Origin of the sequence: Gardnerella sp. DNF01141 (assembly GCF_049244255.1) — a bacterium.
In the GTDB taxonomy this organism is placed as follows: Bacteria; Actinomycetota; Actinomycetes; order Actinomycetales; family Bifidobacteriaceae; genus Bifidobacterium; species Bifidobacterium vaginale_E.
The window spans coordinates 922,741-1,153,426 of the sequence record NZ_CP058391.1; the positions used below are offsets into that span (position 1 = coordinate 922,741).

Annotated in this window: 200 protein-coding genes, 5 tRNA genes and 5 pseudogenes (2 of these 210 running past the window's edge); 133 read left to right on the forward strand and 77 right to left on the reverse strand. The window is 41.7% G+C overall.

What is annotated here, in order from left to right:
• From HXT35_RS03375 to HXT35_RS03415, 9 genes are all read right to left on the reverse strand, one after another.
• Nucleotides 1-1,167: the 5' portion of a heavy metal translocating P-type ATPase gene (locus HXT35_RS03375; RefSeq protein ID WP_421787834.1), read on the reverse strand. The gene continues 1,110 nt to the left of window position 1, outside the view; only the first 1,167 of its 2,277 coding nucleotides appear in the window; the start codon lies at nucleotides 1,165-1,167; the stop codon falls past the left edge of the window.
• Nucleotides 1,168-1,444: 277 nt separating this feature from the next.
• A tRNA-Ala gene (locus HXT35_RS03380) sits at nucleotides 1,445-1,517 on the reverse strand.
• A 27-nt stretch (nucleotides 1,518-1,544) separates the two neighbouring features.
• Nucleotides 1,545-1,618 (reverse strand) — tRNA-Ile (locus HXT35_RS03385).
• Between the two features lie 126 nt (nucleotides 1,619-1,744).
• Nucleotides 1,745-2,224: a Dps family protein gene (locus HXT35_RS03390; RefSeq protein ID WP_004126655.1), complete on the reverse strand. Its 480-nt coding sequence runs from the start codon at nucleotides 2,222-2,224 to the stop codon at nucleotides 1,745-1,747.
• Between the two features lie 55 nt (nucleotides 2,225-2,279).
• Nucleotides 2,280-3,575 carry a hemolysin family protein gene (locus HXT35_RS03395; RefSeq protein WP_421787836.1) on the reverse strand — a complete coding sequence of 432 codons (1,296 nt, stop codon included), beginning with the start codon at nucleotides 3,573-3,575 and terminating at the stop codon, nucleotides 2,280-2,282.
• Nucleotides 3,576-3,631: 56 nt separating this feature from the next.
• Nucleotides 3,632-4,408, reverse strand: a complete 777-nt coding sequence (locus HXT35_RS03400) for a TIGR03943 family putative permease subunit (protein WP_421787838.1) — start codon at nucleotides 4,406-4,408, stop codon at nucleotides 3,632-3,634.
• A complete protein-coding gene (locus tag HXT35_RS03405; protein WP_421787840.1) occupies nucleotides 4,405-5,538 on the reverse strand; it encodes a permease in 1,134 nt (377 codons plus the stop codon). Before HXT35_RS03405 ends, HXT35_RS03400 begins: the two co-directional genes overlap by 4 nt.
• Nucleotides 5,532-6,191 carry a carbonic anhydrase gene (locus HXT35_RS03410; RefSeq protein ID WP_421787842.1) on the reverse strand — a complete coding sequence of 220 codons (660 nt, stop codon included), beginning with the start codon at nucleotides 6,189-6,191 and terminating at the stop codon, nucleotides 5,532-5,534. Before HXT35_RS03410 ends, HXT35_RS03405 begins: the two co-directional genes overlap by 7 nt.
• A 187-nt stretch (nucleotides 6,192-6,378) precedes the next feature.
• Nucleotides 6,379-9,135: a phosphoenolpyruvate carboxylase gene (locus HXT35_RS03415; protein ID WP_421787844.1), complete on the reverse strand. Its 2,757-nt coding sequence runs from the start codon at nucleotides 9,133-9,135 to the stop codon at nucleotides 6,379-6,381.
• A 206-nt stretch (nucleotides 9,136-9,341) separates the two neighbouring features.
• Here HXT35_RS03415 and HXT35_RS03420 point away from each other — a divergent pair, with 206 nt between their 5' ends.
• Complete coding sequence (locus HXT35_RS03420; RefSeq protein ID WP_421787846.1) at nucleotides 9,342-11,111, forward strand: threonine/serine ThrE exporter family protein; 1,770 nt, start codon at nucleotides 9,342-9,344, stop codon at nucleotides 11,109-11,111.
• A gap of 148 nt (nucleotides 11,112-11,259) precedes the next feature.
• Here the strand turns inward: HXT35_RS03420 and HXT35_RS03425 are convergent, their stop codons facing one another.
• The 13 genes from HXT35_RS03425 to trpS form a co-directional block, all read right to left on the reverse strand.
• Entirely contained in the window at nucleotides 11,260-11,685 is a 426-nt protein-coding gene (locus HXT35_RS03425) for a hypothetical protein (RefSeq protein ID WP_421787848.1), read from the reverse strand.
• Between the two features lie 36 nt (nucleotides 11,686-11,721).
• Nucleotides 11,722-12,501, reverse strand: a complete 780-nt coding sequence (locus HXT35_RS03430; protein WP_421787850.1) for a DNA/RNA non-specific endonuclease — start codon at nucleotides 12,499-12,501, stop codon at nucleotides 11,722-11,724.
• Nucleotides 12,502-12,504: 3 nt separating this feature from the next.
• A complete protein-coding gene (locus HXT35_RS03435; protein ID WP_421787852.1) occupies nucleotides 12,505-12,813 on the reverse strand; it encodes a hypothetical protein in 309 nt (102 codons plus the stop codon).
• A gap of 41 nt (nucleotides 12,814-12,854) precedes the next feature.
• The gene (locus HXT35_RS03440; RefSeq protein WP_421787854.1) at nucleotides 12,855-13,115 is read right to left on the reverse strand and encodes a hypothetical protein; all 261 of its coding nucleotides are present in this window, start codon (nucleotides 13,113-13,115) and stop codon (nucleotides 12,855-12,857) included.
• Between the two features lie 61 nt (nucleotides 13,116-13,176).
• A complete protein-coding gene (locus HXT35_RS03445; RefSeq protein ID WP_421787856.1) occupies nucleotides 13,177-14,730 on the reverse strand; it encodes an AAA family ATPase in 1,554 nt (517 codons plus the stop codon).
• 5 nt (nucleotides 14,731-14,735) lie between these two features.
• The gene (locus HXT35_RS03450; RefSeq protein WP_421787858.1) at nucleotides 14,736-15,347 is read right to left on the reverse strand and encodes a hypothetical protein; all 612 of its coding nucleotides are present in this window, start codon (nucleotides 15,345-15,347) and stop codon (nucleotides 14,736-14,738) included.
• Between the two features lie 15 nt (nucleotides 15,348-15,362).
• Nucleotides 15,363-16,547, reverse strand: a complete 1,185-nt coding sequence (locus tag HXT35_RS03455; protein WP_004126618.1) for a hypothetical protein — start codon at nucleotides 16,545-16,547, stop codon at nucleotides 15,363-15,365.
• A gap of 2 nt (nucleotides 16,548-16,549) precedes the next feature.
• On the reverse strand, nucleotides 16,550-18,307 hold the full coding sequence (locus tag HXT35_RS03460; RefSeq protein WP_421787860.1) for a hypothetical protein: 1,758 nt from the start codon (nucleotides 18,305-18,307) through the stop codon (nucleotides 16,550-16,552).
• Between the two features lie 106 nt (nucleotides 18,308-18,413).
• Complete coding sequence (locus HXT35_RS03465) at nucleotides 18,414-18,911, reverse strand: hypothetical protein (RefSeq protein WP_004126612.1); 498 nt, start codon at nucleotides 18,909-18,911, stop codon at nucleotides 18,414-18,416.
• Nucleotides 18,912-18,934: 23 nt separating this feature from the next.
• Nucleotides 18,935-19,513: a hypothetical protein gene (locus tag HXT35_RS03470; protein ID WP_004126609.1), complete on the reverse strand. Its 579-nt coding sequence runs from the start codon at nucleotides 19,511-19,513 to the stop codon at nucleotides 18,935-18,937.
• On the reverse strand, nucleotides 19,510-21,471 hold the full coding sequence (locus HXT35_RS03475; RefSeq protein WP_421787862.1) for an FtsK/SpoIIIE domain-containing protein: 1,962 nt from the start codon (nucleotides 21,469-21,471) through the stop codon (nucleotides 19,510-19,512). The genes HXT35_RS03470 and HXT35_RS03475 overlap by 4 nt, the downstream gene beginning before the upstream one ends.
• Nucleotides 21,431-22,324 carry a hypothetical protein gene (locus HXT35_RS03480; RefSeq protein ID WP_421787864.1) on the reverse strand — a complete coding sequence of 298 codons (894 nt, stop codon included), beginning with the start codon at nucleotides 22,322-22,324 and terminating at the stop codon, nucleotides 21,431-21,433. The genes HXT35_RS03475 and HXT35_RS03480 overlap by 41 nt, the downstream gene beginning before the upstream one ends.
• Nucleotides 22,325-22,596: 272 nt before the next feature.
• On the reverse strand, nucleotides 22,597-23,688 hold the full coding sequence (gene trpS, locus HXT35_RS03485; RefSeq protein WP_004126600.1) for a tryptophan--tRNA ligase: 1,092 nt from the start codon (nucleotides 23,686-23,688) through the stop codon (nucleotides 22,597-22,599).
• A gap of 148 nt (nucleotides 23,689-23,836) precedes the next feature.
• Here trpS and HXT35_RS03490 point away from each other — a divergent pair, with 148 nt between their 5' ends.
• The gene (locus tag HXT35_RS03490) at nucleotides 23,837-24,217 is read left to right on the forward strand and encodes a DUF3073 domain-containing protein (protein WP_004126598.1); all 381 of its coding nucleotides are present in this window, start codon (nucleotides 23,837-23,839) and stop codon (nucleotides 24,215-24,217) included.
• 111 nt (nucleotides 24,218-24,328) lie between these two features.
• Here the strand turns inward: HXT35_RS03490 and HXT35_RS03495 are convergent, their stop codons facing one another.
• A complete protein-coding gene (locus HXT35_RS03495) occupies nucleotides 24,329-24,757 on the reverse strand; it encodes a sterol carrier family protein (RefSeq protein ID WP_004126595.1) in 429 nt (142 codons plus the stop codon).
• Between the two features lie 237 nt (nucleotides 24,758-24,994).
• Here HXT35_RS03495 and HXT35_RS03500 point away from each other — a divergent pair, with 237 nt between their 5' ends.
• The gene (locus tag HXT35_RS03500; RefSeq protein WP_004126592.1) at nucleotides 24,995-27,478 is read left to right on the forward strand and encodes a glycogen/starch/alpha-glucan phosphorylase; all 2,484 of its coding nucleotides are present in this window, start codon (nucleotides 24,995-24,997) and stop codon (nucleotides 27,476-27,478) included.
• 183 nt (nucleotides 27,479-27,661) lie between these two features.
• On the opposite strand, the gene HXT35_RS03505 is transcribed toward HXT35_RS03500, so the two are convergent.
• Nucleotides 27,662-27,871, reverse strand: a complete 210-nt coding sequence (locus HXT35_RS03505; protein WP_004126589.1) for a hypothetical protein — start codon at nucleotides 27,869-27,871, stop codon at nucleotides 27,662-27,664.
• 160 nt (nucleotides 27,872-28,031) lie between these two features.
• Between HXT35_RS03505 and HXT35_RS03510 the strand changes: the two genes are divergently transcribed.
• Both HXT35_RS03510 and HXT35_RS03515 read left to right on the forward strand, forming a co-directional pair.
• Nucleotides 28,032-28,742: a rhomboid family intramembrane serine protease gene (locus HXT35_RS03510; protein WP_004126587.1), complete on the forward strand. Its 711-nt coding sequence runs from the start codon at nucleotides 28,032-28,034 to the stop codon at nucleotides 28,740-28,742.
• A 304-nt stretch (nucleotides 28,743-29,046) separates the two neighbouring features.
• Complete coding sequence (locus tag HXT35_RS03515; RefSeq protein ID WP_004126583.1) at nucleotides 29,047-30,360, forward strand: THUMP-like domain-containing protein; 1,314 nt, start codon at nucleotides 29,047-29,049, stop codon at nucleotides 30,358-30,360.
• A gap of 73 nt (nucleotides 30,361-30,433) precedes the next feature.
• Here the strand turns inward: HXT35_RS03515 and crgA are convergent, their stop codons facing one another.
• Complete coding sequence (gene crgA, locus HXT35_RS03520; protein ID WP_004126581.1) at nucleotides 30,434-30,826, reverse strand: cell division protein CrgA; 393 nt, start codon at nucleotides 30,824-30,826, stop codon at nucleotides 30,434-30,436.
• A gap of 77 nt (nucleotides 30,827-30,903) precedes the next feature.
• Between crgA and HXT35_RS03525 the strand changes: the two genes are divergently transcribed.
• Nucleotides 30,904-31,656, forward strand: a complete 753-nt coding sequence (locus HXT35_RS03525) for a DUF881 domain-containing protein (protein WP_004126577.1) — start codon at nucleotides 30,904-30,906, stop codon at nucleotides 31,654-31,656.
• 42 nt (nucleotides 31,657-31,698) lie between these two features.
• Nucleotides 31,699-32,805 carry a class E sortase gene (locus tag HXT35_RS03530; RefSeq protein WP_004126575.1) on the forward strand — a complete coding sequence of 369 codons (1,107 nt, stop codon included), beginning with the start codon at nucleotides 31,699-31,701 and terminating at the stop codon, nucleotides 32,803-32,805.
• Between the two features lie 157 nt (nucleotides 32,806-32,962).
• On the opposite strand, the gene pknB is transcribed toward HXT35_RS03530, so the two are convergent.
• Genes pknB through HXT35_RS03565 form a run of 7 tightly spaced genes read right to left on the reverse strand, consistent with a single transcriptional unit; the run spans nucleotide 32,963 to nucleotide 41,889 of the window.
• Nucleotides 32,963-34,978: a Stk1 family PASTA domain-containing Ser/Thr kinase gene (pknB, locus tag HXT35_RS03535; protein ID WP_004126571.1), complete on the reverse strand. Its 2,016-nt coding sequence runs from the start codon at nucleotides 34,976-34,978 to the stop codon at nucleotides 32,963-32,965.
• Nucleotides 34,975-35,937, reverse strand: a complete 963-nt coding sequence (locus HXT35_RS03540) for a serine/threonine-protein kinase (protein ID WP_004126568.1) — start codon at nucleotides 35,935-35,937, stop codon at nucleotides 34,975-34,977. Before HXT35_RS03540 ends, pknB begins: the two co-directional genes overlap by 4 nt.
• On the reverse strand, nucleotides 35,934-37,400 hold the full coding sequence (locus tag HXT35_RS03545; protein ID WP_004126559.1) for a peptidoglycan D,D-transpeptidase FtsI family protein: 1,467 nt from the start codon (nucleotides 37,398-37,400) through the stop codon (nucleotides 35,934-35,936). The genes HXT35_RS03540 and HXT35_RS03545 overlap by 4 nt, the downstream gene beginning before the upstream one ends.
• Nucleotides 37,393-38,892, reverse strand: coding sequence for an FtsW/RodA/SpoVE family cell cycle protein (locus HXT35_RS03550; protein WP_004126556.1), 1,500 nt, complete (start codon nucleotides 38,890-38,892; stop codon nucleotides 37,393-37,395). The genes HXT35_RS03545 and HXT35_RS03550 overlap by 8 nt, the downstream gene beginning before the upstream one ends.
• A complete protein-coding gene (locus HXT35_RS03555) occupies nucleotides 38,889-40,616 on the reverse strand; it encodes a PP2C family protein-serine/threonine phosphatase (RefSeq protein WP_004126553.1) in 1,728 nt (575 codons plus the stop codon). The genes HXT35_RS03550 and HXT35_RS03555 overlap by 4 nt, the downstream gene beginning before the upstream one ends.
• Nucleotides 40,617-40,620: 4 nt before the next feature.
• Nucleotides 40,621-41,154, reverse strand: coding sequence for an FHA domain-containing protein FhaB/FipA (locus tag HXT35_RS03560; RefSeq protein WP_004126550.1), 534 nt, complete (start codon nucleotides 41,152-41,154; stop codon nucleotides 40,621-40,623).
• A gap of 39 nt (nucleotides 41,155-41,193) precedes the next feature.
• A complete protein-coding gene (locus tag HXT35_RS03565) occupies nucleotides 41,194-41,889 on the reverse strand; it encodes an FhaA domain-containing protein (RefSeq protein WP_004126547.1) in 696 nt (231 codons plus the stop codon).
• Nucleotides 41,890-42,040: 151 nt separating this feature from the next.
• Between HXT35_RS03565 and HXT35_RS03570 the strand changes: the two genes are divergently transcribed.
• Nucleotides 42,041-42,721 (forward strand): phosphatase PAP2 family protein, encoded by a 681-nt coding sequence (locus tag HXT35_RS03570; RefSeq protein WP_004126544.1) that lies wholly within the window; start codon nucleotides 42,041-42,043, stop codon nucleotides 42,719-42,721.
• Nucleotides 42,722-42,786: 65 nt separating this feature from the next.
• A complete protein-coding gene (mscL, locus tag HXT35_RS03575) occupies nucleotides 42,787-43,197 on the forward strand; it encodes a large conductance mechanosensitive channel protein MscL (protein ID WP_004126541.1) in 411 nt (136 codons plus the stop codon).
• 124 nt (nucleotides 43,198-43,321) lie between these two features.
• Here mscL and HXT35_RS03580 read toward each other — a convergent pair whose 3' ends face one another.
• The 7 genes from HXT35_RS03580 to dnaA form a co-directional block, all read right to left on the reverse strand.
• Nucleotides 43,322-43,933, reverse strand: coding sequence for a DUF3566 domain-containing protein (locus HXT35_RS03580; RefSeq protein ID WP_004126538.1), 612 nt, complete (start codon nucleotides 43,931-43,933; stop codon nucleotides 43,322-43,324).
• Nucleotides 43,934-44,100: 167 nt separating this feature from the next.
• Nucleotides 44,101-46,731, reverse strand: a complete 2,631-nt coding sequence (gyrA, locus tag HXT35_RS03585; RefSeq protein ID WP_004126535.1) for a DNA gyrase subunit A — start codon at nucleotides 46,729-46,731, stop codon at nucleotides 44,101-44,103.
• 72 nt (nucleotides 46,732-46,803) lie between these two features.
• Nucleotides 46,804-48,879: a DNA topoisomerase (ATP-hydrolyzing) subunit B gene (gyrB, locus tag HXT35_RS03590; RefSeq protein WP_004126532.1), complete on the reverse strand. Its 2,076-nt coding sequence runs from the start codon at nucleotides 48,877-48,879 to the stop codon at nucleotides 46,804-46,806.
• Between the two features lie 191 nt (nucleotides 48,880-49,070).
• Nucleotides 49,071-49,532 (reverse strand): DUF721 domain-containing protein, encoded by a 462-nt coding sequence (locus HXT35_RS03595; RefSeq protein WP_004136597.1) that lies wholly within the window; start codon nucleotides 49,530-49,532, stop codon nucleotides 49,071-49,073.
• 17 nt (nucleotides 49,533-49,549) lie between these two features.
• A complete protein-coding gene (gene recF / locus HXT35_RS03600; RefSeq protein ID WP_421787867.1) occupies nucleotides 49,550-50,758 on the reverse strand; it encodes a DNA replication/repair protein RecF in 1,209 nt (402 codons plus the stop codon).
• Nucleotides 50,759-50,866: 108 nt separating this feature from the next.
• Nucleotides 50,867-51,991, reverse strand: coding sequence for a DNA polymerase III subunit beta (gene dnaN / locus HXT35_RS03605; RefSeq protein ID WP_421787869.1), 1,125 nt, complete (start codon nucleotides 51,989-51,991; stop codon nucleotides 50,867-50,869).
• A 432-nt stretch (nucleotides 51,992-52,423) separates the two neighbouring features.
• Entirely contained in the window at nucleotides 52,424-54,046 is a 1,623-nt protein-coding gene (gene dnaA, locus HXT35_RS03610) for a chromosomal replication initiator protein DnaA (protein WP_419185101.1), read from the reverse strand.
• Nucleotides 54,047-54,464: 418 nt separating this feature from the next.
• Here dnaA and rpmH point away from each other — a divergent pair, with 418 nt between their 5' ends.
• The 9 genes and pseudogenes from rpmH to HXT35_RS03655 all read left to right on the forward strand — a co-directional run.
• On the forward strand, nucleotides 54,465-54,599 hold the full coding sequence (rpmH, locus tag HXT35_RS03615) for a 50S ribosomal protein L34 (RefSeq protein WP_004114029.1): 135 nt from the start codon (nucleotides 54,465-54,467) through the stop codon (nucleotides 54,597-54,599).
• 21 nt (nucleotides 54,600-54,620) lie between these two features.
• Nucleotides 54,621-55,115 carry a ribonuclease P protein component gene (gene rnpA, locus HXT35_RS03620; protein ID WP_004126492.1) on the forward strand — a complete coding sequence of 165 codons (495 nt, stop codon included), beginning with the start codon at nucleotides 54,621-54,623 and terminating at the stop codon, nucleotides 55,113-55,115.
• A gap of 42 nt (nucleotides 55,116-55,157) precedes the next feature.
• Nucleotides 55,158-55,478 (forward strand): membrane protein insertion efficiency factor YidD, encoded by a 321-nt coding sequence (yidD, locus tag HXT35_RS03625; protein ID WP_004126489.1) that lies wholly within the window; start codon nucleotides 55,158-55,160, stop codon nucleotides 55,476-55,478.
• Nucleotides 55,478-56,491, forward strand: coding sequence for a membrane protein insertase YidC (gene yidC, locus HXT35_RS03630; RefSeq protein ID WP_004126486.1), 1,014 nt, complete (start codon nucleotides 55,478-55,480; stop codon nucleotides 56,489-56,491). The genes yidD and yidC overlap by 1 nt, the downstream gene beginning before the upstream one ends.
• Before the next feature lie 135 nt (nucleotides 56,492-56,626).
• Nucleotides 56,627-57,187 (forward strand): protein jag, encoded by a 561-nt coding sequence (locus HXT35_RS03635; protein ID WP_004126483.1) that lies wholly within the window; start codon nucleotides 56,627-56,629, stop codon nucleotides 57,185-57,187.
• A gap of 189 nt (nucleotides 57,188-57,376) precedes the next feature.
• Complete coding sequence (rsmG, locus tag HXT35_RS03640; RefSeq protein ID WP_004126480.1) at nucleotides 57,377-58,087, forward strand: 16S rRNA (guanine(527)-N(7))-methyltransferase RsmG; 711 nt, start codon at nucleotides 57,377-57,379, stop codon at nucleotides 58,085-58,087.
• Between the two features lie 573 nt (nucleotides 58,088-58,660).
• Nucleotides 58,661-59,608, forward strand: a complete 948-nt coding sequence (locus HXT35_RS03645; protein ID WP_004126477.1) for a ParA family protein — start codon at nucleotides 58,661-58,663, stop codon at nucleotides 59,606-59,608.
• A gap of 21 nt (nucleotides 59,609-59,629) precedes the next feature.
• The gene (locus HXT35_RS03650; protein ID WP_421787871.1) at nucleotides 59,630-59,785 is read left to right on the forward strand and encodes a hypothetical protein; all 156 of its coding nucleotides are present in this window, start codon (nucleotides 59,630-59,632) and stop codon (nucleotides 59,783-59,785) included.
• 365 nt (nucleotides 59,786-60,150) lie between these two features.
• Nucleotides 60,151-60,984: pseudogene (locus HXT35_RS03655) on the forward strand (ParB/RepB/Spo0J family partition protein); the annotation flags it as partial.
• On the opposite strand, the gene trxB reads toward HXT35_RS03655, so the two are convergent.
• From trxB to HXT35_RS03680, 5 genes are all read right to left on the reverse strand, one after another.
• Complete coding sequence (gene trxB, locus HXT35_RS03660) at nucleotides 60,965-61,906, reverse strand: thioredoxin-disulfide reductase (protein WP_004126470.1); 942 nt, start codon at nucleotides 61,904-61,906, stop codon at nucleotides 60,965-60,967. The pseudogene HXT35_RS03655 and the gene trxB sit on opposite strands and share 20 nt — an antisense overlap.
• 75 nt (nucleotides 61,907-61,981) lie before the next feature.
• Nucleotides 61,982-64,213, reverse strand: coding sequence for a kinase (locus HXT35_RS03665; protein WP_032843363.1), 2,232 nt, complete (start codon nucleotides 64,211-64,213; stop codon nucleotides 61,982-61,984).
• 191 nt (nucleotides 64,214-64,404) lie between these two features.
• A complete protein-coding gene (gene murJ, locus HXT35_RS03670) occupies nucleotides 64,405-66,177 on the reverse strand; it encodes a murein biosynthesis integral membrane protein MurJ (RefSeq protein ID WP_032843360.1) in 1,773 nt (590 codons plus the stop codon).
• The gene (locus tag HXT35_RS03675; protein WP_004126467.1) at nucleotides 66,174-68,540 is read right to left on the reverse strand and encodes a DUF6049 family protein; all 2,367 of its coding nucleotides are present in this window, start codon (nucleotides 68,538-68,540) and stop codon (nucleotides 66,174-66,176) included. The genes murJ and HXT35_RS03675 overlap by 4 nt, the downstream gene beginning before the upstream one ends.
• A gap of 55 nt (nucleotides 68,541-68,595) precedes the next feature.
• Nucleotides 68,596-69,372, reverse strand: a complete 777-nt coding sequence (locus HXT35_RS03680) for an NUDIX hydrolase (protein WP_004126462.1) — start codon at nucleotides 69,370-69,372, stop codon at nucleotides 68,596-68,598.
• Nucleotides 69,373-69,414: 42 nt separating this feature from the next.
• On the opposite strand from HXT35_RS03680, the gene HXT35_RS03685 reads away from it, so the two are divergent.
• Nucleotides 69,415-70,887, forward strand: a complete 1,473-nt coding sequence (locus HXT35_RS03685; RefSeq protein WP_050543250.1) for a CCA tRNA nucleotidyltransferase — start codon at nucleotides 69,415-69,417, stop codon at nucleotides 70,885-70,887.
• Nucleotide 70,888: 1 nt separating this feature from the next.
• On the opposite strand, the gene HXT35_RS03690 is transcribed toward HXT35_RS03685, so the two are convergent.
• From HXT35_RS03690 to HXT35_RS03705, 4 genes are all read right to left on the reverse strand, one after another.
• Nucleotides 70,889-71,515 (reverse strand): LytR C-terminal domain-containing protein, encoded by a 627-nt coding sequence (locus HXT35_RS03690; protein WP_004126456.1) that lies wholly within the window; start codon nucleotides 71,513-71,515, stop codon nucleotides 70,889-70,891.
• A gap of 169 nt (nucleotides 71,516-71,684) precedes the next feature.
• Nucleotides 71,685-72,590, reverse strand: a complete 906-nt coding sequence (gene rsmA, locus HXT35_RS03695; protein ID WP_004126453.1) for a 16S rRNA (adenine(1518)-N(6)/adenine(1519)-N(6))-dimethyltransferase RsmA — start codon at nucleotides 72,588-72,590, stop codon at nucleotides 71,685-71,687.
• A gap of 52 nt (nucleotides 72,591-72,642) precedes the next feature.
• Nucleotides 72,643-74,061, reverse strand: a complete 1,419-nt coding sequence (locus tag HXT35_RS03700; protein WP_004126450.1) for a G5 domain-containing protein — start codon at nucleotides 74,059-74,061, stop codon at nucleotides 72,643-72,645.
• Nucleotides 74,062-74,515: 454 nt separating this feature from the next.
• A tRNA-Thr gene (locus HXT35_RS03705) sits at nucleotides 74,516-74,592 on the reverse strand.
• A gap of 166 nt (nucleotides 74,593-74,758) precedes the next feature.
• Between HXT35_RS03705 and HXT35_RS03710 the strand changes: the two genes are divergently transcribed.
• The 4 genes from HXT35_RS03710 to HXT35_RS03725 all read left to right on the forward strand — a co-directional run bounded on the left by HXT35_RS03710 (nucleotide 74,759) and on the right by HXT35_RS03725 (nucleotide 80,732).
• Nucleotides 74,759-76,426, forward strand: coding sequence for a serine/threonine-protein kinase (locus HXT35_RS03710; RefSeq protein ID WP_004126447.1), 1,668 nt, complete (start codon nucleotides 74,759-74,761; stop codon nucleotides 76,424-76,426).
• A 97-nt stretch (nucleotides 76,427-76,523) separates the two neighbouring features.
• Nucleotides 76,524-77,510 (forward strand): DsbA family protein, encoded by a 987-nt coding sequence (locus HXT35_RS03715; RefSeq protein ID WP_004126440.1) that lies wholly within the window; start codon nucleotides 76,524-76,526, stop codon nucleotides 77,508-77,510.
• Between the two features lie 377 nt (nucleotides 77,511-77,887).
• A complete protein-coding gene (locus HXT35_RS03720) occupies nucleotides 77,888-79,015 on the forward strand; it encodes an ABC transporter ATP-binding protein (protein WP_004126438.1) in 1,128 nt (375 codons plus the stop codon).
• 301 nt (nucleotides 79,016-79,316) lie between these two features.
• Nucleotides 79,317-80,732 carry a DUF4032 domain-containing protein gene (locus HXT35_RS03725; RefSeq protein WP_004126435.1) on the forward strand — a complete coding sequence of 472 codons (1,416 nt, stop codon included), beginning with the start codon at nucleotides 79,317-79,319 and terminating at the stop codon, nucleotides 80,730-80,732.
• A 70-nt stretch (nucleotides 80,733-80,802) separates the two neighbouring features.
• On the opposite strand, the gene HXT35_RS03730 is transcribed toward HXT35_RS03725, so the two are convergent.
• Nucleotides 80,803-80,875: transfer RNA gene (locus tag HXT35_RS03730), tRNA-Lys, on the reverse strand.
• 72 nt (nucleotides 80,876-80,947) lie between these two features.
• Complete coding sequence (locus HXT35_RS03735; protein ID WP_004126433.1) at nucleotides 80,948-81,205, reverse strand: glutaredoxin domain-containing protein; 258 nt, start codon at nucleotides 81,203-81,205, stop codon at nucleotides 80,948-80,950.
• Nucleotides 81,206-81,413: 208 nt separating this feature from the next.
• Here HXT35_RS03735 and ftsY point away from each other — a divergent pair, with 208 nt between their 5' ends.
• The 8 genes from ftsY to HXT35_RS03775 all read left to right on the forward strand — a co-directional run bounded on the left by ftsY (nucleotide 81,414) and on the right by HXT35_RS03775 (nucleotide 90,476).
• Nucleotides 81,414-82,520 carry a signal recognition particle-docking protein FtsY gene (gene ftsY, locus HXT35_RS03740; RefSeq protein ID WP_004126431.1) on the forward strand — a complete coding sequence of 369 codons (1,107 nt, stop codon included), beginning with the start codon at nucleotides 81,414-81,416 and terminating at the stop codon, nucleotides 82,518-82,520.
• 93 nt (nucleotides 82,521-82,613) lie between these two features.
• Nucleotides 82,614-84,395, forward strand: coding sequence for an ammonium transporter (locus HXT35_RS03745; RefSeq protein WP_421787874.1), 1,782 nt, complete (start codon nucleotides 82,614-82,616; stop codon nucleotides 84,393-84,395).
• 277 nt (nucleotides 84,396-84,672) lie between these two features.
• Nucleotides 84,673-86,034: an MATE family efflux transporter gene (locus tag HXT35_RS03750; protein ID WP_004126427.1), complete on the forward strand. Its 1,362-nt coding sequence runs from the start codon at nucleotides 84,673-84,675 to the stop codon at nucleotides 86,032-86,034.
• A 77-nt stretch (nucleotides 86,035-86,111) separates the two neighbouring features.
• Nucleotides 86,112-87,551, forward strand: a complete 1,440-nt coding sequence (dnaB, locus tag HXT35_RS03755; RefSeq protein WP_032843371.1) for a replicative DNA helicase — start codon at nucleotides 86,112-86,114, stop codon at nucleotides 87,549-87,551.
• Between the two features lie 6 nt (nucleotides 87,552-87,557).
• A complete protein-coding gene (locus HXT35_RS03760) occupies nucleotides 87,558-88,976 on the forward strand; it encodes a Mur ligase family protein (protein WP_004126422.1) in 1,419 nt (472 codons plus the stop codon).
• A 5-nt stretch (nucleotides 88,977-88,981) separates the two neighbouring features.
• Nucleotides 88,982-89,779, forward strand: coding sequence for a type 1 glutamine amidotransferase (locus HXT35_RS03765; RefSeq protein WP_004126419.1), 798 nt, complete (start codon nucleotides 88,982-88,984; stop codon nucleotides 89,777-89,779).
• Nucleotides 89,780-89,859: 80 nt separating this feature from the next.
• Nucleotides 89,860-90,057, forward strand: a complete 198-nt coding sequence (locus HXT35_RS03770) for a type II toxin-antitoxin system HicA family toxin (RefSeq protein ID WP_004126415.1) — start codon at nucleotides 89,860-89,862, stop codon at nucleotides 90,055-90,057.
• Nucleotides 90,057-90,476 (forward strand): type II toxin-antitoxin system HicB family antitoxin, encoded by a 420-nt coding sequence (locus HXT35_RS03775; protein ID WP_004126412.1) that lies wholly within the window; start codon nucleotides 90,057-90,059, stop codon nucleotides 90,474-90,476. The genes HXT35_RS03770 and HXT35_RS03775 overlap by 1 nt, the downstream gene beginning before the upstream one ends.
• A 183-nt stretch (nucleotides 90,477-90,659) precedes the next feature.
• On the opposite strand, the gene upp is transcribed toward HXT35_RS03775, so the two are convergent.
• The 4 genes from upp to HXT35_RS03795 all read right to left on the reverse strand — a co-directional run bounded on the left by upp (nucleotide 90,660) and on the right by HXT35_RS03795 (nucleotide 96,000).
• On the reverse strand, nucleotides 90,660-91,298 hold the full coding sequence (gene upp / locus HXT35_RS03780; RefSeq protein WP_004126409.1) for a uracil phosphoribosyltransferase: 639 nt from the start codon (nucleotides 91,296-91,298) through the stop codon (nucleotides 90,660-90,662).
• Nucleotides 91,299-91,588: 290 nt separating this feature from the next.
• A complete protein-coding gene (locus tag HXT35_RS03785) occupies nucleotides 91,589-92,242 on the reverse strand; it encodes a hypothetical protein (RefSeq protein ID WP_004126406.1) in 654 nt (217 codons plus the stop codon).
• Between the two features lie 46 nt (nucleotides 92,243-92,288).
• Nucleotides 92,289-93,467, reverse strand: a complete 1,179-nt coding sequence (locus HXT35_RS03790; protein WP_004126403.1) for an NUDIX hydrolase — start codon at nucleotides 93,465-93,467, stop codon at nucleotides 92,289-92,291.
• Between the two features lie 295 nt (nucleotides 93,468-93,762).
• Complete coding sequence (locus tag HXT35_RS03795) at nucleotides 93,763-96,000, reverse strand: RNA degradosome polyphosphate kinase (RefSeq protein ID WP_004126387.1); 2,238 nt, start codon at nucleotides 95,998-96,000, stop codon at nucleotides 93,763-93,765.
• 634 nt (nucleotides 96,001-96,634) lie between these two features.
• Here HXT35_RS03795 and HXT35_RS03800 point away from each other — a divergent pair.
• The 5 genes from HXT35_RS03800 to HXT35_RS03820 all read left to right on the forward strand — a co-directional run bounded on the left by HXT35_RS03800 (nucleotide 96,635) and on the right by HXT35_RS03820 (nucleotide 100,058).
• Complete coding sequence (locus tag HXT35_RS03800) at nucleotides 96,635-97,366, forward strand: MIP/aquaporin family protein (protein WP_004126384.1); 732 nt, start codon at nucleotides 96,635-96,637, stop codon at nucleotides 97,364-97,366.
• A 165-nt stretch (nucleotides 97,367-97,531) separates the two neighbouring features.
• Nucleotides 97,532-98,581: a glutamyl-Q tRNA(Asp) synthetase gene (locus tag HXT35_RS03805; RefSeq protein WP_032843368.1), complete on the forward strand. Its 1,050-nt coding sequence runs from the start codon at nucleotides 97,532-97,534 to the stop codon at nucleotides 98,579-98,581.
• 58 nt (nucleotides 98,582-98,639) lie between these two features.
• Nucleotides 98,640-98,933, forward strand: a complete 294-nt coding sequence (locus HXT35_RS03810) for a hypothetical protein (protein ID WP_230455179.1) — start codon at nucleotides 98,640-98,642, stop codon at nucleotides 98,931-98,933.
• Nucleotides 98,930-99,238 carry a hypothetical protein gene (locus tag HXT35_RS03815; RefSeq protein ID WP_004126374.1) on the forward strand — a complete coding sequence of 103 codons (309 nt, stop codon included), beginning with the start codon at nucleotides 98,930-98,932 and terminating at the stop codon, nucleotides 99,236-99,238. The genes HXT35_RS03810 and HXT35_RS03815 overlap by 4 nt, the downstream gene beginning before the upstream one ends.
• 31 nt (nucleotides 99,239-99,269) lie before the next feature.
• Nucleotides 99,270-100,058 (forward strand): YggS family pyridoxal phosphate-dependent enzyme, encoded by a 789-nt coding sequence (locus tag HXT35_RS03820; protein ID WP_004126370.1) that lies wholly within the window; start codon nucleotides 99,270-99,272, stop codon nucleotides 100,056-100,058.
• Between the two features lie 25 nt (nucleotides 100,059-100,083).
• Here HXT35_RS03820 and HXT35_RS03825 read toward each other — a convergent pair.
• Nucleotides 100,084-100,898 (reverse strand): annotated as a pseudogene (locus tag HXT35_RS03825) (fumarylacetoacetate hydrolase family protein).
• Nucleotides 100,899-101,237: 339 nt separating this feature from the next.
• Here HXT35_RS03825 and clpB point away from each other — a divergent pair.
• The 10 genes from clpB (at nucleotide 101,238) to HXT35_RS03875 (ending at nucleotide 112,701) form a co-directional block, all read left to right on the forward strand.
• The gene (clpB, locus tag HXT35_RS03830; RefSeq protein ID WP_004126363.1) at nucleotides 101,238-103,832 is read left to right on the forward strand and encodes an ATP-dependent chaperone ClpB; all 2,595 of its coding nucleotides are present in this window, start codon (nucleotides 101,238-101,240) and stop codon (nucleotides 103,830-103,832) included.
• A gap of 293 nt (nucleotides 103,833-104,125) precedes the next feature.
• Nucleotides 104,126-104,287 carry a hypothetical protein gene (locus HXT35_RS03835; protein WP_004126360.1) on the forward strand — a complete coding sequence of 54 codons (162 nt, stop codon included), beginning with the start codon at nucleotides 104,126-104,128 and terminating at the stop codon, nucleotides 104,285-104,287.
• Between the two features lie 26 nt (nucleotides 104,288-104,313).
• Nucleotides 104,314-105,081, forward strand: a complete 768-nt coding sequence (locus HXT35_RS03840; protein ID WP_421787879.1) for an ABC transporter ATP-binding protein — start codon at nucleotides 104,314-104,316, stop codon at nucleotides 105,079-105,081.
• 71 nt (nucleotides 105,082-105,152) lie between these two features.
• The gene (locus tag HXT35_RS03845; protein WP_421787881.1) at nucleotides 105,153-106,709 is read left to right on the forward strand and encodes a hypothetical protein; all 1,557 of its coding nucleotides are present in this window, start codon (nucleotides 105,153-105,155) and stop codon (nucleotides 106,707-106,709) included.
• Nucleotides 106,699-107,430: a hypothetical protein gene (locus HXT35_RS03850; RefSeq protein WP_004133984.1), complete on the forward strand. Its 732-nt coding sequence runs from the start codon at nucleotides 106,699-106,701 to the stop codon at nucleotides 107,428-107,430. Before HXT35_RS03845 ends, HXT35_RS03850 begins: the two co-directional genes overlap by 11 nt.
• Nucleotides 107,431-107,484: 54 nt before the next feature.
• The gene (rmuC, locus tag HXT35_RS03855; RefSeq protein WP_004133987.1) at nucleotides 107,485-108,825 is read left to right on the forward strand and encodes a DNA recombination protein RmuC; all 1,341 of its coding nucleotides are present in this window, start codon (nucleotides 107,485-107,487) and stop codon (nucleotides 108,823-108,825) included.
• Between the two features lie 58 nt (nucleotides 108,826-108,883).
• On the forward strand, nucleotides 108,884-109,732 hold the full coding sequence (locus HXT35_RS03860; protein ID WP_004133988.1) for a hypothetical protein: 849 nt from the start codon (nucleotides 108,884-108,886) through the stop codon (nucleotides 109,730-109,732).
• Nucleotides 109,733-109,789: 57 nt separating this feature from the next.
• A complete protein-coding gene (locus tag HXT35_RS03865) occupies nucleotides 109,790-110,596 on the forward strand; it encodes a TrmH family RNA methyltransferase (protein ID WP_004133989.1) in 807 nt (268 codons plus the stop codon).
• A 141-nt stretch (nucleotides 110,597-110,737) separates the two neighbouring features.
• Complete coding sequence (locus tag HXT35_RS03870; RefSeq protein WP_004133991.1) at nucleotides 110,738-111,730, forward strand: ATP-binding cassette domain-containing protein; 993 nt, start codon at nucleotides 110,738-110,740, stop codon at nucleotides 111,728-111,730.
• A complete protein-coding gene (locus HXT35_RS03875) occupies nucleotides 111,727-112,701 on the forward strand; it encodes an ABC transporter permease subunit (protein WP_004133993.1) in 975 nt (324 codons plus the stop codon). The genes HXT35_RS03870 and HXT35_RS03875 overlap by 4 nt, the downstream gene beginning before the upstream one ends.
• 147 nt (nucleotides 112,702-112,848) lie before the next feature.
• Here HXT35_RS03875 and vly read toward each other — a convergent pair whose 3' ends face one another.
• On the reverse strand, nucleotides 112,849-114,399 hold the full coding sequence (gene vly, locus HXT35_RS03880; RefSeq protein WP_004133995.1) for a cholesterol-dependent cytolysin vaginolysin: 1,551 nt from the start codon (nucleotides 114,397-114,399) through the stop codon (nucleotides 112,849-112,851).
• A 381-nt stretch (nucleotides 114,400-114,780) separates the two neighbouring features.
• Between vly and gatC the strand changes: the two genes are divergently transcribed.
• The 7 genes from gatC (at nucleotide 114,781) to rho (ending at nucleotide 123,601) form a co-directional block, all read left to right on the forward strand.
• Entirely contained in the window at nucleotides 114,781-115,077 is a 297-nt protein-coding gene (gene gatC, locus HXT35_RS03885; RefSeq protein ID WP_004126322.1) for an Asp-tRNA(Asn)/Glu-tRNA(Gln) amidotransferase subunit GatC, read from the forward strand.
• A gap of 1 nt (nucleotide 115,078) precedes the next feature.
• On the forward strand, nucleotides 115,079-116,620 hold the full coding sequence (gatA, locus tag HXT35_RS03890; RefSeq protein ID WP_102695072.1) for an Asp-tRNA(Asn)/Glu-tRNA(Gln) amidotransferase subunit GatA: 1,542 nt from the start codon (nucleotides 115,079-115,081) through the stop codon (nucleotides 116,618-116,620).
• Between the two features lie 32 nt (nucleotides 116,621-116,652).
• Nucleotides 116,653-118,152: an Asp-tRNA(Asn)/Glu-tRNA(Gln) amidotransferase subunit GatB gene (gene gatB, locus HXT35_RS03895; protein WP_004134003.1), complete on the forward strand. Its 1,500-nt coding sequence runs from the start codon at nucleotides 116,653-116,655 to the stop codon at nucleotides 118,150-118,152.
• Between the two features lie 288 nt (nucleotides 118,153-118,440).
• Nucleotides 118,441-119,358, forward strand: a complete 918-nt coding sequence (locus tag HXT35_RS03900; RefSeq protein ID WP_019260614.1) for a GNAT family N-acetyltransferase — start codon at nucleotides 118,441-118,443, stop codon at nucleotides 119,356-119,358.
• The gene (locus tag HXT35_RS03905) at nucleotides 119,355-119,669 is read left to right on the forward strand and encodes a DUF2469 domain-containing protein (protein ID WP_004105898.1); all 315 of its coding nucleotides are present in this window, start codon (nucleotides 119,355-119,357) and stop codon (nucleotides 119,667-119,669) included. Before HXT35_RS03900 ends, HXT35_RS03905 begins: the two co-directional genes overlap by 4 nt.
• Nucleotides 119,670-119,759: 90 nt before the next feature.
• Entirely contained in the window at nucleotides 119,760-121,379 is a 1,620-nt protein-coding gene (locus HXT35_RS03910) for an NAD(P)/FAD-dependent oxidoreductase (protein WP_004126312.1), read from the forward strand.
• A gap of 296 nt (nucleotides 121,380-121,675) precedes the next feature.
• Nucleotides 121,676-123,601, forward strand: a complete 1,926-nt coding sequence (rho, locus tag HXT35_RS03915; RefSeq protein WP_004126310.1) for a transcription termination factor Rho — start codon at nucleotides 121,676-121,678, stop codon at nucleotides 123,599-123,601.
• Between the two features lie 120 nt (nucleotides 123,602-123,721).
• Here the strand turns inward: rho and HXT35_RS03920 are convergent, their stop codons facing one another.
• Entirely contained in the window at nucleotides 123,722-124,927 is a 1,206-nt protein-coding gene (locus HXT35_RS03920; protein ID WP_004126307.1) for a pyridoxal phosphate-dependent aminotransferase, read from the reverse strand.
• Between the two features lie 223 nt (nucleotides 124,928-125,150).
• Here HXT35_RS03920 and HXT35_RS03925 point away from each other — a divergent pair, with 223 nt between their 5' ends.
• From HXT35_RS03925 to nucS, 24 genes are all read left to right on the forward strand, one after another.
• A complete protein-coding gene (locus HXT35_RS03925) occupies nucleotides 125,151-125,612 on the forward strand; it encodes an Lrp/AsnC family transcriptional regulator (RefSeq protein WP_004126304.1) in 462 nt (153 codons plus the stop codon).
• A gap of 20 nt (nucleotides 125,613-125,632) precedes the next feature.
• Nucleotides 125,633-125,974, forward strand: a complete 342-nt coding sequence (locus HXT35_RS03930) for a chorismate mutase (protein WP_004126303.1) — start codon at nucleotides 125,633-125,635, stop codon at nucleotides 125,972-125,974.
• 97 nt (nucleotides 125,975-126,071) lie between these two features.
• Nucleotides 126,072-127,127 (forward strand): class II fructose-bisphosphate aldolase, encoded by a 1,056-nt coding sequence (gene fbaA / locus HXT35_RS03935; protein ID WP_004126301.1) that lies wholly within the window; start codon nucleotides 126,072-126,074, stop codon nucleotides 127,125-127,127.
• Nucleotides 127,128-127,246: 119 nt separating this feature from the next.
• On the forward strand, nucleotides 127,247-128,548 hold the full coding sequence (locus HXT35_RS03940; RefSeq protein ID WP_004126299.1) for an adenylosuccinate synthase: 1,302 nt from the start codon (nucleotides 127,247-127,249) through the stop codon (nucleotides 128,546-128,548).
• 95 nt (nucleotides 128,549-128,643) lie between these two features.
• Nucleotides 128,644-129,147 carry a fluoride efflux transporter FluC gene (locus HXT35_RS03945; protein ID WP_004126296.1) on the forward strand — a complete coding sequence of 168 codons (504 nt, stop codon included), beginning with the start codon at nucleotides 128,644-128,646 and terminating at the stop codon, nucleotides 129,145-129,147.
• Complete coding sequence (locus HXT35_RS03950) at nucleotides 129,147-129,557, forward strand: fluoride efflux transporter FluC (RefSeq protein WP_004126289.1); 411 nt, start codon at nucleotides 129,147-129,149, stop codon at nucleotides 129,555-129,557. The genes HXT35_RS03945 and HXT35_RS03950 overlap by 1 nt, the downstream gene beginning before the upstream one ends.
• Before the next feature lie 39 nt (nucleotides 129,558-129,596).
• Nucleotides 129,597-130,964, forward strand: a complete 1,368-nt coding sequence (locus HXT35_RS03955; RefSeq protein ID WP_032843354.1) for a ClC family H(+)/Cl(-) exchange transporter — start codon at nucleotides 129,597-129,599, stop codon at nucleotides 130,962-130,964.
• Between the two features lie 67 nt (nucleotides 130,965-131,031).
• Nucleotides 131,032-132,180, forward strand: coding sequence for an ATPase (locus HXT35_RS03960; RefSeq protein ID WP_421787885.1), 1,149 nt, complete (start codon nucleotides 131,032-131,034; stop codon nucleotides 132,178-132,180).
• Entirely contained in the window at nucleotides 132,167-133,300 is a 1,134-nt protein-coding gene (locus tag HXT35_RS03965) for a CpaF family protein (RefSeq protein ID WP_004126286.1), read from the forward strand. Before HXT35_RS03960 ends, HXT35_RS03965 begins: the two co-directional genes overlap by 14 nt.
• Before the next feature lie 24 nt (nucleotides 133,301-133,324).
• Nucleotides 133,325-133,900 carry a type II secretion system F family protein gene (locus HXT35_RS03970; protein WP_004126285.1) on the forward strand — a complete coding sequence of 192 codons (576 nt, stop codon included), beginning with the start codon at nucleotides 133,325-133,327 and terminating at the stop codon, nucleotides 133,898-133,900.
• A gap of 2 nt (nucleotides 133,901-133,902) precedes the next feature.
• Nucleotides 133,903-134,550, forward strand: a complete 648-nt coding sequence (locus tag HXT35_RS03975) for a type II secretion system F family protein (RefSeq protein ID WP_004126284.1) — start codon at nucleotides 133,903-133,905, stop codon at nucleotides 134,548-134,550.
• 181 nt (nucleotides 134,551-134,731) lie between these two features.
• Nucleotides 134,732-135,007, forward strand: coding sequence for a DUF4244 domain-containing protein (locus tag HXT35_RS03980; RefSeq protein ID WP_004126283.1), 276 nt, complete (start codon nucleotides 134,732-134,734; stop codon nucleotides 135,005-135,007).
• A gap of 51 nt (nucleotides 135,008-135,058) precedes the next feature.
• A complete protein-coding gene (locus HXT35_RS03985) occupies nucleotides 135,059-135,454 on the forward strand; it encodes a TadE family type IV pilus minor pilin (protein ID WP_004126282.1) in 396 nt (131 codons plus the stop codon).
• Complete coding sequence (locus HXT35_RS03990) at nucleotides 135,451-135,852, forward strand: Rv3654c family TadE-like protein (RefSeq protein ID WP_004126280.1); 402 nt, start codon at nucleotides 135,451-135,453, stop codon at nucleotides 135,850-135,852. Before HXT35_RS03985 ends, HXT35_RS03990 begins: the two co-directional genes overlap by 4 nt.
• A gap of 100 nt (nucleotides 135,853-135,952) precedes the next feature.
• A complete protein-coding gene (gene dnaX / locus HXT35_RS03995) occupies nucleotides 135,953-138,340 on the forward strand; it encodes a DNA polymerase III subunit gamma/tau (protein WP_004126279.1) in 2,388 nt (795 codons plus the stop codon).
• A 6-nt stretch (nucleotides 138,341-138,346) separates the two neighbouring features.
• Nucleotides 138,347-138,955: a recombination mediator RecR gene (gene recR, locus HXT35_RS04000; RefSeq protein ID WP_004126278.1), complete on the forward strand. Its 609-nt coding sequence runs from the start codon at nucleotides 138,347-138,349 to the stop codon at nucleotides 138,953-138,955.
• 127 nt (nucleotides 138,956-139,082) lie between these two features.
• The gene (locus tag HXT35_RS04005) at nucleotides 139,083-139,847 is read left to right on the forward strand and encodes an aspartate kinase (RefSeq protein WP_004126261.1); all 765 of its coding nucleotides are present in this window, start codon (nucleotides 139,083-139,085) and stop codon (nucleotides 139,845-139,847) included.
• 77 nt (nucleotides 139,848-139,924) lie between these two features.
• Nucleotides 139,925-140,494, forward strand: a complete 570-nt coding sequence (locus tag HXT35_RS04010; protein WP_004126259.1) for an ACT domain-containing protein — start codon at nucleotides 139,925-139,927, stop codon at nucleotides 140,492-140,494.
• Between the two features lie 43 nt (nucleotides 140,495-140,537).
• Entirely contained in the window at nucleotides 140,538-141,602 is a 1,065-nt protein-coding gene (locus tag HXT35_RS04015; RefSeq protein WP_004126256.1) for an aspartate-semialdehyde dehydrogenase, read from the forward strand.
• Between the two features lie 52 nt (nucleotides 141,603-141,654).
• Nucleotides 141,655-142,272, forward strand: a complete 618-nt coding sequence (locus tag HXT35_RS04020) for a DUF5701 family protein (protein ID WP_004126245.1) — start codon at nucleotides 141,655-141,657, stop codon at nucleotides 142,270-142,272.
• A 117-nt stretch (nucleotides 142,273-142,389) separates the two neighbouring features.
• Complete coding sequence (locus HXT35_RS04025; protein WP_004126243.1) at nucleotides 142,390-143,091, forward strand: ABC transporter ATP-binding protein; 702 nt, start codon at nucleotides 142,390-142,392, stop codon at nucleotides 143,089-143,091.
• A gap of 5 nt (nucleotides 143,092-143,096) precedes the next feature.
• Complete coding sequence (locus HXT35_RS04030) at nucleotides 143,097-145,778, forward strand: ABC transporter permease (protein ID WP_004126240.1); 2,682 nt, start codon at nucleotides 143,097-143,099, stop codon at nucleotides 145,776-145,778.
• Between the two features lie 237 nt (nucleotides 145,779-146,015).
• The gene (locus HXT35_RS04035; protein WP_155114847.1) at nucleotides 146,016-147,449 is read left to right on the forward strand and encodes an amino acid permease; all 1,434 of its coding nucleotides are present in this window, start codon (nucleotides 146,016-146,018) and stop codon (nucleotides 147,447-147,449) included.
• Between the two features lie 36 nt (nucleotides 147,450-147,485).
• On the forward strand, nucleotides 147,486-148,193 hold the full coding sequence (gene nucS / locus HXT35_RS04040; RefSeq protein WP_004126235.1) for an endonuclease NucS: 708 nt from the start codon (nucleotides 147,486-147,488) through the stop codon (nucleotides 148,191-148,193).
• A gap of 152 nt (nucleotides 148,194-148,345) precedes the next feature.
• On the opposite strand, the gene HXT35_RS04045 is transcribed toward nucS, so the two are convergent.
• Nucleotides 148,346-149,335, reverse strand: coding sequence for an FKBP-type peptidyl-prolyl cis-trans isomerase (locus HXT35_RS04045; protein WP_004126229.1), 990 nt, complete (start codon nucleotides 149,333-149,335; stop codon nucleotides 148,346-148,348).
• A gap of 78 nt (nucleotides 149,336-149,413) precedes the next feature.
• Here HXT35_RS04045 and HXT35_RS04050 point away from each other — a divergent pair, with 78 nt between their 5' ends.
• Genes HXT35_RS04050 through HXT35_RS04060 form a run of 3 tightly spaced genes read left to right on the forward strand, consistent with a single transcriptional unit; the run spans nucleotide 149,414 to nucleotide 153,198 of the window.
• Nucleotides 149,414-151,051, forward strand: coding sequence for a hypothetical protein (locus HXT35_RS04050; RefSeq protein WP_004126228.1), 1,638 nt, complete (start codon nucleotides 149,414-149,416; stop codon nucleotides 151,049-151,051).
• Nucleotides 151,051-152,124, forward strand: a complete 1,074-nt coding sequence (locus HXT35_RS04055; protein ID WP_004126227.1) for a hypothetical protein — start codon at nucleotides 151,051-151,053, stop codon at nucleotides 152,122-152,124. The genes HXT35_RS04050 and HXT35_RS04055 overlap by 1 nt, the downstream gene beginning before the upstream one ends.
• A 42-nt stretch (nucleotides 152,125-152,166) precedes the next feature.
• A complete protein-coding gene (locus tag HXT35_RS04060; RefSeq protein WP_004126226.1) occupies nucleotides 152,167-153,198 on the forward strand; it encodes a tetratricopeptide repeat protein in 1,032 nt (343 codons plus the stop codon).
• Between the two features lie 118 nt (nucleotides 153,199-153,316).
• Here the strand turns inward: HXT35_RS04060 and HXT35_RS04065 are convergent.
• Nucleotides 153,317-153,390: transfer RNA gene (locus HXT35_RS04065), tRNA-Met, on the reverse strand.
• 154 nt (nucleotides 153,391-153,544) lie between these two features.
• On the opposite strand from HXT35_RS04065, the gene HXT35_RS04070 reads away from it, so the two are divergent.
• From HXT35_RS04070 to HXT35_RS04115, 10 genes are all read left to right on the forward strand, one after another.
• Nucleotides 153,545-154,576, forward strand: coding sequence for a homoserine O-succinyltransferase (locus HXT35_RS04070; protein ID WP_004126225.1), 1,032 nt, complete (start codon nucleotides 153,545-153,547; stop codon nucleotides 154,574-154,576).
• A gap of 200 nt (nucleotides 154,577-154,776) precedes the next feature.
• Nucleotides 154,777-155,631: a F0F1 ATP synthase subunit A gene (gene atpB, locus HXT35_RS04075; RefSeq protein WP_004126224.1), complete on the forward strand. Its 855-nt coding sequence runs from the start codon at nucleotides 154,777-154,779 to the stop codon at nucleotides 155,629-155,631.
• Nucleotides 155,632-155,707: 76 nt separating this feature from the next.
• Entirely contained in the window at nucleotides 155,708-155,941 is a 234-nt protein-coding gene (gene atpE, locus HXT35_RS04080; RefSeq protein ID WP_004126223.1) for an ATP synthase F0 subunit C, read from the forward strand.
• A 64-nt stretch (nucleotides 155,942-156,005) separates the two neighbouring features.
• Nucleotides 156,006-156,548: a F0F1 ATP synthase subunit B gene (locus HXT35_RS04085; RefSeq protein ID WP_004126221.1), complete on the forward strand. Its 543-nt coding sequence runs from the start codon at nucleotides 156,006-156,008 to the stop codon at nucleotides 156,546-156,548.
• A gap of 87 nt (nucleotides 156,549-156,635) precedes the next feature.
• Nucleotides 156,636-157,217, forward strand: a complete 582-nt coding sequence (locus tag HXT35_RS04090; protein WP_004126219.1) for a F0F1 ATP synthase subunit delta — start codon at nucleotides 156,636-156,638, stop codon at nucleotides 157,215-157,217.
• 16 nt (nucleotides 157,218-157,233) lie between these two features.
• Nucleotides 157,234-158,895: a F0F1 ATP synthase subunit alpha gene (gene atpA / locus HXT35_RS04095; RefSeq protein ID WP_004126217.1), complete on the forward strand. Its 1,662-nt coding sequence runs from the start codon at nucleotides 157,234-157,236 to the stop codon at nucleotides 158,893-158,895.
• Between the two features lie 3 nt (nucleotides 158,896-158,898).
• Entirely contained in the window at nucleotides 158,899-159,903 is a 1,005-nt protein-coding gene (locus HXT35_RS04100) for a F0F1 ATP synthase subunit gamma (RefSeq protein WP_004126216.1), read from the forward strand.
• A 6-nt stretch (nucleotides 159,904-159,909) separates the two neighbouring features.
• A complete protein-coding gene (gene atpD, locus HXT35_RS04105) occupies nucleotides 159,910-161,397 on the forward strand; it encodes a F0F1 ATP synthase subunit beta (protein ID WP_004126215.1) in 1,488 nt (495 codons plus the stop codon).
• Between the two features lie 2 nt (nucleotides 161,398-161,399).
• Nucleotides 161,400-161,714, forward strand: coding sequence for a F0F1 ATP synthase subunit epsilon (locus HXT35_RS04110; RefSeq protein WP_032843350.1), 315 nt, complete (start codon nucleotides 161,400-161,402; stop codon nucleotides 161,712-161,714).
• Nucleotides 161,715-162,357: 643 nt separating this feature from the next.
• Nucleotides 162,358-163,263: a hypothetical protein gene (locus HXT35_RS04115; RefSeq protein WP_004126212.1), complete on the forward strand. Its 906-nt coding sequence runs from the start codon at nucleotides 162,358-162,360 to the stop codon at nucleotides 163,261-163,263.
• 343 nt (nucleotides 163,264-163,606) lie between these two features.
• Here the strand turns inward: HXT35_RS04115 and HXT35_RS04120 are convergent.
• Nucleotides 163,607-163,771: pseudogene (locus tag HXT35_RS04120) on the reverse strand (ATPase); the annotation flags it as partial.
• Between the two features lie 325 nt (nucleotides 163,772-164,096).
• Here HXT35_RS04120 and HXT35_RS04125 point away from each other — a divergent pair.
• Both HXT35_RS04125 and HXT35_RS04130 read left to right on the forward strand, forming a co-directional pair.
• Nucleotides 164,097-165,095: a Fic family protein gene (locus HXT35_RS04125; RefSeq protein WP_050543279.1), complete on the forward strand. Its 999-nt coding sequence runs from the start codon at nucleotides 164,097-164,099 to the stop codon at nucleotides 165,093-165,095.
• Nucleotides 165,096-165,305: 210 nt separating this feature from the next.
• Nucleotides 165,306-166,361 carry an FAD:protein FMN transferase gene (locus HXT35_RS04130; protein ID WP_004129751.1) on the forward strand — a complete coding sequence of 352 codons (1,056 nt, stop codon included), beginning with the start codon at nucleotides 165,306-165,308 and terminating at the stop codon, nucleotides 166,359-166,361.
• A 316-nt stretch (nucleotides 166,362-166,677) separates the two neighbouring features.
• Here the strand turns inward: HXT35_RS04130 and HXT35_RS04135 are convergent, their stop codons facing one another.
• Both HXT35_RS04135 and HXT35_RS04140 read right to left on the reverse strand, forming a co-directional pair.
• Entirely contained in the window at nucleotides 166,678-168,087 is a 1,410-nt protein-coding gene (locus HXT35_RS04135) for a sensor histidine kinase (protein WP_032843730.1), read from the reverse strand.
• Nucleotides 168,088-168,093: 6 nt separating this feature from the next.
• A complete protein-coding gene (locus HXT35_RS04140) occupies nucleotides 168,094-168,795 on the reverse strand; it encodes a response regulator transcription factor (protein ID WP_004129741.1) in 702 nt (233 codons plus the stop codon).
• Between the two features lie 138 nt (nucleotides 168,796-168,933).
• Between HXT35_RS04140 and HXT35_RS04145 the strand changes: the two genes are divergently transcribed.
• The 10 genes from HXT35_RS04145 to HXT35_RS04190 all read left to right on the forward strand — a co-directional run bounded on the left by HXT35_RS04145 (nucleotide 168,934) and on the right by HXT35_RS04190 (nucleotide 179,554).
• Nucleotides 168,934-169,698, forward strand: a complete 765-nt coding sequence (locus HXT35_RS04145) for an ABC transporter ATP-binding protein (RefSeq protein ID WP_004129738.1) — start codon at nucleotides 168,934-168,936, stop codon at nucleotides 169,696-169,698.
• Nucleotides 169,695-170,420 (forward strand): ABC transporter permease, encoded by a 726-nt coding sequence (locus tag HXT35_RS04150; RefSeq protein WP_004129735.1) that lies wholly within the window; start codon nucleotides 169,695-169,697, stop codon nucleotides 170,418-170,420. The genes HXT35_RS04145 and HXT35_RS04150 overlap by 4 nt, the downstream gene beginning before the upstream one ends.
• A 13-nt stretch (nucleotides 170,421-170,433) precedes the next feature.
• Nucleotides 170,434-171,198: an ABC transporter permease gene (locus HXT35_RS04155; RefSeq protein WP_032843751.1), complete on the forward strand. Its 765-nt coding sequence runs from the start codon at nucleotides 170,434-170,436 to the stop codon at nucleotides 171,196-171,198.
• Nucleotides 171,199-171,525: 327 nt separating this feature from the next.
• The gene (locus HXT35_RS04160) at nucleotides 171,526-173,268 is read left to right on the forward strand and encodes an FTR1 family iron permease (protein ID WP_004129730.1); all 1,743 of its coding nucleotides are present in this window, start codon (nucleotides 171,526-171,528) and stop codon (nucleotides 173,266-173,268) included.
• A 91-nt stretch (nucleotides 173,269-173,359) separates the two neighbouring features.
• Complete coding sequence (locus HXT35_RS04165; RefSeq protein WP_019260645.1) at nucleotides 173,360-174,004, forward strand: iron transporter; 645 nt, start codon at nucleotides 173,360-173,362, stop codon at nucleotides 174,002-174,004.
• 98 nt (nucleotides 174,005-174,102) lie between these two features.
• Nucleotides 174,103-175,374, forward strand: coding sequence for a Fe-S-containing protein (locus HXT35_RS04170; RefSeq protein ID WP_421787892.1), 1,272 nt, complete (start codon nucleotides 174,103-174,105; stop codon nucleotides 175,372-175,374).
• 10 nt (nucleotides 175,375-175,384) lie between these two features.
• Nucleotides 175,385-176,719, forward strand: coding sequence for an ABC transporter permease (locus HXT35_RS04175; RefSeq protein ID WP_421787894.1), 1,335 nt, complete (start codon nucleotides 175,385-175,387; stop codon nucleotides 176,717-176,719).
• The gene (locus tag HXT35_RS04180; protein ID WP_421787896.1) at nucleotides 176,709-177,992 is read left to right on the forward strand and encodes an ABC transporter permease; all 1,284 of its coding nucleotides are present in this window, start codon (nucleotides 176,709-176,711) and stop codon (nucleotides 177,990-177,992) included. Before HXT35_RS04175 ends, HXT35_RS04180 begins: the two co-directional genes overlap by 11 nt.
• 53 nt (nucleotides 177,993-178,045) lie before the next feature.
• Nucleotides 178,046-178,891 (forward strand): ABC transporter ATP-binding protein, encoded by an 846-nt coding sequence (locus HXT35_RS04185; protein ID WP_421787898.1) that lies wholly within the window; start codon nucleotides 178,046-178,048, stop codon nucleotides 178,889-178,891.
• Nucleotides 178,892-178,936: 45 nt separating this feature from the next.
• Complete coding sequence (locus tag HXT35_RS04190) at nucleotides 178,937-179,554, forward strand: FMN-binding protein (protein ID WP_004129712.1); 618 nt, start codon at nucleotides 178,937-178,939, stop codon at nucleotides 179,552-179,554.
• Between the two features lie 12 nt (nucleotides 179,555-179,566).
• On the opposite strand, the gene HXT35_RS04195 is transcribed toward HXT35_RS04190, so the two are convergent.
• Nucleotides 179,567-179,803 (reverse strand): hypothetical protein, encoded by a 237-nt coding sequence (locus tag HXT35_RS04195; protein ID WP_421787900.1) that lies wholly within the window; start codon nucleotides 179,801-179,803, stop codon nucleotides 179,567-179,569.
• Between the two features lie 275 nt (nucleotides 179,804-180,078).
• On the opposite strand from HXT35_RS04195, the gene HXT35_RS04200 reads away from it, so the two are divergent.
• Nucleotides 180,079-180,345 (forward strand): hypothetical protein, encoded by a 267-nt coding sequence (locus HXT35_RS04200; protein ID WP_421788386.1) that lies wholly within the window; start codon nucleotides 180,079-180,081, stop codon nucleotides 180,343-180,345.
• Between the two features lie 4 nt (nucleotides 180,346-180,349).
• Here HXT35_RS04200 and HXT35_RS04205 read toward each other — a convergent pair whose 3' ends face one another.
• Nucleotides 180,350-180,853, reverse strand: a complete 504-nt coding sequence (locus tag HXT35_RS04205) for a hypothetical protein (protein WP_415682603.1) — start codon at nucleotides 180,851-180,853, stop codon at nucleotides 180,350-180,352.
• 193 nt (nucleotides 180,854-181,046) lie between these two features.
• Here HXT35_RS04205 and HXT35_RS04210 point away from each other — a divergent pair, with 193 nt between their 5' ends.
• From HXT35_RS04210 to HXT35_RS04235, 6 genes are all read left to right on the forward strand, one after another.
• Nucleotides 181,047-181,787 carry a LuxR C-terminal-related transcriptional regulator gene (locus HXT35_RS04210; protein ID WP_421787902.1) on the forward strand — a complete coding sequence of 247 codons (741 nt, stop codon included), beginning with the start codon at nucleotides 181,047-181,049 and terminating at the stop codon, nucleotides 181,785-181,787.
• Complete coding sequence (locus tag HXT35_RS04215) at nucleotides 181,781-183,013, forward strand: histidine kinase (protein WP_421787904.1); 1,233 nt, start codon at nucleotides 181,781-181,783, stop codon at nucleotides 183,011-183,013. The genes HXT35_RS04210 and HXT35_RS04215 overlap by 7 nt, the downstream gene beginning before the upstream one ends.
• A 139-nt stretch (nucleotides 183,014-183,152) precedes the next feature.
• Nucleotides 183,153-183,743 (forward strand): type IV toxin-antitoxin system AbiEi family antitoxin domain-containing protein, encoded by a 591-nt coding sequence (locus tag HXT35_RS04220; protein ID WP_421777602.1) that lies wholly within the window; start codon nucleotides 183,153-183,155, stop codon nucleotides 183,741-183,743.
• Nucleotides 183,740-184,585: a nucleotidyl transferase AbiEii/AbiGii toxin family protein gene (locus tag HXT35_RS04225; protein ID WP_421787906.1), complete on the forward strand. Its 846-nt coding sequence runs from the start codon at nucleotides 183,740-183,742 to the stop codon at nucleotides 184,583-184,585. The genes HXT35_RS04220 and HXT35_RS04225 overlap by 4 nt, the downstream gene beginning before the upstream one ends.
• A 162-nt stretch (nucleotides 184,586-184,747) precedes the next feature.
• Nucleotides 184,748-185,041 (forward strand): DUF2089 family protein, encoded by a 294-nt coding sequence (locus HXT35_RS04230; protein WP_004129686.1) that lies wholly within the window; start codon nucleotides 184,748-184,750, stop codon nucleotides 185,039-185,041.
• Nucleotides 185,038-185,211 carry a hypothetical protein gene (locus tag HXT35_RS04235; RefSeq protein WP_421787908.1) on the forward strand — a complete coding sequence of 58 codons (174 nt, stop codon included), beginning with the start codon at nucleotides 185,038-185,040 and terminating at the stop codon, nucleotides 185,209-185,211. Before HXT35_RS04230 ends, HXT35_RS04235 begins: the two co-directional genes overlap by 4 nt.
• A 95-nt stretch (nucleotides 185,212-185,306) precedes the next feature.
• On the opposite strand, the gene HXT35_RS04240 is transcribed toward HXT35_RS04235, so the two are convergent.
• Both HXT35_RS04240 and HXT35_RS04245 read right to left on the reverse strand, forming a co-directional pair.
• On the reverse strand, nucleotides 185,307-185,978 hold the full coding sequence (locus HXT35_RS04240) for an ABC transporter ATP-binding protein (protein ID WP_032841558.1): 672 nt from the start codon (nucleotides 185,976-185,978) through the stop codon (nucleotides 185,307-185,309).
• Nucleotides 185,979-185,984: 6 nt separating this feature from the next.
• On the reverse strand, nucleotides 185,985-188,183 hold the full coding sequence (locus tag HXT35_RS04245; RefSeq protein ID WP_421787911.1) for a hypothetical protein: 2,199 nt from the start codon (nucleotides 188,181-188,183) through the stop codon (nucleotides 185,985-185,987).
• 588 nt (nucleotides 188,184-188,771) lie between these two features.
• On the opposite strand from HXT35_RS04245, the gene HXT35_RS04250 reads away from it, so the two are divergent.
• From HXT35_RS04250 to HXT35_RS04260, 3 genes are read left to right on the forward strand one after another with little or no spacing between them, the layout of a single operon-like run.
• The gene (locus HXT35_RS04250) at nucleotides 188,772-189,233 is read left to right on the forward strand and encodes a hypothetical protein (protein ID WP_421787913.1); all 462 of its coding nucleotides are present in this window, start codon (nucleotides 188,772-188,774) and stop codon (nucleotides 189,231-189,233) included.
• 34 nt (nucleotides 189,234-189,267) lie between these two features.
• Nucleotides 189,268-189,921: a response regulator transcription factor gene (locus HXT35_RS04255; RefSeq protein WP_004131589.1), complete on the forward strand. Its 654-nt coding sequence runs from the start codon at nucleotides 189,268-189,270 to the stop codon at nucleotides 189,919-189,921.
• 34 nt (nucleotides 189,922-189,955) lie between these two features.
• Nucleotides 189,956-191,128 (forward strand): exodeoxyribonuclease V, encoded by a 1,173-nt coding sequence (locus HXT35_RS04260; protein ID WP_421787915.1) that lies wholly within the window; start codon nucleotides 189,956-189,958, stop codon nucleotides 191,126-191,128.
• A 328-nt stretch (nucleotides 191,129-191,456) separates the two neighbouring features.
• Here HXT35_RS04260 and HXT35_RS04265 read toward each other — a convergent pair whose 3' ends face one another.
• The 5 genes from HXT35_RS04265 to nrdH all read right to left on the reverse strand — a co-directional run bounded on the left by HXT35_RS04265 (nucleotide 191,457) and on the right by nrdH (nucleotide 196,698).
• Nucleotides 191,457-192,050 (reverse strand): hypothetical protein, encoded by a 594-nt coding sequence (locus HXT35_RS04265; RefSeq protein WP_004129658.1) that lies wholly within the window; start codon nucleotides 192,048-192,050, stop codon nucleotides 191,457-191,459.
• A 366-nt stretch (nucleotides 192,051-192,416) separates the two neighbouring features.
• Nucleotides 192,417-193,496: a class 1b ribonucleoside-diphosphate reductase subunit beta gene (gene nrdF, locus HXT35_RS04270; RefSeq protein ID WP_004129655.1), complete on the reverse strand. Its 1,080-nt coding sequence runs from the start codon at nucleotides 193,494-193,496 to the stop codon at nucleotides 192,417-192,419.
• A 125-nt stretch (nucleotides 193,497-193,621) separates the two neighbouring features.
• Nucleotides 193,622-195,856: a class 1b ribonucleoside-diphosphate reductase subunit alpha gene (gene nrdE / locus HXT35_RS04275; RefSeq protein ID WP_421787917.1), complete on the reverse strand. Its 2,235-nt coding sequence runs from the start codon at nucleotides 195,854-195,856 to the stop codon at nucleotides 193,622-193,624.
• Between the two features lie 77 nt (nucleotides 195,857-195,933).
• Nucleotides 195,934-196,434: a class Ib ribonucleoside-diphosphate reductase assembly flavoprotein NrdI gene (gene nrdI, locus HXT35_RS04280; protein ID WP_004129651.1), complete on the reverse strand. Its 501-nt coding sequence runs from the start codon at nucleotides 196,432-196,434 to the stop codon at nucleotides 195,934-195,936.
• 3 nt (nucleotides 196,435-196,437) lie between these two features.
• The gene (gene nrdH, locus HXT35_RS04285; RefSeq protein ID WP_004129649.1) at nucleotides 196,438-196,698 is read right to left on the reverse strand and encodes a glutaredoxin-like protein NrdH; all 261 of its coding nucleotides are present in this window, start codon (nucleotides 196,696-196,698) and stop codon (nucleotides 196,438-196,440) included.
• 362 nt (nucleotides 196,699-197,060) lie between these two features.
• On the opposite strand from nrdH, the gene gndA reads away from it, so the two are divergent.
• Entirely contained in the window at nucleotides 197,061-198,515 is a 1,455-nt protein-coding gene (gene gndA, locus HXT35_RS04290; protein WP_004129648.1) for an NADP-dependent phosphogluconate dehydrogenase, read from the forward strand.
• 245 nt (nucleotides 198,516-198,760) lie between these two features.
• On the opposite strand, the gene pgl is transcribed toward gndA, so the two are convergent.
• The 4 genes from pgl to HXT35_RS04310 form a co-directional block, all read right to left on the reverse strand.
• A complete protein-coding gene (pgl, locus tag HXT35_RS04295; protein WP_421787919.1) occupies nucleotides 198,761-199,585 on the reverse strand; it encodes a 6-phosphogluconolactonase in 825 nt (274 codons plus the stop codon).
• A gap of 78 nt (nucleotides 199,586-199,663) precedes the next feature.
• On the reverse strand, nucleotides 199,664-200,605 hold the full coding sequence (locus tag HXT35_RS04300) for a glucose-6-phosphate dehydrogenase assembly protein OpcA (protein ID WP_004129644.1): 942 nt from the start codon (nucleotides 200,603-200,605) through the stop codon (nucleotides 199,664-199,666).
• On the reverse strand, nucleotides 200,602-202,182 hold the full coding sequence (zwf, locus tag HXT35_RS04305) for a glucose-6-phosphate dehydrogenase (protein ID WP_421787921.1): 1,581 nt from the start codon (nucleotides 202,180-202,182) through the stop codon (nucleotides 200,602-200,604). The genes HXT35_RS04300 and zwf overlap by 4 nt, the downstream gene beginning before the upstream one ends.
• Nucleotides 202,183-202,313: 131 nt before the next feature.
• Nucleotides 202,314-204,788, reverse strand: coding sequence for an acyltransferase family protein (locus tag HXT35_RS04310; protein WP_421787923.1), 2,475 nt, complete (start codon nucleotides 204,786-204,788; stop codon nucleotides 202,314-202,316).
• Nucleotides 204,789-204,977: 189 nt separating this feature from the next.
• Here HXT35_RS04310 and HXT35_RS04315 point away from each other — a divergent pair, with 189 nt between their 5' ends.
• Complete coding sequence (locus HXT35_RS04315; RefSeq protein ID WP_004129639.1) at nucleotides 204,978-205,472, forward strand: inorganic diphosphatase; 495 nt, start codon at nucleotides 204,978-204,980, stop codon at nucleotides 205,470-205,472.
• Between the two features lie 90 nt (nucleotides 205,473-205,562).
• Here HXT35_RS04315 and HXT35_RS04320 read toward each other — a convergent pair whose 3' ends face one another.
• The gene (locus HXT35_RS04320; protein ID WP_421787925.1) at nucleotides 205,563-206,354 is read right to left on the reverse strand and encodes a beta-carotene 15,15'-monooxygenase; all 792 of its coding nucleotides are present in this window, start codon (nucleotides 206,352-206,354) and stop codon (nucleotides 205,563-205,565) included.
• 272 nt (nucleotides 206,355-206,626) lie between these two features.
• On the opposite strand from HXT35_RS04320, the gene HXT35_RS04325 reads away from it, so the two are divergent.
• From HXT35_RS04325 to HXT35_RS04395, 15 genes and pseudogenes are all read left to right on the forward strand, one after another.
• Nucleotides 206,627-207,475, forward strand: a complete 849-nt coding sequence (locus HXT35_RS04325; RefSeq protein ID WP_421787927.1) for a winged helix-turn-helix transcriptional regulator — start codon at nucleotides 206,627-206,629, stop codon at nucleotides 207,473-207,475.
• Between the two features lie 9 nt (nucleotides 207,476-207,484).
• Nucleotides 207,485-208,156: an endonuclease III gene (nth, locus tag HXT35_RS04330; RefSeq protein ID WP_004129633.1), complete on the forward strand. Its 672-nt coding sequence runs from the start codon at nucleotides 207,485-207,487 to the stop codon at nucleotides 208,154-208,156.
• 136 nt (nucleotides 208,157-208,292) lie between these two features.
• Nucleotides 208,293-209,783: an ABC transporter substrate-binding protein gene (locus tag HXT35_RS04335; protein ID WP_421788388.1), complete on the forward strand. Its 1,491-nt coding sequence runs from the start codon at nucleotides 208,293-208,295 to the stop codon at nucleotides 209,781-209,783.
• A 47-nt stretch (nucleotides 209,784-209,830) separates the two neighbouring features.
• Nucleotides 209,831-212,590 carry a valine--tRNA ligase gene (valS, locus tag HXT35_RS04340; protein ID WP_421787929.1) on the forward strand — a complete coding sequence of 920 codons (2,760 nt, stop codon included), beginning with the start codon at nucleotides 209,831-209,833 and terminating at the stop codon, nucleotides 212,588-212,590.
• Between the two features lie 129 nt (nucleotides 212,591-212,719).
• Entirely contained in the window at nucleotides 212,720-214,516 is a 1,797-nt protein-coding gene (gene argS / locus HXT35_RS04345) for an arginine--tRNA ligase (protein ID WP_004129625.1), read from the forward strand.
• A 229-nt stretch (nucleotides 214,517-214,745) separates the two neighbouring features.
• Nucleotides 214,746-216,293, forward strand: coding sequence for a branched-chain amino acid transport system II carrier protein (gene brnQ, locus HXT35_RS04350; RefSeq protein ID WP_155114890.1), 1,548 nt, complete (start codon nucleotides 214,746-214,748; stop codon nucleotides 216,291-216,293).
• A 370-nt stretch (nucleotides 216,294-216,663) separates the two neighbouring features.
• Entirely contained in the window at nucleotides 216,664-217,944 is a 1,281-nt protein-coding gene (locus tag HXT35_RS04355) for an ABC transporter substrate-binding protein (protein WP_004129621.1), read from the forward strand.
• Nucleotides 217,945-217,946: 2 nt separating this feature from the next.
• Complete coding sequence (locus HXT35_RS04360) at nucleotides 217,947-218,912, forward strand: carbohydrate ABC transporter permease (protein ID WP_421787931.1); 966 nt, start codon at nucleotides 217,947-217,949, stop codon at nucleotides 218,910-218,912.
• Nucleotides 218,896-219,738 (forward strand): annotated as a pseudogene (locus tag HXT35_RS04365) (carbohydrate ABC transporter permease). The gene HXT35_RS04360 and the pseudogene HXT35_RS04365 overlap by 17 nt, the downstream one beginning before the upstream one ends.
• A gap of 55 nt (nucleotides 219,739-219,793) precedes the next feature.
• Nucleotides 219,794-221,188, forward strand: coding sequence for a glycoside hydrolase family 13 protein (locus HXT35_RS04370; protein WP_004129616.1), 1,395 nt, complete (start codon nucleotides 219,794-219,796; stop codon nucleotides 221,186-221,188).
• Nucleotides 221,185-222,249, forward strand: coding sequence for a LacI family DNA-binding transcriptional regulator (locus HXT35_RS04375; RefSeq protein ID WP_004129613.1), 1,065 nt, complete (start codon nucleotides 221,185-221,187; stop codon nucleotides 222,247-222,249). Before HXT35_RS04370 ends, HXT35_RS04375 begins: the two co-directional genes overlap by 4 nt.
• 135 nt (nucleotides 222,250-222,384) lie before the next feature.
• Nucleotides 222,385-222,558, forward strand: a complete 174-nt coding sequence (locus HXT35_RS04380) for a hypothetical protein (RefSeq protein ID WP_004129611.1) — start codon at nucleotides 222,385-222,387, stop codon at nucleotides 222,556-222,558.
• A gap of 240 nt (nucleotides 222,559-222,798) precedes the next feature.
• On the forward strand, nucleotides 222,799-223,644 hold the full coding sequence (locus tag HXT35_RS04385) for a KilA-N domain-containing protein (protein ID WP_004129609.1): 846 nt from the start codon (nucleotides 222,799-222,801) through the stop codon (nucleotides 223,642-223,644).
• Nucleotides 223,645-224,337: 693 nt separating this feature from the next.
• Nucleotides 224,338-224,628 (forward strand): annotated as a pseudogene (locus tag HXT35_RS04390) (hypothetical protein); the annotation flags it as partial.
• 393 nt (nucleotides 224,629-225,021) lie between these two features.
• A complete protein-coding gene (locus HXT35_RS04395) occupies nucleotides 225,022-226,947 on the forward strand; it encodes a bacterial Ig-like domain-containing protein (protein ID WP_230455201.1) in 1,926 nt (641 codons plus the stop codon).
• Between the two features lie 127 nt (nucleotides 226,948-227,074).
• On the opposite strand, the gene HXT35_RS04400 is transcribed toward HXT35_RS04395, so the two are convergent.
• Nucleotides 227,075-227,422, reverse strand: a complete 348-nt coding sequence (locus tag HXT35_RS04400) for a phenylpyruvate tautomerase MIF-related protein (RefSeq protein WP_004129605.1) — start codon at nucleotides 227,420-227,422, stop codon at nucleotides 227,075-227,077.
• Between the two features lie 110 nt (nucleotides 227,423-227,532).
• Here HXT35_RS04400 and HXT35_RS04405 point away from each other — a divergent pair, with 110 nt between their 5' ends.
• The 4 genes from HXT35_RS04405 to gltX form a co-directional block, all read left to right on the forward strand.
• Nucleotides 227,533-228,042 carry a GtrA family protein gene (locus HXT35_RS04405; protein ID WP_004129604.1) on the forward strand — a complete coding sequence of 170 codons (510 nt, stop codon included), beginning with the start codon at nucleotides 227,533-227,535 and terminating at the stop codon, nucleotides 228,040-228,042.
• Between the two features lie 15 nt (nucleotides 228,043-228,057).
• Nucleotides 228,058-228,786 (forward strand): histidine phosphatase family protein, encoded by a 729-nt coding sequence (locus HXT35_RS04410; RefSeq protein WP_004129602.1) that lies wholly within the window; start codon nucleotides 228,058-228,060, stop codon nucleotides 228,784-228,786.
• A gap of 133 nt (nucleotides 228,787-228,919) precedes the next feature.
• Nucleotides 228,920-229,849, forward strand: coding sequence for a hypothetical protein (locus HXT35_RS04415; protein ID WP_421787933.1), 930 nt, complete (start codon nucleotides 228,920-228,922; stop codon nucleotides 229,847-229,849).
• Nucleotides 229,850-229,876: 27 nt separating this feature from the next.
• Nucleotides 229,877-230,686 carry the 5' portion of a glutamate--tRNA ligase gene (gene gltX / locus HXT35_RS04420; protein WP_080572241.1) on the forward strand. The gene runs 753 nt beyond the window's last position, so only the first 810 of its 1,563 coding nucleotides appear in the window; the start codon lies at nucleotides 229,877-229,879; the stop codon falls past the right edge of the window.

Here is a 230,686-nt window from a genome sequence, read left to right on the forward strand (position 1 = left end):
TGGGGTTGCTAAAACCAATACTTGCGCAAATCGCAATGCGTCGCCAGAAAAGCTCCAAGCAAGACCTGCAATCGCAAAAGATAATACTGTAAACGGCACAGATAGCATGTCTGCAAATCTAACTACTGCAGCTTTAGAGGACCTAGCAGACTCAACAAGCTGCATGATTTTCTGATACTGCGAGTTTTTAGACAGCTTGGTTACGCGCATAATAAGCACAACGCCGCCGTTTACGCAGCCAGAAAGCACCGAAGCTCCCGCATAGACTTCTCTAGGAACAGATTCTCCGTTAATAGCACTTGTGTCTAAAATTGCAGAACCGCTTAGCAGCTCACCATCGACCGGCACAGTTTCGCCGGGAAGCACAATAATTACGTTTCCAATCTTTAATTCATCAACTGCAACTGTAGCGTAACGCTGCAAATTTGAGGTGATTTCGCCGTCTGCAGATGCTTGTAAAAATGGGCAATTATTTCGTTTACAGTTGCAATTTTGCAAGTTATTATTTTCGCAATTACTTTCGCAATTTTGCTCGCTACTATTAGATTGCTTAGAATTAGTGGCATCTACTTTTCTAAATTCAGCATGCTGGCACAAAACACACGAGGTGGGCTTGCACTGATTTTCACTCAAACATGGCGGTTCGTAGGATTCATCATTTGCTTGATTATTATTCATTCCATGCTCAATACCTGGCAAAGTCATAAGATGAGCAGTTTTTGGAGCTGCACTTACTAAAAGAGATAGATTGCGCTGAGCTTTCATATGCGCAAAATCTTCAATTGCCTCTCCCGTCCAAACCATTACAACAATCAAATAACTTGCCCAGAACTCACCAATAAAAAGCGTTGCAAGCAATGCAACAAAAGCTAGCAAATCAATACCTAAAGTTCCGCGCAATAAATTTTTAATCATGTTACGCAAAGAAACAAGGCTGGTATATAAAACGAGAATAGCGATAATAGTTTTGCCAACACTAAGACTTATTGAAATATCGTAATCAAGATTTAAAAAATCAAAGATTTGTTGCGAAAAATTATAAATTTGCTCATTGAAAGTAGCCAATATAGGCAAATTGCATGAGTAAAAAGCCACAATAAAAGGAAAAGCAAGAATTATGATTGTTAATTGAGGTGCACGACGGCAATATGCTAAAAGTTTACGCATACACTTTCCTTACGCTGATCAGGTTAACTACGCTCAAAACGCTGCTAACACACGATTTCACGCCTTGTTAACCCATTGAGCGCAACTTAAATAGTGCACTCAATACACGGCGTAAAGATTTATATTTAATTTATATTTGTATTTATTTGTATTTAGTAATCATACCAATAGGCCTTGATGAGAAACATTCTCACAAACACAAGTTAAAGCAAAACTAAGAACACGCACTCAAGAAACAAAAAAGTTCTGATTGAAAAATCAACCAGAACCTTGCTCGTGGAGCTAAGGAGACTCGAACTCCTGACCCTCTGCTTGCAAAGCAGATGCGCTACCAGCTGCGCCATAGCCCCATTTGAAAGAATGTAACCATTCTATCGTGGGCCCGGGAGGACTTGAACCTCCGACCTCATCCTTATCAGGGATGCGCTCTAACCACCTGAGCTACGGGCCCAACTTGTATGCCTAAAACATACAAGTAGTTACATTAGCACAGACACAGAAAATGTCAAACCGCAACACGCCATAAAAAGAAAACGGCACGTTGCGGTTCGAATCAAAAAAATCAAACAGAGGTTAATTAATCAAGATGGCTACGCATAAACCACTGGAACTTTTCCAGCTGCTGCACGTGATCCTGAATAATGTTAGAGCTCACAATGTCAAGATTGTCAAGCTCCGCAATAGCTTTGCGATCGTCTGCAATCATATCGTTGTAATACTCAATAAGAGCCTGCAAATATTCTTTAGTTGACTTGCGACCAGTTAAAGCAAAACGCTTCCATGTGCGAGCTGCAACAACATCGTCTGCGCGTCCAAGTGGAGAACCACCCAAAGTTGCAATTCGCTCAGCAGTTTCATCCGCCTGCGCCAAAACTTCAGCAACCTGCGGATCAAGCATTTCGTGCACAGCAATAAAATCTGGACCAGTAACATTCCAATGAGCATGTTTAAGCACCAAAGCAGCCTCCTGCTCATGGCTTAAACGATTCTGCAAAACAGCAACAGCCTTTTCACTGGCCGCCTCGTCGAGACCTGGCAAAATATGCAATAAGGCCATATTTATCCTTCCTTAGATTTTTTATTACTATTACATTCTACTGCTACGGCTTAAATTATGCGCGGCGACGCACTTCAAGAGTAGCAATACGTCGACCATCAACCGCAGTTACAGTCATATCGTAGCCGTCTGCATCGTGCAAAACAGCTCCAACGCTTCCCATAGAACCAGTATGCGCTAAGAAATAGCCTGCAACAGTTTCATAAGGTCCATCTTCAAGCTCAATGCCTGTAATGTCAGCAAAATCTTCAATGGTCATACCACCATCAATTTTTGCAACACCATTTACAAAAGCAGTTGTTTTATTCACATTATTTTGCTCAGATTCTTCAGGCAGATCGTACTCGTCGCGAATATCTCCAACCAACTCTTCTGTCATGTCTTCAAGAGTTACAATTCCGTCAGTTCCGCCGTATTCGTCAATAACAATAGCCAAGTGGATTCCGCGCTTTCGAAGCAGCTCTAGGCTTGGCAAAAGCTTTGAAGTTCCAGGAAGACTAATTCCTTCGCGAGTTACATCTGCAACAGTTTTTGCGTTAGGATCTCTAACATCCAACAAATCGCGCACATGTACAAAACCAATAACGTCGTCAAAATCCTTGCCAATAACAGGGTATCTGGAATACGGAAGCTCACGAATTTTTGCAGCTGCTTCTTCAAGACTTAACGAACCGTCCAAAAATTCCACGTCAGCACGCGGGCGCATCACTTCAGCAACAATTGTTTCCGAAGCATCAAACACGTCATCCAAAATATTGCGCTCATCCTGACTTAAACGCTTATTGCTGTTAACAAGCACGCGCAATTCTTCGTCAGAAACTTCGCTTTCTTTTTCATTAGGATCAAATCCAAGCAAGCGCACAAAACCGTTAGTATTCTTACCAATAAGCCAAATTAAAGGCTTGCAAATTTTCGAGAAAATATCTACCGCCGGCACAACAGCTCGCGCAATCTGCTCAGAACGCTGCATTGCAATACGCTTCGGCACTAATTCAGAAATTACAATAGAACAATACGAAATAATAAGAGTTAAGAAAATAGTGGTAAGCGGGCCTGCAACATGCTTAGGCACTCCCCATGAGCACACAATAGGCACAACGTAAGGAGCTAGCGCAGATTCACCGAAGGATGCGGAAAGAAAACCAGAAAGCGTTACGCCAATTTGCAGGGCAGACAGAAAAGTATTAGGGTCGCGCGCAATTTTCGCAACTCTGGCTCCACGAGCATCCTGAAGCTCCATGCGATCAATTTGCGAACTTCTTAAGCTCACTAAAGCCAACTCGGTTGCCGCAAACACGGATCCGAATAGCAGGAAAATCATGATGAGCAGAATATTAAAACCAATCGCCATAATTGTTATCTTAGTTTACTTCTATGCGATATCAACAATTCTTTAGTAGAAAATTATTACGGACGGTAAAAATATCCAGTCGGTGCTTTAGTAGATTTTAACGATATAACTTTTAGTACAACACCGAAACGTTGGTATCCTTTAACTCCTATGCTCCCCCTAGAAACGCGGGCGCGAAGCATAACCCACTCATGTTCGTGAAGTTTGTTGGCATTTTTATAGTTTGCAACTAAACCAAAAGGAGACATATCTAGAATGCAGCAAGACATGAGTTGACGAGATAAACGAAACTGATTTGCTCCTAAAGTAGTATCACGACTTACAAACCCTGTAATCATAACCGTATAGCCTTCATATTTTGAAATATTATGGTCGATTTCGTCATACCATAAGCCGAAATCATCGTTTTTTACTTTTATTTCACGAGATTTTTCACTCAACCCAAAAAGTTTCGAATTGTGGCTTCGAATAGCAATAGCCCTGCCTCCTGCATAACGGTCAAAACCGCCAGCGCTAAATCTTTGCGACGACTGCAGCGGAATAATAATTAGCAGAGCAGGAAGTGCTAAAGAAACTAGCATTTTCCAAGAATCTCGTGCAGAAACATCAAACCATCCCAACGCGGCACAAAATGCTAAAACTAAAAGCAGGACGGCTGCAATTATCAAATATATGAACGCTCGAGGAGTGGTAAAAAGCGTGTACTGTCCACTTAAAGTTACTGTGGCAATAACTGCTGCTAAACATAGAAGCACAAAAGATTCTAATATTTTTGCAAAAGTAATACGATTACGCTTTTTATTTTCTTTACTAACAGAACTTGTATTTTTCATAGCATGAACCCCCAAGCCCAGTTAGAAAATAGTGAAGCTAGAAGGCAAACTCCTGCAATTGATAGCGTTAAGCGCAATACGAATTTGCCGCGGCAATCAGAAATAAGCATAAGAGTATTTTTTAAATCTAGCATTGGTCCGAATAGCAAAAATACTAAAACGGAAGACATTGGTAAAGAAGCAGCTAAACTTCTAGCAATTACAGCATCCGAACTTGAGCACAACGAGCTGAAATATGCAATAGCCATCATTGCAGGTATTGCAATCCAAATATTGTTAGCTTGTATTCTGGAAGCAGGATCCGCCCCTAACCAAGCTCGTATAACAGAAGCAACAATAGTTCCGCACACAATAATTGGTAAAAGTTTCAAAAAATCTTCATGAATATGCTTTATGTATAGCTTTATTTGCGCGCAAATACTTGATTTTGTGCGATTTTGCGTCTTTAACTGTTCTGAAGAATTTTGATTTTCTTCATGATTGCAGCCACAATTTAGTTCACAAGAACATTTTGATTTAAGATTATTTTTTAATAAATTTTCGTTACGCAAAACAGATGATTTTGGCGGAAATATTGCAAAACTTAATCCAACTAATAACGCAATACCAACTCCTAAAGCAACGCGCATAACGGCTACAGCCGGCGCATCAGCAAAAGCGTACCAAGTCGCTAAAACAGACACAGGATTTACAACAGGAACAGCACAAAGGAAAGTTATTGCGCAAGGAAGCGGCAATTTTCTTGCAACCAGTCTAGAAAATGTTGGCACAACCACACAGTCGCACACAGGCACACATACTCCAGCAATTATGGCAGCTAAAAAACCGTTTGCAATAGATTTTGGAGCATGTTTTTCAATAAAATCAGCCGTTACCCAAGTTTCCACAGCAGCAGAAACAAGAACACCAATAAGAGTGAAGGGGATTGCTTGCAAAAGTAAGCCAGCAACACCTCGAACAGTGGTGTCAATAAGAAGCCAAGGGTAGCGCAATTGCAATGCAGGGGCCATGGCAATAATAAGAGCTGCAAAAGGCACTCCTGCAATCAAAAAAAGATAGTTAGCAGAATTTGCTTGTTTTGCCGGTTTTTCTGCTTTTTCAGCTTTTGCTGCTTTTCCCAGTTTTAGCATGACAACACTTCCACCAAGCCGTCACTCATTCGATACCTTGCACCAACAAGCATCAAAGCGTCTTTGAAAACAGCTTCGCGAATTATTTGTGATTTTTCGCAAATTTCAGCCAAAATATTAGACACGTGAATACGTTCAACATCATCTGTATCTAAATTTTCCTCAACACCTGCGAGCGCAGCCGGTCCTAAAGAACGCAGCAGTATTGACTCGCTCGACTCAATTATTTCGCTTGTTTTATCTTCGCCGTATTCAGAAACCAGCTTTTGCACGTTCGGAAAAACAGCCTGTACAGCGCCACAATGCTCATGCCCAAGCACAACCAACACTTTTACTCCCAAGTCACTCACGGCGTATTCTAGAGAAGCTATTACGGCATCATCCAGCACTTCTCCAGCTGTACGAACAGAAAAAATATCGCCCAAACCGGCGTCGAATATAAATTCTGGAGCAACTCGAGAATCTGCGCACGAAAGCACAACAGCTCCAGGATGCTGACCGTCAATAAGTTTCATACGCGCTTGTGAATTTACGCCTGAATGCGCTGAATTGCCTTCTGCAAATTTGCGATTCCCAGCAAGCATTGCACTTAATACCGATGTAGCTAAAACTGAATCTTCATTAGCAAAATCTTCGTTTGCCTCTTCTTGCATTATTACCTCCTACATTGGCATTGGCAATATTTTAGTTGCTTAAAGTTTAAAATTTTTGATTTAGAATATATTGTATCTTCCGTAGTAAATAAGAATTCTGTTTAAGAGTATAAGCCTATTATCAAAAAGCTCCCGTATTGCAATTCGCAAATACGAGAGCCTTCTTGATTCAATAATTTATTAAATATCATCCAGTATTCTGCAAGCCTGCAGCAACACCGGAAACAGTGCAAAGAATAAGATAGATGAACTCTGCCTGCTGGCTTTCGCTAAGCTCTTCCTTATCTACCTTGTTACGAAGCTTGTGCAATGCAAGGGATTGGATTACAGAAAGCGCGTCCACGTAAGGAGAACGCACACGAATAGCCTGACCAAGCACGTGACGATGCTGCAGAGGCCACTTGTCGTCAACAATTTGCAAAACCCACTTGCGAGTAAGCCGCATTTCCGAAAGTACTTTATCGCTCAAATCTTCACGATCTCCAAGACTTAAGTACATGCGAGCAATACGCTCATCCGTCTTAGCCAAAGACATCTCAATGTTGTCAATAAAAGTACTAAACAGTGGCCACTCTTCGTAAGCGCGACGCAAAGTTTCCAAATCACCAAACTTTTCGCAAGCAGTACCCAAACCGTACCATGCAGCCAAGTTAATGCGAGCCTGAGCCCAAGAGAACACCCACGGAATTGTTCTCAAATCGTCCAAAGACTTTGCACCCAAACCGCGCTTGGCTGGGCGAGAGCCGATTGGAAGCAGACCGATTTCACTCAAAGGCGTAACTGTTGAGAACCATGGAGTAAAGTCATCCGTTTGCAGCAAGTCGAGGAAGCGCTCATGAGCTGAAACATCAAGCTTTGCAGCCATATCCGCATACTTCTTCGTCATATCAGTGTTAGTTTTCTCAACACTTGGCGAAGATTGCAGCAAAGTCGCAGAAGCAACGGATTCAACATGGCGAATGGCAAGAACTGGATTACCATATCGTGCAAAAATAACTTCGCCCTGCTCAGTAAGTTTGAAGCGGCAGTTGACGGAACCAACTGGCTGAGCAAGTACTGCGCGATTTGCAGGACCGCCGCCGCGTCCAACAGCACCACCGCGGCCATGGAACAGTGTCAAATCAATATCATGCTTCTTAGCCCATTGAGCAATGCGCTCCTGAGCAGAGTGCAAAGCAAGCGTTGCGGAAGTAGGACCAGCATCCTTGGAAGAATCCGAGTAACCAAGCATAACTTCCATCTTGCGGCCAGTAGCCTTAAGACGAGCCTGCACTTCAGGAATTTTAATAATCTCCTCAAGCACATTTACAGAATTCTGCAAATCCTCAAGCTGCTCAAACAGCGGAATAACGTCGATTGTTGGCGAATCCTGTGGGTGAGCAAAAGCAAGACGATTAAGCTCAAATACGTCGCGCACATGCTGAGCAGACTTTGCAAAGGAAATAATGTAACGTCGAGCAGCACGCATTCCGTTACGCTTTTGAATTGCTCCCAAAGCGCGGAAAGTGTCGAGCACTTCACGAGTCATCGGCTGAAGCGGACCGCGTTCGCCATGCAATCCGTGCTCACGAATATCTTCCAAAGCGCGAGAATGCACGAGAGAATGCTGACGGAATTCCATTTCAACCATGTGGAATCCAAAGGTTTGCGCCTGCCAAATCAAATCCTGCAAAGGACCATAAGCTGCTCGAGGATCTCCGCCTTCTGCCAAAGAACGCTGCACAATTTGCAAATCTTCAATAAAATCTTCGCAAGAATGATACATCAAATCCGTATCGCGGCTAATAGTGCGATGCAAACGGTCAGCCATTACAAGCATTACAGCACGATGCGGCTCACTATTAGAAACATCTGAAGCGCTTTCTGTAAGCTGTTCGCTCATTTCGCGCTGACGATTCCACAACTCAAGTAGCTCCACGCTTGGAGGAGTTGTGCGCGTTTCCATAGTTAAGCATTTGCCAACTTCGCGCGTGCGATTTTCCAAAGCTGCAAGCACGTGATCGCTAAACTTTCGAGCGACTTGGCGGCTCACTTTAGCTGTCACATTAGGGTTGCCATCTCGATCAGATCCAATCCAGCTTCCTGGGTGGAAGAATGCAGGGCAGCGAGGCGGCACCAAACCAGCCTTCTTACCGAGCAGCCAATCGTCAAATCGACGATACACGACTGGAATAGTGTCAAATAATGTAGCGTCGAAAATGTCAAGAATAGTGTCAGCTTCTTCAACTGGAGTTGGCTTCTTCAAAGCAATTGGCGAAGTTCTAAGAAGAGCGTCAATTTCGTTATACAGACGACGATAATTTTCACGCTTGTCAGATCCACCTAAACGATGATGTTCGCTTAATAATTGCGAAATTCTACGAATCTTTCCAGCTACAGCCTTACGACGAGCTTCAGTTGGGTGCGCAGTAAATACAGGATGGAACTCAAGTTTTGCAAGCAATTCTTTCGCTTCGGCAGGGCTCATTTCAGTAAGTAACTTGTGATACGCGCAAGTTAATTCGTTAACTGGATCAACCGGCAACGAATCCTCAACTTCACATTCACGCTGATGAAGTACAGAAACACGATAATTCTCTTCGCACAAGTTTGCTAAATGGAAGTATGTTGCAAAAGCGCGCGCCAGAAGCTGAGTATCATGCAAATTCATGCCATTAATTTTGCTTACAGCTTTACTTAAGCCATCGTCGGCTGTTACTTTTGCATCCACCATTTGCGCAAAATGCGCGGCACTAGCATCTACAGCATTCAAACGCACATCGTCGAATACTGCTAGTAATTTTTCATCGAATTCACCAAGAACATCGCGAAGAATATGCAAGCACAAATCCATGTCTTGCTTGAGCGATGCTGGAAGGTCACGCTCCTCTGGGCCTTTTCGCCCCAAGCCAGACGTAACAATAGTTGCGTCCGCTGGAGTAACCTGCTGATTTTCTTCTGTCATCAGACCTCCTTGCGCCAGTAAATAAGGTTGCTCGGTCATCTGACTTCCGCGGCTCCTCCGCGGTTATTTAGGTCAAAAGTTGCAAGCCCACAGCCTTGTTTACAGCGAAATACCAAGTTAATTTTGAAACTACCACCGGACGTAGCATAAATAGTATTTCGTTAACAAAAATTTACTAGGTAACAGGGGGCGTATACTGAAAAATTGTGAGCACAGTAGATAGCAACGAAGACAATAATACTTGCAATAATGCAAACGTCCATAATTGCAATAGTTGTGATAATTGCAATGCTAATTACAGCAACAGTTGCAATAACAATCCGGAAATTCTTCCAACAGGACACGTAGTAGGAAAACCTTCTGGACGTTTTCATACTCATGCTATTCCGCTCGACATGGACGATGTTGAGCGCGATTGGGATAAGCCTGTTACCGAAGCCTGCATAGCTGCAAAATCAAGCATTATTATTCGCGTCGGCGCGCTCGGATTAGGAGCAGGAACCGGAAGCTACCGTGTTCGCGAACTTATGCATAGAATCGGCGAACCGATGGGCGTTCACGTTCGAGCAGACGTAAATCTCACGGATATTGAAGCAACTTGCACAGATAAGCATGAGCGCATTACTGAAGTTGTAGATCTTCCAACCACTGGCGTAAACACTGAGCGCATTTGGCTTTTGGAGCATTTTGCTGACTGGTTTAACGTTAAACTTGGCAACGATTCTTTGTATCACTCTAAAGCAGCTGTTTCTAAGGAATTAGTTGATACTCTTCAAGAAAGCGACGTTGAGCGCGATATTGTACAAACCGCTAAACAGTCGGAAGAAAATGCTGCAAAAGTTGCGGAAGAAAAAGCTTTACAAGAAGAAATCAAAAAAGAAAAGCCGCGAGGAATTTTTGCTTTACAGCCAGAAAACGCTTATGCTGAACATTTTTCGCATGTTCAAAAAATTACAGAAAACAGCAATAAGGAAGATGAAAATAATCATCCTCTTACTGTTCGAGAAGTGCATGACCGTCTTGATTTGATTAAAAATCGCAAGCCACTTTATAAACCTTGGTTTGCAGGTCTTGCTTCCGCAATAGCTTGCGCATCCTTTGCTTTCTTGCTTGGCGGTGGCCTTTACGACATGATCGGTGCTTTTATTGGTGCAGGAATTGGCCATTATATTCGTCGCCGCATGTTCATGCATCATCTTAACCAATTTGTAGTCACATTCGTTGCGGTTGCAATCGGCGCACTTTCGTGCATAGGTTCTCTGCAACTTATTGGCTACTTCGACCCAAGCGCATTAAATCACACAACCGCATATATTGGCTCAGTATTATTTGTTATTCCAGGCTTCCCACTTATTACAGGCGGCCTAGATATTGCAAAAATAGATTTCCCTTCCGGAATTCAACGTCTGTGTTATACGCTTGCGATTATTTTGATGGGAACACTTGCAGGCTGGACTGTTGCAAGCATTGTGCAGCTTAATCCTCAAGGTTTCCCTCCTCTTGGATTAAACCCTTGGCTTAACGCAGTTCTTCGACTTATTACGGCCTTTGCTGGCGTGTGGGGCTTCTCTGTGCTGTTTAATTCTCCACAGCGCATGTGCATAGTTGCAGGAGTTATTGGAGCTATTACGGATACTCTGCGCTTAACTATGACAGACTTCGGTATTGCTGCCGAAATTGCGGCTTTCACTGGAGCTTTGCTTGCTGGCTTGCTGGCTTCTACTTGGCGCGCTATTGTTCGTCACGGCTTTGCGCCTCAATACTTGGGTTATCCGCGAATAGGTCTTACGGTTCCTTCAATTGTGATTATGGTTCCGGGACTTTATATGTATCGCGCAATGTTTTATCTTGGCCAATTCCACACGCTTCCTGCATTAGACTGGACTTTCCGCGCTTTTATGGTGATTATTTGCTTGCCTATTGGTCTTGCTGTAGCCCGCGTTATTACGGATAAAAGTTGGCGTTACGACGTGTGATTTAGCGAATTTTAGTTTAGCTTTGCTTTTCTATAAAATTTACTAGCCTAATTTAACTTTGCTAAATTAGCTTAACTTTGCCTGCTTCACTTTGCCATCTTAACTTGGTATTACTAGATTTAGCTTGGTATTGTTAAACACAACAAAGCTAAATTTCATCAGATTCTCCACGCAATTCTTTTATTTGATTTAAGTAATACGTCCATTCTCCAACGTGATCGAATACAGATTTTCGCCATGTCATTGTTTCTTTAGTTAGAAAATTAACATTAAACTTTCCTGATTTTAAATCTGCGCAGAAGAATGCACTGCACCATTTTTTATCCATTTTTTTCCACAATTCTTTCGACTTATGAAATATACTTAAGTTTTTTACAGGCCAGCCTTCCTTTTTATCATTCGCATTTGCGAATCCCGCTGCAGACACTGCACCTTCTTCTATATCAATCAAAAGACCACAATCTTGAACATTGTCGTATTGAGAAGTACAGTCATCAATTATTTTTGTAGACAATTCCATCATCAATTCGTCTTTTTCAGTCCACTCTTCTTGCGTTGTATTTGAATTATCCATAATTGTTTACCTTTTCTTTGTAATTTTATAAAGATTTTAAAATTCCCCATTTTCAATATAAGTCACATCCGTCAATGGCCTACCATCTTTTTCAGACTCATAACCATATATGAATGCGTCAGGTCTAGTGCTATCCCCTTTGTATTCCAAATCTATGGTGATTTTAACCGGATGCCCTTCATCCAATAAACGCTGTATTGCCTTTTCTCTTTCTAAATACGCTGCACGATTTACGTGGAAGTCTTGCGGAACAAGATTTATTTCCCCATTTGAGCCAGCGAACATCGCAGCAAAAATATGCCCGCCATCATCATAATATTCTCCGCGCGTACGGTTTCCTACTTCTCTAGTTAATCTAGATTCTGCTGAAGTTCTTCCTTCATCTGATTTCTTCCTTATAGTGGCTTCGGCTTTATACACTTGCCCATTCTTATTCATATACCAGCGGAGTTCATTACCCGTTTTTGGATCTATTCGAGTAATAACAGTATCGCCATTTTCTTTAACTTCGCTAAAAACTCCGTGCACGCCGGCAGTATCCGTACTGCTGCTTCCTGAACTAGATTCTTCACCTGAAGCGAGATTATCCGCAAAGCTTTTAGCATTCTTTTGAAAGTAGGCAATATTGTTCATAATTGGGTCTATGCCACTTCTAGTAGCTTCAACGCTATTCGCAAGACCACTTTCACGTGTCATTGCTATCAATTCCGCAGCATGCGTAAGCTTTAACGCCGCTTCCTGCACGCTTCGCATAAAATTAGGCGCTTTGGCAGCTAATATGCGCGTGTTGTTGGCCACCTGTTGAATCTTAGACATAGACTACCCACGCTTTTTTTGACGCCGTTCTTTCTCTTCTTCTCGCTCTCGTTCCAAAGCTCGTTGTATAGCCATGTCGGTTTCTTTAATATTGCTTTGGATTGAATTGCAAACTGTTCTTTGCGCGTTAGCAACCTCTTCAATATTCCCTATTATTTCGCGGTACTTTCCAGATTGACTAGTGCCACTTATTACCGAATCTATTTGGCTGCGCAATCGAGAAAACTGGGAAAGAGTATTCATAGCCGATAACGAAGCCGAAAGCTTCGATTTAGCTTCTTGCAATTTAGCAGAATCTTTTTGTGCAGACATTGTAGTAAAAGCTAGTATTGAAACTTTAACAGCAACAGGAATTACAGTGAAGAGCCGTAACTCTTAGCTGTTCGAGCAGCAGTTTGCAAAGCTTGCGCCGCACGCGTTACTGCAGAAGACGCACTTTGAAGATCGCTAATAATCTTCTGATCTTTGCCTTGCGCAGAACCTCCCATAGTGGACTGCACGCTTTGTATTTGGCTTCTAAAGTTTGATGAGAAACTTTCCAAACCGTTACCAGCTTTTTGAGCCGCATTGCCAATTGCTTCAATCTGCTGCTTAAGCTGACTTAACTGGGACATAACTGCTCCTACTTCCTAAAATTGTTGAATATTAAAATTTTTTCCAATTTTATAAACCAATTTACATAATAACTCTGCGACCAGTAGCAACAGTTTGCTGCTGAACATCCTGTCGTTTTTCACCAGCCGGCACTGCACGATTATTGCCCCAGTCGCGAATAGCAGCAACTTCTTCAGGATTGGACTTAGAAAATGGAACAACGTTTCTAAACACGTCAATTATGTAGCCTTCGTCAGGAAGCATAACAGAATGATTTGCAAACATGTCAGAAGCAATATCGTGCACAACAGCATCAATATCCGAACCTGCAAAACCATCCGAAAGCTCCACCAATTCGTTAATCAGAGAAGGATCTGGGCATACTTTTGCATATTTCGTAAAGCAAAGGCGAAGAATCTCCGCACGCTCATCTTCCGTCGGTAAATCGACGAAGAATATTTCATCAAATCTACCTTTACGAAGTAATTCCGGAGGCAAAGACGAAACGTCATTAGCCGTAGCAACAAGAAATACTTTAGACGTAGACTCTTGTAGCCAGAATAGGAACTGGCCAACTAATCGCTTAGCCACTCCGCCACCACTGTCCCCATTTGAACCGGAAAGACCTTTTTCAATCTCGTCAATCCACAATACGCATGGCGCAACTCGATCTGCAGCAGCCAAAGCTTCGCGAAGATTAGACTCTGATTCTCCAACATACATGCCTAGCACAGAACCCATATCAAGCCTGTACAATGGCAACTCCCACTCATGTGCTATTGCCTTAGCAGAAAGTGATTTACCGCAGCCAGGAACACCACAAAGCAGTACACCTTTAGGCGGGTGCAACGGAGAATTAGTCAAATCTGATTTAATAAGCGCTTCGCGTTTTTTAAGCCAAGACTTAAGGTTGGAAAGGCCGCCAACTTGATAATCATCTTGCAACTTAATGCGCTCAATACCTGTCATATTGCCAAAAATACGATCCTTGAATTTAGACAATTCAGGAATGTCTTCGTTGGTAATAAACCCTTTAGCAATAAGCGTTGCAAGCACATTAACCGCTTCTGCTTCGGTAACACCGAGCAAAATTTCTGCAGCTCTACGAATTTCATCATGCTGCCAGTCAATGCGCACGTTCATACGATTAGTCTCAATAGTTTCCGACAGCACATCGTACAATTCATCAATATCTGGCAAATCTAGTGAAGTTGTCATGCCAAGTCGCGACAATCCGCTCCAAACAGGCTTGTCAACAATCAAAATCATCGAACCTTGGTGAGGCTCTGCAAGACGAACCATTTGCGCAAAATGACGAGCTGTTGTTGTATCACTTTCAATACCATCAAGATCGCTGAAAATATAATTCACATTCTGGCGAGTCTTAAATGTTTGCTTTGCAGTATCTAAAGCTCCTACCAGCGAATAATCGTCAGACATTTGCTTTCTAGACAACAATTCGACCAAACCTTCAGTTGCAGAAAACTCAAAGAATGGCAGCGAGCGCAACTCACTAGCAATATCGCTAAGCAACTCAGCAACGCGACTTGGTTCTACTGAGTTAATAACAATTAGAGGGACGCGAGCTTTCAAAAATTGCTCAACAATTTTCCTCGTTCCAGCATAATTTGGCATATAACCTACCTTGAACTACCAAACAACCGGCCAAAGAAACCTTTCAAACCGCCATTGTTTGCGTTATTATCTTCTTCAGAAGAATCTGGTTGTTGAGAATAATTCTCCGCTTGATTGATTACTTGCATAATAGCATCATTATTTTGATAATTTTCGTTAAGCACTGCAGTAAGAGGAGAAGTTCTCACTATTTCCAAAAGTTGATCGCTCGAATTTACACCCCAAGAATCCGTACTTTTGCTAACATTTTTCTCCAAGTCTTTTTGCAGATTATTAATATCAGCAGTTGCGTTTTTCATGAGATTAGAACGTAAAACTTCCGGCAAACTAGGATGATTATCTAGAGCTATTCTTCGCGCCAACAATTTGCGAGAATGCAATATTGCGTTGGAAAGCTCATGCGCGTCAGAAGCATTCTGTATACCTCTGGATAATTCTGTATCCCAGCGCTCCATAACTTTATTTTCTGCTCTATTAATATGCTTCATCAAACGCTCAAATGTTGATGATGGGAAAGTATCAACCGTAATCTCCGGCAATCCGACTAACGAAGTATTTGGATCATCAGCAAAAGCACTTAACCTATTCACCCAAGCAGAATAAACATCTTCAGACATTATTTACCTCTATTTTCATCGAGTAATTAGGATTTCGCTAGGTGGCAACGGATCCCAATCAGGCAAGTTGCCAGCTATTTTTCGTTCACGAGTTATCTGGTGTTTTGCACTAGAGGCGGTTGCGGTAAGAAGATTCCTGCGTTCAACAAATGATGCGTCTTCTTCACGTTTTGGTTTAGGAACAAAACGTGGACGCCTACGAGCACCTGGACGCTGAACCATATTGTTCATTCCTGGCATACCACCCTGCGCTCCCTGCATACCACCGTTCATAGGAGCACCCGGCATTGTATTGCTCATTCCCTGCATTCCGCCATTCACAGGAGAATTAACAGAAGAAGCATATTGAGTACCGTATTGCTCATAAGTAGTAGTGCTAGAAGTCATGTTATTCGAAGCTGCTAAATCAGGACTAACTGCTGTATTTGACACGGCGTACGAAGACTGGCTTGCTACAGGAGTACTTGCGTCAAACACACTCGTTGCAGATTCACTTGCAACAGTATTATCTTCCGCACTCTTAGGTTCTTCTGACTTAGATTCTGCATGCTTCGGACCTGAAGACTTATCCGCAACATTTTCTTGAACTGGCGCGTTATCCCGATTAGGAGCACCAGTTTCTACACCGGCAGGATTCTGAGAAGAAGCACCCTGTTGATCAGAAGCGCTCATCTGATTAGGAGCATCATACGTAGAATACGAACCGTAATTGGAAGCAGAACCGTAAGTAGACTGCGAATTATTTACATAATAATTAGAATTAGTAGATCCGTACGAAGATTCATTTGAGGAACCATACGTAGAACCATACCCAGAATTATCAGTACTATATTGCGAATATCCAGCTTGCGAATTATCATACTGCGCTCCGTAAGACTGTTGCGAAGGATAGCCTTGATTATCCTGCACATTACCATATTGATTAGTAGCTGAATAATTATACGAATAATCATACGCGCCATTAGAGTAAGTAGACTGATTAGGATACGGCGATTGAGACTGCGTTGATTGAGAATAATAATTAGCATTATCCGCTACAGATTGCGCATTATTTGCATCATATCCTTGATTATTATTCACTTGTTGAGCACCGCTATTTGGCTGAACATTATTACCCTGCTGTGCGCTGTTATCTTGCTGCCCACCTTGTTCTTGAGATGGTTGGCCGTGCTGGTAATTGTTAAGATTAGTGTTGTCCATCGTTATTTCTCTTCCTCTTGAGATTCGTTTGATGAAGGTTCTGCAGTAGGCCAAGTTTCAATCAAATTCCTTAATCCTTCTTCATCTTTATTAAGTTCCTGATATTCGAATTGAATGTCAACGAAAGCGGCACGAGCAGCCGCTAAATGAAGCCTTGAAATTTTAAAAGCTTCTTCTTTACTCTTCAAGGCTTCCGCAACAGCCTCATCTGCCTTCTTCTTTTTGTTACTAGCCCAAATAGCTATACCGGCTACACATGCAAAAGCAACGAAAAATGCAAAAGCTGCAAGGTGCAAGATGAAAAGAATAACGACACCAATAACAGAAAATATAATAGGCTTAATAAGTTCATCATTATTGAACTGCAACTTTTTTATATATTCGTCAAAAGTTTCATCCCAGGCGTGATGAAGATTGTTAAAAGCAACATTTTCATTTTCTCTAGTTTCACCAGTATAACCAACAAAATTATATTGTTCAGCTAATTTTGAATGTTTCTTATCAAGAACAATTCGCACCGAAGTAACCGTTTTAGAACGATAATTCTTTGTATACTCATTCAAAGCTGCTAAGAAATCTTTTTGACCGGCACCAACGGAAACCTTCTGAGTTTGTACAGAAACACCCATCAAATCAGGAGAGATTGCAGTTCGAGTTTGCAAAGTAACAGCATCAACCGTTTCTTCCAAAGCGCGCTTGTACTGATCTGCCTTCTTTTCAGCTTTTTCCATATCGCCATCAGTTTCAACAATAGCCTCGTTATAAGCTACTTCTCGTCTTAACGGCAACTCTTCGTCATCGTATTCTGTAACCAACTGCTCAAGTAAGTCGTCGAGCATATCTGCAGATGCTTGAAGAGTAGTAGTGGTGTCATCTTTTATAGCTTTATACTTATCCCTCGTGTTGCCAAGAGTAGTTGCAGCCTCAAGCATATTCCTCAACTTACCGAAATCTGGACAGCAATCACGCAGTTCCTTATACTCGTTAGGAGCAAGCATCGAGCAATTGTTTTCGAGCTCATGCACCCATTCCTGAACCTGCGATTTTACAATATCGTCGTCTAAGCGCAGTTCGTCATTCCATTTTTTAATTTGCGCAGAAAGCATTTGCGCGCCATTTTTACCAAACGCACCCTGTGCTGCAGCTTCAAGAATTACTGCAAACTCACGAGTAAGCGCCTTAGAATCACAGCTTTGCAAATAGTGCCTAAGCCAACGCAACGCAGATTCGTTTCTTCCCATACGACGCAAAACTAGCGCGAAGAACAACGATGTCTTTGCAGAGTTTCTATTAAATGCTTCTTCGACTGACTTTTCTACAATCTCTTTATCATTACGACTCCAAGCAGCGACTGCAACAAGCGCAGGAGCAAGCCAATATCGAGGACTTTGAATCATCAATTCTTCTGAAACGTGAGAAACAACCGCGTCACTTACGTTAGCAACATCAAATGCTTGCAAAACACCAATCGAAGTACGACGAACTTTATCGTAATGACCGTACTGTCGATCAAGCTCACTTTTAAGATTACCCAACTTAGTTTCTGCACGTTGAGCATTGGCAGCTCGTTTAGCTGCATCAACATATTCGTAGAAGGCTTGGCTTAGCTTTTTTAACTCAGAATGTGTTTCATTAAGATCTTTACCAACTCGACTTACTTCTCCGCTAACAAGATTAACTTTGCTGTCAACTTGGTAAATAGATGAAGTTATATTATCCAAATACTTTTGTAGCGCACGAGGATCTACAGTTTCCTCCATGTCGTCTCCCTCTCTTAAAAGGCAATTCACTGCCGCGAAATAGCAACAATGTTATAAATTATAGCAAGTTCTACCTCATTCGATTAACTATTTTTTATGAAATTCATTATCTTTCCGTGCCGTCTTCAGCAATAGGAACCACTTCTCCATCCGAATAAATTTCAATATAAGCGTATTGCGGAGAAGCCGCTAAACTGCGAGCCGGTTGGAATAGTGGAGGCACAGTATCACTGTCTTTGTAATGCTCAACAATAGCACCATCAATTGAAACGTAATGGTCAACGTAGGGGTAGCCAATGTAGCACTTTGCAAATAACGCAACAAGATGCCCACCAAAACGCTGCTTATATAATTCATCAATGTGGTCAATAATCTGCTGTTTATACGTTTCGTTAGTGGTTGTATCAAGACTGCGAACCGCTTCCAAAATTTGCTGAGAACGAACAGCATGTCTATTCTCAAGTTCCCATGCAGAAGTTTTTACCTCAGTGTCAGCATCTTTAAACTGATCATCTTTTTGCTGCGGAGTTCGCAAAGAAAATCTATCAGCAAAATTTTGCGTTTGCATATTGTCAGTGTTTACAATTCTTACTTGACGTACCATACAGTATCCTTACTTCTAATCATTTAAAACATTATTACCGCGATTACCACAATTACAGCAACTATTGCTATGCCTGCAATAATCATCATTTTTGTATTAGGTTTATTCTGTGTAGTATTATCCGATTGCGTCGAACTACTGCTAGTTACTGGCATTGTTCTAATTGGGGCCGCAGGACGAACATAGTTTACGGCAGTAATTTTGCGATTTAGCTCATTAATCCATGATTGAGAAGAATTCAATGATTCCACGCGCTGAAGCATACTACGAAAATCTACAATCAAATCTTTAGAAGAATTGTGCTGAACAATAGGAGGACGCTCTTGAAGGAATACTCCAGTTACTTGAGAAAGTCTTCCAACTTTGTCGTTTAGCTCCCTCTGCAAACGGTCAATTTCTTTCCAAGATTGCTGCAAATCGCGTTCATATGATTCTGCAGAATGCAATTCATCAGCACCAATTCTGGAAGCATTACTAAGTTCTTTTTGCTGACGCTGAGGAAAAGCTAAAAGTTGGTTCAGCGAATTCAAATAAGTACTATATTGCTGATTCATATCCGTAGTGTTTGTTCTACTTATAGCATTACGCATCATATCTATCATCTTTTATTCTCCCAAAAATCATCAGGTAAAGTAGAAAATGGCACAAGCGTTACAGCTCCTTCTTCAGAGCCTTTATCAATCACAGTTACTCGCGGATGATCCTCTGTTAACTTCATTAACGGTCCAGCAATTTCTCGTGCATCATCTATGCCCGTTTTAAGCAATAAATATTTGCCAATTCCGGATCGCGAATAGCCAAGTGTGTCACTAACACCTTGAAGACTAGACCACCATCCAATACAAAATATTTTCTGCAAACCACCCTCATGACAAATCTTCTCAATCACAGAGTTTCCCGTATTTAGCGGCTCATCCTCAGAAAAATCAAGACTAAAATCCTCAATATCCGGATCCGACTCAGATTTAACAATAGTTTTACTCATTCCAGGTATTCGTTGAATTCCCAATCCCAAAACCAAAGTTGGGTGTTCTTCACCATCGGAAAATACTTGTGAGAATGTAGAAACTAAATATTCAGGTACTTCTTTGCGCGGAACAAAAGTAACGTCAATACCATTGTTACGTACGTCATTGAAGAATTGCGAAATCTCCTCAGGAATTTTATTAAGACCACAAAGAACAACTAAGTGCGCATTGTTACCAATCGTTTTTAATACGGTTGCGCTTGCTGAAATAATTACCGATGCCGCTTCTTGATCTCCCGTACCTACCATTGCAATACCTTGATTAGTGTCAGTATCTAATTCAACAACATACGGCTTTTTAGTAATTGCAATAGGTCTACCAATCCAGGCTTCAACCATATCGTCCGTGCGTGGTTTAATCTGCTTAACTTGCGCACTATCCCAAGAAGCATAATCGCTGCCAATAAATACCATTGGAGGCTCGTCGTGGCGCAAAGACCACAAATTGTGCTGAATTTTTTCAAACTTATTAGAATCTACCCAAGCTGCAACAGCCTTAATATTTGAGCCTTCTGAATCTTGACCGAAATTCTTGTTGAAAATAACTTCGCCACGGTACGTCAGTTCAGCATCAGCAGTGTTGTGTTGCGAAAGAACAGCTTGCGATTCTTGCACAGTATTTTTTAGCGACATTCTAAGCGGGAACTGCGCAAAAATTGATTCACCTTTTACTCTCAAGCCAGAAATTCCAGAAGTTGTTTGAGACGCCAGCAAAATATGTACACCGTACGCACGTCCTTGTTTTGCAATCAACTCAAGCAAACGCACTGCTTCTTCAACGTTCTCGTCGTCTCCATCAAACAGCACATGGAATTCGTCGATAATAAGTAACATTCGCGAAAGTTTGTTACCTTGTTGACGATAGTCAATAATTGAGTGGGCACCAGCATTTTTGAACATTCGTGAGCGCCGTTCAAGTTCTTTCTCAACGTACCGAAGAACTGCAACACCAAATTGCTGGTTAGATTCCAAAGAAAGCACTTTAACATGAGGCATCCAGCCTTCATTATTTTCATCTTTATCGAAACGTTTAAATTCCAAACCGCGCTTAAAATCAAGCAAAAGCAGTTCAAGCTCATCTGGAGAATATTGACTAGTAAGCGCAAAAATAATATCGAGAAGAAGATTAGATTTACCTTGACCTACAGCTCCGCCAACAAGCATATTTGGCGTAGGAGGATTTTCTGATCTAAACGAAACCAGTAAATTCTGCTGACCATTTTTTCCAATAAGCGCGTCAAGACTGTCAGTAGAATCACCTTGCCAAGGTTTTTCAATAATAGGCTTAATTAAATCGTACAAAGGATACGTAGGACCTTGCACTTTTGAAGCTTGCTCAGCAATCGCGTCAATCAATTTTGACAATACCGTTGAATTTATTATTGACTCATGCGCAATAGTAACGTTTTTACTGAAGAATTCTTCGCAATACCAGCACGATTTGCTACATTTCATGCGAAGTAATGAAGATTTATTAGTAAATTCATCGCCTTCAAAAGGTGAATTTGAAGTGTTTTGTACAATAATTGACAACCCAGATGCGGGACCTACTTCTGCAGCTCTGCACAATATTTTTTTTTAATCTATCTTGAATACCATACGGATAATCAAGCAGAACAGCAATTACTAATTCTCCTTCTGGAACGCTAGATGATGCCCATAAATCTAATAAAGTTTTTTTGCCTTGAATAGACATGCGTTCCGCGTTACGAGCAGCAGATTGCATAGCATGTTCCAACGCTTCAGCAAACGAATCTTCGTCACTAAAAGCTTGTGGGAAAGTAGTTCCATTAATAGCTCTTAAAGGAGCTAATGCTCCTAATCCGGCAGAAATTCGAGGGTCAAAAACTAAAATTCGAAGATGCTTTAGTGGCACGATTGAAGCAATACGAATAAGCGAATTAAAAATTAGCTCTTGTGAAATATTTTTATCACCACTAATTAACCAGTTGCGCATACACGCAAATGGCGCTAGTGCGGCAACTGTCTGTCCTTGAACGTTAATGTCGCCAAACTTCATAAAAGGCGTTAAAGTCTGTTTTCCGCCATTATCATTAAGTTTTTCGACTATATCGTTAATAGGTGAGGTTATTACAGATGGTGAAATATTTAGAGAAGATTGTTTAAAACTACTGACTGCGTTGTCTGTTTCACTACTAAAACGTTCGTTTACTTGATTAATAGTCTGTTTTCTTAACTGCTCCACTCGTATTCTTGTTTGTTCAACCCTTTGCGCAGCTTGTGATAATTCTAAATTTTTGAGCTGCTCTGCGTATGCAATACTTCCTTGTAGTTGCATCAGCAGTTCGTACAATTGACTGCGAACTGACTCGCTCATTTGAGCAATCTGCTCCGGAGAAGGTAAATTCTGCTGATTTTGTTGCACATACTGCTGCTGATACTCGGGAACAGTCTGATTACCGTAGTCTATTCCCGAATACGCAGGTTGATACAAGTTGTTCTGTGACACAGGAGGAACTTGCTGCGAATTCGATAAACCTGGAGAAACATGAACCCGCCTTACGTTATGATGAGGACCACGAGAACTAGTCATATCTTCTACTCTCTCTGTATGCTATTTTTTATTCTCTTAACAATTTTACTCTGCATTCATCTTTGTTAACCATATAAAATATTGAAAATATTTAAATATTTTCGTTAGTACTTCATTCCCATAGCATCTCGCACTTGAGAAAGAGTTTCTTCCGCAATGGCATTTGCACGCTTATTGCCGTCGTGCAAAATATCTCGAACAACATCCATGTCTTTTGCAAGTTCTGCACGACGCTCACGATGAGGCGCCAAGAAATTATTTACGTTTTCAATTACGTAAGCTTTCAGCGCGCCAGCACCAGCGTTGCCAATTTCTGCAGCAATATCTTTAGGATCCCTGCCTGTAACTAAACCTGCGGTAGTAAGAAGTGCAGAAACTTGCGGACGAGCTACTGGATCAAAAGTAATCATTCTTTCGGAATCAGTTGGGCTCTTCTTAATTAGTTTGGCAGTTTCTTCGGCAGTAGCTCCAAGCATAATTGAATTACCGTAAGATTTGCTCATCTTACGACCGTCCAAACCTGGAATTTCTGGAGCATCAGACAAAATCGCTGCCGGCTCTGGGAAAACTGGATTCTTTTTTGCGTATCTTTCGTTAAAACGACGCGCAATTGTGCGAGTGATTTCAACGTGAGGCAAATTATCTTTACCAATTGGCACAACATTAGCTTTGCAGAACAGAATATCGCAAGCTTGATGCACTGGGTAAGTAAGCAGCAATCCGGTTAAAGCGTGTCCAGATGATTCCATTTCTGACTTTACAGTAGGATTTCTGTGCAATTCTGCTTCCGTAACTAAAGACAAGAATGGTAACATAAGCTGATTTGCTGCAGGCACAGCAGAGTGCGTAAATATCATTGTTTTTTCAGGATCAATTCCTGCAGCCATATAATCAAGCACTAAATTCAAAACATTATCTTCAATATGCTCGGTTGTGTCACGGTCAGTAATTACCTGATAATCAGCAATAATAATATTGGTTTTTACACCACGCTTCTGCATTGCGACACGCTCACGAATAGAACCAAAATAGTGGCCTAAGTGCAGGCGTCCTGTTGGACGGTCTCCTGTAAGCATGGTAAATGAAGAAGGATTACTTTCTAGTTTTTCAAGCGTTGCATCCGAACGTTTACGCGCTGCAAGAAAGCTTGCACTCATCTCATTTCCTGCGGCTGTTACCTGTGCTTCTTCCTGCATTTTTGGCTCCTTACATACACGCATTTTTACGCTTAAAATATGGCTTTCATGGTAAAAGTTTACACAGACAATATACTCGGTTGCGGTTAAGTGGTACGCTCTTGTGTGATGAACTGATTGTTACGGTAATTTTTTAAGAGGGGGTCAGATGGGCCGCGGACGACAGAAGGCAAAGCAACAGAAAATTGCCCGTAAGCTCAAATACCTGACGACCGATACGGATTATGACGAGCTTGCTAAGGAGCTTAACTCCAGCGAACCCGGACAAGGATCCTTCGATCCATTTGCGTCGAGCGAAACTTACGAGGAAAACTCGTATCTTCCAAACCAGGAAGTAACTGTTCAAGAAGATGATTCTAATGAGTCTTCCAACGATGACGATTTAGACGAATATGCAAAGTGGGCGGCAGAAGCTGCAGCTAAGGCTGTAAATAATGAAAATTCTTCTACAAATTCTGGCGCGCATACTCCTGTGCATCATCACATTCCTATGCCAGTGCCGAGTTTCATGCATAAGCACGATAAATAAATCTTAAAATTACTAATAATTTAGGTTACTAATAATTATTTTTTATCTAAATATCCTGGGTCTAAAAAATGAAGGCCCAGGATATTTGTAAATAAGCATTATAAATAGGCGTCATAAATTTATGTCAAGTGGCAAAATATCGCTTAAATCATCACGCTCACCGATTGCACTTATGTGACCGCACTGTTTTTCTTGCTGCCAACTTGTAATACCACAAGAAATTCTTAACCAAACCTGTGGATCAAGCTCAATAACATCCGGCGGAGTAAGATTATGCGGATCAGAAGCTGGTCCTTCCAAAATTTTTACTGCACCAAAAGGCGCAACTCTTACCTCTACTGCACACCCAGGAACTTTGTTTTCAAGAAGATATAAAGAATATCTAACTGCTAAAGCTTCGTCAATTGGAGAAATATTTAAAATATCGCTAGTTATTTGAATAGCTTCTTCGCCATTATTAAACGCTTTATTAGCAGACTCACACCATGCTTTCCAAGCACATTGTCCTCTTTTTATATCTCGCTCAAGTATTACTACCATATTTTTATTATCTTCTAAACAACATACTTTCATAAATACATTTGTATTAAGAAGTTATATATTAATATTTGAAGGGGTTAGGTTGTGGTACTATCAGGAACATCGTGTGCATTAACGTACCTTTTGTAGTTATCTACAACAGTTATCTACAACGTGGTATCGGTTTAACTGCCTAAACATAAAGTTTCAGGCTGCACACTTTTTAGTAAATATAACAAACGGCACAAGGAGTCAAATATGACTAAACACGTCGCGCCGAAAGCCAAAACTACTGCGACGGCATTTGCCAAAGAACTTCAAGAGCACCTCAAGTACACCCAGGGTGTAACGCCAGAGCAGGCCACTACGGCAGATGTGTATGTTGCCGCTGCTACCGCAGTTCGTCGTCACTTGATGGACTCTTGGATGCAGACCCAGCATGACATGGTTAACGGCAACACTAAGGCTGTGGGCTATTTGAGCGCAGAGTTCTTGATGGGCAAGCAGCTTGAGAATGCTTTGTTGAACGCTGGTCTTACTGACCAATTCAATAAGGCTGTTACTAAGCTTGGCTTCGATCCAAAGGCTGTTATCGACGCTGAGTATGAGCCAGGTTTAGGTAACGGCGGTTTGGGTCGTCTCGCAGCCTGCTTTATTGATTCGCTCGCCTCTATTGGCGTTCCAGCATTCGGCTACGGCATCCAGTATCGTTACGGCATCTTCAAGCAGCGCTTTGATGAAGAAGGTAAGCAGGTTGAAACACCTGATTACTGGCTTAGCAATGAAGAGCCATGGGGTCACATTGACTATGGTCGTGACCAGCGCGTCAACTTCGGTGGTGAAGTTGTAGAAGAAGATGGCAAGCGCGTATGGAAGCCAGCTTGGTCTGTTCGTGCAGTACCAGTTGATTACATGGTTCCAGGTTATAATTCTGGTCGCGTAAACACTCTTCGCTTGTGGACTGCTAAGTCTTACGACGAGTTTGATTTGCTCACCTTCAACAAGTCAGAATACTTGGACGCTGTAAAGCCACAGGTTGCAGCAGAAAACATTTCTAAGATTCTTTATCCAGAAGATTCCACTCCAGAAGGCAAGGCTTTGCGTCTTGAGCAGCAGTACTTCTTCGTAGCTGCTTCTATTCATGATGCTATCCGCGTGTTCTATCCAGGTCAGGATAAGCCGGATCTCACCACCTTCCCAAGCAAGATTAACTTCCAGTTGAACGATACTCACCCAGTTATCGGCATTCCAGAGCTTATGCGAGTTCTTATGGACGAGTACGGCTACGACTGGAACACCGCTTGGGGTATTACTACCAAGACATTCAACTACACTTGCCACACTTTGCTTCCAGAAGCTTTGGAAGTTTGGCCAGCCAAGCTTATTGGCGAACTTCTGCCACGCCACCTTGAGATTATCCAGGGCATTAGCGAGCAGTTCCGCAACGAGCTCCGCGGTAAGGGCGTTGCTGAGGATCAGGTTGAGCGCATGCGTATCGCTACCGACGCTGACGAAAATGGCGAAGGTGCTGTAGTTCGCATGGCTTACTTGGCTACCTACGGCGGCTCTTACGTTAACGGTGTTGCTGAGCTTCACTCTGAGTTGTTGAAGGATGTCACTTTGAAGGACTTCTCCAGCGTTTACCCAGATAAGTTCAAGAACGTTACTAACGGCGTAACTCCTCGTCGCTTCGTGCGCTTGAGCAACCCACGTATGTCTGCTCTTATTACTGAAGGCTTGGGCACTGACGCATGGCAGGGTGATTTGGAGCTTCTTGAAGGTTTGAAGCCATTGGCTGACGACAAGGCATTCGTTAAGAAGTTTGCTGAAGTTAAGAAGCAGAACAAGCTTGCCTTCGTTGATTTCGCAAAGCAGAAGTATGGCTTTGAAATCAACCCAGACACAATGTTCAACACCATTGTTAAGCGTTTGCACGAGTACAAGCGCCAGTCCATGAAGATCCTCCAGGTTATCTCCACATACGCTGGAATCAAGAATGGCACAATCGATGTTGACAAGATGCTTCCACGCACCGTGTTCTTCGGCGCTAAGTCCGCTCCAGGCTACGCTATGGCAAAGCTCACCATTCAGCTCATTAACAATGTTGCTCGCGTGGTGAACAACGATCCTGCATGCAAGGGCAAGCTCGCCGTGTTCTTCCCACCAAACTACAACATCGAGTTGGCAATGAACTTGATTCCTGCCACCGATTTGGATGAGCAGATTTCTCAGGCCGGTAAGGAAGCTTCCGGCACTGGTAACATGAAGTTCGCTTTGAACGGTGCTTTGACTGTTGGTACTCTCGATGGCGCAAACGTTGAGATTCGCGAGCGCGTTGGCGCTGAGAACTTCTTCCTCTTCGGCATGACCGTTGACGAAGTTGATAAGCTCTACGCTGAAGGCTACGATCACGGCGGATCCCGTAAGTACTACGAGTCTGATCCTCGCTTGAAGGCTGCTGTGGATATGGTTGCTGACGGCACCTTCTCCAACGGTGACAAGAGCGTGTATGAGCCACTCGTCAACGATTGGCTTACCCACGATTACTTCATGGCAATGGCTGACTTCAGCTCTTACATGGATATTCAGGCTCAGATTGAGGAAACTTACCGCGATCCAATGAAGTGGGCTCGCATGGCAGTTTTGAACGTAGCCAACTCTGGTTACTTCTCCTCTGACCGCTCTATCGAAGATTACCTCGATCGCATTTGGCACACTGGTGCTCTTCCAGTTGCCGAGTGAGCATAAAAATAGCGTCTTAATCGCTTAATAATAAAAAGGCGGAGGCTGTTAATCAGCTTCCGCTTTTTCTTTCTAGTAATTAATTAAATCGAGATTAATCATAAGTAAGCAAATAAATAAAAAGGCGGCTGCACATACACACAGTCGCCTTTATTTGAAGTATTTTAACGCAATACTGCTGTTTTATTCTTCAACAGCAGGAGCGTCTTTACCTTCTGTCTCTTCTTTTTCTAGCCCCAAGTCAATTGGTGAAGAGCTGTTCTCCCACGGCTCCTCCCAAGGGTCATAATCAGGATTGTGCTGCTTATAAACATACAATGCAGCAATTCCTGCGAGCAGTGCTCCGAAGAGCAGTGCAAAGAACTTCCAACCGCCAGAGGATCTGTTCTCCATGATGGCTCCTTTCGGGTTAAGCTGACCTGCTCGTCCAAGTCAACGATTTACATAGCGTTTTGTCGCTTACTCACTATCATAGTTGCTTTTCTTCAGAGTTGCATCTTTTTACACAATCTTATTGATTAAATTTGTGAAGTAAAGCCTATATCATAAAGATATGCATAATTTTGATATAAAAAATTTATGGAATAGACTACGTTTTCGCAGCAATACTGTTACTGCAATTCTCATATACGCTTGCATTGCTACTTGGCTAATAGAAATATTTTTATACTTCGTAACTAAAGAAACCTACATTACTTTTATAGAATATACTGCCTTCGTGCCTGTTACTGCGTTGAATACCCCATGGACTTGGTTCACATCAATGTTTGTTCACGCACCAAATTTAACACATATTTTCTTCAACATGCTGTGCCTTTGGTCACTAGGCGCAGAACTTGAGCGTTATTTTGGCAGATGGAAATTCTTTGGACTTTATTTAATATCGGGTCTTGGAGGATGCATTGCAGATATTATTTGGTGCAGAATAATTAATAATTGGCAGTCCGCCTCTTATGGTGCTTCAGGCGCAATTATGGGTCTTATTGGCGCACTTTTAGTAGCTCAGTGGCGACTTGGTGAAAACATGCGAGGAACAATTATTTGGATTGCGATTACTCTCGCTATGCCAATTATTATTCCAAATATAGCTTGGCAGGCGCATGTTGGAGGTTTAATTATTGGCACAGCACTTGCAGCATTGCTAGGAGTACAAAATCCTCTGCTTAGAAAAGCTTCGTTTAATACGCGTTTCTTAACGTATTTTATTTCTATTTTTATTATTCTTGTTGCGTGCGCAGTATTCTGCTTACAAGGATTAGCTTAGTTAAATTACACGCATGTAGTTTTCCACCATTGTGCACAGAACTGTGGATAACTTGGGTATAAGTTGGGCATAAGATGCTAACAACTACTCAAGTTATCCACATAATTATTCACAAATGCTAATAACTCGCCATTTTTGCGCTTGTGCAAAAGTGTATAAAAGTTATCCACAATTACGACTCTATGTTAATTAACTTTCGAAAAGCGCAGAAACGTAATTAGAAAAACAATCTACTCTACTGTTTTTCTGGCAGTTTATTCCAATTAAAAGGCTGTTCAACCTTTTAGCGTGCAAGCACATCCATATGTTAAGTAAGAATAAGATTATGCTTTCTGAGTTACATGCACCTTATGAAATTCCTTGCGCAACGGCTCAAACACTTGCGTTTATTAAAGAAAATGCGAAATCAAATCCAAATAATGCAGCTCTTAAAGCACCACGTAATGCGGGAATTGATGTTCCTTTTGCAGTAAATCAAATCGCAGGCAAACAAATAGCACAACAAAAACTTCCAAAATGGGCATCCTGCGAAGAGATTATATATCCGGCACATATATCTATGGAACAATGCTCTTCGCAAGCCACAGCGCAATATAAGGCTAATATTGCACAAAAATTACTTAGTGAGATGAATGAAGAAAACACTTCGCACACTCTTGTTGATCTTACAGGTGGATTTGGTGTTGATTGCGCAATAATGGCTGAGGTTTTTGACTCTGCAATATGCATTGAGCAGCAAAGTGATCTTTCCGCTATTTCACAACACAATATGCGAGCTCTCGGTCTTTCTAAAGTTACGTGTTACAACAATAATAGTCTTGAGGCACTTAATCAGATTTCTAGCGCAACAATGATATACATTGACCCTGCGCGTAGGAATAATCAAGGTTCTAGAACTTACGCTATTGAAGACTGCACGCCAAACGTGCTATCTATTAAAGACCAACTTCTTAAAAAAGCACAAATTGTTATTATTAAACTTTCTCCAATGCTTGACTGGCATAAAGCGGTAAACGATTTTGGCGGTAATGTTGCGCAAGTGCACATTGTTGCTCATCATAATGAATGCAAAGAGCTACTAATAGTACTCAACAAATCTCAAAACACAAAACTACCAATATATTGCGTAAACGACAATCAGTTAACTGTTATAGAAGCCGTTTACGATACTTCAAAAAATCAGGTTTCAATACTTTCTGAATTAGACGGTAGAAATAAGGAAAACAAAACTTTAAACCTACAAAAATGGCAAGAATGGGCTCGGTACGTTTATGAGCCAAATGCTGCAATTATGAAAGCGGGGTGTTTAAAGTTTTTAGAAGAAAAATATGACATTAAACAAATAGAACCAAATAGTCATATTGGTGTTGCAGAAAAATATTATGCTAATTTTCCGGGGAAAATATGGAAAATTGAGAATATTTGCAGCTTGAATAAGAAGGAAATAAAGAAATCGCTTGCAGATATTACACATGCGAATATTGTTACTAGAAACTTCCCAATGTCTGCAGAAACTTTGAAAAAGCGCCTTAAAATTCAAGACGGCGGAAATATTAGGCTTATTGCAACAACTGACAGCAATAAAAATCACGTAATTATTCGCGCAATTGCAGAATAAAAATAATTAAAGTAGCCACACAAAACGCGCAGCTACTTTAATAGAATCGTTTTTTAAATTAGTCGTAATTGTATTAACGCCACCACATGGTCATTAAGAAACCAACTACAACAAATCCGAAAGCAATAAGTAGATTCCATGCTCCAATTCCTGGGATTGGCAGCATAGGATTCAAGTAATACACAACAGCCCACACTAAGCCAATAACCATCAACGCGCAGAACAGTGGCACGAACCATGCTGCATTAGCCTTAGCACCTTTAATACTTTCTTCAACTCGACGCCTATTTTCTGCTTGACGCTGCATCATCTTCTGAATTTGTGGAGAAAGCGATGCTTTATCTGCAGTAGCATTCAACACTGCTTCGACTTCATCCATAGGAACGCCATAAGTATTCTCATTTGACGTATCGCTCTTCTTTGCAGCGTCGTCAGCTGCAGTCGTGTGCAATTTCTCATCAGCCATAACTGTAACTCTCCAATCAATCGGCTACACGCTATAATAGTGGTTACACTCGAACGTAGGAAGAATGAGAGCAAATTATGGTAAAAAGAACAGGAAAACATAGAGCTCAACGCTCGTTGTTAAGTAGTGTTGCTGTTGCCGTTGCTATCTTTCTTACAGGATATTTATTTGTTACTAATCTACGAGTCAACCGCACAGCTTTCGTTACTTCCAACACAAGTCAAATGGTTGAAAGAAACTCGCAGCGCACAAAATCTTTGCGAGAAGATATTAAAGATTTAGATTCCAGAATTAGTTTGCTCAACAAAACTCTCGTAAGCAGTAATGAGAATAAAGATTCTTCAGATACCGGTAGCAGCACTGTTCTTCCTAAGCTTGAAGGACCTGGAATCGTAGTAACTCTCAACGATTCTTCTCTGTGGAAAGGCGCAGTAAACGGTTCTGGAACTTCTGTAAATATTAACGATTATGTTATTCACCAGCAAGATATTGAATCCGTTGTAAATGCGCTTTGGCAAGGCGGCGCAGAAGCTATGACCATACAAGATCAGCGCGTTTTGTTTAATTCTGCAGTAATTTGCATTGGAAACGTGCTTATGCTTCAAGGCCATCAGTACTCGCCACCGTATAAAATATCTGCTATTGGCCCAGTAGACGATATGGTTGATGCGCTTAATAATTCACCAGCCATACACACCTACAAGGAATACGTAAGTTCATTTGGATTAGGATGGAAAGTAGAAAAGAAGGAGAATTTGAAATTCCCAGAAGCATCTGCTTTGTTACAACCATTAAGGTACGCATCCGTGCTTAAAGAACTAAATAAATGATTTGTGTCGCAAGACCTTCACATCATAAAGGAGTAACGTATTATGCAGGCTGCTTACACGCAGGAAAATGATACGAAGAGCAAAGGCTCCAACTTCTGCTGGCAACTTGCCGGAGTTATTGGCGAAGTTTTAATCGCTTTTGCAATTATGTGTGCGCTATATATTGCATGGCAAATGTGGTGGACTGGAGCTCAAGCAGAGCACAATCAGGTAGAAGCACGTAAAGAAACATCTTGGAAGAATCCTAAAACAGGTGACAAAACAAAGATTGCTTTACCTCAAAATGGCGAGCCGCCAAAAGTTAGCAAGCCAAAAGGGGACGTTTTAATAGCTCGCCTGTATGTTCCTCGCTTCGGAAACCAGTGGGAGCGTAATATTATCGAAGGAACAACACCAGATATTTTGAGCAAACGTGGCTTAGGGCACTATCCAGAAACTCAAATGCCTGGAGAAATCGGCAATTTCGCAGTAGCTGGACACCGCAATGGTTACGGACAGCCTTTGGGCGATGTTGACTTGCTTAAACCTGGCGATGCTATTGTTGTTAGGACTAAAGATTACTGGTTCGTATATAAGTACACTTCTTATAAGATTGTTACACCAGATCACGGTGAAGTAATCGCTCCAAACCCTGAACATCCTAACGAAAAGCCAACAAAACGTATTCTTACTCTAACTACATGCGAGCCTAAGTATACTACTGCAACACATCGCTGGATTAGCTACGCTAAGTTAGCTTATTGGGCAAACATTAGCGATGGTATTCCAAAAGAGCTTTCCACAATTGATGAGCAAGGAAAGGTAAAGTTTATTAACAATGAGCAGCAGTCTCTTGTTTCTCAGCTTTCTTCACTTGTTCCAGTAATGCTTGTTATTGCAGTGCTTTATATTGTTATTTTTGCGGCTGGCGCTATTGCTTGGCAGTGGCCTGCACTTCGCGAAATTCGCGTAGGAAGAAGGAAAAAGCCGGATGCAAGCATTTTTGGCGGAATCCTTTTAATACAACCAGGCATTACAGCAATTCGTTGGATTCTTGCAATCCTAATTCATTTGTTCATCATATTAGCTCTATTCCAATGGGTATTTCCTTGGGCAGCTGCAACGATTCCATTCCTGCAGCAGATGTCTAATTACACAACAACTGTATGAAATAAATCTAGTTGAAAGATCTAATTGAAAGGTCTAATTAGATTTAGAACATACTCGAATAGATTCTAATAAAAATAAATACACAAATAAGGGCGATACTTAAAAGTTATCGCCCTTATTTTTATTCGATTCTCATAATATTTTCTAGTATCTAATATCACTTACTTTGAGTATCACTATCTGAAGAAGAACTAAGTCCTGGTCTCGTAACCAAAGTGATTGCAGAACCTTTATCTACCTTAGTTCCAGCATCTTCAGACATGCCGATTACTACGTCATCATCTTTATTAGAAGTAGAATCAGAAACTACTCTTAAGCCCTTTGCTTCAAGTATTTTCTTAGCCTGCTTAAACGTAATAGTACCAAGATCAATATGCGGCACTTCTACCTTCGGCGAGCCTTGTGACACATAGACTGTAATCGAGCTATGAGGCTTAACCGAAGATCCGGAATTAGGGTTTAATCGGGTTACAGAATCTTCAGGCACACTATCTGAATCTTCCTTTACAACATCCGCAGTAAAACCAAGATTTTGCAGCTGACTAATCACAATATCCTTGCTCTGGCCCACAAGACCATCAGGAATCTTAGTTAAACCAGAAGCAATATAAAGCGTAATCAAAGTACCTTTATCTGCGAAGGAATCAGCATCCGGATCAGTGCGAGTCACATGATCTTTCTTCACATCAGCACTATCTTCTACTCGAACATTAGCAATCTTAAAACCAGCATGTTCTAGTATCTTACGAGCTGCTTCCTGCGATTTACCGCTCACATCCGGAACACGTGTTGATTGAGGTCCTACAGAGAACCAAACCGTAACTTTAGTACCAGACGCAACATGCTCGCCACCACGCGGAGACTGTTTTGTAAACGTGCCTTCAGGCTGAGAAGAATGATCGTCTTCACGAATATCCGGAACTAATCCTAATGCTCTAAGTTTTTCCCTAGCCGCATCCTGAGTGGTTGTTTCCATAAATGTTGGAACAACAATATTACCAGACATTCGATTATGACCCATCATAAACAAAACGCCCGCTAACACAACGATTGCAACAAAAGCACCAATAATAGAACCTATTACAACACGCTTACGACGCTTAGCTTGTGATTGGGCACGTTGAGCTGCACGAGTGCTTGGAGCAAATGCAATTGATGACTCAACCTGACCTGTAATAGGGTTAAACGATTGCGTTGCAGCACCATCAGTAGCATTAATAGCCATTGTTGCAGCTGTTTGCTCAGCTTGTTTGCGAGCTTTCATATTCGCTAAATCAGTAAGCGGATTAAAAGCTGCTGCAACAGGAACTCCGCCGTTCATAAACGCTAAAATATCATTCTTAAATTCTGAAGCTGTAGCATAACGATTCTGACGGTCTTTTGCCATTGCCTTAGCACAAATTTTATCCCACATCGAAGGCATTCCAGGCACAAGAGTGCTCAAAGGAGTTGCAACTTCAGAAACATGCTGGTATGCAATAGCTACAGCAGAATCACCAATAAATGGCGGGCGGCCAGTAAGCATTTCATAAAGTACGCATCCTGCAGAATACAAGTCAGAGCGCATGTCTACTTGCTCTCCGCGAGCCTGCTCTGGAGACAAATATTGTGCAGTTCCAACAACACCTTGAGACTGCGTCATAGTTGTTGCAGAATCGTCAAGAGCACGAGCAATGCCGAAGTCCATCACCTTCACAATGCCCTGCTCGGAAATCATAATATTTCCAGGCTTAATATCACGGTGAATAATTCCCATTCTGTGCGAATATTCCAAAGCATTAAGCACACCAAGCATAACTTGTTCAGCGTCACGCTGGCTTAAGGCACCATTCATCTTAAGAATATCGCGCAGTGTTTTTCCTTTAATATACTCCATTACTAGATAAGGAAGGCGCTCTTCCAAGCCGTTATCGGTAGTAACAGATTCTTCACCAGAATCATAAATATTAACAATATTAGGGTTGTTCATTTGCGCAATTGCGTGAGCTTCCCTGCGGAATCTAGACAGGAAGATTTCATCGTTCGCTAAATCAGAACGCATGATTTTCACAGCAACAGTACGACCTAGACGCTTATCTACCGCAACACGCACTTCCGCCATGCCGCCGCGGCCAATAAGTTCTCCTAATTCATATCGACCATTCGCTAATGAGGTGGGCATTGTGGTATTCATTGCTGCTCCTTGCGATTATTGGTATTCAAAATGTTAATAATATTTACTTGATTCTGCGGCATACTCTTAATACATCGCGTCTGTCGAGAATCTGTAGAAATAAATCCTGTTGTATTGTTAAAAGCTGTTTCTTGATCAAGCAGCCTACGTTCAATACGAGATAAAACTTTTGCCACAACAAGCGCATCTTTTGGTCGATCTTTTGGATCTTTTGCAAGCATCGACATAATAAACTGTCTTAATTGCAAATCAACATTTTCCGGCAATGGCGGAACAGAATCATTAACATGAGCTGCAGCAATATCTACCGGAGTAGCTCCTGTAAACGGCCTATGCCCGCATAACCCTTCGTACGCAACAACTCCTAATGAGTAAATATCAGATTGTGCTGTTGCTTGTTCACCTTGTGCTTGTTCAGGAGAAATGTATTGTGCTGTGCCAACTACCATACCGTCCTGAGTAATCTGCTCCTGATTACTTGAATAAGAAACACCAAAATCGGTAATTTTTACGTTTCCTGTTTCAGAAACCATAATATTTGCAGGTTTTACATCACGGTGAATAACACCATGCGAGTGAGCTACAAAAAGCCCTCGTGCTGTTTGAATAAGAATAGGCAACAGTCTGGTTGGATCAATAGCTTTTTCTTTATGATACAAATCTGCTAACGACTTGCTTGGCACGTACTCCATAATTAAGAAGCCAATGCCATCATGCTCATAATAGTCAAATAGTGCTGCAATATTCGGGTGCGCAAGATTTGCCGAATTATGAGCTTCCGCACGAAGCCTACGCAACTTTGCTTCTACATTCGCAGTATCCGTACGCAGCGCTTTAATAGCAACAATTCGCCCAAGTTGAATATCAAAGCCTTTCCAGACTTCTCCCATACCGCCTTGAGCAAGGCGGCGATCCAGTCGATAACGATGATGAACTAACTGTCCTTCAACAAGTTTCATTGTGTAAGCGCCTCCTTCATCACTTGTCGCATAATTGGTCCTGCTGCATAACTGCCCAGAACATTAGTATTGTGAACAATTACAGCTATAGCTATTTTAGGATCTTCTGCCGGAGCAAATCCAATAACCCACCCATTTGCAGACTGATTATTCACTCCAATCTGTGCAGTACCTGTTTTTGCAGCAACATGCATATTCGGTAATGCGAGATTTGGATTTTCTTTTATTACTACAGCTTGCATCATAGCGGATAGTTTTGCAGCACTATCGCTGCTCATGGCTTGATTCATAATTGTTGGCTTCGTTTGCGACAACACAGACAAGTCACTTGAACGCACACAATCTACAAGCGTAGGTTTCATAAGCGTACCGTTATTTGCTATAGCTGCTGCAATCATAGCATTTTGTAAAGGCGTAACTTTTGCGTCACCTTGTCCAATAGATTCCAAAGCTAATCTGTCTGGAGTTGGTTTAAGAGAAAATGTTGAACTTACGGATCTCATTGGGAAACCTGTAGAATCAGATCCATCTATAGAAAGAGAATCAAAGAAGCCGAATTTTTTTGACTGTTTTACAATCGCATCAGAACCCAAAGAATTGCCCAACTGAGCGAATGCAGTATTTGAAGAATAAGCTAACGCGTCTTCAAACGAAATTTTTCCATCAGTACCATTTGCTTGAGAAACAACATTAGTTAAAGCAACACTTGTTCCAGGAAGAACGTATTTCTCACCAGCAGGTATTAGCGTATCTGGCTGATATTTTCCAGTTTCTAGTGCCGTGGCAGCAACAATAGTTTTAAATGTAGAACCAGGTGCGTAAAGCTCAGAAATCGTACGATTTAACATTGGATTCCAAACATCTGATGTTATTTGTTCGTAAGACTTATTTACATCACCAATATTGTGCATGGCAAGAATATTCGGATCATAACTTGGTGTACTAACCATTGCGCGAATCCTGCCAGTTTTTGGCTCAATTGCAACAAGAGCACCATCTTTGTCTTTTAGAAGATTATAGGCGAGATTCTGCAATTTTGAATCAATTGATGTTTCAATAGAAGCTCCGCGGTTTGTAACTCCAGTAAACAAAGATCTGAATCGTTGCCAGAATAATGCGTCAGATTCTCCGCTTAATAAACTATTCCTAGAAGCTTCAATACCTCTATCTGCACGCTGACTAATAGAAAAGTAGCCTGTAATTGGAGAATATACAGGACCGTTAGAATATTTGCGCTGATACACGAATGCGTCTTTAGAGGAATCTGATTTAGCAATAACAATTCCATCCGAAGTAAGAATTGCCCCTCTAGGAGATCCAAACTCATGATATAAGGCTCTACGATTTCTAGGATCAGCATTTAAAGCATTAGCATTAATAGAGGTAATGATAGTACTTGAAACACCAAGTATAACGAACAATACTAGTACAGCAATGAATAATTCTTTTAAGCTTTTATTCATTTGTCTCACCTCGTTCCTGCGAAGAAACAAGGGTTGAGTTATTCATATTATTCGCTTCTTCCTGACTATTAATTAAACTACTTTCACCAAGATCATTATTTTCAGATTTACTACGACTTCTCTCCTGTAATTCTCGCTCACGCAATGCTGCCAAAGCCTCATACTGAAATGCGTCGGAAACTGGAGCTGATTCAGGTTTATTCGCAGAGTTAGAAATAACAATAAGTAATGCTGCAAGCAAATAATTTGCTACTAATGAAGACCCGCCAGCAGCCATATATGGCAAGGTCAAACCTGTTAAAGGTATAACCAAAGTAATACCACCAACAACAGTAAATACTTGGAATGCCATAGTAAAAACAAGACCGGATGCTAATAATTTACCGAAGCCATCTTTAATTTTCATTGCGGTAATCATTCCGGAAGTAATAATAATTAAATACAAAACTAATACTGCAAGAAGTCCAGTAAGACCAAGTTCTTCACCAATAGAAGCATAAATAAAATCAGAATTAGCTAGCGGCGTTAAAGAAGGATGCCCCTGACCTAAACCTGTTCCCGTAGTTCCTCCGGCTGCAAGACCAAATAATCCAGATACAATCTGAGCCGAACCTCCAGGGAACCTGTTATACACAGCATTATCAAACGGGTGAAGCCAAGCATCCACACGATACTGCACATGTGCGAATAACTTTACTGCAGCTAAGCAGCCTAATATGAATGCAATAACTCCAACAACCAACCAACCTTTGCGACCTGTGGCAACATAAAGCATTGACACAAACATAGCAAAGAACATAAGAGAAGTGCCAAGATCATGCTGCACAACTAATACGCCCATTGATACAGCCCAAACTAACGCAATAGGACCCATATCTTGCAATCTTGGCAAATGCACTCCAAAAACTTTCTTCCCTCCTACAGCAAGCCTGTCGCGATGATTAAACAAATACGCTGCAAAGAAGAAAGCTAGGAAAAGCTTAGCAAATTCTCCAGGTTGCACAGTGTGATTCCCAAAACCAATCCAAATTCTCGCACCGCCAATTTCTTTTCCTAATCCTGGAATCATAGGAGAAAGAAGCAAAACTAAGCCGATTACCATATTTACATAAGAAAAACGCCTTAATATGCGATAATCTTGCAGCACAATAACAAAAATAATAGATAATATAAGCGCTACACACACCCACACTAACTGTTTAATAGCAATATCAGTATTATTTTGCTTATCAATTCTTGCAATAAGAACTGTTCCTATTGCTGTAAGAAGCATAATACATGGCAAAATTGCTTGACTAGCATAAGGTTGCTTAACAAGAAGCACACCCCAAAATACTAAGAATAGCAGCATAACAATTGTTAGCATTGCAACATAATTAGCTGATATGCAACTGTCTATACGAAAGAACATTTGCAAAAATGCAATTGCTGAAACAAGAATCGCAAAAAGCAATAATGCTATCTGCCTAATACGCGTAGCAATCAAATTCATGAGGATTTACCCCCTTGCTGCGCATTATTGTCTTTATTATCCTTATTTTCCTTACTATCTACGCTGTCTTTACTGCTTTTACCATCTTTGCTGCTTTTACTATCATTTGAAGAAACTATTTTTTTCTGACGCTTAGCATTTAATTTTTCTTTCGCACGCTGGAACATTTCTCGACGAATTAAAGAAGCATGACCGCGAGCTTCAGCTAAACTTCCAAAACTAATACCTTCACGCAATTGATCCTGCCATGATTTATCAAGATTTTTTACAGGAATATCGGTTGATTCAACTTCGTGAGATAATGCAATTCCGAAAATATTTGTTGGAACACCTTGATAAATAACAACGCGATCATTGTTCTGGCTAATGTAATACTGCGTTTGAGTCCACGAATAAACTCCATAACCAGCACCAGAAATAATCAACAATCCAAGCAAAATTCCTAGAACAATACCTATGCGAGTCCATCTACGACGCAACGAATAAGCTTTATGAGCTTCATCTTTCTCATATTTAACCGCGCGCGCAACATCCGGATCGTGCGGATCGGTAGATATTTTGCCGTTTTTCTTAGTTACAATAGGAATTTCATTCGTATCAGGAGTGTGTAAATCTTCTGATTCTTCGCGAATATGCGAAGGCTGAACAATTCTAGTCATTAATACGGAAGGATTAACAGCATCTGATTCATCCGCATTGTTTTGAACTAAGGCTGCAGCACGTTGCGCTGGAGAATTTTTATCTTCTCTCAGTGCCGGCGACGACGATACTGCTTTATTAACAATATCTGCAATAGATTCAAGATCTTGACTTGCAGCTCCACCAATCAATGGAGTTTGATGAGGCAAATCAAACGCATCAGCGTCAAGAGCAAGAGTTGCATCCGCAACAACAGCAGTAACATTATCCGTGCTTCCTGCTCGAAGAGCCATAGCGACAAGTTTTTGAGCGCATTCTTCTTGATTAGAAATAGTGCTCATAACATCTTGAATAGTGGAATCTTCTAAAACTCCGCACAATCCGTCTGAACAAAGTAACCATCTGTCTGAAGGATGAGCTTTTCGTAAAGCAATATCAGGGCGCGGATCTATATCAAAATCTCCCAATACGCGCATAACAACATTTCTTTGAGGATGATTCCTAGCTTCTTCGGGAGTAATATGACCCGTATCAATAAGATGCTGAACGTAGCTGTGATCTGTAGTCATTCTCATAAGATGATTGTCACGAAGCAAGTATGCTCTTGAATCACCTAAATGCGCCAAAACCCAATAACCGCATACGAGAGTTACTGCAGTAACAGTTGTTCCCATTCCAGCAAGACGTCGCTCACGCTTAGCTTTTCCAACGATTGCGTCATGAGCTGCCATAATCGAAGTTTCCATCATTGAAGACACAGCTTTTACATCGTGTGGCCTGGAATCTTGCTCAATATGTGCAAGCGAACGAATAGCAATAGTAGAGGCTGTATCTCCTCCAGCATGACCACCCATACCATCGCAAATAGCTGCTAAATGTTCTCCAGCAAACGCAGAATCCTGATTATTACTTCTAACTGTGCCAACATCACTAACGGCCGTAGAATACATAAATAATATTTTTTCAACTGATTCTACATACGCTGCTTTATTAGCATTCTGATTATTATCGTCTGCCAATTTTTCAATTTGGCCAGTTTTTTCTGTATTGGATTCTTCCTCATTATTTGAATTGATTTGCGTCATATTATCACCTCAATTCAAACATGGTTGCGCCTATTCTAACCGAAGTGCGCGGAGCTAATATAACTGGTTCACTAACGCGAGAATGACCAATCATAGTCCCATTAGTACTACCTAAATCTTCAAGCACCCATGCGTGAACTTTTTGATTAAAATACACGCGAGCATGATGTGAAGAAACAAATTCATCATTCAAAACTACCGTATTAGATGCAGCTCTACCAAGAGTTACTCCAGCAGCATTTAATGGGAAAGATGATCCTGCCAAAGGCCCGTCAATAACAACTAGCAAAGTAGGATTAACATCAGAATTTTTTGAAGACGAGTTAACCATTACAGGTGATGCTTGTCGTTGTACAGGCTTAGAAGAATTTACGTCATGAGATGCGCGTCGAGATTTTTTATTCCAAAAATGCGATTTTTTAGGACTAAAAACTTCAATATCCCTACGAAGCGAACGAATAGCGCATAACACAAAAACCCAAAGTAAGACTAAAAAGCCATACTTGAATATTGCAAACGTTAATTCAGTGAATATCATACGCGTTATCGTCTCCTCATTCGGAAAATACTTTTTCTCCTACTCTTGAGACGATGCCCAGTAGAGAATACGCGTACGCCCAATAGTAATAGTGTTTCCATCTACTAATGTTGCAGCTGGAACTTGGTGACCTTCTACATAAGTACCGTTCGTTGAACCAAGATCTCTAGCAATAACACCATCAGGAGTGACGTCGATACTAAGATGATGTCGAGAAATACCAGGATCGTCGATTACAATATCGCAACCGGAACCTCGTCCTAAAATTGTACAATCTTTAGTAAGCAAATACTGATTGCCATTAATCTCAAGCATTGGATGATTCTGCTGCTGGTCGTCGGTAGTAACAGGAACAGCATTTCCTTGAACTGATTCAGAAGTCAAATGGAAATTACCTTTAGTTAATTCCAAGTCTTCTTCAAAAATAACAACTACTGGTCCTACAAAAGCATAATGTTGACTTTTAGCATATTGTGTAAGATTGTCAGCAAGCTCATTAGCTAAAGCTTCACTACCCCACTGCTCAATATGATCAAAATCAGGTGTACTTAGTTTAAAACGATATTCATTTGGAGCAACAGTATGATCTCGTCCAATAGGCATAGCTTCAGCATCAATTTCACGTTCCAAAGCACTAGAAAAATCAACTGGCTGTAAATCTTTGGAGCCGAATTTTGCGAAGACGCCGTTCACTGCACCTTCCACGCTCTTCTCAAATCGGTCAAAAACGCTCATGGTAAACCCTTTCTATCTGTTCACCATAGTACTCGTCACCAGGTACGGTACTCAAATTTCACACACTTTTTTCTAATATTTTATTATTTTTAATGCTACTTGACTATTTTCAACGTGCATTTACATCATAGTAAGTGTACTCTTAGCAATTATGACAAAAAATAATAACAATCACAGCAGATTGTCGGTAATTACTCGCAATTTCGCTACTATTTTTACTTTAATACTCGCAATTATTGTACCTTGCTTAGGTAAAGCACTACTTATTAGTAGTAAAGAACGAAACTATGAATCGACTATTGTAGCTTATTTTCACAATAGTGTTCCTTCTTCAGTACTGAGCTTTTCAAAAATAATTGCGATTGTTTTTTCCACTAAAGGCTGCTTGGTAATACTATTATTGCTTGCAATAATTTCCCTGTTTATTAGTAAAAGCTTAAAACTTACAATTACTCAGCTTCTTATTTCTCTGCTTCCTATGATTTACATTTTTGCAGTTAAATTTGCTGTGCACAGGCCAAGACCATATATTGGTCTGAATATTAAACTACCTTCTGATCCAAGTTTTCCTAGTGGGCACACTTCTGCAGCAGTCGCAGTATGTGCAATGATAATGCTAATTATTTATGTAACTAAGCCTTCTCTTATTAAAGTTGGATTACTTTTTAGCACAATACTAGTTGTTATCGTCGCTATTTCGCGACTTATTGTTGCAGCTCACTTCCCTACAGACGTATTAACTGCAGCAATTATGTATCCGCTTCTTTCTGTTACAGTATTGCGCTCATTCCAGAGACACAAACTGTATGTAGATAATAGAAAAAAACAATAAAAATAACAAAAATTATTCTGCTAAAAAATTAGTTGAAGAATTTGCTTCAGAAAGCGAAAACTCTAATGCTTAAAGGTTTTAAGAAGTTTATTTTACGCGGCAGCGTTATTGATATGGCTGTCGGTGTTGTTATGGGTAGTGCAGTAACTGCAGTAGTAACAACAATAGTAAATCATATTATTAATCCTCTTATTGCAATGATTTGCGGAAAGCCAGAACTTAATGGCGTTCTAACTATTACTATGAACGGTGCAACAATTTCTTTTGGCGCAGTAATTGGAGCATTATTAAATTTCCTTATTGTTGCTACAGCAGTTTATTTCTGCATTGTTTTACCTATTAATAAATTGCGTGAAATTGGTGCAGATTTATTGCAAATAGAACATGAAAAAACTGAAGAAGAAAAACGTAAAGAGCGCGAAGAAAAAACTATTCAACTCTTGCAAGATATTCGCGATGAATTAGCTAGAAAATAATATTCTTGCTAATTAAAAAAGTATTTAGAAAATATTAAAATTCCCGCTAGTTAGAAACAATTAGCGGGAATTTCTATTAAGAATACAACTTGTTAGTAGACTGTTACCTATAAGTTTTTACTTATCAGTCGTCACCTAAAGTAACGTGTATTCCACCAACCAATGAGCCAACTACGTTATAAAGTAGCGCAATTATTGCGGATAGTATTGTAATAATAACAATTTCAACAATAGAGAATATAGTAACTGCACTCAATACTGTTGGAAGAGAAAACACATCAGCAAGATTAAAACCATTACTGTCCAAACCTGTTGATGAAACAATCTGCGTTACCTGATCAAAAACACCAATCATGTTCAAGAACAACCAAACTAAACCTGCTGCAATAACTTGAATAATACCGCCTGCAACGCTTAGAAGAAATGTAACTTTTGCAACTGACCATGCGTCAACACGAACCAAAGAAAGGCTCATACGACGAGCTCTAGGAGTATGACCTGCTTTAGAAGAATGTAATTGACTTGCTGAAGATGTTGATGATGCCATACCACCAATAGTTCTACGAGAAGAAGATGAACTACTAGATCCACCCAACGTAAACTGTGATTTTCTAACAGCCCTTCCTAAAGAAGAATCACCAAATTCTTCATTAGAATTATTGTCTTCTCTAATTGTGTAAGAAGATTCTTCATTAATATTCGTTGGATTTTTCGATGGCTCAAAATCTTCGCTCATCTTAAGTTTTCCTTCTCTTATTACGTTTCTTATAATTAGACTAATTATACTAATGAGAGTACCAATAAAAACGGACTATATCCGCTTAGTTGGCACTCTCATAAGTTATTAATAATTAAGTTTTAGCAAAGAAATTTTATTATTTACTACTTTTCGTAAATAAGATTTTAAGCTTCCTCGTTCGACGAAGTTTTTTCAACTTCTTCTACTTGATTTTCCTCATCATCTGTTTCTTCATTACGAGCAATAGAAATAATTTCATCACCCTTGTCTGGCTTAGCTAAAGTCACACCTTGTGTAGTTCTTCCTGTACGCTTAACCTCGTTAACGTCGGAACGAATTACCTTACCGGACTTCATAATTGCCATTACTTGATCAGTTTCTTCAACAATCAAGGCACCAACCAAAGAACCGCGTCCCTCTGCAAGCTGTACTGCCTTAACGCCGTAACCATTTCTTCCTTGCAAACGATACTCTTCAATAGCTGTACGCTTTGCAAAACCTTCGTTTGTAACAACAAGAAGATCTTTACTTGTTTCAGCGGCAACAACATCCATATCCAAAAGTTCATCACCTTCGCGGAATCTCATGCCCTGAACACCTGCAGTTTGACGTCCCATTGGTCGAAGTTGTTCATCATCTGCTCTGAACTTCAAACTCATACCAAGTTTAGAAACAAGAATAATGTCGTCTTCTGAATTGCACAAAGCTGCACCAATCAGCTCATCAACAGGTTCACCAGTTTCTTCATTTGCCATTAGTCGAACAGCAATCAAACCACCTTGACGTGGAGAATCGTATTCTTGCAAAGCAGTTTTCTTAACTTTTCCAGAACGAGTTGCCAAAACCAAGTACTTTGCCACATCGTAGTTTTGAATTGACAAAACTGTTTGAATTGTTTCTCCAGGAGTAAACTGAAGCAAGTTAGCAACATGCTGACCTTTAGAATCGCGAGATCCTTCTGGAAGTTCGTAAGCTTTAATACGATAAACTCGACCACGATTAGTAAAGAAGAGCAACCAGTTGTGTGTAGATGTTAAGAAGAAGTGATCTACTACATCATCTTCACGAAGCTTTGCACCCTTAATACCTTTACCACCGCGATGTTGAGCACGATACTCATCTGCTTTAGTTCGCTTAATATAACCTGCGCGAGTTACTGTTACAACAACGTTTTCTTCGGCAATAAGATCTTCAACATTCATTTCACCAGAGAAAGGAAGAATCTTAGTTCTGCGATCATCACCATATTTTGCAACAATTTCATCAAGTTCGTCGCCAACAATTTTGCGCTGGCGTTCTGGACTTGCCAAAATATCGTTGTAATCAGCAATCTTCAGCATCAAATCTTCATGCTCATCAAGAATCTTCTGACGTTCCAAGGCTGCTAGTCTACGAAGTTGCATTGCAAGAATTGCATCCGCTTGAACTTCATCAACATCAAGCAAATTCATCAAACCAGTGCGAGCTGTTTCAACATCTTTAGATGAACGAATTAATGCCACAACTTCGTCAATCATATCCAAAGCTTTTAAGTAGCCTTGCAAAATATGATCACGCTCTTCAGCTTCACGCTTTAAGTAACGTGTACGCCTATCAATAACTTCAAGCTGATGACTTACCCAATGACGAATGAAAGCATCCAAACTCAAAGTGCGAGGAACACCATCAACCAGAGCAAGCATGTTTGCGCCGAAAGTCTGCTGCAATTGTGAATGCTTATAAAGATTGTTAAGAACAACTTTTGGAACAGCGTCACGCTTAAGAACAAGAACCAAACGCTGACCTGTACGACCAGACGTTTCATCGCGCATATCTGCAATGCCTTGAATCTTGCCGTCGCGCACAGCCTCCCTAATTGAAGCAGCTAAGCGATCAGGATTAACTTGGTATGGAAGCTCAGTAACAACCAAGCACATACGTCCCTTAATTTCCTCAGTATTAACTACTGCGCGCATTGTGATTAAGCCGCGGCCCGTACGGTACGCTTGCTCAATTCCTTTATGACCTAAAATGGTTGCACCAGTAGGGAAATCAGGTCCTTTAATTCGCTGAATTAAAGCTTCAAGAAGTTCTTCTTTACTTGCATCAGGATGATCCAAAGCCCAGTGCACACCATCAGCCACTTCACGCATGTTATGAGGTGGAATATTGGTTGCCATACCAACAGCAATACCAGCAGAACCATTAACTAAAAGATTTGGGAAACGAGCTGGCAAAACAGTAGGCTCTTGAGTTTTACCATCATAATTTGGCAGGAAATCAACGGTATCTTTATCGATATCTCGTACCATTTCCATAGCCAAAGGTGCCATACGGCATTCCGTATAACGCATTGCTGCTGCAGGATCGTCACCCGGAGAACCAAAGTTACCTTGTCCATCAACAAGCATGTAGCGCATTGACCAAGATTGAGCCATACGCACCAAAGTGTCATAGATAGCAGAATCACCGTGAGGATGATACTTACCCATAACATCGCCAACAACACGAGAGCACTTGTTATATCCGCGATCAGGCCTATATCCACCGTCATACATTGCATAAATAACTCGACGGTGAACAGGCTTTAAGCCATCTCGAACATCTGGCAAAGCTCGCTCGATAATAACGGATAATGCATAAGCAAGATATGATTCGCGCATTTCCTGCTGCAAATCCATATGCTTAACTCGTGCACCCTTCAGTAATCCATAATCAGTATTATCAGCTTCCTGAGGGCTTTGTGGCTCCATTGAACCATCTGGCAGTTGATCTGGCTCTTCGCTATTATTAGCGGCGTTTATTTCGTCTACCACTGCAATTCCTTTGTATTCTTATAGGTTACTAACGTTTTTATTTTTCTATCTTTGTAGATATACCAATAACTTTTAAGCATCAATAAACCTTGCATCATGAGCATTTCGTTGAATGAAGAGTCTACGTGGCTCTACTTCATCACCCATAAGCATTGAGAAGGTTTCATCAGCTCGAGCAGCATCTTCAATATGAATCTGTTTCAAAATACGATGCTCAGGATCCATAGTGGTTTCCCACAATTCCTGATAGCTCATCTCACCCAAGCCCTTGTATCGCTGAATGCCTTCACCTTTAGGAAGTTGACGACCAGCAGCTTTACCTTCTGCTAAAACTCTGTCTCGCTCAGCATCCGTATAAACGAAATCATGTGCTCCCTTACTCCACTTCAATCGGTACAAAGGTGGCATAGCAACATAAACGTATCCTGCTGTAATCATAGGACGCATGTAGCGGAAGAATAGAGTCAAATTCAAGGTTGCAATATGAGCACCGTCGACATCAGCATCAGCCATAATAATGACTTTGTGATATCGAACCTTGCTTAAATCGAAGTCTTCACCATATCCACCGCCAACAGCAGTAATTAAGGATTCAATTGTTTCAGACTTCATCATTCTGTCAATTGATGCGCGCTCAGTATTCAAAATCTTACCGCGCAAAGGCAAAATTGCTTGCGTAATAGGATCTCTACCTTGAATTGCTGAGCCACCTGCAGAATCACCCTCGACTATGAATAATTCGCACTCTTCAGGATTACTAGATTGGCAATCCTTTAGCTTATCTGGCATACCAGCTGTTTCAAAAATAGATTTACGTCTAGTATTTTCACGAGCTTTTTTAGCAGCCAAACGTGCGCGAGAAGCTTCAACAGCTTTTTGAATAATATTCTTAGCTTCGCTTGGATGAGCATCAAGCCAGTCACCAAGCTTTTCTGTCATAACTCGCTGCACAAAAGTTTTAGCTTCAGAATTGCCAAGCTTTGTTTTAGTCTGACCTTCAAACTGTGGAGTTGTAAGTTTTACAGAAACAACCGCAGTTAAACCTTCTCGAACGTCATCACCAGAAAGATTAGTATCTTTTTCTTTTAAGATATTCTTTTCACGCGCATAACGATTAATTAATGTCGTTAAAGCAGCGCGGAATCCTTCTTCGTGAGTACCACCTTCAGTAGTGGAAATCGTATTTGCAAAAGTATGAACAGCTTCAGAATAAGCAACAGTCCATTGCATAGCAATTTCTGCAGAAATACCAATTTCAAGATCTTCAGCCTCAAAATCAATAACATCTGGTTCAACTGGAACAGCTTTACGAGACTTAACTAAATAATCAACGTAATCCTTAATACCATGTTCATACTTATAACTTACGCTTTGATGCTTATTTTCATCAGTAGATTCACCATCTCCTGCAACCTCATCACCTGCCTCATCAGGCTTACGTAAATCAGTTAAGGAAATCTTTAAACCTTTATTAAGAAATGCCATCTGCTGGAATCGAGATCGCAAAGTTTCAAAATCATAAGTAGTGGTTTCAAAAATTGTTCCATCTGGCCAAAATGTTACAGAAGTACCAGTAGATTCGCCATCTTCCATTGGCTTACCCTTTGCCAAAGGAGCAGTAGGATGCTGATCTACATAAGTTTGAGTCCAGTGGAATCCTTGACGGCGAACCTCAATTTCTACACGAGTAGAAAGAGCATTTACTACAGAAATACCAACACCGTGAAGACCACCAGAAACAGCGTAACCGCCGCCACCGAACTTACCACCAGCGTGAAGCTTTGTCATAACTGTTTCAACACCAGAAACACCTTCACCTGGTACTTCATCGACTGGAATACCACGACCATCATCAACAACACGAATAGCATTATCTGGCAAAATAGTCACTTCAATGTGAGAAGCATAACCTGCCAACGCCTCATCAACAGAATTATCAACAATCTCATAAACCAGATGATGTAAACCACGAGGTCCAGTAGAACCAATGTACATACCTGGCCTAATTCTAACTGCCTCTAATCCTTCAAGAACTCGAAGATCACTTGCATCATAATGTTCAGGAGCAAGTGAATCATCAAGTTGAGCATCGTCAAGCTTATGCTCTTCGACAGCATTATCTATCGAATTATCTTCCGTGTTTGTCACTTTTTGTCCCTTCACAATTTGCCTCATATTACAAGGCTTTTACAGAGCCAACATATGCCAGAAAGCACATAAAAGGGGATTCTAGCGCTTCAACTATATTACACGACATTCTATACATATAATATTGCCTCTCGTTAATGAGAGGCCTTTTTACTATTTTTTTGAAATTATAATATTTATAAGTTAAAAAATTACCTTCTCCAAGAACCTAATCCGGTTGTAGTAGGACCTATAACTTTAATTTCTCTAATTTTAATATCCGAAAGATTATTATTAATTTTTTCTTTTAATTGAGGAAGCAAATAAGAAAGTTGAGTAGCCCATACAGCAGATTGTGCTCTAATAATAAGCACTTCATTTATAACTTGACTTATTTCACAATGATTTGCAATATTTTCACCAACTACCTCATTCCAAGAATTGCGTAATTTTGCTATATTAAGTTGCTTATTCCAATTATTATTAGACGCAAAAGATTGCAAAATACCGCAAAAAGCTCTAGGATCTCTACCTGGTTTGCCGAAATTTTCCCAAGCTTTATCTGCTCTTATAGAACGATTATTTTCTCTTTCAGCTTTTATATTAATTGGTTCAAAAATAATAGCAGGTAGTTTTCTTGTGTCTAACTTAAGTATTTTATAAACAGGAATCATAAAATAATCCTCTGAATTTAAGCAGTTCTTTGTTCTAATATACTTTTCAAAATACTGTTATGTTCTTCATAAGTATTATTAGCACTATTTTGTTGACTTAATAAATCTTCTATATTTATTAAATTATTTTTTTGAACAATACTGTTTTTTGGTATGTCACTAAGAGAAGATGTTGTAATAAAAACCTGATTTTGATTTTCTACAAAATTCAAGATTTGTTTACGCCTATTTTCATCTAGTTGAGCAAAAACATCATCCAAAATAATAATAGGTTTTTCATTATTTTTTTCTTCTAAAGCATTGCATAATGCCATTTTTGCAGCTATTGCAAGCGTCCAAGATTCTCCATTAGAAGCAAAATCTTTTGCTAACATTTTATCAAGCATAAAATCAATATCATCTCTATGAGGTCCTATAAGATTACATCCCCTAGCTAGTTCACCATCATAAATACGTTGAAAATGTTCACTTATTAGATTAAAAACGTTATTTTCTTCTTCTGCTTCTTCTTCAATTACCTCTTGAAAAGAAGGATTATATTTTAGTTCAGAATACTCTTCACTATTAGTAAGATATTTAATAATTTTATTAAAATATTTATCAAGAATTCTTACTACTTTTTGTCTAGCTTGTGTAAGAATAATTCCAGATTCAATAAATTTACCAGTCCAAATTTCTAAACCAGATAATGAAATTGGTTGATTATTATTTGAAAATTCTCTAATACTTTTTAATAATGCAGCACGCTGTTTAGAAATATGCTTAAAATTTTGCAAAATTTGAGAATAGTTTGGTAATAGTAATAATCCTGCTTGATCTATAAAAGTACGTCTAACAGTTGGATCTCCAGAAATAAGTAATTGATCACTAGGCGTAAAAGAAACTACTGGTAAATGGCCTAAAATATCTCTCATATAAAGGGATTTTCCGTTATTAATACGAGCCCTATTTGTTCCTTTTAAAAAAATATTAACTTCATAAGTTGTTTCTTCATCATTTTTACGCGTATTTAGTCTTATAGTGGATTTTTCATATCCTTTTCTTATAAGAGGCAATGTTGAAGAAGTACGATGACTTATTCCAGTACCAACAAATTCGAGAGATTCAACAATATTTGTTTTGCCAAGACCATTGTTGCCGTAAATAATATTAATTCCTGGTTTGCAATCAAAAATTATATGATTCCAAGAACGAAAAGTATCAAGGGCAATTCTCGAAATATACATTTCTTTATTACCCTTTCTTTGAAAAATAAAACATAAAAAATTGTGATATTACATTCTACAGTAAAAAGATGCTGCAACAAAATGTAATATCACAATTAATATTAAAAACTAATTATTAAAACGCATAGGAACAAGCAAATAACGGTAATTCATAGATTCTTCACCGTCTGATTCTTGTTGACCATTAAATTCAACAGGTTTTACTGCAGTTGCCATTTTCATATGAACAAATGGTTCAGTAATTGCACTTAAACCTTCAATTAAATATAAAGGATTAAAAGCAACCGTAATTTTTTCACCATCCATGTCAATGTCAAGAACTTCTTTTGCTTGAGATTCTTCAGCAGCACCAGCACTTAAAGTTAATTCTTGATTTGCAAAAGTCATTCTAATAGGAGCATTCTTTTCTGCTACCAAAGAAACTCTTTTAATAGAATTAATTAAATCTTGTCTATTAATAACAGCGTGAATTGGATAGTCATCAACAAAAAGCCTATCTACAGAAGGAAATTCGCCATCAATAAGTTGTGAAGTACTATTTCTACCAGAATTTTCAAAACCTAGTAATGTTGGATCTTTTTCGTCAAAATCAATAATAACGTTCTGATGATCATCAAAAGAGCGAGCAATATCTCGTAATAAAGTACCACGAACAAGAGTTACAGAATTAGTATTTTCATTTTTTGGAGTCCACTTAAAAGTAGAACGAGATAAACGGAATCTATCAGTTGAAGTCATAGTAACAGTGTCATCTTCAAACTGCATTCGAATGCCTGTTAAAACTGGTCTATTTTCTTCTCTAGAAATAGAAACAGAAGCCTGATTAACTGCTTGAATAAATGTTGGGGCATCAACTTGACCCAACTTATTAGGAAGAGCAGGTAAATCAGGATATTCTCCTAAAGGCATAAGTTGAAGAGTAAATGTTGATTTTCCAGAAGTAATAGTTAATAAATTGTTTTCTGAACTTAAATAAGTATTTTCTGCAGGAAGGGACTTTGTAATATCGGCCATTAATTTGCCTAGTACAAGTACACTACCTTCTTCATCAATGCCAGCTTCAATATGGTTTAGGCTAGAAATTTGATAGTTGAAGGCAGAAAGTTGCAGTGTTCCATTTGTTGCTTCAATTTTTAGACCTGCAAGAATAGGGTTTGCAGGCCTAGAATCTATAACGCGTGTAGTCCAAGCTACAGCATCAGCAAATGATGCAGAGTTGACTTCTACTTTCATGCTTCCTCTTTTCGTTTAAAGTCTGCAATCATTCTACAGTATTAGTGCACATATCTGTAGTCTTTAAAATTTATAAGCTCACAAAGATTTATAAATTTTATTAATAAATAAGTAAATAAAGTAGTAGTCATAATAAAAGCTGTGTATATGTGGAAAACTCTTATTTAGGCGCGTAATATATAGGTTATTAACATTTTAAAGCTGTTAATAAGTGTCTAACAATAATGTGTACAAGTTGTCGAGTTATCCACAGTGAAAGCTATTTTTTAATGTATTAACATTTTCAAAGCTCTTATACACGACTTATTAACATTTAAAAACGGCGTTTTCCACGAGTTATACTCAGCTTTTACCCACATTTGTTATTAAGTATGTGGATAACTTTAAAAAAATTTATAAACAAATCTTCATAAAACAGTGGAAAAGTTATTTTTAATTCCTATGATCTACAGGATTTTGTTTTAACCTAACCGTTAATTCCATAACATAATTGTAAATTTCCTGCTTTTCCTGCATCTCTCCACTTACACGAGTATAAGCGTGCATTACAGTTGTATGATCTCTACCACCAAAAACTTCGCCAATATCAACCAAGCTCATACTTGTCATCTCTCGAGCAAGATACATAGCAATTTGACGCGCAAGAGCAACATTTTTTGTACGCTGACGACCAACAAGTTCATCAAATGTCATATGGAAGTATTGAGCAACTTGACTAATAATATCAGTTGGACGAACTTCAATATCTGTAGCAAAAAAGTCTTGTAAAGCTTGTTCTGCTAAAGCTTTACTTACAGGCTGATTACTTAAAGATGCTACAGCTGTAACGCGAGTTAAAGCACCTTCAAGTTCTCGAATATTTTCAGTAAATCTTTCTGCAATTAAATCAAGCACATCACTTGGAACATTACAGTGATTCATTGAAGCCATCATTCTTAAAATTGCAATACGCGTTTCCAAGTCTGGCGGCTTAATGTCTACGGTAAGACCAGATTCAAACCTGGAAATTAAACGAGCTTCAAATCCTTTAAGATTTTTTGGAGCAACATCTGAAGCAATAACTATTCGCTTATTTGCCTGGTATAAGGAATTAAAAGTGTGGAAGAATTGTTCAAGAGTTGCTTCTTTTCCGCCCAAGAATTGGATGTCATCAATAAGAAGAACATCAACTTCTCGATAACGCCTATTAAATTCAGCTATTTGACCTTGACTTTGATTAGGTGTTTGAAGAGCTTCAATAAATTCGTTAGTAAATTCCTCGCTAGTAACGTAACGAACCTTAAGCGAAGTGTCTTTTACTAAAGCATAATTGCCAATTGCATTAAGCAAGTGAGTTTTACCAAGACCGGATCCACCATAAATACATAAAGGATTAAAATCTCGTCCGGATCCTTCGGCAACAGCAAGCGCTACCGTTCTAGCAAAACGATTTGAATCTCCCGGAACGAATGTGTCAAAAGTTGCGCAAGTATTTAAATGCGTAATCGCATCTCTCTGCACAGAAACAGTTTGTTGTGGAGATTGTGCAGAAGATGAAGAGATTTGTGTTTGTTTAAGAGTTGATAATCCAGTAGCATTATCAAAATCTGGTTGCAAAGTAGAATTTGATGAAATTTTTTTATTATTAACCATTTCACTAACAAATTCAGACGAAGCAAGGTTAGAAGATCTTGATAATAAATTTTCAGAATCTTGACTTGGAATAGTAACAACAGGAGGAACAGCTGCAGCTGAAATATTATTATTTAAATTAGCTGCACGATTGTTTTGCTGAGATAATTCAGATGCTCCATTTGTTACAGAATTATTCTGAAAATTAGAGTTAGGAACAATTTTAAAAGCAGGAAACATGTCTTTGCCTGTACAAATTTTTAGAGCTGTTAAAAGTGGAGAATTAAGCTCGTTTTGCAAAGCCTGCTGTGCTTCCGCATTCGACACGCACAAAACAATAGTCGTTCCAAAGATTGCTTCCGGTGTTACACCTTCAAACCAACCCTTATCCCTAGCGGTTAAAAGGGCATTATGCTGCAAGACAGTAAGCGTATTAGACCAAATTGATTCAGCTTCCGATTTATGTTCGCCTAATGTATCAGCCATTTCACCCCCAACCTGTGATTAGTGCGTAGCAATTGCCATTCGCGCGCACATGTTTTCAAAGTGTCAGTAAATCATGTTTACTCTGACCCTACGAAGTTATCCACCGTCTAGCGTGTTGAAATTGCTCAATTGTGAATAACATGTGTGTAATTTGTGGATAAGTTAGTACTGAGATTTTGGCTATTTTTCAACGTTTTTAATAAATAATAAAATGTAATAAAAGTGTGAACAAAATGTTTTTTAGTGTATCTAAACAAGTTAAATAAATGCTCAAAAAATATGGAGTTTTGACTATTGGTGAGGGGTAAGAGTATTTTAGTAGAGCTTGACTCATACGGGGCCATGCTTTTGCATGGTTGAATACAGGAGCATATTTATGAAGAGGACATTCCAGCCAAATAACCGTCGTCGTCACATGAAGCACGGCTTCCGCGTTCGTATGCGTACGCGTGCTGGCCGCGCCGTAATCAATCGTCGTCGTGCCAAGGGTCGCAAGACACTGTCTGCCTGAGTTAAGGTAGCGTCGTAAAACATGGAAAGGCTGAAAAGCCACCGCGATTTTGTTGCGGTTCTAAAGAAGCGACGCAAAGTGAGTTCGCGAGATATCGTCGCGCATTATGTGATGCGTGACGATACGTCCCTTAAGAACACACCTAACGAAGATAGAAGTGTGAGTTTAGATTGTATTGCCACGGGTTTTGGAAATAGTATTCCCGCGGCATTTTCTGATACCTTAACGCCTTCTCAAAATAGTGAGGATGCCAAGAGGTTAGGTCTTGCTGTATCTAAATCGGTAGGTAAAGCTGTAATTCGCAATAAAGTGAAGCGCAGACTTAGGGTTATTGCTAAAGATTGTGAATCATTACTACCTTACGGATGTGATGTTGTGTTACGTGCAAAACCGACTGCAGCAGAATCATCATTTGATTCGTTGCATAGGCAGATAGAAAAACTTTTTGCTAAAATTAGTGAATTATTAAAAACTGTGCATGAGCATGACCTTCACGAAGCAGTTAAAAATAACTGACAGAAATAACTGATTTTTAATAAAGGCATGGTGACCATTATGATGCGTAGCAAGAAAAGCTATATTGCTCGCGGAATAATTCGCGCCATACGCTGGTATCAGAAGAAAATTTCTGCAAATAGACCAGCTTGCTGCAGATACTACCCCACATGTTCTAGATATGCTATAGAAGCTGTTTCTCGCTATGGTGCATTAAGAGGTGGTATTCTTGCAGTATTAAGGCTACTTCGCTGCAGACCATGGACCAGTTGCAGTATTGATGATGTGCCACGTAAATATTCAATCTTTTACCGTTGCGCTTGGTCTAAAGCGCATGAAGAGCCACGGCTAACTCCCTTGGCTGAAGAAGACAAGGAAAACTAATGTTTAATCAGGATCACTTCTTACTTGATAATGGATTATTAGGATGGTTCTATAAGATTCTTACTCCAATTGAATGGCTTATGACTCAGGTAATGACCTTGTGCCATAAGTTCCTAGTTCTTATTGGTATGAACGAAATTGGATTTTCTTGGGTCTTCTCAATAGTTTTCCTTGTGCTTGTTGTGCACGCATGCATATTCCCAGCTTTTATAAAAAGCATTAAAGGCATGCGTAACATGCAGGCTATTGCGCCTAAAATGAAGAAAATTCAGCAAAAGTATAAGGGTAAAAATGATGCTGCAAGCAAGGAAGCAATGCAGCGAGAAATGATGAAGCTGTATCAGGATAATAATGCTAATCCTGCAGGAAGCTGCTTGCCTATGATGATTCAAGGTCCTGCGTTCATGAGCATTTGGTACACGCTTTCGGTTATCCCTTTTATTGCTCGAGGAAAGCATGCCGCTCTTGGCGCTTTTGATGCTGCAACAGCTCAGCAGTTTATAAAAACTCACGTATTTGGAGTAGGCGTTGCAGACACATTTATGACTGTTCAACTAACAGGCAAAATCGTAATAGTAATATTTGTTGTACTTATGTGTGCAGCAATGTGGTACATGCAATTTAACAATATTCGTAAGAATCTTCCTCCAGAGTCTAAGCAAGGTAGTCAATACACCATGCAAAAACTCATGATGTGGGGATTCCCGCTGATTTATGTTTTCTCCGCATTTGCTCTTCCGTTTGCAATGCTTGTTTATTGGTTGGTTAACAACATTATGAATATGCTTCGCTCTATTTGGCAGGTATATGCTTTCCCAACTCCTGGCTCTCCTGCAGCTGAAGAGAAAGAGAAGAGAGATTACAAAAAAGAAACAGAGCGCAGAAAGCGTGAAGGTTTACCTTCTATTGAAGAAGAAAATCTTCAGAAAGCGCGCGAAGAGGCTGAACGCAGGGAAACTGAAGGATTCCAGCGTAAGCAGCCACAACGCAAGCGTAAAGTATCAAAAAAGTAGTAATTAAATATGTTAAGCGCTTAATAAAGGTGATTAAATAACTCTTTAAAAATTATTTATTTGGCTTTATTATCCGCTAAACTAGACTTCAGAATTTTGCAACGTGAATTTTTAAGTCACGATAAGGAGTAAGTAATGGTACAAGACGATAAGAAGACGGTTGACCAGCTCAACGAAGAAGCTGATATTGCTGCCGATTATTTAGAAGGTTTGCTTGATATTGCTGATTATGAAGGCGATATTGAGATGGGCATTCGCAATAATCGTCCAATGATTCAGATTGTTGCAGACGATGACACTGATATTAAGCATTTAATCGGTCGCGAAGGCGAAGTTGTTGATGCTTTGCAGCAGTTAAGCAGGCTTGCGGTTCAGCAAAAAACTGGTGATCGTTCTCATCTTATTGTCGATGTTGATGGTTTTTTGAAGCGTAAGCGCCAACATTTGCGCGATATTGCTTTGGATGCGGTTGATGAAGTTCGCGAAACTGGTGAATCCGTAGATTTAAAGCCAATGAATTCCTTTGAGCGCAAGGTTATTCATGACACTGTTCGAGATGAGGGTTTGCGTTCTCGTTCGCACGGTGAAGAACCACATCGTTATGTGACTGTTTATTTGCCTGCTAGGTCTGAAGAAGATGTGGTTGATGAAATCAACGATACGATTTCTTCTGATGACGAATATGTAGAGGAATAATTTTAAAGGCTTCATTTAAAATATTCTATTGCTTTCTAAATGTAATTTTTGGAAAAGCATTTAGAAGAAAGTGTTTATAATACAGCGTAAAGTAACATTTTTTAACAAAAAATGTTTAATTATGTTACTTTATATTTTAATAGATTTAGATATTTAGAAAATACCAAGATACGAATAAGTGTGGGGAAAATGGTCGATAATCAATCTACTCAGATGGCAGAAAACACTCAGCCTGTGATTGATGAATTAGAAAATTCTCCATTGCTAAATGATGTTCTTGGTAGTGCACTCCCTCAATGTTCCGTGTTTCACGTGAAACTGCAAAAAGAAGGTTTGATACGAGGACTTGTCGGTCCCCGAGATATGGGAATTTTATGGGAACGACACATATTAAATTCTGCAGCAGTTGTGCCTTTTGTTCGCAAAGTCGCGGAAAAAAGTAAGCAAAAAAGAGTTGCTGACGTTGGAAGCGGCGGAGGATTTCCTGGTTTAGTTTTAGCTGCTTGCTTGCCTGACTATGACATTACATTAATTGAACCAATGGAGCGTCGCGTGGATTGGTTGCGCGAGTGTATTGCCCTTATGGGGTTAAAAAACGTTACTATATTTCACGGCAGATCAGACGAAGTTATTGAAAAAATTAAATCACATGAGATTCCTGCGTTTGATGTAGTAACGTGCAGAGCTGTAGCTCCTATGACAAAATTGGCTGGATGGACTATTCCTTTATTAAAAGCGCATGGAAGTTTAGTTGCCTTAAAAGGTAAGTCTGCTAAAGCAGAAGTAGAAAAAGCTGCAAAAATGATTCGCAAAGCTGGTGGTGCAAATCCTCGCATTCTTGAAGCACCTGTTGCTCCTGGCTTGCAGCCGACTACAGTCGTAGTAGTTGATAAAGCTTGATTTTTAATTAAATTTGTGTTTGCGCAAATACTTGCTTTATGTGGCGCGAGTTTATTTTCGATGTTCTTGGCTTTCGCCTATGAGTTTTGTAACTGATTTAGTTTTTTGTTTTTGACGAGGCTGGAAAATTTGTGTTTGCGTGCGTCCCGTCCTTCGGGCGCTCTGGCTGCTAAAAGCGCTTATTGTGTTCGCCTATATTTAAAGAATGTAGCTTCTCAGTCCTCTTTTAGCACTGAACACAATTTTTCCAGCCTCTCAACACATTAAACACCAACACAAAACTCATAGACTCGCTAAGTTTGTTACGCAACTGCGTGGTTTACTAAGTGCAACTAGAGTAGCGAAATTAAGCTGCGGGTGGGTGCGTTGTTTGTGTGCTTGGTGTGGAGTGTGCAGCAGCACGGATGTTAGTGTTCTATGATTAGAAAAATGTGTAGTTAGTTATGGAATAAGGTGTTGATGTTTCATGTGAAACATTACGTGATTTTAGTTTTTTATGTCCATAGAAACAAGGAAACTTAATAGACGTATCGTATTTTTAGGCATTTTCATTACTATGCGGGGGTGATTGTCGTGGAATCAGCTGAAGAAACGATTCAACGTATTTTTGGAGATTCAAAATCTTCCTTAGGTATTGAATTGGCAAATTTAACATCGCGCTTTCATGCCCTCGAAAAAGTGAAGTATCCTAAGCCGGAAAAAACTCGTTTTATTGCAGTTGCAAATCAAAAAGGCGGTGTTGGTAAAACAAGTTCAGCTGTTAATCTTGCTGCAGCTATGGCAGTTGGCGGATCTCGCGTGTTACTAATTGATATGGATCCGCAAGGCAATGCGTCTACTGCATTAAATACTCCACATTCTTCTGGAGATTTGTCAGTTTATGATGTAATTGAAGGTCGTAAAACTATTGCTGAAGTAAAAAAAGCTTGTCCGGACGTAGAAGGTCTTGATGTAGTTCCAGCATCTATTGATTTAAGCGGTGCTGAATTAGAGCTTGCTGAGATGGATAATCGCAACAATCTTTTGAAGAATGCTCTTTCTGATTATCTTAATAATTGTGAAGAGCCTTATGATTATGTGTTTATCGATTGCCCTCCTTCACTAGGTTTGTTGGTTATTAACGCTATGTGTGCAGCACAGGAAATGCTTATTCCTATTCAAGCAGAATATTATGCTTTGGAAGGTTTAGGTCAACTTATTAGAACAATTGGATTGGTGCAACAGCATTATAATCCTATTTTAACTGTTTCGACTATGCTGGTAACAATGTTTGATAAGCGCACATTATTAGGGCGTGAAGTTTTTCAAGAAGTTAAAAAACATTATCCGAATATTGTTCTTGAAACGACTATTCCTCGCACTGTAAAAATACCTGAGGCTCCTAGCTTTAATCAAAGCGTAATAACTTATGATCCTCATGGAGCTGGCGCAATATCGTATCGTGAAGCAGCATTAGAAATTGCTAAGCGATCCAAGACTGTATTATCTGTTATTGCGGAAAAACAAGATAATAATAAGTAAGAACAACAAGAGGAGATAATAATGAGTGTAAGTAAGTCTCGTTTAGGCAAAGGCTTAGGTGCATTATTCCCAGCTTTACCTGGCGAAGATGCTCTTGTTGATTCATCTATAAAACTGCAAGACAGTGTTTCACATGAAACATCTTCCGAAAATGATTTGCAAAAAAGAATTCTTTAGAAAAGCAAAATAAAAACACAGAACATGTTTCACGTGAAACTGTAAAAAAAGACAGCAATAGCGAAAAAAGTGTTTCACATGAAACAAAAGTCCCTAGCATGAGAAATTCTATTTCGCCACACGCGAATGTAGATAACAATAAAATAAAGAATGTTTCACGTGAAACTGCGCAGTTGTTGCAGGGTAGTGAACAAGGTGAAAAGCATGTTGGAAAGCATGCTCATAAACGTTCTGCAATGCCATCTCTTGGAGATGTAACTCGCCCAATTGACTTCTTCTTTTCTGACTCAACTTCACCTAATTTCAAGCTGGATAAGCAAAAAAATGCTGAGTCTAATAACCTTGAAAAAGGCGCAGAAAATCAACAATTAAAGCCAATTAAAGGCGGTTATTTAGATTATTTGAAGCCTCTTGATATTGTTCCTAATGCGCATCAGCCTAGAACTATTTTTGACGAAGATGAATTGCGCGAGCTTGCATCTTCAATTAAAGAAGTCGGTGTGCTTCAACCTATAGTTGTTAGACCAATTAAAGACGCTGATAAGAATAATAAAGAAATTGCACATTACGAACTTATTATGGGCGAGCGTCGTTGGAGAGCTTCTCAAATTGCGCAACTTGACACAGTGCCAGCAATCGTTAGAACTACGTCTGATGAAAATATGTTGCGCGATGCGCTTCTTGAAAATCTTCACCGCGTAGCTTTGAATCCTTTGGAAGAGGCTGCCGCTTATTCTCAAATGATTGACGATTTTGGATTGACACAAATTCAGCTTTCTAAATCTGTTTCAAAGTCTCGTCCGCAAATTGCCAATACTTTAAGGCTTCTTAATTTGCCTGCTAGTGTTCAAAAGCATGTTGCTTCCGGAGTTCTTTCTGCAGGCCATGCTCGCGCATTGCTTGGATTAGAAAAGCCGGAAGATATGGAGGAGCTTGCTAATCGTATTATTTCTGAAGGATTGTCGGTTAGAAGTACTGAGGAAATTGTTTCATTAAAAACAGAGCATCCTGCTAACGGTGTGACTCGTACGCGCGCTAGAAGAAATAACTACTGGTCTTCTTCGCCTATTCGTCAGCAGCTTGAGGAGCGTTTTGCTACGAAAGTTGCTATTAAAGGCACGCAGAACCACGGCAGAATTGAAATAGTATTCTCATCTCCGGAAGAAATGAAGCGTATTATTAATCTTCTTTCTCATTAAGATACGCCTGCGCGTCAAGAGCTGCTCTGCACCCCATGCCGGCTGCAGAAATAGCCTGTCGGTACACGCTATCTACAACATCGCCCGCAGCAAAAACTCCGTCTACAGAGGTTCTAGTTGAAGCGCCGTCAACCGCAATGGTTCCGTCTTCATTTAGTCTTAATGCGCCATTAAGGAACTTTGTTGCGGGAGTATGCCCTATTGCAACGAATAATCCTGAAGACTCAATCTCTTGCGTTTCTCCCGTAGCAACATTTCTAATAGTTAAAGATGTTGCTTCTTTGCTGTCGCCGTGCACTTCTTCTACAACACTGTTAAGTATGAAACTAATTTTTTCGTTCTCTTTTGCGCGATCAACCATAATTTTAGAAGCTCTAAACTCGTTGCGTCTATGAATTAAAGTCACAGAAGATCCAAATCGAGAAAGGAATTGTGCTTCTTCGAAGGCTGAATCTCCGCCGCCAACTACCGTAATTGGTTTACCACGGAAGAAGAATCCATCGCAGGTTGCACAATATGAAACTCCTCGCCCAGAGTATTCCTGCTCTCCAGGCACGCCCAATTTGCGTACTGTAGAGCCCGTAGAAACAATAACAGCCTCTGCCTCATAAGTTATACCATCTTCGGTTGTAACGCGCTTTACAGGGCTATTAAAGTCTACAGAAGTAACGTCGCTTAAAATAACTTCAGCACCAAATTTTTCGGCCTGCTTTTGCATTGCGTCCATTAAATCTGGTCCCAAAATTCCTTCTGGGAATCCTGGATAATTTTCTACCTCTGTAGTATTAACTAATTGGCCGCCAGGGGTTAAGGCTCCAGCTATAACAAGTGGATTGTATCCAGCGCGACCCAAATATATTGCAGCAGTATATCCAGCAGGTCCGGATCCAATAATAATAACTTTGTGAATTTTATTTTCCATTCGTTATTTATCCTTACTTGTTATTCACAGGGGTTTATTTGGTTAATTATTTATATTTATTTGACTATTGCAAAATTAGTAAAGCTTTACAGAATTAATATAAAGACTGTTCTTAGGCATAGTATCCTTTGGAACCCAAAGCATAAAGTCTTGCGATTTTACAATCTTTTTAAGCTTCACATCAGTTGTTCCGCTTTCGTCAAAAGTAAATTCTGCAAGCTGCGTGCCTTCTCTAGGATCATCTTTTGTATTTGCAAGCAAGAAGGCGTGTCCGCCTGAGGTTCGTATTGAAATAACAAAACGATACACAGTTTGAGGCTCTGTTAAGTGAATGTAGTAGCCGTATCCAGGTTGTTGTGCAGGGAAGCTAAGGAACTGATAGCGATCTGCCTTATAGGCAACAGTGTTCGTAGGAATTTTAGGTTTTGGAACAGCCTTTACCTGTTTTCTTCCTATGTGCTTCTTTGCCTGCTGCTTTTCTTGTGGCAGCACTCCTTGGCTTCCAAAAGGCACATTTTCAACGGTTGTGCTATCCCAAGAACCATTATTGCTAAGACTGTCTTGGCTTTCATGTGTTCCAAATAAACCATGTATTGCTAAAGCTAATCCAATAATAAGAAGCAAGCATACGGCGCCAATTGCAATAACTTTTGTTGAAAGACCAAACCATATTTTTGCATTAGCAATGGCATCTGTACCATTTGGATTATTCTTATTTTTATTGTGTAAATCAGCAGATTTCTCGCGAGGCTGGAAGCTAGGTGGCAATGAAGGGGAGCTTGTTTTAAGAGCATCTTCGGCTTGATTATTATTAATTTCATTCTGCAGTGCTCGCGCAGATTCTTCGCCAGGAGCAATAAACCTACCTCGGGTATCGACTACTGGTACGCGACCAGTAGATTCAGCTTCTGAAGTTAAGCTTTGCGGTCTTGACATAAGCTCTGTATGCTGAGCATTCTCTGCAAGTAAATGTTCAAAATCAAAGCTAGCAGCAACACCAGTTTCGGTTAAATCATCTCTTTGACTTTGATTGCGAGAATTATTAGCACGATTAAGAACATTTCGAGAAGTAGCAGATTCAGGAAAATGCTTATATGATGCAGATAAAGTTGGGAAAATAGCGTCATCAGTATCTAAATCCGTAGGAGCAAGAATACTTGCCATTTCTGCAGCTGCAATATCGTGAAAGTCAATGTCAGTATTGGTGTTTGTATCTTCGTCAAAATCATCATCAACTTTTTTGTTGGAAGAATTAGCATTATTTCGCTTAAGAAGTGAGCCAAGTGTTCTGCCAGCATTCTTAAAACTGCTACTAATCTTTGCAGCTCCACTATTTTCGGCAGATTCAGAATTGTTGGACGAGTCTTGCAAATTAAGAGAATTAGCATTTTGCTCATTTGCTTGCTGCATAAACTGAGCGTCAAACTGTTCTTCGCTTTGTGTTAAACCTTCTGGCAAAGGAAGAATTACATCATCTTTTGCGCTAAGTAAACGAGCATTGCTAATAGATGCAGCACTTGTTTTATTACTAAACTCAATATCTTTATTAGAAAGCTTAGAAATAGGCGTGTATGAACCCAAAAGCGCCATCAACTCAGCAATAGAAGCCATAGGAACTATATGATTATTCTCGTTAGCGTCTAAACTTCGTGTGCAAATCATCCTAAATTCTGAAGGAGTATCATTGGCAAGCATAGAAGCGTCAAAATGCGCTTGTATGCGCGAAGAAGTTCTAGTAAGAAGAGCATAAAGTAAAGAAGCAAGTTGACGAGTAGCAGCGTGCTCTATGCCTTCGCTTGCTGTAGTTTCTTCGCTATTTTGCGATTTAGTTATGTCTTCTAAAAGTGGGCTTACAGCAGTATCTGCAAGTTCAATGCCGTTAGGAGTAATACGAACAGTGTCGCTTGAAACAGCGTGATGAGTTATGTTATTTGAAAGAAGTTTGCTTAATGCTTGAGCTGTTTCGGCAACAATTGTTCTTATAGCTTCGTAGCTTAATGGGGTTTCTTTTTTAGCTAAATAATCGCTAACTGTAATACCGCGATCGAGAGCTGTAACAATAAGAGCAATCGAATCATGATGTTGAAGCTGCAAAACCTGAGTGAATTTAGTGCTGCGAGATAACGCCAAAGTAGAAGCAATCGTATTAACTTCTGGCAAAAAACGAGAATCGCGCACAATAAATAGTTGGCAATCTTGAGTAAGTATGCGGTCGTTCGCCTGCCATACTTGTAGTCCAGCCTCATTGCGCAAAAGCGATACTAAAACGTATCGGTTTAGTACAATATCTCCGAGCCGAGGTTCCATTTGCTACTCATCTTCCTACGCGTGCGCAATAAACAATGACAACATTTTTTAACTACAATCTAATTGTACTTATGAAATGACAACTTATGTACAGTAATTTTGTTGATATTGTAATAATTTCTAAAACAACTACAGAATTACATAATAAAGTCTGATTGTAAATAGAAATATTACAAATTATGCTTGTCTGTTTACTTATTTGGCATCTTACCGGATCGAACTACTCGTGCAGTACGATTAGCTTGCTTTTGCTCAGATTGTTTGCGAGCAGCGTCTTCAAAAATTTTTGCAAGAGGAATAAGCGCAGGAATTTTCTTAGAAAGTTTGCTAATTATTGGTGAAGATAAATCAATAAGTTCGCTAGTTTTCAAAAGAAGAAGAACAGCAAGATAAATAATCGCAATAATAATTGTTGTAATTGCGCAAACAAGTAAAGCGTTGAACCACCTCAACACTCCGTGCAAATGTGGGGAATTAATAGTAAAAACTTGTAAAAGAGGTTCTCGTACAACAAGACCTATAAAAACAGAAATTAGTGCAGACACAACAATTTTTACATGCGTGGTTATAAGTCTTTTTTCGTCTAAATCCTTGTTAAAACGATTTCGCAACATGTGAACAAGAGAAGGGAAAGTCAGGAAATAACTTATTGAAACACAAGCTCCTAAAGCTGTTACCCAGCATGTAGGAGGAAGCAAATTAACACAAGATACAAACGCAATAATCTCAGTAAAAAGCTGAGCAAAAGCAAAAATAAACGGGCTTTTGCCATCTTCAAACGCAAAGAACGTGCGTTGAATAATCAAATAACTACTTGTAAGTGGTAATCCGAACGCAAGCATTGTAAGAGGAGCAGCCATAAGATTAGCCTCTTGCAAACTTATAGACGGGATCAAAGCTAACGAAATAGGAGTTGGGATAACAATAAAAACAACCGTAAAGAAGCACATTATTAAACTTACGTGCCTAAGTGCTTCGCTTAAATCTTTGCGTGCGTCATTTAAATCATGATTTGCAATAGCCAGCGAAATTTTAGGGAAAATAGCTGTTGCTACAGACACTGCAACTAATGAATAAGGAAGCAAAAACATTGTGTAAGCATTTTGGTATGTGGCATTACCAGCCACCTCAAACTGGTCTAATCCTAAACGCTGTTCTGCAACAAATGGGACGCTTGTTGTTATATGCGTAGTAATCATAACAACTATTTGCGTAACAACAACAATGCCCATGCTCCACGCTGCAACAGGGCCCATGGAGCGCAAGCCAATATCTCGTATACCAAAACTTGGCCGGTAGTGTATTCCGCTTTTCATTAGCGGCCAGAATAGAACTAAAGCTTGAGCAGCAACACCAAGAGTCCAAAAACCTGCCGTAAGAAGAAGAGTATTTCCGTTCCAGAAACTCAGAGGCTCTCTATTAGCTTTTCCAAAAATAAAAATGAATACGCCAAAACCTAAGCAGCTAATAATATTCGCAGCTACAGAACTCCACGCATACATTGCAAAACGGCCTTTAGCGGCAAGAACTTGCCCTAACACGGTGTATAAGCCGTAGAAGAAGATTTGTGGCATGCACCATAGCGTAAAAGCGCAAGTAAGCGTTTGCATTTCTTGGCTTCCGCCCGCGTAAAGCATTGTGAGTACAGGCGTTGCTGCAGCCATAAGAATTGTAACTGCAAGAAGTAAACCAATAGCAAAAGTAATAAGCTTATTTAAGCGCTCTTCTGCATTCTTCTTTTCCAGCGTGCGTACAATTTGCGGAACAAGCACAGCGTTAAAAATTCCACCTGAAACAAGAGTGTAAATAAGCTGAGGAATCATAGATCCAGCTTGATACGCGTTTGCAGCAAGTCCCGTGGTTCCAAGTGCTGCAGCTAGCAGAATAGTACGTATTTGCCCTGTAATTCTAGATGCGGCTGTTCCGCTAGCCATAATAACGGAATTTCTACCTACTGAACTCATTCGTCTGAATCCTTCTTACGGTTAAATTGTCTCCAAAGTCCAAGAAGACCAAGCATGAAAGCGAATATTATAATAATCGTACCGCTTTTATCACTAATTTGCAGAGTACTAGTAATAAGCGTGTGCTGAGCGCCGGAAAATGCTTGATGCTGATTATCTTCCAAAACGAAAGTAGCTTTAGTGTGAAGAGAAGTCGTAATTCGCAAAGGTAAAGTAACTTGCACTTCGCTATTTGCTGGAACTTTTACTAAAGTCTTTCTACGAGTAACAATTTCCATAACGTGCGTATCTGCAGATAAATACACTTTTACTGGATAAGCGTAAGTATTGCTGATAGTAATCGGTATACTTGCCGTTTCACTAACTGCAGTAATATCTTTTGGAGGTATTATGCGAATCCCAGAAAGTAGCTTATTTACAAAGTATTTCGCTGTGCTATTTTCGTTATAAGCTGTTTGTTGTTGTTTATGATTTGCATATTTTTTTGTTTTAGTCGGAAGACTGCTTGTTTTATTTGTTAATTCTTGCAACGCAATATCGTCGTACAAGCGTAATAAATACAATCCCCAATCTTTAGCGCTAATCCTATTTTTTGCTTTAGCAGCTTGTTTAGCTAGAGCTTGAGCGTCGCCTTCCGTATTGCGTAATTTCGTATCCTGCTCGTAATTAAGAATATTTTTAACAAAACGCGAAACTTTTTGCCTGTAAAGAATTAAATTCTTTAATTCTAATCGTCTTTCTTTGGCTGAAACTGCGTTAATTGCACTACTGTGAGGCATTGAGTGCATAAGATCATTATTTTTCCAGGAAGGCAGCTTTTCTTGTTTAATTTGTGCCATTGTATTTAAATCGCTTAGTTGCAGCCAAGGCGATTGCTCCAATGCACTCATAACGCCATCAATATTTTTTACGTCTGTTTTGTTAGAAAAAGTAATAAGAATATTGCGGTCTACGTAAGGTTGTTCCATTTGGTAGAACGCGCTTTGTGCAACTAAACGGTTTATTCTACCGGCCTGAGTGTGCTCGCTAAGAGCTGTAGAACTTGTTGCTTTGCCGTTTGCTAGCATTGTTAGCACAGATTGAGCAGATAATACGCGTACGTTTCCTGCGGGAGTTTCAACATCGTATATGCCGTTGCTAATAGCGAATTGTGAAGCTGTAGTATCAAATTCATCTGTGGAAATAACAGTGTTATAACCGTTGCGTTTTGCAAGCTCAAGCGCTGAAAGTGTCCATTTTCCTCGAGTCTGCCAAGCGTATGTGTTTTGTGATCCGTTATCAATCTTCGCAATCTGTTTCGCTTCATGAGGATGAGCATAGGAATTAGAAGTTTCAGCTATCTGCGAAGATTGTGGAATTTTTGAAGTTTGTGGAATTCTTGAATTTTTAGCAGACCATGTGTCTTCATTAATGCCAGCAGAACGATACGTTTTAGAATTGTGATCATCTGCATAAGCGCTAATATCAAAACCTGATTTTTGCATAAAAGCGTTAGGAACAAATAATAATCGAGCTGCTTGAAGCGTATTTATATCGACAATAGTCTGTAATTTATTATGCTTGCTAGCTAAATCTGCCTGCTCAAGTACATAGTGCGTATCCTGCTTATTTGCTTGCAAATTTGTTACAGCTCGACTGCTTGTGTTTGTGAAATTATCTTTTAACGCATGTTGCTTATTTGTAAGAATTGGCATAACTGCCGTAAGTTTTATTGCTGGGGATTCAGGCACATTAAATCCTGCGTTCGATCTTGTTAAGAAAGAACGAATAGATTTATATCGTGAAGAATCCTTAGAAAAATACGTGATTTTTAGAGGTTTTGGACCCCAATGCCAAATAGATTTAAGTTCTTGAGAGTCTGAGGGTATATCAAAATGGAATGTTGAAGTTTTTCCTGCTGCAACTTCGCCAATTTTTATTGAGCCGAGTATTTGCGGAGTTGGTATAAGAGATTCTCCTTGAGCCCAATTTTGCAAATCTGTTCGTGAAACAAAAGTGTAGTTGGAATTAATAGAAAGTTGCAAAATGCCTTCAGGAAGTGCTTCTGTTGTAGCTTTAACTATTGCAGTAAGATGGTAGCCACTTTTATCCGTCACAACCGGCGTAGATTGAAGAATATTAAGATCAATTCCCTTTGTGTGAGGATTTTCGTAATCGTTTTCTTTTTTCTTAGTGTTTTTACCGGATTCATCTTCTAAAGTCGTATTAGACGTAACAGCGTTTGCCGTACGTAACAATCCCACATATTTTGCGCATTGAATATTAGTTATTGCAAGAATAATGGCAAGAGACGTAATCAAAATAATAGTAAAATGCAAAACTTTTAAGCACAAAGCTCGCGCGGATTGCAATAAATTACGCATGTAAAAACATGGCTTGTGGCATGTTGAATTGCGCGCTTCTTGCGTTATATGGTTCTTACGCGTGAGATTCGTCACTGTGAGACCGCCTGTTTGCTTTTTTTGCGTAAAGCCATGCAACTTTACGCTCATTTGGATAACTTAAAATCGCACTCAGCTCTTTGAAGTTCACCCATATTGCATCTTCTGCTTCATGATCTGGATCTCCCAATACAGAAAGATCGCCGCTTACGTAGCGTAACGCAAAATGATGAACTAGTTTATGAACTCGATGAGTTGTTCCTGTAAACCAATAGTCTATTGTGGCAATTGAATCAACCACTTCGCCTATAATTCCAGTCTCTTCATGAATTTCACGAACAGCAGTTTCTTGAGGTGTTTCACCCTTCTCAATATGGCCTTTTGGTAGACACCATTCAAGATGTCCGCTTCTGGAATGTCGAGCAATAATTGCGACACGCCCGAGTGCGTCGAATACGAGTCCGCCTGCGGAATATTCACGAATAATTGGCAAATCTTGAGCGTCTAAAGAGGCGAAAGTAGCAGGTGTATCTGCTAGTCTACGCTGTGGCATACTAGCCGGAGATGCGCCAGGGATTATTGAAGTTTTTTGAAGAAGATCCTCATTTTCAACCACTTCTTGAGACTCTTGCTCAAGCTCTGAAAAGATTGGAATATCAACGAAAATCTGAGATTTTTCTTCGTTTGATTCTAAAGATTTTTTACTATGAATTTTAGATAAATCAAGAGGCGTTATTTGAGGCGCAGACTGATTTTGGGCATGATTATCCGCAAGCTTGGCGAGCATACGTCGTAAATCTGCAGGAGTAACCATACACTCCACCTTACTCAATCCGCTGTGCATTGGGGTAACTGTATGCTGGAATATAGATTAATTTTTGCTGAAAGGGTGTCGGTAAGGGTGACTGAGAACTTCAAAGTTTGGCCTGAAGCTATAGAGTTGGGGCGACTTTTCGCTGAACACGATTATGAACTTGCATTAGTTGGTGGACCTGTGCGTGATATGTTGTTGCATCGCGTGTCGCATGATCTTGATTTCTGCACTTCTGCTCGTCCAGAAGAATTTGAACCTATTTTAAGACGTTGGGGGCATGACGGTTTTTGGGATATGGGTCGTAAATTTGGCACTTTGGGTGCTGTTCGTCGGCGTCCGGATGGAACGGAAGTAAAAGTTGAAATTACTACATACCGTTCAGACGCATACGATCCTGATTCTCGTAAACCCGAAGTGCAATATGGGGATACTCTTGAGGGTGATCTTTCTAGGAGAGATTTCACAGTTAATGCAATGGCTTTGCGTGTTCCAGATTTGGAATTTGTAGATCCGTTTGGTGGGGCTAGTGATTTAGCTAAAGGAGTGTTGAGAACGCCTGTTGATCCTCGTCAATCTTTTGACGATGATCCTTTGCGAATGATGAGAGCAGTTCGTTTCGTTGCGCAACTTGGGTTTACTATCGAAACTAATACTGCTGAAGCAATTGTAGATATGGTAGATCGCCTTGATATTGTTTCAGCTGAGCGTATTCGTGACGAAATTACCAAACTTCTTCTTTCGGACCGTCCGCGTAAAGGTTTGGAAGCTCTTGTTGAGTCTGGTATTGCAAAGCGAGTCTTGCCAGAAATTCCAGCTTTACAGCTTGAAATTGATGAGCATCATCGTCATAAAGACGTTTTTGAGCACACAATGATGGTTCTTGAGCGCGCTATAGCCTTAGAAACTGATGATGAAGGTCCTGTGCCATCTCCTGATTTAACTTTGAGATTAGCAGCCTTGTTGCACGATATAGGCAAGCCTCGTACTAGAAAGTTTGAAGATGGTGGCAAAGTTAGTTTTCACCATCATGATGTAGTTGGGGCAAAAATGACGCGTAAGCGTTTGAAAGAATTGCATTTTGACCATCATCTTATTGAAGATGTAAGCGAATTAGTAAATCTGCATCTGCGTTTTCACGGTTATGTTGATGAACCTTGGACTGATTCTGCAGTACGACGTTATGTTAAGGATTCTGGGCACTTATATGAGCGTTTGAATCGACTTACTAGAGCTGATGCAACTACGCAGAATCGTCGCAAATCTTTGATGTTTGAGCACGCAATGGACGAGATGGAACAGCGCGTTCGTGAATTGAAGAAGCAAGAAGATTTTAATGCTATTCGTCCAGATGTTGACGGAAATGAAATCATGAAACTGCTAGATTTACAGCCAGGACCAATCGTTGGTGAAGCTTATAAACATATGCTTGATTACCGTCTTGATAACGGGCCTGTAGATCACGATATAGCTGTTGCAGAATTACAGCGCTGGTACGAAGAAACGTATAAAAAGTAGATTATTTCACAGCTTTGTGTGAATCTGCTTTAGGAAGTTCCTTCATATCTTTTGCTTTAACACATCCAGGGACTTCTTGTATTGCGGCTCCTGCAGCTGGAACATCAACTTTCGGGCGAAGATTATTAAAAGTCGAGCCAAGAACAATATCTACGAGCTTATCTTGGCGATCGTCCATGCGCATAACAGCATCAGCAAAATTAGAATTTACTGTGTATGCTTCATTAATAGCGTTCTTACCGAAATAAATAGTTGTTCTTTTAACATTACTTGTTTTGTTATTATTTACTTCTGTAAGATTAAAGCCTCGAGAATTTAACGCTTCTCCTACGGCTCTTGCCAATCCGCGGAATTTCGTACCGTTTAATACTCGAATTGACACAGCACGATTATCAACATAAGGGGATTTAGAACCTTCTTTGCCTTTAGCTGCGCATGGTGCTGTTACGCCGAAATTAGGATTATCTTTTGGTGCAACTATTGAATTAATCCCGAAAACATGCAACTGTATTAACAGCGCAAATATAAACGTAACTGCCAAAGCTATGCTAACAGTAGTAATAACAGATCGCTTCTTTTGATACATGAAAGCCTTACGAGCAATACGTTCATCGTATTCTTGCGTCATGTTCACTTCCGATCTGTAAGTTTATTTTGTTTGCAGCAATTTTATTAATCTGCAAAGCGTAATATAAATCGCATTTTACTGACTATGTATGACTGATTTTGACGCGTATAAGCGTTTGTTAGCAAACTGTTCTTTGATGAAATTGTTATTTTAAATTTCGAATAAAAAACTATTTTTGCTGCAACTCTAAAGTTTTACAAGCGCGATACAACGCAATAAAGTCGTCGCATGTAAGCGTTTCTCCGCGTCTTGTAGAATCTATATTAGCTTTTTCGTATGCTTCGTCACTAACTAAATGTTTAAGAGCCGCGTGTAAAGTTTTTCGTCTTTGCTGAAAAGCTGCATCAATTAAAGTAAATACACCTTCTCGTTCGCTATTATCTCCTTTAGTTTTGCAATAGCGAGTGAAAGATACTAGTGCAGAATCAACATTTGGTGCTGGCCAAAAAACGTTACGTCCAATAAGCCCTGCGCGTTGAGATTGACCGTACCAAGCAAGTTTTACGCTAGGTGTTCCATACACTTTATTTCCTGGTTGAGCGCATAGTCGATCTGCTACTTCTTTTTGAACCATAACCAAAAAATGTTGTAAATTACTAAATTTTTCAAGTAAAGTAAGCACAATTGGTGTTGCAACATTATAAGGAAGATTTGCAACAAGTGTGAACTTATTTGCCCTTGAAAGTTGCGGAACGTCGTCTGCTGTTACGGTCAAAGCATCTTTTAAGATAACATTAAAACGTTTAGAAGCGTTTGGCATAAATTCTTCAACAGTGTTAGGAAGACGGCGTGCAAGAGGTGGGTCTATTTCCACAGCCGTAAGATTAGCTCCAGTCTGCAGTATTGCAAGAGTAAGAGAACCAAGCCCTGGGCCTACCTCCATAACGGTATCGCCAGATTTAACTTCAGCTGCCGCTACTATTTTTCGCACGGTACCAGGATCAATAACGAAATTTTGACCAAACTTTTTAGTAGGAGTAATGCCTTCTTCTGCAGCAATACGTCGAATATCTGCTGCCCCTAAAAGCTGGCCTTCAGTTTCAATGCTGATTTCTGTCAAATTTTTACCGTCCAAATTTCGTAACAATTAATCTGTTGAAAAAGTGTGTTAAAACACGCCGTTGTTTTTAATACCAACCAACTTCGTGCGAGTGCCTTACAGCACCACTAGGATCTTTGTATTTTCCCTTTATGTAGCTAATTCCCCAACTGATTTGTACGGCAGCATCTTCATGCCAATTAGCTCCTGCACTGCTCATTTTATTTGCAGGAAGAGCTTGAGGAATGCCATAAGCGTGTGAGCTAGGATTTTCTGCATTCCAGCGCCATCCAGATTCCCTATTCCAAAGCCAAACAAGGTCTTCCCACTGTTTTCCAGTCCAGCCCATTTGTGCAGCAGCTCCTTGTGCAAAAAGCTTTGCCTGCTCCGGTGTAGCGTGAACAAGGCTATTTGGGTTTGACTCAGGAGCAGGAGCGGGAGGATTTGATTCCGGAGCAGCAGGTTGCGTTTGTGATTGAGCTTGTTGATTCTCCTGTGATTGCTCCTGGCCTTGTTTTGAAGGCTGCGGGTTTTGTGAATTTGTATTCTTAGTTTTAGATGCTTGAGATTCAGATTTTGGTTCCTGCTTTGGCTCTGACTTTGGCGCAGGTTTTGCAGCAGGCTTTGGCTTGTTGGCAGGCTTCGGCTGAATTGGAGCTGCTTTTCCAACAGCAACAACCTGATTAATAGCAGGCTTTAATACATTTTGCGAAACGAGAGTAGAGCTTTCAGCTTTGCCGTCAACATAAGTTACGTTATATACGTCTTCTCGCTCGCCATTAACGCCAGCTTGTTGCACAACGCGAGAATTTGCTGGAAGCTTAGGGTCGATTACGGTTTGTGTGGCAAAAGGCAATGAAACTGTTCTAGTTTCTTTACCGTGCGTGACTCTGGAAATACGCAAAACAGTATTACCTTCGTCATCTTCAACGCTAACTCGATCCTCTTTTCCTAACACAATTCCTTGCGCGTCAAGAATAGCGCTCGCAGGTAAGCTTCCGTCCGGAGCAATTCGAGATTTCCCATCTGCAATAACAGTTATTGGGCCTTTTTTATTAATTGCTAACCCGCAGGTGAGTTTATCGTAAATGTTTTGCAAATTTACGGTAATTCGTTTAGCGTTTTTAGCGTTTGCTTTAAAGAATCCAATAAGCTGATCGACGCTGGTTGCAACTGTCCAAAATGGTATAGTAACGCCGTCTACAGTAATAGAAGTCTGATACGCGCTTCGCACAGTAACGGTAGCGTGATTTGAAAGAATATCTCCGGAAGAAGATATAACCTGATCATGCGTTTTTACAGGCACATGCTGTTCTTGTAGTAGACGAGCAGGAGTTGTGGCATAAGTGCTAACAATGTTTGCTTTGCCATTTACAACTAAAGCTACTGCCTTCTGAGATGTAAATGCAAAGATGCTTATTGCAGCAATAGATAGAGACAAGACGCATGCAATAATACGAGAGCGCCGCATTATAATCAGGCGTCGAGGCGTCCATCGACGTGCCATGTAATCACTCCATTCACTGTAAGACTAATTTTTATTATACCTTCTATTCTGCATTGGGTTTTAAAAATGCATAACAAATAAAATGGGGGCGGGAGAGAAGGGGATATTCCCGCCCCCTATGAGGTGGAGCTGGTTGGGGGACGCTCCACTCTCACCCCGGAAACCCTGAGTTGGGGGAAGGTTTCCGAGTTCTTACTCGCGAAAAGTTTTATTATACAGATGATTATGTGCGAAGACATAGATTTACTATTTTCATAATACGCCATAATTTGGCACTTTATATGAAAAGTAAATTTTTCTATTTTGAATAGTTAATCTAAATAGTTAAGTAGTTACTATCCCCTCTGCTTTAATCATTTCACGTTATTATATGCGATATTGAAGATAACAAACTGTAGTTTTGAAATATGATAATAAAAAATACCAAATACTCACGAAATGAGTGGAATAAAAATGGAGCCTCCTGCCGGGATCGAACCGGCGACCTGCCGCTTACAAGGCGGCCGCTCTGGCCATCTGAGCTAAGGAGGCGAATGTTTTGCCATGCAAACTATTAAGCAATGCTAAGCAGAACATTGATTAGTGTACCATATGCCACGTCATTACAAAATTACGGCGATGTTGAATATAGAAACGGCGTGTTTTTTATTGTTCATATTTGCGCATTTGGCAATATAAGGCATTAACATAATGCAGTATGGAAGATATGAGCATGTTCGATTTGCAACCAGGGAATAATGTAGGCGGATACACGCTTATTTCTAGGCTTGGTGGCGGCGCAATGGGCTCGGTTTGGCGCGTTAAAGACGATGGCGGAAACCAATATGCAATGAAAATATTGCGAGCTTGCATAAGTGCTAATCAAAGCGAAAAAGAATATGCTGAGCAGGAGCGAGAACGTTTACGTTTAAAGCGTGAAGCTTTAGCGTTGCAGAGGATTCATCATCCTGGAGTGTGTTCAATAGTAGATATGGAACTTGACGCTTCAGTAGCATTTATAGTTACGGAGTTGATTGAGGGCAAAAATCTTCGAGAAGACGTTGCAGAAAATGGCCCATATGTTGCTGACGATTTGGAAAGATTAACGCATAAGCTTATTGAAGCTGTTAGAGCGGTGCATGAAGCTGGGATTATACATCGCGATATTAAGCCGACGAATGTTATGATTTCCGCTCATGGACCTGTGCTTGTAGATTTTGGTATTGCTATGGGTGAAGGTGAAAGTCATGTTACGCGTACTGGGTTAGTTATGGGAACTCCGGGATTTATTGCTCCAGAAATTATTGAGGGCAAAGATTCCGATGAGTCTACTGACTGGTGGTCGCTTGTGGCAGTGTTGGCATTTGCTGCAACTGGTAAACCTGTTTTTGGCACAAAGCCTTTGATGGCTGTTTTGGAGCGTGCAGCTTCTGGCAATGCGGATTTAAGCGGTCTTCCTGCAAAAACTATGGAGGCTTTTAGGAAAGCCCTTGATCCTAATCGCGAAAAACGCTGCTCCCCTGCTGTTCTTGAGCGAGCAATTAGTGAAGATTCAATAAATCCTTTAGCGTGGCCAGATAACCACCCTTTTGATCGAGACGCTGCACGCGGAACTATGCGCGAAATGTGGCGTGAAACAACTTGTGAAACAATTAGCGAAACAATTAGCGAAACAGCTGGTGAAGAAGAAACTGTTGCGTCAACTATTCAAAGTGGCTCGACTACAGTTATGGAACAATCTTCTAACGAAATAAATAATAATAAAACTTATGAAGACTGTGACGAAGAGGATTATGTGGAGTCTGATGAATCTTCTGAGGAAGAAGCTGATTGTACTGCAGATAAGCCTTATGAAGATTTAGAAATCAGCAAGTATGATTATTTAACTCGCGGATCTTGGATTTTACTGCTATTTGTGTCTATTTGTGTCGTTATCTGCTGTTTGAATTTCTTATCTGCAGTTGTATTAAATATATTTATTATGTGGGCTAGCTCAACAGCTGGATACAATATTTCCGCGCGATTGCGTAGAAAAGAGCTTAATAATGGCGTTTCTCCTCGCGGGGATACTTTTATGAGAGTTGCAGCTCTTCCGTGGCATATTATTCGTGGGCTTGTGTATACATTGCCAAGAATTGTGATTATTTTGATTTGTGCTGTTATTGGGGCTTGTGTGTATCCGTTACTGTTTGGCAGCTCTGCAGAATTTATGGCTTTTAATATTTTTTCAATTCGTATGATTTTTCCAACTTATTTGCCAACTATTCTTTCGTATACTTCTGCCGGATATGCCACAGGTTTCGTTATTGCGTGGATTATTCTTGCCATTTTTAAGGGTACTGACATGTTTCGCATAGGTCTTGGCTCATTTTTACGTTTCCGTTGATGGCATCTATTAGACTATAGTGAAGTTGTTGTTTTATTGACAAACATGCGCTAGGACTAAGGCTTAGTTTGCAAAATAAAGGGTTTGAAGGATAGAAATGCCTAAAATTCAAATACAGGACAATCAGCAGGGGAATTCATCTTCTACTCGTCTGGAAAAAAACATTGAGAAGCGTGAGCGTGCATTGCGTGAAGCTCGTGAGCGTCGTCAGCAAACAATTATTGGAATTGTTGTAGTGCTGATTGTTATGGCTATGCTAGCTGCAGTTGGCGTTACAACTTACCAAGCTTTTTACCAGTCGCCGCAATCCAATACTGAAAGAACGCAAATTGAGCGTTCTAATAAAGCTAAAAATCAACTAAAGAAACTTGGTGCTAAATATAAGCCGGAAGTTGTCAATTCTAAGGGCGGAATTCTTATAAGCAAGCTTGGTTACAACAAGCCTGTTGCTAAAGCTCCAACGGTTGCAACTTATTTTGATCCTTTATGCCCTGGATGTGGAAACTTTAATCGCGAAGCAGATAGAGTGTTGGCTGCAATGGTTCGTGCAGGCCAAATTAATTTGGAAATACACCCAATGTCGTTCTTGGATAAGATTTCTACTGATAAATATTCAACTCGTGTATCTGGCGCTATTGCCTACATTGCTAATAATGACAGCAATCCAGAGCATTTGTTGCAATTTATTAATAACATCTTTGCAAAAGACTTCCAGCCAGAAGAGGGCGATGACTATAAGCCTGTAAGCAATGAAAAGTTGATTGAACAAGCTAAAAAAGCTGGGGTAGATGATTCTGTTGCTAGTAAGGCTTTTGATCTCCAATACTTAGAGTGGCAGAATTTGATTAACAAATATACCCCTGATTTTATGGAGCTGTTAAACGTTTCTGGCTCTAACAAAGGTTCGATGACAACACCAACCGTAACTATCAATGGAAAGTTGCTAGATATTAATGCTGCTAGTAGCAAGAATATGCACACTCTTGAGGCTTTGCTGCATTGTATTGGCTTGGATAAGAAGCAAGTTGGAGTTGCAGGTCAGATGCCTAAAGTCTCAAGCACTGACTCTCCTATTGACTTGTAGTTACATAAAATATTTAACTAAAACGGGCGCTAGGCTTATGCTTGACGTCCGTTTTCTTTTTTAACATTTCTTTTTAATATAAACAAACGATTACATAATTTCGTATTTTTTATTGTGAAAACTAACTATTGATTAGATGTTTAGTAATAACTTTCTACGCAGTCGACACGCCGAAGCTTTGGAAAATACTGATTTTTTACTGTTTTTCTAAGATAAACATGGTATATTAAGGCTTGGCTCAACGAAGAGAAACCTTCAATGGACCAGGTAAGTAAACTGTGGACGATTGATACCCGCCGATGTAGGAATTGGGGTCATGAGTGCACACCCTTCACTACGGATCGTTCGGCACGTACCTGCCGATGAAAGGACATATCATGGCAGAAGTTGTATTTGATCATGTGACTCGTATCTACCCGGGCAACGATAAGCCTTCGGTTGACGATTTGAACATGACTATTAGAGATGGCGAGTTCCTCGTACTGGTTGGTCCATCTGGTTGCGGTAAGTCTACTACTTTGCGTATGTTGGCAGGCCTTGAAGAGGTTAACAAAGGACGTATCCTCATTGGCGGTCAAGATGTTACTACAATGCAGCCAAAGGATCGCGATATTGCAATGGTCTTCCAGAACTACGCGTTGTATCCACATATGACAGTTGCAGACAACATGGGCTTTGCTTTGAAGATTGCTGGTGTTCCTAAGGAAGAAATCCGCAAGCGTGTTGAAAAAGCAGCTGAAGTTTTGGATTTGACAGAGTATTTGGATCGTAAGCCAAAGGCTTTGTCTGGTGGTCAGCGTCAGCGCGTTGCTATGGGCCGCGCAATTGTGCGTGAACCAAAAGTCTTCCTTATGGATGAGCCTCTTTCGAACCTCGATGCTAAGCTCCGCGTGCAGACTCGTACGCAGATTGCTGCTTTGCAGCGTCAGCTTGGTGTTACTACTCTGTACGTGACCCACGATCAGACTGAGGCTTTGACAATGGGTGATCGTATTGCTGTTATCAAGCTTGGTGTTCTGCAGCAGGTTGGTGCTCCAACTGAGCTTTACGACCGCCCAGCAAATGTGTTCGTTGCAGGCTTCATTGGTTCTCCATCTATGAACATTAACCAGCATCCAGTGGTTAATGGACGTGCTCAGATTGGTGAGGATTCTATTGTTCTTCCAAGCGAAGCTGTTGATAAGCTCACTGTAGAAGATTGCGGACAGATTATTGTTGGCTTCCGTCCAGAAGACGCAAGCTTGGCAACTTTCGATGATCCAAATGCGTTCTCCTTGAAGGTTATGAACGTAGAAGATCTCGGTTCTGATGGCTATATCTACGGCAATATCATAACTGATGGTTCTCCTGAAGAGGCATCTACTATGATGTCTGATCAGAACAAGCTTACGACTATTCGCGTGAATCCACGTGCTTTGCCGAAGATTGGTGATACAGTCAAGATTAAGATTGATCCATCTAAGATGCATCTGTTTGCACCTTCTACTGAGTTGCGTTTGAACTAAAAGCGTAGGTTTGCTTTATAAAAGTAAGATGAGCAAACTTTCGGTATAAGGGTATGGCGGGGTTCGCAATGAAAGCGAACCCCGTTTTTGCCAGCAAAATCGGTAAAAATCGGTAAAACTGCCAGAAAAATAAAAGCAAAAATATAATTTAAAATAAAATAAAAACAAGCGAAAGTTTGTACATTACTAAACATGCTTTATTATGTATAGTTGTTATCAATAATTAGCCAGTGGTTGATTTGCGATGAATATTTATTGCAGATTGTATTGTTGGCACGAGCTTGATTGGTAAATGGAAACTATGGAATGGAATGACGCTCCTCAATTGGACCCGCGTGCTGTGCAGGCAACTTCTGTATCTGCACAGGACGAGAGTGCGTTGTCTCAGGAGCCTACTGCGCTTAAGATTACTGCAGCTAGTTCAAATCCTAAAATGTTTACGTTGCCGTGGGAGCTGCCACTTTCTCAATGGCCGGCTGATTTGTTTGTAAACCTTCCTCGTGGTATTTCTCGACATATTGTGCGTTTTGTTCATGTTGGCGATGAAGTTTATGCCATGAAGGAAATCACTCGTCAAGTTGCAGAACGAGAATACGAACTTTTGCGTAGATTGCGCAAGCTTGAGTTGCCAACTGTAACGCCTATAGCAGTTGTTGCAGGACGCAGAGACGCTAATGGCGAAAAGCTTGAAGCAATACTTGTGACGAAGCATTTGAAATTCTCTTTGCCGTATCGTGCTTTATTTGCCCGCACATTGCGACCAGACACTGCTGAACGACTTATTGATGCTTTAGCTGTACTGATGGTGCGTCTGCATCTTTCTGGCTTCTATTGGGGCGATGTTTCACTTTCTAACGTACTATTTTTGCGAGATGCTGATGCGTTTTCCGCATTCCTGGTTGACGCAGAAACTGGTGATTTGCACGGAAGTTTAACAGAAGGCCAGAGAGAATACGATATTGATTTAGCTAGAACCAATATTATTGGCGAGCTTATGGATTTGAGCTCCGGTCAGCTTTTGCCTACGGAAGTAGATGAAATTAGCATAGGTAATCGTTTAGTAGATCGCTATCATTCACTTTGGAGCACGCTTACAGACGTCGATAAGTTCAGTCCTGATGAAATGTGGCGAATTGAGCGCCGCGTTAATCGTCTTAATGAATTGGGATTTGACGTTGACGAGTTAGAAATGAAAACTTCCGAGGATGGTCGCAGAGTGCTTGTTCGTCCTCGAGTTGTGGATGCTGGTTATGCCTCGCGCAAGTTGCTGCGTTTGACAGGCTTGGACGTGCAAGAAAATCAGGCTCGAAGGTTGTTAAATGATTTGGATGCATACCGCACTTCTACATGGCGTCAAGGTGAAGAGCTGGAAATCGTCGCGACTGATTGGATGCGTGAAATTTTCGAGCCGACAGTTCGTATGATTCCTTCTGAGTTCCGTTCGCAAATTGAACCAGCGCAGTTCTTCCATGAGGTTTTGGATCATCGTTGGTTTATGGCAGAAAAAGTTGGTCACGACGTTGCTATGCAAGATGCTGTGACAAGCTATATTAAAAATGTGCTTCCTCAGTACAAAATGGACAAACGTGTGCTTGCTGCAATCAACGCGGATGCTGATTCTGGCGTAGTAGATGATGAATCTACTTACTTGCAGTCAAATAATCATGGCGCTGATATTGACGAATATAATCAAGACGCAAGTGTTTGGGCAAGTTGATTTTTTAATATAATTACTGTTTTATTGAGTAGCGCATTAAAGCATAAGTCTAAATTTGGGTATAAAAAAGTGCCCCCTGTGGGACTCGAACCCACAACCCAAGACTTAAAAGGACTCTGCTCTGCCAATTGAGCTAAAGGGGCAACAAACGCCAAGTATACTACATTCAAGAGACGAAGTGAAATCAATATACTGTTGTGCGTGTTATAAACAAATTATTGCAGTATTCCTAATGTTTCCAGCTTTGACTTAATTTGTGTAGCGGATGGTTCAACCATAAAAGTATTGTCAGCAAAAGTAACTACCGGAATATGCTTTTGGCCACTAATCTCTACGGCTTTTTCTGCAGCTCCCTCTTCAGTTTCTATATCGTGCCAAATAAAATCTACGCCATACTTGTTAAGCGCAGCTTTTGCTCTTATGCAATCGCCGCACCAATTAGCACCGTATACTTCTATAGATTTATCTGCCATAAAATCTCCTTAAAACTACTAATTATTGCTAATCAGCACTAATTAACTATTAGAACATTTAGATTGCTTATTTTTGCGCAATATATTGATTTTAACAGTGTAATGGAATCTATTGTGTTGCGGTAGTTAGATTTTAAAGTGTGACAAAGATGAGAAAAAATAGTGAAATCTATTGCTAGTGTCCCTTGATTTTCATAGGCTTAATTTCATGAACATGGTTTTAGATATGAATATGGTGATTTGGTTTGTGGCGGCGACCATAGTTATTGCTGTGTTGCTAGTGGCTGTTGCAGTAATCTTGCGAATTTGCAGCCATAGTCGAGGCCCTGAAATTCCAGCAAGTGTCGATGATTCAGTTGAAGTAGGCAAGAACGAATCTAAGATTCCAGAATCAACAACTTCTCGTTTACAGCGCCTTCGAAAACGTTTATCTAATAGCGCAAATCCGTTCGGTCTCACACTTTTCAATATCATAAGCAAAGACCATCTGTCTAAGGAAGACTGGGAAGATGTAGAAGATACTTTATTAATGGCTGATGTTGGCGCAAAAGCTAGTGAGGAATTAGTTGATTCTTTACGCCAGGATGCTCGTATTTCTGGAACTTCTAGTGCAGAAGATGTGCGTGCTGCTTTGCGTGCAAAACTTTTGGAACTGGTTGGTGAAAATACTGATCGTCGTTTGAATGAAAATAAGCCTGATGCGCATCATCCAGGCGTTATTATGATGGTTGGCGTAAACGGAACTGGAAAAACAACAACTGCAGGCAAGCTAGCAAGACTATTTGTTGCTCAAAAGCAATCTGTAATGATGGCTGCTGCAGATACATTCAGAGCAGCAGCAGCGGATCAGCTTGAAACCTGGGCATCTGAAGTAAATGTGCCAGTTGTTCGCGCAGATAAAGATGGTGCTGATCCTGCGTCCGTAGCTTTTACAGCCGCACAAAAAGCTAAAGAAAATAAAACTGATGTTCTTATTATTGATACTGCTGGACGTTTGCAAAATAAAGCAAATTTAATGGATGAGCTTGGAAAAATTCGTAGGGTAGTAGAAAAAACTATGCCTGTAGATGAAGTACTTCTTGTGCTGGATGCTACTACTGGGCAAAATGGAATGGCTCAAGCAAAAATATTTGCTGAAGCGATTGGCATTACTGGAGTTGTGCTTACAAAGCTTGATGGTTCTGCTAAAGGTGGAATTGTTGTTGCAGTTCAAAAAGAACTTGGTGTTCCTGTAAAACTTGTCGGATTAGGAGAAGGGCCGGATGATTTAGTCCAATTTGATCCGCAAAGTTTTGTTGAAGGTTTGTTGGCATAAGATATATTTGAATTTCCGACTACAATAGGTAGAAAGTGATGTATCAGCTGCAATGGTTATTCCTTGCACTGTTTGAAATAATTGAGGTGAAAAATGACCACAATGGATCCGCAGTGGGCGTTGTTGGCCGGCGCATTGGTGTTTATTATCACGCCGGGTATTGCCCTATTTTATGGCGGCCGCGAACGCGCTACTTCTATGGTAAATATGATGATGTTATCCGCTGGCGCGATCGCTGTTACAACGCTTGTATGGACTTTGTGGGGATGGTCACTGGCTTTTGCTGGTAAAGATATGGCTGGCGGAGTTGTTGGCGACCCATTTAGCGGTTTACTATTCCGCGATTCTATGGTTGCAGACCATGGTGTATTTACATCTATGGATGCTAATTCCGGACTAGCTGGAGGCATTCCTGCCGCATTCCGCTTAGCTTGCGCAGTTGTTGCAGTTGCTTTAATTACAGGAGCATTGGCTGGGCGTGTGCGTTACGCTATTTGGCTTATTTTTGTGGCTGTTTGGGTTACTTTAGTATTTGCTCCGCTTGCTCATATGGTTTGTGGCGGCGGATTGCTGTCTGCCAATGGAGCTATCTCGCAAGCTTTGGGCATTCAAGTGCATGATTTTGCAGGCGGATCTTTACTACATATTGCTGCTGCAGTTTCAGCTTTTGCAATTGTTATGATTATTGGCGGCCACGCTCATTTCCCATTGAAGCGTTTGGTGTTGCATATTAAAAATGTTGCTCATGCTGGAACAGGAGCTGGCTCGGCATCTGCTAAAACTAATTCTCGTAATGCAAAGAGTCGTTTATCTCGTGCATTGTGGGCTGATGTTGCAAAGGCTCAGGATAATTCTTCTACCGAATCTGTTGTTTCTTCAGTAGCTACTGTGGCTGAAGTTGCTGAAACTTCTTCTCAGTCATCTGTTGAAAATGGTTCTGTTCGTCATCCGCATAATGTTCCATTTGTTATGCTTGGAATTTTCTTGATTTGGTTCGGATGGCTTGGCTTAATGATTGGCTCTTCCGCCGGTGTTCCAGGTGTTGCTGGTTATGCTTGGGTAAGTTCCACAATAACCGCATCTGCATCAATGTTGGCTTGGGGTGTGACCGAACGTTTGCGTTCTGGATGTTTCTCTGCATTAGGTGCTGCGTCCGGCGTTATGGCAGGTTTGTCTGCTAGCGCAGCTGCAGCAGACGTTATTGCGCCGCTGTGGGCCTTGGTTTTGGGTGTGCTTTCTGGAGTTATTACTTCACTTGTGACTCATTCTCGCACTTTCGCACGTTATGACGGAGCTTTGCATGTTGTAAGTGTAAATGGTGTTGCAGCTCTTATTGGTGTAATCTCCGTTGGACTTTTTGCAGATGGTTCTGGTTTGCTTTCTGTTGGAGATTGGCATCAGATTGTTGCGCAACTTTGTTTAATCGGAATTGTAGTGCTTTACTCGGGTGCTGTAACAGCTATTGTTGCTTTTGCTCTTGAAAAGCTTTTTGTCTGGCGTATTTCTGAAGCTAAGGAACGTAAGGGCGTCGATTTAGCCGATCAAGGCGAACGTGCTTATGATTTCTCTTCCATTGCTCAAAGCCATGAAGGTGTTGTTGTTGCAGTGTCTGACGATGCGTCAAGTAAAACTCAGATGGCTGTTCTTACTTCGGTTGATATTGCAGTTGATGACAATTCTATGGAGTATGAATCAACTAGTGCAGATAAGCAAACAGTTTTGGAAGCTGGTAAGAAATCAGATTCTGAAACTAATGACGAATCTGAAAAGAGTCAGTCTGAAGTTAATTTAGACGAAAAAACATTAGAAGAAGAGCAAGAATCTAATAAAAACAATAAAAAATCTAGTAAATCTCGCGAAGATAACGGTAAGTAAAGCTGGAAAAATAGATTCCGTAAGACACGCACGAATTATTAAATGTGGATAAAAAGATAAGTTATCCACATTTAAGGCGTGTCTAAGTGGACATCTTGCAAAATTATCCACATGTTGGGGATAACAATGTGGATATATTGCGAATAACTTTGCAGAATCATATTTTTACTTGTATTTTACTCATATTTGTGTTAGCTCAATCGCGAATATTTTTATGTAGTATTTGCACAATATTGCATTTGCTGCGATTTGCTAGATAGCAGTGAAATGAAGCATTATGACGAATCAAGAGTTGGATAATCAGAATAAAAAAGAGGTACTTCGCAATATTTGGATACTTGCTGTACCAACTTTTGGACAGCTTATATCTGAACCTGCGTTCGTACTTATTGACACTGCTATTATTGGTCATATTGGCAAAAACGCGTTGGCTGGACTTTCTATTGGCTCAACAGTACTTCTTACCGTTGCAGGTCTTTGCTTATTTTTGGCATACAACACAACTTCTCAAGTTGCTCGTCTTCTAGGTGCGGGTAGACGTCGAGAAGGTTTTAGCGTTGGAATGGACGGCTTGTGGCTTGCATTATTTCTTGGTGTAATTCTTACAGCATTGCTTATTTTCGCCGCTGAGCCGCTATGTTACGCAATAGGCGCGCGTGGCTCTACGTTGCAGGATGCTATTGTGTACACTCAAATGGTTATGCCAGGCCTTCCAGCAATGCTTCTTGTGTATGCTGCAAACGGAATATTTCGAGGGCTTAGAAAAGTCCGTATAACCTTATTTGCTGCTGCTAGTGGCGCTGTGCTTAATACTATTCTCGATGTGATTGCAGTTTTTGGATTAAACATGGGAATTGCCGGCTCTGGAATTGCAACAATGATTGCCCAATGGTATATGGGACTTGTGCTCAGTATTCCAGCTGTTATTTGGGCTATGCAAAGTGGTGCTCGTCTTAAACCTCATTTTCAACATATTTTACATTCTGCAGGAACTGGCATGCCGCTATTTGTGCGAACACTTGCATTGCGCGTGTGCATGGTTGCTACGGTTGTTGCTGCAACTCGTCTTGGTACAAATACGCTTGCTGCGTATCAAGTTGCTAATTCTTGCTGGAATTTTGTTATGAATATTCTCGATGCTATTGGTATTGCGGCACAAACTATTGTTGCCTCAGTGCTGGGAGCGGGCCTACGTAAACGTGCTGGAATTATTACACGCATTTGTGCTCAAGTTGGTGCTGTAAGCAGCTTAGGAGTCGGTTTATTCATGATTTTAGTGGGGTGGAGCTGTTCGCCACTGTTTAGTCCGCACGCAGATATCCAGCTTTTAATTTCTGTAGGCATGACAATTCTTGGCTTGTTCTTGCCTCTTGCTGGATGGATGTGGGCGCTAGATGGAGTATTAATCGGAGCTGGCGATCATTCTTACTTAGCAAAATCATGCTCAGCTACGGCAGTTGTGTATTTAGGCGTACTTATTTGTACAAGCTGTTTTGACGTTGCTTTTAACGCGAACGATGTAATAAGAACAATCACATTGTGGATTGTGCTAAATTCAGTGTATATTGGCGGTCGCGCGCTGGGAAATAGTTTGCGCATTAGAAACGATTTGTGGATGAATGCTGCACTAAAACTATAAATATTTTGTAATATTACTTGTGCAAATATTTTGAAGTTTTTGTTCTTAAATACGTGCGCGCGTTTATACTCGTTTTTATGGCAGATAATGATATGTGGCAGTCCACTAATGGCAATGCTGGCGCGCCGATATATGGTTCTGGAGCTACTCGTAACGCTGAAAGAACAAGCGGTACCACACTGTTTGATCGTGTTCCTCCGCACGATGTTGACGCCGAAATGGCAGTGCTTGGCGGAATGCTTATGAGCAAAGATGCTATCGGTGAAGTATCGCAAGTGCTAGAAACAGCAGATTTTTATCAGCCTCAGCATCAAACTATTTACGATGCTATTCTTACGCTTTTTGCAGGCTCTCAGCCTGTTGATGTTGTGCTTATAGCTAATGAATTAATGAAGGATGGAAATCTCGATAAAGTTGGCGGAGCTGATTATTTACATAGCCTAGTAGCTTCCGTTCCAACAGCTGCAAACGCAATGTACTACGCAGATATTGTGCACCAAAATGCTATTCTTCGTAACGTTATTACTGCTGGAACAAAAATCGCACAAATGGGCTATTCTGCATCCGGAGCTCAGGCAGAAGATATTGTAAATCTTGCGCAATCAGAAGTGTATGAGATGAGTGCAGGCAAAGTGCGTCAAGATTATGTTGCCATTGGTCCAGTTTTGCAAAATACTCTTGATCAGCTCGATAAAATGCAAAATCACGAACTTGAGCAGGGTGTGCCAACTGGATTTAGAGATATTGACGAAGTTACGCAGGGTTTGCAGCCTGGTCAAATGATTGTTGTTGCAGGTCGTCCAGCCATGGGTAAGTCAACACTTGGCATTGATTTTGCTCGCTCGGCAGCACTACACCACAATATGACATCTATTGTGTTCTCTCTAGAAATGAGCAAAGTAGAATTAGCTCAGCGCATTATTGCTGCAGAAACTAATATTCCACTTGCTGCCATGCGAAGAGCAGAAGATATTACTCCAGATCGTTGGAATACTCTCAATAATTTCTGGACAAAAATGCAGGATGCTCCGCTTTTTATTGACGACAGCCCAAATATGAGTCTGATGGAAATTCGTGCAAAATGTCGCAGGCTCAAGCAGACGAATGATTTGAAACTTGTAGTTATTGATTACCTTCAGCTTATGAGTTCCGGCAAGCGCGTAGAAAGTCGTCAGCAGGAAGTTTCGGAATTTTCGCGTGCGCTAAAGCTTTTAGCAAAAGAACTTGAAGTGCCAGTTGTGGCTTTGAGCCAGCTTAATCGTGGACCGGAAATGCGAAACGACAAGAAACCGCAGCTTTCAGATTTGCGCGAATCTGGTTCTATTGAGCAGGATGCTGACGTTGTGTTCCTTGTACATAGACCTGATTTTTACAATAAGGAAGATCGCCCAGGCGAAGCTGATATTATTATGGCAAAGCATCGTAATGGTCCTACTGATACGTTTAATCTTGCCTTCTTGGGTGCAACTTCCAAGTTCATGGATATGCCGCAAGATTACCAGCAGGCGGGAGTGTGATTTAGTATGTCAAGCGGCGACCATGAATCGCGTAAAAAGTTTCGCAAAGATTTGCATAAGCATTGGTACAGCTTTGCCATGCCTGCTGTTGGGAAACTTGTTTGCGCGCTTTCTAGGCTGCTTCACCATGGTGGAAGCGCATTACCTGGTAAAGTCATTGAGAGCCTCGATCCAGGCTTTTTAGCACGTACTCTTTCCGCATTGCCATACGGAATAGTGCTCGTTTCTGGAACCAATGGCAAGACTACCACAACGCGTATGGTAACTTCTATGCTGCGCGAGTCAGGACTTAACGTATTTACCAATCCAACCGGTTCAAACTTTACTAGAGGAGTAGTTGCAGCTCTTGCAAAAACAATGCCGGCTTTTGGCACAAAGCTTGACGCAGATATTGCAGTTTTAGAGCTTGACGAAGCGTATGCAGTGCATTTCGTAAATCAAATCAAGCCTCGTTACTCTTTATTGCTAAACGTTATGCGAGATCAGCTCGACCGATTCGGCGAAATTGACACAACCGCAAAACTATTAAGCAACGTAGCTGCTGCAACCGAAGAAACGGTAGTGCTAAACCGTGAGGATCCACGTATTCGTGCGCTCGCAAGCTTTGTTCCTTCCGGAGCTCGCGTGCAATATTTTGGTTTAGATGATGCTGTAAAAAGCATGTTCCCAACTGATGATGATTTGCACAATAGCACTGAAAAAAGTGAAAATTGCGAAGACGGTGCAGTAGGGAAAGATAGCAATCTTCCTAAAGCAGACGTTGTGCTTTCAAAAGTTGGAGACCACGAGGCTGAGTTTATACTTGATGGCAAGCGTAAAACCACATCTGTAAAACTTGACGGCGCTTACAATATTTTCAACGCTGCCGCTGCAGCAACAGTAGTTCGAGCTATCTTAGCGGACGCTGCAAAACAGAATTCTGCGCTGCAAAAATTCGATGACGATGCGCTTATGGAAGCGATTTCGCACGTAACTCCTGCTTTTGGTAGAGGCGAAGTAATTGAAGTTAATGGCGCTCCTGTTGAGCTTGTTTTAGTGAAGAATCCTATTGGTTTTAGGCTTGCAATCGCTTCAGATCATCCGCAAAATCACGATATAATGATTGCAATTTGCGACGAATATGCAGACGGTAGAGATATGAGCTGGCTGTGGGACGTTGATTTTGCAAGCTTTAGAAGCGCGGGAGTTGCGTGCGTTTCTGGCACTCGCGCATGGGATATGGCTTTGCGTCTGCAATATGATAAGGTCTCGTCTCGCAATGTGAATACGGATTTGGAAGAAGACGTTAAATCTTTCGTGAACGGTGATTTTAGCGGCAACGTGAAAAATGCAAAACGCATATACTGCACGTATACTGCAATGCTTCGCGTGCGCGCTGCTTTAGCGCAACTTGCGGAAGTTAAAGACGTTGGAGTTGGAAAGTAGTTGTCATGAATGGTTCCAGTGATATTAGTAAAGCAAATGCTACTTTTGAAAACGAAAATCGCGAGCTAGATATTGTGTCGCTGTATCCGAAAGACATGAATATTTACGGCGACTACGGCAATGTGCTTACGATTATGCGCCGAGCGGAATTGTACGGTTACAAGCCCGTGCTTCACGAGTACAATGTTGGTGATTTATGGCCAGAGCGCGTGGATATGATTCTTGGCGGCGGTGGTCAAGATCATGGTCAAAGCAGAGTCACTAAAGATTTATTTGCGCGCGCGGATGCGATTCGAGGGCTTGCAAAAGCTGGCGTTCCAATGCTTATGATTTGCGGGCTATACCAGCTTTTTGGCGAGTATTTTGAAACCGTTGAAGGCCAAAAGCTTCAAGGAATTGGAATACTTGGCGAGCATACGGTTGGTCAAGACGTGCGCATGATTGGAAATTTAGTAGAGCATAGTGCCGATTTTGGCGATATTGTGGGCTACGAGAACCATTCTGGGCGCACAAGCTTGGAGAGTGGTACGCAGCCGCTTGGCTCTGTTGATGGTGAAAATTGCGGAAATAATGGCAAAGACCACACGGAAGGCGCTAGAAAATACAACGTTATCGGCACTTATATGCACGGCTCAGTTTTGCCAAAAAATCCGCGTTTGGCTGACTTTTTAATTCGTACTGCTGTACAAAATCGTTACGGTGAATTTGCTCCAAGGCAGACTGATTCTCAACGCGCGGAGCTTGCGAAACTAGACGAATTAGCAGACCGCGCTCGCAAAGTGGCCATAACTCGTCCGCGGTAAATACACATAGGCGTATACGTGATTTAGTAGAAATTTGATTAATTATTTTATTTTATGCGCATAGTGTGTATAATCTTTTTATGAGATACAAAGAGATTGAAAAACGTCTTAAGAAGGACGGCTGGATACTTTTTGCACAGCGTGGAAGTCATTGCCAATTCGTGCATAAAACTAAAACGGGTAAAGTCACAGTACCTAAACATCCAGGTGATATTAACACATCAGTTGTTAAGTCAATCTGGCGTCAGGCGGGAATTAATGAAACAAAGGTGAAATGATGAAATTAGCGTATCCTGTTATTCTTACTCCATACGAAGATAATAGCGGAGGTTTTGTTGCAGAAGTCCCTGATTTGCCAGGGTGTGTAACTGGAGGCAGTAACCTTGCGGATGCTTTGATTATGGCAGAAGATGCAGCAAGTGGATGGGTTCTTACAGAACTCGAAAGTGGTAAGACTGCGCCAAAAGCTAGTGATATTAGTGATATTGTTATAGAAAATCCTAATTCAAAGTTGTCTATGGTTGCGCTTGATATGGATTCCTATGCTGCAAAATACGGTTCTCATGCAGTTCGTAAAAATGTTACTGTTCCAGCTTGGCTTGACACTTGGGCACAAAAAGCTGGCATCAGCTACAGTGGTACTTTGCGCGATGCTTTAGAAGCTTTATATGCTAAAGGAGCTGTGAATAAAGCTTAGTTGTATTAGTAGTTATATTATCTGATTTGTGATGCAGCATCGCATTAATCAATTAATACAAACACAAAAGCCTGCTGAAAGTTGCAAAGTGTTGCAAATCAGCAGGCTATTTTGTAGTTTTTAGATTCTAGCTTTAGATTCTAGCTTTTGTTTGATTTAGTTAGTGACTATTACTAGTAACTATTAGTCAATCAAACCATACAAACGATCGCCAGCGTCGCCAAGACCTGGAACAATATAAGCTTTGTCGTTCAAATGCTCGTCAACAGCGCAAACAACAACCTTAAAGTCAATAGAAGGATCAATCTCCTTCTCCAGGCGTTCCAAGCCCTCTGGGGCCGCCAAAATGTTAATAGCAGTAACATCCTTAGCGCCGCGCTCAGCCAAGTAATGTGTAGCAGCAACTAAAGTGCCACCCGTGGCAAGCATTGGGTCAAGAAGGAAGCACTGACGACCAGTCAAATCTTCTGGCAAACGGTTGGCATAAGTGACAATATCGAGCGTCTGCTCGTCGCGCTTCATGCCAAGGAATCCAACCTCAGCAGTTGGAAGAAGGCGAGTCATGCCGTCGAGCATGCCGAGACCAGCGCGCAAAACCGGCACAACCATTGGACGTGGGCGGTTTAAATGCTTGCCAGTCATCTTGCAAATAGGAGTTTCAATCTCGCGATCGCTAACTTCCAAATTGCGGGTTGCTTCGTAAGCTTCGAGGGTTACCAATTCGGAAACCAACTCGCGGAAAATATTAGATGGTGTATTCTTATCTCGCAAAACGGTGAGCTTATGGTCCACCAGCGGATGATGTAAAACATGAAGATCCATACCTTCTAGATTAGTGCAAGCATTGCACGTTAAGCTAGCGGCGTGCCGTTATTTTTGCGCAAAATATAAACAAATGTTAGTAAAAATATATTTTATTTAAACTTATCTAGCAAAATCTAAAATCTAAAATTCAAAACAGAAACGATACTGACTTGCGAAAGCGCCTGTCGGCGCAAACGCCGCTCGCAGCGGCAAAAAATGGAGCCCGGGGCTTAAACACAAGCCAGCATCATTTTGAGTATACCTTGTTTTCTGTTTTCACGCGCCGCACAATTTTAATCGAAAATAATTTATTCTAACTTTCCTGCTCGCCACAATTTTGCTCCATGAGCAAAAGATAGTGAAAGCGCGTGCATATTTGCGGATATGTGCAAAACCTTTGCAATTTTTTGCGTGTGTATTGTATTTGCTTGCTCGTCTAACTTTTTTGCGTAAACTCGCATTCCGCGCGCAATAATCGAAGTAAAAGCTGAAGATCGGTAAAGTGCTACAGCAAAATCGCCTGTAAAAGCGCCGGAAAGAATAGAGTCTGCAAGTCGCGCAATATCTTCTCCGGTAGGAGTCTCATCAATTCCTGTAATAGCTGATGCACTTGTAGTTTCAGGCTCGCCAAGACTCCAGTACTCAGCGTAAGCTTCGCGCTGTTTTCGTAAAGACATGCGCAGTAAATACAGTCGCCACAACATTCCAGGAAGAGACTCAGCCTCCGCGTGACTCCACAAATCTGCAATAACTTCAATGCCTTCATTTTCAACCAAATTCAGCACGCGCTCAACAATTTCCGGCGATTGCGTTTTATGAACGCGGTTAAGCAGGACGGCGGAGGAAGTGTGGCTAATTTCGTTTACAACATGCGGATCCGTGCCTCCTTCAATCTGCGCGAGCATTGCAGGATCCATTTGTGCAGGTCGGCTTGGGCGGGCAGAGCCAGTGGGGCTTGGCATAAAAGCAGATCTGCTTGAATGAATGGAACTCGATTGCGAATTTAAACTAGTAGACACTTGGAGTAACCTTTTCAATATCAATAATACGAGCGCCTTTAGGAGTGTTAATAATGTGCAAAACTACGGCACTTCCAGTTGGCATGTAAGGTGATTTTTGGCTGAGTATGCGCTTGTGTGCTCTAGGTTTTGTTATTTCGCGCAAATAATCGAAGAAAGTGCCAATAATTGGGCGGTGCAAGCACATGACTGTTGCGTTGTTTGCTGCGATTGCGTTGCTAGCTGCGCTTGTATTTTGTGCGTTACTCTCAAGATTTTGTATTTCTTTTATAAGCACAGATAACGTAGATTTTGGCTGTTTCTCGTGATGATCTTCAGTAAGTTCCGCAACCTGTTCTATAGGAAGTGAAGAATCGCGCGAAAAAGCCGCAACCGTTTCTAAACAACGCTTCCAAGGTGACGATATGATTTTATTCGGCGCGTAACATGCAAGTTCGCGGCCTAGAGCGTATGAAGCGGCAGCGCCCAGAGGTGTGATTGGTCGAGTTGCTTCGCTTCCTTGCCAAGTTTTTCGAGACTCAGCTTTCCCGTGACGCACCAAAAGCAGCGTGCTATATTCTCCTTGGATTGCGTGGAGCTTTTCTAAGAAAGCGTCCAGTACTTCGCGGTCGCTATCGTGAGTAAGTTTTTTGCGCGCTTTAGAAGGAGTAAGCCATAAAACATTGCCTATTTCAGTGGGTTTCGCCGGCTTAATTGGTCCGAAAGCAGGAAGACGCTTTGCTGCAGCCGGCTTGTCAATTAATCGCATCATCCAGTAGTGGATTCGCTTTATTACTTCTGGCTGGGGATTGCAGCTTCGGTTGCTATTTGATGTGTTGCTCTTGGAAGATTTTTTGCCTTCGCGCTCAAGGGGATACTCTATTTTGGCAATGTGCGGACCAAGTGTGACTGAATACCCTGTTTCTTCTCCAACTTCGCGCACGGCTGTGTGACGATGTGATTCGTTCGGCTCATTCTTTCCTTTTGGCCAGCTCCAATCGTCATATTTAGGACGGTAAACAAGGCAAAGCTCAAAATCATCGTAGCTAGGCTTTATTGCATTGAGTGGCTTTCTTGGAATGCTGCCTAGTTTTGCCTCTTCGCCTGCGTTTGAACTGTTTGTACTATCGCGCAAGCGGTAGATAATTCCGCCAGCTGCTTCAACATATTGCGTCGTTACTGCACTCATATTCACTATTTTAGCGGTTTTCTTTCGCAAATTTTAGTTGTGCCGTAATCTTTTACTTTTGACGCATTCGTAACAGTGCCGAAAGTGCCGTTATTTTTTGCCACTCCATAAATTATCATAAAACTGGCAAATTGCAGCGTAAAAAACTTCCCAAAACTGGCAAATAATATTGTAGAAGATTTGGCTGCTGGAACGCTTGAGATTTAGCCAGATCATAAGGGTTAATAAACACAACAAGAGCCAGAAACATATTACTGAATCCGGCTCTTGCTTATCGTTTATTAGTTACTTGCGCTTAGTTCGCACCGCGAGGCTTGCGCGTGTGAGTGTGAATTAAGTAAGCCTGGCTGTCTACGAGCGGACGACCTTCCTTATCGCGAGAATGCAAGGTATACGTGCCGTCTCCATCCATCCACCACGAAACAGTAGAATCAGCCATCTGCAAATCAATGTATTGAAGCAACGCTTCAACCTGATCTGGTGCACTTATGCGAACCAGTGTTTCAACGCGGCGGTCAAGATTGCGGTGCATTAAATCAGCCGAGCCAATCCACACTTCTGGGCCGCTTGCAGGGCCGTCACCAATTTGCGGACCGCAAGAGTTAGCAAAAGCGTAAATGCGGCTGTGCTCAAGGAATCTGCCAAGAATAGAGCGAACGCGAATATTGTCGCTCAAACCTTCAATGCCAGGCTTCAGTGAGCAAATTCCACGCTCAACAATATCAATCTTTACTCCAGCTTGAGAAGCTCGATACAATGCGTCAATAGTCTGCTCATCAACCACAGAATTGACCTTAATCTTAATCCACGCTTCCTTGCCAGCAAGAGCTGCAGCCTCCTCACGGCGAATGCGAGCAATAATGCCAGTGCGAACTGTGCGAGGAGCTACAAGCAAACGGTGGAAACTCGACTTTGGCGCGTAACCAGAAAGCTGATTAAACAAGCGAGTCAAATCCTGACCAACTACAGGATCGCAAGTAAGCAATCCCAAATCCGTGTAAAGGCGAGCAGTCTTAGGATTGTAATTACCTGTGCCAACGTGGCAGTATCTGCGCAACCCTTCTGCTTCTTGACGAACCACGAGCGAAAGCTTGCAGTGAGTCTTTAAGCCAACAATGCCATACACAACGTGAACGCCTGCACGTTCGAGCTTGCGTGCCCAAGCAATATTTGCATCCTCGTCAAATCGCGCCTTAATCTCAACAAGAGCAAGCACCTGCTTTCCAGCATGAGCTGCGTCAACAAGAGCGTCAATAATTGGCGAATTGCTAGATGTACGATACAAAGTCTGCTTAATTGCAAGCACTTTTGGATCTGCAGCAGCCTGCGCGAGGAATGCTTGCACAGAAGTAGAGAACGAATCGTAAGGATGATGAAGCAAAATATCATGCTCGCGAATCGAGGCGAAAATATCTTGCGCGTGGCTAGTTTCAACTTCCGCAATCTGACGGTTCGTAGTAGGAATAAACGGACGATACTTCAAATCAGGGCGATCAAGCGCCTGCAACTCAAACAGTACAGTCATATCAAGCGGCGAAGGCAAGCGATATACTTCCTCGGGACTTACGCGAAGCTGATTTGCAAGCAACTGAGAAAGGAATGGGCTGGCTTCGTTAGAAATCTCCAAACGAATTGGCGGTCCAAAACGACGTCGAAGAAGTTCCTTCTCCATAGCGTTGAGCAGATTTTCTGCGTCGTCTTCTTCAACGTCAATGTCCTCGTTACGCGTAACGCGGAAGGAGCGGGCTTCTTTAATAATCATGCCTGGGAAAAGCGATTCCAAGTGTGCTGCAATCAGCTTTTCCATAGTAATGAAGCCGTAACGCTCTTCGCGACCTTCTTCGTCTGTTAAATCGTCAACTGGTACAAGGCGATTCAAATTATCTGGAATTTTTACGCGCGCAAAATGCGACTTTCCAGAATTTGGATTTTCGACGATAACAGCCAAGTTAATAGACTTGCCGGAAATGTACGGGAACGGGTGAGCAGGATCCACTGCAAGAGGCGTAAGAACAGGGAACACTTGCTTTTTGTAGTAATCAGACAAACGAGCTTTTTCTGATTCTGTAAGTTTATCCCAGCTGAGCAAAACAATGCGCTGCTTTGCAAGCTCAGGAAGAATATGCTCAATAACATAGTGAGCGTGCTCATCTTGGCGACGGTGAGTGACCTCACTAATAGCACGCAACTGCTGGCGAGGGCTTAAGCCGGATGCTGCAGTTACTGCTATGCCAGAATCGATTCGGCGCTTCAAGCCTGCAACTCGAACCATAAAGAATTCGTCGAGATTTGACGCAAAGATAGCAGCAAAATTAGCGCGTTCAAGTAGCGGCAAATCGGTATTTTGTGCCAACTCAAGCACGCGACGATTGAACTTCAACCAGCTTAACTCGCGGTCAAAGAAACGATCTTTTGGTAACGGTAGCTCGCCCTCACGAGCTTCACGCTTTTCTGCTTTTTCATCTTCGGCGATGTGTTCGGCAATTTGACCGCGCAGTATCGCCTTTGAGGGAGCGTCAAAAATCTGTACCATACTCTGTAATTGTATGCGCTGTAAGGGAAGTGCGCGAATGAGTGTCGAGTGATTCGACACGCCGGCATTTGTTCAATTCGAACGTAAACGCACATGATAACCTTTGCATATTCACAAAAGTGTGCAATAGCTACGATTTTTTCAGTGCAATTGAACAGTATTGACAATATGTTAACAAATGCTATTTTGAGCTTTACTATTAGGTGAAAAACGATGATAATAATAATTACAAAAACAAAAAAGAGATAGCGGTAACCCACAAAAGTGTATGGATATAGAATCCGTGTACGTTGGACGGGATATTTAAGACTTTAACCGTTGCAACGAGGATGTTGTGAAGATGAAACCGCAAATATTGTTTTTGTAAATGAGAGGCTCGCCAAAGTGGCGGGCCTCTTTTGATGTGGGGGGCGATTTTACTGCTTACTCAGACTGTCGCACGCATAAGGGAAACTATCAAAGAATAATTGTTGGAATTCATTTTCTTAGCTTCTTTGAAAATGAGTATATATTGTGTTCCATGCTATGCTAATCGCAATTGCGAGTTGTTGGACGATTGTTAAGCGACGAGTCGTTATTTATACGCGTGATTACGTGTGCGGAGTTTGAAACAGGTAAGAAGGATCGAAGGACCATGCAATATTCGTTTATGACGAAGTTGGCTGCAGAATTTATTGGCACTGCTATTCTTATGATTTTTGGAAACGGTGCTGTTGCAAATGTTGAATTAAAAAATACTAAAGGACACCATGCTGGTTGGTTAAATATTGCCATGGGCTACGGTTTTGGCGTGATGTTCCCAGTGCTAATGTTCGGAGGAATTTCCGAAGCGCATATCAATCCTGCTATGACGATTGCGCAAGCTGCAAATGGAATGTTTGAGTGGCAAAACGTTGCGCCTTATATTGTAGCTCAGCTTTTGGGTGCGTTGGTTGGACAGCTTATTGTGTACGTAACGTATTTGCCGCACTACAACGAGACTGAGGAGCCAGAAGCAATTCTTGGTACGTTCTGCACTACGGATGCCTATAATAACAAGCTTAACTACTTCCTCAATGAGTTCTTTGGCACACTCGTGCTTGTTTTGGCAGCTCTTTGCTGCCTTGAATCTCCATGGGGTAAGGCGAATTTGGCCGGTGCGTCAATCGTAGTCGGCTTCGTTGTTTGGGGTTTGGTGACTTCTATGGGCGGCCCAACTGGTCCTGCTTTGAATCCTGCGCGTGATCTTATGCCGCGTTTGCTTCACGCAATTTTGCCAATTCCACACAAGGGATCTTCTCGCTGGGGTGAAGCGTGGATTCCAGTTGTTGCTCCTACGGCTGGCGCAATTTTGGGTGTGCTTATGTATAAGTCGTTATTTGCATAAAACATTTGCTTTTAACTGTGATTGATTACGGTTGATTGCGGTTGATCGCGATTGTAAGAAGCGCGTAATGCTAGTATGAATGCGTTACGCGCTTTTTATTTTGCAAGTTTATGTTTTGCAAGTTTATGCTTATTAATTAATAAAGATATTAAGAAAGACGAAATAATGTTTTCAAAGTCAACTATTGCCATTGGTCGTTTTGCGCCAACTCCTTCTGGGCGTATGCATATTGGAAACATGGTAGCAATGTTGGCCGCTTGGCTTTCTGCGAAATCGCAGGGTGGTCAAATGCTTTTGCGTTTGGAAGATCTCGATATTGCTAGAATGCCGAAAGGCGCGAGTGAGCAAATTATTGAAGATCTAAAATGGGCTGGTTTTGATTGGGTTGGAGAACCTACTTATCAGCATGAGCGTATCGCAATCTACCAAGAAGCTCTTGAATCTCTAGAATCTTTGCAAGACGACGACGGAAATTCGTTAATTTACCCTTGTTTTTGCTCGCGTTCCGATATTCGCGCGATTGCAGCTCCGCAAGAAGGCGATGGTTTTATACGCTACCCGGGTACGTGCAGAAATCTTCGCAAAACTGCGGAAGGTTTGGTGCAAATCGAAAAGCGTTTGCAAAATAATCAGCAACATTCCTTAAGGCTTGCTGTTCCACCGGCTGATTTAAGCCAAGCAAATGTGAGTTTTATAGATGCGATTTTTGGCGCGCAATCTTTTAACATTGACCGCGATTTAGGTGACATGGTTATTCGTCGAGCGGATGGCGTTTTCTCTTACCAGCTTGCGGTTGTTGTTGACGATGTTTTGAGCGGAGTAAATGATATTGTGCGTGGCCGCGATTTGCTTCGTTCAGCAGCGCTTCAAATTTGGATTGGCGAGTTGCTTGAAAAGTCGGGATTTTTTGCGGCTCACGGCGTGCGTTATGCGCAGACAAAATTCGCACATTTGCCGCTAATTGATAACGCTCAAGGCGAGCGGCTCGCAAAAAGCAAGCATTCGCTAGACGTCGGTGCGCTTCGTGAATCTGGCTGGAGCGCTGAGAGTATGATTGGCTACTGCATGTATCTTTTGGGATACAAAAAGCCTGGGCAAAATCAGCCGGTAGATATGAGTGCTGCCGATGCGCTTGCGTTATTTGAAAGCGACGAAACGCCGTGGGATTCTGTTCGCGCAAACCTAGCCGACAAATCCGTGCCCTTCCTTGACTAATGTATTTCACTGCATATAATTGCATATATTATTTGCCAATATTTGACGGCAACATATATTGGCATGTAATGTTGTGTGCATGGATCAATATGAAGAGCCAATTATTTTGCCATCAGCTTTGAAGCATGGGGTTTCAGAAAACGACATACTTCATGCGTATCGAGAATCAAGAGGTCCTGTGGATGTAAATTATGATAGAAATCCACCAACAATAATGTATGTGGGACCAGGAGTTTCTGGCGCTGTTTGGTACGAGATTGGCACAGCAAGAAGACGTGGATTTCCGCAAGAACTTATAGTTCACGCGATGAAAGCAAGAAAAGGATATTTGGAAAAGGAAGGGTTGAAATGAAATTTAGTGAACTGAGTAAAGAAGAGCAAAAAGATCTTGCGGAATATGGCGAGATTATTTCAAAAGAAATGGAAGCAAAATCGGAACCAGATCTAGGAGATCCAACTTTGGATTCTCGCTGGGATCCATCTCGTGAATTGAGCAGATTGAATTATCGCCGTCACGCAATTGAAAAAGAGATAAACAACGCTGTGTACAAAAGTCGCAAAAATGGTCAGTCTTGGAATACAATAGGTCGGGCACTTGGAGTTACCGCAGAAGCTGCACGTCGTAAATATAGTGATAAAATTCCTCAATTAGTGTGACTGTTTTTATGAGATTAGATTGGGGCAATAAATGGCATATATGACGCAAAAAGATTTAGCGAATACTGAGGTCGATTGTGTTCGTGCGCGTCAAATTGCCGACGGCGTGCACAGCGTGCAAGACGCCATTGCTCAAGCCGAATCGCATTATGGTCGCAAAGCTGAGTCGGTTACACTGCTTGCCGCAACTAAAACGCGAGATGCTGGCGAAATCATGGCAGCGCTCAGAGCAGGAGTGCGAGTAATTGGGGAAAATCGCCCACAAGAAATCGTTGCAAAAGCCGAGATTTTACGCGCACAAGCTGCTAGAGAAGGTTTAAGCGTTGGTGTGAACGGCGAAATTCCGCTCTACTTAATCGGTCAACTGCAAAGCAATAAAATAAACAAAGTTTTACCACTTGCAAATGGTATTCAGTCGGTTGACGGCATTGAACTTGCGCAAAAAATATCTGCTCGAGCGCAAAATTTGGGACTTTGCGTAGACGTTATGCTGGAAGTGAACGTTTCTGGAGAAGCTACAAAATCGGGGTGTGCGCCAGAACGTGCGATTGACGAAGCGCTCGCTATATCTAGTCTGCCGTCGCTTAATTTGCGCGGATTTATGACGCTCGGAGCGCGCGTGAATGATGAAAAAATAGTAAGACGTGGTTTCGCAGCATTGCGAGAAATTAGAGATTGTGTAGGTGGGCAACTCGCGCAAGACTCTGAAAAATTAGAGCTTTCGATGGGAATGTCCGGCGATTTTGCGTGGGCGATTGCCGAAGGCTCTACTATGGTTCGAATCGGTTCGGCAATCTTTGGCCCGCGCGCATTTGTGTAGTTTTAAGTCAAATTGATGATTTTAGTTACGCATGCACAATCACATTGCGCAGCGAGCCAATACCATCTACGTGCACAATCGCTTCGTCACCAGCGCGTAAAGTTCCAGCTGGGTATGGAGTTCCTGTCAAAATCACATCTCCTGGAAGAAGCGTTGAGAAGCTTGAAATTGCAGCAATTTGCTCAGGAATACTGTGAATAAGTCGAGCTGTAGTGCCGTCGGCTTCTGGCACATTTTCACCATTAAGCGTAAATGAAATATGTGCATCGCGCCAATTTAGCTCGGTTGTAATCCAAGGTCCAAGTGGGCAAGAAGTGTCGAAACCTTTTGCGCGCGTCCACATTGGGTCGCTTCCTGCGCAATCTCGTAAAGTTACGTCATTTACGCAAGTAAAGCCAAAAACGTAGTTCATTGCGGTAGCTGCAGTCACATTTTTGGCGATTTTGCCCATAACAACTGCCACTTCTGGCTCAAAATTCATGTCGTTTGAGTAAGCAGGAATCACAATCGGATCGTCCGGACCAATTACAGAAGTGCTCGGCTTTGTAAAAATAACCATATCTGCGGCGGTATGCGAAGAAGCCGCAGGAGAAGTAGCGCGCTCGTCATCGGAACGCGTATCGTAATTTTTTGCCAATCCGTAAACTTTTGAAGGAATTACAGGCACAAGCAAGCGCACGCCATCCGCATCCAACGCGTAACGTTTACCAGTTGGCTTAACTCCTTGCGGGCTTAAAGGATGCCCTTCAAGCGCTACTAAATAATCTTTACCGTCGGTTTCGTCTTTTGAACGAAAGCGTATTGCGGAACTTCATTATACGAAAAACGTGCAATTCTCATGCTTTTAAGATTACGACATATTTGCTACTTAATTAAGCATTGCTTGATACTTAACTAAACTTTGCTTGCTGCTTAATTAAATTATTTGCGTAAATTATTTGCGATTGAAAGTTCTTGAAAATAAAACTTGAGTCTAGTACACTCAAGTTTTAGGAATAAAGTTATAGGAAAATCTGTTATACGTATCAGATACATGAAAGTGAAAGCTCGTTAGAACTCGAAAGTATCGTCAAAAAGCTTGAAATTGCAGCGAGAGTTGCAATAAAAGTTGCAATAAAAGTTGCAGCGATTTGACTTAACTGAAGTGTGTTTTAGAGCTTTCGTGGAAATGAGGTAGATATGGAACAAAAGTTTACAACATTAGCGCAAGACGCATTAAGTGATGCTGTGCAAAGTGCAGCGGCTGCTGGCAATGCGCAAGTTGACACTTTGCATTTGGCGGATGCCTTACTTCGCCAAGAGCAGGGCGTCGTTCGCGCGCTTATTGCTCAGGCGGGGGCGGACGCGCAACAAATCGGTTCTGAAATTCGTAACGCATTAGTGGCATTGCCTTCATCTACTGGTTCAACTACAACTAAGCCAGATGCAAGTCGTCAGCTTTTGGCTGCGCTAAGCCAGGCAGAAAAAGAAATGCGCGCAATGGGAGACGAATACGTTTCTACGGAGCACATGCTTATCGGCATGGTTGCAAGCGAACCAAACTCTGTTGCGGATATTTTCAAAAAGCACAACGTTTCCGCAGACGTGTTGCGTAAGGTTGTGCCAACTGTGCGCGGTGGCGCAAAAGTTACGAGTCCGGATGCTGAAGGCAACTACAAAGCGCTCGAAAAGTATTCTGTTGATATGACTGCGCGCGCTCGCGAAGGAAAGCTCGACCCAGTAATTGGACGAGACCAGGAAATTCGCCGCGTGATTCAGATTCTTTCTCGCCGCACGAAGAACAATCCTGTGCTAATTGGAGAGCCGGGCGTTGGTAAAACGGCAGTTGTAGAAGGATTGGCTCAGCGAATCGTTGCAGGAGATGTGCCTACGACTTTGCAAAACAAGCGTCTTATCAGTCTCGATTTGGCTTCGATGGTTGCAGGTTCGAAGTATCGCGGCGAGTTTGAGGAACGCTTAAAGGCAGTGTTGAAGGAAATTCAGCAATCGGACGGTCAAATTATTACGTTTATTGATGAGATTCATACTGTTGTTGGAGCAGGATCTGCAGAAGGTTCAATGGATGCTGGCAATATGCTTAAGCCAATGCTTGCGCGCGGTGAGCTGCGCTTGGTTGGCGCAACTACGCTTAACGAGTATCGTGAGCATATTGAAAAGGATTCTGCGCTTGAACGCAGATTCCAGCAAGTGTTTGTTGGCGAGCCGTCTGTTGAAGATACTGTGACGATTTTGCGCGGACTTAAGCAACGTTACGAAGCACACCACAAGGTGACTATTAGTGACGATGCAATCGTAGCCGCAGCAACGCTTTCAAACCGCTATATTACTGGCAGACAGCTTCCAGATAAGGCGATTGATTTGGTGGATGAAGCGGCAGCTCACTTGCGTATGGAACTTGATTCACAGCCAGAAGAGATCGACGAATTGCAGCGCAAAGTTACGCGTCTTGAAATGGAAGAAATGCAATTAAAGAAGGCGGAAGATGCTGCTGCACGCGAACGCTTAGAAAAGTTGCAGGAAGAATTAGCAAACTCGCGCGAAAAGCTTACTGGATTGAAAGCGCGTTGGGATGCGGAAAAGGCTGGCCATAACAAGGTTGGTGATTTGCGAGCGCAACTCGACGCTAAGCGCGTAGAAGCCGACAAATTCACGCGCGAAGGCAACTTGGAACAAGCAAGCCGTATTTTGTATGGCGAAATCCCAAGCATTCAAAAAGCTTTGGAAGAAGCGGAGTCCGAGGCCTCTAACGCTAAGAGTGAAGCGAAAGAGCCAATGGTTCCGGATCAGGTTGATGCTGATTCTATTGCTGGAGTCGTTAGCGAATGGACGGGCATTCCTGTTGGTCGCTTGATGCAAGGCGAAAATGAGAAGCTGCTCAACATGGAAAAAGAGCTTTCTAAGCGCGTTGTTGGCCAAAGCGAAGCAATCCAGGCTATAGCGGATGCTGTGCGCAGAAGTCGTGCTGGAATTGCAGACCCTAATCGCCCAACTGGTTCCTTCTTGTTCTTGGGTCCTACTGGCGTTGGTAAGACGGAGCTTGCTAAGGCTCTTGCCGACTTTTTGTTTGACGACGAGCGTGCAATGGTTCGCATTGATATGAGCGAGTACATGGAAAAGGCTTCCGTTTCGCGTCTAATCGGTGCTGCTCCTGGTTACATTGGCTACGAGGAAGGCGGCCAGCTTACTGAAGCTGTGCGTAGACGTCCGTATTCTGTAGTGCTTTTTGACGAAGTTGAGAAGGCGCATCCAGAAGTATTCGACGTTTTGTTGCAGGTTTTGGATGATGGTCGTTTGACTGACGGTCAGGGTAGAACGGTTGATTTTACGAATACGATTTTGATTATGACATCAAACTTGGGTTCGCAATTCCTTGTGCAAGAGGGCTTGGATGATGCTGCTAAACGCAAGGCTGTTATGAACGCTGTTCACGCTGAGTTTAAGCCAGAGTTCATTAACCGTTTGGATGAGCTTGTTATGTTCCATCCGTTGAGCCGCGAAGAGCTTGGCGGAATTGTGGATATTCAAGTTCGTCAAGTGGCTGCACGCTTGAGCGACCGCCGCATTAGCTTGGATGTGAGTGATTCTGCTCGCGCTTGGCTTGCGGAGCATGGCTATGATCCAGTTTACGGTGCTCGTCCGTTGCGTAGATTGGTTCAAACGGAAATTGGCGATCAGCTTGCGCGATTGCTGCTTTCTGGCAAGGTGCATGATGGCGCTCACGTAGTTGCGGATTGCGCAGAGAGCGACGACCATGTAACTCTCAAGATTGCGTAATCTATGCATTATTTAATGTAGTCAAATAATGTAGTCAAATAAAACAAAGCGTGCTGTTTATTGGATTATTTTCCAGTAGACGGCACGCTATTTTTGTATCTGAATAAAAAATATTTGTAGAATGAACTTGAAATAAAAAGGTGGATTTCCCCCTTAATTTTTCTAGTTATTGCTGATAATTGGCATTATCGGATATGCGTATCTTTTAAAATTTTAATTGCTTTTTGTAAAAATCTATTTTTTTATATTGAATTATTATAAAATGCGTGTATGTATTCAAGGCTGAATACGTTATGAAGCAGATTGAAAATGGAGATACGAATATGTTCGCAAAGGAAGGATTTGCAGTAGTTGCGCTTTCTACTATTGTTTATGCTATGCCAATGTCAGCTTATGCTCAGATGAGTGGTTCTGTAGTTGGAATAGACAGAGAAAATATACGAAGTTGTAGGTAAGTAGTTTAGTTATTAAGTGGTGAGATATGCAAGAATCATATATGGGCTCAGATGTGCAACTTGTTAATGTGAATTTTTCGTATGGGAAAAAACAAATTTTGCATAATCTTTCTATAGATTTATCTTTTGGCATATGTGGTCTTTTGGGGCCAAATGGTGCTGGGAAAACTACTCTTCTTAACGTTATAGCGACTATTTATGCTCCCTCTAGTGGGAAACTTTTTGTGCATGGCCTTGACGTAACTTGTCGTGCGGAAAGGGCTAAAGCTCGGTCAAATATTGGTTATTTGCCACAATCATTTGAACTTATGAATGCATCGAGTGTGTTAAAAAATGTTCAATATGCCGCATGGGCGCGAGGTTTATCGTGGAGTGCTGCGTATCAAGCTGCTTGGAATGCTCTCAAACAGGTTGGCTTGGAAAAACAAGCACATCGCATAGTTGCTAAAATATCAGGAGGTCAGCGTCAGCGTGCTGGTATTGCTTGTGTGATTGCTAGTCAGCCTGCAGTACTAATACTTGATGAGCCTACTGTTGGTTTAGATCCTGAGCAGCGTATTGATATTCGTAATTTTCTTAAGTCTTATTCGCAAAAGCATACTGTTATTGTCAGTACACATTTAGTAGAAGATTTAGCAGTAATTGCGGATCGGGTTATAGTTCTTAATGAAGGAATTATATTGCTTGATGGGAAAATGGATAATCTTCTTCAATATGCTAATCGTGAAGATCTTATGGTAACTCCATGGGAATCAGGGTATAGGCATTTGCTATCTAAATTTCATAAAAATTAGTAGTAGCAGTAACTAGATATGTATAGTTTCTTATTTCGTTAATGTGGTAGCAAGTAGGGATGTGATTAAATATGCGTCAATATTCTAACTTTTTAACTGAATTCAGATTTTTTACGAAAAATCATAAGAAGTGCACAATTGTTTCACATATTATGTCCCCATTATCTCTAATAAGCAGTTGTATTTTTAGCTTATTTTTGATTGCATATCCTGTTTTTTTGGGTGTGGCAAATTTTTTAGCGCATAATAATAATTATGCGCTTTGGTTAAGAATTGATGTCACGTGGATGCATTGTTTGTCTGATATTGTTGCTTGCATTTTTGGCGCATGGTGTTCGTGTAAAGCTTGCTCGCCTAGATGTTTGGTTAATCCTGCGTGGTGTGCAGGAAAATCAGCCAGTCGTTACGCTATTCCTATACTAAAAGGCGCTATACTGTGCAGTTTGTTATATTGCGTAAGTATATTGCCAACAGTAATTCAGAGTGATGTAAATATTACAAATTTCCCGTATTTTCCACTATTATGTGGAGGCGTGACGCCAAGTGCATTTTTTGCAATTGGTTTTACTTTAGGAGTAATTATTGGCAATCGTTGGGCAATTGTATTCTCAGCTTTATTATCTTTTGCAATAATTTGGTGCTGTATTTATGGCGTCATTATAATGCGTAATGGCACCATACCTCAAGGAGATATTTTTCCTAGATATTGGGGTAGTAGTTTATACGCAATACTTCCAGTGTCGGACGCTGGTATCGGCGCCGAGCCTGGTTTGCGAATGAACCCATGGTTGGTGGGTTTGCGCACGTTCTTTGTGTGTGTTGTTATCGTTTCATGTATTCTTTGTTGCGCGCATATTAGATATTTTTGGCAAAAGGGATCTTATTGGCGTATAAAAGCAATAAGTATTTCTTTAATTATGCCAATAGTATGTGCTTGTTGTATAGCTATGTGGGGTCCAAAACCTTGGATTCGCTCTGGACCTTTTGTGCCTCAGTGTACGACGTTTAAAGATACTGCTTTTTCTGTTTGTGTACATCCTGAAGAAGCTTATATTCGTAAACTTCGTGCTGTTAAACATTTGAAAACTGTTGCTTCTTGGTTTCCTAAGAATCAGAGAGATTCGCAAGGCAAAGGAATTGTGCTTGTACTGGGGAATGCGTTTACTCCAACAAATACTGAAAAATCTTGGAATCTTACTAATAGTGGTTTAATAAAGTTACGTAATCTTAAAGCTACTGTTATTCAACAACAAACAGATACATTTGTTAGGCGTTCTGAGAAATATGGTGATATGACTGGTATCGCTCAAGAAGTGTTACAAAGATTTGTGCCTGCAAAATGTGCATCAAGTGCTATGAAAGAAGTATATGTAAAAAAGAATCTTGATTCAAACGCTTCTGTTACAGCATTTTTGCTTGCTCAGCTTCCTTCTCGTATAAGTAATGATGTGTATGGGTCATATGGATTTATTCCAGGTGAAGCAAACGATAAAGTGGCTATGAGTATTAATAATGCTGATGATGCTAAGCTGAAACAATTTGTAAAAAATCATGTTAAAGAACTTAATCAATGCCTCATAACTCCACAACAAGTCTTATCGGAACTTGGTGATAAGCATGAAAAATAATTTTCGCGCTTGGCTTGAAGGTAGGCATTATATTGTTGCAATCGTTGCAATTTTATTGTCCGTAGTCCTTCCCTCTTTAATGTTTGTTATATTCAGATCATTTGTAACGCAGTTGCCAGTTTATGTTGGTTATATTTGTTTGCCAGATTCTGCTAATGTGCATAATGCGGTAGAAGGTATAACGTTCCAATGTCAATCTGGTAGTAGTGCTGTTAATTTTGTTGTTACTCTGTATGAAGTTATTGTAGTTGGGTTTATTACCGCGGCATTCGTTTGTCTTGCTCCGATTATGGTATCGTGGGAACGTTTCGTGATGAAAAGGCTGCGAATATATGCATTGAGTGCTGCTTTATTGTGTTTGTTTGTTTCATTCGGCGCTTCAGTGTTAATTGTTCGTATAATTGACTTGCAGTTATTGAGTACATTGCAGATGATTTTAGGTAATGCTTGGATTGATATTGTGCTAATAATGATTGGATTAGCCTGTTTTGGAAGGTTTTACGGCCTTGCATTTGGTGTCTTTTTAGCGGTGATGAACATTGCCACACAAGGTTTGCAAAGTAAAATTGGATTGATTTTGCGATGGTATCCTTCTGGAACTTTGCCTGCAATTCCTGGACAATCCATATTGTTATACGTCATTGTTGTGCTTACTATAATTGCAGTTTGCCTATGGAGCGGCACGTGTGGACGTGGATTGCTTTATTTTGAACGCGCTTAAAAGACGTGTCTAATTATATTTCAAAAGTCAACTCAATAGTGTTTAATAGAACGTATGTTCGATAATATTGTGATGCTTGTTTTAATGGTGGCTGCTGTAGCAATAACCGCTGTTATTGTGCTGGCTATTGTTAAGCACAACTCTGGAACGCAAGGCACTAATGGCGTAAACCAACGCGAATTTAACGAATTGCGCTCGCAGTATGAACAAGCGCGCGCTCAAGCGCAAGAAAATGGCAATCAGGCTATACGATATCGCACACAAGCAGAGCAGCTTGCTGAGCGATTAAAGTTTGTTGAAGCAGAACTTGCTAAGGCGCAGCAAGCAGAACAATTGCGAGTGAATCGCGAAGAGCAATTGCGTGCAGAGCGAGAAGAACGCGAACGATTAAATCGTGAGAAGACTTTGAAAGAGCAAGGTAAAGTCTTGGAAGCGCTTGCTCCAGTAAAAGACAATCTTGAAGCTCTGAAGAATAAAGTTTCGCAGATTGAAGAAGGACGCAAGCAAGAAATGGGTGTGCTGAGCACTCAGCTTAAAGGCTTAAGCGAGCAGCAAACAAGGCTTGACCGCGAAACAAGTTCGCTTTCTGCAGCATTGCGAAATAACAAGGTTCGCGGAGCTTGGGGCGAGGCTCAGCTAAAGAATATTGTGGAATCCGCAGGCTTGCTTGAACATGTTGATTTTGATACGCAGGTTGTTGTAACTGGAGTAAATGGTGAGCAGCAGAGACCAGATATGGTTGTGCATCTGCCAGGAGGCAAAACAATTCCAGTTGATGCAAAAGTTCCATATGCGGATTATCAGCGCGCTTGCGAAATACCAGATAATGCAAGTGACGAAGAATTAGCTAGAAGAAGTGAGCTTCTAAAAGCGCACGCTAAGGCTTTGCGAGAACACGTTAGAGTATTGGGAGCTAAAGCATATTGGCAGGCTTTTGAAACAGCACCAGATTTTGTAGTTGCATTTATTCCAAACGAAGCGTTGCTTCAGGCGGCTCTTGAAGCGGACCCAACGCTTATGGATGATGCTTTTGCGCAAAAAGTAGCACTCACTTCCCCAGTTACTTTGTGGGCTGTGCTTAAGTCTGTTGCGTACGCATGGCAGCAGCAAAGTCTTACAGATGATGCAAAAGAACTTTTCGATTTATCTCGAGAATTGTACGATCGCTTTGCAGTTCTTGGAGAAAATGCTTCAAAACTTGGCGTATCTTTGGCAAGAACGGTTGCAGCTTACAATAAGTTTGCTTCCTCGCTTGAGTCGCGAGTGTTGGTAACAGCGCGTAAACTTCAGAAGTTAGATCAAAGTAAAGTTATTGCTTCAATAGATCTTATAGATTCTGATAAAGCTGATGTTAAAGAGCTGAGCGCTCCGGAAGTATCAGTAGAAGATCGTTAAGCATAAAAACATCAAAGCATCAAAAATTGAACAACTCTAAACGCTAAGGAGTGTAATAATGACGGAATTACAAGAGGAACGCGCGGAACTTAAGCGCATGCTTTGTGCGGATATGAGTGCGAAACCATTTAGCGAACTGTTTTCTGTTACTTTTGCTCAGCGCGGCTCCAAGTTGGTTGGTGATGTTCTTTTTGATGCAATTGAGAAAGCTGGGTATTCGTTAGAACGCGATGTTGACGCTATTGGTGCGTTAACTGCTGCTGCAGTGCCGATGGTTTTTGCGCTTATTCATGCTGCAGAACGTAGAGGAATTGCACTCGACGGCTTCGTTATGGATTTTGTTTTCCCTGCAACAAAAGGCCCGTCTGTTAAAGGCAAGCGAGTATTGTTACTTGACTCTTGGCTTTCTGAAAAATCGTATGTTCAAACTTCTTCGCTTGTGACTTTACGACACGGCAATGAATTAAGTCTTGATTTTGGCATTGTTAATCAGCAAGGCGCGCAAATTCTTGCTATAGTTGCATTAATTGGTGGTGTTGACGCCGACGAACAAGGCACAAGGCATCTTCAATTAGTAAATCCAATAAGTGAGGAGAGTACTAAAATGGCATTTGTTCAAGCTTTCGATGAAGAAGAATTACGCGCAGATGCAGATCACGACGATTGCTGCAACGACAACTGCTGTGACGGTCATTGCGAGGTTAAATGCACAGGAGATTGCAAGCATGATGGTTGCACTGAGCCATGCTGTGAAGATAATTGCTGCGGTGGCCATTGCAAAGTAGAGTGCACGGGTGATTGTGCTCATGATGGTTGCACTGAGCCATGCTGTGAAGACAACTGCTGTGGCGGTCACTGCAAGTCAGGTTGCACAGGCGATTGCGCAACTGACGGCTGCCAAGACTAGCTGCAATTACTAGCTGCCAATACTAAACAAAAGTATTAAACGGAGCAAAACTCACACATGCACGAACCGAATCCAATTACTTTGGCTGCAAAAGCTTCCGATGAGCCAGAATTCCGACCTATAGGAGTTGGCCCATGGGAAGAAGAACACCCAGGTGAGCCTCGTCCAGATAATCCAGAATCGCCAAATTACGATGCGCGGTTTAGCACTGAATTACTAAACGAAGGCGACCAGCGTAACGTTCTAGATTGCTACCGATACTGGAAAGTAGAAGCCATAAAAGCGGATCTCGATTCTAAAGGCCGTCATGAGTTTGAAGTAGCTGTAGAAAATTGGACTCACGATTTCAACATAGGCTCTATGGTTCGCACTGCAAACGCATTTACAGCGAAAAAAGTGTATATCGTAGGGCCTCATAAATGGAATCGCAAAGGCTCGTTAATGACCGAGCTATACCAATACGTTGAATGCTGCCCAACTATTGAAACTCTAGTAACTAATTGGCGCGAAAATATGCTTAAAGAAGCAGAAGAAGCGCATCAACTTTTGCTTAAAGCACAAGCAGAAGGCAATAAAGAAGCCGAAAAAATCGCAAATATTAAGGAACAAGACGCTAAAAACGCTCGCGTTATAGCGCTCGATATTATTCCAGGCGCTGTTGCTATGGAAAACTACAAATTCCCTAAACGTTGCCTTATGCTTTTTGGTGCAGAAGGTCCAGGTCTTTCTAAAAAAGCACTAGAGATGGCGGATGACGTTGTTTACATTTCGCAATTCGGCTCTGTTCGCTCGCTAAACGCAGGAGCAGCCGCAGCTGTTTCCATGCACGCGTGGATTGCGCAACATGCAGCACCAAATTGCTGACACAAACTACAAACAAGCGAATATAAAAAACAATCGCAAACAAATACAAAACAAAAATCGCATTACAAAACGCAGCAGCCTGTACTCATAAACGCTTACATTTAATGTGTATTTTTTTTTTATTTGTGATACTGTTAAGCTATGTTAGAATTCCAACATATTACAAAGCGTTTCGGCGCAAAAACAGCGCTTAACGACGTTTCTTTCGTCGCTGAAGACGGTAAAGTCACGGGCTTTTTAGGCCCTAATGGCGCTGGTAAATCTACCACCATGCGTTGCGCGTTAAATCTTATTCATGCCAATAGCGGTACTTCTCTTATTGACGGAAAACCTTACGCAAAAATCGCATCCCCAATGACGGAAGTTGGCGCAGTTCTTGACGCAAAGTCTGCCCACAGAGGTCGTTCCGCATATAATCACTTGTACTCGCTCGCTTTAACTCACGGAATATCAAAAAAGCGCGTTGACGAAGTGATTGATATTACTGGTTTAACTAGCGTAAAAACTCGCAAAGCGGGATCCTTCTCACTCGGCATGAGCCAGCGTCTTTCGATTGCGGCGGCACTTTTAGCAGATCCGCACAATCTTATTTTGGACGAGCCAATTAACGGTTTGGATCCAGAAGGCGTTAAGTGGGTTCGCGAATTGTGCAAGTATTACGCAAGCCAAGGTCGAGCAATTCTGCTTAGTTCGCACTTGATGAGCGAAGTTGCGCTTACTGCAGATAACCTTGTGATTATTGCGCATGGCGAAATTTTGGAGCGCACAACAGTACAAGATTTTGTTGACGCACATTCTCAGCATGCTATACGTTTAGTAACGCCAGAAGGTGAAAAGCTAAAGTCTGTGCTTGTTCAGAATCATCCTGAATGCAAGATTTTGCCAGATAATCGCACGCCTCAAGACGTTCAAGAAGGCGAGCTACTCAGAATAACAGGTTGCGAGCTCAACCAGATTGCGCGCGAAATTGCGGATAATCAGATTTTGGTATATCAGCTGAATCAAGAGCATGCTTCGCTTGAGGAAGCATATTTGGCTCTTACGCACGGTCAAGAGCAGTACGTAACAAAAGCATTGCCAAATACTACTGCTGCGACTGGAACGCAATATGTAGATGGAAGGAGCGCAAAATGAGTGGGCAAATTGAACAAGCTGTTGAATATCCGGCGAGCAATTCTTACAAAACAGGCCGCAGCATGAACGCTCAGCACTTACGCCTTACATTTATGCACACGCTTAAATCTGAAATTGTTAAGCTGCGCGGACTTGCGTCTACGTGGTGGTGCATGGCATTAACAATTGTTTTGCCAGTAATTTTTAGTTTTATTATCGCGCTTGTGCAGAAAGCAATGTCTAAAGTTGACGTTCATAACAATGGTGCAGCTGGTAGCAAATCAAGTGCTGCGATTACCGTTGGGCCGAGCGATAAAAGTGATCTTATTGCATCTCAAGAAGGCATTTTCCGCTTAGTTATTAGCTTTGCTTCTATATCTTTGATTGTTTTGGCGATTTTTGCAGTGCTTGCTGTAACCGCGGAGCATTCTACAACTTCGATTCAGGCTTCTCTTACTGCTGTACCTCGAAGGGGTATGTTCTTTACGGCTAAATTTGTTGCGGTTGCAATCTACGTTTTTGTAGCCCAACTTATTGCAATGACAGTTTCGCTAGCTGCTGCAGAATTAGCTTTTATGGGAGATAACATTTCCGGATTATCGGGAAGCAACGTGTGGAAATTGCCGCTTACTCTGTTCCTTGGCTCTCCTGCAATTATGGTTGTTGTGTCAGCAATGGCCTACGGTTTTGGCATGATTTGCAAGTCAACTGCTGGCGGAATTATGTGCGTTATTGGAGCCGTGGTGATTCTGCAGACCATTGTTAGCATTATTATGCTTGCAAGCAATTTTGCGAAGTGGACTTCAATACTTATTCAGATTTTGCCAGGCAGTGCTGTAAGCCAATTCTTAGGAGCCTCCGCTAATTCTGGGCTGCAACTTCCACCAAACGCATATGTTTTCACATGGTGGCAGTCCGGTTTAGTGGTTCTCGCTTGGGGCGTAGTTATGTACGTAATTGGCTACGTAATTGAAAAGCATCGCGATATTTAAAATATCTAAATAATATTTCGCAAATAAAATAAATAATACAAATAAAATAAGGGCTTTATCTCGTAACTGGCTACAAGATAAAGCCCTTTGTTGTATTCATTTATCTTTAATTATAAATTAAATTATCTTATTAAATTATAAGAAATATCAGTCGTTCTTCACAGTTTCAGCAACGCGTGGCCACAAGGTTGTGCCCCAGTTCTTGATTGTGCGCTGGCGAACCAGTGGCAAATCAGAACGGTCATACACTGTGCGCCATGGTTCCCAAGCCAAGCCGGTCTTTTCAACGAGCTTGATGCGAAGATTGCGCACATTGCCCTTGAACTGAATAGTTGTGTTGAAGTGAGCTGTACGATACTTGCCATTGCCTTCCCAAGCGCGAGAACGCACGTAAGGAGTGCCGTCAATCTCGGTGCCGTACTCATCCCAGTAGATGTAGTAGCGAGCTACGTAAGCTCCACGGTGATCCAAAGTCAAGTAGCCGTCGCGGTAGGAAGAAACCTTGGTTTCAACGTAATCGCTATTGGTTTGCAAAGTTGCTACTTCGTTATCCTTGACGAAGGAAGTGGTGTAAGCAATTGGAACTGCTGGGCTGGAGGTGCTCAAATTTGCGCCTTCTTGAATCAAAGCCTTCAACGTGTCGATGTTGCCGGTAATAACCTTAGCTGCACCGTTTGCGCTGCCGCCGAGAATTACAGCAGTTACAGAAGTGTTCTGCAAAATGCGGTGGAACTCGGTATTTGGCTTGATTTCAACACCCTTGATTGCAGCTTCAACAGCAGCCTGGAAATCGGTGCTCTTGCTGCGGGTGTCGAACTTTACGTACATTGAACGGCCGTAAGCTACATTGGACACATATACTGGCGGACGCTTGCTGTCTACTCCGCGGCTCTTCAAGCTTTCTGGCGTAGTGCATGGTGCGAAGAAGTCAGCTGGGCTGTCTGGTGCATCAACGCTTACGGTGTAGTAGGTCTGCTTGAAGTTCACAATTTGAGTCTGCTTTTCGCCCTTGTGCACAGCGTCGAAATCAATCTTCAGCGGAACACCAATCTTGGCGAAATCAGCACCAAACTTTGCCTTGAGCTGGTTCATGCTTTGTGCGCTTGCAGAATCGTACTGCATGCGAGCTGCAACATGATGGCTTGCAGCGTACTGTGCATTCCACTTGGAAACTAAGCCATTCACTGCGGAAGTTACAGAGCTCTTGGTTGGGCGCTGAACAGTTACAGCACTTTCGCCGCCGTGGAAGCCTGGCAAATCAACGCTCAACGTGATTGGAGCGCGGTTTGCGGAAATCAGGCTTGGCATATTGTCCATCAAATTCTTATCAGCGCGGAAAAGAGCACCTGGGTATACGCGATCATCGTTGGCGGAAGTAACCGACAAGTTTGAAGTTGTATTTGTGATGTTCTTCTTCTGATGCTCAACAACAACGAATTCATCGCCCTTGTTGAAGCTATCGCTAGAGAATTTGTTGTCAATGGTTTCGCCATGACGGGCGAGAATGTTTGTTTTATCGTATTGCAAATCCCACAAATAATTATTCAACGAGTCCTTCTTGGCTGCGCAAGATGTGGCTGGTTCAGAATCCTTAGCGGAAGGAGCGGCCATTGCTGGTGCTGCTAAGCATTGTGGAATAATAGTTGCGCCCGCGAGCAACAACATTGCTGCATTACGGTAGAACTTTGAGTTCTTCATATGTGTCCTTCGATTTTTATTAGATTATTTTTATTAGATTATTTCGATGAGATGCTGAAATTCATATGCTTCAATGCATAACGTGCCTCAGTGCATTAGTTTTTAGCGTCTCACAAAACACGATTATTACACACTTTTTATTTATGCGATAATCTCTTAAAAAATTTTTTTATTTTTAAAACAAGAGTTTAAATATCGTTGAAATATCAACAATTTTTGGTTACGTCGTTTTTGCTTATGCGGCGTGTTGATATAGCAATTGCTGCAAATTTTGAAATTTTATATGCGTAATAATTTTGTGAAAACGCGCATGTGCAGTATGCGGATATAATAGATTTTTTCAGCTTTGAAAGGTCACGCATCACACATATAGTTGGGGTTATGCCTACATTCACACGAGAAGAAATTGAGCATTTGGGTGTTCTTTCCCAGATTGCTTTAAGCGACGAGGAAATTAGTCGCTTGCAAGGCGAATTAAACGTCATTGCAGAATCTATTAATAAGGTGCAGGAAGTTGCTGGCGAAGATGTGCCACCTACTGCAAATCCAGTGCCTCTGGAAGCTTATTTACGCCCTGATGTGCCTGCTACACCATTAACTCAAGAAGAAGCGCTTTCTGGTGCGCCTAAGAGTGAGTCTGGCATGTTTGTAGCACCTCGCATTTTAGGGGAGGAGTGATATGTCGAATACTCAAGATTTAGTAAAGCTTTCTGCTGCTCAAATGGCAGAAGCTGTAAAAGCTAAAGAAGTTTCTAGCCGTGAGCTTGTTGAAGCTCACTTGGCAGTGATTGAATCTGCTGAGCCAGAAATCAAGGCATTCTTGCACGTTTCTGCAGATATTGCACTCGAGCAAGCAGATGCTTTCGATAAAAAGAACGCTAATGGCGAGACTGAAGGCTTGCCTGAGCTTGCAGGCGTTCCAATTGCAATTAAAGACATGATTGTCACTAAAGGCATTCCAACTACTGCAGCATCCAAGATTCTTGAAGGCTGGGTTCCACCTTACGACGCTACTGTTATTGAAAAGCTCAAAGCAGCTGGTATGCCAATTCTCGGCAAGACTAATTTGGATGAGTTTGCTCAAGGTTCTTCAACCGAGCATTCTGCTTACCAAACCACTTGCAACCCTTGGGATACTGAGCGTGTTCCTGGCGGTTCCGGCGGCGGTTCTGCAGCTGCTGTTGCTGCATTCGAAGCTCCTATTGCTTTGGGTACAGATACCGGTGGCTCTATTCGTCAGCCAGGTGCTTTAACTGGTACAGTCGGCGCAAAGCCAACTTACGGTGGTGTTAGCCGTTTTGGTGCAATCGCCATGGCAAGTTCCTTGGATCAGATTGGTCCTGTTTCTCGTACCGTTCTTGACTCTGCGCTTTTGCAGGAGACTATTGGCGGCAACGATAGGCGCGATTCCACTTCGATTCCAGCTCCTGTTCCTCCAATGGCTCAGGCTGCACGCGAGGGCGCTCGCCGAGATTTGAAGGGCGTAAAGGTTGGCCTTGTTAAAGAGCTTAGTGGCGATGGCTTCCAGCCAGGCGTTGAAGCTCGCTTTAATGAGGCGGTGCAGCTGCTTAAGGCTATGGGTGCAGAGGTTACGGAAGTTTCCTGCCCTCACTTCCCTTATTCTTTGGCTGCTTACTACATTATTATGCCTTCCGAAGTTAGCTCCAACTTGGCTCGCTACGACGGCATGCGCTACGGTTTGCGTGTAATGCCTCCAGCAGACAAGCCTCAGACGGCCGCAAATATGATGGCTGCAACTCGTGAAGCTGGTTTCGGTGACGAAGTAAAGCGCCGTATTATTCTCGGTACTTACGCACTTTCTGCAGGTTATTACGATGCATGGTATGGTTCTGCTCAAAAGGTTCGCACCCTTATTATTCGCGATTTTGAAGAAGCGTTTAATAAGGTAGATGTTCTTGTTTCTCCAACAAGCCCTACAACGGCATTTAAGTTTGGCGAAAAGATGAACGATCCGCTTTCCATGTACATGAACGATATTGCTACGATTCCTGCAAACATGGCTGGCGTTCCAGCTTTGAGCCTTCCAGCTGGCTTAAGCGACGATGGTCTGCCTGTTGGTATTCAGATTATTGCTCCGCAATGCCATGATGAGAAGATGTACAAGCCTGCAGCAGCGTTGGAAGCTGCTCTTGAAGAGCAGTGGGGCGGTCCAATCTGGAAGTCGCTTAAGGCTGGCTGGCTCGATTCATTGGCTAAGTAAAGTGAAGTAAAGCTTAAGTAAGAAGGATTCTCATGGCTGAAAAACTTATGAAATACGCCGATGCTGTTGAGCAGTTTGATCCAGTATTCGGTTTGGAAACGCACGTTGAGCTTTGCACTCGTACGAAGCTGTTCTGCCCAGCAGAAGTATCTTTTGGTGGCGAGCCAAATACTCAGCTAACTCCTGTAAGCCTTGGTTTGCCAGGCTCTTTGCCGGTCGTAAACAAGACTGCAGTTGATTACGCGATTAAGCTCGGTTTGGCGTTGCATTGCGAAATTGCTGAGTGGAGCCAGTTCGCTCGTAAGAACTACTTCTACCCAGATATGCCTCGCGATTACCAGATTTCCCAGTACGATAAGCCTACTAACGGCAACGGTTACTTGGATGTTGAGCTTGAAGATGGCACGGTGTTCCGCGTGCCGATTGAGCGTGCTCATATTGAGGATGACGCTGGTAAGAATACTCACGTTGGCGGTGCTGACGGCCGTATTGAAGGCGCAAATCATTCTTTGGTTGATTACAATCGCGCAGGCGTGCCTTTAATCGAGATTGTAACTAAGCCAATCGAAGGTGCGGGTAGCCGCGCTCCAGAAATTGCTGGTGCTTATATGCGTGCTATTCGCGATATTGTTCGCGCCCTCAACATTTCCCACGCTCGCATGGAGCAGGGCAATATGCGCGCTGACGTGAACGTTTCACTCCGCAAAAATCCGACCGATCCGTTCGGCACTCGTTCCGAAACTAAGAATGTGAACACATTCCGCGGAATCGAAAAGACGCTGCAATATGAGATTCGTCGTCAGGCTGCTATTTTGAGCGAAGGCGGCGAGATTTTGCAGGAAACCCGTCACTGGGATGAAGCAACTCAGACCACTGCTGGCGGTCGTGTGAAGTCCGACGCCGACGATTATCGCTACTTCCCAGATCCTGATTTGGTTATGCTTCACATCACTAAAGAGCATATTGAGCGCATGAAGGCCGAGATGCCGGAAATGCCTCGCGAGCGCCGTAACCGTTTGCAAAGCGAATGGGGCATTAGCGATCTTGAAATGCGAGATATTCTTAACGCTGATGCTCTTGATTTGGTTGAAGAAACCGTTAAAGCTGGTGCAACTGCAGCAGGTGCTAAGAAGTGGTGGCTTGGTGAGCTTGCTCGCGAAGCAAACACTCGTGGCGTGACTTTGGAAGAATTGCCTATTACTCCGCAAGATGTGGCTGAAGTTGAAAAGCTAATTGCAGACGGTAAGCTTAACGATAAGCTCGCTAAGCAAACTGTTGCTTGTGTTTTGGCTGGTGAGGGCAAGCCTGATGAAGTTGTTAATAAGCACGGATTCAAGGTTATGAACGATGACGGCGCTTTGGAAGCCGCTGTTGACGCTGCTCTTGCAGCCGATCCTGAAGTCGCAGAAAAGCTTAAGGCAGGCAATATGAAGCCGATGGGCGCGATTATTGGTGCTGTTATGCGCGCAACTAAGGGTCAGGCTGATGCTAAAGCTGTTACTAAGATTGTGATGGCAAAAATCAAGGGCTGAAAAACCGAAAATCTGAAAAATTTAATATTTGATAACGCTAATGTATAAACGCAAAAGCGTAATCAATATCAAAAGTAAGTGCTGCGTACTTGCTGCATAATTTAATAAGATTTAATCATACTAAAACAGATTAAATCAGATTAAGTTTGTTTTATGCGGCAGGTGCGCAGAATTTGCTATTTGGCAATATCGTGACGCATTTTTCGTCTTCTGGATTATCATATATTATGCGACGTGAGAATTATGCGAAGGGCTTAATACTCAAAGGCACAGTACAAGTAGGTGACTATGCAACAAACCAATGATGGTGTGAACAACTCTCGCGAGTTACCAAAATCTATAGTAATCCCTCCAATTCGTGGAGAAATGGCGCATCTTCGCCCAGCAACATGCGATGATTTACAGCGTATGGATGAGCTTTGCGCATATGATAACGCTTCGGTTATTACCGGAAAAGATTCTCAGTCTGAGCGTTCTATGGTTCATGCGTGGGTTGAGCGTTCTGTTCAGTGGTCTAATGACGGTTTTTCTGTTGAAAAAGCTGCTGAATTATGTCGTTTTGCTGGTGATGTGCAGTCTCGTCCTACAATTGCTTGGGCTATAGTGCCAGATGTTTTAGATGATGTTAAGAATACTTCTGGCGCGATTATTGGCATGATTTTTCTTATTGACATAGATGGGTGGTCTCGTTCTGCGCGTATTCAAGTTGTACTTGGCAAGGATTATCGCGGACGCGGCTATTCGCGTGATGCTATGCCTAGAGTGATGACTTACGGTTTTGCGTCAGAGCCAGTAGGATTAGGATTGCACCGCATTTGGGTTGGTGTTCCTGCTACGAATACTCGCTCGCTTTCTGTATATCAATCTCTTGGTTTCGCACAAACCGGCACTGCGCGCGATGCTTTATGGGATGCGCAAAATCAAAAGTATCAAGATTTTGTTGTTATGGATACGATTTCCGATGAGTACGATGCAATTCGTTCTCTTGATGCGTTTGGTCTGCATGTTATAGAGGAAAATCCTGGAGTAGTTGAAGCACTGAGCGCACATGAGCACTCTGTGGCTATACCGGTGCGTCGTGATAATCTTGATGAAGAATGGCCTTATAATGCAAATAACACCGAAGGTAGTTCTTCAAAAAGAGCTTGGTGGCGCATTATAGGTCGCGGTCGTAAACGTAACACCAATACGGAAGGGAAGCAATGAGCGCCGAAGATCTCGACAATTATGAAACCGATGCTGAACTTGCGTTGTATAAAGAATATCGTGATGTTATTAAGCTTTTTACGTACGTTGTAGAAACAGAGCGCCGATTCTACTTGGCGAATAAGGTTGATTTCAACGTGCGTTCGGCCGGACAAGACGTTTATTTTGACGTTCAACTTACGGATGCGTGGGTTTGGGATGTTTATAGGCCTTCGCGTTTTGTTAAAAATGTGCGAATAGTGACTTTTAAGGATGTTAATGTTGAAGAAGTGCAGAAAACAGACATTGATATTCCGGAATCTATCGCGTGATAAGCGTATGCTCAATAAAGATATATAGAAATTTTACCTAGCACAAAATGTGTTTTTGTAAAAATTGATGTATTAAGGTATGGAGGACAAGTGACGGATACACAATCCCCAAAGAAATCTGTTGTGATTATTGGCGGCGGTCCGGCAGGGTTGACGGCAGCCTGGGAGCTCGTTAAAGATGGCGGTTCTAGTCGCTATGACGTAACGCTGCTCGAAGCAACGCGTGAATTTGGTGGTATTTCGCGTACTGTAAAGTACAACGGTAATCGTATGGATATTGGCGGTCACCGTTTCTTCTCGAAGGATGATCGCATTATGCAGTGGTGGCGTGAAATGTTGCCGTTGCAGGGTGCGCCTTCATACGATGATAAGAAGCTTGGTCGTCACCATGACTTGGAACCAGGTGGACCTGATCCTGAAGTTGAAGACGAAGTTATGTTGAAGCGCCATCGCGTTTCGCGCATTTTCTGGAATCATCATTTCTTCGATTATCCGATTTCTCTTTCCGCAGCCACCTTGCGCTCTATGGGCTTTATTTTGACGATGAAGGTTGGTTTTAGCTACTTGTGGTCTATGGTTCACAAGTTACCAGAAACTAATCTTGAAAACTTCTACATTAATCGCTTTGGTAAGAAGCTTTATTCAATGTTCTTTGAGGGTTATACCGAGAAGCTTTGGGGTAGGCATCCAAGCCAGATTTCTGCAGATTGGGGTGCTCAGCGCGTTAAGGGTTTGAGCATTGTTGAAGTTTTGAAGAATGCTTTTTCTAAGCTTTTCCCTAAGAAAAATGGTAAGAAGAAGGAAGTAGAAACCTCATTAATTGAGGAATTCTGGTATCCAAAGCTTGGCCCTGGTCAATTGTGGGAAACTGTTGAACGCCGCTGCCGTGAAAATGGTGCTACTGTGCGCACAGATGCAAAGGTGGTTGCTATTAAGCAGTCTGATGGCAAGATTTCAAGCGTTGTTATTGAAGATGCCAACGGTGAACGTTCTGAATTGCATGCTGACGAGTTTGTTTCCTCTATGCCTATTAAAGATTTGGTTGCAGCTCTTGAGCAAGGTACAAATGGTGACGAAAAAGCTGAAGTTCCAGCAGAAATGCAACGTGTTGCCAAAGGTTTGCCTTATCGCGATTTTGTGACTGTAGGTTTGCTTGTTAAGCGTGTTCGTCTGCGTAATACTACTACTATTCCAACGCTTGGTAATCCTCCTATTGTTCCTGATTGCTGGATTTATGTGCAGGATCCTGGTTACAAGGTTGGTCGTCTGCAAATCTTCAACAACTGGAGTCCTTATCTTGTTAAAGATGTTGACAACACTGTTTGGATTGGTCTTGAGTACTTCTGCGAAGAAGGCGACGACTTCTGGAATATGAGTGATGAAGACGCTCGTAAGATGGCTATCGACGAATTAACTCGCATGCAGGTTATTAATGGCGAAGAAGATGTTCTTGATTCCCATCGTGAGTGTGTTCCAAAGGCTTACCCAGCTTACTTTGACACTTATGCACAAATGCCTGAGTTGATTAAGTACTTGGATAGCTTCGGCAACTTGTATTGCGTTGGTCGAAACGGACAGCATCGTTATAATAACCAGGATCATTCCATGGCTACCGCAATCGAAGCTGTAGAAAATATTCACACTGGCGCAGAATCTAAAGCAAATGTGTGGTCTGTAAATACTGAAAAGTCTTATCACGAAAAGAAGTAGTAAGTATTTATAAATAACTTAAGTAAAAATTAAGCTAAAAGTAGCGTCAATAATAGTGGCATAGTCCATTATTATTGGCGCTTTTTTATTAGAATATTCAGTTTATAATTTAAAAATAATTAGACTTGCTGGCGCGTCGCGGTTTGCAGCGTCGTAGAGCTGTAGTAGCATACATAATGTTCGTGGTTGTGTACATTGTTATGTAGTAATCATGAGTTCGTGACGGATTTTCCGTAATCTTCCATACAAAGGCTTGCCGGTAGTATATTCCGTGTGAGTTAGGGAAAGGTAAAATTGTGGCAACAAGCCAAAATCTTGAGAAAATGAAGCTCTCAGAATTGAAAGATCTTGCGAAGCAAATGGGTTTGCGCGGCACTTCGACCATGCGCAAGCCTGAATTGTTAGCTACATTGAATGCAGCACGCAATGGGGGAGAAGCGCCTGCTGGTGTAAGCGTTCGCACGCCTTACAATTCTACGAGTGCAAGTAAGTCTGCAGATACTCGTGCAGATAATGAAGAAGTTCGTTCGTTGGATGACGATAAAGACTTGGAAGCGTTGGAAAACTTAGTGCCAAATGCAAATAATGATCGTCGCAGGCGCGACGAAGATTTTGGATCTAAGAATTATCGACGAGATAATAATCGTAATTCTTCTTTCCAGCGTCGTCGTGTAAATGATGAGCGAGATAACAATCGTGATCGTCGTGCAGAAGGAGTAGATTCGCGCGATTTGGATCAGATTTTGGCAACTTTGCCAGGAGATGAATCTCGTTCTGAAGGCGAATCTCGTCGACAGCGTGGATCTTCTCGCGATTTTGATCGCGAAGAGCAAGATAATAAGTCGGAGCGTTTCCAGCGTCGCATGCGTGGTCGCGGTAGAGATTATGAGGATGATCGGGAGGATTATTCTGATCATGATGATCGTCAAGATCGTCAGGAGCGTCAAGATCGACAGGAGCGTAAAGATCGCTCTGAGCGCAATTCTCGTTTAGACCGTGATAATCGTGAGAGCCGCGAAGAGCGCGATTCTCGAGAATCTCGCCGCGAAGAGCCTCAGGAAGATCTTGTTCCAGTAGCAGGTATTGTTGATGTGCTCGAATCTTACGCATTTGTACGCACTTCTGGTTACCTTCCAGGGCCAAATGACGTGTACGTTTCAATGAGCCAAATTAAAAAGTATGGTTTGCGCAAGGGCGATGCTGTGCAAGGCTCTATTCGTGCACCTCGCGAGGGCGATCGTAGAAATCAGCGTCAGAAGTTTGTTCCGTTGCAAACTGTTAATAGCATTAATGGCATGAGTGTTGAAGAGGCTCAGAATCGTCCGCAATTTGCTAAGCTTACGCCGCTGTACCCTAATGAGCGCTTACGCCAAGAAACTACTGCTAATCGCATGCTTGGTCGTGTTATTGATTTGGTTGCGCCAATCGGTAAGGGTCAGCGCGGTTTGATTGTGTCTCCTCCAAAAGCTGGCAAGACTATTACGCTGCAAAATATTGCTAACGCTATTACTACGAACAATCCTGAAGTGCATTTGATGGTTGTTCTTGTAGATGAGCGTCCAGAAGAAGTTACGGATATGGAGCGTACGGTTCAGGGTGAAGTGATTTCTTCAACGTTTGACCGTCCTGCTTCCGACCATACTACAGTTGCAGAGCTTGCAATTGAGCGCGCTAAGCGTTTAGTTGAGCTTGGCCAGGATGTTGTTGTTTTGCTTGATTCTATGACTCGTTTGGCTCGTGCATACAACATCGCTGCTCCTGCTTCTGGACGTATTCTTTCTGGTGGTGTTGATGCTCAGGCGTTGTATCCACCAAAGAAGTTCTTTGGTGCTGCTCGAAATATTGAAGACGGCGGCTCTTTGACGATTATTTCTTCCGCTCTGGTTGAAACTGGATCTAAGATGGATGAGGTTATTTTCGAAGAGTTCAAGGGCACTGGCAACATGGAATTGCGTTTGAGCCGCGACTTGGCAGATAAGCGTCTGTTCCCTGCTGTAGATATTAATGCTTCTGGAACTCGTCGTGAGGAATTGATTACTCCGGCTAACGAACTTCCTATTATCTACCGTTTGCGTCGCCTATTTGGCGGTCTTGAGCCTGAGCAAGCGTATCAGACTTTGATTCCTCGCTTAAAGAAGACTGCTTCAAACCGTGATTTTTTGGCTGCTATTGTTCAGCAAGCAAACGGTTCTTCAAATACTTCTGCGCCAACTGCTGCTTAAGTGATTTGAGTGTTATTTTTAAGTTTGTAAGCTGAAAAATAACAGAATAAATGATTTTGCGCACAATCTTAAGAATCTATCCTAGGATTGTGCGCTTTTAATTGTTGCTTTTAATTGTTTTTACGCATTATTAGCAGCCTGCTGCTCAAGCGCAAACTTTCGCATGCGAGCCACAGCTTCCTTAAGTTCTTCTGATTTTCCAGCGTAAGAAAGTCGCACAAATCCGCTTCCTTCTTTTCCGAAAGCTTCTCCCGGAACAACAGCAACTTTTTCTTCTTCCAAAAGTCTTCTGCTGAATTCTTTGGAAGTTAATCCAGTTGGGCGAACGTCGACGAAAACGTAGAAAGCTCCTTGTGGCTCAATAAGTTTTAGTGCGTCGCAATCTTGTAATGCGTTAAGTACCAGATTTCGTTTTTCACGGTATTCTTCGCGCATTTGACGAACATGATCTTGAGGTCCGGTAAGAGCAGCAACTCCGCCGTATTGTGCAGTCGAATTGACGGAAGAGTGTATCATTTCCGCAATTTTACTGCTTTGCTCAATAACGTTAGCTGGTGCAAGAATATAGCCGATTCTCCAGCCGGTCATTGCGTAAGTTTTAGACAAACTTTCTACAATAATGGTTCTATCTTTCATTCCTTCAACTGCTGCAATAGATGGCGCTACAGCATCTCCTGCAGGTTCTGTTTCAGGGTCACTTGCGAATACAAATGGATGATACACTTCGTCAGAAATTACCCACAAATCAAATTCTTTACATAATTCTGCTACTTCTGCAAGTTCTTCGGCTGTAGTTACTGCGCCAGTTGGGTTGCAAGGTGAGTTGATAATAATAGCTTTAGTTCGTGGAGTAATTGCTTTGCGTATTTCTTCAGCATTAACATGCATTCCATGTTCAGGCTTAAGGGCAACTGTTACAGGAGTTGCGTCGCACATTAACACTTCTGCATCATAAGAAGTGAAGTATGGAGAAGGAATAATTACTTCGTCGCCCGGATCAATTACTGCTTTAATAGCTAAATATAAACCAATTGTAGCGCCGTCAACTGCTTGAATTTCAGTATCGGCGTCATAAACTAAGCCTTTTACTCTCTTTGTGTAATCAACTGCAGCTTTGCGGAATTCTGGAATTCCTAAAACGTCGGTATATTTTGTTTTTCCGGCTTCAATAGATTCGCAAGCTGCTTTAACAATATGATTGGAAGCAGTTTCGCCAGGCTCTCCTAGGCAGAGCGAAATAGCATCAGGGATTTGTTCTACGCGGTCAAATACGTCACGAATACCAGATCTAGGTATTGAGATTGCGTGTTCTGCTACAACAGCCATATTATCTCCCTCTACTCTTTCGACAATAAATATTATTATTTAGTTTATATTTTTTATTATTTTTCCACAAAAAAACTGAATAAAGCAAGGTATAAAAAAATTTTTTATATTATTTTGTTCTTTTTCTGTAAAAAATAAGGTAACATAGGTATTGCTGCCTGCCGGCGCTAGCATAAATCCGACTATAATTCTCGTTCAGCGTCGATTAGAGAATGGAGAAAATATGACAGGAAGTTCCCGTAAAGTTGAAGGCGCTTTGCCAATGGATTCAACCGATGGAGTTATTGTAGATATTCTCGAGCATGATGGTCGTGCCACGTTAACGCGTTTAGCAAAGGCTTCAGGATTATCTGTTTCTGCCGTGCAGTCGCGTGTTCAAAAGCTTGAGCGCAAGGGTGTTATTACTGGTTATCGTGCGCTTATTGATTACGAGCGTCGTGGCTTGCCAGTTAGTGCATTCGTGTCAGTTACTCCGCTTGATTTTGGTAAGGAAGCAACAATTCCTACAAAGTTGCGCGATATTCCTGGTATTGAAGCGTGCTATTCCGTCACAGGAAGCCCAAGTTTTATGCTGGTAGTTCGTGTTGCAACGCCAAGTAAGTTGGAAGAGCTAATCAATACTATTCATCGCATTGTGCCAGTAAGTACGGAAACCACAATGGTTTTGCAGACTTATTTTGATTAAAGTTTTGTATAAATCATATTATGTGTGATTTTTCTGAAACGACAATTAATCCGAGCAATACTTCATTAAATAAAAGTTGTGAAGATGCTGCGGATAAGATTTTAACGCTGCGCAAATCGATTGATAATATTGACGGTGCAATTATTGCGCTTCTAGCGGAACGTTTTAAGACTACTAATCGCATTGGCGAACTTAAAGCTAAAGCTAAATTTGCTCCTTTGGATTCTAAACGTGAGCAGGAGCAGGTTCAGCGTCTGCTAAATCTTTCTGCTGATGCTGGTTTAGATGAGTCAATCGCATTGCAGTATCACAAATTTGTAGTTACAGAGGCTAAAAAGCGTCATCAAAAGATGCAGTCGTAACTTAAAGCGTTTTAGATAGTAAGTTATTAGAACAGCTTTTGTAACACTTTTGTGTATTTGTGTAGCTTTGTGAATTATAAAGGCGGATAATACAAGTATGACTATTGCAACCGTTGAACGTTACGCGCATATGCTTGATGCTGCAAGTCGAGGTGGCTACGCGTATCCTGCTATTAATGTTACAAGTACTCAAACGCTTAATGCGGCTCTTCAAGGTTTTGCGCAAGCTGAGTCTGATGGCATTATTCAGGTTTCTGTTGGCGGTTCGGCTTATTTTTCTGGGCAGTGCGTAAATAATCGCGTTGTTGGCTCTCTTGCGTTTGCTGCTTTTGCGCATGAAGTTGCATCTCAGTACTCAAATATTACTATTGCTCTTCATACCGATCACTGTGCGGAAGCTTATCTTGACGACTGGATTCGCCCACTGTTAGCTAAAGAAGCAGAGCAAGTAAAAAGGGGTGCAGAACCTCTTTTTCAATCGCATATGTGGGATGGCTCAACTGTTAATTTGCAACATAATTTAGATGTTGCAGAAGAGTTACTTGACGCTTCACAAAAGGCTCGTACAATTCTTGAAATTGAGATTGGTGCGGTTGGTGGAGAAGAAGATGGGCATCGTGCCGATATTGACGAGCGCCTATATTCTACGCCTGAAGATGCTTTACGCGTTGTAAAAAAGCTTGGTTTGGGAGAGCGCGGCAGATATATGGCAGCGTTTACTTTTGGCAATGTTCACGGAGCATATAAGCCTGGCGTTGTAAAGTTACGTCCTCAATTGTTGCAAGAAATCCAACAAACTGTATACGAAGAATATAAAGATACTTGCGATACCCGTACATTTGGTGCATCTAAAAAGCCTTTCCTGCTGGTATTCCACGGAGGATCTGGCTCTACTGCTCAAGAAATTGCAGAAGCTGTGCGTTACGGCGTAGTTAAAATGAATATTGATACGGATACGCAATATGCTTTTACTCGCGCTATTGCAGGACACATGTTTAGCAATTACGATTCTGTTCTTAAAATAGATGGTGAAGTTGGCGAAAAGAAACTTTACGATCCTCGTTCTTGGGGTCGTGAAGCTGAAAAAGCCATGGCTCAACGCGTGGTAGAAGCTTGTGTGCAGCTTGGCTCTGCTGGTAAAGCATTGAAATAGTTAGCTTTCATACTTAAAAGATTTTTTCTTCTCATTAATCGGTAGGGGCGTAGCGATAACCTTGTCAGGTAGGATTGTGCAAATTTGGGCAACGTTAGCCCAAAAAATGGAGGTGTGGCATGCCTGGTATTGTGCTTATTGGTGCTCAATGGGGTGACGAAGGTAAAGGTAAAGCAACAGATTTAATTGGATCTAAAGTTGATATTGTCGCACGTTTTAATGGTGGCAACAATGCTGGCCATACCGTTGTAGTTGGAGATAAGTCTTACGCGCTGCATTTGCTTCCAAGTGGCATTATTAGCCCTAATGTAACTCCTGTAATTGGCAACGGCGTTGTTGTTGATCCGGAAGTTTTGTTTGAAGAGATTGATGCTTTGGAATCTCGTGGAGTTGATTGCTCGCGTTTGCTGGTAAGCGAAGCTGCACATATTATTACTCCGTATCATCGTGTAATAGATAAGGTTACAGAGCGTTTCCTTGGAAAGCACAAAATTGGTACAACCGGTCGCGGTATTGGGCCTACTTATGCGGATAAAATTAATCGCGTAGGAATTCGCGTACATGATTTATTTAATGCTGAGCATTTGCGTGACAAAGTTGAGGCGAGCTTGCATCAAAAGAATCAGATGCTTGTGAAGCTTTATAATCAGCATCCTATTGATATTGACGCTGTAACTGCCCAGCTTGTTGAACTCGGTAAGCGTTTGAAGCCTTATATTGCTGACACTTCGCTAGTTTTAAATAAGGCAATGGATGAAGGCAAAACCGTTCTGTTCGAAGGCGGACAAGCCACAATGCTTGACGTTGACCACGGCACCTACCCATTCGTTACTTCTTCGAATCCTACTGCTGGCGGCGCTTGCACAGGTACGGGCGTTGGCCCAACTCGTATTACTCGCGTAATTGGTGTTGCTAAGGCTTATATCACTCGTGTTGGTGAAGGCCCATTCCCAACTGAGCTTTTGGATGAGCAGGGCGATTGGTTGCGTGAGCAAGGTCATGAATATGGTGTTACAACAGGCCGTCCTCGTCGCTGCGGCTGGTTTGATTCTGTAGTAAGCCGTTATGCAACTCGCGTAAATGGTTTAACAGATATTGTTCTTACCAAGCTTGATGTTTTAACAGGATTGAAGGAAATTCCAGTTTGTGTAGCTTACGATGTGACTTTGGCAGATGGAACTTGCAAGCGCATGGAAGAAATGCCTGTGGACCAGTCTCTATTCGCTTGTGCAAAGCCAGTTTATGAGATGGTTTCTGGTTGGAGTGAGGATATTTCTCAAATTCACAAGTTTGAAGACTTGCCTCAGAATACTCAGAATTACGTGAAGCGTTTGGAAGAGCTTTCTAATTGCCGTATTTCTGCCATTGGCACTGGTCCGCAGCGAGATCACATTATTAGTGTTCACTCTCTGACTAACTGAATTGTCTATTGGCTGATGATTAACTTAACAAAACGGCACTTCTCAATTGAGAGTGTCGTTTTGGTTTATGCAAATAGTTTTGTAAAAGAGTGAGAATGAGTAAAATAAGCGAGAAAAATTGTAAAAATAGCCGCCGCTTATATCTTTTAGTTTTTATTGGTGGCACGTGCGGAGCGTTTGTACGTGGAGTAATTTCTTCTTACGCGCCTTTAATTTACCCGGTAAATCTACAATCTTCTATATTTGGTCAGCTTACTTTAGGCACTTTCTTGTCTAATATGATTGCTTGCTTTATTTTCGCTCTTGTTACTGCAATATCTGTTAAAGCGTTATCTAAAGAAAAGCAAACTTTTTACAAATATGCTTTAGGAACGGGCTTTTGCGGCGGATTGTCAACTATGTCTACTTTCGCATTTGAAGGTGCTATGTCGTTTATTTCTCCGCGCATGACTTTTGCTATTTTTGGTATGATTCTTTCCTTAATATTTGGCGTTTTTATGGCGTTTGTTGGCAGTTGGATTGGAACGGGAATTGCAAAGCGCATTAATAAAAAGCAAGAGCAAACTGTTCAAGAAGATAATACTAAGGCGGTGAAGTGATGAATCCATTGTACGTTTTTACTATATTTGTTTTGCCTTGCTTCTTTGGCGGTTTGGGTGCTGTTTTAAGATGCGCAATGACTAAAAAAATTTCTGCAAGCCATAATAGTAGAATTCCTGTTGCAACGCTGTTTATTAATTGTTTAGCTTCGTTTACTTTAGGAGTTGTTGCTAATGTTTTTATGGTTGCAGTATCAATTTTTGGCGCTAATTTTGTTTATTTGATGATTTTGGGATTTTTGGGTGGATTTTCCACGTTTTCTACCGCAATTTTTGAAGGTGTGGATCTTATTCAAAAAAAGCGCATAAAAGATGGCATTTTTCTACTTTGTGCGGAGCTTATTGCGCCATTTTTGTCTGCGTCCGTGGGTTATGTTGCTTTGCAAATTTTGTTATTTCAAATATTTTAGTATTTAAAAGTTAAGTTTTGTGCGCAGAATCGAGCAGTAGTGAGCTTTAAGAATGTAGTGAGCTTTTTAAGTAAGCAGTCAAAGCAAATATTAGAAACTTTTTGCCAGCTTCGCTGGAAAGTAATATTAGCGGGCGTTTTAGTTGGCGTAGTTTCTGGTTCGCTCGTAGCTTTTTACAGATTTGGCATTGAATATGGTACCGATTTTGCGCGTTGGATGTACTTGCAAATTTGGCATAACGCATGGTGGATTGTGCCATGCTTAATTTTTGCCATAATTGCAGGCCTGATTATTGGTTGGATGAGTGTTAAGGAAAGCATGGCTTCCGGAAGCGGTATTCCACAAGTTGTTGGCTACGTCCGTCGTGGATTAAATATGCGCTGGCACACTATTTTGCCGGTGCGTTTTGTTGGTGGTTTTCTAGGTTCTTTATTCGGATTGTCGCTTGGGCGTGAAGGCCCGTCAATTCAAATCGGCGCATGCGGGGCTCAAATGTTGTCTCGAATCTTCCGTAAAGGAAAGAGAGACGATATTGAGGAGCATTATATTGTAACTGCTGGTGCTGCTGCCGGTCTTTCTGCAGCATTTTCTGCTCCTCTTTCTGGAGTTATGTTTGCTTTAGAAGAAGTACAGCATGGAATATCGTCTACAGTTTTAATGGGCGCTGCTGTCGCTTCTCTTTTTGCTGATTTTGTTTCACAAACCTGCTTCGGTTTGCGCCCAGTGCTTGATTTCGGTCAAATTCCAGATTTGCCAATGGGATTGCATGTTTGGCTTATTCCACTTGGTATTTTTGCCGGATTTGTGGGCTCTTTAATGAATCGTTCTCTTCTTGGGTTGCAAACATTGTATGGCTATTTGCCTAAGTGGATGCCGGTTGCAATAGCCTGCTTAATTGCAGTACCAGTTGGTTTATTCCTTCCAGAAGTTCTCGGAGGCGGATCTAACTTAGTGCGCCTTTCGGAATATGGAAAAATAAGTATTGCAATGCTTTGTTTGCTCTTTGTTGCAAAAATGCTTTTTACTTCAACAAGTTTTGGTTGCGGTGCTCCTGGAGGCATTTTTATGCCAATACTTGCTGTTGGTGCGCTCGCAGGCGGAGTTGCAGCTCGCAGTATTACTAGCATTTCAGCATTTGGTATTGACGCAAAATTCGTATCCGTGTTTGCGGTTTGTGTGATGGCTGGAACGCTTTCTGCTTCTGTAAAAGCTCCACTTACTTCGATTTTGCTAACAGTTGAAATGTCTGGAACTATGATTCATACACTTCCAGTGGCAGCTTCCGCATTTATTGCGTTGCTTGTTTCGGATATTCTAAAAACTAAGCCGGTTTATAGCGAACTTCTTGAACGGTATATGCAATCTCATGGAGATCTTGTTCTTAATAATGCACTAATTGCCGAATGATTAATGTTTTAACCACATTGGTTTAATTTTATTGCAAACCAACTTGCGTATGCGTTTCAATAGGCGCATGAGTACAAATATTGATTTAAATAACAAGTTGGCTAGCGCTAGGCAAACTGATTCAAGTGGTACTAGCAATTTAGCTAGATTTAGTGCGTCGAAAGACGTTAATCGTTACGTTTACCCACCTCAAGCGTCGAGCTATTCTAATCCAAGCGCAATTCGTAGTGATTGTGTTAATTCATCTACTCTTGTAGACGATCACACTGTAATAACTACTATTGCGCCCAAAAATCGCAATATTTCATTGCAAAATCTAAATCAGTCTTTGTGCGAATATTCAGAAGAAGCGCCGCTTGAAAGCGAATTTCTTGAGGCGCTACCTTCGAATATATTGGTTGGAACTGCGGCGACTGACGGAATTGGTTTGAGTACGTTATTGTCTATTCTGGCTCGTTATATAAGCAAGCAAGGCTACAGTGTGGCGATTATAGATGCTGATTTAACGCATGGTGGTTTGGATGTTTTGTTGGGGTTAGAATCCGACGAAGGCAGGCGTTTGCAAGAAGTAGAAGCACCTCTTGGTCGTTGTGATGGATATGTGCTAAAAAATGAGCTTATTCATTGGGATGATGTTGATGTTTTAGCATTTTCTCCATGGCGAAGCGAACGCCCAGAGCCGTGGGTTGTTGAGGCTGTAATTCGCGCTTTAGCTGAAGCTTGCGATGTGGTTATTGTAGATATTGGATCAGGAAAATCCTCAGTTGAAATTTACAAAAGTATTCCCCAACTTTCTGCTTCTGCAACTCTTGCTTCTGTTGAATTATCTGTTCTCGATTTAGCTCGTTTTCGCGCATATTCGCATGTGCTTAAGTCAACTTGCAATGTTGATATTAGTAGCGATGAATTTGCCGCAATAGGGATGTGCCCTAGAGGCTTAAAACAAAAATCATATGTTTTAAATGTTGACGAAGCTTCTGAATATCTTTCAACACAGATATTAGGATTTTTGCCGTATGATTCAAACCTTCATGCAGACATTATAGGAGGCTATGGTATTCGCGAAGTCCCTTCTTGTATGAAATCAGCTATGAAAAAACTAGGAAACTGGCTTTTAGCAGAGGCAATCTTTAGCAAAAAAGAAAGTTCAAACAAACATCGTCATTCTAAATTTAGTCATTTTTCATATTCAAGGGGAAAGTATGGTCGTAAATAATTCTCACGATATTGATTTTGGAATTTTGCAGGAATTTGCAAATGATTCACGGGTTACAGATATGGTTGTGAGCGAAGATGGGCGCGTGTGGGTAGATTGTGGGCAGGGTTTAAAAGAGTGCAAGCCTAGAGTGCCAATGCATAGCCCTAAATTATTGAGAGAGTATGCAGTGTGGTTGTGTGCTCAGCTTGGCAAAAGGCTTGATGATGCTTGCCCTATTGCGGACGCTTCAACTAACTCTGGTATTCGTATTCACGCAGTTTTAGCACCAGTAGTAGCGCAAGGTGCAGCTTTGTCAGTGCGATTTCCAACTTTAAAAAAGTACGACTTATTAGCGTTAAGTAGTCAAGGAATGTTTCCTAAAGAAATTGCGTATGTTCTTGGATTTCTTGTGAAATTAAAGGCAAACATATTGATTACCGGCAGCACTGGTTCTGGTAAAACTACGCTTATGAAAGCTCTTCTTGCAATGGCGGATTCACATGATCGAATTATTTCCGTGGAAGAAACTCGTGAATTAGGTGAGCTGACTGCAAATCATGTTTCGCTAAGCGTTCGCGAAGCCAATGTGGAAGGGGTTGGAGAAATTGGATTATCTCAATTAGTAAAAGCAACTTTGAGAATGCGCCCAGACAGAATTGTTTTAGGCGAGTGCAGAGGGGAAGAAATTGCTGATTTGCTACGCGTTTTTACTTCCGGCCATAAAGGCGGCATGACTACGATTCATGCGGATGAGGTAGAAAAAGTTCCTGCTCGACTTATGGCTCTTGGCTTGCTCGCTAAATTAGAGCCTGCAGCATTATGCGCTTTGGCTGCGGGAGCTTTTGATGTGGTAATTCATGTGGAGCGTGCTTCGGATGGCAGACGCATGGTTCGCGAAATTGGCGTTCTGCAATATTTGCCTGCCGCTTCGGCTTTACAAGGTAAAGCAGTTTTGCGTTTAGAACGATGTTTTAGCGACGGTAGTATGCGCATGCTTGTTTTACCTGAGTGGAAAAAGTTTGCTAAGTGTTGGAGGCTTCCAGAAGATATTAGTAATATTTGCGCGAGTAATTTTAGTAAAAATAGTTTTAATCAACGTAATTTTAATCAACGTAATTTTAATCAAATAGCTTCGTAACTTTCATTTTTTGATTGGGGGAATATGGATATTGAAGAAGCTCTTGCAGGTTTAATTGCTGCATTGAGATCCGGCTCAACGTTTGAAATGATATTGCAAAATGATGCTGATTTTAAGAATAGTATTTGTTCTAATGAAGTAAGTGCAAAAATGATTTACAGATGGATTAATAATAGATGTTCTATTAAAAATCAAAATCTATCTGCGGCTCAGCGTAGGCGCATTGAAAACCATATGCGATCTGTTTGCGAAAATCTTATGGCAGCTTATGAATTAAGCAATACTTTAGGCTGTGAAATGGCTACTTGCGTAGAAGCTGCTTCGGCATCGTACCATGCTCGCCGTAGAGCGGAAGATCTTCAAGCAGACGTATCTGCAATGCCAACTGCCACAATAAAATTACTCACCGCATTGCCTTGTTTGTCTCTATTAGCAGGTGAATTGCTTGGCGGACATCCGATTCTTATTTTGCTAACTACCGTATATGGGTGGGTTTTGTTGATTGTTGGCTCAATTTCTTACAGCCTTGGCTTGGCATGGGTTAAGTCAATGTTGCGAATATCTAATCATACTATGGCAAGTTCGGTTATTAGGAAGTAAAAATGGAGTATAACAGTCGTCTTTTGCTGATTGTGCCTGTATTCGTTATTATGGCTTGGCAATTTTGCAATATTTCTTTTGGTTCTAAAACGTTGCTTGGCTATAAAAGATTAAATATTGGCGATTCTGATACTAAATATGAGTGGCGTAATGCTTATTCTAAAGATATTGATCCTCTGCTTGGATTGCATATGATTATTGTTGCTTTGCGCAGTGGCGTTGCTATTCCTAGAGCTTTGAATGTAGTCGGTGCTGTTTTGCCCGGCGGGCATGGATTGTGGATGTGTGAGGTGTCCAGAGCGTTGATTTCTGGAGATAGCTGGCATGAAGCATGGTCTCCGCCGCATGTTCGTAAAAATATTCAAGCTGTCTCAAAAAGCACAAGCCGCAACAAAAAACTTGAAAAAATAGATTCATCGTTGGTTTTAGCAACTTGGTTAATGACTTCTTTGCGCGAATCTTGGTGTAATGGATCTTCGCCTGTTCCGGTTCTACTTGCGCTTTCTAAGCATTACGAAATCACTATGGAAAATGTTGCTAGGCAAGAAACTTCCAGGCTGTCTGTGCGATTATTGCTACCAGTTGGATTGTGCTTTTTGCCAGCTTTTATATGTATTGGTATTATTCCTACGGTTGCTTCTCTTATGTGATAGTAGATTAAATTTTGTTAAGAAAATCTTATTTTTGAATTTTCTTAAGTATTTTCCAAAAGATTTCAATACTTTCTAGCTTTTATCCACAATGAAGATTTTTTCTTGGACTTCGCAAATCAACCTGCAAAAATATTTTTATCCGAAAATTTCGGATAAATTGAAGGGAAAGGTACAAATAATGGTTGGGATAATTCAAAAGCTTGTTGCAAGATACACTGTATCGATGCTTCAAGTAAATGACCAATTATCAGTGGTAGAAATGCGCCTTAATCAAAAAGGTAAGCAGTATATTAACAATCTTCAAAAGCAAGATTCTGGTGCTGTAACCGCCGAGTATGCTGTAGTGCTTATTGCTGCTACTGGTTTTGCTGCATTATTAGTTGCCATTTTGAAATCAGATGCAATACGCAAAACATTGACAGAATTAGTGAAAAAAGCGTTGAAAATTGGTTGATTGATTTTGGCTAATCTATTGATGCGCTATGTTTAGTGAAATGAGCTTATGATGCGGAAGAATATTTTGCGCAAATGTTTTGTGTTATGCAAAAAATTATTGCGTAATATTAATACGCGTGATTTTGGTGCTGTAACTGCTGAATTTGCAGTTGTTTTGCCGTGTGCAATAGTGCTTGTAGTTGTACTTCTTGGAGTTGGTAGAGCAGTAGTATGCAATATGAATTGCCATGATGCGGCTTCTCAGGTTGCTTACTACATAGTTACTCATCACGACGATAAAGCTGCTGCAAGTATCGTGCAGAAAGTTGCAGGTTCAGGAGCATCTGTGCAAATAAATCGTAATGGGAATATGGCTAATATTGTTGTGAAATGTCCTCTTATTCCAGATCCGCTTCACATATTGCCTCCTTTGGTGGAAAGTCACGTAAGTCAGGTTTTGGAATGAGTTTTCATTGTTATTTTAATTGTTTAGTATCTTTCGCTCGTAAGAAGAGCAGTAAGGCAGATTGCGGTTCTGGCACAGCGCTAGGCGTTATGCTGGTAATCGCAGTCTGCTCAATGCTCGCTGTTGCTGCAATTTTGGGGCATGTTCTTAGCGCTAGACATCAAGCTTACGCAGTTGCTACTGCGGCTGCGTTGTCGGGTGCTTCCGCTTTACAGCGCATGGAAAATAATCCTTGTGAATTTTCTACTAGAACTGTTACTTCAAGTCACGCAATATTGAAATCTTGTAAGTCAGCTAAAGATGAAGTCACTGTAAGCGTTACAGTTCCTTTGAATATTCCTTTAGCTCCAAGTGTAGAGGCGTCTGCTCGAGCAGCATTGGAAGATTGTGATAAATAAAAGTAATTAATATTCTTTTGTTTATAAGAGGGTGGCGGCTGCTGCTAATCTGAAATAAGATATATCGGGGAAACATTTAGGTCGCGGTAGGTTAGAAAACATGGCACTTGCACTGTATCGTAGATATCGTCCGGACACATTTGATGGTGTTATTGGGCAGGATCAAGTTACCGTACCTTTGTCTAGAGCATTAGACCAAGGCAAAATTACTCATGCTTATTTATTCTCTGGCCCTCGCGGATGCGGTAAGACCAGCTCTGCGCGCATTTTGGCACGTTGCATTAATTGTGAAAAAGGCCCTACTTCGCATCCATGTGGTAAATGCCAGAGCTGTAAAGATTTGGCAACTGGTGGCCCTGGGTCTATTGATGTTGTAGAAATAGATGCTGCAAGCCATAACGGTGTTGACGACGCTCGAGAGCTTCGAGAGCGTGCGGGTTTTGCTCCAGCTCGAGACCGCTATAAAATCTTTATTCTCGATGAAGCTCATATGGTAACTCCACAAGGTTTCAACGCATTGTTGAAAATTGTAGAAGAGCCTCCTGAGCACGTTATGTTCATTTTTGCTACTACTGAACCAGATAAAGTAATTGGCACTATTCGTTCTCGCACTCATCATTACCCATTCCGCCTAGTTCCGCCAGAAGTTATGGGCCCTTATCTTGAAGATATATGCAAGAAGGAAAGTATTAACCCTGCTCCTGGTGTTTTACGTCTTGCTATGAGAGCAGGTGCGGGTTCAATGCGTGACACTCTTTCTGTGCTTGATCAACTTATGGTCGGTGCAGTTGATGGTGCTATTTCTTTGGATTCTGCAGTTGCTTTGCTTGGGTTTACGCCTAGTGAGTTAATTTCTGAAGCCATTGATGCGCTTATTGAACATGATGGTGCTGCAATATATGACGTTGTTCGTCGCGTTGTTGTTGGCGGCTACGATACTAGGAAATTTGTTGAAGATTTGTTAGGCAGAGTGCGAGATTTGCTTCTTATGGTTTCTGCTGGTGCTAAAGCTGCTTCCGATCTGCTTAATGATATTGCTCCAGAAGATTTGGAAACCTTGCAGCGTCAATCTTCGCAAATAACGTTACCTAATTTAGCGCGTATGGCTCAAACTATTAATGAAGCGCTAAGTTCAATGGCCGGTGCTGTTTCTCCTCGAATGAATCTGGAAATTCTTGTTGCTCGTTTGCTTGCGGATAGTGACATTACTGCAAATGTTACTGCAAATGTTACTGCAAATGTGCAAGGTAGATCTTTTATAGGTGCAACAAATTCGCAAAATAAATCTTTTGTGCAAAAGCAGCAAGGTAAGTCTTCTGTGAAAGAAACTAAGCATGAAGAGCTTTTGGAATCTTCTGTGCAATCTTCTGCACAATCTTCGCCGGTAGCTTCTTTGGAATCCTCGTCGCAAGCTTCGCAAGAATCCTCTAATTCTGTTACAAAAACGCATAATAATGATTCTCTGAGTGCAGACGAAATGTGGGATGAAGTAGTCTCTAAGTTGCCAGAAGATGCGCGCGAATATGTGACGCGTACGTACGTTCCTAAAGTGCAATTAAACTCTGAGCAATCTGGGCGTCAGCGTTTAGTGCTCACCTTTAATGAGCCTATGAGTCAGCATGCTTTTGCGCTCGCAGTATGCACTACATCTCCTTACGATGGTCAAAAAGTACCAAAAGTGGTAATGAGTGTAGTGAAAGACGTTTTTGGTAATCAAGTAATGATTGCTCCTGCTCCTGTTGCGTCTAACGGAGAAGCGGTTGAATCCGTTGCAAGAATGGATTCTAAGCGTCTTGCTCAAGTAAAACGCGATATTTTATTGCGTAAAACTGGCATGGCTGCAGGATTTATTGGTAAAACAACTTCTGACAGTGGTGGATTCCCTGAAAGTAAAACAGAAAAGGATTCCTCGGATTTTCTAAACGCTGATGGCTCCGCAGCATCAGTAGTATTTGAGAATACTGCGGAAGATGCAAAGCAAGAAGCTTCTTTGACGGACGTTGAAGATGATGCTTGGGCAGATATGTCATCTGTGCCTATTGCGGATGTTATGACACTTCCTAACGCTTCTACTTCGGCACTTGATGTATCTACTAAAACTCAAGGCAAATCGCAAACAGAAATGCAGTCTGCACAATCTAATGCTGACGGGTATAATGCTGACGTTACTAATGCGAATGTTTCAAATGTAGACGATTCAGGCGCTTCTAAGTCAAGTGTTTCTGATTCAGGTGCTGCTAATCCAAGTTCTTCTGGTACAAGTTCTGCTGGTCCAAAAGAAATTACGCAAGAGCCTGTAGTTCCTACAAGTGGAGCGTCTGCAGATGAATGTTCTATGGATGATATTTCCTTGGAAGCTGCATCTTCAGTAGACGTGGATGATCTTAAGGCAATGTTTGAGGTTAAAAAGGTTGAAGAATTTGCTGCAACCGATCCAAAAAATCCAAAGAATATTTCTGCAAACGTTAAGAAAAAGCAAGAGGAGTAGTTAACTGTGCATAATGCATCGTCGTACGATGGCGCAATTGGTCGTTTAATTGACGAGTTTTCAAAACTTCCTGGAATCGGACCTAAAGGCGCTCAACGCATTGCTTTTTATATACTTTCTGCGTCTGAACAAGAAGCGCAATCTTTAATAGATGCCATAAACGATATGAAGTCGAGTGTGCGCTTTTGTGATATTTGCGGAAATGTTTGCGAACAAAGCCCTTGTGCGGTTTGTGCAGATCCTCGCAGAGACCATAGCAAAATATGCGTAGTTGAAGAGCCTAAAGACATTATGAGCATTGAGCGCACTCATGAATATGATGGCGTTTACCACGTTCTTGGCGGAGCTATAAACCCAATGGCAAATGTTGGTCCTGGAGATTTATCAATTACTCAATTACTTGAGCGTCTTAAAAATCCTCAAATTAAAGAGGTTATTCTCGCGCTTGACCCAAATATTGAAGGCGAAGCAACAGTTACATATTTGGCTCGCCTGTTAGATCCTCTAGGTATTAAAATCACGCGTTTGGCAAGTGGTTTGCCTGTTGGCGGCGATTTGGAATATGCGGATGAAATTACTCTCGGACGCGCTTTCAGCGGGCGACAAGCTGTGTAGGAGTAAAATTTAACGAACAAATTATCAATAATTGCGAATAATAGGGCGCGGTTGATACTCTGATACCAGACCAAATATTTGGAATATCCGTTCGTTCATCTTTTTAGACATGAGCAAGGGGTAAAAATTGGCGCTTATCGTACAGAAATACGGCGGCTCGTCTGTAGCTGACACCGATTCCATACAGCGCGTTGCTAATCGTATTCTTTCCACAAAAGCAGCTGGCAATGATGTAGCAGTTGTAGTTTCTGCAATGGGAGACACTACTGACGATTTAATTGATCAGGCAATGAGTGTTAATGCGCATCCTCCTGCTCGCGAAATGGATATGCTTATGACTGCAGGCGAGCGCATCTCTATGAGCTTGCTTGCTATGGCTATTCATGCTCAAGGATCTCACGCATACTCTTTTACCGGTTCTCAAGCCGGTTTTATGACAGACGCGCAGTTTGGTGCAGCGCATATTCGCGCAGTTAAGCCGGATCGTGTTCGTCGCGCGCTGAATAAGGGCAGTGTTGCAATTGTTGCAGGCTTCCAAGGAATTAGTGAGGTTGGTGATGACACAACTCTCGGTAGGGGTGGTTCGGATACTTCTGCTGTAGCGCTTGCAGTTGCTTTAGGTGCTGATATTTGTGAAATTTATACAGATGTCGATGGCGTTTTTACAGCTGATCCGCGCATTGTTCCAACAGCTAAACGTATTCCAGTTATTGATTATGATTCAATGCTAGAAATGTCTTCATGTGGTTCGCGTGTGCTCGCGTTGCGTTGCGTTGAGTATGCTCAGCGTTTTAGTATGCCGCTTCACGTTAGGAGTTCCTTCTCTCACAGAAACGGAACTCTTATTGTGCCGCGAAATGTTGATCCACGTACTTTACCTAATTTAAGTTGATTTAAGCAAGTTTATTTTTATAGATAATTATTTTTTATAGATAATATTTAGGCAAATAGAAATTAAGGGCGGTAATAATGGTAAATCAGGATATTCGTTCTACCATGGGTGATTTGTTTCCAGATTTAGGACCGGAAACACCTGTGATTTCAGGTATTGCTCATGATCGTAGTGAATCTATGATTACAGTTCGCGGTATTCCGGACGTTCCTGGAATGGCTGCAAAAGTATTTACTACTCTTGCAAAAGCTAATGCGAATATTGATATGATTGCTCAGGCAAGTGCGTCTACTGGCACCGCTGATATTTCTCTTACTGCTCCTAGCTCGTCAATGGAAGCGGTTCGTAGTGTTCTTTTAGCTGCTAAAGATGAGCTTAAGTTCACTTCTATGGATGTTGATCCTACTGTTGGGAAAGTTGCTGTTGTTGGCGTTGGTATGAAGACGCACTCTGGTTTAGCGGCTACTTTCTTTACTGCATTAAGTGATCACGGTATTAATACCCTTATGATTTCTACTTCAGAAATTCGTATTGCAGCTTTGGTTCCTGTTAATCAGCTTGATGAAGCTGTTCGAGCTTTACATACGGCTTACGGATTGGATGCTAACCAAATCGAAGCTGTTGTTTACGGCGGAAGCGGACGTTAAAAATCGAAATTATTAGCATAACCATTATTAAGGGAGAAATAAGATGACGATTATCAATGAAACAGGCGTAAACGTAGCTGTTTTAGGCGCTACTGGCCAAGTTGGCATGGTAATGCGCCGTGTGCTTGATGAGCGTGATTTTCCCGTTCGAGATTTACGTTTTATGGCTTCTGCTCACTCTGCGGGAACAGTTTTGCAATATCGTGGGAAAGATATTGTTGTAGAAGATGTAGAAAAAGCTGATTTGCGCGGAATTGATATAGCTATTTTTTCTGCAGGCGGTGGAACTTCAAAAATCTGGGCTCCAAAATTTGCTGAAGCTGGCGCAATAGTAGTAGATAATTCTTCTCAATGGCGTATGCATGACGATGTACCGCTGGTTGTTGCAGAAGTAAATCCCGAAGATTTAGACACAATCCCTTGTGGAATAGTAGCAAATCCAAATTGCACAACAATGGCTTGCATGCCAGTGTTGAAGCCACTTGCAGATTCTTTTGGATTAAAGCGGTTAATAGTATCTTCCTACCAGGCTGTTTCTGGAGCTGGAAGAGCTGGTGCTTTGCAGCTTATGAATGAGGCTCAAGCTGCGCTAAATCAAGGCGCGGATAAATTGGTTTTTGATGGTAGTGCAATAGATTTTCCAGAACCTACCAAAGTTGTTCGCACAATTGCCTTCAATGTAGTGCCTTTTATTGGTGCAATTGTTGACGATGGCTCTGAAGAAACTGACGAAGAGCAAAAGTTGCGTAATGAAAGTCGTAAGATTTTACATCTGCCAAATCTTGCTGCGTCGTGCACTTGCGTTCGAGTGGGCGTTTTTACTGGACACGGTATGAGTGTTAATGCTGAGTTTGATAATGACGTAACACCGGATATGGCTCGTGAAGTTTTAAGCAAGGCGTTTGGTGTTGAATTGAATGATATTCCTACTCCTCAGCTTGCTGCAGGTAAATCCGCAAGCTATGTTGGGCGTATTCGTCAAGATCAGGCTGTAGACGGTAACCGAGGGCTGTCGCTTTTTATTACTAACGATAATCTTAGAAAAGGCGCTGCGCTTAATGCTGTTCAATTGGCGGAAATTATTGCGAAAAAACGTAATATTGCTTAAATAACGAAATTAATTGCTCGCAATTGTGAAAGTCTCTGCGTAAACTGTAAGTATGTCAGTAGCATCGGAAGAAATACAGCAGCAGCTTGATCGTATAGTAGCACTCGGGTATCCGGATGTGGCGGATATGAGTGCTGACGCTTTTCGTTCTCTTGCTCGACCGCTTTTGCGCGCTCTTAAAAATAGTGATTTAGGAACGAATATTTTATTGGTTCCTACGCGTGAGCTTGTTTCTCCAGAGTCTTTGATTTCTCGTACGAGTATTGACCGTATGGCTGGTTTTACAACTATGCCTCCTCGCGATATTGCTAGTTTTATGCCAAAAGATGGTTTTGAGCCTCCGGAAGGTCCGTTCTATTTGGCAATTGATCCTCATGCGGGCGGATCTTATTTAAACAGAGAACCAGATGTTGCTAGTAAGCTTATTGATTCCGACGAACGCTTACCTCTTACTTTGGAAGAAGGGCTTGCGATTGTTACTCAGCATCCGGATTGGCTGGAAAATAAGAATGGGTTTAATCTGCTCGGCTCTCAAAGCACGGATGGAAGAGTTCCTAGCATTTGGATGAGTCAGGGCGCTCCACGTTTAGGTGCAGTTTGGCCAAATTCTCGGCATACTTGGCTTGGTAACGCGTATTGCATGGCACGCCGTGGAATCTCGATTCTTTAAGTACAATTCATAAAATCTTCACGATTATTACGTAAAATAGTTATAACAATAAAACAAGAATCTATAGCAAAAGTTGAAAACCACTATCAATGGGATGATACTTACGAAAGGCGCATTGTGGCATATATAACTTTTGATCATGTGGTAAAGGAATATCCGTCTGGTTCTTCTGCTGTGCGGGCTTTAGACGATGCCAGTTTTACGGCAGAACGTGGTGAGCTTACAGTAATTTTGGGCGCATCTGGCGCTGGAAAAACAACGGCCTTAAATATTTTAGGCGGTATGGATACGGCTACTAGCGGTCGCGTTATTGTTGGGGATTGCGATGTTACTAAACTTAAAGGAAAGGGTTTAGTGCGTTACCGCCGCGAAGATATTGGCTTTGTTTTTCAATTCTATAATTTAGTTCCAAATTTGACCGCTCTTGAAAATGTTGAGCTGGCTTCGCAGATTTGTTCAGATCATTTTGATCCTGAACAAACACTTAGGGATGTTGGTTTGTCAGATCGTTTACAAAACTTCCCAGCGCAACTTTCCGGCGGAGAGCAGCAGCGCGTATCTATTGCGCGCGCTCTTGCTAAAAAGCCGAAGCTTCTTCTATGCGACGAGCCTACTGGAGCTTTGGATTATGAAACAGGCAAGGCAGTGTTGCAATTATTGCAAGATATTTGCCGCACGGAAGGCATGACAGTTTTAATCATTACCCATAATGCTGCAATTGCGCCTATGGCACATAAAGTTGTGCGCTTCCGCTCTGGAAAAGTCGTAAGCGAGACTACACAAGAGAATCCTATGGCCATTGCCGATATTGAGTGGTGATTTTAATGAGTGCATTATTTATTAGCGCCGTTAGAATGTGGATTCATCAGTGGCGACGTTTCTGTGTGCTTGCAGTTATTGCAATGCTTGGCGTTGCTGTTATGACAGGAATTTACGCGGGCTGCAACGATATGCTTCTTGGTACGAATGACATGTACGAAAAGTTGCATGCATACGATTTGCAAATCGTATCTACCTTGGGTTTAACTAAAGATGATGTTGCTTCTTTGCAAAAATTATCTAACATAAGCGAAATTGAAGCCGAACGTTTTTGGAAAGCTACAGCGCATCCTGATGACGATGCAAGTTCCACATATGCAATGAATTTTGTGCATTACGATTCGCAAAAAAATATGAATCGTCTTCACCTGCTTCATGGCAATATGCCTACTAATAGCCGAGAAGCTGTTGTAACTCAACGATTTTTGCACGATAGTGGCTTAAATATTGGCAGTACCGTTGTTGTAAATTTGCAGCAGTCAGCCGCGTCTGGCAGCAGTGTTTCAAATAATTCAAATAAAAAATCTGAAAAATATAATCTTCTAATTACTGGAAGCGTCTTAGATAGTAACGATTTAAACAATCCAGAAGGCTACCAGTCAAAAGCTTTTCGTAATTCTGTAACATCTCGCTACCCAATTTTTACGTCTGCAGCACCAAAGAACATGACTGACCTGCCATATGCTGCAATATCTGTGAGATTGAATGATACTAAGAATGTTAATGCATTTTCTAAATCGTATCGCAATATTGTTGACGACGCTTCTGAGCAAATCCGAGAAAAAGTGCAGTCTAAGCGCGAAAAAGCTCGTCGAAATCAGATTATTGATGAGAGGTCGAATAGAGAAGCGGAAAATATTATTGCGAATGAACCAAGGCTAAAGCTTGCTCCAAATTCTGTGAAAGAACAAGCAAAAGCGAAAATTCTAGAGCAGATTAAGCCAGAAATTCAAAAGAAAGTTCCTCAAGCACAATGGCATATATCTACTCGAATCGCTAATGATAGTTACGCAAGCTTACGCTCCGACGTTGCTTCAATTCAGTCGCTTGGTTACGCTTTCCCGGCAGTATTTCTTGTTGTTGCCATGATGATGAGCTTAACAGCTATGGCACGTATGGTTGAAGAAGAGCGAGGTCTTATTGGAACGTACCTAAGCCTAGGTTATGGGCGTTCGGCTGCAGTTACAAGGCACGCGTTCTTCGCTATTTTCGCATGCTTTATTGGTGGCGGAATTGGAGATATTGTTGGATTCCTTGCAATTCCTTCGCTTCTTTTGAAGATTTTGCGCGGGCTTTACGCTGTTCCAGGTGTTAGGTTGCGTTACGACTGGTTATACGGTTCACTGTGTGTGCTTGCTTTTGTGATTCCTGTAGCAGTTTGCACAATAGTTGTTAGTTGGCGTGAAACAAAGCAAGTTCCTGCCGCTTTGCTTCGTCCAAAAGCTCCAAAAGCTGGCGCTCGCGTACTTCTTGAGCGTTTGCCTTGGATTTGGAAGCGTATGAGCTTCCTAAATAAAGTAACTATTCGCAACATAGCGCGCTTTAAAGGCAGATTATGCATGACAATCGGTGGTGTTGCTGGTTGTACTGCACTTATTGTGTGCGGTCTTGCATTAAACGATACCGTCGCAACTTTAGGAACTCGCCAATATGAGGGAATCTACAATTACGATATGATTGCGATTTCTGCTCCAGATTCTTTCCAAAGCATGAAGAAACGCGTGGAACAAGATAAGTCGAATAATAAGATCGAAACTATGCTTCCTGCTTACATAAGTTCTGGCGAAATCGCTAAGCATCAAAATGCTGGCAACAACAAATCTGAGCATAGCAATGTGGAAGATTCTGAAAGTGTGCAAATGATTGTTGTAAAAGATGCGGATACTTTAGCTCGTCTTGTGCGATTGCAAAATATTGACAACAATTTGCAGCCTGTTAAGCTCACGGATGACGGACCGCTGCTTTCTCAAAGCGCAGCCGCTTCTTTGGATATTAATCGCGGAAATGAAATCACAGTAACTAACGCAAGTTTTAAGCGCGCAACAGTAAAAGTTAATGCTATTGTTCGAAATCTAATTGGTTCAAACATGTATATGACTTCTAGATGTTACGAACGATTGTTTAATGACAAAAATAGTAAATCTCTAAAGCATAATGCGCTGATTCTTCGCTTGCGTGGCAGCGATGATAAAAAAATCAAGTACGCGAATAATGTTTCGGAGCGTGACTCTGTTCTTGCGGTTATGAATATTACGAAAATGAAGCACGCTTTTAGTTTTGATCTTATGAATGCTGTTGTTGCTCTGATTGTAACGTTAGCTGCAGGTTTGGCTTTAGCAGTGCTATTTACTTTGGCTAGTACGAATATTTCGGAGCGTTCGCGCGAAATGGCAACTCTAAAAGTTCTTGGCTTCTATAAAAGAGAAATTCACTCTTATGTGCATAAAGAGATGCTAACTCTTACTGTAATTGGTATTGCGGTAGGTTTGCCGTTGGGAAGGCTGATTTCAGGCTTGCTGACCAAGGCTCTTAGAATGCCATCGCTTTATTTTGAGGTGGAAGTAGCTCCGTTAAGTTACTTCATTGCAGGCGTTGCAACGTTAATTTTCGCTTTGATTGTGCAATGGGCAACTAATCCTGCGCTTGATCGTATTGATCCGGTTAGCTCTCTAAAAAGTGTGGAATAGCGCAATAGTTAAGGGTGCATATAAAATAAAAAGTTCGTATATACTAGGAACGGAGATTTGGCAATGAATATGACGGCGAATAATGGCATAAATGTAGATTCTCAGCAATCTGAATCTGCAGATTCAGCCGGAGAATTCGCTTCTAGTATTAAATCTTCTAACACATCGTCAAATAGTTCTAAAAATAGTTCTACGAATAGTTCGTCAAATAGCGAAAATAATGACAATTCCAACCAAATGGAACGCAGTCTTACTAAGCGTCATGTGCAATTTATTGCTATCGGCGGCACAATTGGTACTGGCCTGTTCCTTGGATCTGGAAAATCAATTAGCTTAACAGGCCCAAGTATTGTATTCGTTTACATTATTGTTGGCTTGATTATGTTCTTGCTTATGCGCGGCATTGGCGAGCTAATGTACAAAGATCCAAACCAGCATACTTTTATTAGTTTTATTACGCGTTATCTTGGCAGAGGCTGGGGTAATTTTGCTGGGTGGTCTTATTGGTTTGTGCTTGTGCTTATTGGTATGAGCGAGATTACTGCAGTTAGCACGTATTGCGTCACGTTTTTCCAAACTTTCGATATTGACGTGAGTCATTGGAAATGGCTTATAGAAGTAGTCTTTTTAGCGGCTTTAGTGTGCATAAATCTGGTTGCTGTAAAGCTTTTTGGAGAAACTGAGTTTTGGTTCTCCATGATTAAAATTACTTTGATTGTTGCGCTTATAGTTACTGCTGTTGTGATGGTAGTAATTGGGTATCATTACCCAGCAACTCAACTTCATGGAGGGGTTATTAGTCCTGCTGGGCATGCTAGTGTCAATAACATTTTCAATAATTTTTCGCTTATGCCAAATGGTTGGGTTGCATTTTTGATGAGCTTCCAGATGGTGTTTTATGCGTATCAGCTTATTGAGTTCGTTGGTGTGACTGTTTCGGAAACAAAAAATCCTCGCAAAGTTTTGCCTAAGGCTATAAACGGCATAATTACGCGTATTTTGATTTTTTATGTTGGCGCGCTTGTGGCAATTATGCTTATTGTTCCATGGCAGCGTTTCAAGGCTACTAATGCTGAAGGCACATTTATGTCTCCGTTCATTATGGTGTTCCAGTATGCTGGCGTGCATTGGGCCTCTGCGCTAGTATTCTTCGTGGTTATTACGGCTGCATCTTCTGCACTTAACTCTTTGCTGTATTCTGCCGGCCGCCACATGTATCAGATTGCTATTGAATCTCCTTCTCCTATTTTGGGTAAGTTGCGAAAGGTGTCGCATACTAAAGTTCCTGCTCGTGCAATCATATTTTCTTCTGTATTAATTCTTCTTTCTCCAGTAGTTAATTCGATCCCTGGAGTGCATGGTGCGTTTATTTTATTCGCTTCTGCGTCTTCGGCTGTAATCATCATGATTTATATTCTGATTATGGTTACGCACCGTAAGTATCGTAAATCTGCTGATTTTATGGCAGATGGTTTCTTAATGCCGCATTATAAGCTTCTTAATTCGCTTACCATTGCATTCTTCGTGTTTGTTTATATTACATTGTTTATTAGTGAAGATACTCGCGTTTCTGCAATTGGCGGTTTAGTTTGGCTTGTGCTATTTGGAGGTTACTGCGCTCTGCACGAGCATTGGCAGAATCGCGATTTAGCAGCCGCTTTGCGCAAGTGACATTCTTTCCTGCGCAATTTCTGTTATGCTTACTGTGTGCGAATTATTGTTGCAGATTGTAGTGCTGAATATACAGGTAGATTAAACGCTACGCTTCCGCTATCTAAGCGTGTGCTGCTTATTAAAGCAGATGGTAGTGTGCTTATTTTTTCGGAGCTGGGAGCGTATAAGCCACTTAATTGGATGGTTGCGCCTTGTACAATGCGCATACTTCAGAAAGAAAATGGTGAAGACTCTACTTCCAACGAGCTTTTTGATGGTTGCATTCTTCGAGTTGCTGCGTCAAAAGGTGATGATTTACTAAAAATTTCTTTAGAGCACATATACAGTGACAGCACTTATGATTTAGGTGAGGATCCTGGATTAATTAAAGATGGTGTTGAGGAGCATTTGCAGCGATACTTGGCTGAGCAGATTGATCGTATTGGGGAAGGCGCGAAGCTTGTTCGTCGCGAGTATCCTACAGCTATTGGTCCGGTTGATATTATGGCTCAGGATGCTGAAGGCGTGCACGTTGCGATTGAGATTAAGCGTCACGGCGGTATTGACGGCGTTGAGCAGCTTACTAGATACTGTGAGTTATTAAATCGAGACCCACTCTTGAAGCCTGTTCGCGGCATTTTTGCTGCTCAAACAATTAGTCCACAGGCTAGAGTTTTGGCGGAAGATCGCGGTTTTACTTGTCTTATTCTCGACTATGACGATATGCGCGGTGTTGAATCCGACGACCTTCTTCTGTTTTAGATTTAGACGCATACACAAAAACCCCTCGAAAATGAGGGGTTTTTGTAATCGTAATCACTTACGTATTTTGTAAACTATCTCGCAAATTATCTAGCTAATTATTTTGCAAAATATTTTGCAAATTTTTGCTAGGCATTGCAAAATTTACAAACTCACGAAGCGTAAAGAATATCCACAACGAAGTACAGAGTGGAGTTTGCAGGGATTGTTACATTTCCCTTTGCATCCTTCTTATCTTCTTTGCCGTAGCCATCTTCTGGAGGAATTACAAGCAGAACTCGAGATCCAACTTTCTTTCCAGCCAAACCTTTAGTCCAACCTGGTATTACGCCTCCTGCGAGAGAGAAGTCTGCAGGCATTGAGCGAAGCCAAGAGGAATCAAACTGATGCATTTTGCCGTCTTTATCTGTGGTCCATCCAGCATAATGAGCAGTTACGGTGCTTTTTGCGGTTACCTTTTTGCCGGTTCCTTCAATCAAAGTCTGAGAAACAAGCTTTCCATCTGGCACATAGTTGTTCTTATCTAAGGATGGGACTCCAGATTTATCAAGAGTTACTTTTGGCAAATTTGCAGGAATATCTGTTACTGCTTTACCTTCTGCGTGCTTTAATGCTTTTGAGCGAGACACAAGCGTTAGAACCATAACATATGAAGGGCCCTTATTTTCGCCAGAAACTCCAAAAGCTATAGTTGTATTAATCTTCTTGCCTTTAATAAGCGCATAGTATGGTCGTGCGGTGACTTTTTTGTCAATAGAAATTGAGCAATCAACTCTACCCTTATCCCACGTATTCATAAGTTCTTTGCCATCTTTAGCATTAAGCACAATGCCTTGTGAGCAGACGCGATCGCCTTCTTGAATAGTCTCACCGTTGCCGTGCTGTAAGATAGCGTAAGTATTTCTTTTTATATTTGCAGGTGTTTTAAGCGTAATTTTTGGCTTTTTGCCAAGCTCTCCAGAAGCGCTTATGCCTTCAATAAGCTGCATGCCGGCTTTTTGTGCGTTTTCATCTGCAGCACCATTTGTATTGTCAGAATTGCCGCTGCAAGAAGCTAATCCTACGCATAATGCTACTGTGCTAATAGCAGCAAAAGTGCGTGCAATAAAGGATTTTTGTTTAGATATTGTAGTTTTTTGCATAGATTCACATTACCGCTTGATATTGATTTTAAAGCAAAACCTGCAACTGGTATGAAAAGATTGTAGAATAGTATCGTTATGACTAATACCAACAATGCTCCTGAAAAAGAAGGACAACCAATGCGACAGTCTGCAAGGCGAGTAACATTGCGCACTAAAATTATGCGACGTATCGTATCGCCATTTTTTGTAGTGCTTGCAGTATTAAGTGTTGCTCTTGGTGTTGCTAACGCAACATTTTGGAAGCCGAATGACGTGGTTATTGCTTATGCGCAAGTAACCGGAACTCGTTATATTGTTACAGATCCAGGTGTTCTTAATTTGGTTGACAATAAGGTTCGCGTAAGTGTTGCAGCTTTGCGCACGCGTAAACCTATTTGTGTTGCTGTTGGTTTAACAAAAGATGTGCGTGGTTGGGTAGCTGGCTCTCCAGTTCAGCGCATTACAGGTCTTAAAGATTGGAATAATCTGTCTGTATCGGAAATGTCTGGCAAAAGCACTTTGCAACAAGATTTTAGTACAGATATAAAAGATGCTGACGTTAAGTTCCAACAATCTAACTTATGGCCTTCTGTTACGTGCCAACTTGGTTTAGCAAAGCTTTCAATAAATACTTATGATTATGTTCAAACTGCAGGTTCTGCTTCATATGACCATGCAGTTGCAACTGGTGCAGTTCTTAAGTCTGGGAAGAATTCAAAAAAGAGTTCAAATCGTCGCTACTCGCGTTCTATGAGGGTTAGATCTCAAGCAGCTCGACGTGTTCTATTAATTGATTTGGGAGATAACGTTCCTGCTGCTTCTGTGGAGTTGCGTTGGCGCAGGCATCAAGTTCCAGATTTCGCAACACCTTTATACTTTGTTGGTGCTCTTTTTGCCGTGCTGGCTTTGCTGGCAGCAACTATTTTTGCTATGGCTCCGCATCGTCGCAGGAATAAGCAGCTTGCGGCAAATTCTTCCGCTTTGCTATCTAAACAATCTAAAGATGAGGAAGTCACATTTTCTGAAGCATTTTCTGGAACAGTGCATGGAATGCTTGCTCATAGGAAGCACAAAAAAGCTTCAGGGTCGCATGCGCGCCATGGATGCCACGCTCGTCGTGGTAAAAATCCTGTAGAGAATCAGAATATTGCAAATAATTCTGATTCTAAGCAACTTAACCAGGAGTCTCCATCATTACAGGTATCTTCTGAAGATTCAATAGAGCAGACCACAGTTATTTCTAAGGACGATATGCTTGCATTCGCTACTCGTTTTATTCAACAACATGATGGTGGTGAATTTGCGTATGAATTGCCGAGGGAAGAGGAAAATCGCGAAAGTGTTGTTGATGAATCTTCGGATTTGAACGACGAAAATCTAAAGAACTCTTATTCTGAATCTAAAGACGATGCTAAAAATAATCAGGATTTTCAGTCCGCTCGCGTAGATAAGAATCGTAAGAATTCTCAAACTAGGCGAAATCAGCAGAATAAAAAGAACTATAAAAATAGGCAGGAAAAGCAAGATAGGCGAGATAAGCAAGACAGTCAGGGCGGTCTAGGTAAGCAGGAAAATCAAAATAAGCAATCTAAGTCAACAAAGCAGACAGATAATTCTAAGAAAACTCGCGGCAATCGTCGTGGGCACAACGCAAATAGCAATAATTCGCGATATCGCAAGAATAATAAGGGTTATCGGGGCAATTTCTCGAGTGAGCGAGGTAACAAGCAATAATGCGTAATCTTAAAATGCGTAATCTTAATAAGTATATTCGCGAGTTTAATAATGGCGGAATTATGCGAAAAACGTTGCGCGCAGCTTCTCTGTGTGTTGCAAGTGCTGCATCTGTTGCTCTTGTTGCGGGGGTATCTGCTTGTGATGGTCAAGTGCCTAAGCCTGTGGAAGTTCGCAGCGGTCAAGAGCTTCCTAATGTAACTATGATTCAAGAAAAGGATATTCGTCTTGGTTTGCTTCGAACACTGGAACAGGCAAATGATGAAAAAGACGTTAACGCCTTGTCTAAAGCTGTTTCTGGGCCTGCTCTTGATGTTCGCACAAGTGAGCTTGTTATTGCCAGTAAAACCGGTAAATTAGATCCTAAGACTATTATTCCGCGCGCTTCGGCTCAGACGATTGTGCCAACAAACGCTGGGTGGCCTAGGGACTTAATGACAATTACAACCACCACTAAGGATCAGCAATCAAAGCGTTTGCTTGTTTTGCGTCAGCAGCGAGCTAGGTCGAATTATAAGTTGTGGGCTGTTGCTCGACTTTTCCCTGGTGTGCATCTTCCTAAATTTGCTGTTCCAAGTATTGGTGCTTCAATGGGAAAATCAAATGACACTGGCTTAATTATGACTCCAGAAGAATCAGTAAAAGCTTATGCTGATGTTCTTCAGCATGGCGGTGAAAGCAAGTATGCAAAATATTTTGAGGAAGATTATCTTCGTCAAAAACTTGCAGAACTTTCTAAAGCTGTACAAGCTGGCATGGAGCGCAACAAAGGTTCGCAGGAACAAGTTTTTACTCCACAATTAAAGCAAATAAGCGTTATGCGTTCGAGTGATGGAAGTGATTTAGTCGTTGCAAGAATTGATTCTGTTTGGACGCGTATTGCAGGAGAAGGACGTGAGTCTAGGCCGGCCTCTGACGAAGAAAAAGCACTATTTGGAGATGGAAGAGCAAAAAGCACTATGCGCGTAACTTATGTAAACGTTATTGCGCTTGTTGTGCCACCTGCTGGATCTCATATGAAAATTACGCCGGTTGGTGCTGAACGACAGCCTATTAAAGTAGAAGCGTTGTAAATATAAGAATCAACAATATTGCAATTAGCAAAAGAGGCAATAATGGTAAACGGTCAGTCGCAAGGAATGAATCCAGGAGGATTTTCGCTTGCTGGAGCTGTAGATTTAGAAGGTGTGAAGCGTCGCGTAGAGGCGCAAGCTAAGCAGGCTGCAAAAGCTGGAGCTGGTTCGAGTGCTGGTTCTTCTGCTAATAATTCGGCACCAAAAGCAGGCGGATACGTTATTGACGTTAATGATAAGTCTTTCCAGGCAATGGTTCAAACTTCTGTAAGTTTTCCTATTATTTTGTTGCTTTGGCAGCCTGGAGATACTGCTTATTACGATGTTGCGCAAAAATTAGCGGATGCAGTAAATTCACTTGACGGCCGTATGCAGTTGGCGCGTATTGATGCAGACGAAAGCCCAAGTATTGCTCAGGCTTTACGAGCTGAGCAACTTCCTGCAATTTATGGTTTGATTGGCGGGCGACCTATGCCAATTTCGCAAGGATTACCTAGCGATGATGAGTTGCAACAGATTTGTAGCGCAATTTTACCTCAATTAGTGCAGGTTGCCGAGCGTTCGGGGGTTGCTGGAACAGCTCCTTTTGTACAGTCGCCTGAAGACTCTAAGGATGATTCGGAAAAATCTTCGGATAATAATTCTAATTGTGAAAATCAAGTTCCTGCAGCTCATGAAAAAGCGCATGAACTTGCTATGAAAGGTGATTATAAGGGCGCTGCTTTAGAATATGCAAAGCTTATGGATGCAGATCCGCACGATTCTATTGCTGCGCGTGAACATGCCAAAGCTTTGCTGCTGGCGCGAAATACTAATACAGATGTTGCTTTAGTGCGCAAAAATGCTGGCGATAATCCTAATGACGTAGACGCTCAGCTTGCTGTGGCAGATGTCGATATGATTGATGGTCATATTGATGACGCTTTTGGCCGTTTGCTTGATTTTTTGGCTGCAGGGCATCGTTTAGATTCTGAAGCTATTCGTTCCCGTATGCTTGAGTATTTTGCTATGCTTCCTGCAGATGATGCTCGATTAGCGCGCGCTCGCCGTCGCCTTGCAATACTTCTTTATTGATTGTTGTGCAGGTGGCGTGTCTTTTGGAGATTAGCCCGATTGAACTTTTATGCGTTATTAAACAAAAAAGCCAAGAACCACAACAATCGTGAGAAATTCGTGTGATTCTTGGCTTTAGTAGCGGGGCATGGATTTGAACCATGGACCTCTGGGTTATGAGCCCAGCGAGCTACCGAGCTGCTCCACCCCGCGTCGGCTACTTTTAGCAGCTCTATCTACGATAGGTGCAAATTTAAATTTGTCAAATTCGGGCGTGTCTCTCTGTATCTGGTTAAAATTTTACGATTCGTGCACATGAGTGACATAGACACAATAAACATAAACAAGTGTGGAGTATAATAAACACATGCCTATTAAGATTCCTGAAGGATTGCCAGCGCGAAGCATATTAGATGCTGAGCGAATTTTTGCATTGGAACGCCCAGAAGCAGAACAGCAGGATGTTCGGCCGCTTCGTTTGTTGATTTTGAATCTTATGCCCAAAAAAATTGAGACAGAAACTCAGCTTTTGAGACTCATCTCTAAGTCTCCTTTGCAAGTCGATGTCGATTTTATGAAAACTTCTACGCATGTAGCTACGCACGTTAGTGCTGATCATTTAGTAAAATTCTATGAAAATCTTGACGCACTTCGTAACAACTATTACGACGGATTTGTTGTAACGGGAGCTCCTGTTGAGCACATGGAATTTGAGGATGTCGACTACTGGCACGAATTTACGCAAATTCTTGACTGGGCAGCAACACACGTTTTCTCAACAATGTATTTGTGCTGGGGTGCAATGGGTGCGCTTTACTATCGATATGGCATAAAAAAGCATGTTCTCAGCGAAAAAATTTTTGGCGTGTTCCCACAATATTTGCAGGATGAGTACTGTTTTCTTACAAATGGTTTTGATGAAATCGCTTTACAACCGCATTCTAGGATAGCGAGCGTTGATATTGACAGCATTTCTTCAGATCAGCGTTTGCAAATTCTTACGTATGGTTCCGAATCTGGCCCAGGCTTAGTTGCTACGCGTGATTTTTCTGAAGTTTTTGCGCTTGGACACTGGGAATACAGCAAAATGACTCTTGCACAAGAATATGAGCGTGACATGTTAAAAGGTTTGAGCAACGTGCCATTCCCTTACAACTATTTCCCTCATGACGATCCAAAATTAGAGCCATTATTTTCTTGGCGTGCACACGCGAATTTGCTTTGGCGCAACTGGCTTAATTGGGTGTACGAAACTACGCCTTACAATCTTTCTGATATTCCCCATTTAAGAACTGCTGGAAGGCTTGGAACTGAACGTTCTATAAGGCATGAGCCGGCTTCTCCACGTTCTGATAACTTTTGTCCATTTGACGGTATTAAGTACGGTATGAGCAAATAAATTTTGAAGTTGCGTAATTATGTACAAGCGAAGAGTACAATCAGCAGTTAGATGTATTTTTCGTTTCGTGCCCCGCGCCTTACGAGATACGAAATAGATGATTTAGATAATATATAACGCCGCAAGATGATTGAATTTAATAATGTGAGTGAGTGGCGTAGTTGTGAAGGCGTGTGAACGAATTGCTTAAGGAGGCACTTATGGATGGAATGGTTGACTTTTTACTGAGGACTACCAATGTAGCTTCAGCAGTGGCTTCGTCTGGACCAGAATTGCCTAATATTGGCGAGTTTTTGCCTCCAGAGATTTTGTTCCAGGGCACACCGTTTGCCATGAATCGCATTATTTTGGTGCGTGTTCTTATGGCTGTAGTCGTTATGATTATTTTCGGCATTGGTGCCGCTCGCGCAAAGTTAGTTCCAGGAAGATTCCAAAGTGTGCTGGAAATCTTAATGGACTTTGTGCGCTACAACATCGTTTACGAAATGATTGGCGAGGAGCGCGGCAAGCGTTACGTGCCAATGATGTCTACACTTTTCATCACGATTTTCTTCTTTAATCTTTGTTCTGTGATTCCAGGATTAAATATGGCTGCAACCGCAACCATTACTGGTCCGTTGGTATTTGCTTTATGGGTTGTGTGTCAATATCTTCTTGCTGGCATTCGTGAAAAAGGTTTTTTGCGATTCTTCCGTGAAGCGTTGTTCCCAGCGGGCGTGCCATGGCCGATTTACTTCATTCTTTCGCCATTGCAGCTCATAGAATTAATAATTGTGCGACCACTTTCGCTTACAATCCGTTTGTTTGCGAATATGATTGCTGGCCATTTGCTGGTGGCCACTTGCTTAGTATTCACCAATTTCTTTGTGGTGGATTCCAGCAATAAACTCCTTGCCTTCGGCGGTGCTTTGTGGCTGCTTGGTGGCATTCTGTTTACCCTATTCGAAATTATGGTAGCCGGTTTGCAGGCGTTTATTTTCACTGTGCTTGCTTCTGTCTACATTTCGGAAAGTTACCCGGAGGAAGAAGAAAAGTCTGCTGTTGCTGTTGCCTGATAGCATAGCTTAAATCTTCAGATTTTACCCATCTTACGGGTTTATACTGGTTACTGTTTTAACAGAAAGGAAACCAATGAATAATATCATCGCTCTCGCAGGTTTGGTCGGCAACCTCAGCATTCTTGGCTTTGCTGTCGCAACAATTTCTCCTGCACTTGGTATGGCAATAGTCGTTGCTAAAGCTATGGAATCTACTGCACGTCAGCCAGAAGTTGGCAACCGTATTCAGTTGTTCATGTTCGTCGGTTTGGCATTTATTGAGGTTCTGGGCTTGCTCGGATTCGTTGCCTACATTATGGGAAAGTGAACCGAACGAAACAACTCGTTCCAGCACAAATATAAAAGTGTTGAAGGAATAGAAAGGACAAGCCATGTCACATGCAACTGAGAGTAATGGTTTGGCGTTGTTCTTGCCTGAGCCTTATGACTTAGTGTGGTCGTTAGTTGTTTTGGTAGTTCTTGCAGCGTTTTTCTACAAGTTCGTTATGCCTAAATTCCAGGCAATTCTCGACGAGCGCGCAGAAAAAATCGAAGGCGGAATAGCTAAAGCAGCAAACGTGCAGCATGAAGCTGACGAATTAAAAAGTCAGATGGAAGAAGAGCTTGCTCAAGCTCAAGCTGATGCTGCAAAAACTCGCGAAGAGGCTCGTACGGAAGCTTCAAAAATCATTGGTGAAGCTAGACAACGCGCTGAAAAGGATGCTGCCAAAATCATTAGTGAGGCACAGCATTCTATTGAAGCTCAGCATCAGCATGCCATGTCCAGCCTCCAAGGAGAGGTATCGGTTCTTGCAGCAGCGTTGGCTGGCAAGATTCTTGCATCCAAGCTGGATGACGATACTGTAAGCTCCAAAATTATTGATCATGTGATTGATGAAGTTGGAGAAACTAAAAATTCGGATCAAAGCAAGTAAAGCTTGATGCATTAATCTCAATAGTAAGTTATTGAGTTTGATGCATTCGTTGCATTACTTCATTATTACAGAAACGAGGAGGTAAGAATGCCAGAAAAGGCATCGCGTGCAAACGACAGTTTGTCGCGCTCTTCTCTTGCGCAGGCCATTTCAGATGCGCACGATGAAGCGCAGCGCATTGCTGACGAGCTTTCGTCAATGATGGGCATGATTGATCAGTATCCTGAGCTTTCTGATGCGATTACCGATCCGAATAGATCTTCGGAAGATAAGTCTCGTTTAATTGACGAGCTTATTGGAGGTAAAGCGCACCCTGTTGTATTGCGCATTATGCATTATCTCGTAGGAACCTGGCACGGTGGAGCTGAAAGTGGTAAAACTGGCAGCTTTGGTGGTGCTTGGTCAGGATTTGAGCGTGAAGCTGGAGAAACTTTGGTTACAGTCACCACTGCTCAGCCTCTTACAGATAAGCAAATTAAGCGTTTGATTGAAATCTACAGCAATAAGTTGGGTCATCGTGCATACATTAACCCAATTGTGGATCCAAACGTGCTTGGTGGCATGCGTATACGAATCGGTGATGAAATAACCGATCGCACCATGTTGATGCAGCTTAAGCAGTTGCAGCGTTCTGCGCGAAATGGCGCTTGGACACAGGCAGTGAAGTAGTAAATTAAGGAGAATTATGGCGGAACTATCTATTGATCCCGCCCTGATACGCAAGGCGCTCGACGGGTTCGTTGACTCGTACAAGCCTACCGACATGCCGACGCAAGAAGTTGGCTATGTTGTTACGGCTGGTGACGGCATTGCGCACGTAGCTGGATTGTCCGGCTGTATGGCAAACGAGCTTCTAACTTTCGAGAACGATACCTTGGGTCTTGCGTTTAACCTTGATGCGCATGAAATCGGCGTTGTTATTCTTGGCGATTTCACAGGCATTGAGGAAGGGCAGGAAGTATACCGCACAGGCGAAGTTTTGTCTGTGCCGGTTGGTGACGCTTATCTTGGTCGTACTGTGGACCCGTTGGGTAATCCAATCGATGGTTTGGGTGCGATTGAGTGCAGTGAGCGTCGTATTCTTGAAGCCCAGGCTCCAGACGTTATTCACCGTCATCCAGTTGACGAACCTTTGTCTACTGGTTTGAAGGCTATTGACGCAATGACGCCAATCGGTCGCGGTCAGCGTCAGTTGATTATTGGTGACCGTCAAACTGGTAAGACGGCAATTGCAATCGATACGATTATTAACCAGCGTGCTAACTGGGAAACTGGAGATCCAAAGAAGCAGGTTCGCTGCATTTATGTAGCAATCGGTCAAAAGGGTTCAACAATTGCTTCCGTGCGTCAAAGCCTCGAAGAAGCTGGCGCTATGAAGTACACCACAATCGTGGCAAGCCCAGCTTCTGATTCTGCAGGTTTTAAGTACATTGCACCTTACACCGGTTCTGCAATCGGCCAACACTGGATGTACAACGGCAAGCATGTTTTGATTGTTTTTGACGATTTGTCTAAGCAGGCAGAAGCATATCGTTCAATTTCCTTGCTTTTGCGTCGTCCGCCTGGGCGTGAAGCATACCCAGGCGACGTGTTCTATTTGCACTCTCGTCTGCTCGAACGTTGCGCTAAGCTTTCCGACGATTTGGGTGGCGGTTCTATGACCGGCCTTCCAATTATCGAAACCAAGGCAAACGACGTTTCTGCATACATTCCAACCAACGTGATTTCCATCACCGACGGTCAGATCTTCTTGCAGTCTGATTTGTTCAACGCAGGTCAGCGTCCAGCAGTTGACGTCGGTATTTCTGTTTCTCGTGTTGGTGGTGCGGCACAGGCTAAGGCTTTGAAGAAAGTTTCAGGCATGTTGAAGATTTCTTTGGCTCGTTACAAGTCTTTGGAATCCTTCGCAATGTTTGCTTCCGATTTGGATGCAGCTTCTAAGGCTCAGCTTACTCGCGGTGCGCGTTTGACGGAGCTGCTTAAGCAGAAGCAGTTCTCTCCTCGTGCAATGGAGCAAGAAGTTGTTTCTGTGTGGGCAGGTACGCACGGCAAGCTTGACGATATTCCTGTGAAGGATGTTTTGCGTTTTGAAGACGAATTGTTGGATTACCTCGATAAGGGAACTGACATTTTGCAAGTGATTCGCGATACTGAAGATTTCACTAAGGAAACTGAAGCTAAGCTTGATGCGGCCATTGAAGATTTCCGTAGGACGTTTAAGACTTCTGTTGGCAAGCCTTTGATTGTAAAGGATTCGTTGCCGCCGGCTGAAAATCCTGCTCCTGTTGAAAAGGAACAGCTTGTAGCTAAGCCAAAAGCAGATAGTCGCGAGCCTGAGGGGAAGTAGCGTATGTCCTCCCAACTTGCATTGAAATCGAGAATTATTTCCACACAGTCTTTGGGTAAAATCTTTAAGGCTCAGGAAATGATTGCGTCTTCGCATATTGCAAAAGCGCGAGATATTGCGCTTAATGCTAAGCCTTATAGTGACGCAATTTTCGATGCCGTGCAGGCGTTGGTAGCTCATCACGAAGCAAATATTAAGCATCCTATTTTCGGTAAAGAGCATGCTGGCAATCGCGTAGCAGTTCTAGCCCTTACTTCTGATCGTGGAATGGCTGGTGCGTTTACGTCTTCGATTATTCGTGAGACTGAAGCGCTTCTTGCAAAACTCGATGCGGAAGGTAAGCACGCGGAACTGTACGTGTACGGTCGACGCGGTGCAACTTACTACAAGTATCGCAATCGCGATGTGGCAGGTACGTGGGAAGGTTCTACTGACCATCCTGACGTTACTATTGCAGAAAAGATTTCCGATACTTTAATGGACGCTTATATGACGCCGGAAGCAGAAGGCGGAGTTTCGGAACTGTATATTGTTTTCACCGAATTTATTAATATGGTGAGGCAAAAAGTTCGTACGTTGCGTATGCTGCCAGTTGAGCTGGTTCCTTTGAAGGATGGTGAGGAGTTTGCTATGCACCGTCCTGATTACGAAGCAGCTTCTGGACCTTCAGCATCGTTGTCGTCTACTAGTGCAGTTTCAGCTCGCGAAGAAGCAGTCAGTCGCAGCAATCCAGAGGCTGTTGAGTATTGCTTCGAGCCAAGTCCGGATGAAGTGCTGGATTCTGTTTTGCCGAAGTATATTCAGTCTCGTATTCACGAGTGCTTACTTACTTCTGCTGCTTCTGAAACAGCAAGTAGGCAGAACGCTATGCATACGGCTACAGATAACGCCCGCAATTTGGTGGATGATTTGACAAGGAAGCTTAATGCTTCTCGTCAGGCATCCATTACTCAAGAACTTACCGAGATTATCGGCAGCGCTGATGCGCTGAATAATGAGGAGGATTAGGAGCATATGGCTGAAAATCAGACCACAGCGCCTCCAGAAGCTGAGCAGGAGGTCGATCCAACAGCTGGTCGCGTAACCCGCGTTCAGGGTTCCGTGATTGACGTTGAATTCCCAGTCGGCTATCTGCCGGATATTTACAATGCTCTCAAGGTCGATATCAACACCGTTGGAAACACGGAAGGTGATACCGTTCACGAGATTACGCTGGAAGTTGAGCAGCACCTTGGTGATTCAACCGTGCGTGCAGTTGCTTTAAAGCCTACTGACGGCTTGGTTCGTGGTGCTTTAGTGCGAGATACCGGCGGTCCAATTTCTGTACCTGTTGGCGATGTTACTAAGGGTCATGTTTTCGACGTTACTGGCAACATTTTGAATGCTAAGCCTGGTGAAAATATTGAAGTAACTGAGCGCTGGCCAATTCATCGTAACCCACCTGCTTTCGATCAGCTTGAGTCTAAGACTCAGATGTTCGAAACCGGCATTAAGGTTATCGATTTGCTTACCCCTTACGTTCAGGGCGGTAAAATTGGTCTGTTCGGTGGTGCAGGCGTTGGTAAAACAGTGTTGATTCAGGAAATGATTCAGCGCGTTGCGCAGAACCACGGTGGCGTGTCTGTGTTTGCCGGCGTTGGCGAACGTACTCGTGAAGGTAACGATTTGATTGGCGAAATGGCTGAGGCTGGCGTTTTGGAGAAAACGGCACTTGTCTTCGGTCAGATGGATGAGCCTCCTGGGACTCGTCTTCGCGTGCCTCTTACCGCTTTGACCATGGCTGAGTACTTCCGCGATGTGCAGAATCAGGATGTGTTGCTGTTTATTGACAATATATTCCGCTTTACTCAGGCTGGTTCTGAGGTGTCCACTTTGCTGGGTCGAATGCCTTCTGCAGTGGGTTATCAGCCGAACTTGGCTGATGAAATGGGTGCGTTGCAGGAGCGTATTACTTCTACGCGCGGCCATTCCATTACGTCGCTTCAGGCTATTTACGTACCTGCAGATGATTACACCGACCCTGCACCTGCAACAACCTTTACGCACTTGGATGCAACTACTGAGCTTTCACGTGATATTGCAGCTAAGGGTATTTACCCAGCTGTGGATCCTTTGACTTCTACTTCTAGAATTTTGGATCCGCGTTACGTTGGTCAGGCTCACTACGATTGCGCAAACCGCGTTAAGGCTATTTTGCAGCGCAACAAGGAACTTCAGGACATCATCGCTTTGATTGGTATTGATGAGCTTGGTGAGGAAGATAAGACCACTGTGAGCCGCGCTCGTAAGATTGAGCAGTTCCTTGGTCAGAACTTCTACGTGGCTGAAAAGTTCACAGGTCGTCCAGGTTCTTATGTGCCAGCAGACGAAACCATTGAGGCGTTTACTCGCATTTGCAACGGTACTTACGATGAAATTCCTGAGCAGGCGTTCTCCGGTATCGGTGGCATTGATGATCTTGAGCGTCGTTGGCACGACATGCAGCAAGAGTTTGGTGCGTGATTATGGCAGAAAAGCAAGTAAAATCGCTGCACGTTAGTGTTGTGGCAGCCAGGCATCCTGTTTGGGAAGGTGATGCTAAGTTTGTGGTCATTCCTTCTGTGAATGGCGCAATGGGTGTGCTTCCTGGGCATGAGGCTGTGCTTGCGTTGATTGATCACGGTTTTGTGAAGGTTGACGATTTGCAAGGTGTGCGTCACGTGTTTAAGGTGACGGATGGCTTCTTCTCTGTTGATTCTGATCACATTACGATTGCTGTTGAGCACAGTTGTAACGTTGATAAAGACGGCAACGTGCTGCCTAACGCTAAGGTGATTTAGGTTGCTTTTGTTGCTTATGTAAGTTTTGTTGCTTTTGTAAGTTTATAAACTTACGTAAGTAAGGTAATCTTCTAAGGCGGGAGTTTGGGTATTCTCAAGCTCCTGCCTTTTGTAATTATGTCTGACTTTTGACTAATTTCGACATAAACTGCTCAGGGTGAGTAGTTTAGGTCGTTTTTTAGCTAGATTTCGACCAAAACAGCGCAAGGGTGAGTAGTTTTGGTCGTGCGTGAAGGTGGGGCTTCGCGCATTAAGGTGGTTTTTCGCGCGTGTCGCGTGGAAAGTGGCGGTTTTTCAGGGGTTTGCGGGCGGCGTGGGGGAGCTGCCGCGAGTTTTCTGAGAGTTTTCTGAGAAAAATCTTTGAAAATCGTGAAATAGTATTTTTTGCGATTAAACAGTGTCGTTTGGCGTATTTTTTATGGTTTTATGCGATTTTACTTGAATATTTTTGTAATTTTGTTGATGTTTTCTGTGTTGGATGCATATTTTTGCTCTTGACTTTTTCGAACGGGGGGGGGGTATGTTAATAACAGCTTTCAGCTAGATGCTCTATCTGAAAGTTATCCACAAGAGATTGATTTTGTGGGTTTATGTTTTTCACCATGTGTTTTGAGCGTGGTGGAGAAGAAGAAAGGAAAATATTATGTTTAACAAGAAGGCTATCGCCGCACTCGCTGCTGGCGCCACCCTCGTTTCCGGCTTGGCTTTCGCCGCCCCAGCAATGGCTGATAAAGTTGATGATCTCAGCAAGCAGCTTACAGCTACTGTTAATGCAGACCCAGAGCTCAAAGCTACTATGGACAAGCTTAACGAGAAGTTGAAGAAGGATAACACCGGCGACATCACAGCTAAGAAGCTTGGTGACGATGTAAATACTAACATTACTGCGGCTGAAACTGTAGTTAATGCCTCAACAGATCTTGCCAAGAAGCTTAACAAGACTCCTAAGGGTAAGGATGTTGTTAGAGAGCTTAACATTGTTGAATATTACTATAACAAGATTCAGAATATGATTCTTGGTTTGCGTGATAAGTTGGGTGACTGCAATTATCTTCGTCACACCCTTCCACAGTTGAAGGCTTGGTTGACTGAGTTGGAAGCTCATTACAAGGCTTTGCAGACTGCTTGGACTGCATACTACGATGCTCGTGAAGCAAATCGTTACGTAGATCAGTCTCGCCCTCAGGATGAACAGAATGTAACTGTTGATATGCATGCTGCTTCTGATATCTCTAAGGCTGAAGTCGAAGCTAAGCAGGATAAGACTCAGGTTCTTATTGATAAGGCCACTGCTGATGTTAAGGAAGTTGAAGGCAAGCTTGCTGACTGCAAGGCTTCTGTTGACAAGTTCATTGGTGGCGTTCATGACGGCATTAACAAGTTGAGCGGTACTAAGGATTCTAAGGCTGATAAGAAGGCTGATAAGAAGGCTGCTGGTAAGAAGGCTGCTGCTCCATTGGCTAAGACCGGTGCTGCTGTAGCTTTGGCTGCTGTTGCTGCTTCCGTGCTTGCTGGCATGGGTGCTGCTCTTCGCAAGATCCGTCACTAAGCTTTTAACACGTTAATCGTGTTGATTGTTTAATGGTTTGTTTGTGAGCGCACTGTATGTGAGTATGGTGCGCTCACTTGTTAAATCTTTCACTCAACGTGCTGCGAATGCTGTTTAGTGTTTGTGGCGGGTTTGCTTTCGGGCTTTTGCATGATTCTACTGTTTTGCCAAATCTCTTTCTTCACGGTAGTGTTGTGCGCTGGTTTTCGGGGGCGTGACTGTTGAGTGTTTGGCTGGCTTGTTTGTTAGGGAAACGAGTCGGTTTTGTTAAAGGGCTTGGGTTTGGTGCTACTAGGGGCATCAGACTCCAAGCCCTTTCTTCGTATGCGTTCCACTGTTTGGCTCAATTTGTTTCGAGTAGCCATTGCGCTATGTCTATTACGCGGATTCCTTCAATGTCGTAAGAATCATGACGCGTATTTGCAAGCAGGATTTTAGGGTAAGAGTCTTTTATTGCTTTTAGTGGCGAAAGTTCGTGCTCCAACGTTGCATCGTCGCTAATATTATTTTCGGAATAGTAGTATTTTTCACTTTTGAAAGTAGATACGTATTTTCACTTTCAAAACTGTAATATTTTTTAAGTTTTGAAAGTAGGCGCGTATGTTTGCTTAAAATCACAGATCTTTTCTTTTGCGTGCATATCACTGATGTGTTGTCTACGCAGAAACGAGTGGCGTGATGTTGCTGATGCTAGATTCGTCAAATCGCGAATCTTTACTTTTAAGTATGCAGAATAGCAATTATCTTTACTTTTGATGTTGATTATGGGAAAATAAGTAAAGATTTTAGTGCGTGAGTATTTAGATTCGTCATAATTTATCTCAATTAAAACTATGCAAGCGGAAGAAAGAGAAGCGTTAAAAATGTATGACTACTCGGGATTGAACAAAAGGCTACAAGAAAAAGGTATTAAAAAATCGCAGTTAGTGGCCGAGTTGCATATTTCTTCTCGTACGATTGCGAAAATCTCAAAAGGTGAAAAATTATCAAATTCAGTAATCGCGAAAATCAGCGACTATTTACAATGTAAGCCGAGTGAATTGTATCGCGTAATTTCAGGTAATCCTATTTTGCAAAGGCTTAGGGAAGAGAAGGAGCATCGTATACCGGGTGGAATTTATCACGAGCTTCAAATTCGTATGACTTACAACTCGAATCATATTGAAGGCAGTCAGCTAAGCGAAGATCAAACTAGGCGAATTTTTGAAACTAATACTATTGATTCCGAAGAAAATGTGGACGGCGGCGGCGCAAGCGAAAACAAAGGTACAGTTGTTGGTGCAAATGCTAGTACAGGTATTAGGGTTGATGACATTGTTGAAACAGTAAATCATTTTCGTGCGATTGATTACTGCATTGATGTTGCTGAAGAGCCTCTTAGTGAAGACATGATTAAGCATTTACATTTGTTGCTTAAACGCGGAACAAGCGACGAGCTTCTGCCTTGGTTTAGTGTTGGTGACTACAAGTTGCGTGCGAATGTTGTAGGCGGTGTGCAAACTTGCGATCCGAAAAAAGTGCATGAGGAGATTAGCAGGTTGTTGGCAGAATACCTTGCTAAAACTGATTTGCAGCTAGAAGATATAGTTGATTTTCATTACAGGTTTGAGCGAATACACCCATTTCAGGATGGCAATGGTAGAGTTGGGCGTTTGATTGCTTTTAAGGAATGCTTAAAGCATAATATTGTGCCGTTTATTATTGAGGATCGAAAGAAATACTACTATTATCGCGGTCTTAAAGAATACAGCAATGAGCGAGGATTCCTAGTTGAAACTTGCTATGACGGTCAAGATACGTTACGCGCTCTGTTGAAGCTTTTTGGGTTGTAACACGTTCTGTTTATTGTGCTTCTATAGTGCTGTTTTGCAAAAATGTAGGTATAGGCGAATATATTTTGCGTACTATGCTGCTATTTTTTAAAAATGGCTGTATAACACGCGACTTTCTGTAAACTATGTTGACATTTTGCTGTTTTCGTTGTTTTGTTGCGGATTTTGACGAGTAACAGAGAGTTTTGACTTAAGTGGGTGAAGCAAGCGATGTTTAGGAATGTTACTGCGTTTGAGCGCGCGCTTGGCATGGGGATTATTATCTCCAGCAGCAAGCCGATTCCGCAGCGCGTTGAAAAGCGGATTCGCGCTTTTATTGACGAGTATGAATCGGTGCTTTCGCGCTTTCGCGCAGATTCGCTAGTTTCACGCATGGCCTGTGCGGCTGCTGGCGGCGATTTTGAGTTTCCGTCGTGGGTGCAGCCGATTTTTGAGATTTACGACGAGTTTTACGCTGTAACGCACGGAGCTTTTGATGCTTGCGTTGGCGCGGATCTGCTTGCGCTTGGATACGATAATTCTGTGCAATTCGTTCCAGAGTCTACTACTAACGCGAGTGAGAACGAGAATAGCAGCAGTCACAGTTGGGCTAATTATCGCCGCGCTCTGCCAGTTACGTGGGCAGATATTTCGCGAAATGACGGCAGTGCAACGCTTCGCACAAATAAGCCAGTGCATCTTGATTTTGGTGCAGCTGGTAAAGGTTATTTTGTAGATCTTGTAACACAGATTATTAAAGAGGAGCTCAGTGGCGATATTCCTTCGAATTGTGATTCACTCGCGGATTTTGATTTTTTGGTAAACGCTGGCGGAGATATGCGCGCTTGTTTTAGCGAAGAGAATAGTCAAATAAAAGTGGCTCTGGAAAATCCTTTTGACACAACTCAAGCAGTTGCAGTGGCATCAATCGCAAGTGGAGCGTTGTGTGCATCGTCTACTTCAAGAAGGCGATGGAAAGTAAAAGACGCAAGTTATTTAGGCAAAGATGCAAGTGTATTTGAGTCTAATTTAATTGCGACTCACTTAATCAACGCTTTAGATGGAACTCCTGCGCAAAAACTTTCTGCAAGCTGGGCGTACATTCCTGCCAAAACTTGCGCTTTTCCAACGGCTTATGCTGATGCGCTCGCAACAGCGTTGTTTGTATCGCAAGAAAGCGATTTGCAAAAAATCGTGCAAACTACCAGCGCTGAGTTTGCTGTAATTCTGCCTAATAAAACGCTTCGCAAAACGCGCGCATTTCCCGCGCACTTTTTTGCAGCCTGATTCCGCTTGATTTCAACTAATGCAAACTAATGCCCAATAATGACGATGCGAGTTAGCTTGCCTGCAGAATTGAAGTTCTATGCAAGCAATACGAGTATTATCGCAATCAACTTACACTTTCAAATGTGAATAGTAAAATTGTAAAATGAATTTTACTGTAAAGTAAAAAATTGCAGAGAAGAGATTATGTGTAATGTCTTATAAAACAGTTGATTCTTTAATGCGACATCTTAGAGATAGTGGCGTAATGATTTCTGGTAGTGCACAAAAAAGACAACTAATAAATACTGGATATTTGGGTTATAGGCCAAAAGGTCTATAACCCAAATTTTTTACTCGGCACTGTTAACTCAACCTTAAACCCACCGTATTTGCTTCTACTTATATCAACTGTTCCATTATGAGCGCCAATAATCTGCTGAACAATCAGCAAACCCAAACCATGCCGTTGCTCTGCAGTACTTGTATCGCAAATCATATAGTGCGGTGCATGGTTAAGCTTTTCGATTTTTTCATCTGAAACACCTATACCGTTATCTTCAACACAAATAATACAATTATTATTATTTGCAGCAACGGATACATAAATCGTGCACCCATTTTCATTATGAGATATGCTGTTCTGAATAAGATTAGATATTGCTCGTTTTAATAAATCTTTGTCTACATTAATATTGCAAACAGTCAATTCTGCGTCTGTTTCCCATTTAATCGAAAACTCATCTTGCATACCCATATTCATAAAATCCACAACAACTTGCCTAACAACAGCAACAACATTTTCCTCTTTTTTCATAATTGGTTGCATATTGTATTCAAGTTTTGAAGCCAGATTAAGGTCATTAATCAAATTCTTCATTCTGGCACTTTGCTTAATAATCATCGTCGCTTTTTTACGATCTTCTTGCGAAATATGGAGAGAATTTTCTAACTGTCCCGCATATCCCATAACCATAGATAACGGCGTACGAATATCATGCGAAACCCCAGCTATCCAATTCGCTCTCGCAGTCTCCCTTTTCCTCAATTGTTCTTTTTGTATTTGCAAAATATCGGAAGCAGAATTTATGTTAGATGAAATTTCTGAAAGCGCTCCTATTTCTGGAATATGCACGCTTTCTCCACTAGATAAACGTTGTATCCCTTTCGTAATCGGATTAATTGATTTTAGTAGTTTTATATTAGCTATTAAATAAATTCCAAGAATCAGCAAAATGTTGATAAATAATACGCTTAAAACAATCTGCGGAAAATTTGAGATTAAACTGTAGTTCCAACTTGGTTGAGTATGTTTCCAAAAGCTGTTGTGCGGAAATCCGACTACAACAACTCCATCCTTATTTTTGCCAGTGTAAGTTGGATAATCATCAATGTATCCAACGCTCAAATTAGCTATATCAGACAAAGTATAGTTGTTTGGGATACCTGCAGGGACATTTTCTGTTTTCCATACGACTTTCAACGTATTATTATCAATCAAAATTGCCCATGCGCCAGAATTTGTCAATTTGGAAGACATATTTTTTGATAATGCATAATCCCCACTTGGTGATAAATGTAATGCTTCTCCCGTCTCTTTTGCTATGCTATAAGGAGACATCTCTTTATCGGGAGCGTAATTTCCTATAAGTACAGCAAACGCAATAATATTCATTAATACTACAAGCACAGAGCTTAGTAGAAAAATACTTATAAAGCGTTGTATTAGTTTTGGTATGCTTTTCATTCTGCTTTACTCCACAATAAGCTTATATCCTAAGCCTTTAACTGTTATTAAAGAAACAGGCTGCGATGGATTGAGTTCTATTTTTTCTCTGATACGACGTATATGTGCCATTAAAGAATTTTCATATCCAAAAGGATTAGCTCCCCATGCAGCTTCACATAACGCGTCAATTGTTACAATGCATCCAGCATTTCTATATAAAGCAGAAAGCAAATCGTGTTCTTTGGCCGTGAGTGGAATATGTTCGTTATTTTTTATTACTTGGGCAGAAGAAAAATCAATCTGACTATTTTTCAGTTTAACAATGGGATTTTCGCTCTTGTAGCTTCGTCTTAAAATTGCCATAATGCGAAACGTTAGCTCTTTTGGAAGAAACGGCTTTACAATATAATCGTCTGCGCCTAAGTCAAATCCCTTAAACTTATCTTCATCTTCACCGCAAGCCGTAAGGAATAAAATAGGACAATCGCTATATTGTTTTATCTGCTTCATTAACTCAAATCCATTACCGTCTGGGAGCATAACATCAAGTATTGCTAATTCTGGACGTAATTTTTGTGTTGCCTCTACTGCATCTTTTATACTTTTTGCAGTCGTTATATTATAAAAACCGTATTCGTTTAATATGGATACAACCATATCTAGAAGTTCCTGCTCATCATCAACAAGTAGCAGATGCTTGTTCAATAAATAATCATTCCGATTCATGGAGAACCCCCTAACATTATTATGCCATGTGAATATTCATTTTTTGACCTCGCATAAAAATGTAAGGTAGATGTAAGGTGAAGAGAATGTTGTAGAAAGGTTGACGCAATATCATAAATCCCGAAAGGAGATATTGCCATGAACAATATTGTTACAACAGAACATTTAACAAAAAAATATAAGTCATTTATTGCTGTTAATGATGTTTCACTTCATATTCGCAAAGGTAGCATTTACGGCTTTCTTGGGCCAAATGGAGCTGGAAAATCTACAACAATGAAAATGCTCCTAGGGCTTACGGCTCCAACAAAAGGTGTATTTACAATCGACGGAAAGCAGTTTCCTGCCGACCGCATACCTATTTTGAAAGAAATAGGCTCGTTTATTGAATCACCATCTTTCTATGCAAATCTAACAGGTAGAGAAAATCTTGACATTATACGTCGCATTTTAGAACTACCTAAGAGTGCAGTTGATGACGCATTAGAATTAGTAGGTCTTTCTGAGTTTGCAGACCGTCTTGCAAAAAAATATTCGCTTGGCATGAAGCAAAGGCTTGGTCTTGCTGGAGCATTGCTTGGTAGACCACCTATTTTGATTTTAGATGAGCCAACAAATGGACTCGATCCATCTGGCATACACGAAATCCGAAACCTGATTAAGTCGCTGCCAGATCTTTACGATTGCACGATTCTTATTTCTTCTCATATGCTATCCGAAATTGAGCTTATTGCAGATGATATTGGAATACTTAATCACGGACACTTGTTATTTGAAGGTAGTTTAGATGAACTACGACAGCATGCATTACAATCTGGTTTTGCTTCCGACAATTTGGAAGATATGTTCCTATCCATGATTGATGAAGACAATAAGATCAGGAAACAGAGTGCAAGACTATGAAAACGCTTGTAATCGAACTAAAAAAATGCAAGAGAACTGGCTTTATAGCTCTTATGATTGCTATTGGCGTTATGGGAGCAGCGTACGCTTTTGCGAATTTCATTGTACGAAAAAATACATTATTAAACCTGCCTTTAGCTCCTATGGATATTCTTCTCACACAGCTTTACGGCATGATTATGGTGTTAAACATGTTCGGCATAATAGTCGCAGCATGCATTATCTACAACATGGAATTTAAGGGAAATGCAGTAAAAAAGATGCATATGCTGCCTATGAGCGTTCCTGCTATGTACCTATGCAAATTTATGCTGCTGACTGTTCTATTACTAATCGCTATTTGCATACAAAATTTAGCACTTGCAAAAATCGGTGTAACAGATTTGCCACAAGGCACGTTTAATGTAAGTACTCTTATATCTTTTGCTGCATATTCATTTATTACGTCAATGCCTGTATTGTCCTTTATGATTTTTGTATCATCACGATTTGAAAACATGTGGGTAACGCTTGGAATTGGTGTAGCAGGATTTTTAAGCGGCATGGCATTGGCTTCGTCAGACATAGTACTTTTTATGGCATCACCTTTTATCGTTATGTTAAAACCAGCAGTTGCCATGAGCGCGCAGCCTAATATTACGGTCGTAATCGTATCCATAGTTGAAACACTTCTGTTTTTATGTTCTGGATTGTGGGCAGCTAAGAACCTGCACTACGAATAAGGAGATTATGAAAATGAGATTTTTTGAACTTCTTAGAATCGAATTTAAGAAAGTAAAGCGTAGTAAAATTATTCCTTTAATTTTTATTGCACCACTAATTGTGGTTGGATCTGGTGTAGCAAGCCTTCATAGCTACTTCACCCCAGAATATACACACGCATGGGCTGCTATGTTTATTCAAAGCGCATTAGTCTATTCATACTATTTGCTTCCTCTTAGTATGATTGTTATTTGCGTTATGATTGCAGGACGAGAAACAAGCAATAACGGAATACTAAAAATGCTGGCACTTCCTGTTAGCCGATACGCGATTTCTGCTGCAAAATTTTGCGTACTGTTATTTTATTTGCTTATGGAAATGGTCGTATTTTTTGCTGTATTCGTTATAGCAGGATTGTTTGCAACCAGTAGCACAGGAGTTACAGAAACGCTACCAATTATGTATCTACTAAAATGGTGTTTAGATCTGTTTTTGACTATGATTCCAAGCGTAATAGTCATGTGGGCGATTACTGTGCTTTTTGAAAAGTCAATGTTATCCGTTGGATTAAATATACTTCTTGTAATTCCTGGCGTATTAATAGCAAATACTCCACTTTGGATAGTTTATCCTTATTGCTACAGCGGATATATGGTCTCCCGCTCTCTACATGCAGTTACATCAACAGGATTAGGAAACGGATTTAATCTTATACCATTTTTGCCATGCGCAATTGCAATATCTTTGTTCGTATTTTTGATAGCAATAACACAATTTGGCAAAAAAGAAATGAGATAACAAGGGATACTAAATAACAATGCTGCGAAATAACAAATGCAGATGCGACTTGCAAAATCTCATATAAGGTTTTAGCTATACGCAAAACGCGCGCATTTCCCGCGCACTTTTTTGCTGACTAATCACGAAAAATGATATTGATAATTCTCGTTATCAATATCATTTTTGTAATATTTGCGTGTTTTTTGCTCCGAACTATATCAATCTACTTGATATGTCGATATTATGTACCTGTGGGGCCTTTGATGGCAAGTTTTAGTTGGGTGCGCTCAATCGGGGTAGAGCGCGTTGAGAAGCAGGAAGTGTAAGAAGACACGAGGAGATGTTATGCGCGCGTGTAAAAGTGTGCGCCGAGTTGTTTCCGGCGCTACCGCGCTCATGCTGGCTGTGTGCATGGCTGTGTGCATGTCTATGTGTACGTTTGCGAGTTTTGTTATAAGCTCGTTTGCTGTAACTACGCCAGCTTTTGCAACAGACGCAGATCGTTCGTACGCCAGTTGGTCGGATGTTTCTAAGGCGATTGATAGCCAATTGAATCAGGGCCAAAGTGAATATAAAAGCGGCAATAATTCGGGAGCTGCCACACGATTCCAAGCAGCTTACAATTCCGTTTATGTTGCTTCGAATATGATTACTGTTGTGCGAGATACTTTTGGCCAAAACAAAGTTCAATCGCAAAGCGATCAATTTCAGCAGCTACAAACGCTTGTGTACCAGCAAAATCAGGGAGATCAAATAGCCGCTGTATCAAAAGCTCTTTCGGAAGATGTTGCGCAAACTGCAGCTCAGCTTGACTCAAACTCAAAAATAGATAAGCCAAATGTTTACTCGCAAAAACTTCGTGCACAAATCAAAGCAGAACGCAAAAAGCTCGATGCTGCAAAAAAGAAAAATCTTGGGCGCAATGGTCGCACATGGAGTCAAGTTGCTCGAGAAATGAACGTTATTCTAGACAAATCTGTTGCAACCTACAAATCTGCAAAAGGAAACAAGTCTCAAGTTGCAACAGCAGTTGATTTAATCAACGAAGCCTACTATCAGTATTACGAAAAGCTAGGTTTTGAAAAGAATGTAATGAACGCAATAAGCGGTAGTCGCGTTTCAACTGTCGAATATCAGTTCAAAGAGTGCCGCCAAGCAATGAACAACGGAAAAACTGTTGAGCAAGCTAAAAAGTTCGTAACGGATCTTAAAGCAATGCTTATTGAAGACTCGGCGAAATTAGATAAAGGCGCATCTTCAAACGCTAATCCATTTATGCAGTTTATAACCAGTTCTTTCGGCCAAGCTTTTGTGATTTTGCTTCGCGAAGGCTTGGAAGCGCTGCTGGTTGTTGCCGCAATTATTGCGTACCTGATTAAATCCGGCCACAAAAACATGGTTAAGTACATTTACTTAGGACTTGCTGCCGGTATTGTAGCTTCGCTGGTTGTTGCCGCACTGTTTGGCTTACTTTTCAACGGTTCTGGACCTCAGCAAGAGATTACAGAAGGCGTGGTTGCACTGTTTGCAATGCTTATGCTTCTTTACACAAGCAACTGGATGATTTCGCGTTCTTCCGTACAAGCGTGGAATAAGTATATTAGTGATCAGACTACGGCTGCAGTGTCTAAAGGCAGTCTGATTTCACTCGCTCTGCTTAGCTTCCTTGCGGTGTTTAGAGAAGGCGCAGAAACCGTAATCTTCTATCAGGCTATTTTTGCTGTTTCAAGCGGGGCTGACTCCCTGATTTGGGGCGGTTTTGCTGCCGCGGCTGCAGTTCTGGTAGTTATATTCTTGCTTATTCGTTTTGCTTCCGTTCGCATACCAATTCGCCCATTCTTTACCGGCACAAGTGCTCTTATGTCTGTGCTTGTGGTGATTTTTGCCGGCGGCGGCGTGCATGCTCTTATTGAGGGTGATGCGCTCGCAGGTATGTATATTCAAGGCTTGCCAACTAACGATTGGCTTGGGTTCTATCCGTATGTGGAAACGATTACGGCTCAGATTGTTGCTGCAATCGTGGTAATTTCGCTACTTTGCGTGTCTATTGCGCGGAGTCGTGGAAAGCGCGCGATAGAAGGTAAATAGGCAAAATTAAATAAATAACAAATAAATAACTAAATAACAACTAAACAATAAATAATAAAAATAACTAATCAATCAAAAGAAAAGGTTAGATATGAAGAATAAAAAAATGATGGCAATTGCAGCTTTGGCTCTCGCAGGTGTGCTTGCGCTTGCCGGCTGCGGTTCTAACGGAAATTCCGCAAAGTCTGCTTCTAAGTCACAGGCAACCGAGCAGAAGGCTGACGACAAGGCTGATGACAAAGGCGGCGATAAGGGCTTTGAAGAGGTTCCAGTTGGCCCTCACCAGGATCAAAACATTGGACCTCTTACTATTGGCGCTGTGTACTTCCAGCCAGTGGACATGGTTCCAGCTGGCATGGGTTTGAAGGCTTCAGAGGCTAGCTTCCACCTTGAGGCAGATATTCATGCTAACCAAAAAGGCACTAAGCTCGGCTACGGTAAGGGCGAGTTCATTCCAGATTTGACTGTGAACTATGAGATTGTTGACAAGGCAAGCGGCGAATCCGTTGGCAAGGGCACTTTCATGCAGATGAATGCTTCCGACGGTCCTCACTATGGTGCAAACGTTAAGCTCGACAAGGCTGGAAACTACAAGCTCGTACTTTCGATTGAATCCCCAGAAAAGAAGGGTTGGATGCTTCACGTTGATCCTGCTACCGGCGTAACCGGCCGCTTCTGGACTGAGCCAATCAAGGCCACATTCGACGATTGGAAGTACACTCCTCGTCAGTGGTAGTAATAGTTAGTAATAGTTAGTAATAACAATTAGTGATTGTTAGTAAATATTAGAAACTATTGAATAATAGATTGTAACTAATAGCAAAGGAGGGAGTTATGCTCAGACTGTTCGTAACAGTGCTTCCTGGGCTGCTCCCTCTTATGCTACTTACAATGGGCTTAAGTGCCTCGCTTACGGTTGGTGAGGGGCGAGATAAGCCGCTGAGTGCGCGCTGGAGACTGTACGGATTGTCGTTTGGCACAGTTGCTGCACTTATTTTTGCAATTCTTCGCGCAAGCGTAGTAATTAATCAGCGTAACTTTGTGAACATGCCGGCGCTTTGCGTTGCAGTTCCTTTCGATATTGCAGCGATTGCTGTTGTAATTCGCTCTCGCAAAACTGTTGAAAACTGGCGTGAGCATCCACTTGCAATGCACATAAGCAACGCAATTGGCGCGTGCGCACTAGCATTTACAGTATTTTATGCGCTTCCGGATGTTATTTTACAGCTTACTATTTTTGTAGATTCAAGTACGCCGCCTTTTACATCCGACATGCTTCTTCGCGCGCTCGGATTCGTGCTTGGTGCAGCTGCCGCGATTTGCATAAGTCTTATGGTGCGCTCTTTGCGAGCCACATCTAACGCAATTTCCTTCAAAATTGCAATTGTGCTCAGCATGATTATTCTGCTTGTGCAGCACGTAACTTCACTTTTGCAGATTATGCAAGGAAGTATTCTGCTTTATATTGACGACTTTTCTTTCAGCGTGCTTGTTTGGCTGATTAACAATAATCCGCTTATGATTATGGCGCAAATTAGCGTATTTTTGATTCCTGCAGTTGCTTCTCTCATAATCGGTTTTAAGACGGCAGTAGTTGGAGAAAATGCTGCAGAAATTCGCACAAAGCGTGCATTTAAGCGCAAATCTCGCAAGTCTGCGCTCGCAGCACTTTTGGCTGCTGTTACAGTAACACTTACGCTTACTGTAGGCGTATCTATTATGAATATTAAGCCAACTCTTACGCCTCCTGAACCGTACGAATTGCACGATGGTGTGGCAACTATCAACTTTGTGCAAATTTCAGACGGCCACCTTCATCGTTTCCAATACAAAGCAAAAGATGGCACTGTTATGCGCTTTATAATCATTAAAAAGAATGGTGGAGCGTATGGTGTTGGCTTGGACGCGTGTGAAAACTGTGGAGACGCAGGCTACTACGAAAAAGACGGTAAGATTATTTGTAGAAAATGCGACGTAGCAATTAACTTAGCAACTATTGGTTTTAAGGGTGGTTGCAATCCGATTCCGTTCCCGTACAAGGCTGGGCATGGCAAAATCACAATTCATACTGCTGATTTAGACGTGCTTAGTTCGCACTTTAAGTAAGGAGCAACTAATGTTTATGATACGCATGGTTGCTCGATCTCTTGTGCGGCAAATAAAAAAGCGTGTGCTGATTGCGCTTGTAGTGTGCTTAAGTGCGTGCGTTAGCGTGTCAATGCTTAGCGTTGTGTACGACGTTGGAGACAAGATTAACGCCGAGCTTAGCTCGTATGGTTCGAATATTGTTGTTCAGCCAAAATCTAGCGCTGTTGTAAATGATTTGTATGCGTCTCGCGAGCAGGAAGACGCTGCTTCTTTGCATAATCTAGCAGCTGCTGAAAGCCAAGAGTCTACTGCTTTTTTGAAGGAATCGGATGCTGCAAAAATTAAAATGATTTTTTGGGCGTTCAATATTACGAATTTTGCGCCGAAAATAAAAGTTCACGCAAATCTTGAATCGAAGTCTTCTACTAAAACTGTTGTGCCTATTGTTGGAACTTGGTTTAATCGCAAGCTTGCGCTCGCTTCAGGGGAAACAACTGTTGTTGGTGTTCGAGGCTTGCGCTCTTGGTGGAAAATTAATGCAGGCCGTTGGGCAAAAGATAATCAATCAGAAGCAATGGTAGGCGTTCAATTAGCTGAGCGCTTGCACTTAAAAATTGGTCAGCGTTTGCGTTTGCTTCGTGACGGGCGCGAGGTTTCGTTGCGCTTGGTTGGCGTATACGATTCTGGCGACGACGACAATAACGCAATTTACGCAGATTCTAGTAATGCTCAAAGCCTTGCAAATAAGCCGAATATGGCTGATTTGATTGAGGTAAAAGCGCTTACTACTCCTGAAAATGATTTAGCGCGTAAGGCGGCTAAAAATCCGGCAGCGCTCAGCCAGGAAGAGTGGGAAACTTGGTATTGCACTGCTTACCCGAGTTCGATTACTTACCAAATTGAGGAGGTAATTCCTGGAGCTGTTGCAAAGCAGGTTCGTCAAGTTGCAGCTCTTCAGGGTAACGTGTTAAATAAGACGCGCGCTGTTATGGTTTTGATGACTGCGTTGAGCTTGATTGCTGCGGCTGTTGCTGTGGCGAATCTTATGGCTGCTTCGATTTCTGAGCGTTCGGGCGAGCTTGCATTGCTTAAGGCGTTAGGTGCGCGAGATGGTGCTGTTGCGCGGTTAATGCTTATGGAAACCGCGGTTATTGCGTTTGGTGGAGCGTTACTCGGCATGGCTTTGGGATTTGCGGTTGCGCAGATTATTGGTTTTACAGTGTTTGGCTCTGCGATTTTGTTCCGACCAATGGTATTTGTTCTGGTGTTTGTGCTGCTTGCGTTGACTGTGCTTGCGGCTGCAGGCTCGTCGATTCGTTCGATTCTGAGTGTGCGTCCTGCGGAGGTGCTTCATGGCAGGTAAATCTTATATGACTTCCAACAATGCAATGTTTATAACTATGCTATTTAGCGCGGTATTTCGCCGAAAATCGCGTGCTTTAATGGCTGTTATTGCAACTCTTGTTGGTGCTGCTACGCTGTTTTGTTTGGCTGCAATCTGCTTGGTTGTACCTCAGCAGATGAGCGACGAAATGCGTGCGTATGGAGCGAATATTATCGTAACTCCTTTAGAGGGCGAGTGGAAAAACGGTATTGATCGTGCAATGGTTTTGCACACAAACGATATGGTTCTTGCAAAAGGTGCTATGCGTTCTGCTACATATCGTTACGAAAATGTGCGTATTAACGCAGCTCCGTATGTTTTAGCAGGAATAGATGTTCGTTCAGTAAAGTCTCTTAACAAGCATTGGAATGTGGATGGCTCTTGGCCGAGCAGCGGAAATGTGATGGTTGGGCGAGATGTTGCTTCCGCAATGGGCTTAAAAATAGGCTCTCGCATTGCAATTGCGTATAGATCTTCGGATAATACTGACGGCTCGCATAAGCCGGCAGAAAAGTCTGCAAGTAAGTCCGCAAGTAAGTCTGCAAATCAGTCTGCGCAAAATTCATCTCAACAAAAGCTTGTTGAAGGCCGTGTTTCAACGGATATTATGGATACTCACGGCACAACTTTCCGCGTTTGTGGCATTTTGGACACTGGTGGTGCGGAAGATTCCATGCTTTATGCTCTTAATGCGGATGTGAATACTCTTACTGGCGTTAAGCGCGGAGCAGACGTGATTGCTTACTCGTCTTCTGCGCCTAGCGTCGATGCTGTTGTGAGAAGCATTAACGACATGACTTCTATGCGTGTGCGCGCTCAGCAAGTTACTAAAGTTACTGCTGCTGACACTGGTATTATTACAATGCTTCGCAGCCTGTTCTGCATTGTGTCGCTTGTTGTTTTAGTGCTGATGATGGTTGGTGTGAGTACCACTATTTCTTCGATTGTGCAGCAGCGTCGAAATGAAATTGGTTTGCGCAAGGCTTTGGGTGCGAGTGCCCGGAGTATTGGCGTGGAGTTTACTGCCGAAGCTGGATTATACGGCTTGATTGGTGGCATTGCTGGTACTGCAATAGGGTATGTGTTTGCTCGTTTGCTTGCAGCAATGGTGTTTGCTAGAGATTTGGGCGTGAATTGGTGGCTTGTTGCGTTTTCTGTTGCATTTAGCCTGATTGCTGCTTGCGTTGCTGCGTTGCCGCCTGTTTTGCGCGCTTCAAAAATTGACCCTGCGATTGTGCTTCGAGAAGAATAGCTTTTAGAGTGATTTTAGAGTGATTAGCTAAGGATTTGAGTTAAGGATTTAATATGACAGAGAATAAAGAAACTAAGCCGGAGAACACAAAAGCTATGCCAAAAATGCTTTTGACTTTGGACCATATTTCCAAGATTTATGGATCTCTTCGCGCGGTTGACGATTTGTCGCTTACTGTGCCAGAAGGTGAGTGGCTTTCAATCGTTGGCTCGAGTGGTTCTGGTAAAACCACACTTATGAACATTATTGGCTGCATGGATTCGCCGTCAAAGGGTTCCGTGTCTTTGCAAGGTCGCAAACTTGAGGATTTGAATGCAGGTCAGCTTGCAGACGTTCGTAAAAACGTAATTGGTTTAGTTTTTCAAAAGTTTTATCTTGTGCCGCATTTAACGGCAGTTGAAAACGTGATGGTTGCGCAATACTATCATTCTGTTGTTGACGAAGCTCAGGCAATGGATGCTTTGGATCGAGTTGGATTGAAGGACCGCGCTCACCATCTGCCAAGCCAGCTTTCTGGTGGCGAGCAGCAGCGTGTTTGTGTTGCGCGTGCGCTTATAAACTGCCCTAAATTGCTTCTTGCGGATGAGCCGACTGGTAATTTGGACGAAAAGAATGAGCAGATTGTGCTCGACTTGTTTAAGCAGCTACACAATCAAGGAACGACGATTATTGTTGTAACTCACGATTCTCTGGTTGCGCAATGCGCGGATCGTGAAATTATGCTTAATCACGGTGTGCTTGTTGGTGAGCGCTGGAATAATGAGGATGCGCGCAAAGAGTACGAGGCTATTGGTGGAAAGCCTGCGTTTACTAATGCGCATATTGATGAAAGCGTTGCGGAAGCTTTGCAAGACCATGAGCCTACTAAGTCGCCTAAGTTGGCGAATTTAGATGATTAGTTGCGCAAGGTTTTAAAATATATAAGATTTGAAGGCGATGATTTTATGGTTTCAGATAATATGTTTCACGATGTTTCACGCGATGATTTGAAATCCAAAAAAGTTGCAAAAACCGTTGCTACACTTGCGATTGTAGCCGCGTCGTCCGCTATGTTTTCTGCTTGTGGTGAGCCAAGCGCTGTGCCGATGAACGATGAGTTCGCTGGTAATTCCGGTCAGAGCGCTGATGATGGCGGTAATCCTTCTGGAAAGTACGATGCTGGCGCTCAGCAATCTAAATCTTCTGCGCAAATTGAGGATTCTGGAGATTTGCAAGATTCTAAAAACCAGCAGAATCATCCTAAAACAGACACCGGCAATTATAAAGATGGCGATTATAAAATCAAAGCTACGTATGGCCCTGTTGCAGAAGATAGTATTGAAGTAAATTTAAGCGTTGCAAATGGAAATGTTAGCGATGTGCAAATAACGCCTCATCCGTTTACGCCGATTTCAAGAGGCCATATGGATGCATTCTCAAAGGCTATTCCAGGAAAAATCGTTGGAAAACCGTTGAAAGATTTGCATATTTCGGTTGTTGCTGGAGCAAGTTGGACTAGCGACGCATTTAATAAAGCACTTGACGTTGCTCGCCAAGAGGCTTCAATTCAATCCGCGCAATAATCTTGAACCACCTTAATCTTTGACTTCAAAAATAGTGCCTTCGTTTCGAGTCATCGTTGCTGTGCTTGCTCCGGTAGTTGCTATAAATGGAATAATAGCATTACTGTATTCGTGCATGAACTGTACAAAATCATGATTCCAAGAAATAATCGCAACGTACAAAATAAAGAATTCGAATGCTGTAAATAATGCCCACTTAAGAATCCAAATAAGCGTTTCTTTAATAAGTTTTATATAGTACTTGCTCATGAGTTGTTTCCCTTCCAATTTGCTGTTTTGTTTGTGAGCATTGTAGCTAATTCGCGTACATTGCTTCTCGTTCATACGTATTTTGTATTTCTAGTATAAATATTGCAATTTTTTGCAGCAATATGATGTACTCAAAACTCAGTACTCAAGATTGCGCGGAAAATGTTTGTAATTACACTTAAATCAACGCACAAATATGTTGCAAATATATGTTGCAAATATAAGTTGCGAATATATTACAAATATAAGGAGATGCAAACATGAGTAGCGCAAATATGTATAGTGAAAATACTGTCAATCAAACTAAAGAGCAGGAAGATAAACTTGCGGAAAATAGTAGCGAAGAGCTTTCACAAGATGAAATTGATGAATTAGCTAAGCAATTAGAAGAATTCTTTACAAAATATATTGTGCTAGAAAATGGCTCTTTTGTTGTAAAAGAGGATGCTATTATTGCAGACGGTTATGAAGATCGCATAGAAGATTTTCACAAAGCTGCAAAAGGATTTAACGTTGTAATAGAAAAGCAACATAAGCATTAATTACTTAAAAATCGCTTTCATCAATAGGGTGACCTTGTGGGCGCTTTATTACTCGCCACAAAATCACCAATGTTAAAACGCCATTTGCAATTCCGTAGTAATAAATCCAAGGAACGTGAATAAGCCCACAAATAAAGCATGAAATAATATTTATTAAATTATTTGAGTAATTGTTGAGTATTTGCTTATTTTGTGATTCGACTTTTTTGCGCTCTCGCTCAAGAGTAATTATGTAATCTTTGTTGTTCTCTGTGTTCTCAACGTCACTACTTATGCTGTTAGCACCCGCGCCGCTAATCTTAGATATATTATTTTCTATATACGCATTTTTTTCTTTAATAACGCTTTTGAGCAAGAAAAAATATGCACAAGAATACATTGCAACAGAAAGAAGTCCTAGAACAAGCCACAAAGCGAAAAGGTCAAAGCTACGCATAAAAGCAGCTGCTGAGGCAAACGCCATCGCAGCTACTTCTGCGGAGTGCAATACTACTAGTCGTTTTGTCATATAATCCTGCTGCAATCATTATTGAAAATGAATTTTCAACGCAACCAAAAGTCACATATTGTTACTTATTATAATCACATTTGATTTACATGCAGTACTTGTAATCATTTTTTACTACACAATTTGCCCTACTTTGCGCGCGTTTATAAAGTAGAATATAAGAAAAGTAGCGTGTGATTGCAAGAAAGCCATTATGCCAAAAACGTATGCAATAGTAGATAACGACCCGCTAGTTTTAGCGGTTATGCGAAACGTGCTCAGCAAGCTTTTGCCGAGTGAGTACGTGTGCAAATGGTGCGTAAAATCAGGCGTTCAAGCTTTGAAATATTGCCTCGTAACAAAAACAACTCCGGATTATATTTTGATAGATATGTCAATGAAAGACATGTCTGGAGTGGAAGTAATACGCGCAATTCGTGAGCAAAACAACAGTATCATTTTAATTGGTATGACTTCGTATGACTGCAGATCCTATGCTTCGATGGTTTCGCAAGTTGGCGGGCAAGCGATGGTTGCTAAAGACAATTTCAAAGGGCTAGCAGAAGCTTTGCAATATTGCGATAAGCAGAATGTGTATGGCTGCCGTTGCGTTAAAGGCGTTGCTTACGATTTTGCTACACCGCAAGAATCTTTTATTAGGCTTTCTAAATCAAGGTCGCGCAGCGTTTTGCCGCCTCAAGAACTGAAAATCATGGATCTGCTTGCTAAAGGTTACACAACGAATCAGATTGCGGCTCAACTTGGACTTATGCCAAACACTATTAACACGCATATTCATAGAATTTACAAAAAATTGCATGTTTCTAACCGAGTGCAAGCAATATCCGCGTTTGCTGCGATGCAAAATCGTGAGCAAGATAGCAATATGCAATATTTTAATGATTCGCCGCAGAATCATCCAAATCTTTTGCAAGAAACGGATAGCGCATGTTAATGAACACATTTTCGCGCGTTATTGAGTTGGTTAAAAGCTGGAAAATTCAGCGAACTTTATTCATAATATTGGCGATTCTTGTAGTATCAATGGACGTGCAATCTTGCAATACAGCTGGTTTATGGCATAACCCGCAGCAATCTGTGTGCCAATACGTTTGGATGTTTGCAACTTTTCTTATGATTGCTTTTCCGCGTCAAATATCACTCGTAACTCCGATTTTGTATTGTTTAACGCTAGCAATGCCAGGTGTAAATGCAACTTGCTTTCTTTTTTCATTGATTGCTAGCATGTTTGTTGCAGGCTTTTACGATTCGTGGAAGTATTTGCTTTGTGCATACATAGTTTCGTTGAATATTATGTACTTTGCAAAAATGGCGTACATTCCGTTTACTTTTCCTTGTTTTATTCTTATTTCCATGATTTGCGGTTACGCTTTGCGCAAGTATTTGAACATGTTGGAAGAAAATAATCGTGCAAAAATGGATATTGTACGAAGCAAGTTCCAGTCTTATATTGCGTCGGTTGCATTGCAATTGCACGACGATGTGAACAATGAGATTACTGATATTACGTTGCTTGCAACGGATGCTTTATATGCCGAGAAAAGTGATCATACAAAAGAATCGTTAGAGCAGATTATTGAACATTCGCGTAATGCACTTTCCAAAGCGAGACTTGTTATCAGCCTGCTTGAGCAAGCTGAACAAAAGTATGATGATTCTTTAGATTCAAATATTGCTAGTATTGCCAGCACGCAGTTCGTTTATGGTTCTAATAGCAATGATCGCATGAATTTGGCTGATTTTCTATGCAATATTCGCGCACGATTGCAATCTGAGCGTAAAATTTGCGAGCAGCTTGGGTATTATGGCTCTATAACAGTAAATGATGAAAGTTCGGGGAGTAACGATTTTGCTGTATCTGCAATCGTTAATGGCGAAAAAGCTCAATGTGCTATCCGCATGTGCAGCGAGCTGCTTACTAATATTCGTAAGCATTGCAGTACTAGCGTTGATTTTTCTATGAATGTTACGGTTGATGAGCGTGAATGCAAAATAATGTGCATGAATTCGATTTCGACGTTGAATAAGTTTGGCGAAAAGCTTGTTTTTGGCAAAGGACTACTGTTCCACAAAAAATCTGTGGAACGTTTAGGTGGATCTTTAAAGGCGCAAAAAGATGATGACACTTGGCTGGTCAATGTTGTTATTCCGTTAAACTAACATCACTCAAATCGCACGTTATCGTGGCAGTTTTTGCAACGATAACTTGTTTAAAGAATATGACGTCTGCAATTCTTGTTGCTTTCACACTACAAAAAAGATAAAATATTAGTATGAAAGCAACAGAAGTGAGGTTATTATGTCAAACAAAGAGATGCTCCTTGACTATTTAGATAACCATCATGGAATAATTACATACAAAGATTGTAAAACATTAAATATTCCAACTATATATTTAACTCGTTTGAAAAACGAAGGTGTTCTTAATCGAATTGAAAGAGGAATTTTTCTCTCTTCCAATGGTGATTATGACGAATATTACTTCTTTCAATATCGTTATCCGCAAGCTGTATTCTCTTATGTTTCAGCTCTTTATCTTCAAGGTTTTACAGATGAAATTCCACAACATTTTGAAGTAAGTGTTCCTAGAGGATATCGTTTTAATAATCCACCATCAAATTTAACTATTCATTGGGTCTCAAAATTGTATAGCAAGTTAGGCGTTACTACAACGATTACCCCAATGGGGAATAAAGTATGTGTTTATGATTTTGAACGCATTATTTGTGATTCTATAATAAACAGAAACAGTATTGATTCTGAACTCTTTGTTAAAACTCTTCAAGCTTACAGTAGGTATAACGGGAAAGATCTTATAAAGCTTCATGAGTATGCAACAAAAATGAATATATCCAATAAAGTTAAGCAAACACTGGAAGTGCTACTGTGAATAAAGCAAAATTAACAGCATTGTGCCATAAAATGTCCGCAAAGACTGGTTTAACATTTAATTCTGTTATGATTTATTATTTCCTTGAAGTTATTTTGAAAAAATTAAGTCAAAGTAATTATTCAGATCACTATGTTTTCAAAGGTGGATTCCTTCTGTCAAACATAATAGGTATCAAATCACGCAGTACGGTAGATATTGACTTTCAGTTTCATAAAATGGAGCTTTCAGAAGAAAAAGTTAAAAAACAACTAACAGAAGTTTTTGCAAATTCAAAAGATGATATAAGTTTTTCTATTCAGTCTATTGCGGCTATTAAAGAAAGCGATGATTATGGAGGATATCGCGCAACAATTTTGTGTGAGCTGGAAAATATTAAACAAATTGTTCATTTGGATATTGCTACTGGTGATGTTGTTACGCCACAGCCAATAAATTACTACTATAAAGCTATTTTTACCGATGAAACATTCCCAATTATTGCTTATAACGTTGAAAGTATATTAGCGGAAAAGCTTCAGACTATTTATTCACGCAATTTTTTAAATAGTCGCAGTAAAGATTTTTATGATATTTTTATTCTTTTAAAATTAAAAAAGAATGATATTGATTTTTCGCAATTAGTGATAGCTTGCCAAAGAACTTTCTTATATCGTGAAACAGAATTAGATTTTAATAAGATAATTAATCTTCTAGAATCTTTTAAAACTGATTATACGCAAAATCAACAGTGGCAAAATTATTCGAAAAAATATAGTTATACAAAAGAAATCACATTTTCAAGCGTACTTGATGAAATTATAAACTTATTGAACGTTCTTAACGCTAAGCAAAATGACTAAATTTTGTATCCATTGGCGACAAAGCGACAATTTTGGCGACATAAAAATGTCTCTTTGCGTCATATCTCTCATGCTCATGCTTGACAAACTCATACAGCGACTTTAATATTTTTAATAAAAGTTTAATTTAATTAAAGTTTATAGGCTGAAGAAAGGGGTGATATGGATCATATTCCAAAATGGATGGCTAATCTCACAGACGAAGACATGTCGTTTATAAAGAACTTTGTATTATCGTCTGGATCGTTAAAAGAAATGTCGCAAATGTATCAAGTCTCTTACCCAACAATGAGAATCAGGCTTAACAGGCTCATTGAAAAAATTCGAATAAGCGACAATGAACCAGAAGACCCGTTTGTTCTTTTAGTAAAGAGTCTTGCTATTGACGATAAATACGATGTTGACACAGCTCGAACACTCATAAACGAATATAGAAAAAGAAAGGATGAATCATGAGCTATGCGTTATTTGGTCCGATAATTTACATTCTTAGCGTGCTTGTTATATGCGCTTTAGTGTTCTTTATTGCAAGAAGTCTTATTCGCTATGCGCATTCTCTTAAGAAGGACGATAAGTCATCTAAGCAATCTGCAGAAGATAAAAGAATAGCGTTACAGGACTTATAAAACACAAAAACCGAGTTATCGTGGCAGATTTTGTTAATTTTGCAATTTTTGCAACGATAACTCGAAATTTAACGAAGAGAAGAGAAGCAATGCAACTACCGAGCTAACGCCTCAATATGCAACACACGATCACATCGCTGAGCAATCAAAGGATCATGTGTCACTACAAGCAATGTCTTGTTATATTCTTTATTCATCGATTGCAATTGCGCAAACACTTTATCAGCAAGATCTCTATCAAGTGAACCCGTCGGCTCATCTGCCAAAATCAACGAGCCAGGTTTCAGCATTGCACGAGCAATCGCAACTCGCTGCTGTTCACCGCCAGAAAGCACAGCAATACGGTCATTTTTAGCATACTCAATATTGAGTTCAGCAAGAACTGCATCAATCATTTGGTGTTTAACAGACTTTGACTCTTTATTATATGCCATCGCAATCCACAAATTATCAAATACAGTTCGATTATTGAGCAATGCAAACGATTGAAATAAATAGCTAATATGATAACGACGTAACTTAGTAGCAGCAACAGAATTAATAGCTGGAAGTTTTTTGCCAGCAATCTTTATTTCACCTTTATCATAGGTTTCAAGCATGCCGAGAATGTTTAGAATAGTGGATTTTCCAGAGCCGGAAGCCCCCATGATTGCTAACGATTCTCCTTGTTGCACACTAAAACTAAGATTATGTAAAACCGGTCGATTCCCATATGATTTATAAAGATTGCGTACACTTATTAAAGGTTCAATACCATTGTTTTGCATTATCAACTACTCCTTTACCATAGAAGTAATGTGTTTATTACTCAAATAATATGTTTGTATCGTTAATAATATGAGTTCAATAATTGCCGAAATCAGCACATATATCATGCCAGAACGAGTCCGTTCAATCGAAGCAATAACAAAAAGTACTCCTTGAACGAGTCCCACAAGCAAGAATGGCATAGAGAATATGCGTAATAGCGAAAAACCAAGCAATCGTTTCACCGCAATACTTTCTTGATAGCATGCTGCAAACATAGCAATAATCGCTATAAGTAATATCAACATAAGCAGGGTAATAAGCAGAATTACGCTACCAAACAATTGCAACGTCTGCATAATCGTCTTTTGGTAGCCTGCAATGCATTCTCCTACTTGTAAGAATTGAAGATGATTATCATCAAGATGATACCGTGCAGTATAAGCGTCGCTCAGATATCGAGCTGCTGCTTGATCATTCAATTTAATGTAGCTATTGTCAAGGCCGCCAGCAAGTAATGATTCACTTTCAGACGCATTCAAATTATCGCTCGTCGCATAAAAAATAATAGGATCTTTTACCATAACCTTATGATGAATATCCGTAGACCAGTTAAACCACTCGCGAGAAGGATGATACGTGCGGAATGCGAATTGTGGATGCGCAGTAAACTTGGTCGAAACATCAGTAGACGTTAGGTTGTCTGACTCTTGAAGCCACTGCCTCATCGAAGTCTGCTCTTGAGGATTATACGTGTCGGGAATGAAGTAGATGCGCACACCCTGACGAGCAAGGTTTTTGACATCGCTATCTACAGTAAACCCTTGATCTTGCAAGTACTTAGGAGATGCCACAAACGACCAGAATGGCTTAGAAGGCACATGCTTATATACGCTACCATTGCGCCAATCTTGTAGTATATCCACATCAAAGAAACTTGTGTAAATAAGCCTTACTCCTGGCTTATCCTCAATAGAACGATACCATGCAAAAGCATCTTTGGCATACTGCGTCGATTGACCAGATACCGAAGCACCATCTTGCCCTACGAGGTGGTGATACATAATTCTCTGCTTTAATACAGGATGCCACAAACGAGCAACTTCCACACTTTTCGTCAACTCACCTATTGGCCCATCTATGCTATGCACACCTTCTAATACACATGTTGATGCAATAGCATAAACGAGTGCAAGAGCAATAAGCATACCACGTTTGGTAATACGATTACTAATTGCATCTACTGGTTTTACAGAAATAATCATCAAAATGACTAATGCACTGAGGAGCAACACAACTGCAATAACTGGCAACGCTATAATCAGCGCCTGCATTAACAATCGAATATTCCATATAAATCCGTGAGTAAATAAACTCATCACGATACAAACAAGAGGATATACGGCGAGCTCTGAAACAAGTATCGGCATAAGATGACGCAAAGCAAACGATGAACGCGACCAACCCAGCAACAAGTAGCTTCCCAATGTTCTATACGAAAGATACCCATCAGCGATTATCGTAATGCCAAGAAGCAACACTGTTACAATGCAGACAATAATAAAAGTAAGTTGATTAAAACTATTGGATCGTGCTATTCCAGATTTTCCACGTTGAAAATCTTGGTAGGTTGTACCAGCGATGCGAGCAGCTTGAGTAACTAATGCATGGTAGTCTCGATTGGAAAGTCCCACAATCCTGTAATCACCAAGCTTTGTTTTACTATTGTCGACGAGGGCATCTAATTGACGAACAACTAAACGCGAACCCTCAATGGAAATAGTGGGCAGATCAGCAAGCATATCTGCTTTTGCCATATCAAGTCCAAGCGTTTTGTTACTTTCGCTGTGCAATAATTGCGTAAAGGCATGCGATGTCAGAATCGGCGTTCCGAGATATGACAAAGTAAGCAAATCATCTTTACCCCGCGGATTGCCAAATATGCCAAGCTCAAAACCATCTACACCGGCGTCACTCGCTGCCAAGCGCATATCATTACGAACCACAAAAGCATTATGCTGAGCAACAGTCTTCTTGAGTAATGCATAAATTTGATCAGCTTTGTCTTCTGTCACACCGCGTAATGAAAAAAGGCGACTCGTTTGTGGATATATAGCAATACAATCACCCAAGGAGTCGTTCATTTTTGTCAAACCTAACAGCGATGCAAATAATGCAAGCAGAAGAACAAGTGCGCATGACAATGAACGCAACAATCGAGACATCGCATCCCCTATGATAAGTTATTCATACATACAGATTATTTGCAATCCCAATATGCAGTAGCGCATGGAGCCAATGCCATGGAAATTGCTAACACTACTGTCGATGCAATACGTGAAATTTTCTTCATCGTAAACCTCCAACTTATTTGCTGGGGGGGGGGGGCAATGTGCCTCCCACTAACATGATAGATTCACTTATTTGTTGCGTCAACAAGAAATGCTAACGACTTATTCCGACCGAGTATTTAGACGAACCTTTGCGTAGCAAACGCAAATAAGAAGTTAATCTGCGATGCAGAATGGTGTTTCGTTGCTATGTTATACGAGTTATCGTGGCAAAAATTGCAAATTTAGCAAAAACTGCCACGATAACTCCATAAGTAAGCCTCTATTTAAAAATAGTTCCAAAACGGAAATATTCTTAAATGTTGATTGTTTAGAACATGCAAACTGCCAATAGTAAAAGTTTTTTAAAAGTTTTTCTAAAAGCACTATCGTTAAAAATAGGTACGCCTATTTGTGTAGATAAAATCTGCACGTTAGTATGTTGATAATTTACAAAACAAGAATCACGAGGAGGTGCTTATTATGACTAATCCTTTGCGCGGTATACGAGAAGAGGATATTGTTAAGTACTTTAAAGCGCATAATCTTTCAGTGGGCAAAACGTATGTGCTTACTATGAAGTACGACCCTTGGTGGAAAGATTTAATCAAACTATTTTTGTTACCTAAATTATTCTATGTAGCGCAAAGCGTTGTTGCGCGTATTATTGCTGCCACTAATAATGAGTTTATTATTGTTAATCCGAATGTCATTTTAGGCTCGGGTAATCTAGCTAAATTAGACGATAAGTATCTTCGTCGTATTCCGTGGAATCAACTCACTAATTTTGAAGTTATAAATAAGCCAACAACTCAAATAATTCGTTTTACTGCGAATGGCAAAACCGAAGAATGGAGTGTGCCAACGGAAAGTGCTAGCGTATGGCACTTTAATGTGTACAATCTTGATAATTTGAGAAAAACAATACAATCGCACATCTCTTGATAAGCAAATTCCAAAACAAGATACCATATATTGTATGAACACTACTTACGCAATTGTTGATAATGACACGCTTGTATTGCGGTACATGCAACTTCTTCTAAAAAGTCGTTTGCCTGAAAACTTTGTTTGTGCATGGATGTGTTCTTCTGCAAAACAAGCTATTCATCGTTGCGTTACAGAAAATACTCCTGACGTACTTTTAGTAGATATGTCAATGAGAGAAATGAGTGGTGTTGATGTAATTAAAGCAATTCGCGAGCGCAATAGCAATATTGTTTTAATTGGCATTACTTCCTACATGCTGGATGAATACGTATTGCAAGTTGCTAAGTCGGGTGGTCAAGCGTTAGTGCATAAAGACAATTTAGCAGACGTAGTTGCAGCCATCCAATCGCGCGCAACAAGCTACGGTTGCCCAGAATTGCCACAATATATTGACTATTTTCACACTCCGCAAGAATCATTTAATATGATTTCTCAACTTCCGAAGACTTCAGTTTTGTCTCCTCAAGAATCGGAAATTATGCGCTTGTGCAAACAGGGGTATTCTACGAAAGAGATTGCAGATCAGCTTAATGTGAAAGTTTCAACAGTCAACACGCATTTACGGCGTATTTATGGAAAACTTCAAGTCCGAAGCCGAATGCAGGCGCTTGCTGCGCTCGCAAAATATTCGCATGATATATAACGTGTAAGAAATTAACGTGTAAAAGTAGGTAGTTATGAAATTATTAACACGTATGATCAATTTTTTGCCGCATGATGCTTGGCAGAAAATTGGAATTGGTGCAATCATAAGTTGTACTTTGATTCTTGAAATTTGTTCCTATAATAATCTTCATTACTACTCTAATTGGCATGCAATTACGGTTGAAATAGTATGGATTGTAATCTGCTTATGTATTGCAATCTGGCCTCGTAAAGCATCTTTTATTGTGCTTATTTGGATGCCGTTGGTAATTATTGCGCCAAATATCAACTACTCATCTATGATGCTTACCATATTGATTTGTTTGGCAATTGCTGTAATTACTCAACCTTGGTACACTGTGCTTTCTTCTTGCGGGGTATCTTCATGGTTTTTTATTATATGCGATTTTCAAAACGCCTATGTGTTAGCATGGTGGCTTCTTATCACTCTTATTTCTAGCGCAATCGTAAAATACTATATTTCTACTATTCACCAACAACAGGAACAGTTATTTGCACAGCGTTACAACGTTTTTCAAAAATATGCCACTATTGCAGCAATTCGCATGCACGATGAAGTAACTAATGAGCTTTCCAGCATTATGATGATGGCTCAACAATCTATTGAACCTCAAACAACTCATGAGCAAGAGCATGAAAATTCGCGAGAGATTCTTCAACGTGCTACTACAACTGTTCATAGAGCACGTAATATTATTTCTCTTCTTGACAATGCTACAACTGCAAGCACTGGCGATGTTATGCAATCGACTACATGTTATAAAGATTTTTGCACAGGCTTACGTGTTTTATTTGACTGTGAGCAAAAGTCGTTTGAAAAGCTTGGCTATATTGGTTCCATTGACTTGAATAGTGATTTAGCTGCTGAAAATTCTCGATCAATCCATTTGCCTTTTGAAGAATGTGCTCAGATTGAGTATATTTGCCGAGAACTGCTTGCGAACGTAAAAAAGCATGCTGCAAAGCCTAAAGAATACGCCATGAATGTAATGCTTAATGACCATGAATGTCATATTACGTGTATAAATAGTGCGCAACGAGGTATCCTTGCTAACTTGCAATTAGGATATGGACTGCGTTTTCATAAGATGCTTGCGGAACGCGTTGGTGGAACTTTTAAAGTTATTGAAGATGGCGATTCGTGGATTATTAATGTACATGTTCCGCTTCATGCAGAGAAATAGCCATTGCGCAAGATGCTTATTGTGCTTCCTTGCGCTTCAATCGAGTATTTGGACGAAGCTTTGTGCAGCAAACGCAAATAAGAAGTTAATCTGTGATGCAGAATGCTGTTTCGTTGCTATGTTATACGAGTTATCGTGGCAAAAATTGCAAAATTAGCAAAAACTGCCACGATAACGCGTGATTTCGGCCGCGCGATATGGTCGTAACTATTGTCTCGTAATCAGTTAAAAAACATTGCCTGTTCATCAACCTCGTCGATGCACAAACAATATTTTTTAAGACAACAAAATTTGGTGAATAATCTAAATTTTGCGGCTAAATCATTTACTATTTTGCTACGTCAAGAACTACTAGACGTTGTCCGCCATAAGTTCTGGCATCGAGACAAGTTTGAATAAAGTAAGCAGACTTAGGGAATTGGTCAACGTACTCTTTGAATACTTTTAGCAACTTATCCGAGCTTCCGCCACCCTCAAAGTCTTTATAATCCGCCACTTTGTAATCTTTGCCGTTTAATTTAACTGGCATGCCTTTTTGGAGTTTCTTTAATAAGATGCCTGAACTGTTCAAACGGTCAACGACCATATAATGGCCAGTATTAACCTGGAACCAGTCGTCTTGAAGAGTCCAGTGATAGAAAGCATCTTTAACGTAAGCCAACTGATCAGGATAAGCGTCCCAAATAACGCGTTTAGTTTCACCTAGGGCTTCCAAAGTACCTTCTTGTCCCTTTACAAAAGCTTCGGCGATTTTCTTTTTTGAGGCTTTTTTGACTGGTTTTGAATGTTTTTTAGTAGAATGACGGCTTATTTTTGTTGGCACTGGTTTGTTTGCTTTGGAGTTACCGCAGGCTGCTAGCCCAACCAGCGAGCTGAAGAGCACTACAACACAAAGTAATTTTTTATAAGTCATTTTCCCCATAAATGGACTTCTTTCTTCTTGTAGATGCGTCTAACGGATGTTAGTCATCTTTATAAACTTGAACTCCAACTTTAGTGCCTGCTCAGTTCAGTTCAAAAATCTTGGTTTGGACGTGAGTAGGAAGTGATAATCACTGCCGATTTTCGCATAAACGAATCAACAAGACCAGTTCCTTTTCACATAGTGTACCATAAAGCATGAGTGACCTGTGTTGCTTTCTGACTTTTATCTTTTTATATAGACTCTATTTAGCTGCAATAATTAACCTAACTAAATTAAAATTGGTTAACTAATTAAATTAATTAGTTAACCAATCAGTTAGTTATTCAGTTATTTAGTAAATCAGTCAGTTAGCAAACTGTGAGATTAGAAGTCCCAATCATCGTCGTCAGTTTCAACCGACTTGCCCATAATGTAGCTGGAACCAGAGCCGGAGAAGAAGTCGTGATTTTCGTCGGCTGCAGGAGAAAGAGCTGCGAGAATCTCAGGGCTTACGTGAGTCTCTTCTTCGCTGTACTTAGCAGGGTAGCCAAGGTTCATCAAAGCCTTGTTAGCGTTGTAACGAACGAAGTCAAAAACGTCATCGTGGAAGTCAAATCCTTCATAAATCTGACCAGAATACTCAACTTCCAAATCGTACAAAGTGTCAAGCAAGTTCATAGTGAACTTTTCAAGATTCTTCTTATCGTTTTCGCTTCTAAGCTCCAAACCGCGCTGGAACTTGTAGCCGGAATAATAGCCGTGAATTGCCTTATCGCGCAAAATCAAACGAATCATGTCGGCAGTGTTCATCATCTTTCCGCGAGAAGCAAAGTAAAGCGGAAGGTAGAAGCCTGCGTAAAGAAGCAATGAAGAAAGCATGGTTGCTGCAATCTTGCGCTTAAGCGGGTCTTCGCTCTCATACTCGCAAAGCACGGTGGTAACGCGCTGCTGCAAAACGTCGTTTCCAACAGCCCAACGGTAAGCTTCGTCAATCTCCTCGCTAGAGCAAAGAGTGGAGAAAATAGAGGAGTAGGAGCGAGCGTGAATCGACTGCATGAAAGCAATATTCGTGTAAATAGCCTGCTCGTGCTCTGTGCGAGCGTGCTCAATCTGGCAAAGCTCACCAATAGTTGCCTGGCTGGTATCAAGCAAAGTCAAACCTGTAAAAACGCGAGTAGTTGTCTTGCGCTCAAGGTCGGTGAGGGAACGCCAAGAAGGAATATCGTTGCTCAGTGGCACTTTTTCTGGAAGCCAGAAGTTAGCGATAAGACGATTCCAAACGTCCAAATCCTTGTCGTCAACAATATTATTCCAATTAACTGGGCGCACGCGTGAGCCGTGATGGTAGCGGTATTGAGCTGGTGTGATGGAAGCTGCCATCATAGAGTCATCTGCGATTACGCGGTTCGTGCCGAAAGGCTTATCGAGACTACTGCGTAGTGCTGTTGGATCGAGTTCTGTCATAATTACTCCTGATCTTGTGTTTACGTTTATAAAATTTTTAAGTTTTTGATTTAATTTGCAAAAGATTTACGCTGATAGATTTACGTCGCTGTGATTTTTAGCGATGTGATTTTTAGCGCTACGATTTACAGCGTGCAGCTTACGCAACCCTCGATTTCCGTACCTTCCAAAGCTTTTTGGCGAATACGAATGTAGTAAAGAGTCTTAATTCCCTTACGCCACGCGTAAATCTGAGCCTTGTTCAAATCGCGAGTAGTCGTAGTGTCTGGGAAGAACAAAGTAAGAGACAATCCCTGATCCACATGCTGAGTCGCTTCAGCGTAAGTGTCAATAATCGCCTTCCAACCAACTTCGTAAGCATCCTTAAAGTACTGCATATTGTCGTTCGTCATATAAGCGGCAGGGTAGTAGACGCGTCCAACTTTGCCCTCTTTGCGAATCTCAATGCGAGAAGCAATCGGGTGGATCGAACTCGTGGAATGGTTGATATACGAGATGGAACCAGTTGGAGGGACAGCTTGCAAATACTCGTTGTAAATGCCGTCGCGCAAAATATCGTCACGCAACTGCTCCCAGTCCGAAACGGTTGGAATCGCAACGTTAAAACGAGCAAACAAATCGCGAACCGCTTGAGTTTTAGGCTCAAGCGAGCGGCTGCCGTCAGTGTACTTATCGAAGTAGTTGCCTTTGCCTGCAGGCTTAGCGTAGGCGCTCGTCTTAAAGCTTGCAAAAGCGCGGCCACGCTCCACAGCCAAAGCGTGAGAAGCTTTATAAGCGTGGTAAGCAACCGTCATAAAGTACATGTCTGTAAAGTCAAGAGCTTCCTCGCTTCCGTACTGCATGTGCTCGCGAGCAAGGAAACCGTGCAAATTCATTTGACCCAAGCCAATAGCGTGGCCTTCCGCGTTTCCGCGACGAATCGAAGGCACAGAATCAATTGAAGTGTGCTCCGAAACAGAAGTGAGCGCGCGCACAGCAAGCTCAACGCTTGCGCCCAAGTTTCCATCCATTGCCTTAGCAATATTAAGAGAGCCAAGGTTGCAAGAAATATCGCGGCCAACGTGGCTATAAGACAAGTCTGCATTGTAAGTACTTGCTTCCTGAGTTTGCAAAATCTCGGAGCACAAGTTACTCATAGTAATGCGGCCCTCAATAGGATTCGTGCGATTCACAGTATCCTCAAACAAAATGTAAGGGTAGCCAGATTCAAACTGGATTTCCGCAATCGTCATAAAGAATTCGCGAGCATCAATGTACTTCTTGTGAATGCGAGGATTTGCAACCATCTCATCGTAATGTTCTGTAACAGAAATGTCTGCAAAAGGCTTTCCGTATTCGCGCTCAACGTCGTAAGGGCTAAACAAAGCCATCTTTTCCTTACGCTTAGCAAGTTCGAAAGTAATATCTGGAATCACAACGCCCAAAGAAAGCGACTTAATGCGAATCTTTTCGTCCGCGTTCTCGCGCTTAGTGTCGAGGAAACGCATAATATCTGGGTGATGTGCGCTAATATACACAGCGCCAGCGCCCTGACGAGCGCCAAGCTGATTAGCGTAAGAGAACGAATCTTCCAAAAGCTTCATAACAGGCACAACGCCACTCGACTGATTCTCAATGCGCTTAATAGGAGCGCCAAGCTCGCGCAAATTAGTAAGAAGCAGAGCTACGCCGCCGCCGCGCTTAGAAAGCTGCAAAGCAGAATTAATTCCGCGCGCAATAGACTCCATGTTATCTTCCAAACGCACGAGGAAGCAGCTCACAGCCTCGCCTCGCTGGGCTTTACCAAGATTCAAGAACGTTGGAGTGGCTGGCTGGAAGCGTCCTGCAAGCATCTCGTCCAAATAGTTGAGTGCAGCCTTTTCATCACCATCTGCAAGTTCCAAAGCGACTGCAGCTGCACGCTGAGCGAAGTTTTCCAAATACTGCTTGCCGTCAAAAGTCTTTAAAGCGTAAGAAGTGTAGAACTTAAAAGCGCCCAAGAAAGTGCCAAAAGTGTGGTGAGCGGATTCTGCGTGCTCGTAGAACTTATCTAGAAACTCGTCGCTGTACTTTCCGAACACATTGCCGTTGTAGTAGTAGTTGTCAATCAAATAGTTCAAGCGCTCGCGAGTTGAAGCAAACTTCATGCTGTGTTCTTGCACGTAACCCGAAACGTAAATCTTTTCTGCTTCCTGGTCCTTGTCGAACTGAATGCCTTTTTCTGGATCAAAAAGACCGAGCATAGCGTTAAGAACGTGGTAATCGCGGCTGTTGCGAATGCGTTCTGCTGTGCTGCTAGCAGCTGCGTTTGCAGTTTCGCTGGAGTCAGTGTGATCAAGATTAAGCGAAGTAGATTCGCTCATCGGATCCGTGCTATTCATTTGATTGATTCCTTTCTTCATGCGTTATTTTTGCTTTTCAAACGCTGATTGTTTTTTGATTCTTTTACTTATTTTGATTATTTAGTTTCTTCTGCTTCTTTTAATTGCCTTAAAAATCTAGGTATTCCCTGCGCTACTTTTTCAATATCTTCTTGAGTTCCTGTCAACTCAAACGAATACATATTTGGGATTGCGCACTTTCCTGCAATCTGACCGCCTGCAGCGCAATAAGCGTCTCCAAAATTCGTGTTTCCGGAAGAAATTACTCCGCGAATAAACGAACGATTTTCGCGATTGTTTAGGAATTTGCGTACTTGCATTGGTATTGCTTTTGCAATATTTCCGCCGCCGTAAGTTGGTACGATTAGCACGTACGGTTCGCGCACATTTAATTCCGGGTCTTTTGGTCGAAGCGGTATGCGATACACGTTTACATTGTTGCTAGGAAAATCGCAATTTTGCACGAAGCGTAATGTGTTTTCGGAAACTGATGAAAAGTAGACTACAGCTCCGATTGATTCGCCTTGTGCGCGAGATTCTGGCTCGCTTGGCTGTTGGATTCTTTCTTGTTCACACATTTATCATGCTTCTTTTGCTGTTTCTGAGGAAGTTCCGAGTTTATCCGCAATTTGCGCGATTAAATCTGGGCGGTAACCGCTCCATGATGTGTCTGGCGCAATAACTACAGGTGCTTGACGGTATCCAGCGTTGCGCAATTGATCCAGTGCTTCAGGGCTTTTTGATAAGTCTACAGTTTCGAAGTTCACGCCAAGTTTTGTGAACTGTCGTTTAGTGGCATCACACTGTGGGCAATGAGGTTTTGTAAACACTGTAATTGTCATTTCAATCTCCTCTGGTGATGGGGAATCGTTAGATTCCGCGGTGTTAGCACAAAAGCCAAAAGTCAGCATACTACTCATAATTACTATTTGTAGTGGTGTGTCGATTATTCAAACACTACATATAGTTATTGTTTATATTTACAAAATCCGCGTGTTTGTAAGCGTGTCGTACTTTTTTGGAGATTTTGAGAACGATTTGTTTGTATTAAAAATGTAATTTATATCACAAAATTTACTTAGTGTAACTTGCATTTTTTGCATCGAAAATCTTGTGCATATAGGCCGATAAAATTAAAAAGTGTGTTTCCTGAAGGGGAGTAGCGCAGAAACGAAAATATAACAACAAGATAAGAGGTGTCGTAATGACTCAAGCTCAGGCAAATATTGGCGTTGTTGGCTTGGCTGCAATGGGATCTAATTTAGCGCGAAATCTTGCGCATCACGGAAATACTGTGGCAGTTTATAATCGTCATTATTCGCGAACTGAAACGTTAATGAATGAGCACGGCACTGAGGGTGCTTTCGTTCCAGCTAAAACTGTTGAAGAATTTGTGGCTTCTCTAAAGCGTCCGCGCACGGCGATTATTATGGTAAAAGCTGGTGCTCCTACGGATGCTGTTATTGAAGAGCTTGCAAATGCTATGGAGCCTGGAGATATTATCGTCGATGGCGGAAACTCTTATTTTGAAGACACGATTCGCAGAGAGCGCAGCATTCGTGCGCGTGGTCTTCATTACGTTGGTTGCGGTGTTTCCGGTGGCGAAGAAGGTGCTTTGCGCGGCCCTTCAATGATGCCTGGTGGCACTGAGGAATCTTGGGAGACTCTTGGGCCTATTTTGAAGTCTATTGCGGCTGTTGCAGAAGGTGAGCCTTGCGTAACGCATATTGGCACCGACGGTGCTGGTCATTTTGTGAAGATGGTTCACAACGGTATTGAGTACTCAGATATGCAGCTTATTGCCGAAAGCTACGATTTAATGCTTCGCGGCTTGGGTATGAAGTCTGATGAAATTGCGGACGTATTTAGCGAGTGGAATAAGGGCGAGCTTGATTCTTATTTGATTGAGATTACGGCTGATGTGCTTCGCCAAAAGGATGCTAAGACTGGTAAGCCTTTGGTTGAGATGATGGTGGACCATGCTGGCATGAAGGGCACTGGTACTTGGACTGTACAGTCTGCGCTTTCTCTAGGAATACCAGTTACGGGTATTGCCGAAGCTGTGTTTGCTCGCGGACTTTCAAGCCAAGTTGCTTTGCGTGAAGCTGCCGAAAGCCAGGGTTTGACTGGGCCAGATATGCATTTTGATTTGAATGATGCTGAGCGTAAGGCGTTTATTGAGGATATTCGCCAAGCTTTATACGCTTCTAAGATTGTTTCTTACGCTCAGGGCTTCGATGAGATTGCGGCTGCTGCAATTGAGCATGATTGGAAGATTAACCAGGCTGCTGTTGCTCGCATTTGGCGAGGCGGATGCATTATTCGCGCTCAGTTCTTGAACCGCGTTTCCGAGGCTTTTGAGTCTGGTGAAGCAAGCGTTTCTTTGCTTTTTGCACCGTACTTTAAGGATGCTATTGAAAAGTCTCAAGCTGCTTGGCGTCGTGTTATTGCGCGTGCAGTTGAGCATGGAGTGCCTGTTCCAGCATTCTCTAGCTTGCTTGCGTACTACGATGGATTGCGTTCCAAGCGTTTGCCAGCTTCGCTTATTCAGGCTCAGCGCGATTTCTTCGGCGCGCACACTTACGGTCGCATCGATGAGTCTGGCGTATTCCACACTTTGTGGGCGGATCCTAATCGTCCGGAAGTAAAGCAAGATTAAATCAAATAATATTTATAACTAACAGGCCTCTGCATAACAATGCAAAGGCCTGTATGTTATTCTGCTCTTTGTAATATATTTTATTGCCGAATTTTATTAATTTTTCTAAATCGGTTGTTTCCCTTGGAATTTCAACGATTTTGCATTCGTTTTCGCAAATGCGCCATGTTTTTAGGAGTTGATTTTCCCAAATGCGCCGCTCTGCTATGTTTATTCAACTTTTAGTTGGCTGAATATTATGCAGATTATTGAATTGCAGCTTGCAGTGTTTCCGCTGTTGTCATCCAAGCGATTTCGTCGGTGCCGTTTGCAAAAGACGCAGGATATTCAGGATTATTAGCTCCCGAAAGTGTATTCATTAAAGCAGCTCCCTTTTCTGCTCCGGCAGTCAAGAACCAAGTGCGACGACTGTGAGCCAGCACGGGAACTGTAAGCGACAATCGCATTGGCGGAAGTTTAGGGGAGTGATTTACTCCAACAACAATGCGCTCGCGATTATTAACTTGTGGCAATCCTGGGAAAAGCGAAGCCATATGTGCGTCCGGGCCCATGCCAAGAATTGCTAAATCAAACACCGGTTCTGGTCCAAGTAATCCTATAATTTCTTCCTCATAGTCGTGTGCTGCCGCATCTAAAATAGCGTCATTTTCAGCGTCGCTGGCTTTTGCAATTTCCTCTGCGTTGCGCTCATCTGCAGGCATCTCGTGAATATGAGATTCTGCCAAAGCTTTGTTAGAAGTAAGTAAGTTAAGCAAAGCTTCGCGAGTTTTACGTGCGTTGCGATCCTCGCTATCGTAAGCTACGAAACGCTCATCTGCCCACCAAATATGCACTAAATTCCAATTAATCGCTGGCAAAAGTGGGTTGCTAGCAAGCATTTGGAACATGCGTATTGAATCCGTGCCGCCAGTAAGAAGTAAATGGAATGGTTTGTTTAGATTTTGCACATTATTTTGTGACTCCATAATAAACGTTACTAAGCGTTGAGCTGCGACGGCTGAGAGTACATCGGGATTATTGTAGACGTAGATGTTTGCGTTGTGTGCAAAAGTAACTTCATTATCTGTCATGTCATTCCTTTTATGCAATTAAAAATGTTTCACACGCTGTTTCACAAGTTGTTTCACGCGTTGTGTATTTTTATAGACTTAATTGTTTTCTTCAGGATTATCTCGCACCAGCTGTGCGTAAATTTCGTCCGGATCAATTCGTCGCAATTCCTCACTTAAGCAATCATCCAAAGTGCGAATAGGAAGCGCAATAGGTTGAGCGGTCTGATAGGGAAGGCTAATTAAAGCCTGATCTCCTCCAGCAGGGCGAGTAAGAGACAAAGTGCCATCCTCACGCTCTAAAGTTACGGAAGTAATAGCTTTAGCATCAGGATTCTCAACTATTTCTACAGGCACGCGCAAGCTACTCTTAAGCCAAGATGCAAGTAAATGCAGAGAAACGTAGTGAGTAGGGCCAGTAACTTTTGCGCTAGTAATTGGCAAATGCGGAGGTTGATCGAGCATAGAAGCCAAAAGTGCACGCCATGGAGTAAGACGCGTCCAAGATAAGTCTGCATCTTGCGGAGACCAGTTTTTGCGCAAGTTTTGAACAGTTTTAAGAGTGTCGTCTGCGCGCTGAGCATCAGTAATTCTGCTACTAGCCATAGCTCCAAGCAAATCGTGAGCAGGGTCTTCCGGAGCGTTCGTTGGCCACCAGGCTACAATCGGCGCATCTGGCACAAGTAGTGGAATAACAAGCGTATCCGGATGACGAACCAAACCGTTATGCGGATACAAAATAATAATCTCGCCAGCTCCAGCATCAGCACCAAAACGCACTTGAGCGTCAAGATTTGGCACAATTTCTCCGCGCTCAGCAGCATGCTCGCTAGACCAGTCGCGAACCATAGCAATAACGCGGCAAGGATGCTCGCGGCTCGCAGCATTAGCAGCTTCAAGAGCATGTTCTAATTCTTGAAGATCTGTGTCGATTAAAAGAGTAAGCACGCGCCCAGTTGCGGATTCTCCACGCTCTTCGTGCAATTCGTCGATTTTTTGCGAAATTTTACTGGTATTAGTATCAGGAAGGTTGATAATCATGGCAGCCTCCAATGGCGATTATTACGAGCAAGCATGTAGTCTGCTTCCTTAGGTCCCCAAGTTCCAGCGCGATACGGCTGTGGCTGTGTGCCAAGTGAACTCCAGAATTCCTCAATAGGGTCGAGAATCTTCCAGCTCAAATCTACTTCTTCAGTAGTTGGGAACAGTGGAGGCTCGCCAAGAAGAACGTCAAGAATCAGACGTTCATAAGCTTCAGGCGAACTTTCAGTAAACGAACGTCCGTAACTAAAGTCCATAGAAACGTCGCGGACTTCCATAGCAGTTCCGCCAGGAACTTTCGCTCCAAAACGCATAGTAACGCCCTCATCCGGCTGCACGCGAATAACAATAGCATTGCTACCAAGCTCTCGAACAGCAGTTGATTCAAACGGCAAGTGCGGAGCGCGCTTAAAAATCACAGCAATTTCCGTAACGCGCTTGCCTAAACGTTTTCCAGTGCGCAAATAGAATGGGACTCCAGCCCAGCGGCGAGTGTCAACGTCTAGTCGCACAGCAGCATACGTTTCAGTAGTGCTTTTAGGGTCGATTCCTTGTTCTTCCAAGTAACCAACTGCTTTGTAAGATCCTTGCCAGCCTGCTGCGTACTGTCCTCGAGCAGTATTTGCGGCCAAATCGTGAGGCAAACGAACTGCAGATAAAACCTTCGTTTTTTCTGCAGTCAAATCGCTAGCGCGGAAACTTACAGGTTCTTCCATAGCAGTCAGTGCCATAAGTTGAAGCAAGTGGTTTTGAATCACATCGCGCGCAGCACCAATTCCGTCGTAGTAGCCGGCACGTCCGCCAATACCAATGTCTTCAGCCATCGTAATTTGCACGTGATCAACATAATTTGCGTTCCAAATCGGCTCGTACATTGCGTTAGCAAAACGGAAAGCCAGCAAATTTTGCACGGTTTCCTTACCTAAGTAATGGTCGATTCTAAATACGGAATTAGGATCAAAAACTTCTGAAACGACGCGGTCTAATTCGCGAGCGCTCGCTAAATCATGCCCGAAAGGCTTTTCAATAATTACGCGACGCCACGCGTGCTCGGAAGAGTGAGAAAGTCCAGACGCTGCCAACTGTTGAGCAACAATAGGGAAGCTTGAAGGAGGAATAGACATGTAAAATGCGTGGTTTCCGCGCGTGCCGCGATCTCTATCTAATTCGTTTACTGTTTTGCTTAAACGTTCAAACGCAGACGCGTCGTCAAAAGTGCCGCGCACAAAGCGTATTCCTTTTGCAAGATTAATCCAAGTTGACTCACGAAATGGTGTGCGGCAGTGTTGCTCAATATTTTCGCGCACAAAGTTTACGAAATGCTCGTCCGTCCAGTCTCTTCTCGCAAAACCAGTTAAACCAAATCCTGGTGGTAAAAGCCCTCGATTAGCCAAGTCGTATACGGCTGGCATAAGTTTTTTGCGTGCTAAATCGCCAGTAATACCAAAAATTACTAAACTGCACGGGCCGGCAATGCGAGCCAAACGTAAATCTCTAGGATCTCGTAATGGGTTCGTCCACGCAGACGCGTCATCAGCAGCGTGTTGCGTGTTAAAAGGAATCCTCAACTCAGTCATACACACTATCGTAATATTTCGATGCTATTTTTCCTACACGAGTCGTTATTTTCATTGCGATTCGTTATAAGATTTGCTTTTAGCATGCGCAAAATACCTGCAGTTATGCCAAAACTTACGTGATTAATAAATCAGGCTCCGCATAGTGCGAGTCGAATCATCTTCGCGTATTGCGGACCGCCAACTGGGGTTAAATGCACGCCATCGTCAGTCAAATATTCCGAGTGACCATTACTCAAACCATACCAGTCAATAATGCCAACATTAGGATGAGTTTGAGCAAACTTACGCAGGCGGTCGTTGGTAACGTCTTGCCATGGCTGTGGAACTCTAGTTGTAACGAAATAAACAGGCTTACCCTTAGCAACATCTACCATGTGCTGCAGAACGCTGTCGTCGTGAGGCGGGCCGTTTGTTCCTAGCGCGTAAATAACAACATCCCCAGCATGTTTGTTCGAAATATCTTGAGCGTATTCGTCAGCTCCGTGGAAAATCTGCCTGCTTACTTTTCCGTCAATATAAGCATTAGGCATTACTTGTAGCAAGTATGGTTTTGCGCCTTCGGTAATAGAGTCGCCTACCATAGTTAAGTTTACTGAGCAAGTGTTGTGCTTTTTATCAATACGAGTGTGTGATGCGGAAAGATTTTTCGGAACTTTTTCTGCAATTGGGAAAAGCACAGGATATTTTGATGGTTTTGGCGGAAGCGCTTGTTTTGCTACGGTCTTGTGCAATCCTTTTGTTTTCTTATTTGAAGCGGATGCGTTTGCCTTCTTATTAGTTTTTGTTTTTTCTGCTTCAACATTTTTAGAAGCATTTACAGTTAGTTCTGGTCGAATTTGTATTGCGCGTTGCTGTGCAATGCTATTCCAATTCAACGGCAAAGCAATTAAGAAAATAGTTATTACGCAAACTATTGCTAATGCTACGAAATGTGCCAATTTTTGCAGATGTTTTTCTGTTTGTTTTTCAAATAGTTGATAGAAACATTCTGCTACTGCAACAATTACTACAGCTTGCAAAATCAGCTCTTCCCAAGAAACAGTTGTTGTTCTTGTGGCAGGATTGCACAATTCCAAAATTGGGAAGTGTACTAAATAAATAGCAAATGCGCGCTTTCCAAGATAAGACAACGGCGCAAATGCGAAAATTTTTGAGCAAATATTATCAGTTTGAGTGCAAGACCACAGTATTAGCGCACAGATTGCTGCTGTTAAAGTGTATCCGCCAAAAGTAAATGCTGAGGATGTGCCGTCTGCATAAACAAAGCACAAAATCAGAACTATTGTTGTAACAATACCTATTAAGGATCTTTGCCACGCGTGCAAAGGTTTGCAAAACACTGTTTTTGGGGCGGTAAATACGTTATCTGGAAGTTCGCGTATTTCAGATTTAGAAGAATCTTCTAAATCTGTATTCTTGTAGTTATCTTGCAATAATTCAGCATTATCAGATAAATCAATTTGTAATCCAGCTCGCAAATCTTCTGGAATACTATTTTCAGCAGGAGATTTTGCAGCATTCTCTTCAGCATAAGTCTTGTTTGAAGAAGAGCTAGTAATAAAAGATTTCGGCAATTTTGTGGAAATCTTAACTATTGCATGCTTATTGCCACGAATCCAATAAAATGCGCGAATAATCCAAGCATGTAATGAATGTTTGGTAAACCAAGCCCCATACATTGCTAGCATTGCGCCTAGCAGGAATTCCGATGCTCTTGTGTCAAGAGAATAATAGACGCGAGCTGGAGTAGTGTAATTGCCAAACATGTAGGCAAAAGTAAATGTAAGTATTGTAGAAAGTATTGCCAATCCTGCAGTAATATACATGCGAGTAATTGCGCGTTTAACAAGCTTTACGAGGGCTGTAAGAATAAGTGGCCACACAACGAATGCTTGCATGATTAAGCCAAGATACCATAAGTGTTTAATTGGGGAAGGCAATCCTGTTTGCTCAAAGTACGATAGTTTGCGCGCAACGTACATTATGTTGCTAAAGAAGCCGGCTCCAGAAAAAGCATCCGCTTGTAATTTTGGAAGTAGACTTGGCGAAAAAATCCACATTATTGGTGCGCTAACTCCAATAATTCCAAGTGTTGGAGGCCAAATTCGCTTTAAGCGATGCCAAATATAATTAAAGTAGCAAGTGATTAATCTTTTAAATTCGCCAGTTTTTGTTTTACTTTTCTCAATGCTGTTTGCATTGCTACTTGTATTTCCGTTTGTTTTGGCTCTTGTACTGCTGCTAGTTTCGGCACTTTTTTGAGAGTCTAAATAGCGAAGTATGGAATGTGTACAAAAGTATCCAGCTAAAACTAAAAATAGCGTTACTCCTAAAAATCCTCCAGAAAGTACGATTGGACGCATATGGAAGCAAACAATTCCAATAATTGCTAAAGCGCGCAATCCATCTATTGCAGGATTTCTTTTAGATTCAACCTGATTTTTTACTTCACTAACAGTATTAGTTGATTTAGCGCTTTCATTTGCAAGCTTTTTATTTACGAGTGTTTTACTAGCATTATTTGCTGCCTCAGCTTCCTTTTGGCGGAAGTTTTTATTGGCCAGTGAAACAGTGGGAGTATTCACGCGTTTCTTTTTTGTCATCTTGCCTGCGCTTCGTCAACCATGCTTTTGTATGTGCACATATTATGTGTAAAACAGAGCCATAATAACTGTGTCTTTCGACACTTTTGAACCTCAAAGCGTGTTTTGAAATAATGCTTTCTTTAGTGCGCGCTAAAGTGAAATATAACAGTTGTGTCAATTGTTATTAAAGATAATAAAGGAGCCAAAATGGCAGAAACTTTTAACGTTGTGGTAGAAATCCCACGTGGTTCTAAGAACAAGTATGAAGTGGATCACGAAACCGGTCGTGTTTTCTTGGATCGTACCCTTTTCACAGCAATGGGTTACCCAGATGATTACGGATACATCGAAGGAACTTTGGGCGAAGATGGCGATCCGCTTGATGCTCTTGTTATGATTCCAAACTCCGTATTCCCAGGATGCGTTGTTGAGTGCCGCGCTGTTGGCTTGTATCACATGGTTGATGAAGCTGGCGGAGACGATAAGGTTTTGTGCGTTCCAGCAGACGTTCGTTTCGACGACATTAAGGATGTTGATGATGTGAACGAGTATCACAAGGCAGAAATTAAGCACTTCTTCGAGCAGTACAAGGCTTTGGAACCAGGTAAGGAAGTTCTTCCTGGTGACTTCTGGGCTGGTGTAGATCAAGCTGAGAAGGAAATCGTCGCGGCTCGCAAGCGTCTGGAAGAAAGCGAAAAATAAGTTTCGCTTTTTGAATAAAAAATTCCCCTGTGAGTTCATGGAAAAAATAGTTAAAAAAATAAACTCACAAGGGAAACCTATAATGCATTTTCATGCAACCACTAGCATACCAAGTCCTGCAATATAAATCAACATTCCTGAAAACATTATCGGAAGTAACGAAATAGCAATGTTGTTAGTCACGTTATTTTCGTAGTAGTTTTTGCAATTATTTCTAACCCACAAATACGATAGTCCGGAAAGCAAAATTACCATCAATATGCATAGTGCAGCAACAAATATTCCGCCTTCTGTGTTGCGCAAAGATGGCATAAATCTAATAATAGAAGGCAAAAACATCCAGCCGGGAAGAGCTGCACAAGCAATACTTGCTGTTAGAGTGTGAGAAAGGTTTCTAACTAAATTTGTGCGGTTTTCGCGTAACATTTGTCTTAAGAAAGTTATGAATGTTGCTGCTACAAGAATTAGCGCAAATGACACAGACCAGCGTTCATAAGGTCGTATTGCTGCAATGAATTTACTCATTGAAACAGTTTCATTGTCAATAATAACGCTTTGTGGAAGCCAGCCTTTTAGTGCAAGAGTTGCGCACCATGCTGAAGCTATGCAGGATAATAAAGCAATAGCTCGATCAATAACATTTCCGTGCAGCGGCCAAAAAGTAAGGAAAGTTAAAAGTATAAGCGCACAAATAACAAGAGTTATTTTTGCTGTTGCTATTGGTAGTGCAGATGCTCCTGCAATTAGCATCACAACAAAAATCTGGCTTGCAATCATTGTTAGAAAATTAGTGTGAGGAATATGTGCTTGTTTTTGAGTGCTAGTACAAGAATTAGCATCGTTCTGCACTTGTTTGTTGCAGATATGTGTTTCGTCGCTCATAGCACTCCCAGTACGGTAAATATTCGCTCTTATGAATAGTAATATGTGTATAAACTTGCTGCATATTACTTATTTCTTATTACTAATGTAGCTTACAACCTGCACTTATTTTTTGCGATTGTTGATTACATAGAACTTTTGGATTGCTGTATTGTTGGCGCAACTTTATGCGAAATAAATTAAAGTTAAGTCGATATTTTTCGTAGCATGGTTTACAATTCCTGTAAAGGCTTGTATTTGGCATTGCATTATTTGTTGGCTGGAGGCATCACATGACCGATATTACGTTGATGACTTCGTGCGCTTCTCCGGCAACTGTTTTGCCTTCGCTAGCGCTGCTTTCTCATAGAGTGCGCGTCCTTTCATTAGATTCTGCGAGTTTATCTAAACTTCCTGCGCAAACAGTTCTTCTAATTGATGCTCGTGAAGATTTGGCTTTGGTTAAATCTTTATGCGCTCTTTTGCGCGCTGAAAATATTACAGTTCCAGTCGTATTAGTTCTTACAGAAGGTGGATTTACTGTAGTAAATTCCTCATGGAATATTAATGACGTTGTTCTTACAAGCGCTTCACCTGCAGAAGTAGAAGGAAGATTGCGCTTAGCTTCTCAGCGTATTGCAAGTAATGGGCCGTTCGTGCAATCTCAAGATTCTAAAATTAATGATTCTGCTGTTGATGATGGAACAATGCGCTCAGGTGATCTTGTTGTTGATATGCGCAGTTATACAGTGAGTTTGCATGGCCGTCCTGTTGATTTAGCTTATAAAGAATTTGAATTGCTAAAGTATTTTGTGCAGAATCCTAGGAGAGTGTTTACTAGAGCACATTTGCTTCAGGAAGTTTGGGGATACGACTACTACGGTGGCACTCGAACAGTTGACGTTCATATTCGACGTCTTCGCGCTAAGCTTGGTGTTGAGTACGAGCATTTAATTGGTACGGTAAGAAATGTTGGGTATCGTTTTGATCCGTCTGAGGCGGAAGAAAATAGCGATGTGAATGAAGATGCTCCCAACGATTCAAATGGTGAATTAACTTCTGATTCCAGTGCTTCGGACAGTGTTTCTAAAAATTTACAAGATACTGTATCTAATGCAGATGTTTCTTCAACGAACTTATAAAGTTGTAGTATGAAAGAATCAAAACAGGAAAAACTTGCGCGTATGCACGAAGAGTATGCGCTTCTTTGCAAGGAAATACCTGATCCTAAATGTGCGCTTAATTTTTCTAATCCTTTTGAGCTGCTTATTGCTACTGTTTTAAGCGCTCAAACAACCGATAAGCGAGTTAACTCTGTAACTCCGGAACTTTTTGATACTTTTCCAGATTCACGTTCGCTTTCTGCGGCTTCAGTTAAGCAAGTCGAATCTATTATTAAACCTCTTGGATTTTATCGAGTAAAAGCTCAGCATATTATTGCGCTGTCTGTGCGTTTGGAAAGCGATTTTCATGGCGTAGTCCCCTCAAGAATGGAAGATTTAACATCTTTGCCTGGAGTTGGTCGTAAAACGGCTAATGTTGTTAGAGGGAATGCTTTTGGATTGCCTGGTTTTCCTGTAGATACTCACGTAATACGCGTCACAGGCCGTTTAGGTTGGCGTAGAGATTGCAATAAGCCTAAAAAGTATGCAAATCCAGAATCTATTGAGAAGGAAATAACATCTTATTTTGACCCTGCAGATTGGACTAATCTTTCTCACCGTCTTATTTTGCACGGCAGAAAAATATGCACTGCTCGCAATCCCAGATGCGCTTCATGCCCTCTAAAAACAACATGTCCTTCGTCTAATATATTCGTTTAATGCAATTGTGTGTTGTTCTACATTCAGTTGTTGATATAAACTATGAACTATGTCAAGAACAGGCAAATACGCATATCGTACTTACAGATCATCTCATGGTCGTTCTAGTGCAGGTTGGGTTCCATGGGTTGTATTCATGGTTGTTTCTGTAGTAATGATTGGTGTTTTGTGGCTTGGATGGCAGATATACCAAGGGCGTTCGCCTATTGATTCTTTTACGCATCCTGCTGGTAATTCGGTGTTAAAAGTCGGTTTAAGAACGGCTCCGGATTCTCTTGATATTCGTAAAGATAGCAGCGATTCTTTGCAGCAGGCGTTAATTGGCAACGTGTATGAAACTCTCGTAAAACGTGGTGACGATAACAGTTTGCAGCCTGGCTTGGCACAATCTTGGGATGTTTCTCAAGATGGATTAACGTATCGTTTTAATTTGCGCCAAGGTGTGCGATTTTCCAACGGTGACGTTATGAATTCTGATTCTGTGTTGCAATCATTGCAGCAAGGAATTACTAATAATTATCCAGGTTATGAAGCTTTAAACACTATTAAAACAGTTGCTAACCCAGATAATCATACTGTAGTTTTTACGCTCACAAAGCCTAACGCTTTACTTTTACGTCGACTTTCGGGTAGAGCTGGAATAGTGTATGACACTAAAGCTGTTGCTATTGATTATGCGAATGGTGCTTTAGGAACTGGTCCTTTTACTGTTAGCAGTTACAATAAAGGACATTCTTTGGTGCTTGTGCGCAATAATAGATATTGGGGTACGCCTGCATCTTGCGCAAGTATTACTTTGCAATATTTTGATAGTGATACCGCTTTGGCAGATGCTATGGAAAAAGGCAATATTCAGATGGCTGTTCCGCTTGAAGGCAATGAAAACAAGCGTCTTGCTGCTATTGCGGATACAAAAATGGTTGAAGGCCAAAGCACTCGCGTTCGATTCCTTGCATTTAACTCGACTGTTGCATCTATTTTCTGTGATGAGCAAGCGCGTAAAGCTGCTAGATACGCTATGAATGTGCAAACAGTGATGGCTGCTGATGGTAATGGTGGTGTTCCTGTAGGCGGACCTATTGACCCTCTTTCAACAGGATATGAAGATTTAACTGGATTGTATCCTTATAATCCTGCAAAAGCTGGCCCACTTTTCCATTACTTCAGCTCAAGTTATTTAGGAACTATTAGCTTCCTTGTTCCGCAGGGCGAAGGCGATGTTGGCCGCGAACTGTCTAAGCAAATTAGCTCTGTAAGCGGTTTTAAGGTCAATCTTGAAGAGGTTGATCAAAAAACTTTGCAACAGCGTATAAGCGAAGGCAAATATGATATTGCTCTTACAACTTTGAGTAATACTTTAGATGAAGGTGCTTTTGCAGAAAGCGGATCTCCGTTTGTTTTGCAGGATTCTCGAGCTCAGCAGGCTTGGGCGAATGCAGTCCACTCAAGAAATGCTTCCGAATATGAAGCAAACGTTCGTGCTTATGCGCGCGAAGTAAGCAATAATGCTGCAGCACACTGGCTTTATGCTCGTAAAAGCATAATGGCTGTGAAATCTAATATAAGCGGTTACACAAAGAATATGACTGATCAGCTGCTTCCATTGTACGATGTAAGCGTGAAGTAGAAAGAGTAAGATTTGCGTTGTCGAACTGAGTTTCTAATATTCAGTTCATGAGTGAACAGGATAATAACGCAGTAAAACACGCACATTTAACACCATTGCCTAACAAGGTTGGTGTTGATGGTCTTGAAGACAAGTGGCGTAATAATTGGGAAGAAGCCAAGACTTACGCTTTCCACAATTCCCGCGACCGCAAGGCCGTATATTCTATTGATACTCCACCTCCAACCGTTAGTGGCCACTTGCACGTAGGTCACGTATTTTCTTACACGCATACGGATGTGATTGCGCGTTATAAGAGAATGCAAGGCTTTGACGTGTTCTACCCAATGGGTTGGGATGATAACGGCTTGCCAACAGAGCGCCGCGTTCAAAACTATTACGGCGTGCGCGTAGACACTTCTCTTAAATATGATCCTGATTTTAAGCCGCCTTTTGAAGGCACTGAAGGTAAGAAGATTGAGGCAAAAGATCAGGTTCCTGTAAGCCGACAGAACTTTATTGAGCTTTGCGAACGCTTAACTTCTCAAGATGAGAAGCTGTTTGAAGCTTTGTGGCGCAGGCTTGGTCTTTCTGTAGACTGGTCGCAAACTTACCACACTATTGGCGAGCAGCCTCGCCGAGTTGCACAAAAAGCATTCTTGCGCAATCTTTCGCGCGGAGAAGCTTATCAAAAAGATGCTCCAGGCTTGTGGGATGTTACATTCCAGACTGCTGTTGCTCAGGCAGAGCTTGAATCGCGCGAATATCCTGGTTTCTACCATAAGATTGCGTTCCGTTTCGAAGATGGTACGCCAATTTATATTGAAACCACGCGCCCAGAATTACTTGCTGCTTGCACATCTTTGATTGCAAATCCAGAAGATGAGCGTTACAAGAAGTACTTTGGTCAGGAAGTTTATTCGCCACTGTTTAAGGTGAAGGTTCCGATTTTGGCTCATTCTGCTGCTCAAATGGACAAGGGTGCCGGCATTGCAATGTGCTGCACTTTCGGTGACGTAACAGACGTTGAGTGGTGGCGCGACTTGAGTTTGCCAACTCGACCAATTATTCAGCGTAACGGCCGCATTGTGATGACCACTCCTGATTGGATTACGGATGAGTCTGGCCGTGAAATGTTTGAGAAAATTGCTGGTAAAACCACGTTCTCTGCTCGCAAGGAAGTTGTTGAAGCTTTGCAAGCTGCTGGAGATATGGAAGGCGATCCAAAGCCAACAAAGCGTATGACGAACTTCTACGAAAAGGGCGATAAGCCTTTGGAAATCGTCACTTCTCGCCAGTGGTATTTAAAGAACGGCGGCACGGACGAAAAGCTGAACGCTGAGCTTATTGAGCGCGGCAAGGAACTTAACTTCCACCCAGACTTTATGCGCGTGCGCTACGAGAATTGGGTTCACGGTTTGAACGGTGACTGGCTTATTTCTCGCCAGCGCTTCTTCGGCGTACCATTCCCACTTTGGTATCCGGTAAACGAAAATGGGGAAGTGGATTACGAGCATCCTTTGACGCCTAGCGAAGATCGTTTGCCAATCGACCCAACTATTGACGTTCCAGAAGGATTCGACGAATCTCAGCGAGATCAGCCAAACGGCTTTACTGCTGAGCAAGACATTATGGACACTTGGGCAACATCTTCCTTAACTCCACAAATTGTGACTCGTTGGGAAGAGCCAGGTGAGGAAAATCAAGCTTTGTTTAAGGCTACTTTCCCAATGGATTTGCGCCCACAAGGCCAGGATATTATTCGTACTTGGCTATTTAGCACGGTTGACCGCGCGCATCTTGAAAACGGCTGCTTGCCTTGGAAGCATGCTGCGCTTTCTGGCTGGATTCTTGACCCAGACCACAAGAAGATGTCTAAATCTAAGGGCAACGTGGTTGTGCCAAATAAGCCAATTGAAGAGTTTGGTGCGGATGCTGTACGCTACTGGGCAACTTCTGCAAAACTCGGCTTGGATGCAACTTACGACGAAGGTCAAATGAAGATTGGTCGCCGTCTTGCGATTAAGCTTTTGAACGCTACGAAGTTTGCGCTCGCAATTGGCCGCGAAGATGAGGAGCATCAGGTTCTTGAGTCTGCTACAGCGGACTGGAATTTTGCAGACGTTACGGAAGTTTTGGATCGCTCTGTTATGGCAAAGCTTGCATCCGTTATTCGTACTGCAACTGATGCGCTTGAATCTTACGAGCATTCTAAGGCTTTGGAAGCAATCGAAACCTTCTTCTGGGAGTTCTGTGACGATTACATTGAGCTTGCAAAGAATCGTGCTTACGGTACTGCAGAATCCACTGGACGTACTCCAAGCGAAGCTGCTGTAAAGTCTGCTCGCACAACTCTTGGTCTTGCGCTCGATGCTTTGGCTCGCCTGCTTGCTCCTTACTTGCCTTACGCTACGGAAGAAGTGTGGAGCTGGATGCATGACGGCGAAGGTTCTGTGCATCGTGCAAGCTGGCCATGCGCTAAGGCTTACGAGGCTGCTGCAAACGGTGTTTCTGCAGACACTTTGGCTTATGCAGGTGAGGCTTTGGCTACTTTGCGCAAGATTAAGTCCGAAGCAAAAGTTTCTGTGAAGACTCCTATTTTGCAAGTGACTTTGAACGTAGCAGAAAACGCTTATAAGGCTGTTGAAGCTACTTTGGATGACGTTGCTGAAGCGGGTCGCGTTACTGGAGAAGTAAAGCTTAACGCTGTTAAGGCTGCAGATACTGGAGATTCTTCTGAATCTGAATCTGCGGAATCTGATGCAGCTAACGTAAACGTTTCTGTTGCTCAAAGCGAACTTGGCGAAGCTCCTGCAAAAAAGAAGTAATTGCCAGTAATTGCAAGTAATCGAAAATAATTAATTGCAAAACAAAAGCGCTGGAAGTCAATCTTCGACTCCAGCGCTTTTTGTGTATTTAATCGCTAAGCATCGCGCGGTAACGCTAGACTGTAAACCATGAATCCAGAAAGCTTAAGTGAATTAATTGAAAAAATTGCTAAAGATTTAGTAGCAAACGGTAAAGCTGGCAGTCTAACAGAAGATTTGATTCCTGCTGCCGAAAAACTTGCAGTTATGAGGCCAAAAGATCGCGCACACGGCGATTGGGCTACGAACGTTGCTATGCAGCTTGCTAAAAAAGCTGGTATGAAGCCTCACGATTTAGCTGAACTTTTTGCAGAGCGCTTGCAAGAAGCGGAAGGTATTGCATCTGTAGAAGTGGCAGGTCCTGGCTTTATTAACATAACGCTTGATTCTGCTTCTGCGGCGGCAGTCGTAGACGAAGTCTTAAAGCAGGGTGCGGATTTTGGTAAGAATGCTCACTTGGGCGGCAAAACCTTAAATCTTGAGTTTGTTTCAGCAAACCCAACTGGTCCAATTCATATTGGTGGAACTCGCTGGGCTGCAGTTGGTGATTCAATGGCTCGAGTTTTGGAAGCAAACGGCGCAAAAGTTGTGCGCGAATACTACTTCAACGATCACGGCGAGCAAATTAACCGTTTTGCAAAGTCTTTAGTTGCGGCAGCTCACGGCGAAGAAACGCCTGCAGACGGCTACAAAGGCGCGTATATTAACGAAATCGCGGACGCTGTTATAAAAGAAGCGAATGCGGATGGCGTTGATATTCTTTCTTTGCCTAGAGTCGATCTTGGAAAAGACGAGGAAGGTTTGCCGCTTGGCGAAGGAGATTCCGAGCAGCGCGAAGAGTTCCGCAAGCGCGCAGTGCCAATGATGTTTGCCGAAATTCGCAAGTCCATGCGCGATTTTCGCGTTGGTTTCGACGTGTGGTTCCACGAAAACAGCCTGTACGAGGATGGCGAAGTCGAACGCGCTATTGCAGACTTGCGTGAGCGTGGAGACATTTTTGAAAAAGACGGAGCAACTTGGTTTGAATCCACTAAGCATGGCGACGATAAAGATCGCGTAATTATTAAGTCCGACGGAAACTACGCTTACTTTGCTGCAGATATTGCATACTATCGCAACAAGCGCCACCGCGAACAGAATCCTGCAGACGTAGCAATCTACATGCTCGGCGCGGATCATCACGGATATATCGGTCGAATGATGGCAATGTGCGCTGCTTTTGGAGATAATCCTGGCGAAAATATGCAGATTCTTATTGGCCAGCTTGTGAACGTTATGAAAGATGGTAAGCCTGTGCGCATGAGTAAGCGTGCTGGAAACGTTATTACTATTGACGATTTAGTTGATGCAATTGGCGTTGATGCTTCGCGCTACTCGCTTGCTCGCACTGACTACAACACAAGCGTTGATATTGATTTGGATTTGCTCGCTTCTCACAGCAACGATAATCCTGTGTATTATGTGCAATACGCTCACGCGCGAAGCTGCAATGTGGCTCGTAACGCTGCGGATGCTGGAATTACGCAAGATGGCGCTGATTTAAGCTTGCTTAACACCGAGGCAGATGGCGAAGTGCTGGCTGCTTTGGCGCAATGGCCTGCTGCTTTGGCACAAGCTGGCGATTTGCGCGCTCCTCACCGCGTTGCGCATTATCTTGAGGATTTGGCCGCAAGCTACCACAAGTGGTACAACCTTGAGCGCGTAGTGCCAATGGAGTTAAGCGACCCAGAAAATCGCTTGCCAGAAGAAGAGCGTGAGGCGGCTCGCATTGCAAAGTGCCCAGAGCCAGCACGCGCTGCAGCCAGGCTTAAGCTTAACGAGGCTGTGCGCACAGTAATTGCAGAAGGCCTTGATTTGCTTGGTGTTTCTGCTCCAGAAAAGATGTGATTTAGCGCATTTGCTATTATTGCGCATTTGCTTTTTATTTAGGACGTTAGTTTTTATGCTAGCGTCCTTTTATTTTTAATTAGGAGACACGCGCGGATTATAACTTTTTCCGATTAAGTACATGCGATTTATTAATATACCCCCTAATATTATTTTTCGGTTTCAGTTTTGTTATTAAATGCGTTAAATAATATGCTTAAACAATTTTTCACCATATAGGAGGTGTAGCATGAGCGTCACAACACAAAGTGTCAGCACAGACAGTGCCCCGAAAAAAAGGAACTTGACAATTATTGAATCCGCATACGTGGCGGTCATGTTGTTTGGCATGTTCTTTGGCGCTGGAAACCTTATTTTCCCAGTATTTCTTGGTGCTAACGCAGGAAACAATTCTGCTCCTGCAACAATCGGCTTTATTGTTACTGGCGTTGGTTTGCCATTACTTGGTGTTACGGCTCTTGCAATGAGCCGCGCAAACGGCCTTTTTGAGCTTTCAAGCAAAGCTAGCAAAAAGTACGGCATGTTCTTCACTTGTGTGCTGTATTTAACAATCGGCCCGTTCTTTGCAATCCCACGCTGCGCAACAACTTCGTACACTGTTGGCTTAGAGCGCGTTGTTCCGCAAGATGGAAACGGTCAGCTTTACTTATTCTTGTTCTCAGTAGTGTTCTTTGCGCTTGCGTTCTTCTTTGCTATGAAGCCGAGCGGAATACTTACGTGGGTTGGTAAAGTTCTTACGCCAATCTTCCTTGTGTTCCTAGCGATTTTGGTATTTACAGCACTATTTTCTCCTGTAAGCGGCGCTTCTGCGGATGCTGCTCCTATGGGAAATTACGTTAATAAGTCATTCTTTACAGGATTCTTAGATGGTTACAACACAATGGATGCTTTAGCTAGCTTGGCATTTGGAATTGTGGTTGTTAGCACCATTCGTCAGTTCGGTGTAAAGGATCCTAAAGATGTGGCAGTGAATACTGCTCGCTCTGGATTCTTTAGCTGCTTGCTTATGGCAGTGATTTATGTTGCGATTGTTGTTGTTGGCGTGCGTAGCCGCGCTCTGTTCCCACCTGCGGAAAACGGTGGCGTAACTTTGGCGCAAGTTGCACGCTACCATCTTGGTAACGTTGGCTTATTCGTGCTTGCTGCAACTGTAACTCTTGCATGCTTAAAGACTGCGGTTGGCTTAATTGTAAGCTGCTCGGAAACTTTCTCTAAGTTATTCCCTAAGGGGCCTAGCTACCGTGTTTGGGCTGTATTGATTACGCTTGTTTCGTTTGGTCTTGCAAACTTTGGTTTGAGCGCAATCATCGAATACGCTGTTCCAGTATTGATGTTCTTGTATCCACTGTCAATCGTGCTTATTCTTTTGGCTTTGTGCGGTCGACTTTTTGGAAATTCCAAAGTCGTGTACGCTTGGACACTTGGTTTTACTGGCGTTGCAGCTGTATTTGACTTTTTGAATAGTTCGCCAACAGCTTTGCGCAACGCATTGCATATGAACGATATGTTGATTGTTGCTCAAAACTGGTTGCCGTTCTCGGAATTTGGCATGGCTTGGGTTTGCCCAGCTGTTGTTGGATTTGTTGTTGGCTATGTGCGCATGGTTTTATGTGACAACAAAGGCATGGAAGAAGTGGCTCGTGCAGCTTCTGGCCCAGATCTTGAAGGTAGCGTTGCTAGCGACGATGATTATTCTTCAAGCAATGCTGAGTTTAACGAGCCTGCTGACTTCGCTAAGTCGAACGTTGATGAACCTAATTTTAGTGAGCAATCCTAAAGTTTTGTAGCGTCGCGTAGACGTCATAATAATCGCCATATTTTGATGCGTATTTTACGTAACAGGATATGGCGATTTTTGTTAAAACGCGTACTTGACTTATTTATTGGAACGATTTAGTATATTTCAATAACGAACAAAATAATGTGCAATCTAAAGTAATTCTCGCTTAGCCAGTAAAGCAAGATACAAAAGGCACGCGTCTAATGCTCGATGTTGAGGCATTGACAAAAGTGGTTGTTCATGAGTGAAAGGAGTAAACGACGCTGTTTGCAGCATAAGTCTGGCGTTGCTATATATCAAATGATTCATTGGGCGGTATGTCCAAGAACCTTTAAGTTTCTCTAAATATTTCTAAGGAAGAACAACGATGTTGAAACTAAAAAAGTTTGGAGCAATCTCTATGATGCTCGCTGCTGCGCTGTCTCTTACTGCATGCGGTGGCGGCACAAGCTCTACAAGTAATACTCAAGGTAAAACGACCGTTTCTGTTTGGCACTACTGGGATGGTGCTAATGCAGATGCTTTCGATAAAAAAGTAAAAGCATTTAATGCTTCGCACAAGAACATTGAGATTAAAACTACAAATGTTCCTAATGCTGATTTCTTAACAAAATTACGTGCATCTGCTACGTCAAATACTTTGCCTGATATGGCCATAGGTGATTTGATTTGGATGCCTCAAATGGCGCAAATTGGCAAATCTGCAGACTTAAAAAAGCTTCTCAAGCCTGAAGTAATTGATAATATTAACCCAGCATTAAAGAATTTCGGTTCAATTGACGGTCATTTAGTATCAGTTCCAATGTCAGCCAATAATCTTGCGTATATGTATAATCGCACAGTATTTAAGAAGGCTGGTTTAGATCCAGATAAGCCGCCAAAAACTTGGGATGAATTAAAGCAAATGGCCAAGCAGATTAAGGATAAGACTGGTCTTCCAGGTTACGATTTGCCAACTGAAGCAGGAGACAGTGGTGAGGCTCTTACCTGGAACTTCCAAGTCAATCTTTGGCAAGCTGGTGGCGAATTCTTAAAGAAAGATAACTCTGCTGCAGCATTTAACACTCCTGCAGGTAAGAAAGCTGCAAACTTCTGGATGGATCTTATTAAAAGCGGAGTGAGCCCATACGCAGGATGGGGTAAGTTCGAAAAAGGTCAAGGTGGTTCTGCTCAGGAAGGCTCATGGATGGTAGGTATTTGGGCTGCTGATCCTCCATTTGAGTTTGCTGCAGCGCCATTGCCAACCCCTGAAGGTGGTAAGCCATCTACCAACCTTGGCGGAGAACAGGCAATGCTGTTTAATAATGATGATGCAAAAGTAAAAGCCGCTGCTGAATTTGTGACTTGGTTCTTGCAAGATAAGCAAGTTCTTGATTGGTGCGAGTCTACTGGCTTCCTGCCTGCAACAAAGAGTGCTGCTAGCAACGCAGAGTATCGTTCTTGGGTTGAGAAGAAAGAGCCTCGCTTGATGCCATACATTGAACAAATGGCAACTGCTCATACTCGTCCAAACACCAAACTATATCCACAGATTTCGTTGGCATTCGCAAAGGAAATGGAAAAAGCATTTTCTGGCGAAGTAAATGTTGATACTGCATTAAAGAATGCAGAAAAAGCAGTCAACGACGTAATAGCGCAAGGTAAGTAATCATGCGTAACCCGATAGCACAGCTAAAAAATAAGCAGACAGCTGCTATTGACAACGTAAAAGTTGGCAGTAGTAAGCTGATGCAAAATGGTCATAAAACTGTAGGAAAATGGGAGCAAATTCTCACAGCGTGGGGATTATTGCTTCCTGGATTAGTGATTCTCGTCATCTTCACTTTTTATCCAATTATTTCTGCAGCCTACACGAGCTTAACGAATTGGAACGGTTTTTCTGCAAATCCAGATTTTATTGGATTGAAGAATTATGTAAAACTATCTAAAGATCCAGAATTTTGGAATAGTTTAACCGTGACTGTTATATATGCGTTTGGCGTAGCTGTGCTATCGGTTATTTCCGGCTTGATTTTTGCGGTATTACTAGATGCGCCAATTCGCGCTCGCGGATTGTATCGCACCATATATTTCCTTCCTGTCGTTACCTCCTCGGTGGCTGTAGCAATTGTATGGAAATATATGTTGGATCCATCGGGTCTTGTAAATTCTGTACTCTCATCCCTAGGTATTGCAGGACCCGACTGGCTCCACGATAAGTGGCTAGCATTATTTGCTACTATATTTCTTAAGGTTTGGAAGAACCTCGGTTTTAATATCATTCTATATTTGACTGCTTTGCAATCTCTTTCTAAGTCAACTTATGAAGCAGCAAGTCTTGATGGTGCTACGAGCTGGCAACAGCTGCGTTATATTACAGTTCCTCTGTTAAGACCAATGACATTCTTCGTGGTTGTGCAAGCGCTGATTAGTAGTTTCCAATCATTTGATTTAATTTACGTGTTTACTGAAGGTGGTCCTCGAGGGGGCACTGACGTACTAGGAATGTTTATGTATCGTCAAGCATTTAGGTTAGGCAATTTTGGTTATGGCACAGCAATCGCAATAGCGTCGCTGGTATTGGTACTTATCGTAACTCTTGTGCAATGGAAGGTAAGCAATGCAGAAAATAAGTAAAGTCTTTACGAGATTGCGTTCGTTGCATCTTGCTCGACATATTGTGCTCATTATTGGTGCAGCTTCGGTACTTATTCCATTTATGTGGATGTTTACAACGTAGTTGCAAACAAAAGCCGAAACGTATGCTGTTCAATCAGTAATTCCAACATCATGGCATTGGGAAAATTATCTGCACGCTTGGCAAAGCGCTCCGTTCGCAAACTATTATATTAATAGCTTGATTATGTCGGCAATTATTGTAGTTGGTCATCTTGCGTTTGATGCTATGGCAGCTTTTGCTTTTGCTCGATTAGAGTTTCCTGGGAAGAAAATATTATTCGTGTTGCTGCTTTCTGCTTTCATGGTTCCAGCCTTCGTAACAGTTATACCAATGTACGGTATTATCGCTCAGTTGCGTTGGATTGATACTATGGCAGCTTTAACAGTTCCGCGTTTAGCTGATGTGTTCGGCATTATTTTGCTGCGCCAGCATTTTAGTACTATCCCGCGCGAACTAGATGAAGCTGCAAGAATTGACGGATGTTCAAGCCTTGGTATTTTTATTAAAGTTATTCTGCCACTTTCTAAGCCTGCTCTTGCAACTCTTGGTGTATTCTCATTCCTATTTGCATGGAATGATTTCCTGTGGCCTCTGTTGGTTACAAATGCAGAAGAAATGCGTACTATTCAAATCGGATTAAGCGGTTTTGTTGGACGTTATGGTACTTCATGGAATTATTTAATGGCTGGAACTTTGACGTCAACTTTGCCATCAATCATTATTTTCTTCTTCTTCCAAAAAGCTCTTGAACGAGGAATCGCTTCTACTGGTCTTAAAGATTGAAGAAGTGATAAAACTTTCGTAATTTGTAAAATTTACTATTTGTTAGGAACAAGTCATGCAACCTGAATGGGTAAAATCAAGCGTATTCTATCAGATTTTTCCGGAGCGATTCGCAAATGCAAATGCTTCTATTAACCCTAATCCTGTAGAATCATGGGATAAATCTCCAACTAGGGATAATTTTTTCGGTGGTGATTTGAAAGGGATTAGGGAGCATCTGCCATATCTTGCGGATATGGGTGTCAATTCTTTATACCTCACTCCAATTTTCCAAGCAGATACGAATCATCGCTATGACGCTACTGATTATTTCAAAATTGATTCTCGACTTGGGAATGACGCAGATTTTGATGAATTTATTAAGCGCGCTCATGAATTGCAGATTCGTGTAGTTTTAGATGGTGTATTCAATCATTGTGGAATAGGCCACTGGGCATTTCAAGATGTTGTGCGTAATGGCGAACAATCGCAATATGTTAATTGGTTTTCAGTAGAGGGTTTTCCTGTAGTGCCTCATCCGGAACCAAATTATAAAACATGTTCCGGATGCTACTATTTGCCAAAATGGAATGTATATAATCCAGAAGTGCGTAGACACCACTATAACGTTGCTAAATATTGGTTAAATCGTGGTATTGATGGTTGGCGTTTAGATGTTCCATATTTCGTCAATAAAACATTTTGGAAAGGTTTCCATAAAGTAGTGAAATCTTTTGGTGACGATAAATACTTAGTGGCTGAAGAATGGCGTAATCCTTCTCAATGGCTTACGCCGGAACTTATGGATGGAACCATGAATTATACTGTTCGTGATTTAGTCCTAGGTTTTTGCGCTGATGAAACATTGGATGCTTATGATTTTGCAGATGGCATGAATGCTTTGTATAACGATATTCCAGAAGAACACCGATCTTGTATGTTGAATTTGCTTGGGAGTCACGATACTGAGCGATTGCTTACGCGCACAAAAGCTCATGAATATGCTTGGGATACGCCTGCTGAAGACGCTGAGAATTTAGCTTATGCGTTGTTATTCGCTGCTGATGGTGCTCCTATGGTGTATTACGGCGATGAAAATGGCATGGAGGGAGAAAATGATCCAGGTTGCCGCGCTCCTATGATTTGGAATGAGAATGCTTGGAATTTATCTGTTCGTAAAACAGTTTGCAAATTAATGCGTCTGCGTAGAGAAAATGCTGCTCTCCAATATGGCAGGCAGCATGTAGCTGCTTTAGGTAAACATACTGTGTGTATTACTCGTACTTTGCCTTCAGGGCGTGCATGCTTATGCTTAGTGCATCGCGGATCTGGAGCTTACATTAATTGTGATGATTTGCCAGTGCGTATGGATCGTTCGCTATTTGGTGTGCCAAGTATAATAGGTAACCAGTATCGTATGGGAGAAAAATCCATTATAATGTATGAGGGTGAAGCCGCGGGGAAACTATGAATGTTCGTAGAGTGACTATTAAGGATGTTGCAGAAAAAGCTAATGTTTCCAAGTCTGCAGTATCTTTTGCATATAATGATCCGTCAAAACTATCTGAGGCGACGGTTGAACATATTATGCAAACTGCTGAAGAAATGGGATATGTGCGAAGTGCAACAGCTAGAGCATTGCGTACAAATTCTTCGAACGCTTTGGGATTGTTGCTTCCGCAAGGTATTGATACGATTTTGCAAAATCCTTATTATTCACTTTTGATTCAAGGAATTGGGCAGGTTTGCCAGTCGGAAGGCTACACTTTGATGCTTGTTCCTCCATTAAGAGGTTCAATGTTAAAAGCTATTCCTACGGCTGCAGTAAGCGGTTTTATAATTTGCGGCCTGGAAGCTGAACGTGCAGAAGTTGTTGAAATCTTGAATAAGCATGTTCCTGTAGTGATTGTGGATCCTGCTCAACCTATTAACGTCCCAACTGTAGAAGTTGACGATGAGCATGATTTTGAAGATTTAGTAGATCGACTTATTGATTTAGGTCATAGGAACATTGGTATTGCGGCAATTGAAACGAAATCGCATACTGATTATCCTGGATGGCAAGGAATAGTTGGTAGGCGCATGGCAAGTGTTGTGCGTGCGCTTAAAAAGCATAACTTATCGCCGGAAGATAAAGAGATTACCGTTATAGAAACGCCTTGCACGTATCAGGGTGGCGCTGATGTTTTTAATAAAATGTGGAATGATACTAATCTCGAATGCAGACCTACTGCGATTGTGTCGTTTAGTGACATTATTGCGCTAGGTGTGCTTGGAGCAGCTCAACAACAAGGGTTGCGAGTGCCTGAGGACCTTTCCATTACTGGTTATGACGATTTGCCTTTGTCTACAATTTGTACGCCACGATTAACTACGGTTCATCAGCCAATTACTTCAAAAGGACGTTTGGCTGCAGAAAGTTTGATTGATCAAATACGCTTTGATGAAGAAGCTTTGCCTGTTTCGCATAAAAAACTAGGAACTGCCCTCATCGTGCGTGAATCGGTTGGGGCAGCTCCTCTTAAGAAGTAATTGGCTTTAATATATTTTGCAGTTTTACATAGAAGTTGCCGCCGTTGCCGATTGTTAATTCATATTGCTAGCGATCAAGCAATATTATAAAATTGATATTTAAAGAGGGGATAACTGTAGTTGAAGGGGATCAACATGGGTAATGAAATTAAATTATTTGAAGGCAAGCAAGTGCGTTCCACTTGGGATAACGAAAAAGAAGAATGGTATTTTTCGGTAGTGGATGTAGTTGCCATTTTGACGGATAGTAAGAATCCAAGAGACTATCTAAAGAAGATGTGCAAACGCGACGAGCAGTTAGCTGCCTAGTGGTGTCAAATTGTCCCATGATAGATTGGTGATAGCCTGCATAGTTTGAAGTTGCTTGAGAAAACGCATGCAGGAAAGATTGATGTGATTTAAATAGATCCACCTTATAACGCGGGAAGCAAAGATTTTAGAGCTTCTACCAAAGTTTAAAATCAAAAAACGAATAGTTGGTGTGCTGTTTAGAGCATTTACTACGAAAATAAATGTTATAAACCGTACATCAATAAAGGAGGAACTCATATGTCCAAAGTAAAAAAAGAGATAATTGAAGCAAAGGGATTTGCTATTCAGATTTATACTGAAGACTTTAAAAATGACTATATAAGTCTTACGGATATCGCTAAGTATAAAAGTGATGAACCAAGTGATGTAATTAAAAATTGGATGAGAAGAAAAGATACAATTGAATTTCTTGGTTTATGGGAAAACTTAAACAACACGAATTTTAATTCGGTCGAATTCGACCGAATTAAATCGGAAGCTGGATATAATTCCTTTACACTGTCCCCTAAGAAATGGGTAGAAAAAACAGACGCAATCGGAATTATCTCAAAAGGCGGAAGATACGGTGGTGCATTTGCACATACAGATATTGCCTTTGAATTTGCTTCATGGATTTCTGCTGAATTTAAGATGTATGTAATCCAAGATTACAAAAGACTTAAGTCAGATGAAAACTCTAAGCTATCATTAGGTTGGAATCTTAATCGAGAAATTTCAAAGATTAACTACAAAATTCATACGGACGCAATTAAAGAATATCTCTTAAAAGATCTTACCAACGAACAGTTGTCTTACAAGTATGCAAGTGAAGCAGATATGCTCAATGTAGCCTTGTTTAACAAGAGAGCTAAACAGTGGCGTGAAGAAAATCCAGATTTGAACGGTAATATGAGAGACTATGCAAGTCTGAATGAGTTGTTGGTGCTTGCAAATATGGAAAGCTATAATGCAGTTCTTATTGGTAAAGGTGCGGACCAAAAAGAAAGAATGATTGAACTTAGAAAGCTTGCCAGAACACAATTAATGTCACTTGAAAAACTTAGTGATAGTGGCATTAAAAAATTGGAAGGAAACATCAAGTAATTTTTGTCGATCACACTAACATCTATTGGGAGTGACAAAGCCTACCGCGCTTGTTTGCGGTAGGCTTTTGTTTAGGTTTTTGATGTGATTATTTGCGACTTACGAGTTGCTGCGTGCGACTTGCGACTTTCTGCTTGCGACTTGCGGCTTTGCGATTAGAAGTTAGCTGCCTAGCGGGGGCAAATTGTCACATGATAGATTGGTGATAGCCTACATAGTTTGAAGTTGCTTGAGAAAATGCATGCAGAAAAGATTGATGTGATTTAAATAGACGGGTAAACAACGAATATAGAATAAATAAAGGCTAGTCAATATGGAATTTATCTTGTATAATCAGTGCGTTAAAAAGTTATGCATAAAGGTTGACAAGCCATGGAAATACTGACAAAATCCTCGCAGGCAGGCAGGCAGGCAGGCAGGCAGGCAGGCAGGCAGGCAGGCAGGCAGGCAGGCAGGCAGGCAGGCAGGCAGGCAGCATAGCTCTGTCTCTTTTTCCGTAGAATTTTTTAATAGGCAGAAACATATACCTGATGGATAGGTATATGTTTCTGCCTATTTTTATGCAATTTTTCAAAGCAGTAATATAAATCATTTGAATATATGGAAGATATAAAAATAAAAAATAGAGATGAGATGAAAATGAAAATGAAAATGAAAAGGATAACGGGCCTACTTCTTGCCCTATTTATGACCATGGGTTGTCTGTCTTTAAATCCAATAGCTAGCTATGCAGATGACAATGTAAGTGGCGGTGTACCGATAGATCGTGAACACTTTCCGGATCGTGATTTTAGATTTTATGTACATAACAATTTTGATTTAGATGGTGATCAAGAGTTAAGTCCGCAAGATATAGAAAAAATTGAATCTATTGATGTAGGCAGCATAGAACTTTCTAATTTAAAAGGAATTGAATATTTTAAAAATCTTAAGGAATTGTATTGTTATAATAACAAGCTAAGGAGTTTGGATTTAAGTAACAACCCAAAGCTTGAGGTATTGGATTGTTCTAATAACAAGCTAAGGAGTTTGGATTTAAGTAACAACCCAAAGCTTACTGAATTGGATTGTTCTGGAAACCATCTAACAGAGTTGAATTTAAGTAACAACCCAAAGCTTACTGAATTGAAGTGTAATAATAACTATCTATCGAGTTTAGATTTAAGTAACAACCCAAAGCTTACTAAATTGGATTGTCATAAAAACTATCTATCGAGTTTGGATTTAAGAAACAACATAGAGCTTACTGAATTGGATTGTAATAATAACTGGCTAAGGAGTTTAAATTTAAGTAACAACAAAAATCTTACTTCCTTGAATTGCTCTAACAACGATCTACCAAGTTTAGATTTAAGTAACAACACAAAACTTTCTAACTTGAATTGTGGTAATCAACAATACAATATAGTACTTAAGGGCACAAAAGAATTTAAATATAGTAACTTCCCAGGAAAATTTGACAAAGAAAAAGTTAAATCACTAGTTGGAGCAAGTCTTGGCGATGATGCTCTTATAGTTAATGATGATAATCCACGTGAAGTAACTTACAAATATAAATTTAGCAACAGTGTAGAGATGAATGTCAAATTAACTGTTGGCTATATTGAATTTGATCCAGAACGTATAGCAAGTGCGAAAGTAATAACACAGCCTACATTAAGCTACGCGGAGGGAGACCGTCTAGATTTAACGGGGCTTGAAGTAACGCTCGCAGATGATCAAGGCTTGAAAAAAAATGTACCATTTGCAGAGCTTGGAAGATATAACATCACGGCAACTCCTGAAAATGGAACATTTTTAACAGTAGTAGACCACAATTGTAAGCCTGTTAAATTAACATTTTCTATTCCTGGAGTGCCAATGAAATTCTATTTAGGACAAACAGGCATATTAACGGTAAAGAAGTTTGACCCGACTAATGTAAAGTCTATGAGTGTAACACACCAGCCTACAAGATTGACTTACACGGAGGGAGAGAACCTAGATTTAACTGGGCTTGAAGTCACGTTAGAGGATGCTAATCATGTGAAAAAAGTCGTGACTCCTGCAGAATTTGAAGCGAATGGCATCAAGGCAACTCCTAAGAATGGTAAGAAACTAGCGTTAACAGACAATGAGGCAAAGGTTAAATTAACTAAAGATGATTTGCAAGCTGTTGAGACTGAAAAGCTAACGGTGAATAAGATTAACCCAACGTCTATGAGTGTGACGAGCCAGCCTAATAAGTTGAGTTACACTGAGGGTGAAAACTTGGCTTTAGATGGTCTTGTTGTAACGTTAAGGGATGATAAGGGCGTGACGAAGACCGTGGAGCCTAAAGACTTTGAAGCGAATGGGATCAAGGCAACTCCTGAGAATGGTAAGAAACTAGCATTAACAGACAATGAGGCAAAGGTTAAATTAACTAAAGATGGTGTGCCATCTGTTGAGACTGGAAAGCTGACGGTAGAGGAGTTGCATCCAACGTCTATGAGTGTGACGAGCCAGCCTAATAAGTTGAGTTATACGGAGGGTGAAAACCTAGATTTAACTGGGCTTGAAGTCACGTTAGAGGATAATAATCATGTGAAAAAAGTCGTGACTTCTGCAGACTTTACGGCTAATAACATCATGGCAACTCCTGAGAATGGTAAGAAACTAGAGTTAACTGATGGTGGAAAGCCTGTTAAGTTAACGAGAGGAAACTTGACTGCAGAAACAGGTGCATTACAGGTGAAGCAGCAAAGTTCTGGTTCTGGTTCTGCTGGTGGTGCTGGCGTAGGCGCAGGTTCTAGTACTGGTCATGGTTCTAGTGCTGGTGTGAATGATGATGCGCCTGCTACTTTGGATAATGGCGAGTTGAATATTCAGATTGATGGTGCTGAAAGTGATTATAAGCCTGGCTATGCTGGAGATGGATTTAGTAACGCAAACGCTGGTAACGCTGGTAACGCAAACGCCGGCTCAGCTCCAGAAGTTAAGCAGCCAGATGCGGACGTTAAGCAGTCGGCGGATACGTTAGCTTTGGCGCAGGCTCAGGTGGATGCTGCTGCACGCAAGCTTGCAGATGCTCGTAAGTCGCAGTCTGAGGCACCGGCTCCTAAGTTGCAGACTGTGACACCGGCTCCTAAGTCGCAGTCTGAGAAACCAGCTCCTAAGCCGCAGTCTGAAAAGCGTATTGGTATGATTCCTAAGACAGACAAATCAGCATCGTTTGCAGGGTTGATCGCATTGTATGCAGGCTTGATTGCAGTGCTTGGCTTCTCGATTGCGGGACTTGCAATTTTTCGTAAGAAGAAAATGATGGAAGAAAACATCAAGTAATTTTTGCCGATTACACTAACATCTATTGGGTATAAAAAAGCCTACCGCGCTTGTTTGCGGTAGGCTTTTTGTTTAGGTTCTTGATGTGATTATTTGCGGCTTGCTACGTGCGACTTGCTACTTGTGATTAGAAGTTGCCGCCGTTCCAACCCCAGTCAGTGGTTGCAGTGTAACGAATGTAAGTGCGGTCCTGTGGAACTCCAAGCTCGCGCTCCAAAGCTGCCATAATCTGCTCAGTCAACTTTTCCCAAGCAGACCCAGGCACGCTGGAACCAAACACATTCACCTCAACGTAAGCTGCAGGCTTGGAATCGTCTCCTGCAAAATAAATCGGCATATTATCCTCGAATGGGCACATAAGCCAATGCTCACTTTTGCCTGGAACTGCGTTAATCGCCTTGCCGTAAGCAGCTTTTAATGCGTCGCGCTGGGCAGGTGTTGTGCTTACAGAAACATGAGTGTGAATAACTGGCATAATCGCTCCTTTGCCAAATTTAGTAAGTTTTATTACTACACAATATTACTTCACAATATTACTTCACGGTTATATGTTAATTGTTAGCCGTCGCGTGTTTAATGGAATGTATGAAAAAGCTTATTGAACAGGTTGTTAAATTCGGAATTGTAGGAATTATTGCGCTTATTATTGATGTTGCGCTTCTGAATTTGTTGCTGCTTGTGCACTTAAATAACGTTGTTGCAGGCACTATTTCGTTTATTATTTCGCTTATTTTTAACTATATTGCCAGCATGAAGTACGTGTTTAAGCACCGCGAAGACATGGCCCGTTGGATGGAATTGCTGATTTTCGTTATTTCTGCTGTTATTGGTTTGCTTATTAACGATGCGATTATTTGGCTTAGCACGCTTGGAATGGCACAAACTTTGCGCGGTACTGCAATTTACATGCTTCGCACAAACATTGGCAAGCTTATTGCAACAGTTGTTGTGGCTATATGGAATTTTGTTATTAGAAAGTGGCTTTTAGACGACACAAAATCACAAAAACCTGATTATGATGCCGCTAAAGACAATACTTTTGCTCACAAATTGGGTGAGTGGTCGCTGAATCATACGCCAAAAGGTTGGAAGTAAAAGTAGGAGTTAGTAATGCCGGCTACAACAATTCATTTTGTGCGTCACGGAGAAGTTGATAATCCAAATCATGTGCTGTACGAGAGATTGCCAGGATTTCATCTTTCTTCGCGAGGTGTGCGAATGGCAAGAGCTACTGCGCAATATATTGCAACAGTGCCGCAAATGCGCGGAATTACTGCAATCTACTCGTCTCCGCTTGATCGCACTCGCGAAACAGCGCGCGAAATCGAGGATGCTTTGCGTGGTGTTCCTGATTCTTGCTATGTAAAAGCGCACTGCGATGAGGATTCTGCGCAATCTTCTGCGCAATCTTCTGCGCAATTTCCGGTTCAATCTCATGAAAGCGACATTATTTTAGATAAGCGCTTGATTGAAGCTGGAAATAATTTCCGCGGAAAACGCATCTGCTATGGTGAAGGTGCGTTGTGGAAAAACAATAATTGGAAGCTTGTGGTCAATTTGTGGAAGCCAAGTTGGGGAGAAAGCTACCGCAGCATTGCTACTCGCGTTGGTGATTTTGCGCGCGAGCAGGTTCGTAAACATCCTGGTGAGCAAATTGTGGCTGTAACGCATGAGTCGCCAATTTGGTCTTACCGCCATCTGCTGGAAACTGGCCATGCTGAGCACAATATGCTTCTTCGCCACACAGCATTGGCGTCAATTACTTCTATTACTTACGATTGCAAAACTTTGCGCGTACTTTCTATTACGTATGTAGATCCTGCAGCAAACGTTAAGTAGTATAAAGGAATTGTAAGTAAGCGATTAAGGTAAAGGGACGTTCGATGGTAGCTTCTTTTGAAAGCGCGGAAGTTGAAAGCGCAAAAATGAAAGCGCGGAAAATCTAAAGAATGCATCGCAATCTGCTGCAAATTTGACCGCGCTGTGGCCATTAACAGAAGCGCGTCACCTTGATAATGACGCAAAATATGCTGAAAATCTGGAAGTGCGCTCAATGCGAGCAATAGCGCGAATACTTACGAATCTTGACGTTACTGTGCCGGATGCTGAATTTGTGTACGAAGGTGCGGATGAAATTCCTGGACGTCCGCAAGAAATAGTCGATGCTTTGCTCGCGGCTGCAGACGCATACGACGCAATGGATTCGTGCTATGAGCCTAATTACGATGAAGCGGAAGCGGAAATTTTAGAAAACGACGTCAATAATGACGCAAATAATGACATCAATAATATAGAAACTATTTTTAATAAACTTGCCTATCACTCTTCTGCGGATGCTGATGCAATTAATAGCGCTGCAGATACGCTGGGAGTGCAAGGAAATTGGGTTGCTGAAGATTTGCAAAACGCTATCGGATACGCAAAAAAGCAATCTTTTGAATATAGGGAATCTGTAGAGTCGCAAAAAATTATTCTGGTTTTGTGTATTCTTATCAAGCTAGTTGCAAAAACTAGCGATATTAAAGAAACTTTACCGGTTTTCCTTTATATTAACGAAGTATGCGAGTGTGCTGGAGTGCCTCGCATGATGTTTAAAGATACTCAGTGGTGCGAGCTTGTTGATTACGTGCGCAATTCGCAAGTAGACTGCAACGAAAGTAACGAAAGTAACGAAAGTAACGAAAGTAACGAAAGTAACGAAAATAGTATTAGCGCTTTAATTAATTTTGCGTCGCCTTTGTTAGCTGCGGAATGGCAAAAGCATCGTGAAGATGTGTTGTGGGATCCTGAAGTTGCAAAGAAGCTCGCAAAAGAAGAGGATGATAGAAAGTCTCGCGAAGCGTTAGCAGCAAAATTTGCGCATGTAGAAGGAAATAAGGAATCTACGCAAGCTTTGGACTGATGTAATCCGTCCGTAACGCGCGGCACAATGGAACTTATGACTGATACAGAGGAAACTCAAAACGCTGCGCAAGTTGCAGCAAAATCCGAAAAGCCTGAACTTCCAAAGAATGTTCGTGTGCGTTTTTGCCCTTCGCCAACCGGCACACCTCACGTTGGTATGGTTCGTACCGCGCTGTTTAATTGGGCAGAGGCTCGCCATACTCACGGCAAGTTGCTGTTCCGCATTGAAGATACAGATAATGAGCGCGATAGTGAGGAAAGCTACCAGCAGATTATTGAGGCTCTTCGTTGGCTAAATATTGATTGGGACGAGGGTATTGATGTTGGTGGAGATAATGGTCCATACCGCCAGTCCCAGCGCATGGAAATTTATAAAGACGTAGCACAAAAGCTTTTTGAAGCAGGATACGCTTACGAATCCTTCTCTACTCCTGAAGAAATTAAGGAGCGTAATATTGCTGCTGGTCGTCCAGCTGAGTTTGGCTACGATGGCTACGATCGCAATCTTACAGAAGAGCAGAAGCAAGCTTTCCGTGCGGAAGGCCGCAAGCCTGCGCTTCGCTTGAAGATGCCAAATGAAGACATTACTTTTAACGATTTGATTCGCGGCGAAATCACCTTTAAAGCTGGATCTGTTCCAGATTATGTGATTGTTCGCCCGAATGGTGATCCGCTTTACACGCTTACGAACCCTGTTGACGACGCGTTAATGGACGTGAACGTGGTTTTGCGCGGTGAAGATATTCTTAGCTCAACGCCTCGCCAGATTGTGCTTTACCGTTACCTTATGGAAATGGGCATTGCTAAGGAAACTCCACTTTACGGCCATATGCCT

What these genes read in the sequence shown, in the direction of transcription:
- HXT35_RS04405 (WP_004129604.1), top strand. Translation starts at nt 227,533, where the DNA reads ATGAAAAAGCTTATTGAACAGGTTGTTAAATTCGGAATTGTAGGAATT.
- HXT35_RS03460 (WP_421787860.1), bottom strand. Translation starts at nt 18,307, where the DNA reads ATGGAGGAAACTGTAGATCCTCGTGCGCTACAAAAGTATTTGGATAAT.
- HXT35_RS04335 (WP_421788388.1), top strand. Translation starts at nt 208,293, where the DNA reads ATGGTTGTTTCTGTAGTAATGATTGGTGTTTTGTGGCTTGGATGGCAG.
- HXT35_RS04020 (WP_004126245.1), top strand. Translation starts at nt 141,655, where the DNA reads ATGTCAGTAGCATCGGAAGAAATACAGCAGCAGCTTGATCGTATAGTA.
- nth (WP_004129633.1), top strand. Translation starts at nt 207,485, where the DNA reads ATGAAAGAATCAAAACAGGAAAAACTTGCGCGTATGCACGAAGAGTAT.
- HXT35_RS03985 (WP_004126282.1), top strand. Translation starts at nt 135,059, where the DNA reads ATGCGGAAGAATATTTTGCGCAAATGTTTTGTGTTATGCAAAAAATTA.
- HXT35_RS03505 (WP_004126589.1), bottom strand. Translation starts at nt 27,871, where the DNA reads ATGGAGAACAGATCCTCTGGCGGTTGGAAGTTCTTTGCACTGCTCTTC.
- HXT35_RS03470 (WP_004126609.1), bottom strand. Translation starts at nt 19,513, where the DNA reads ATGATAGATATGATGCGTAATGCTATAAGTAGAACAAACACTACGGAT.
- HXT35_RS03840 (WP_421787879.1), top strand. Translation starts at nt 104,314, where the DNA reads ATGCAAGAATCATATATGGGCTCAGATGTGCAACTTGTTAATGTGAAT.
- clpB (WP_004126363.1), top strand. Translation starts at nt 101,238, where the DNA reads ATGGAACAAAAGTTTACAACATTAGCGCAAGACGCATTAAGTGATGCT.
- HXT35_RS03430 (WP_421787850.1), bottom strand. Translation starts at nt 12,501, where the DNA reads ATGTCTAAGATTCAACAGGTGGCCAACAACACGCGCATATTAGCTGCC.
- HXT35_RS03965 (WP_004126286.1), top strand. Translation starts at nt 132,167, where the DNA reads ATGGTCGTAAATAATTCTCACGATATTGATTTTGGAATTTTGCAGGAA.
- HXT35_RS04060 (WP_004126226.1), top strand. Translation starts at nt 152,167, where the DNA reads ATGGTAAACGGTCAGTCGCAAGGAATGAATCCAGGAGGATTTTCGCTT.
- crgA (WP_004126581.1), bottom strand. Translation starts at nt 30,826, where the DNA reads ATGGCTGATGAGAAATTGCACACGACTGCAGCTGACGACGCTGCAAAG.
- HXT35_RS03560 (WP_004126550.1), bottom strand. Translation starts at nt 41,154, where the DNA reads ATGATATTCACTGAATTAACGTTTGCAATATTCAAGTATGGCTTTTTA.
- gatC (WP_004126322.1), top strand. Translation starts at nt 114,781, where the DNA reads ATGCCTACATTCACACGAGAAGAAATTGAGCATTTGGGTGTTCTTTCC.
- murJ (WP_032843360.1), bottom strand. Translation starts at nt 66,177, where the DNA reads ATGAGTTCAGTAGGTAGAAATTCCGTTATTATGGCTAGCGGAACAGCC.
- nrdI (WP_004129651.1), bottom strand. Translation starts at nt 196,434, where the DNA reads ATGTGTGAACAAGAAAGAATCCAACAGCCAAGCGAGCCAGAATCTCGC.
- vly (WP_004133995.1), bottom strand. Translation starts at nt 114,399, where the DNA reads ATGAAGAACTCAAAGTTCTACCGTAATGCAGCAATGTTGTTGCTCGCG.
- HXT35_RS04165 (WP_019260645.1), top strand. Translation starts at nt 173,360, where the DNA reads ATGAAGAATAAAAAAATGATGGCAATTGCAGCTTTGGCTCTCGCAGGT.
- HXT35_RS03400 (WP_421787838.1), bottom strand. Translation starts at nt 4,408, where the DNA reads ATGAAAAATACAAGTTCTGTTAGTAAAGAAAATAAAAAGCGTAATCGT.
- HXT35_RS04210 (WP_421787902.1), top strand. Translation starts at nt 181,047, where the DNA reads ATGCCAAAAACGTATGCAATAGTAGATAACGACCCGCTAGTTTTAGCG.
- HXT35_RS03925 (WP_004126304.1), top strand. Translation starts at nt 125,151, where the DNA reads ATGACAGGAAGTTCCCGTAAAGTTGAAGGCGCTTTGCCAATGGATTCA.
- pknB (WP_004126571.1), bottom strand. Translation starts at nt 34,978, where the DNA reads ATGAATACCACAATGCCCACCTCATTAGCGAATGGTCGATATGAATTA.
- pgl (WP_421787919.1), bottom strand. Translation starts at nt 199,585, where the DNA reads ATGACAGATAATGAAGTTACTTTTGCACACAACGCAAACATCTACGTC.
- HXT35_RS03555 (WP_004126553.1), bottom strand. Translation starts at nt 40,616, where the DNA reads ATGACGCAAATCAATTCAAATAATGAGGAAGAATCCAATACAGAAAAA.
- HXT35_RS04045 (WP_004126229.1), bottom strand. Translation starts at nt 149,335, where the DNA reads ATGCAAAAAACTACAATATCTAAACAAAAATCCTTTATTGCACGCACT.
- atpE (WP_004126223.1), top strand. Translation starts at nt 155,708, where the DNA reads ATGAATAATATCATCGCTCTCGCAGGTTTGGTCGGCAACCTCAGCATT.
- HXT35_RS03700 (WP_004126450.1), bottom strand. Translation starts at nt 74,061, where the DNA reads ATGGCACGTCGATGGACGCCTCGACGCCTGATTATAATGCGGCGCTCT.
- HXT35_RS04260 (WP_421787915.1), top strand. Translation starts at nt 189,956, where the DNA reads ATGAAATTATTAACACGTATGATCAATTTTTTGCCGCATGATGCTTGG.
- HXT35_RS03595 (WP_004136597.1), bottom strand. Translation starts at nt 49,532, where the DNA reads ATGATTCCTGTTTATAAAATACTTAAGTTAGACACAAGAAAACTACCT.
- HXT35_RS04325 (WP_421787927.1), top strand. Translation starts at nt 206,627, where the DNA reads ATGACCGATATTACGTTGATGACTTCGTGCGCTTCTCCGGCAACTGTT.
- HXT35_RS03525 (WP_004126577.1), top strand. Translation starts at nt 30,904, where the DNA reads ATGGTAAAAAGAACAGGAAAACATAGAGCTCAACGCTCGTTGTTAAGT.
- HXT35_RS04205 (WP_415682603.1), bottom strand. Translation starts at nt 180,853, where the DNA reads ATGACAAAACGACTAGTAGTATTGCACTCCGCAGAAGTAGCTGCGATG.
- HXT35_RS03930 (WP_004126303.1), top strand. Translation starts at nt 125,633, where the DNA reads ATGTGTGATTTTTCTGAAACGACAATTAATCCGAGCAATACTTCATTA.
- HXT35_RS03680 (WP_004126462.1), bottom strand. Translation starts at nt 69,372, where the DNA reads ATGGTTACTCCTGCAGATTTACGACGTATGCTCGCCAAGCTTGCGGAT.
- atpA (WP_004126217.1), top strand. Translation starts at nt 157,234, where the DNA reads ATGGCGGAACTATCTATTGATCCCGCCCTGATACGCAAGGCGCTCGAC.
- HXT35_RS03540 (WP_004126568.1), bottom strand. Translation starts at nt 35,937, where the DNA reads ATGAAACTTGTTGAAGGACAGTTAGTTCATCATCGTTATCGACTGGAT.
- HXT35_RS03735 (WP_004126433.1), bottom strand. Translation starts at nt 81,205, where the DNA reads ATGGCAGATAAATCTATAGAAGTATACGGTGCTAATTGGTGCGGCGAT.
- HXT35_RS04360 (WP_421787931.1), top strand. Translation starts at nt 217,947, where the DNA reads ATGCGTAACCCGATAGCACAGCTAAAAAATAAGCAGACAGCTGCTATT.
- HXT35_RS03845 (WP_421787881.1), top strand. Translation starts at nt 105,153, where the DNA reads ATGCGTCAATATTCTAACTTTTTAACTGAATTCAGATTTTTTACGAAA.
- rmuC (WP_004133987.1), top strand. Translation starts at nt 107,485, where the DNA reads ATGTTCGATAATATTGTGATGCTTGTTTTAATGGTGGCTGCTGTAGCA.
- gatA (WP_102695072.1), top strand. Translation starts at nt 115,079, where the DNA reads ATGTCGAATACTCAAGATTTAGTAAAGCTTTCTGCTGCTCAAATGGCA.
- HXT35_RS04250 (WP_421787913.1), top strand. Translation starts at nt 188,772, where the DNA reads ATGACTAATCCTTTGCGCGGTATACGAGAAGAGGATATTGTTAAGTAC.
- HXT35_RS03490 (WP_004126598.1), top strand. Translation starts at nt 23,837, where the DNA reads ATGGGCCGCGGACGACAGAAGGCAAAGCAACAGAAAATTGCCCGTAAG.
- HXT35_RS03785 (WP_004126406.1), bottom strand. Translation starts at nt 92,242, where the DNA reads ATGCCAAGCCCCACTGGCTCTGCCCGCCCAAGCCGACCTGCACAAATG.
- HXT35_RS04410 (WP_004129602.1), top strand. Translation starts at nt 228,058, where the DNA reads ATGCCGGCTACAACAATTCATTTTGTGCGTCACGGAGAAGTTGATAAT.
- HXT35_RS03760 (WP_004126422.1), top strand. Translation starts at nt 87,558, where the DNA reads ATGTCAAGCGGCGACCATGAATCGCGTAAAAAGTTTCGCAAAGATTTG.
- HXT35_RS03980 (WP_004126283.1), top strand. Translation starts at nt 134,732, where the DNA reads ATGGTTGGGATAATTCAAAAGCTTGTTGCAAGATACACTGTATCGATG.
- HXT35_RS03945 (WP_004126296.1), top strand. Translation starts at nt 128,644, where the DNA reads ATGAGTAAAATAAGCGAGAAAAATTGTAAAAATAGCCGCCGCTTATAT.
- HXT35_RS03675 (WP_004126467.1), bottom strand. Translation starts at nt 68,540, where the DNA reads ATGCGTAATTTATTGCAATCCGCGCGAGCTTTGTGCTTAAAAGTTTTG.
- nrdH (WP_004129649.1), bottom strand. Translation starts at nt 196,698, where the DNA reads ATGACAATTACAGTGTTTACAAAACCTCATTGCCCACAGTGTGATGCC.
- HXT35_RS03770 (WP_004126415.1), top strand. Translation starts at nt 89,860, where the DNA reads ATGAGATACAAAGAGATTGAAAAACGTCTTAAGAAGGACGGCTGGATA.
- HXT35_RS03635 (WP_004126483.1), top strand. Translation starts at nt 56,627, where the DNA reads ATGGTACAAGACGATAAGAAGACGGTTGACCAGCTCAACGAAGAAGCT.
- HXT35_RS03750 (WP_004126427.1), top strand. Translation starts at nt 84,673, where the DNA reads ATGACGAATCAAGAGTTGGATAATCAGAATAAAAAAGAGGTACTTCGC.
- HXT35_RS04230 (WP_004129686.1), top strand. Translation starts at nt 184,748, where the DNA reads ATGGATCATATTCCAAAATGGATGGCTAATCTCACAGACGAAGACATG.
- HXT35_RS03835 (WP_004126360.1), top strand. Translation starts at nt 104,126, where the DNA reads ATGAAGCAGATTGAAAATGGAGATACGAATATGTTCGCAAAGGAAGGA.
- HXT35_RS04145 (WP_004129738.1), top strand. Translation starts at nt 168,934, where the DNA reads ATGAACAATATTGTTACAACAGAACATTTAACAAAAAAATATAAGTCA.
- HXT35_RS03960 (WP_421787885.1), top strand. Translation starts at nt 131,032, where the DNA reads ATGAGTACAAATATTGATTTAAATAACAAGTTGGCTAGCGCTAGGCAA.
- HXT35_RS04370 (WP_004129616.1), top strand. Translation starts at nt 219,794, where the DNA reads ATGCAACCTGAATGGGTAAAATCAAGCGTATTCTATCAGATTTTTCCG.
- HXT35_RS04155 (WP_032843751.1), top strand. Translation starts at nt 170,434, where the DNA reads ATGAGATTTTTTGAACTTCTTAGAATCGAATTTAAGAAAGTAAAGCGT.
- HXT35_RS04375 (WP_004129613.1), top strand. Translation starts at nt 221,185, where the DNA reads ATGAATGTTCGTAGAGTGACTATTAAGGATGTTGCAGAAAAAGCTAAT.
- HXT35_RS03950 (WP_004126289.1), top strand. Translation starts at nt 129,147, where the DNA reads ATGAATCCATTGTACGTTTTTACTATATTTGTTTTGCCTTGCTTCTTT.
- HXT35_RS04255 (WP_004131589.1), top strand. Translation starts at nt 189,268, where the DNA reads ATGAACACTACTTACGCAATTGTTGATAATGACACGCTTGTATTGCGG.
- HXT35_RS04035 (WP_155114847.1), top strand. Translation starts at nt 146,016, where the DNA reads ATGGAACGCAGTCTTACTAAGCGTCATGTGCAATTTATTGCTATCGGC.
- rnpA (WP_004126492.1), top strand. Translation starts at nt 54,621, where the DNA reads ATGGAAAGGCTGAAAAGCCACCGCGATTTTGTTGCGGTTCTAAAGAAG.
- HXT35_RS03685 (WP_050543250.1), top strand. Translation starts at nt 69,415, where the DNA reads ATGCTGGAATATAGATTAATTTTTGCTGAAAGGGTGTCGGTAAGGGTG.
- HXT35_RS03495 (WP_004126595.1), bottom strand. Translation starts at nt 24,757, where the DNA reads ATGGTAGTAATACTTGAGCGAGATATAAAAAGAGGACAATGTGCTTGG.
- HXT35_RS03710 (WP_004126447.1), top strand. Translation starts at nt 74,759, where the DNA reads ATGGAAGATATGAGCATGTTCGATTTGCAACCAGGGAATAATGTAGGC.
- HXT35_RS04355 (WP_004129621.1), top strand. Translation starts at nt 216,664, where the DNA reads ATGTTGAAACTAAAAAAGTTTGGAGCAATCTCTATGATGCTCGCTGCT.
- HXT35_RS04200 (WP_421788386.1), top strand. Translation starts at nt 180,079, where the DNA reads ATGTATAGTGAAAATACTGTCAATCAAACTAAAGAGCAGGAAGATAAA.
- dnaN (WP_421787869.1), bottom strand. Translation starts at nt 51,991, where the DNA reads ATGAAAGTAGAAGTCAACTCTGCATCATTTGCTGATGCTGTAGCTTGG.
- HXT35_RS03815 (WP_004126374.1), top strand. Translation starts at nt 98,930, where the DNA reads ATGAAATTTAGTGAACTGAGTAAAGAAGAGCAAAAAGATCTTGCGGAA.
- HXT35_RS03905 (WP_004105898.1), top strand. Translation starts at nt 119,355, where the DNA reads ATGAGCGCCGAAGATCTCGACAATTATGAAACCGATGCTGAACTTGCG.
- HXT35_RS04160 (WP_004129730.1), top strand. Translation starts at nt 171,526, where the DNA reads ATGCGCGCGTGTAAAAGTGTGCGCCGAGTTGTTTCCGGCGCTACCGCG.
- HXT35_RS03975 (WP_004126284.1), top strand. Translation starts at nt 133,903, where the DNA reads ATGGAGTATAACAGTCGTCTTTTGCTGATTGTGCCTGTATTCGTTATT.
- HXT35_RS03440 (WP_421787854.1), bottom strand. Translation starts at nt 13,115, where the DNA reads ATGTCCCAGTTAAGTCAGCTTAAGCAGCAGATTGAAGCAATTGGCAAT.
- HXT35_RS04140 (WP_004129741.1), bottom strand. Translation starts at nt 168,795, where the DNA reads ATGAATCGGAATGATTATTTATTGAACAAGCATCTGCTACTTGTTGAT.
- dnaX (WP_004126279.1), top strand. Translation starts at nt 135,953, where the DNA reads ATGGCACTTGCACTGTATCGTAGATATCGTCCGGACACATTTGATGGT.
- HXT35_RS04130 (WP_004129751.1), top strand. Translation starts at nt 165,306, where the DNA reads ATGTTTAGGAATGTTACTGCGTTTGAGCGCGCGCTTGGCATGGGGATT.
- yidD (WP_004126489.1), top strand. Translation starts at nt 55,158, where the DNA reads ATGCGTAGCAAGAAAAGCTATATTGCTCGCGGAATAATTCGCGCCATA.
- recF (WP_421787867.1), bottom strand. Translation starts at nt 50,758, where the DNA reads ATGTATATTTCGAGAATTGCCCTTGATACTTTTCGTTCTTGGAATCAT.
- HXT35_RS04385 (WP_004129609.1), top strand. Translation starts at nt 222,799, where the DNA reads ATGTCCAAAGTAAAAAAAGAGATAATTGAAGCAAAGGGATTTGCTATT.
- HXT35_RS03765 (WP_004126419.1), top strand. Translation starts at nt 88,982, where the DNA reads ATGAATGGTTCCAGTGATATTAGTAAAGCAAATGCTACTTTTGAAAAC.
- gndA (WP_004129648.1), top strand. Translation starts at nt 197,061, where the DNA reads ATGACTCAAGCTCAGGCAAATATTGGCGTTGTTGGCTTGGCTGCAATG.
- HXT35_RS04235 (WP_421787908.1), top strand. Translation starts at nt 185,038, where the DNA reads ATGAGCTATGCGTTATTTGGTCCGATAATTTACATTCTTAGCGTGCTT.
- HXT35_RS03920 (WP_004126307.1), bottom strand. Translation starts at nt 124,927, where the DNA reads ATGGCTGTTGTAGCAGAACACGCAATCTCAATACCTAGATCTGGTATT.
- HXT35_RS04310 (WP_421787923.1), bottom strand. Translation starts at nt 204,788, where the DNA reads ATGACAAAAAAGAAACGCGTGAATACTCCCACTGTTTCACTGGCCAAT.
- HXT35_RS04245 (WP_421787911.1), bottom strand. Translation starts at nt 188,183, where the DNA reads ATGTCTCGATTGTTGCGTTCATTGTCATGCGCACTTGTTCTTCTGCTT.
- HXT35_RS03570 (WP_004126544.1), top strand. Translation starts at nt 42,041, where the DNA reads ATGACAAAAAATAATAACAATCACAGCAGATTGTCGGTAATTACTCGC.
- HXT35_RS04010 (WP_004126259.1), top strand. Translation starts at nt 139,925, where the DNA reads ATGGTAAATCAGGATATTCGTTCTACCATGGGTGATTTGTTTCCAGAT.
- argS (WP_004129625.1), top strand. Translation starts at nt 212,720, where the DNA reads ATGAATCCAGAAAGCTTAAGTGAATTAATTGAAAAAATTGCTAAAGAT.
- HXT35_RS04110 (WP_032843350.1), top strand. Translation starts at nt 161,400, where the DNA reads ATGGCAGAAAAGCAAGTAAAATCGCTGCACGTTAGTGTTGTGGCAGCC.
- HXT35_RS03435 (WP_421787852.1), bottom strand. Translation starts at nt 12,813, where the DNA reads ATGTCTGCACAAAAAGATTCTGCTAAATTGCAAGAAGCTAAATCGAAG.
- HXT35_RS03870 (WP_004133991.1), top strand. Translation starts at nt 110,738, where the DNA reads ATGTTAGAATTCCAACATATTACAAAGCGTTTCGGCGCAAAAACAGCG.
- HXT35_RS03875 (WP_004133993.1), top strand. Translation starts at nt 111,727, where the DNA reads ATGAGTGGGCAAATTGAACAAGCTGTTGAATATCCGGCGAGCAATTCT.
- HXT35_RS04215 (WP_421787904.1), top strand. Translation starts at nt 181,781, where the DNA reads ATGTTAATGAACACATTTTCGCGCGTTATTGAGTTGGTTAAAAGCTGG.
- HXT35_RS04050 (WP_004126228.1), top strand. Translation starts at nt 149,414, where the DNA reads ATGACTAATACCAACAATGCTCCTGAAAAAGAAGGACAACCAATGCGA.
- HXT35_RS03715 (WP_004126440.1), top strand. Translation starts at nt 76,524, where the DNA reads ATGCCTAAAATTCAAATACAGGACAATCAGCAGGGGAATTCATCTTCT.
- HXT35_RS03465 (WP_004126612.1), bottom strand. Translation starts at nt 18,911, where the DNA reads ATGGTACGTCAAGTAAGAATTGTAAACACTGACAATATGCAAACGCAA.
- atpB (WP_004126224.1), top strand. Translation starts at nt 154,777, where the DNA reads ATGGATGGAATGGTTGACTTTTTACTGAGGACTACCAATGTAGCTTCA.
- HXT35_RS03510 (WP_004126587.1), top strand. Translation starts at nt 28,032, where the DNA reads ATGCATAATTTTGATATAAAAAATTTATGGAATAGACTACGTTTTCGC.
- HXT35_RS03545 (WP_004126559.1), bottom strand. Translation starts at nt 37,400, where the DNA reads ATGAATAAAAGCTTAAAAGAATTATTCATTGCTGTACTAGTATTGTTC.
- HXT35_RS03650 (WP_421787871.1), top strand. Translation starts at nt 59,630, where the DNA reads ATGAGTGTAAGTAAGTCTCGTTTAGGCAAAGGCTTAGGTGCATTATTC.
- HXT35_RS03425 (WP_421787848.1), bottom strand. Translation starts at nt 11,685, where the DNA reads ATGGATAATTCAAATACAACGCAAGAAGAGTGGACTGAAAAAGACGAA.
- HXT35_RS03410 (WP_421787842.1), bottom strand. Translation starts at nt 6,191, where the DNA reads ATGCAAGAAGAGGCAAACGAAGATTTTGCTAATGAAGATTCAGTTTTA.
- HXT35_RS04175 (WP_421787894.1), top strand. Translation starts at nt 175,385, where the DNA reads ATGTTTATGATACGCATGGTTGCTCGATCTCTTGTGCGGCAAATAAAA.
- HXT35_RS03390 (WP_004126655.1), bottom strand. Translation starts at nt 2,224, where the DNA reads ATGGCCTTATTGCATATTTTGCCAGGTCTCGACGAGGCGGCCAGTGAA.
- valS (WP_421787929.1), top strand. Translation starts at nt 209,831, where the DNA reads ATGAGTGAACAGGATAATAACGCAGTAAAACACGCACATTTAACACCA.
- HXT35_RS03530 (WP_004126575.1), top strand. Translation starts at nt 31,699, where the DNA reads ATGCAGGCTGCTTACACGCAGGAAAATGATACGAAGAGCAAAGGCTCC.
- HXT35_RS03445 (WP_421787856.1), bottom strand. Translation starts at nt 14,730, where the DNA reads ATGCCAAATTATGCTGGAACGAGGAAAATTGTTGAGCAATTTTTGAAA.
- HXT35_RS04150 (WP_004129735.1), top strand. Translation starts at nt 169,695, where the DNA reads ATGAAAACGCTTGTAATCGAACTAAAAAAATGCAAGAGAACTGGCTTT.
- yidC (WP_004126486.1), top strand. Translation starts at nt 55,478, where the DNA reads ATGTTTAATCAGGATCACTTCTTACTTGATAATGGATTATTAGGATGG.
- HXT35_RS04265 (WP_004129658.1), bottom strand. Translation starts at nt 192,050, where the DNA reads ATGGGGAAAATGACTTATAAAAAATTACTTTGTGTTGTAGTGCTCTTC.
- HXT35_RS04240 (WP_032841558.1), bottom strand. Translation starts at nt 185,978, where the DNA reads ATGCAAAACAATGGTATTGAACCTTTAATAAGTGTACGCAATCTTTAT.
- HXT35_RS04170 (WP_421787892.1), top strand. Translation starts at nt 174,103, where the DNA reads ATGCTCAGACTGTTCGTAACAGTGCTTCCTGGGCTGCTCCCTCTTATG.
- HXT35_RS04055 (WP_004126227.1), top strand. Translation starts at nt 151,051, where the DNA reads ATGCGTAATCTTAAAATGCGTAATCTTAATAAGTATATTCGCGAGTTT.
- HXT35_RS03900 (WP_019260614.1), top strand. Translation starts at nt 118,441, where the DNA reads ATGCAACAAACCAATGATGGTGTGAACAACTCTCGCGAGTTACCAAAA.
- HXT35_RS03515 (WP_004126583.1), top strand. Translation starts at nt 29,047, where the DNA reads ATGTTAAGTAAGAATAAGATTATGCTTTCTGAGTTACATGCACCTTAT.
- HXT35_RS03450 (WP_421787858.1), bottom strand. Translation starts at nt 15,347, where the DNA reads ATGTCTGAAGATGTTTATTCTGCTTGGGTGAATAGGTTAAGTGCTTTT.
- HXT35_RS03805 (WP_032843368.1), top strand. Translation starts at nt 97,532, where the DNA reads ATGTTTTCAAAGTCAACTATTGCCATTGGTCGTTTTGCGCCAACTCCT.
- ftsY (WP_004126431.1), top strand. Translation starts at nt 81,414, where the DNA reads ATGAACATGGTTTTAGATATGAATATGGTGATTTGGTTTGTGGCGGCG.
- HXT35_RS03865 (WP_004133989.1), top strand. Translation starts at nt 109,790, where the DNA reads ATGCACGAACCGAATCCAATTACTTTGGCTGCAAAAGCTTCCGATGAG.
- HXT35_RS03725 (WP_004126435.1), top strand. Translation starts at nt 79,317, where the DNA reads ATGGAATGGAATGACGCTCCTCAATTGGACCCGCGTGCTGTGCAGGCA.
- nrdF (WP_004129655.1), bottom strand. Translation starts at nt 193,496, where the DNA reads ATGACAGAACTCGATCCAACAGCACTACGCAGTAGTCTCGATAAGCCT.
- HXT35_RS04015 (WP_004126256.1), top strand. Translation starts at nt 140,538, where the DNA reads ATGACGATTATCAATGAAACAGGCGTAAACGTAGCTGTTTTAGGCGCT.
- HXT35_RS03775 (WP_004126412.1), top strand. Translation starts at nt 90,057, where the DNA reads ATGAAATTAGCGTATCCTGTTATTCTTACTCCATACGAAGATAATAGC.
- HXT35_RS03940 (WP_004126299.1), top strand. Translation starts at nt 127,247, where the DNA reads ATGCCTGGTATTGTGCTTATTGGTGCTCAATGGGGTGACGAAGGTAAA.
- HXT35_RS04300 (WP_004129644.1), bottom strand. Translation starts at nt 200,605, where the DNA reads ATGATTATCAACCTTCCTGATACTAATACCAGTAAAATTTCGCAAAAA.
- HXT35_RS03850 (WP_004133984.1), top strand. Translation starts at nt 106,699, where the DNA reads ATGAAAAATAATTTTCGCGCTTGGCTTGAAGGTAGGCATTATATTGTT.
- HXT35_RS04190 (WP_004129712.1), top strand. Translation starts at nt 178,937, where the DNA reads ATGGTTTCAGATAATATGTTTCACGATGTTTCACGCGATGATTTGAAA.
- zwf (WP_421787921.1), bottom strand. Translation starts at nt 202,182, where the DNA reads ATGACTGAGTTGAGGATTCCTTTTAACACGCAACACGCTGCTGATGAC.
- HXT35_RS04180 (WP_421787896.1), top strand. Translation starts at nt 176,709, where the DNA reads ATGGCAGGTAAATCTTATATGACTTCCAACAATGCAATGTTTATAACT.
- HXT35_RS04195 (WP_421787900.1), bottom strand. Translation starts at nt 179,803, where the DNA reads ATGAGCAAGTACTATATAAAACTTATTAAAGAAACGCTTATTTGGATT.
- gatB (WP_004134003.1), top strand. Translation starts at nt 116,653, where the DNA reads ATGGCTGAAAAACTTATGAAATACGCCGATGCTGTTGAGCAGTTTGAT.
- HXT35_RS04125 (WP_050543279.1), top strand. Translation starts at nt 164,097, where the DNA reads ATGCAAGCGGAAGAAAGAGAAGCGTTAAAAATGTATGACTACTCGGGA.
- HXT35_RS03860 (WP_004133988.1), top strand. Translation starts at nt 108,884, where the DNA reads ATGACGGAATTACAAGAGGAACGCGCGGAACTTAAGCGCATGCTTTGT.
- rpmH (WP_004114029.1), top strand. Translation starts at nt 54,465, where the DNA reads ATGAAGAGGACATTCCAGCCAAATAACCGTCGTCGTCACATGAAGCAC.
- HXT35_RS04185 (WP_421787898.1), top strand. Translation starts at nt 178,046, where the DNA reads ATGACAGAGAATAAAGAAACTAAGCCGGAGAACACAAAAGCTATGCCA.
- HXT35_RS04085 (WP_004126221.1), top strand. Translation starts at nt 156,006, where the DNA reads ATGTCACATGCAACTGAGAGTAATGGTTTGGCGTTGTTCTTGCCTGAG.
- HXT35_RS04030 (WP_004126240.1), top strand. Translation starts at nt 143,097, where the DNA reads ATGAGTGCATTATTTATTAGCGCCGTTAGAATGTGGATTCATCAGTGG.
- HXT35_RS04070 (WP_004126225.1), top strand. Translation starts at nt 153,545, where the DNA reads ATGCCTATTAAGATTCCTGAAGGATTGCCAGCGCGAAGCATATTAGAT.
- HXT35_RS03820 (WP_004126370.1), top strand. Translation starts at nt 99,270, where the DNA reads ATGGCATATATGACGCAAAAAGATTTAGCGAATACTGAGGTCGATTGT.
- dnaB (WP_032843371.1), top strand. Translation starts at nt 86,112, where the DNA reads ATGGCAGATAATGATATGTGGCAGTCCACTAATGGCAATGCTGGCGCG.
- HXT35_RS03800 (WP_004126384.1), top strand. Translation starts at nt 96,635, where the DNA reads ATGCAATATTCGTTTATGACGAAGTTGGCTGCAGAATTTATTGGCACT.
- HXT35_RS03795 (WP_004126387.1), bottom strand. Translation starts at nt 96,000, where the DNA reads ATGGTACAGATTTTTGACGCTCCCTCAAAGGCGATACTGCGCGGTCAA.
- HXT35_RS04400 (WP_004129605.1), bottom strand. Translation starts at nt 227,422, where the DNA reads ATGCCAGTTATTCACACTCATGTTTCTGTAAGCACAACACCTGCCCAG.
- HXT35_RS04090 (WP_004126219.1), top strand. Translation starts at nt 156,636, where the DNA reads ATGCCAGAAAAGGCATCGCGTGCAAACGACAGTTTGTCGCGCTCTTCT.
- HXT35_RS03550 (WP_004126556.1), bottom strand. Translation starts at nt 38,892, where the DNA reads ATGAATTTGATTGCTACGCGTATTAGGCAGATAGCATTATTGCTTTTT.
- trxB (WP_004126470.1), bottom strand. Translation starts at nt 61,906, where the DNA reads ATGGAAAATAAAATTCACAAAGTTATTATTATTGGATCCGGACCTGCT.
- mscL (WP_004126541.1), top strand. Translation starts at nt 42,787, where the DNA reads ATGCTTAAAGGTTTTAAGAAGTTTATTTTACGCGGCAGCGTTATTGAT.
- upp (WP_004126409.1), bottom strand. Translation starts at nt 91,298, where the DNA reads ATGGATCTTCATGTTTTACATCATCCGCTGGTGGACCATAAGCTCACC.
- trpS (WP_004126600.1), bottom strand. Translation starts at nt 23,688, where the DNA reads ATGCAGGAAGAAGCACAGGTAACAGCCGCAGGAAATGAGATGAGTGCA.
- HXT35_RS03790 (WP_004126403.1), bottom strand. Translation starts at nt 93,467, where the DNA reads ATGAGTGCAGTAACGACGCAATATGTTGAAGCAGCTGGCGGAATTATC.
- HXT35_RS03745 (WP_421787874.1), top strand. Translation starts at nt 82,614, where the DNA reads ATGACCACAATGGATCCGCAGTGGGCGTTGTTGGCCGGCGCATTGGTG.
- HXT35_RS03395 (WP_421787836.1), bottom strand. Translation starts at nt 3,575, where the DNA reads ATGGCGATTGGTTTTAATATTCTGCTCATCATGATTTTCCTGCTATTC.
- HXT35_RS03565 (WP_004126547.1), bottom strand. Translation starts at nt 41,889, where the DNA reads ATGAGCGTTTTTGACCGATTTGAGAAGAGCGTGGAAGGTGCAGTGAAC.
- HXT35_RS04100 (WP_004126216.1), top strand. Translation starts at nt 158,899, where the DNA reads ATGTCCTCCCAACTTGCATTGAAATCGAGAATTATTTCCACACAGTCT.
- HXT35_RS03665 (WP_032843363.1), bottom strand. Translation starts at nt 64,213, where the DNA reads ATGGAACCTCGGCTCGGAGATATTGTACTAAACCGATACGTTTTAGTA.
- HXT35_RS04220 (WP_421777602.1), top strand. Translation starts at nt 183,153, where the DNA reads ATGTCAAACAAAGAGATGCTCCTTGACTATTTAGATAACCATCATGGA.
- HXT35_RS03990 (WP_004126280.1), top strand. Translation starts at nt 135,451, where the DNA reads ATGAGTTTTCATTGTTATTTTAATTGTTTAGTATCTTTCGCTCGTAAG.
- HXT35_RS03500 (WP_004126592.1), top strand. Translation starts at nt 24,995, where the DNA reads ATGACTAAACACGTCGCGCCGAAAGCCAAAACTACTGCGACGGCATTT.
- HXT35_RS04380 (WP_004129611.1), top strand. Translation starts at nt 222,385, where the DNA reads ATGGGTAATGAAATTAAATTATTTGAAGGCAAGCAAGTGCGTTCCACT.
- HXT35_RS04315 (WP_004129639.1), top strand. Translation starts at nt 204,978, where the DNA reads ATGGCAGAAACTTTTAACGTTGTGGTAGAAATCCCACGTGGTTCTAAG.
- HXT35_RS03455 (WP_004126618.1), bottom strand. Translation starts at nt 16,547, where the DNA reads ATGGACAACACTAATCTTAACAATTACCAGCACGGCCAACCATCTCAA.
- HXT35_RS03720 (WP_004126438.1), top strand. Translation starts at nt 77,888, where the DNA reads ATGGCAGAAGTTGTATTTGATCATGTGACTCGTATCTACCCGGGCAAC.
- nrdE (WP_421787917.1), bottom strand. Translation starts at nt 195,856, where the DNA reads ATGAATAGCACGGATCCGATGAGCGAATCTACTTCGCTTAATCTTGAT.
- HXT35_RS03415 (WP_421787844.1), bottom strand. Translation starts at nt 9,135, where the DNA reads ATGACAGAAGAAAATCAGCAGGTTACTCCAGCGGACGCAACTATTGTT.
- HXT35_RS04320 (WP_421787925.1), bottom strand. Translation starts at nt 206,354, where the DNA reads ATGAGCGACGAAACACATATCTGCAACAAACAAGTGCAGAACGATGCT.
- HXT35_RS04115 (WP_004126212.1), top strand. Translation starts at nt 162,358, where the DNA reads ATGTTTAACAAGAAGGCTATCGCCGCACTCGCTGCTGGCGCCACCCTC.
- HXT35_RS03405 (WP_421787840.1), bottom strand. Translation starts at nt 5,538, where the DNA reads ATGCTAAAACTGGGAAAAGCAGCAAAAGCTGAAAAAGCAGAAAAACCG.
- HXT35_RS04135 (WP_032843730.1), bottom strand. Translation starts at nt 168,087, where the DNA reads ATGAAAAGCATACCAAAACTAATACAACGCTTTATAAGTATTTTTCTA.
- rsmG (WP_004126480.1), top strand. Translation starts at nt 57,377, where the DNA reads ATGGTCGATAATCAATCTACTCAGATGGCAGAAAACACTCAGCCTGTG.
- brnQ (WP_155114890.1), top strand. Translation starts at nt 214,746, where the DNA reads ATGAGCGTCACAACACAAAGTGTCAGCACAGACAGTGCCCCGAAAAAA.
- HXT35_RS03690 (WP_004126456.1), bottom strand. Translation starts at nt 71,515, where the DNA reads ATGACGCAAGAATACGATGAACGTATTGCTCGTAAGGCTTTCATGTAT.
- HXT35_RS03970 (WP_004126285.1), top strand. Translation starts at nt 133,325, where the DNA reads ATGGATATTGAAGAAGCTCTTGCAGGTTTAATTGCTGCATTGAGATCC.
- fbaA (WP_004126301.1), top strand. Translation starts at nt 126,072, where the DNA reads ATGACTATTGCAACCGTTGAACGTTACGCGCATATGCTTGATGCTGCA.
- HXT35_RS03580 (WP_004126538.1), bottom strand. Translation starts at nt 43,933, where the DNA reads ATGAGCGAAGATTTTGAGCCATCGAAAAATCCAACGAATATTAATGAA.
- atpD (WP_004126215.1), top strand. Translation starts at nt 159,910, where the DNA reads ATGGCTGAAAATCAGACCACAGCGCCTCCAGAAGCTGAGCAGGAGGTC.